Source organism: Bradyrhizobium sp. 4 (genome assembly GCF_023100905.1).
Classification (GTDB): domain Bacteria; phylum Pseudomonadota; class Alphaproteobacteria; order Rhizobiales; family Xanthobacteraceae; genus Bradyrhizobium.
On the sequence record NZ_CP064686.1, the window covers coordinates 281,297 to 506,666 of the forward strand.

General features: G+C 61.5%; 219 protein-coding genes, 3 tRNA genes and 1 pseudogene (1 of these 223 only partly in view). 101 read left to right on the forward strand and 122 right to left on the reverse strand.

The genetic code is table 11. The features are described 5' to 3' along the window. Positions 1-144 precede the first annotated feature (144 nt). Both IVB45_RS01335 and IVB45_RS01340 read right to left on the reverse strand, forming a co-directional pair. The gene (locus IVB45_RS01335; RefSeq protein WP_247363157.1) at positions 145-816 is read right to left on the reverse strand and encodes an OmpA family protein; all 672 of its coding nucleotides are present in this window, start codon (positions 814-816) and stop codon (positions 145-147) included. Positions 817-962: 146 nt separating this feature from the next. Continuing rightward, positions 963-2,468 carry a caspase family protein gene (locus IVB45_RS01340; protein WP_247363156.1) on the reverse strand — a complete coding sequence of 502 codons (1,506 nt, stop codon included), beginning with the start codon at positions 2,466-2,468 and terminating at the stop codon, positions 963-965. 372 nt (positions 2,469-2,840) lie between these two features. On the opposite strand from IVB45_RS01340, the gene IVB45_RS01345 reads away from it, so the two are divergent. Next, the gene (locus IVB45_RS01345) at positions 2,841-3,647 is read left to right on the forward strand and encodes an N-acyl homoserine lactonase family protein (protein ID WP_247363155.1); all 807 of its coding nucleotides are present in this window, start codon (positions 2,841-2,843) and stop codon (positions 3,645-3,647) included. Here IVB45_RS01345 and IVB45_RS01350 read toward each other — a convergent pair whose 3' ends face one another. Then, entirely contained in the window at positions 3,648-4,190 is a 543-nt protein-coding gene (locus IVB45_RS01350; RefSeq protein ID WP_247363154.1) for a MarR family transcriptional regulator, read from the reverse strand. A gap of 110 nt (positions 4,191-4,300) precedes the next feature. Here IVB45_RS01350 and IVB45_RS01355 point away from each other — a divergent pair, with 110 nt between their 5' ends. The 5 genes from IVB45_RS01355 (at position 4,301) to fahA (ending at position 9,958) form a co-directional block, all read left to right on the forward strand. Then, positions 4,301-5,941, forward strand: coding sequence for an FAD-dependent oxidoreductase (locus IVB45_RS01355; protein ID WP_247363153.1), 1,641 nt, complete (start codon positions 4,301-4,303; stop codon positions 5,939-5,941). A 13-nt stretch (positions 5,942-5,954) separates the two neighbouring features. Further along, positions 5,955-6,182, forward strand: a complete 228-nt coding sequence (locus IVB45_RS01360) for a DUF2783 domain-containing protein (protein WP_247363152.1) — start codon at positions 5,955-5,957, stop codon at positions 6,180-6,182. A 19-nt stretch (positions 6,183-6,201) separates the two neighbouring features. After that, positions 6,202-7,164 (forward strand): MBL fold metallo-hydrolase, encoded by a 963-nt coding sequence (locus tag IVB45_RS01365; RefSeq protein ID WP_247363151.1) that lies wholly within the window; start codon positions 6,202-6,204, stop codon positions 7,162-7,164. Then, a complete protein-coding gene (hmgA, locus tag IVB45_RS01370) occupies positions 7,161-8,507 on the forward strand; it encodes a homogentisate 1,2-dioxygenase (RefSeq protein ID WP_247363150.1) in 1,347 nt (448 codons plus the stop codon). Before IVB45_RS01365 ends, hmgA begins: the two co-directional genes overlap by 4 nt. A gap of 176 nt (positions 8,508-8,683) precedes the next feature. Next, positions 8,684-9,958, forward strand: a complete 1,275-nt coding sequence (gene fahA / locus IVB45_RS01375; RefSeq protein WP_247363149.1) for a fumarylacetoacetase — start codon at positions 8,684-8,686, stop codon at positions 9,956-9,958. Positions 9,959-10,092: 134 nt separating this feature from the next. Here the strand turns inward: fahA and IVB45_RS01380 are convergent, their stop codons facing one another. Continuing rightward, positions 10,093-10,404 carry a DUF1272 domain-containing protein gene (locus tag IVB45_RS01380; RefSeq protein ID WP_247363148.1) on the reverse strand — a complete coding sequence of 104 codons (312 nt, stop codon included), beginning with the start codon at positions 10,402-10,404 and terminating at the stop codon, positions 10,093-10,095. 75 nt (positions 10,405-10,479) lie between these two features. Then, positions 10,480-10,959, reverse strand: a complete 480-nt coding sequence (locus IVB45_RS01385) for an Lrp/AsnC family transcriptional regulator (RefSeq protein WP_247363147.1) — start codon at positions 10,957-10,959, stop codon at positions 10,480-10,482. 121 nt (positions 10,960-11,080) lie between these two features. Between IVB45_RS01385 and hppD the strand changes: the two genes are divergently transcribed. Continuing rightward, positions 11,081-12,196 carry a 4-hydroxyphenylpyruvate dioxygenase gene (gene hppD, locus IVB45_RS01390; RefSeq protein ID WP_247363201.1) on the forward strand — a complete coding sequence of 372 codons (1,116 nt, stop codon included), beginning with the start codon at positions 11,081-11,083 and terminating at the stop codon, positions 12,194-12,196. A 191-nt stretch (positions 12,197-12,387) separates the two neighbouring features. On the opposite strand, the gene IVB45_RS01395 is transcribed toward hppD, so the two are convergent. The 4 genes from IVB45_RS01395 to IVB45_RS01410 all read right to left on the reverse strand — a co-directional run bounded on the left by IVB45_RS01395 (position 12,388) and on the right by IVB45_RS01410 (position 17,434). Continuing rightward, positions 12,388-13,500, reverse strand: coding sequence for a CaiB/BaiF CoA-transferase family protein (locus IVB45_RS01395; protein ID WP_247363146.1), 1,113 nt, complete (start codon positions 13,498-13,500; stop codon positions 12,388-12,390). 207 nt (positions 13,501-13,707) lie between these two features. Continuing rightward, positions 13,708-14,508 (reverse strand): xanthine dehydrogenase family protein subunit M, encoded by an 801-nt coding sequence (locus IVB45_RS01400; RefSeq protein WP_247363145.1) that lies wholly within the window; start codon positions 14,506-14,508, stop codon positions 13,708-13,710. Between the two features lie 13 nt (positions 14,509-14,521). Next, positions 14,522-16,864: a xanthine dehydrogenase family protein molybdopterin-binding subunit gene (locus IVB45_RS01405; RefSeq protein ID WP_247363144.1), complete on the reverse strand. Its 2,343-nt coding sequence runs from the start codon at positions 16,862-16,864 to the stop codon at positions 14,522-14,524. 84 nt (positions 16,865-16,948) lie between these two features. Further along, positions 16,949-17,434 (reverse strand): (2Fe-2S)-binding protein, encoded by a 486-nt coding sequence (locus tag IVB45_RS01410; protein ID WP_007599059.1) that lies wholly within the window; start codon positions 17,432-17,434, stop codon positions 16,949-16,951. 351 nt (positions 17,435-17,785) lie between these two features. Here IVB45_RS01410 and IVB45_RS01415 point away from each other — a divergent pair, with 351 nt between their 5' ends. Further along, positions 17,786-19,825: a HAMP domain-containing methyl-accepting chemotaxis protein gene (locus tag IVB45_RS01415; protein WP_027568324.1), complete on the forward strand. Its 2,040-nt coding sequence runs from the start codon at positions 17,786-17,788 to the stop codon at positions 19,823-19,825. A gap of 184 nt (positions 19,826-20,009) precedes the next feature. Then, on the forward strand, positions 20,010-22,043 hold the full coding sequence (locus IVB45_RS01420; RefSeq protein WP_247363143.1) for a HAMP domain-containing methyl-accepting chemotaxis protein: 2,034 nt from the start codon (positions 20,010-20,012) through the stop codon (positions 22,041-22,043). Between the two features lie 155 nt (positions 22,044-22,198). On the opposite strand, the gene IVB45_RS01425 is transcribed toward IVB45_RS01420, so the two are convergent. After that, positions 22,199-22,537, reverse strand: a complete 339-nt coding sequence (locus tag IVB45_RS01425; protein ID WP_027568042.1) for a DUF3175 domain-containing protein — start codon at positions 22,535-22,537, stop codon at positions 22,199-22,201. Positions 22,538-22,719: 182 nt separating this feature from the next. Here IVB45_RS01425 and IVB45_RS01430 point away from each other — a divergent pair, with 182 nt between their 5' ends. The 3 genes from IVB45_RS01430 to IVB45_RS01440 all read left to right on the forward strand — a co-directional run bounded on the left by IVB45_RS01430 (position 22,720) and on the right by IVB45_RS01440 (position 26,734). After that, on the forward strand, positions 22,720-24,207 hold the full coding sequence (locus IVB45_RS01430; protein WP_247363142.1) for an MFS transporter: 1,488 nt from the start codon (positions 22,720-22,722) through the stop codon (positions 24,205-24,207). Positions 24,208-24,210: 3 nt separating this feature from the next. Then, on the forward strand, positions 24,211-25,032 hold the full coding sequence (otsB, locus tag IVB45_RS01435) for a trehalose-phosphatase (protein WP_247363139.1): 822 nt from the start codon (positions 24,211-24,213) through the stop codon (positions 25,030-25,032). A gap of 238 nt (positions 25,033-25,270) precedes the next feature. Further along, positions 25,271-26,734 carry a trehalose-6-phosphate synthase gene (locus tag IVB45_RS01440; RefSeq protein WP_247363137.1) on the forward strand — a complete coding sequence of 488 codons (1,464 nt, stop codon included), beginning with the start codon at positions 25,271-25,273 and terminating at the stop codon, positions 26,732-26,734. A 52-nt stretch (positions 26,735-26,786) separates the two neighbouring features. On the opposite strand, the gene IVB45_RS01445 is transcribed toward IVB45_RS01440, so the two are convergent. Next, positions 26,787-27,128, reverse strand: coding sequence for a hypothetical protein (locus tag IVB45_RS01445; protein ID WP_027568038.1), 342 nt, complete (start codon positions 27,126-27,128; stop codon positions 26,787-26,789). Positions 27,129-27,324: 196 nt separating this feature from the next. Between IVB45_RS01445 and IVB45_RS01450 the strand changes: the two genes are divergently transcribed. The 10 genes from IVB45_RS01450 (at position 27,325) to IVB45_RS01495 (ending at position 36,008) form a co-directional block, all read left to right on the forward strand. Continuing rightward, a tRNA-Ser gene (locus tag IVB45_RS01450) sits at positions 27,325-27,414 on the forward strand. A gap of 140 nt (positions 27,415-27,554) precedes the next feature. After that, positions 27,555-28,901 carry a site-specific integrase gene (locus tag IVB45_RS01455; RefSeq protein WP_247363135.1) on the forward strand — a complete coding sequence of 449 codons (1,347 nt, stop codon included), beginning with the start codon at positions 27,555-27,557 and terminating at the stop codon, positions 28,899-28,901. A gap of 418 nt (positions 28,902-29,319) precedes the next feature. Further along, complete coding sequence (locus IVB45_RS01460; protein ID WP_247363133.1) at positions 29,320-29,562, forward strand: AlpA family phage regulatory protein; 243 nt, start codon at positions 29,320-29,322, stop codon at positions 29,560-29,562. 239 nt (positions 29,563-29,801) lie between these two features. Then, positions 29,802-30,809 (forward strand): hypothetical protein, encoded by a 1,008-nt coding sequence (locus IVB45_RS01465; protein WP_247363131.1) that lies wholly within the window; start codon positions 29,802-29,804, stop codon positions 30,807-30,809. 423 nt (positions 30,810-31,232) lie between these two features. Then, positions 31,233-31,748, forward strand: coding sequence for a hypothetical protein (locus IVB45_RS01470; RefSeq protein ID WP_247363130.1), 516 nt, complete (start codon positions 31,233-31,235; stop codon positions 31,746-31,748). Further along, a complete protein-coding gene (locus IVB45_RS01475; RefSeq protein WP_247363129.1) occupies positions 31,748-32,245 on the forward strand; it encodes an NUMOD3 domain-containing DNA-binding protein in 498 nt (165 codons plus the stop codon). The genes IVB45_RS01470 and IVB45_RS01475 overlap by 1 nt, the downstream gene beginning before the upstream one ends. Then, positions 32,242-33,822, forward strand: a complete 1,581-nt coding sequence (locus IVB45_RS01480; RefSeq protein WP_247363128.1) for a hypothetical protein — start codon at positions 32,242-32,244, stop codon at positions 33,820-33,822. Before IVB45_RS01475 ends, IVB45_RS01480 begins: the two co-directional genes overlap by 4 nt. Further along, a complete protein-coding gene (locus tag IVB45_RS01485) occupies positions 33,819-34,157 on the forward strand; it encodes a hypothetical protein (protein ID WP_247363127.1) in 339 nt (112 codons plus the stop codon). The genes IVB45_RS01480 and IVB45_RS01485 overlap by 4 nt, the downstream gene beginning before the upstream one ends. Before the next feature lies 1 nt (position 34,158). Beyond that, positions 34,159-34,998, forward strand: a complete 840-nt coding sequence (locus IVB45_RS01490; RefSeq protein WP_247363126.1) for a hypothetical protein — start codon at positions 34,159-34,161, stop codon at positions 34,996-34,998. Between the two features lie 602 nt (positions 34,999-35,600). Continuing rightward, entirely contained in the window at positions 35,601-36,008 is a 408-nt protein-coding gene (locus tag IVB45_RS01495) for a hypothetical protein (protein ID WP_247807542.1), read from the forward strand. On the opposite strand, the gene IVB45_RS01500 is transcribed toward IVB45_RS01495, so the two are convergent. From IVB45_RS01500 to IVB45_RS01510, 3 genes are all read right to left on the reverse strand, one after another. Beyond that, entirely contained in the window at positions 35,998-36,561 is a 564-nt protein-coding gene (locus tag IVB45_RS01500) for a Swt1 family HEPN domain-containing protein (protein WP_247363124.1), read from the reverse strand. The genes IVB45_RS01495 and IVB45_RS01500 overlap by 11 nt on opposite strands. Further along, positions 36,558-37,184, reverse strand: a complete 627-nt coding sequence (locus tag IVB45_RS01505) for a DUF5343 domain-containing protein (protein WP_247363123.1) — start codon at positions 37,182-37,184, stop codon at positions 36,558-36,560. The genes IVB45_RS01500 and IVB45_RS01505 overlap by 4 nt, the downstream gene beginning before the upstream one ends. A gap of 143 nt (positions 37,185-37,327) precedes the next feature. Continuing rightward, positions 37,328-38,359 carry an AAA family ATPase gene (locus IVB45_RS01510; RefSeq protein WP_247363121.1) on the reverse strand — a complete coding sequence of 344 codons (1,032 nt, stop codon included), beginning with the start codon at positions 38,357-38,359 and terminating at the stop codon, positions 37,328-37,330. 473 nt (positions 38,360-38,832) lie between these two features. Between IVB45_RS01510 and IVB45_RS01515 the strand changes: the two genes are divergently transcribed. The 5 genes from IVB45_RS01515 (at position 38,833) to recQ (ending at position 45,996) form a co-directional block, all read left to right on the forward strand. Then, the gene (locus tag IVB45_RS01515; RefSeq protein ID WP_247363119.1) at positions 38,833-40,407 is read left to right on the forward strand and encodes an amidase family protein; all 1,575 of its coding nucleotides are present in this window, start codon (positions 38,833-38,835) and stop codon (positions 40,405-40,407) included. 253 nt (positions 40,408-40,660) lie between these two features. Next, positions 40,661-41,962 (forward strand): O-acetylhomoserine aminocarboxypropyltransferase/cysteine synthase family protein, encoded by a 1,302-nt coding sequence (locus IVB45_RS01520; RefSeq protein WP_247363118.1) that lies wholly within the window; start codon positions 40,661-40,663, stop codon positions 41,960-41,962. A gap of 12 nt (positions 41,963-41,974) precedes the next feature. Then, positions 41,975-42,976, forward strand: a complete 1,002-nt coding sequence (locus tag IVB45_RS01525; RefSeq protein WP_247363117.1) for a homoserine O-succinyltransferase — start codon at positions 41,975-41,977, stop codon at positions 42,974-42,976. Positions 42,977-43,080: 104 nt separating this feature from the next. Then, the gene (locus IVB45_RS01530; RefSeq protein WP_346015322.1) at positions 43,081-43,824 is read left to right on the forward strand and encodes a polysaccharide deacetylase family protein; all 744 of its coding nucleotides are present in this window, start codon (positions 43,081-43,083) and stop codon (positions 43,822-43,824) included. Positions 43,825-44,130: 306 nt separating this feature from the next. Further along, on the forward strand, positions 44,131-45,996 hold the full coding sequence (gene recQ, locus IVB45_RS01535) for a DNA helicase RecQ (protein ID WP_247363115.1): 1,866 nt from the start codon (positions 44,131-44,133) through the stop codon (positions 45,994-45,996). A 50-nt stretch (positions 45,997-46,046) separates the two neighbouring features. On the opposite strand, the gene IVB45_RS01540 is transcribed toward recQ, so the two are convergent. Beyond that, positions 46,047-47,060 (reverse strand): 1-aminocyclopropane-1-carboxylate deaminase, encoded by a 1,014-nt coding sequence (locus IVB45_RS01540; RefSeq protein ID WP_247363114.1) that lies wholly within the window; start codon positions 47,058-47,060, stop codon positions 46,047-46,049. Between the two features lie 162 nt (positions 47,061-47,222). On the opposite strand from IVB45_RS01540, the gene IVB45_RS01545 reads away from it, so the two are divergent. From IVB45_RS01545 to IVB45_RS01555, 3 genes are all read left to right on the forward strand, one after another. Then, positions 47,223-47,687 (forward strand): Lrp/AsnC ligand binding domain-containing protein, encoded by a 465-nt coding sequence (locus tag IVB45_RS01545; RefSeq protein ID WP_247363113.1) that lies wholly within the window; start codon positions 47,223-47,225, stop codon positions 47,685-47,687. Between the two features lie 45 nt (positions 47,688-47,732). Beyond that, on the forward strand, positions 47,733-48,893 hold the full coding sequence (locus IVB45_RS01550; protein ID WP_247363199.1) for a PLP-dependent cysteine synthase family protein: 1,161 nt from the start codon (positions 47,733-47,735) through the stop codon (positions 48,891-48,893). Positions 48,894-49,003: 110 nt separating this feature from the next. Continuing rightward, a complete protein-coding gene (locus IVB45_RS01555) occupies positions 49,004-49,564 on the forward strand; it encodes a carboxymuconolactone decarboxylase family protein (protein WP_027568030.1) in 561 nt (186 codons plus the stop codon). Positions 49,565-49,577: 13 nt separating this feature from the next. Here IVB45_RS01555 and IVB45_RS01560 read toward each other — a convergent pair whose 3' ends face one another. Then, entirely contained in the window at positions 49,578-51,161 is a 1,584-nt protein-coding gene (locus IVB45_RS01560; RefSeq protein ID WP_247363112.1) for a sensor domain-containing diguanylate cyclase, read from the reverse strand. A gap of 440 nt (positions 51,162-51,601) precedes the next feature. Here IVB45_RS01560 and IVB45_RS01565 point away from each other — a divergent pair, with 440 nt between their 5' ends. Next, positions 51,602-51,847 carry a hypothetical protein gene (locus tag IVB45_RS01565; RefSeq protein WP_027568028.1) on the forward strand — a complete coding sequence of 82 codons (246 nt, stop codon included), beginning with the start codon at positions 51,602-51,604 and terminating at the stop codon, positions 51,845-51,847. 48 nt (positions 51,848-51,895) lie between these two features. On the opposite strand, the gene IVB45_RS01570 is transcribed toward IVB45_RS01565, so the two are convergent. Further along, positions 51,896-52,831, reverse strand: coding sequence for an alpha/beta hydrolase (locus IVB45_RS01570; protein WP_247363111.1), 936 nt, complete (start codon positions 52,829-52,831; stop codon positions 51,896-51,898). 117 nt (positions 52,832-52,948) lie between these two features. Here IVB45_RS01570 and IVB45_RS01575 point away from each other — a divergent pair, with 117 nt between their 5' ends. Then, entirely contained in the window at positions 52,949-53,836 is an 888-nt protein-coding gene (locus IVB45_RS01575) for a branched-chain amino acid aminotransferase (protein ID WP_247363109.1), read from the forward strand. 160 nt (positions 53,837-53,996) lie between these two features. Here IVB45_RS01575 and phaR read toward each other — a convergent pair whose 3' ends face one another. Then, positions 53,997-54,593 carry a polyhydroxyalkanoate synthesis repressor PhaR gene (gene phaR / locus IVB45_RS01580; protein WP_027568025.1) on the reverse strand — a complete coding sequence of 199 codons (597 nt, stop codon included), beginning with the start codon at positions 54,591-54,593 and terminating at the stop codon, positions 53,997-53,999. 303 nt (positions 54,594-54,896) lie between these two features. Here phaR and IVB45_RS01585 point away from each other — a divergent pair, with 303 nt between their 5' ends. The 3 genes from IVB45_RS01585 to IVB45_RS01595 all read left to right on the forward strand — a co-directional run bounded on the left by IVB45_RS01585 (position 54,897) and on the right by IVB45_RS01595 (position 58,040). Next, entirely contained in the window at positions 54,897-56,075 is a 1,179-nt protein-coding gene (locus tag IVB45_RS01585; protein WP_027515119.1) for an acetyl-CoA C-acetyltransferase, read from the forward strand. A 241-nt stretch (positions 56,076-56,316) separates the two neighbouring features. After that, the gene (phbB, locus tag IVB45_RS01590) at positions 56,317-57,042 is read left to right on the forward strand and encodes an acetoacetyl-CoA reductase (protein ID WP_027568024.1); all 726 of its coding nucleotides are present in this window, start codon (positions 56,317-56,319) and stop codon (positions 57,040-57,042) included. A gap of 128 nt (positions 57,043-57,170) precedes the next feature. Then, positions 57,171-58,040, forward strand: a complete 870-nt coding sequence (locus IVB45_RS01595) for an EamA family transporter (protein WP_247282946.1) — start codon at positions 57,171-57,173, stop codon at positions 58,038-58,040. A gap of 34 nt (positions 58,041-58,074) precedes the next feature. Here IVB45_RS01595 and IVB45_RS01600 read toward each other — a convergent pair whose 3' ends face one another. Both IVB45_RS01600 and gloB read right to left on the reverse strand, forming a co-directional pair. Further along, the gene (locus tag IVB45_RS01600) at positions 58,075-58,497 is read right to left on the reverse strand and encodes a cupin domain-containing protein (protein WP_247282948.1); all 423 of its coding nucleotides are present in this window, start codon (positions 58,495-58,497) and stop codon (positions 58,075-58,077) included. Between the two features lie 37 nt (positions 58,498-58,534). Further along, positions 58,535-59,302 (reverse strand): hydroxyacylglutathione hydrolase, encoded by a 768-nt coding sequence (gene gloB, locus IVB45_RS01605; RefSeq protein WP_247363107.1) that lies wholly within the window; start codon positions 59,300-59,302, stop codon positions 58,535-58,537. Positions 59,303-59,411: 109 nt separating this feature from the next. Here gloB and IVB45_RS01610 point away from each other — a divergent pair, with 109 nt between their 5' ends. Next, positions 59,412-60,158, forward strand: a complete 747-nt coding sequence (locus IVB45_RS01610; RefSeq protein WP_027515124.1) for a methyltransferase domain-containing protein — start codon at positions 59,412-59,414, stop codon at positions 60,156-60,158. A gap of 71 nt (positions 60,159-60,229) precedes the next feature. On the opposite strand, the gene IVB45_RS01615 is transcribed toward IVB45_RS01610, so the two are convergent. Both IVB45_RS01615 and prmC read right to left on the reverse strand, forming a co-directional pair. After that, positions 60,230-61,024 (reverse strand): DUF4167 domain-containing protein, encoded by a 795-nt coding sequence (locus IVB45_RS01615; RefSeq protein WP_247282952.1) that lies wholly within the window; start codon positions 61,022-61,024, stop codon positions 60,230-60,232. A 462-nt stretch (positions 61,025-61,486) separates the two neighbouring features. Then, positions 61,487-62,383 carry a peptide chain release factor N(5)-glutamine methyltransferase gene (prmC, locus tag IVB45_RS01620; protein WP_247363104.1) on the reverse strand — a complete coding sequence of 299 codons (897 nt, stop codon included), beginning with the start codon at positions 62,381-62,383 and terminating at the stop codon, positions 61,487-61,489. Positions 62,384-62,473: 90 nt separating this feature from the next. Here prmC and IVB45_RS01625 point away from each other — a divergent pair, with 90 nt between their 5' ends. After that, a complete protein-coding gene (locus IVB45_RS01625; RefSeq protein ID WP_247363102.1) occupies positions 62,474-62,893 on the forward strand; it encodes an HIT family protein in 420 nt (139 codons plus the stop codon). Here IVB45_RS01625 and IVB45_RS01630 read toward each other — a convergent pair. From IVB45_RS01630 to IVB45_RS01645, 4 genes are all read right to left on the reverse strand, one after another. Next, a complete protein-coding gene (locus tag IVB45_RS01630) occupies positions 62,890-63,588 on the reverse strand; it encodes an ABC transporter ATP-binding protein (protein WP_027568017.1) in 699 nt (232 codons plus the stop codon). The genes IVB45_RS01625 and IVB45_RS01630 overlap by 4 nt on opposite strands. Further along, complete coding sequence (locus tag IVB45_RS01635) at positions 63,585-65,432, reverse strand: branched-chain amino acid ABC transporter ATP-binding protein/permease (protein ID WP_247282959.1); 1,848 nt, start codon at positions 65,430-65,432, stop codon at positions 63,585-63,587. Before IVB45_RS01635 ends, IVB45_RS01630 begins: the two co-directional genes overlap by 4 nt. 11 nt (positions 65,433-65,443) lie before the next feature. Continuing rightward, positions 65,444-66,319 carry a branched-chain amino acid ABC transporter permease gene (locus tag IVB45_RS01640; protein ID WP_247363100.1) on the reverse strand — a complete coding sequence of 292 codons (876 nt, stop codon included), beginning with the start codon at positions 66,317-66,319 and terminating at the stop codon, positions 65,444-65,446. 100 nt (positions 66,320-66,419) lie between these two features. Further along, a complete protein-coding gene (locus tag IVB45_RS01645) occupies positions 66,420-67,754 on the reverse strand; it encodes a substrate-binding protein (RefSeq protein WP_027568014.1) in 1,335 nt (444 codons plus the stop codon). A gap of 389 nt (positions 67,755-68,143) precedes the next feature. On the opposite strand from IVB45_RS01645, the gene IVB45_RS01650 reads away from it, so the two are divergent. Further along, positions 68,144-68,623: a hypothetical protein gene (locus IVB45_RS01650; protein ID WP_247363098.1), complete on the forward strand. Its 480-nt coding sequence runs from the start codon at positions 68,144-68,146 to the stop codon at positions 68,621-68,623. A 112-nt stretch (positions 68,624-68,735) separates the two neighbouring features. Next, positions 68,736-69,206, forward strand: a complete 471-nt coding sequence (locus IVB45_RS01655) for a MarR family winged helix-turn-helix transcriptional regulator (RefSeq protein WP_247363197.1) — start codon at positions 68,736-68,738, stop codon at positions 69,204-69,206. Between the two features lie 33 nt (positions 69,207-69,239). On the opposite strand, the gene prfA is transcribed toward IVB45_RS01655, so the two are convergent. The 3 genes from prfA to IVB45_RS01670 all read right to left on the reverse strand — a co-directional run bounded on the left by prfA (position 69,240) and on the right by IVB45_RS01670 (position 74,174). Continuing rightward, entirely contained in the window at positions 69,240-70,325 is a 1,086-nt protein-coding gene (prfA, locus tag IVB45_RS01660; protein ID WP_247363096.1) for a peptide chain release factor 1, read from the reverse strand. 56 nt (positions 70,326-70,381) lie between these two features. Continuing rightward, positions 70,382-72,649 carry a phosphoenolpyruvate--protein phosphotransferase gene (gene ptsP, locus IVB45_RS01665; RefSeq protein ID WP_027568010.1) on the reverse strand — a complete coding sequence of 756 codons (2,268 nt, stop codon included), beginning with the start codon at positions 72,647-72,649 and terminating at the stop codon, positions 70,382-70,384. 268 nt (positions 72,650-72,917) lie between these two features. After that, positions 72,918-74,174 carry an aspartate kinase gene (locus IVB45_RS01670; protein ID WP_247363095.1) on the reverse strand — a complete coding sequence of 419 codons (1,257 nt, stop codon included), beginning with the start codon at positions 74,172-74,174 and terminating at the stop codon, positions 72,918-72,920. A gap of 150 nt (positions 74,175-74,324) precedes the next feature. On the opposite strand from IVB45_RS01670, the gene IVB45_RS01675 reads away from it, so the two are divergent. The 3 genes from IVB45_RS01675 to IVB45_RS01685 all read left to right on the forward strand — a co-directional run bounded on the left by IVB45_RS01675 (position 74,325) and on the right by IVB45_RS01685 (position 76,755). Then, on the forward strand, positions 74,325-74,792 hold the full coding sequence (locus IVB45_RS01675; RefSeq protein ID WP_027515137.1) for a PH domain-containing protein: 468 nt from the start codon (positions 74,325-74,327) through the stop codon (positions 74,790-74,792). 14 nt (positions 74,793-74,806) lie between these two features. Next, positions 74,807-75,580, forward strand: a complete 774-nt coding sequence (gene ubiG, locus IVB45_RS01680) for a bifunctional 2-polyprenyl-6-hydroxyphenol methylase/3-demethylubiquinol 3-O-methyltransferase UbiG (protein ID WP_027568007.1) — start codon at positions 74,807-74,809, stop codon at positions 75,578-75,580. A 275-nt stretch (positions 75,581-75,855) separates the two neighbouring features. Then, positions 75,856-76,755 carry an EamA family transporter gene (locus IVB45_RS01685; RefSeq protein WP_247363094.1) on the forward strand — a complete coding sequence of 300 codons (900 nt, stop codon included), beginning with the start codon at positions 75,856-75,858 and terminating at the stop codon, positions 76,753-76,755. On the opposite strand, the gene IVB45_RS01690 is transcribed toward IVB45_RS01685, so the two are convergent. From IVB45_RS01690 to IVB45_RS01705, 4 genes are read right to left on the reverse strand one after another with little or no spacing between them, the layout of a single operon-like run. Beyond that, entirely contained in the window at positions 76,752-77,243 is a 492-nt protein-coding gene (locus tag IVB45_RS01690; RefSeq protein WP_247363093.1) for a DUF1178 family protein, read from the reverse strand. The genes IVB45_RS01685 and IVB45_RS01690 overlap by 4 nt on opposite strands. Then, positions 77,240-78,118: a carbon-nitrogen hydrolase family protein gene (locus IVB45_RS01695; protein WP_247363092.1), complete on the reverse strand. Its 879-nt coding sequence runs from the start codon at positions 78,116-78,118 to the stop codon at positions 77,240-77,242. Before IVB45_RS01695 ends, IVB45_RS01690 begins: the two co-directional genes overlap by 4 nt. Beyond that, positions 78,115-78,390, reverse strand: a complete 276-nt coding sequence (grxC, locus tag IVB45_RS01700) for a glutaredoxin 3 (protein ID WP_247284080.1) — start codon at positions 78,388-78,390, stop codon at positions 78,115-78,117. The genes IVB45_RS01695 and grxC overlap by 4 nt, the downstream gene beginning before the upstream one ends. 47 nt (positions 78,391-78,437) lie before the next feature. Beyond that, entirely contained in the window at positions 78,438-79,235 is a 798-nt protein-coding gene (locus IVB45_RS01705; RefSeq protein WP_247363091.1) for a ComF family protein, read from the reverse strand. Between the two features lie 64 nt (positions 79,236-79,299). On the opposite strand from IVB45_RS01705, the gene IVB45_RS01710 reads away from it, so the two are divergent. Beyond that, complete coding sequence (locus IVB45_RS01710; protein ID WP_247363090.1) at positions 79,300-80,148, forward strand: methyltransferase domain-containing protein; 849 nt, start codon at positions 79,300-79,302, stop codon at positions 80,146-80,148. Positions 80,149-80,262: 114 nt separating this feature from the next. Here IVB45_RS01710 and mutT read toward each other — a convergent pair whose 3' ends face one another. Then, on the reverse strand, positions 80,263-80,673 hold the full coding sequence (gene mutT / locus IVB45_RS01715) for an 8-oxo-dGTP diphosphatase MutT (RefSeq protein ID WP_027568000.1): 411 nt from the start codon (positions 80,671-80,673) through the stop codon (positions 80,263-80,265). A gap of 139 nt (positions 80,674-80,812) precedes the next feature. Between mutT and IVB45_RS01720 the strand changes: the two genes are divergently transcribed. Beyond that, the gene (locus IVB45_RS01720) at positions 80,813-82,168 is read left to right on the forward strand and encodes a TadE/TadG family type IV pilus assembly protein (RefSeq protein ID WP_027567999.1); all 1,356 of its coding nucleotides are present in this window, start codon (positions 80,813-80,815) and stop codon (positions 82,166-82,168) included. Positions 82,169-82,182: 14 nt separating this feature from the next. Here the strand turns inward: IVB45_RS01720 and argJ are convergent, their stop codons facing one another. Both argJ and IVB45_RS01730 read right to left on the reverse strand, forming a co-directional pair. Next, on the reverse strand, positions 82,183-83,424 hold the full coding sequence (gene argJ, locus IVB45_RS01725) for a bifunctional glutamate N-acetyltransferase/amino-acid acetyltransferase ArgJ (RefSeq protein WP_247363089.1): 1,242 nt from the start codon (positions 83,422-83,424) through the stop codon (positions 82,183-82,185). A gap of 103 nt (positions 83,425-83,527) precedes the next feature. Continuing rightward, positions 83,528-84,457, reverse strand: a complete 930-nt coding sequence (locus IVB45_RS01730; protein ID WP_247363088.1) for a peptidylprolyl isomerase — start codon at positions 84,455-84,457, stop codon at positions 83,528-83,530. A 361-nt stretch (positions 84,458-84,818) separates the two neighbouring features. Here IVB45_RS01730 and secA point away from each other — a divergent pair, with 361 nt between their 5' ends. Continuing rightward, entirely contained in the window at positions 84,819-87,659 is a 2,841-nt protein-coding gene (gene secA, locus IVB45_RS01735; RefSeq protein WP_027567996.1) for a preprotein translocase subunit SecA, read from the forward strand. 221 nt (positions 87,660-87,880) lie between these two features. Here the strand turns inward: secA and IVB45_RS01740 are convergent, their stop codons facing one another. Beyond that, the gene (locus IVB45_RS01740) at positions 87,881-88,315 is read right to left on the reverse strand and encodes a MarR family transcriptional regulator (protein WP_007599198.1); all 435 of its coding nucleotides are present in this window, start codon (positions 88,313-88,315) and stop codon (positions 87,881-87,883) included. A 178-nt stretch (positions 88,316-88,493) separates the two neighbouring features. On the opposite strand from IVB45_RS01740, the gene IVB45_RS01745 reads away from it, so the two are divergent. The 7 genes from IVB45_RS01745 (at position 88,494) to IVB45_RS01775 (ending at position 96,096) form a co-directional block, all read left to right on the forward strand. Further along, positions 88,494-89,681, forward strand: coding sequence for a substrate-binding domain-containing protein (locus IVB45_RS01745; protein WP_247363086.1), 1,188 nt, complete (start codon positions 88,494-88,496; stop codon positions 89,679-89,681). Positions 89,682-89,841: 160 nt separating this feature from the next. Further along, positions 89,842-91,356 carry an amidase gene (locus tag IVB45_RS01750; RefSeq protein ID WP_247363084.1) on the forward strand — a complete coding sequence of 505 codons (1,515 nt, stop codon included), beginning with the start codon at positions 89,842-89,844 and terminating at the stop codon, positions 91,354-91,356. A gap of 138 nt (positions 91,357-91,494) precedes the next feature. After that, entirely contained in the window at positions 91,495-92,352 is an 858-nt protein-coding gene (locus IVB45_RS01755; protein ID WP_063992465.1) for a branched-chain amino acid ABC transporter permease, read from the forward strand. Positions 92,353-92,356: 4 nt separating this feature from the next. Further along, a complete protein-coding gene (locus IVB45_RS01760) occupies positions 92,357-93,574 on the forward strand; it encodes a substrate-binding protein (RefSeq protein WP_247363083.1) in 1,218 nt (405 codons plus the stop codon). 6 nt (positions 93,575-93,580) lie between these two features. Then, positions 93,581-94,687, forward strand: a complete 1,107-nt coding sequence (locus IVB45_RS01765) for a branched-chain amino acid ABC transporter permease (RefSeq protein ID WP_247363082.1) — start codon at positions 93,581-93,583, stop codon at positions 94,685-94,687. After that, on the forward strand, positions 94,674-95,408 hold the full coding sequence (locus IVB45_RS01770) for an ABC transporter ATP-binding protein (protein WP_027567990.1): 735 nt from the start codon (positions 94,674-94,676) through the stop codon (positions 95,406-95,408). The genes IVB45_RS01765 and IVB45_RS01770 overlap by 14 nt, the downstream gene beginning before the upstream one ends. Beyond that, the gene (locus IVB45_RS01775; protein WP_247363081.1) at positions 95,401-96,096 is read left to right on the forward strand and encodes an ABC transporter ATP-binding protein; all 696 of its coding nucleotides are present in this window, start codon (positions 95,401-95,403) and stop codon (positions 96,094-96,096) included. Before IVB45_RS01770 ends, IVB45_RS01775 begins: the two co-directional genes overlap by 8 nt. Positions 96,097-96,284: 188 nt before the next feature. Here the strand turns inward: IVB45_RS01775 and IVB45_RS01780 are convergent, their stop codons facing one another. From IVB45_RS01780 to IVB45_RS01800, 5 genes are all read right to left on the reverse strand, one after another. Continuing rightward, positions 96,285-97,829, reverse strand: a complete 1,545-nt coding sequence (locus IVB45_RS01780) for a murein L,D-transpeptidase family protein (protein WP_247363080.1) — start codon at positions 97,827-97,829, stop codon at positions 96,285-96,287. Between the two features lie 407 nt (positions 97,830-98,236). After that, the gene (locus IVB45_RS01785) at positions 98,237-99,199 is read right to left on the reverse strand and encodes an acetyl-CoA carboxylase carboxyltransferase subunit alpha (RefSeq protein WP_007599220.1); all 963 of its coding nucleotides are present in this window, start codon (positions 99,197-99,199) and stop codon (positions 98,237-98,239) included. A 201-nt stretch (positions 99,200-99,400) separates the two neighbouring features. Continuing rightward, positions 99,401-100,384, reverse strand: a complete 984-nt coding sequence (xerD, locus tag IVB45_RS01790) for a site-specific tyrosine recombinase XerD (RefSeq protein ID WP_247363079.1) — start codon at positions 100,382-100,384, stop codon at positions 99,401-99,403. Positions 100,385-100,475: 91 nt separating this feature from the next. Continuing rightward, on the reverse strand, positions 100,476-100,889 hold the full coding sequence (locus tag IVB45_RS01795) for a nuclear transport factor 2 family protein (RefSeq protein ID WP_247363078.1): 414 nt from the start codon (positions 100,887-100,889) through the stop codon (positions 100,476-100,478). 91 nt (positions 100,890-100,980) lie between these two features. Then, positions 100,981-102,024, reverse strand: coding sequence for an aldehyde reductase (locus tag IVB45_RS01800; protein ID WP_247363077.1), 1,044 nt, complete (start codon positions 102,022-102,024; stop codon positions 100,981-100,983). 103 nt (positions 102,025-102,127) lie between these two features. Between IVB45_RS01800 and IVB45_RS01805 the strand changes: the two genes are divergently transcribed. Further along, on the forward strand, positions 102,128-102,751 hold the full coding sequence (locus IVB45_RS01805) for a TetR/AcrR family transcriptional regulator (protein ID WP_247363075.1): 624 nt from the start codon (positions 102,128-102,130) through the stop codon (positions 102,749-102,751). Here the strand turns inward: IVB45_RS01805 and IVB45_RS01810 are convergent. Further along, a complete protein-coding gene (locus tag IVB45_RS01810) occupies positions 102,741-102,887 on the reverse strand; it encodes a hypothetical protein (protein WP_035669499.1) in 147 nt (48 codons plus the stop codon). The two genes, IVB45_RS01805 and IVB45_RS01810, sit on opposite strands and share 11 nt — an antisense overlap. A 184-nt stretch (positions 102,888-103,071) precedes the next feature. On the opposite strand from IVB45_RS01810, the gene IVB45_RS01815 reads away from it, so the two are divergent. From IVB45_RS01815 to IVB45_RS01825, 3 genes are all read left to right on the forward strand, one after another. Further along, positions 103,072-103,695 carry a shikimate kinase gene (locus IVB45_RS01815; RefSeq protein WP_247363073.1) on the forward strand — a complete coding sequence of 208 codons (624 nt, stop codon included), beginning with the start codon at positions 103,072-103,074 and terminating at the stop codon, positions 103,693-103,695. After that, positions 103,692-104,840, forward strand: coding sequence for a 3-dehydroquinate synthase (gene aroB / locus IVB45_RS01820; protein WP_247363071.1), 1,149 nt, complete (start codon positions 103,692-103,694; stop codon positions 104,838-104,840). Before IVB45_RS01815 ends, aroB begins: the two co-directional genes overlap by 4 nt. A gap of 92 nt (positions 104,841-104,932) precedes the next feature. After that, positions 104,933-106,237 (forward strand): HlyC/CorC family transporter, encoded by a 1,305-nt coding sequence (locus tag IVB45_RS01825; protein ID WP_007599226.1) that lies wholly within the window; start codon positions 104,933-104,935, stop codon positions 106,235-106,237. Between the two features lie 142 nt (positions 106,238-106,379). Here IVB45_RS01825 and IVB45_RS01830 read toward each other — a convergent pair whose 3' ends face one another. Next, positions 106,380-106,655, reverse strand: coding sequence for a BolA family protein (locus tag IVB45_RS01830; protein ID WP_026232423.1), 276 nt, complete (start codon positions 106,653-106,655; stop codon positions 106,380-106,382). Between the two features lie 152 nt (positions 106,656-106,807). Here IVB45_RS01830 and IVB45_RS01835 point away from each other — a divergent pair, with 152 nt between their 5' ends. Beyond that, positions 106,808-107,443 (forward strand): DnaJ domain-containing protein, encoded by a 636-nt coding sequence (locus IVB45_RS01835; RefSeq protein WP_027515160.1) that lies wholly within the window; start codon positions 106,808-106,810, stop codon positions 107,441-107,443. A 198-nt stretch (positions 107,444-107,641) separates the two neighbouring features. On the opposite strand, the gene IVB45_RS01840 is transcribed toward IVB45_RS01835, so the two are convergent. After that, positions 107,642-108,736: a citrate synthase/methylcitrate synthase gene (locus IVB45_RS01840; RefSeq protein ID WP_247363069.1), complete on the reverse strand. Its 1,095-nt coding sequence runs from the start codon at positions 108,734-108,736 to the stop codon at positions 107,642-107,644. Positions 108,737-108,811: 75 nt separating this feature from the next. Between IVB45_RS01840 and IVB45_RS01845 the strand changes: the two genes are divergently transcribed. Continuing rightward, positions 108,812-110,041, forward strand: coding sequence for a citrate synthase family protein (locus IVB45_RS01845; protein WP_247363067.1), 1,230 nt, complete (start codon positions 108,812-108,814; stop codon positions 110,039-110,041). A gap of 131 nt (positions 110,042-110,172) precedes the next feature. Here IVB45_RS01845 and IVB45_RS01850 read toward each other — a convergent pair whose 3' ends face one another. Continuing rightward, positions 110,173-110,832 carry a DedA family protein gene (locus IVB45_RS01850; protein ID WP_027567981.1) on the reverse strand — a complete coding sequence of 220 codons (660 nt, stop codon included), beginning with the start codon at positions 110,830-110,832 and terminating at the stop codon, positions 110,173-110,175. A 309-nt stretch (positions 110,833-111,141) separates the two neighbouring features. Between IVB45_RS01850 and cobS the strand changes: the two genes are divergently transcribed. The 5 genes from cobS (at position 111,142) to IVB45_RS01875 (ending at position 117,102) form a co-directional block, all read left to right on the forward strand. Beyond that, positions 111,142-112,140: a cobaltochelatase subunit CobS gene (cobS, locus tag IVB45_RS01855; protein WP_007599232.1), complete on the forward strand. Its 999-nt coding sequence runs from the start codon at positions 111,142-111,144 to the stop codon at positions 112,138-112,140. Between the two features lie 162 nt (positions 112,141-112,302). Then, positions 112,303-114,207, forward strand: coding sequence for a cobaltochelatase subunit CobT (gene cobT / locus IVB45_RS01860; protein ID WP_027567980.1), 1,905 nt, complete (start codon positions 112,303-112,305; stop codon positions 114,205-114,207). Next, on the forward strand, positions 114,204-115,277 hold the full coding sequence (locus IVB45_RS01865) for an esterase-like activity of phytase family protein (protein WP_247363065.1): 1,074 nt from the start codon (positions 114,204-114,206) through the stop codon (positions 115,275-115,277). The genes cobT and IVB45_RS01865 overlap by 4 nt, the downstream gene beginning before the upstream one ends. Before the next feature lie 119 nt (positions 115,278-115,396). After that, positions 115,397-116,509 carry an NADH:flavin oxidoreductase/NADH oxidase gene (locus IVB45_RS01870; RefSeq protein ID WP_247363063.1) on the forward strand — a complete coding sequence of 371 codons (1,113 nt, stop codon included), beginning with the start codon at positions 115,397-115,399 and terminating at the stop codon, positions 116,507-116,509. 185 nt (positions 116,510-116,694) lie between these two features. Further along, on the forward strand, positions 116,695-117,102 hold the full coding sequence (locus IVB45_RS01875; protein ID WP_247363061.1) for a hypothetical protein: 408 nt from the start codon (positions 116,695-116,697) through the stop codon (positions 117,100-117,102). 10 nt (positions 117,103-117,112) lie between these two features. On the opposite strand, the gene IVB45_RS01880 is transcribed toward IVB45_RS01875, so the two are convergent. The 3 genes from IVB45_RS01880 to IVB45_RS38840 form a co-directional block, all read right to left on the reverse strand. Continuing rightward, the gene (locus IVB45_RS01880) at positions 117,113-117,358 is read right to left on the reverse strand and encodes a PilZ domain-containing protein (protein WP_007599245.1); all 246 of its coding nucleotides are present in this window, start codon (positions 117,356-117,358) and stop codon (positions 117,113-117,115) included. Positions 117,359-117,633: 275 nt separating this feature from the next. Continuing rightward, entirely contained in the window at positions 117,634-118,974 is a 1,341-nt protein-coding gene (locus tag IVB45_RS01885; protein WP_247363059.1) for a DUF2235 domain-containing protein, read from the reverse strand. 290 nt (positions 118,975-119,264) lie between these two features. After that, on the reverse strand, positions 119,265-119,396 hold the full coding sequence (locus tag IVB45_RS38840; protein WP_007599247.1) for a hypothetical protein: 132 nt from the start codon (positions 119,394-119,396) through the stop codon (positions 119,265-119,267). Positions 119,397-119,754: 358 nt separating this feature from the next. Here IVB45_RS38840 and IVB45_RS01890 point away from each other — a divergent pair, with 358 nt between their 5' ends. The 3 genes from IVB45_RS01890 (at position 119,755) to IVB45_RS01900 (ending at position 120,774) form a co-directional block, all read left to right on the forward strand. Then, entirely contained in the window at positions 119,755-120,012 is a 258-nt protein-coding gene (locus IVB45_RS01890) for a hypothetical protein (protein ID WP_027567974.1), read from the forward strand. Position 120,013: 1 nt separating this feature from the next. Next, entirely contained in the window at positions 120,014-120,310 is a 297-nt protein-coding gene (locus IVB45_RS01895; RefSeq protein WP_027567973.1) for a hypothetical protein, read from the forward strand. A gap of 185 nt (positions 120,311-120,495) precedes the next feature. Continuing rightward, positions 120,496-120,774 (forward strand): DUF1488 family protein, encoded by a 279-nt coding sequence (locus IVB45_RS01900; protein WP_085351675.1) that lies wholly within the window; start codon positions 120,496-120,498, stop codon positions 120,772-120,774. A gap of 15 nt (positions 120,775-120,789) precedes the next feature. On the opposite strand, the gene IVB45_RS01905 is transcribed toward IVB45_RS01900, so the two are convergent. Further along, the gene (locus IVB45_RS01905; protein ID WP_247363057.1) at positions 120,790-121,170 is read right to left on the reverse strand and encodes a hypothetical protein; all 381 of its coding nucleotides are present in this window, start codon (positions 121,168-121,170) and stop codon (positions 120,790-120,792) included. A gap of 150 nt (positions 121,171-121,320) precedes the next feature. On the opposite strand from IVB45_RS01905, the gene IVB45_RS01910 reads away from it, so the two are divergent. After that, the gene (locus tag IVB45_RS01910) at positions 121,321-121,554 is read left to right on the forward strand and encodes a DUF1488 family protein (protein ID WP_247363055.1); all 234 of its coding nucleotides are present in this window, start codon (positions 121,321-121,323) and stop codon (positions 121,552-121,554) included. Between the two features lie 92 nt (positions 121,555-121,646). Here IVB45_RS01910 and IVB45_RS01915 read toward each other — a convergent pair whose 3' ends face one another. The 5 genes from IVB45_RS01915 to rpmB all read right to left on the reverse strand — a co-directional run bounded on the left by IVB45_RS01915 (position 121,647) and on the right by rpmB (position 126,265). Continuing rightward, on the reverse strand, positions 121,647-122,060 hold the full coding sequence (locus tag IVB45_RS01915) for a hypothetical protein (protein WP_247363053.1): 414 nt from the start codon (positions 122,058-122,060) through the stop codon (positions 121,647-121,649). Between the two features lie 23 nt (positions 122,061-122,083). Beyond that, complete coding sequence (locus tag IVB45_RS01920) at positions 122,084-124,033, reverse strand: DUF3732 domain-containing protein (RefSeq protein ID WP_247363052.1); 1,950 nt, start codon at positions 124,031-124,033, stop codon at positions 122,084-122,086. After that, the gene (locus IVB45_RS01925) at positions 124,033-124,533 is read right to left on the reverse strand and encodes a three component ABC system middle component (RefSeq protein WP_247363051.1); all 501 of its coding nucleotides are present in this window, start codon (positions 124,531-124,533) and stop codon (positions 124,033-124,035) included. The genes IVB45_RS01920 and IVB45_RS01925 overlap by 1 nt, the downstream gene beginning before the upstream one ends. A 6-nt stretch (positions 124,534-124,539) precedes the next feature. After that, positions 124,540-125,703: an ABC-three component system protein gene (locus tag IVB45_RS01930; RefSeq protein ID WP_247363050.1), complete on the reverse strand. Its 1,164-nt coding sequence runs from the start codon at positions 125,701-125,703 to the stop codon at positions 124,540-124,542. 250 nt (positions 125,704-125,953) lie between these two features. Beyond that, entirely contained in the window at positions 125,954-126,265 is a 312-nt protein-coding gene (gene rpmB / locus IVB45_RS01935) for a 50S ribosomal protein L28 (protein WP_027567969.1), read from the reverse strand. Positions 126,266-126,868: 603 nt separating this feature from the next. Between rpmB and IVB45_RS01940 the strand changes: the two genes are divergently transcribed. The 5 genes from IVB45_RS01940 to IVB45_RS01960 all read left to right on the forward strand — a co-directional run bounded on the left by IVB45_RS01940 (position 126,869) and on the right by IVB45_RS01960 (position 133,660). After that, positions 126,869-127,678, forward strand: coding sequence for a DUF3108 domain-containing protein (locus IVB45_RS01940; RefSeq protein ID WP_247363049.1), 810 nt, complete (start codon positions 126,869-126,871; stop codon positions 127,676-127,678). A gap of 606 nt (positions 127,679-128,284) precedes the next feature. After that, positions 128,285-131,704 carry a helicase-related protein gene (locus IVB45_RS01945; RefSeq protein ID WP_247363048.1) on the forward strand — a complete coding sequence of 1,140 codons (3,420 nt, stop codon included), beginning with the start codon at positions 128,285-128,287 and terminating at the stop codon, positions 131,702-131,704. Positions 131,705-131,726: 22 nt separating this feature from the next. Next, positions 131,727-131,996 carry an RNA-binding S4 domain-containing protein gene (locus IVB45_RS01950; protein WP_084462124.1) on the forward strand — a complete coding sequence of 90 codons (270 nt, stop codon included), beginning with the start codon at positions 131,727-131,729 and terminating at the stop codon, positions 131,994-131,996. Between the two features lie 132 nt (positions 131,997-132,128). Further along, on the forward strand, positions 132,129-132,467 hold the full coding sequence (fdxA, locus tag IVB45_RS01955) for a ferredoxin FdxA (protein ID WP_027567965.1): 339 nt from the start codon (positions 132,129-132,131) through the stop codon (positions 132,465-132,467). 344 nt (positions 132,468-132,811) lie between these two features. After that, positions 132,812-133,660, forward strand: a complete 849-nt coding sequence (locus IVB45_RS01960; protein WP_247363047.1) for a CarD family transcriptional regulator — start codon at positions 132,812-132,814, stop codon at positions 133,658-133,660. A gap of 117 nt (positions 133,661-133,777) precedes the next feature. Here IVB45_RS01960 and IVB45_RS01965 read toward each other — a convergent pair whose 3' ends face one another. Next, complete coding sequence (locus tag IVB45_RS01965; protein WP_247363046.1) at positions 133,778-134,149, reverse strand: helix-turn-helix domain-containing protein; 372 nt, start codon at positions 134,147-134,149, stop codon at positions 133,778-133,780. Between the two features lie 109 nt (positions 134,150-134,258). Here IVB45_RS01965 and IVB45_RS01970 point away from each other — a divergent pair, with 109 nt between their 5' ends. Further along, positions 134,259-134,969 (forward strand): glutathione S-transferase family protein, encoded by a 711-nt coding sequence (locus tag IVB45_RS01970; RefSeq protein ID WP_247363045.1) that lies wholly within the window; start codon positions 134,259-134,261, stop codon positions 134,967-134,969. A gap of 37 nt (positions 134,970-135,006) precedes the next feature. Here IVB45_RS01970 and IVB45_RS01975 read toward each other — a convergent pair whose 3' ends face one another. From IVB45_RS01975 to cyoA, 7 genes are read right to left on the reverse strand one after another with little or no spacing between them, the layout of a single operon-like run. Further along, positions 135,007-135,540 (reverse strand): response regulator transcription factor, encoded by a 534-nt coding sequence (locus tag IVB45_RS01975; RefSeq protein ID WP_247363044.1) that lies wholly within the window; start codon positions 135,538-135,540, stop codon positions 135,007-135,009. Continuing rightward, the gene (locus IVB45_RS01980) at positions 135,530-136,909 is read right to left on the reverse strand and encodes an ATP-binding protein (RefSeq protein WP_247363042.1); all 1,380 of its coding nucleotides are present in this window, start codon (positions 136,907-136,909) and stop codon (positions 135,530-135,532) included. Before IVB45_RS01980 ends, IVB45_RS01975 begins: the two co-directional genes overlap by 11 nt. Continuing rightward, on the reverse strand, positions 136,881-137,741 hold the full coding sequence (locus tag IVB45_RS01985) for an SURF1 family protein (protein WP_247363039.1): 861 nt from the start codon (positions 137,739-137,741) through the stop codon (positions 136,881-136,883). The genes IVB45_RS01980 and IVB45_RS01985 overlap by 29 nt, the downstream gene beginning before the upstream one ends. After that, positions 137,738-138,130, reverse strand: coding sequence for a cytochrome o ubiquinol oxidase subunit IV (cyoD, locus tag IVB45_RS01990; protein ID WP_247363038.1), 393 nt, complete (start codon positions 138,128-138,130; stop codon positions 137,738-137,740). The genes IVB45_RS01985 and cyoD overlap by 4 nt, the downstream gene beginning before the upstream one ends. After that, positions 138,127-138,756, reverse strand: a complete 630-nt coding sequence (gene cyoC, locus IVB45_RS01995; RefSeq protein ID WP_007599270.1) for a cytochrome o ubiquinol oxidase subunit III — start codon at positions 138,754-138,756, stop codon at positions 138,127-138,129. Before cyoC ends, cyoD begins: the two co-directional genes overlap by 4 nt. Next, positions 138,757-140,754 carry a cytochrome o ubiquinol oxidase subunit I gene (gene cyoB / locus IVB45_RS02000; RefSeq protein WP_247363037.1) on the reverse strand — a complete coding sequence of 666 codons (1,998 nt, stop codon included), beginning with the start codon at positions 140,752-140,754 and terminating at the stop codon, positions 138,757-138,759. Between the two features lie 11 nt (positions 140,755-140,765). Continuing rightward, positions 140,766-141,926, reverse strand: coding sequence for a ubiquinol oxidase subunit II (cyoA, locus tag IVB45_RS02005; protein WP_247363036.1), 1,161 nt, complete (start codon positions 141,924-141,926; stop codon positions 140,766-140,768). 182 nt (positions 141,927-142,108) lie between these two features. Here cyoA and IVB45_RS02010 point away from each other — a divergent pair, with 182 nt between their 5' ends. Further along, positions 142,109-143,434 (forward strand): MFS transporter, encoded by a 1,326-nt coding sequence (locus IVB45_RS02010; protein ID WP_247363035.1) that lies wholly within the window; start codon positions 142,109-142,111, stop codon positions 143,432-143,434. Between the two features lie 122 nt (positions 143,435-143,556). Here IVB45_RS02010 and IVB45_RS02015 read toward each other — a convergent pair whose 3' ends face one another. Further along, entirely contained in the window at positions 143,557-144,948 is a 1,392-nt protein-coding gene (locus tag IVB45_RS02015; protein ID WP_018452960.1) for a M48 family metalloprotease, read from the reverse strand. Positions 144,949-145,082: 134 nt separating this feature from the next. Beyond that, positions 145,083-145,922: a thermonuclease family protein gene (locus IVB45_RS02020; RefSeq protein WP_247363034.1), complete on the reverse strand. Its 840-nt coding sequence runs from the start codon at positions 145,920-145,922 to the stop codon at positions 145,083-145,085. Between the two features lie 255 nt (positions 145,923-146,177). Between IVB45_RS02020 and IVB45_RS02025 the strand changes: the two genes are divergently transcribed. The 3 genes from IVB45_RS02025 to IVB45_RS02035 all read left to right on the forward strand — a co-directional run bounded on the left by IVB45_RS02025 (position 146,178) and on the right by IVB45_RS02035 (position 149,058). Next, positions 146,178-147,383, forward strand: a complete 1,206-nt coding sequence (locus IVB45_RS02025; protein ID WP_247363033.1) for an ABC transporter substrate-binding protein — start codon at positions 146,178-146,180, stop codon at positions 147,381-147,383. 134 nt (positions 147,384-147,517) lie between these two features. Beyond that, positions 147,518-148,306 carry an enoyl-CoA hydratase gene (locus IVB45_RS02030; protein ID WP_027567951.1) on the forward strand — a complete coding sequence of 263 codons (789 nt, stop codon included), beginning with the start codon at positions 147,518-147,520 and terminating at the stop codon, positions 148,304-148,306. A 2-nt stretch (positions 148,307-148,308) separates the two neighbouring features. Beyond that, on the forward strand, positions 148,309-149,058 hold the full coding sequence (locus IVB45_RS02035; RefSeq protein WP_027567950.1) for a hypothetical protein: 750 nt from the start codon (positions 148,309-148,311) through the stop codon (positions 149,056-149,058). Between the two features lie 177 nt (positions 149,059-149,235). Here IVB45_RS02035 and IVB45_RS02040 read toward each other — a convergent pair whose 3' ends face one another. From IVB45_RS02040 to IVB45_RS02050, 3 genes are read right to left on the reverse strand one after another with little or no spacing between them, the layout of a single operon-like run. Next, positions 149,236-150,054, reverse strand: coding sequence for an enoyl-CoA hydratase/isomerase family protein (locus IVB45_RS02040; protein ID WP_027567949.1), 819 nt, complete (start codon positions 150,052-150,054; stop codon positions 149,236-149,238). A gap of 15 nt (positions 150,055-150,069) precedes the next feature. Then, positions 150,070-151,230, reverse strand: coding sequence for an acyl-CoA dehydrogenase family protein (locus IVB45_RS02045; RefSeq protein ID WP_027567948.1), 1,161 nt, complete (start codon positions 151,228-151,230; stop codon positions 150,070-150,072). A gap of 17 nt (positions 151,231-151,247) precedes the next feature. Continuing rightward, entirely contained in the window at positions 151,248-152,312 is a 1,065-nt protein-coding gene (locus IVB45_RS02050; RefSeq protein ID WP_247283054.1) for an acyl-CoA dehydrogenase family protein, read from the reverse strand. Positions 152,313-152,548: 236 nt separating this feature from the next. Here IVB45_RS02050 and IVB45_RS02055 point away from each other — a divergent pair, with 236 nt between their 5' ends. Further along, positions 152,549-153,334: an SDR family oxidoreductase gene (locus IVB45_RS02055; RefSeq protein WP_247363032.1), complete on the forward strand. Its 786-nt coding sequence runs from the start codon at positions 152,549-152,551 to the stop codon at positions 153,332-153,334. 131 nt (positions 153,335-153,465) lie between these two features. Here IVB45_RS02055 and IVB45_RS02060 read toward each other — a convergent pair whose 3' ends face one another. Further along, positions 153,466-153,738, reverse strand: a complete 273-nt coding sequence (locus tag IVB45_RS02060) for a GlsB/YeaQ/YmgE family stress response membrane protein (RefSeq protein WP_196236584.1) — start codon at positions 153,736-153,738, stop codon at positions 153,466-153,468. A 31-nt stretch (positions 153,739-153,769) separates the two neighbouring features. After that, positions 153,770-154,351: a YidB family protein gene (locus IVB45_RS02065; protein WP_247363031.1), complete on the reverse strand. Its 582-nt coding sequence runs from the start codon at positions 154,349-154,351 to the stop codon at positions 153,770-153,772. Between the two features lie 159 nt (positions 154,352-154,510). Between IVB45_RS02065 and IVB45_RS02070 the strand changes: the two genes are divergently transcribed. Further along, the gene (locus tag IVB45_RS02070) at positions 154,511-155,512 is read left to right on the forward strand and encodes a 2-dehydropantoate 2-reductase (protein ID WP_247363029.1); all 1,002 of its coding nucleotides are present in this window, start codon (positions 154,511-154,513) and stop codon (positions 155,510-155,512) included. Between the two features lie 36 nt (positions 155,513-155,548). Beyond that, positions 155,549-155,764 (forward strand): hypothetical protein, encoded by a 216-nt coding sequence (locus IVB45_RS02075; protein ID WP_247363028.1) that lies wholly within the window; start codon positions 155,549-155,551, stop codon positions 155,762-155,764. 115 nt (positions 155,765-155,879) lie between these two features. Here IVB45_RS02075 and IVB45_RS02080 read toward each other — a convergent pair whose 3' ends face one another. After that, entirely contained in the window at positions 155,880-156,512 is a 633-nt protein-coding gene (locus tag IVB45_RS02080; RefSeq protein WP_007599309.1) for a hypothetical protein, read from the reverse strand. Positions 156,513-156,720: 208 nt separating this feature from the next. On the opposite strand from IVB45_RS02080, the gene IVB45_RS02085 reads away from it, so the two are divergent. The 5 genes and pseudogenes from IVB45_RS02085 to IVB45_RS02105 all read left to right on the forward strand — a co-directional run bounded on the left by IVB45_RS02085 (position 156,721) and on the right by IVB45_RS02105 (position 160,497). Continuing rightward, positions 156,721-158,238, forward strand: a complete 1,518-nt coding sequence (locus IVB45_RS02085) for an AMP-binding protein (protein WP_247363026.1) — start codon at positions 156,721-156,723, stop codon at positions 158,236-158,238. Positions 158,239-158,282: 44 nt separating this feature from the next. Continuing rightward, positions 158,283-158,921 (forward strand): RraA family protein, encoded by a 639-nt coding sequence (locus tag IVB45_RS02090; protein WP_007604635.1) that lies wholly within the window; start codon positions 158,283-158,285, stop codon positions 158,919-158,921. A 26-nt stretch (positions 158,922-158,947) separates the two neighbouring features. Next, positions 158,948-159,319: a cupin domain-containing protein gene (locus IVB45_RS02095; protein ID WP_247363024.1), complete on the forward strand. Its 372-nt coding sequence runs from the start codon at positions 158,948-158,950 to the stop codon at positions 159,317-159,319. A gap of 170 nt (positions 159,320-159,489) precedes the next feature. Continuing rightward, a pseudogene (locus IVB45_RS02100) lies at positions 159,490-160,323 on the forward strand (tripartite tricarboxylate transporter substrate-binding protein). Positions 160,324-160,420: 97 nt separating this feature from the next. Continuing rightward, positions 160,421-160,497 (forward strand) — tRNA-Arg (locus IVB45_RS02105). 99 nt (positions 160,498-160,596) lie between these two features. Here IVB45_RS02105 and IVB45_RS02110 read toward each other — a convergent pair. Next, a complete protein-coding gene (locus IVB45_RS02110) occupies positions 160,597-160,854 on the reverse strand; it encodes a hypothetical protein (protein WP_247807543.1) in 258 nt (85 codons plus the stop codon). A 791-nt stretch (positions 160,855-161,645) separates the two neighbouring features. On the opposite strand from IVB45_RS02110, the gene IVB45_RS02115 reads away from it, so the two are divergent. Continuing rightward, positions 161,646-162,458, forward strand: coding sequence for a BglII/BstYI family type II restriction endonuclease (locus tag IVB45_RS02115; protein ID WP_247807544.1), 813 nt, complete (start codon positions 161,646-161,648; stop codon positions 162,456-162,458). Here IVB45_RS02115 and IVB45_RS02120 read toward each other — a convergent pair whose 3' ends face one another. The 12 genes from IVB45_RS02120 to IVB45_RS02175 form a co-directional block, all read right to left on the reverse strand. Then, positions 162,459-163,097, reverse strand: coding sequence for an MT-A70 family methyltransferase (locus IVB45_RS02120; RefSeq protein WP_247807545.1), 639 nt, complete (start codon positions 163,095-163,097; stop codon positions 162,459-162,461). A gap of 95 nt (positions 163,098-163,192) precedes the next feature. Continuing rightward, entirely contained in the window at positions 163,193-163,588 is a 396-nt protein-coding gene (locus tag IVB45_RS02125; protein ID WP_247807546.1) for a response regulator, read from the reverse strand. 521 nt (positions 163,589-164,109) lie between these two features. Beyond that, positions 164,110-164,406, reverse strand: coding sequence for a helix-turn-helix domain-containing protein (locus IVB45_RS02130; RefSeq protein ID WP_247807547.1), 297 nt, complete (start codon positions 164,404-164,406; stop codon positions 164,110-164,112). Further along, positions 164,403-164,801, reverse strand: a complete 399-nt coding sequence (locus IVB45_RS02135; protein ID WP_247807548.1) for a hypothetical protein — start codon at positions 164,799-164,801, stop codon at positions 164,403-164,405. Before IVB45_RS02135 ends, IVB45_RS02130 begins: the two co-directional genes overlap by 4 nt. A 3-nt stretch (positions 164,802-164,804) precedes the next feature. After that, the gene (locus tag IVB45_RS02140; protein WP_247807549.1) at positions 164,805-165,356 is read right to left on the reverse strand and encodes a hypothetical protein; all 552 of its coding nucleotides are present in this window, start codon (positions 165,354-165,356) and stop codon (positions 164,805-164,807) included. A 183-nt stretch (positions 165,357-165,539) separates the two neighbouring features. Further along, entirely contained in the window at positions 165,540-165,881 is a 342-nt protein-coding gene (locus IVB45_RS02145; protein ID WP_247807550.1) for a hypothetical protein, read from the reverse strand. A gap of 1 nt (position 165,882) precedes the next feature. Continuing rightward, the gene (locus tag IVB45_RS02150) at positions 165,883-166,311 is read right to left on the reverse strand and encodes a hypothetical protein (protein ID WP_247807551.1); all 429 of its coding nucleotides are present in this window, start codon (positions 166,309-166,311) and stop codon (positions 165,883-165,885) included. Positions 166,312-167,373: 1,062 nt separating this feature from the next. Further along, entirely contained in the window at positions 167,374-167,793 is a 420-nt protein-coding gene (locus IVB45_RS02155) for a hypothetical protein (RefSeq protein WP_247807552.1), read from the reverse strand. A 96-nt stretch (positions 167,794-167,889) separates the two neighbouring features. Then, positions 167,890-169,041: a type IV secretory system conjugative DNA transfer family protein gene (locus tag IVB45_RS02160; RefSeq protein ID WP_247807553.1), complete on the reverse strand. Its 1,152-nt coding sequence runs from the start codon at positions 169,039-169,041 to the stop codon at positions 167,890-167,892. A gap of 561 nt (positions 169,042-169,602) precedes the next feature. Then, positions 169,603-170,010, reverse strand: coding sequence for a hypothetical protein (locus IVB45_RS02165; protein WP_247807554.1), 408 nt, complete (start codon positions 170,008-170,010; stop codon positions 169,603-169,605). Beyond that, entirely contained in the window at positions 170,007-170,348 is a 342-nt protein-coding gene (locus IVB45_RS02170) for a hypothetical protein (protein ID WP_247807555.1), read from the reverse strand. The genes IVB45_RS02165 and IVB45_RS02170 overlap by 4 nt, the downstream gene beginning before the upstream one ends. Positions 170,349-170,404: 56 nt before the next feature. Beyond that, positions 170,405-170,743, reverse strand: a complete 339-nt coding sequence (locus IVB45_RS02175; protein WP_247807556.1) for a YopX family protein — start codon at positions 170,741-170,743, stop codon at positions 170,405-170,407. A gap of 1,285 nt (positions 170,744-172,028) precedes the next feature. Between IVB45_RS02175 and IVB45_RS02180 the strand changes: the two genes are divergently transcribed. Then, on the forward strand, positions 172,029-172,700 hold the full coding sequence (locus IVB45_RS02180; protein ID WP_247807557.1) for a hypothetical protein: 672 nt from the start codon (positions 172,029-172,031) through the stop codon (positions 172,698-172,700). Between the two features lie 911 nt (positions 172,701-173,611). Beyond that, positions 173,612-173,929 (forward strand): hypothetical protein, encoded by a 318-nt coding sequence (locus IVB45_RS02185; RefSeq protein WP_247807558.1) that lies wholly within the window; start codon positions 173,612-173,614, stop codon positions 173,927-173,929. A gap of 84 nt (positions 173,930-174,013) precedes the next feature. Here the strand turns inward: IVB45_RS02185 and IVB45_RS02190 are convergent, their stop codons facing one another. The 23 genes from IVB45_RS02190 to IVB45_RS02295 all read right to left on the reverse strand — a co-directional run bounded on the left by IVB45_RS02190 (position 174,014) and on the right by IVB45_RS02295 (position 199,255). Further along, entirely contained in the window at positions 174,014-174,403 is a 390-nt protein-coding gene (locus tag IVB45_RS02190; RefSeq protein ID WP_247807559.1) for a hypothetical protein, read from the reverse strand. Between the two features lie 250 nt (positions 174,404-174,653). Beyond that, positions 174,654-175,223 carry a hypothetical protein gene (locus IVB45_RS02195; protein ID WP_247807560.1) on the reverse strand — a complete coding sequence of 190 codons (570 nt, stop codon included), beginning with the start codon at positions 175,221-175,223 and terminating at the stop codon, positions 174,654-174,656. Continuing rightward, positions 175,220-176,080: a hypothetical protein gene (locus tag IVB45_RS02200; protein WP_247807561.1), complete on the reverse strand. Its 861-nt coding sequence runs from the start codon at positions 176,078-176,080 to the stop codon at positions 175,220-175,222. Before IVB45_RS02200 ends, IVB45_RS02195 begins: the two co-directional genes overlap by 4 nt. After that, positions 176,077-176,289: a hypothetical protein gene (locus tag IVB45_RS02205; RefSeq protein ID WP_247807562.1), complete on the reverse strand. Its 213-nt coding sequence runs from the start codon at positions 176,287-176,289 to the stop codon at positions 176,077-176,079. The genes IVB45_RS02200 and IVB45_RS02205 overlap by 4 nt, the downstream gene beginning before the upstream one ends. 739 nt (positions 176,290-177,028) lie before the next feature. Beyond that, positions 177,029-179,122, reverse strand: a complete 2,094-nt coding sequence (locus IVB45_RS02210; RefSeq protein ID WP_247807563.1) for a hypothetical protein — start codon at positions 179,120-179,122, stop codon at positions 177,029-177,031. Between the two features lie 78 nt (positions 179,123-179,200). Beyond that, positions 179,201-180,439, reverse strand: coding sequence for a hypothetical protein (locus IVB45_RS02215; RefSeq protein ID WP_247807564.1), 1,239 nt, complete (start codon positions 180,437-180,439; stop codon positions 179,201-179,203). A 243-nt stretch (positions 180,440-180,682) separates the two neighbouring features. Continuing rightward, positions 180,683-182,392, reverse strand: coding sequence for a hypothetical protein (locus IVB45_RS02220; protein WP_247807565.1), 1,710 nt, complete (start codon positions 182,390-182,392; stop codon positions 180,683-180,685). A gap of 3 nt (positions 182,393-182,395) precedes the next feature. Continuing rightward, positions 182,396-184,144: a hypothetical protein gene (locus IVB45_RS02225; protein WP_247807566.1), complete on the reverse strand. Its 1,749-nt coding sequence runs from the start codon at positions 184,142-184,144 to the stop codon at positions 182,396-182,398. Positions 184,145-184,181: 37 nt separating this feature from the next. Then, positions 184,182-186,080 carry a hypothetical protein gene (locus IVB45_RS02230; protein WP_247807567.1) on the reverse strand — a complete coding sequence of 633 codons (1,899 nt, stop codon included), beginning with the start codon at positions 186,078-186,080 and terminating at the stop codon, positions 184,182-184,184. Then, a complete protein-coding gene (locus IVB45_RS02235; RefSeq protein WP_247807568.1) occupies positions 186,077-186,778 on the reverse strand; it encodes a hypothetical protein in 702 nt (233 codons plus the stop codon). Before IVB45_RS02235 ends, IVB45_RS02230 begins: the two co-directional genes overlap by 4 nt. Further along, positions 186,775-187,587 carry a hypothetical protein gene (locus IVB45_RS02240; RefSeq protein ID WP_247807569.1) on the reverse strand — a complete coding sequence of 271 codons (813 nt, stop codon included), beginning with the start codon at positions 187,585-187,587 and terminating at the stop codon, positions 186,775-186,777. The genes IVB45_RS02235 and IVB45_RS02240 overlap by 4 nt, the downstream gene beginning before the upstream one ends. A gap of 3 nt (positions 187,588-187,590) precedes the next feature. Continuing rightward, a complete protein-coding gene (locus tag IVB45_RS02245) occupies positions 187,591-188,091 on the reverse strand; it encodes a hypothetical protein (protein ID WP_247807570.1) in 501 nt (166 codons plus the stop codon). Positions 188,092-188,696: 605 nt separating this feature from the next. Then, positions 188,697-189,914 carry a hypothetical protein gene (locus IVB45_RS02250; protein ID WP_247807571.1) on the reverse strand — a complete coding sequence of 406 codons (1,218 nt, stop codon included), beginning with the start codon at positions 189,912-189,914 and terminating at the stop codon, positions 188,697-188,699. A gap of 93 nt (positions 189,915-190,007) precedes the next feature. Next, positions 190,008-190,883 (reverse strand): hypothetical protein, encoded by an 876-nt coding sequence (locus IVB45_RS02255; protein ID WP_247807572.1) that lies wholly within the window; start codon positions 190,881-190,883, stop codon positions 190,008-190,010. Between the two features lie 362 nt (positions 190,884-191,245). Next, positions 191,246-191,608 carry a hypothetical protein gene (locus tag IVB45_RS02260; protein ID WP_247807573.1) on the reverse strand — a complete coding sequence of 121 codons (363 nt, stop codon included), beginning with the start codon at positions 191,606-191,608 and terminating at the stop codon, positions 191,246-191,248. After that, complete coding sequence (locus tag IVB45_RS38845) at positions 191,605-191,739, reverse strand: hypothetical protein (protein ID WP_256469498.1); 135 nt, start codon at positions 191,737-191,739, stop codon at positions 191,605-191,607. Before IVB45_RS38845 ends, IVB45_RS02260 begins: the two co-directional genes overlap by 4 nt. After that, a complete protein-coding gene (locus tag IVB45_RS02265) occupies positions 191,736-193,817 on the reverse strand; it encodes a hypothetical protein (RefSeq protein ID WP_247807574.1) in 2,082 nt (693 codons plus the stop codon). Before IVB45_RS02265 ends, IVB45_RS38845 begins: the two co-directional genes overlap by 4 nt. Before the next feature lie 633 nt (positions 193,818-194,450). Further along, positions 194,451-196,106 carry a hypothetical protein gene (locus IVB45_RS02270; RefSeq protein ID WP_247807575.1) on the reverse strand — a complete coding sequence of 552 codons (1,656 nt, stop codon included), beginning with the start codon at positions 196,104-196,106 and terminating at the stop codon, positions 194,451-194,453. Continuing rightward, positions 196,036-196,437, reverse strand: coding sequence for a Cro/CI family transcriptional regulator (locus IVB45_RS02275; protein ID WP_247807576.1), 402 nt, complete (start codon positions 196,435-196,437; stop codon positions 196,036-196,038). Before IVB45_RS02275 ends, IVB45_RS02270 begins: the two co-directional genes overlap by 71 nt. Before the next feature lies 1 nt (position 196,438). Beyond that, the gene (locus tag IVB45_RS02280; RefSeq protein WP_247807577.1) at positions 196,439-196,723 is read right to left on the reverse strand and encodes a hypothetical protein; all 285 of its coding nucleotides are present in this window, start codon (positions 196,721-196,723) and stop codon (positions 196,439-196,441) included. 398 nt (positions 196,724-197,121) lie between these two features. Further along, positions 197,122-197,370, reverse strand: coding sequence for a hypothetical protein (locus IVB45_RS02285; protein WP_247807578.1), 249 nt, complete (start codon positions 197,368-197,370; stop codon positions 197,122-197,124). A 491-nt stretch (positions 197,371-197,861) separates the two neighbouring features. Continuing rightward, positions 197,862-198,578 carry a DUF932 domain-containing protein gene (locus IVB45_RS02290; RefSeq protein ID WP_247807579.1) on the reverse strand — a complete coding sequence of 239 codons (717 nt, stop codon included), beginning with the start codon at positions 198,576-198,578 and terminating at the stop codon, positions 197,862-197,864. A gap of 251 nt (positions 198,579-198,829) precedes the next feature. Next, the gene (locus IVB45_RS02295) at positions 198,830-199,255 is read right to left on the reverse strand and encodes a CHC2 zinc finger domain-containing protein (RefSeq protein ID WP_247807580.1); all 426 of its coding nucleotides are present in this window, start codon (positions 199,253-199,255) and stop codon (positions 198,830-198,832) included. Positions 199,256-199,381: 126 nt separating this feature from the next. On the opposite strand from IVB45_RS02295, the gene IVB45_RS02300 reads away from it, so the two are divergent. Then, the gene (locus tag IVB45_RS02300) at positions 199,382-199,588 is read left to right on the forward strand and encodes a hypothetical protein (protein WP_247807581.1); all 207 of its coding nucleotides are present in this window, start codon (positions 199,382-199,384) and stop codon (positions 199,586-199,588) included. Positions 199,589-199,900: 312 nt separating this feature from the next. Here IVB45_RS02300 and IVB45_RS38850 read toward each other — a convergent pair whose 3' ends face one another. From IVB45_RS38850 to IVB45_RS02330, 7 genes are all read right to left on the reverse strand, one after another. Continuing rightward, positions 199,901-200,026 (reverse strand): hypothetical protein, encoded by a 126-nt coding sequence (locus tag IVB45_RS38850; protein WP_256469499.1) that lies wholly within the window; start codon positions 200,024-200,026, stop codon positions 199,901-199,903. 1 nt (position 200,027) lies between these two features. After that, positions 200,028-200,960 carry a replication-relaxation family protein gene (locus IVB45_RS02305; RefSeq protein WP_247807582.1) on the reverse strand — a complete coding sequence of 311 codons (933 nt, stop codon included), beginning with the start codon at positions 200,958-200,960 and terminating at the stop codon, positions 200,028-200,030. Between the two features lie 111 nt (positions 200,961-201,071). Beyond that, positions 201,072-202,367, reverse strand: coding sequence for a DUF87 domain-containing protein (locus IVB45_RS02310; RefSeq protein ID WP_346016170.1), 1,296 nt, complete (start codon positions 202,365-202,367; stop codon positions 201,072-201,074). Further along, positions 202,364-202,990: a hypothetical protein gene (locus IVB45_RS02315; protein ID WP_247807584.1), complete on the reverse strand. Its 627-nt coding sequence runs from the start codon at positions 202,988-202,990 to the stop codon at positions 202,364-202,366. The genes IVB45_RS02310 and IVB45_RS02315 overlap by 4 nt, the downstream gene beginning before the upstream one ends. Next, positions 202,990-203,214 carry a hypothetical protein gene (locus IVB45_RS02320; RefSeq protein WP_247807585.1) on the reverse strand — a complete coding sequence of 75 codons (225 nt, stop codon included), beginning with the start codon at positions 203,212-203,214 and terminating at the stop codon, positions 202,990-202,992. Before IVB45_RS02320 ends, IVB45_RS02315 begins: the two co-directional genes overlap by 1 nt. A gap of 43 nt (positions 203,215-203,257) precedes the next feature. After that, positions 203,258-203,464 (reverse strand): AlpA family phage regulatory protein, encoded by a 207-nt coding sequence (locus tag IVB45_RS02325; protein WP_247807586.1) that lies wholly within the window; start codon positions 203,462-203,464, stop codon positions 203,258-203,260. Between the two features lie 60 nt (positions 203,465-203,524). Next, entirely contained in the window at positions 203,525-204,817 is a 1,293-nt protein-coding gene (locus IVB45_RS02330) for an integrase family protein (protein ID WP_247807587.1), read from the reverse strand. A gap of 94 nt (positions 204,818-204,911) precedes the next feature. On the opposite strand from IVB45_RS02330, the gene IVB45_RS02335 reads away from it, so the two are divergent. Together IVB45_RS02335 and IVB45_RS02340 are read left to right on the forward strand one after the other, a co-directional pair. Then, a tRNA-OTHER gene (locus IVB45_RS02335) sits at positions 204,912-204,996 on the forward strand. Between the two features lie 125 nt (positions 204,997-205,121). Next, a complete protein-coding gene (locus IVB45_RS02340) occupies positions 205,122-206,261 on the forward strand; it encodes an amidohydrolase/deacetylase family metallohydrolase (protein WP_247363023.1) in 1,140 nt (379 codons plus the stop codon). A gap of 23 nt (positions 206,262-206,284) precedes the next feature. Here the strand turns inward: IVB45_RS02340 and IVB45_RS02345 are convergent, their stop codons facing one another. Continuing rightward, positions 206,285-207,430, reverse strand: a complete 1,146-nt coding sequence (locus IVB45_RS02345; protein ID WP_247363022.1) for an acyl-CoA dehydrogenase family protein — start codon at positions 207,428-207,430, stop codon at positions 206,285-206,287. 126 nt (positions 207,431-207,556) lie between these two features. On the opposite strand from IVB45_RS02345, the gene IVB45_RS02350 reads away from it, so the two are divergent. Beyond that, positions 207,557-208,234 (forward strand): alpha/beta family hydrolase, encoded by a 678-nt coding sequence (locus tag IVB45_RS02350; protein ID WP_247363021.1) that lies wholly within the window; start codon positions 207,557-207,559, stop codon positions 208,232-208,234. Between the two features lie 4 nt (positions 208,235-208,238). Here IVB45_RS02350 and IVB45_RS02355 read toward each other — a convergent pair whose 3' ends face one another. Further along, positions 208,239-209,213, reverse strand: coding sequence for a ketopantoate reductase family protein (locus IVB45_RS02355; RefSeq protein ID WP_027569978.1), 975 nt, complete (start codon positions 209,211-209,213; stop codon positions 208,239-208,241). A gap of 154 nt (positions 209,214-209,367) precedes the next feature. On the opposite strand from IVB45_RS02355, the gene IVB45_RS02360 reads away from it, so the two are divergent. The 3 genes from IVB45_RS02360 (at position 209,368) to IVB45_RS02370 (ending at position 213,373) form a co-directional block, all read left to right on the forward strand. Then, the gene (locus tag IVB45_RS02360) at positions 209,368-210,171 is read left to right on the forward strand and encodes an enoyl-CoA hydratase-related protein (RefSeq protein ID WP_247363020.1); all 804 of its coding nucleotides are present in this window, start codon (positions 209,368-209,370) and stop codon (positions 210,169-210,171) included. A 162-nt stretch (positions 210,172-210,333) separates the two neighbouring features. Further along, positions 210,334-211,320 (forward strand): TRAP transporter substrate-binding protein, encoded by a 987-nt coding sequence (locus IVB45_RS02365; protein ID WP_247363019.1) that lies wholly within the window; start codon positions 210,334-210,336, stop codon positions 211,318-211,320. Between the two features lie 16 nt (positions 211,321-211,336). After that, complete coding sequence (locus tag IVB45_RS02370; RefSeq protein ID WP_247363018.1) at positions 211,337-213,373, forward strand: HAMP domain-containing methyl-accepting chemotaxis protein; 2,037 nt, start codon at positions 211,337-211,339, stop codon at positions 213,371-213,373. Positions 213,374-213,419: 46 nt separating this feature from the next. Here IVB45_RS02370 and IVB45_RS02375 read toward each other — a convergent pair whose 3' ends face one another. After that, on the reverse strand, positions 213,420-214,304 hold the full coding sequence (locus IVB45_RS02375; protein WP_247363017.1) for a LysR family transcriptional regulator: 885 nt from the start codon (positions 214,302-214,304) through the stop codon (positions 213,420-213,422). Positions 214,305-214,415: 111 nt separating this feature from the next. On the opposite strand from IVB45_RS02375, the gene IVB45_RS02380 reads away from it, so the two are divergent. The 4 genes from IVB45_RS02380 to IVB45_RS02395 are packed head-to-tail and all read left to right on the forward strand — an operon-like array spanning position 214,416 to position 218,425. Beyond that, a complete protein-coding gene (locus IVB45_RS02380; protein ID WP_247363016.1) occupies positions 214,416-215,780 on the forward strand; it encodes an FAD-dependent oxidoreductase in 1,365 nt (454 codons plus the stop codon). Positions 215,781-215,813: 33 nt separating this feature from the next. Further along, the gene (locus IVB45_RS02385) at positions 215,814-216,818 is read left to right on the forward strand and encodes an ABC transporter substrate-binding protein (RefSeq protein WP_247363014.1); all 1,005 of its coding nucleotides are present in this window, start codon (positions 215,814-215,816) and stop codon (positions 216,816-216,818) included. A gap of 16 nt (positions 216,819-216,834) precedes the next feature. Next, on the forward strand, positions 216,835-217,608 hold the full coding sequence (locus tag IVB45_RS02390) for an ABC transporter ATP-binding protein (RefSeq protein ID WP_247363012.1): 774 nt from the start codon (positions 216,835-216,837) through the stop codon (positions 217,606-217,608). Further along, positions 217,601-218,425, forward strand: a complete 825-nt coding sequence (locus IVB45_RS02395) for an ABC transporter permease (protein ID WP_247283097.1) — start codon at positions 217,601-217,603, stop codon at positions 218,423-218,425. The genes IVB45_RS02390 and IVB45_RS02395 overlap by 8 nt, the downstream gene beginning before the upstream one ends. Before the next feature lie 108 nt (positions 218,426-218,533). On the opposite strand, the gene gtdA is transcribed toward IVB45_RS02395, so the two are convergent. Beyond that, positions 218,534-219,574 (reverse strand): gentisate 1,2-dioxygenase, encoded by a 1,041-nt coding sequence (gtdA, locus tag IVB45_RS02400; protein ID WP_247363010.1) that lies wholly within the window; start codon positions 219,572-219,574, stop codon positions 218,534-218,536. A gap of 89 nt (positions 219,575-219,663) precedes the next feature. On the opposite strand from gtdA, the gene maiA reads away from it, so the two are divergent. After that, positions 219,664-220,296, forward strand: a complete 633-nt coding sequence (gene maiA / locus IVB45_RS02405) for a maleylacetoacetate isomerase (RefSeq protein WP_247363008.1) — start codon at positions 219,664-219,666, stop codon at positions 220,294-220,296. Further along, entirely contained in the window at positions 220,286-220,798 is a 513-nt protein-coding gene (locus tag IVB45_RS02410) for a MarR family transcriptional regulator (protein ID WP_247363006.1), read from the forward strand. Before maiA ends, IVB45_RS02410 begins: the two co-directional genes overlap by 11 nt. A 168-nt stretch (positions 220,799-220,966) precedes the next feature. Here the strand turns inward: IVB45_RS02410 and IVB45_RS02415 are convergent, their stop codons facing one another. The 4 genes from IVB45_RS02415 to IVB45_RS02430 form a co-directional block, all read right to left on the reverse strand. Further along, positions 220,967-222,580, reverse strand: coding sequence for a benzoate-CoA ligase family protein (locus tag IVB45_RS02415; RefSeq protein ID WP_247363004.1), 1,614 nt, complete (start codon positions 222,578-222,580; stop codon positions 220,967-220,969). Continuing rightward, positions 222,577-223,716 (reverse strand): FAD-dependent monooxygenase, encoded by a 1,140-nt coding sequence (locus tag IVB45_RS02420; RefSeq protein ID WP_027515222.1) that lies wholly within the window; start codon positions 223,714-223,716, stop codon positions 222,577-222,579. Before IVB45_RS02420 ends, IVB45_RS02415 begins: the two co-directional genes overlap by 4 nt. 266 nt (positions 223,717-223,982) lie before the next feature. Further along, positions 223,983-224,834: a cysteine rich repeat-containing protein gene (locus IVB45_RS02425; protein ID WP_247363002.1), complete on the reverse strand. Its 852-nt coding sequence runs from the start codon at positions 224,832-224,834 to the stop codon at positions 223,983-223,985. Positions 224,835-224,986: 152 nt separating this feature from the next. Further along, positions 224,987-225,370 carry the 3' portion of an NADP-dependent oxidoreductase gene (locus IVB45_RS02430; RefSeq protein WP_247363000.1) on the reverse strand. It continues 618 nt past the right edge of the window, so the window shows 384 of its 1,002 coding nt (coding positions 619-1,002); the start codon falls outside the window, past its right edge; it ends in the stop codon at positions 224,987-224,989.

Consider the following 225,370-nt stretch of genomic DNA (forward strand, 5'->3'; position numbering starts at 1 on the left):
GGCCTGGCTCACGGCCATCCGCGCGCGGCCCATGGAGAGCGTTTTCCTGAAATGAAGCAGCGTCCCGCAAGCCTGCGGGACGCGCGCTGGAAGCAAGACTTTACACCACATCACGACTTGTCACTTCAAAGGATTACGTCGTGCTCACTTCGATGCGGTGGTCTTGTTTTCCATGTTGACGACCTGCACGCGACGATTGACCTCGGCCATCGGCTGGGCCGGGTCCTTCAGCTTGCTCTTGCCGTAGCCGACGGTGACGAGGTCGGTCGCGGAGATGCTGTACTTGTCGACCAAATAGCGCTTGATCGAATCCGCGCGGCGCTCCGACAGGTCCTGATTGTAGCTCTCGCCGCCGGCGGCGTCAGTGTGGCCGGCGACCACGAAGGTCGAGCCCTTCAGGTCGGGGCTGGTCAGCGCGCGGCCGAGCGCCTGGACCGAGGCAAGCGATTTCGCGCTGATATTGGCCGAGTTGTAGTCGAACGTGATTTCCAGATCGATGTTCGGCTTGTCCTTGGCCGCCGACGCGATTTCTTCACGCTCGACCGACGAAAGCGAGCGTGTCGAGCGGCCGCGCACGGACTGGATCAGCTTGGACTCAGCCGCACTCGGTGCGGGATCGGCCTGCGGAGCGATCGAGAGGCCGCGCGTCAGCGGCTTTTTCGGCGGCGGCGCCAGCGCGCGGACGATCTCGTCCTCGGTGACGTTCTTGCTGTTGCCGTCGTCGCCGGCGAAGGCAAGCGGGATCGTCAGCGACAGCGCGGCGCCGACGGTGATGATGGACAGGATTGCGGTAAGTCCTTTTGCAGCCAATCTCATAGCCAGTCCCTCCTGCGCAGCCAGCTGGCGCGGTTCGAAAATCCTGCAGTAAGCCGCCCCGAAAAGGCGGGCGGCGGCATCCGTTCAATTAGTCTTCGCCCGGCCGTCGCGGGTTCGAGGCACATCGGCCCCGATTCAAAAAAATATCAACGCACTCCGTAGCTTGCGAATTCCTGAACAATGTTCGGGTCCATCGCCTTGGCATTGGCGATGTCGAGCGCACCTTCCTGCGCCGAGCCGTTGCGCTGCTTGGCGATCCCGCGTCCGAACAGCGAGGAGGTCAGGCGCGGATTGATCCTCAGGGCGGCCTCGAAATCGGCGATGGCGTTCTTCACCGCCCCCGATTTCAGATTGACGAGCCCCCGGCTGTCCAGCGCGTCGACGAAGTTCGGCCGCAGCCGCAGGGCCTCGTTGCAATCCTTCAGCGCGCCCTGGAGGTCGCCGACCACGGTGCGGGTCCAGCAGCGATTGTTCAGAGCCTCGACGTCCTTCGGGTTGATCCGGAGCGTCTCGTCAAAATCCTTGATGGCCAGGCTGTAGGCGCCCTTGCTGGCATAGACCTGACCGCGCCGGTAAAGCGCGTTCACGTCATCCGGATTGGCCGCGATCTTGGCGGTCAGCCCCTTGATGGTGGGGTCCTCGGCCAGGACGGCCGCGCTCGGCCCGCTCTCCATGCTCGGAGCGGTCGCGGGATCGGCCGGAATCACAGGCGGAGGCGGCGGTGGTGCCGGTGGCAAGGCAGCCTCGACCTGCGGCTTCGGTGACGGAGCGGGCGCGGCCACTGTGTCGGCCGGTTTCGGCGGCGGAGGCGGTGAAGGTGCGGGCGGGGCCGGCTGCGGGTTGTTCGCGACGACCGGCGGCGGCGCGGGAGGCGAAGTCGTTGTTGGGCGCGACCCACCGGCCCCTGGAATGAACGAGAAATCCTCGGCCAGTGAAGAGGAGATCCACGGTACCTGCTCGCCCCGGGAGGCACGGGTGACGCCCATCTTGGTGCGGTTCAGCGTCTCCTCGGCCATCAGGTCGGGGACGCGGATTTCCTTGAGGAGTTCCTGGACGAACAGGCTGTGCTCGCCGCCGGCGTCCGAGACCACCGAGGCCAGCGCCGCCGAATACATCACCAGCGTGCCGTTCGGCGCGATGACGGGGGTCAGGCCGGCCGAGAAGCTGCGGAACCGGCGCTCGAACGGGTTGCGCCTGGAGGCGTCGACCAGCGCGATCTTGACGCCGGCGCCGCGGGTGTTGAGCTCGCCGAGCACGGTTTCGAGGCTGATGCCGTCGCGCCGCACGTCGGATTCGGTCCAGATCTGCGCATCGATCGGCAGCAAATAGCTCTGCCGCGCGGACTGGATGCCGAAGCCGCTGAAGAACACCAGTGCCACCGACCCCGGCTTGATCTTGCCGTAGAGCTTGTCAAAGGCACGGCGCATGCCGTCACCGGTCAGGTTCTCACCGGTCTCGACGGAAAAGCCGTCGCGCTTGAGCTCGTCGGCGACGTCGCGCGCGTCGTTGAGCGGTTCCTTCAGGGGAGCGTCGGCGTCCGGGTATTTGGCGTTGCCGATGACCAGCGCAAAGCGATCGCCGGCCGCAAGTGACGGAGCGGTCGGGATGAGCGACACGAGCAAGGACAGAACGAAAAGCAGGCGAATTTTCATAATTAGCGCGATCCAGCCAAAAAGGCGCCGTTTCCAGCTTGCGCCGCGGCGACCTTAACTTACGCAATGTGCATTATCAAACCGGGGAAGGGGGGCGTCAACCGCTTGCGGATTCGGCGCGATCGCGACAATTGACCGCGACGCATGGGCATGTTGCGGGGGGAATAAACGGGCGGTCACGATTGCACGCGATGCATTCTGGTTGTCATTGCGGCTGCACGTTAGGGCAGCCATGGCGACAACAATGTGATTGGTCTCACATTGCGGACGGGCCTCCTTCGCAACCTGCGGTGTTTGACCTTTGCGGTGGACGATGGCTTGGTGCGGTCGATCGCCCTGAAGGTGCATCCACAAAAGAGCAAGATCAAAACCATGGGAAACGCCTACGAAATCTACGCCCTGCGCTACGCGACGATGTCGCCGCGCACGCCCAACATGAACTTCCTCGCGCCCGACCCGCATGACAGCGCGGCGCAGGACCTCGACTATTTCGTCTGGCTGATTCGCGGCAACGGCCGCGACATCCTGGTCGATACCGGCTTCAATGCCGAGGAAGCGTCCGCGCGGGCCCGCAAGCTGACGCTCAATCCGGTCGACGCGCTGGAGCGCTTTGGTGTCGCGGCGTCGAGCATTCGCGATATCATCGTGACGCATCTGCATTACGACCACGCCGGCAATCTGGACCGCTTCCCGAACGCGCGCTTCCATATCCAGGAGCGCGAGATGGCCTACGCGACGGGGCGCTGCATGTGCAACGGACTGCTGCGACATCCGTTCTCGGTCGAGCACGTCACCCAGATGGTCCGCCATGTCTATGGCGAGCGCGTCAATTTCTATTCCGGCGACGGCGAGGTCGCGCCCGGCGTCACCGTGCACCGCGTCGGAGGCCATTCGGACGGCTTGCAGGTGGTGAGGGTCGAGACTGCGCGCGGGCCCGTGGTACTGGCGTCCGATGCCGCGCATTATTACGCAAATCTCCAGCGCCGGAGCCCATTCCCGATCGTCTACAATGTTGGCGACATGGTGGTTGGCTGGGAGACCATTGAGCGTCTCGCCGGCCATCCGGACCGGTTCATTCCCGGCCACGACCCGATCGTGACGGAAATCTATCCGCGCGCCAGCGACCAGGGCGATGTCTGGGCCCTGCATTTGCCGCCGTCGCGATCGTTCGCAAAGTGATCAATACGCCTGCTTGGCGTCGGCCTCTTCGCTGGTCTGGATCAAATCGAGGCTCTGCTCGATCTTGCCGAGCAGCGTCGATAGCTGTTTGCGCTCCTGCGTGGAGAGGCAGGCGAGAATCTCGTCTTCCCGCCGCAGCAATTGCGGAAACAGCTCCTCGTAGAGCGTGCGGCCTTTCCTCGTCAGTCGCAGGCGGAATTCGCGGCGATCGGCTTCGTTCTCGACGCGCTCAATCAAACCGTGCTGCAGCAGCATGGTCACCGCGCGGCTGATGGTGGATTTGTGCGTGCGGGTGCATTGCGCGACGTACTGCGCGCTGCAGGCATCGTTGCGGAAGCCGAGCGTCGCGATCACGCGCCAGGCCGGGATGTCGAGGCCGTGGCGTTCCTGATATTCGACCGAAAGAGCGGCGCTGACCTCCGCCGCGAGCCGGTTGAGGCGGAACGGCACGAACCTGAACAGGTCAAGCCGTGTTTGTGGCCGCGCTGAGGCCGCATCGGCCTCACGTGTCTTCAGCGCGATGTCGCTGGATGTCCTCGCCAAGGAGAGCGCTCCGAATTCCAGTTGACGGCCGGCCGGCTCCGGTCCAAAATAGTTGCACGTGAGACTATCTAGCAGATCAGTCCTCTTCTGACCAGAGCCGAGGTTAGCGCATGGCGCAGGCCAATACGCATCAGGCCAAAACCCAGTTCGGCTATCGCCGCCACCCCGATCAGGATCGTCCCGGGCAGGGCGCGGCGGAACATCCCGTGGTGATCGTCGGCGCTGGCCCGGTCGGGCTGTCGCTGGCGATCGACCTTGCCCAGCGCGGCCAGCACGTCGTCCTTCTGGATGATGCTGATCGCATCGGAGAGGGCTCCCGCGCAATCTGCTTCTCGAAACGGTCGCTGGAATATTGGGACCGGCTCGGCGTCGGCGACCGCATGGTCGACAAGGGCGTGGTCTGGAGCGTCGGCCGCATCTTCCACGGCGAGCAGCAGCTCTACCAGTTCAATCTGCTGCCGGACGACGGCCACAAGCGGCCGGCCTTCATCAATCTCCAGCAATATTACGCCGAGGCCTATCTGGTCGACCGCATCAGCGATCTGCCCGAGATCAACCTGCGCTGGCGCAACAAGGTGACGGCGCTGGAGCGCCGCAACGATTCCGTCGCGCTGACGATCGAGACGCCGGAGGGCGCCTATCGCCTGCACGCGCAATATGTCGTCGCCTGCGACGGCGCGCGCTCTTCGCTGCGGCAGATGGTGGGCGCCGACTTCGCGGGACAGGTGTTCGAGGACCAGTTCCTGATCGCCGACGTCAAGATGACCGCGGAATTCCCGACCGAGCGCTGGTTCTGGTTCGATCCGCCGTTTCATGCCGGGCGGTCGGCGTTGCTGCACAGGCAGCCTGACGATGTCTGGCGCATCGACCTTCAGCTCAATCGCTATGCCGACCCCATCGTCGAGAAGAAGCCCAAGAACGTGCGGCCGCGGATTGCGCGCATGCTCGGCCACGACAAGTTCGAGTTCGAGTGGATCTCGCTCTACAAATTCCAGTGCCGGCGGATGGACCGCTTCGTCCATGGCCGCGTGATCTTTGCAGGCGATTCCGCGCACCAGGTCTCGCCGTTCGGCGCGCGCGGCGCCAATTCGGGACTCGAGGACGCCGAAAACCTCTCCTGGAAACTCGACCGCGTGCTGCGCGGCGCCTCACCCGCGAGCCTGCTCGAGAGTTATCATGTTGAGCGCAGCCTGGCGGCCGACGAGAACATCCGTGAATCCACCCGCTCGACCGACTTCATGGCGCCGAACTCGCATCAGGAAGCGCGGCTGCGCAAGGCGGTGCTGTCGTTGGCCAAGGAAACGGAGTTCGGCAAGCGCATGGTCAATGGCGGGCGGCTCTCGGTGCCGTGCAGCTATGACTCGCCGCTGTCATCGCCCGATGCGGATGCGTGGCGCGGTGGCCCGCTCCCGGGTTGCTCGATGCTCGATGCTCCCGTTACGACGCGCGCGGGCGAGCAAGGCTATTTGACGGATGCGTTCCGCAAGGGTGGGACGGATTTCACTTTGCTGTCGTTCAGCAATGGCGCGGCGATTGAGGCGCCTGTTGGTGTGAAGGACATCTGCATCGGCGGTGAGGACGGGCTCGCAGATCCGTCGGGGCTCACCGCAAAGCGCTATGATGCGGAACCAGGCTCAGCCTACTTACTCAGGCCGGACGGCTACGTTGCAGCGCGCTTCCGCCACCCCACGCGCGCTGGCGTCGCGGCGGCGCTGTCGCGGGCCCAAGGCGTGAATTCAGGATTGGCTTGAATTGAGGATTCGCATGCCGCTCTCGACCAGCTCCAACTTCGCGCGACCCGACGACGCCTTTCGCGCCATCGTGGAGGCGCATCGTGGCTTCACCGACGAGCAAAGCGCCGATTTCGACTCGGCGCTGGTGCTGATCCTTGCCAACCATATCGGCGATATCGACGTGCTGCGAGAGGCGATCCTGCTCGCCAAGCGGCGCATGATCGACGGCCAGCAGCAGCAACAGCAACAACAGCAATAATGTCCAAAGGAACGAATTGATGGCGAAGAACTTCGCATCCACCGGCGACCTCTCCGAGAAGAAGATCACCTTCTCCGAGATTGGCACCGATCTCTACGCCTTCACCGCGGAGGGCGATCCGAACACCGCGATCATCGTCGGCGACGACGGCTGCCTGGTGTTCGACGCCCAGTCGACGCCGGCGATGGCCAACAAGGTGATCGAGCGCGTCCGTACCGTCACCGACAAGCCGATCAAATATGTCGTGCTGTCGCATTATCACGCCGTGCGCGTGCTCGGTGCCTCCGCCTACAAGGCGCAGGGCATCGTCGCCTCGCAGGAGACCTATCGCTTGATCGAGGAGCGTGGCCAGCAGGATTGGGATTCCGAGTATGGCCGCTTTCCGCGCCTGTTTCAGGACGCCCAAAGCATTCCCGGCCTGACCTGGCCGACGCTGACCTTCGAAGGCGAGATGTCGATCTATCTCGGCAAGCGCGAGGTGCGCCTGATGCAGCTTGGCGCCGGCCACACCTCGGGCGACATCGTCGCCTGGGTGCCCGATGCCGAGGTGATGTTCTCCGGTGACCTGATCGAATACCACTCGGCCTGCTATTGCGGCGACGCGCATTTGCGCGAATGGCCGCTGACGCTGAACGAGATCCGCAACTTCAATCCAAAGGCGATCGCGCCGGGCCGCGGCGATGCGTTGAAGGGTGTCGCCACGGTGCGCGAAGCCATCGCGATGACGCGCGACTTCGTCACCTCGCTCTACGGTGCCGCCGAAATCTCGGTGGCCAAGCGCCGCACGCTGAAGGAATCGATGGCCGCTACGCGCGAGGTCATGGATCCGAAATTTTCGAGCTTCGCCATCTACGAGCACTGTCTGCCGTTCAACGTGTCGCGTGCCTATGACGAGGCGTCGGGAATCGACGACCCCGTGATCTGGACCGACAAGCGCGACCAGGAGATGTGGGCCGCCCTGCAAGGAGGAGGATCATCATGAACATCAATACCTCGCCCGATCAGATCATTCGCAGCACGGCCCAGGTCATGCCGGGCTACATGTCCGGCTTCGGCAACAGCTTTGAGACCGAGGCGCTGCCGGGCGCGCTGCCGATCGGGCGCAACTCGCCGCAGCGCTGTGCCTACGGTCTCTATGCCGAGCAGCTTTCCGGCTCTCCCTTCACCGCGCCGCGCGGCAGCAACGAGCGCTCCTGGCTCTATCGTATTCGCCCGTCGGTGAAACATTCGGGTCGCTTCGAGAAGGCCGACGGCGGCCTGTGGCGCTCGGCACCGTGCCATGAAAACGATCTGCCGATCGCGCAATTGCGCTGGGATCCGGCGCCGATCCCGAAGGAGGACATGACATTCCTCCAGGGCGTGCAGACCATGACGACGGCCGGTGACGTCAACACCCAGGCTGGCATGGCCGCGCATGTTTATCTCATCACCAAGTCGATGGTGGACCAGCACTTCTACAATGCCGACGGCGAACTGATGTTCGTGCTGCAGCAGGGCAATCTTCGCATCGTCACCGAGTTCGGTCGCATCGATGCCGAGCCCGGTGAGATCGTGGTGATGCCGCGCGGCGTCAAATTTCGCGTCGAGATTCCGAACGGGCCGGCGCGCGGCTATCTCTGCGAAAACTACGGCGGCGCCTTCACGCTGCCGGAGCGCGGGCCGATCGGCGCCAACTGCCTCGCCAATGCCCGCGACTTCCTGACACCGGTCGCGCACTACGAGGACAAGGACACGCCGACTGAGCTGTTCGTGAAGTGGGGCGGTGCGCTGTTCAAGACGCAGTTGCCCCACTCGCCGATCGACGTCGTCGCCTGGCACGGCAATTACGCGCCGTACAAATATGATCTGCGTAGCTTCTCGCCGGTCGGCGCGATCGGCTTCGATCATCCCGATCCATCGATCTTCACCGTGCTGACCTCGCCGTCGGAGACCGCGGGCACGGCGAACATCGATTTCGTGATCTTCCCCGAGCGCTGGATGGTCGCCGACAACACCTTCCGCCCGCCGTGGTATCACATGAACATCATGAGCGAGTTCATGGGCCTGATCTACGGCGTCTACGACGCCAAGCCGCAAGGTTTCGTGCCGGGCGGCATGAGCCTGCACAATTGCATGCTGCCGCACGGCCCCGATCGCGATGCCTTCGAGCACGCCAGTAATGGCGAGCTGAAGCCGGTGAAGCTGACCGGCACCATGGCTTTCATGTTCGAGACCCGCTACGCGCAGCGCGTCACCGCGCACGCCGCGAATTCCGCGACGTTGCAGGACGACTACGCGGATTGCTGGAAGGGTCTGGAAAAGCGGTTCGATCCGAGCAAGCCGTAGCCTTCTTACCCTCTCCCCTTGTGGGAGAGGGTGGCTCGCCGCATAGCGGCGAGACGGGTGAGGGGTCTCTCTCCCCACATGAGCCTCTCGCAGTATCAATTGTCGATACAACCCCTCATCCGGCGCTTCGCGCCACCTTCTCCCACAAGGGGAGAAGGAAAAAGGACTGGCGAAAAGTGACAACGCACCCCAACTACCCCAGCCTCCGCTCCTTCATCGACGTCGATCCCGCCTCCGATTTCCCGATCCAGAACCTGCCTTACGGCGTGTTCTCGACCGCGGCCAATCCGACTCCCCGCGTCGGCGTGGCGATCGGCAACTACGTGCTCGATCTCTGGGAGCTCGAGCAGGATTCGCGGCTCGACGTCGGCCCGCTCGGCGTGTTCTCGACGCCGTCGCTCAATGCTTTCATGGCGTTGGGGCCAAAGGTCTGGACGAAGACGCGGGCGCGGATCAGCGAGCTGCTGCGCCACGATCATCCAGAACTGCGCGACAACGAGGAGTTGCGCAAGCAGGCTCTGGTGCCGATGCGCGATGCGAAACTGCATCTGCCATTTGCAGTCTCCGGCTACACCGATTTCTATTCGTCGAAAGAACACGCCACCAATGTCGGCGTGATGTTCCGTGGCAAGGACAATGCGCTGCAGCCGAACTGGCTCCATATGCCGATCGCCTACAACGGCCGTGCCTCGACCGTCGTGGTCTCCGGCACCAAGGTGAAGCGCCCGCGCGGGCAGCTCAAGCCGCCGAATGTGGAGGCGCCGAGCTTCGGACCGTGCAAGCGGCTCGATTTCGAGCTGGAGATGGGCGTGGTGGTCGGGCAGCCGTCGCCGATGGGCGGGATGCTCACGGAGCAGCAAGCTGAGGAGATGATCTTCGGTTTCGTGCTGCTCAACGACTGGAGCGCGCGCGATATCCAGCAATGGGAATATGTGCCGCTCGGCCCGTTCCTCGCCAAGGCGTTCGCGACCTCGATCAGCCCGTGGGTGGTGACGCGCGAGGCGCTGGAGCCGTTTCGCCTGAGCGGGCCGGAGCAGGAGCCGGTGCCGCTCGACTACCTCAAGCAGGGCAAGCCGCAGAACTACGATCTGGCGCTCGACGTCTCCTTGCGTGCCGCCGGAGCCAACGTGCCGGCCGGTATCAGCCGTACCAATTTCAAGTACATGTACTGGTCCTCGGTGCAGCAGCTGATGCACCACGCCTCCTCCGGCTGCGCCATGAATGTCGGAGATCTCCTGGGCAGCGGCACCATTTCCGGCCCGGAGAAGAACCAGCGCGGCAGCCTGCTGGAGATCAGCTGGAACGGCACCGAGCCGGTCGAATTGCCCGGCGGCATCAAGCGGTCATTCCTGGAAGACGGCGACAGCCTCGTCATGCGCGGCTGGTGTCAGGGCGAAGGCTATCGCGTCGGGTTTGGGGAGGTCGAGGGGACGATTCTGGCGGCGGAGTAATGGCAGGGGAGTGATGGGACACTGTATCCACATCCTCCGTCATTGCGAGCGAAGCGAAGCAATCCAGGGTCTTTCCGCAGCGGCAGTCTGGATTGCTTCGTCGCAAGGGCTCCTCGCAATGACGTGGAGAGAGTTCACCGCTTCTCCGGCGGTACATCCTTGACCCGCGCGCAATGCGCCGCGACGTCCTCCAGGCTGTACTTCAGATGCACCCGCTTGTCCGACGGCGCCTGGTTGCTCGTGCACACGCCCGGTCGCCATTGCTGCGTTGGCCTGATCGGTCGCGGCGCAAAACCTCCGCCGCAGTTCGGGCAGACGTTGGAGAGCTTCGTCTCCACGCAGTCGGCGCAGAACGTGCATTCATAGGAGCAGATCCGCGCATCGGTTGCGTTTGGCGCCAGGTCGCGGTCGCAATATTCGCAGTTCGGTCGAAGCTGGAGGGCCATGGCTCAGTCTCCGCAGATTTGGCGGGGATCATCGCAGATCGCGCGCGCAACGCGAATGCCGGATTTCCCTCGATTTCAGCCGGGTTTGATTTCTTTCAGCGGCAGACGCGTGCTTTCCTTCAGCCTGTCGAGCACGATCGATGAGCGCACATGCGCCACGCTCTGGTGCGGCATCAGCACGTCGTTGACGAGATTGGAGAGTCCCTTCAGGTCGCGCAACACGGCTTTCAGCACATAGTCGGCGTCGCCCGTGAGCGAATAGGCCTCCTGGATCTCGTCGATTCGATTGACCAGCGCTCGGAACCGTTTCGAATTGTCCGGCGAGTGCGTCGCCAGCGTCACCTGGATGAAGGCGACCACGCCGAAGCCGAGGGCCTCGCTGGAGAGATCGGCGTGATAGCCTGATATCACCTTCTCCTCCTCCAGCCGCATCCGTCGCCGCGAGCATTGCGAGGCCGAGAGTCCCGCGAGGTCGGCCAGTTCCTGGTTGGTGAGGCGGCCGTCGTCCTGGAGCGCACTCAGGATCTTGAGGTCGAAGGCATCCACCAAAGTCATGCGCAATTGTCCCGTTTTATGCACAGATCGTGCGCAGGATAGCCAAATGACGTCCCATTTGCACGCTCATTGCAGGCGCCATGAAGGATAGTTCATGGCAGCAGCAATTTGGGAGAGCACCATGGGTCCGTTTCCGCACGATGCACCGCCGGCCACGATCAGCGCCAACAATCCGATGGGCACCGACGGGTTCGAGTTCGTCGAATATGCGCATCCCGATCCGGAACAGCTGCACGCCCTGTTCAAGCTGATGGGCTATGCGGCCGTCGCGCACCACGGAACGAAGAAGATCACGGTCTATCGCCAGGGCGACATCAATTATCTCGTCAACGAGGAGCCCGGCACCCACGGTCACGATTTCGTCGCCGCCCACGGCCCCTGTGCGCCGTCGATGGCGTTTCGCGTCGTCGATGCCAAGAAGACATATGACCGTGCGTTATCGCTCGGTGCCGAGCCTGCGGATGTGTCCTCCGCGCAGAAGACGCTCGACGTCCCCGCGATCAGGGGCATCGGCGGCAGCCTGCTCTATTTCGTCGATCGCTATGGCGTCAAGGGTTCGGCCTATGACAACGAGTTCGAATGGCTCAGCGCGCGCGATCCACGTCCCGCCGGCGCCGGCCTGTTCTATCTCGATCACCTCACCCACAACGTCCATCGCGGCCGCATGGACGTGTGGACCGGCTTCTACGAGAAGCTCTTCAACTTCCGCCAGATCCGCTTCTTCGATATCGAGGGCCGCGCCTCAGGCCTGTTCTCGCGCGCGCTGACGAGCCCCGACGGCAAGATCCGGATTCCGATCAACGAGGACGCCGGCGATTCCGGCCAGATCGAGGAATATCTCAATATCTATCGCGGCGAAGGCATCCAGCACATCGCCTGCGGCTGCCGTGACATTCACCGCACTATCGAGGACTTGCGCGAAGCGGGCCTGCCCTTCATGCCAGCGCCGCCCGAGACCTATTTCGAGCGGATCGACGCGCGGTTGCCGAAGCATGGCGAGGACGTCGCGCGCCTGCAGAAGAACGGCATCCTGATCGACGGCGAAGGCGTCGTCGACGGCGGTCAGACCAAGGTGCTGCTGCAGATCTTCTCGGCCAATGCGATCGGCCCCATCTTCTTCGAGTTCATCCAGCGCAAGGGCGACGACGGTTTTGGCGAGGGCAATTTCAAGGCGCTGTTCGAATCGATCGAGGAGGACCAGATCCGGCGTGGGGTGCTGAAGGTGGATGCGGCGTAAGTCGCGCACTTTACGTACACTGCCACATCAAAACAGGTGTCGTCCCGGCGAAGGCCGGGACCCATACCGCGTGATTTATCGATCTGATCGGTGAGGGTACCGAACTCCGAGTCTTCGCCAAACCACTCCCTGTGGTTATGGGTCCCGGCCTTCGCCGGGACGACAGCGGAGGTTGTTGTAACGGCGGGGGTCTAACGCCCCGCCTTCCACGCCTTCGTCACTGCGCCGATCTCCGCTCCTTCCGGCTCGCGCACCGCCGATGGCGTCCGTGAAAAGCGCGGCGCCGGCGCCGGCTGCTTGACGCCGTGGCGCTCGACGAACACCTGTCGGGCGACCATATGCGGATGCTCGGTTGCTTCCGACATGGTCAGCACCGGCGCAAAGCAGATGTCGGTGCCTTCCATGATCTTGCACCAGTCCTCGCGCGTCTTGCTCTTGAACACCGTCTTCAGTTTTTCCTTCAGCGCGGGCCAGGCCTTGCGGTCCATCTGCGCGTCGAAATCGGCGTCGGTCAGGCCGGCGTGCTCGCGCAGCAGCGCGTAGAATTGCGGCTCGATCGAGCCGATTGAGACGAAATGGCCGCAGGCGCATTCATAGACGCCGTAGAAATGTGCGCCGCCGTCGAGGAAGTTCTCGTTGCGGCCTTCGGTCCAGCGGCCGAGCGTGGTCATGTCGAAGAAGAACGACATCAGCGATGCCGCGCCGTCGCACATCGCGGCATCGACGACCTGACCCTTGCCTGACCGCGAGGCCTCCAAGAGCGCTGCAAGCACGCCGACGACGAGGTAGAGCGCGCCGCCGCCGAAATCGCCGACCAAATTGAGCGGCGGCACCGGCGCCTCCTTCGTGCCGATCGCGGCGAGCGCGCCGGTGATGGAGATGTAGTTGATGTCGTGGCCGGCGGCATTGGCGAGCGGGCCTTGCTGGCCCCAGCCGGTCATGCGGCCGTAAACCAGCTTTGGATTGCGCGCGAACACGACGTCAGGCCCGAGGCCGAGCCGCTCCATCACGCCGGGACGGAAACCCTCGACCAGCGCGTCGGCATTCGCAAGCAGATCCAGCACCTCCGCGATCGCCGTCTTGTCCTTGAGGTCGAGCTCGACCACCTTGCGGCCGCGGCCTGCGACGGACTTCATGCTCTTCCTGGCGCCGACACGATCGAGCGTGACGACTTCGGCGCCCATGTCGGCCAGCAACATGCAGGCGAACGGGCCGGGTCCAATGCCGGCGAATTCGACGATGCGGAAACCTGCGAGCGGGCCGGAGGTGCGAACGGAGGAGGTGGGGGCTGATTTGTCGAGCAATCGTTGTTTCCTCGGGTCGCGGGCGGATGCCGATTGTTCGGCAATCGCCTCGGACATTCCTCTGTGGGCGAGTTAATTGGCTGATTAACTTTTCTCGCCTTCACGCCAGCGAGGCAAGCGGTTTTCGTGCCGCACGGCCAAATAAAAACGGCGCGCACCGAAGTGCGCGCCGCGGAAGATTTGTGTTGAGGCGCTAAAGCGCGATCATCAGCGTGCGGCAGCCACCGCGCGCTGCGCCATCACCTTGATGAGGTTGGCGCGGTACTCCGCCGTGCCGTGGATGTCGGCCAGCAGATTGCTCGCCGAGATGCTCACGCCATCGATCGCCGACGGTGACCAATTCGCCTTCAGCGCCGTTTCGATGGCCGCGACCCGCATCACGCCGCTTTGCGAGGCGCCGGTGGCGGCTACCCGAATCTCGCCCGACTTCGTCTGCGCGACGAACACGCCGGTCAGCGCGAAGCGAGACGCAGGGTGGCGCATCTTTTCGTAGCCTGCCTTCGCCGGAACCGGGAACGACACGGCGGTGATAAGCTCGCCGTCCTCCAGCGCCGTCGTGAACATGCCCTGGAAGAAGTCATCCGCCGTGATCGACCGCTTGTTGGTCTTCACGGTGGCGCCAAGCGCGAGCAGCGCGGCGGGAAAATCCGCCGCGGGATCGTTGTTGGCGATCGAGCCGCCGATCGTGCCGCGATAGCGCACGGCGGGGTCGCCGAGCACCGAGGTGAGATAGGCGATTGCGGGGATCGCCTTCTTCACATCGGCATTCTGCATGATGTCGAAATAGGTCGTGCCGGCCTTGATGGTCAGCACGTCGCCCGAGAGCTCGACGCCCTGCAGCTCCTTGATCTTGCCGAGGTCGATGACGTCGGTCGGGCTGGCGAGGCGTTGCTTCATCACCGGCAGCAGCGTCTGGCCGCCGGCGAGGAACTTTGCTTCGCTGCTCTTGGAAAACAGGGCGACGGCTTCGTCAACCGAGGACGCGCGATGATAAACGGTCTGGTACATCTTCGTTCCTCCCTTAAGCCGCGTGGATCGTGCGCCACACCCTGTCAGGGGTTGCGGGCATTTCCAGATTGTTCTTGCCGATCGCATCCGTGATCGCATTGATCACGGCCGCTGACGCCCCGATCGCGCCGGCCTCGCCGCAACCCTTGATGCCCAAGGGATTGCCCGGGCACAGCGTCGTGGTGTGGGAGAGGTTGAACGAGGGAACGTCGTCGGCGCGCGGCATGGCGTAGTCCATGAACGAGGCCGTGACCGGCTGCCCGTTGGCGTCGTAGATCGCGTGCTCGAGCAACGCTTGTCCGATGCCTTGCACAAGACCGCCATGGACCTGGCCTTCGACGATCATCGGGTTGATCAGCCGGCCGAAATCGTCGGCCGCGACGAAGTTGACGAAGGAGGTCTTGCCCGTGCCGGGATCGACCTCGAGCTCGCAGATGTATGTGCCGGCCGGGAAGGTGAAGTTGGTCGGATCGTAGAAGGCGCTCTCCTTCAGGCCCGGCTCCATCCCGTCAGGCAGATTGTGCGCGGTGTAGGCTGCGAGCGCGACCATCGGGAAGGCGATCGCCTTGTCAGTGCCGGCCACCTTGAACTCGCCGTTCTCGATGACGATGTCGCCTTCCGAGGCTTCCAGCGCATGCGCGGCGATTTTCTTGGCTTTGGATTCCATCTTCTCCATCGCCTTCAGGATCGCGGTGAGGCCGACGGCCGCGGAGCGCGAGCCGTAGGTGCCCATGCCGAACTGCACCTTGTCGGTGTCGCCATGGACGATCGAGACCTGGCTGATGGGAACGCCGAGACGCTCCGCAACGAGCTGGCAGAACGTGGTCTCGTGACCCTGGCCGTGGCTGTGTGATCCCGTCAGGACCTCGATGGTGCCGACCGGGTTGACGCGGACTTCGGCGGATTCCCAAAGACCGACGCCGGCGCCCAGGCTGCCGACGGCCTTCGACGGCGCGATGCCGCAGGCCTCGATGTAGCAGGACACGCCAATGCCGCGCAGCTTGCCGTCGGCCTTCGCCTTGGCTTTGCGCCCGGCAAAGCCGGCATAGTCGATCGCCTTCATCGCGGCGTCGAGCGAGGCGTTAAAGTCGCCGGTATCATAAGCCATGATCACCGGCGTCTGGTGCGGGAACTGGGTGATGAAGTTGGTCCGGCGCAGCGCGGCCGGATCGACCTTCAACTGCCGCGCCGCCGTCTCCATCAGACGTTCGATCAGATAGCTCGCCTCGGGGCGGCCGGCGCCGCGGTAGGCGTCGACTGGCGTCGTGTTGGTGTAGACCCCGACCACCTCGGCATGAATCGCCGGGATGTTGTACTGGCCCGACAGCAGCGTCGCGTAGAGATAGGTCGGCACCGACGACGAGAACAGCGACATGTAGGCGCCGAAATTGGCGAAGGTCTTCACCTTCAATCCGGTGATCTTGTTGTTGGCGTCGAACGCCATCTCGGCATGAGTGACATGGTCGCGGCCATGCGCATCGGTGAGGAAGGCCTCGGTGCGGTCGCCGGTCCATTTCACGGGACGGCCGACCTTTTTCGAGGCCCACAGCGCCACCATCTCTTCGGGATAGATGAAGATTTTCGAGCCGAAGCCGCCGCCGACATCGGGTGCGATCACGCGCAGCTTGTGCTCGGGGGCGATGTTGTAGAACGCCGACAGCACGAGGCGGGCGACGTGCGGATTCTGCGACGTCGTGTAGAGCGTGAAGTGCTCTTCCGCCGAATCGTAGTCGGCGATCGCGGCGCGCGGCTCCATTGCGTTCGGCGCGAGGCGGTTGTTGGTGACGTCGAGCTTCACCACGTTGGCGGCCTTGGCGAAGGCTGCATCGGTGGCGCCCTCGTCGCCGATCACCCAGTCATAGACCTGGTTGCCGGGAGCTTCGGGATGCAACTGCGGCGCGCCGGACTTGATCGCGGCGTGGACGTCGGCGACCGCTGGCAGCTCTTCGTAGTTCACGACCACGGCTTCGGCCGCGTCGCGTGCGAGATTTTTGGTCTCGGCGATCACGACCGCGACGGCCTGACCGACGAAGCGCACCGTCTCCGGCGCCATCGCCGGCCATGCGCCCATCTTCATCGGGCTGCCGTCCTTGGAGGTGATGGCCCAGCCACAGATGAGGTTGCCGACCTTGTCGTCGACGATCTCTTGTCCAGTGAGCACCGCGACCACGCCCGGCATCTTCAGCGCGGCGGAGGAATCGATTCCCTTCACCTTGGCATGCGCGTGCGGGCTGCGGATGAAATGGGCATGGGTCATGCCCTGCAATTTGATGTCGTCGACGTAGCGGCCCTTGCCGGTAATAAAACGCTTGTCTTCCTTGCGCACGACGCTCGCGCCAATGCCTTCAACACCCATGTCTGGTCCTCCCGATCGGAATTTGTCTTGACCGCGCTTTCCCTCGAAAGCAGCGGCAATGGTTCTTATATCGAGGCGCGCCGCTTACTCGGCTGCCTGCGAGACCTTCATGCGGCCTGCCGCGTCCAGCACGGCTTTGACGATGTTGTGGTAGCCGGTGCAGCGGCAGATATTGCCTTCGAGCTCGTGGCGGACGGTGGCCTCGTCGAGCTGGCCGCCATAGCGGTGCACGATATCGATCGCCGACATGATCATGCCCGGCGTGCAATAGCCGCACTGCAGGCCGTGATTGTCGCGGAAGGCCGCCTGCATGGGGTGCAGCTCGTCGCCCTTGGCGATGCCTTCGATCGTGGTGATGCTGGCGCCGTCGGCCTGTCCCGCCAGCATGGTGCAGGATTTGACCGCCTTGCCGTCCATATGGACGACGCAGGCGCCGCACTGGCTGGTGTCGCAGCCGACGTGGGTTCCGGTGAGGTTGAGGTGGTCGCGCAGCAGCTGAACCAGCAGCGTGCGGTCCTCGACGTCAACGGCAACAGCCTTGCCGTTCACCGTCAGTTTGACTGTAGACACGGTTGAAGTCCTCCCGGGGTCGATTTTGATTGTTTCTAATTAGAGACAGCGACCCGGAACTTTGCAACTACGATTTTGGTCGCCCGCGTCATGGAAAAGTCATTGATCCAGAATGCCCAACATTGGTTGGGGGGGCGAGTCGGCCAGATCGGGTGCGGCGCCGGGGCGCAGCTGGGATGCCAGCCTCTATATCCTAGCGCGGTTCGCCTTTTCAGTTCGCTGGGCTGATAGAGCCTGAACTCTGCGGCCCACCGAATTTACCGCCCCTTATCGATTCTGCCTTAGTTTTGCGCAGCCAGGTCAGGGGGCGGGGCGCCACCGGATCTCGGCTGAATGAAAATGGGGGTGGGAATGTCCGGGCGTATCGCGTCGTCGTCGAAGCGCACAATAATGCCGACCCTCAGGTTCCGCGCCAAGATCATTCTGGGCTTTGCCGCGGTGCTGGTGATCTCCGCCGGCAGCATGGCTTTCTCCTATTTTGGCTTCGAGCGGGTCTCGTCCGGGGTCGGGTCCTACCGCAGCAGCGTCACCGAGGCCGATCTCGCCCGTAATATCGACCGGGAGCTGCTCGCCTATCGCTCGGCCGTCAAATATTTCGTCGTCACCGGCAAGGAGGACGACGCCAAGACGGCGCTGGACGCGGAGACCGGCCTGAAGGGCGCCATCGACCAGGCGGTCAAGAGCGCCAAGAAGCCGGCGCGGCAGGAAAGTCTGGGCAAGCTCTCCAAGGAGTTTTCCAACTTCTCCGCGACCTTCGCAAAAGTCCTCCAGGCCAAGCGTGACAGCACGCTGCTGGTGCAGAACCAGCTCACGCGCAACGCCAACCTCCTGAAATACAAGCTCGACGACATCGGCAACAATGCCTCCGATTCCGAGGCGCAGGCGATCGAGTTCGGAACCAAGCAGGTCAACGCCCAATTCCAGACCGCGAATGCGGCGGCGACCAATTTCGTGCTGACGTCCGACCAGACGATTGCTACCAGCGCGCTGGCGCGGCTGAAATTCGTCGAGAACTCGCTCAACGCAGTCTATTCGATGGACGACAAGATCGTCGCCGGCCTGAAGGATGCCAGGGGATTGCTCGGCGCCTATCGGGAATCGCTGGAAAAACTGATCGCCAACGCCAAGATGATCGACGATCTCGTCACCGAGATGAGCGGTTCGGCCGGCGCGATCCTTCAGGGTGCTACCGCCATGAAGGCGGACCTCGTTGCCGAACAGCAGCGGCTGGAGTCCGAATCGGAAGCGACCATCGGGAAGACCGAGCAACTGGTGCTGATGCTGGCCGTCGGCGGCACGCTGCTCGGCGCGATCCTCGCTTTCCTGCTCGGCACCGGCATTTCGCGCCCGATGATCGCGATGTGCAAGGCGATGCGCGAGCTTGCCTCGGGCAATTTTGACGTCGTGCTGCCGGGCCTCGGGCGCAAGGACGAGATCGGCGAGATGGCCGGCGCGGTCGAAGAATTCAAGGTGCAGGCCGTGGCCAAGGCCGAGCGCGACGCCGCCGCCAACGAGGCCCAGAACAAGGAAGCGAGCGCTGCTCGCCGTTCCGAGCTGATTCGTTTCGCCGACGATTTCGAGAGCGCGGTCGGCGCCATCGTCTCCAACGTCTCGGCTTCCGCCGTGCAGCTGGAATCGGCGGCCTCGACGCTGACCCGCACCGCCGAGACCACGCAGAGCCTGTCGAGCCAGGTCGCCGACGTCTCCGAGCAGGCCTCCAGCAACATGCAGTCGGTCGCGACCGCGACGGAAGAGCTCTCGGCTTCGGTCGAGGAGATCGGCCGCCAGGTCCGCGATTCCAGCCGCATTGCCGAAGCTGCCGTGGTGCAGGCCAAGGAGACCGATAACCGCATCGGCAAGCTCTCGCATGCCGCCCAGCAGATCGGCGAAGTGGTCAAGCTCATCACGGCGATCGCCGAGCAGACCAATCTTCTGGCGCTCAACGCGACCATCGAGGCGGCGCGCGCCGGTGAAGCCGGCCGCGGCTTTGCAGTGGTCGCCAGCGAAGTGAAGTCGCTCGCGAGCCAGACCGCGAAGGCCACCGACGAGATCTCCTCGCACATCACGGGCATGCAAGGCGCCACCGCCGAGTCGGTTGCGGCGATCAAGGAGATCGGCGCGACCATCGGCCAGATCTCGTCGATCTCGACGTCGATTGCGAGCGCAGTGGAGCAGCAAGGCGCAGCGACGCAGGAAATCGCGCGCAGCGTCCAGACCGTCGCACAGGGTACTCAGACCGCTGCCACCGACATCGGCCAAGTCAACCGCGGCGCCGCCGAAACCGGCTCGGCCTCGGAAGAGGTGCTGCACTCGGCCAAGACACTGTCGTCCGAAAGCACGCGCCTGCGTGCCGAGCTCGACCGCTTCATGGGCAATATCCGGGCGGCGTAGCGGCATTCCCGCCAATGTCGTCCTGGCGAAAGCCAGGACGACGAGACCCTGCGTCACCTAACCGCCGGTTGCGGCGCCACAAATTTACCGCCGCTTATCCTTTGCCATTTACCGTGCTCACGCGTCAGGAAGCGGGCTGCTTCCGGGCTGCGCCTGGTTTTCCGCGAATGGAATGGGGTGGGGAATGCCCGTCAAGTCGAAGCCGACCACATCGAAGCTGCTCACCTTGCGTTTTCGCGCAAAAATCATTCTCGGCTTCGTGGCGGTGCTCGCCATCCTCGCCGTCAGCATGGCTTTCGCGTATTTCGGGTTCGAGCGGATCCAGGCCGCCGTGGCCTCCTACCGCTCCAGCGTCGCCGAAGCGGACCTTGCGCGGACGGTCGATCGCGAGCTGATCGCCTACCAGGGGTTGGCGCGGGCCTACACGCTGACCGGCGCGGCGGATGATGAGACCGCCGCCAAAGCGGCCGAAGAGAATTTGAGGGCCGCGATCGCCAAGTCTGCGGCGGCCACCACGGGCGCCGCGCGCCGCGAGCAGGTCGGCAGGCTCGAGGCCGACTTCAAGAGCTTTACCAAGGTGTTCGGCGAGATCATCACGTTGACGCGCGAGAACGGCAAGATCGCGACGGATGAGCTCAACAGCGTCGGCAACAAGATCCGCTTCAAGTTCGACGATCTTGCCGATACCGCGGCATTGGCGGGCCTGAACTCGGTTCAGGGCACGGCCAAGGACATCACATCGCAATACCTTGCGGTTTCCACCTCGGTCAGCGCCTTCGTCGCCAAGCCGGAGCCGAAGACCGCCGACGGCGTGACCGCCCGCATCAAATTCCTGGAGACCTTGCTGGTCTCGATCTATGCCAACGACCAGAAGATCACCGACCGCGTCACCGAGATCAGCAATCTCCTCAAGCAGTACCGCGCCTCCTTTTCGAAGCTGACCGAGAACGTGAAGGTCATCGTCAAGCTGAACGGCGACATGACCAAGACGGCCGCGTCCATTCTCAAGCTCTCGGGTGAGCTGCGGTCGGAGCTGACGGCGGATCAGCAGCGCATCGAGGTGAGCGCCAATGCCACCATCAGCGAGACCGAGCGGACGATGCTGATGATGGCGCTGGGCGGCCTCGCCATTGGCGCCGCGTTGGCCTGGATGCTGGGCAATGGCATTTCGCGTCCGATGATCGCGATGTGCAAGGCGATGCGCGAGCTTGCCGCGGGCAATTTCGACGTCGTGCTGCCGGGCCTGGGGCGCAAGGACGAGATCGGCGAGATGGCCGGCGCGGTCGAAGAATTCAAGGTGCAGGCCGTGGCCAAGGCCGAGCGCGACGCCGCCGCCAACGAGGCCCAGAACAAGGAAGCGAGCGCTGCTCGCCGTTCCGAGCTGATTCGTTTCGCCGACGATTTCGAGAGCGCGGTCGGCGCCATCGTCTCCAACGTCTCGGCTTCCGCCGTGCAGCTGGAATCGGCGGCCTCGACGCTGACCCGCACCGCCGAGACCACGCAGAGCCTGTCGAGCCAGGTCGCCGACGTCTCCGAGCAGGCCTCCAGCAACATGCAGTCGGTCGCGACCGCGACGGAAGAGCTCTCGGCTTCGGTCGAGGAGATCGGCCGCCAGGTCCGCGATTCCAGCCGCATTGCCGAAGCTGCCGTGGTGCAGGCCAAGGAGACCGATAACCGCATCGGCAAGCTCTCGCATGCCGCCCAGCAGATCGGCGAAGTGGTCAAGCTCATCACGGCGATCGCCGAGCAGACCAATCTTCTGGCGCTCAACGCGACCATCGAGGCGGCGCGCGCCGGTGAAGCCGGCCGCGGCTTTGCAGTGGTCGCCAGCGAAGTGAAGTCGCTCGCGAGCCAGACCGCGAAGGCCACCGACGAGATCTCCTCGCACATCACGGGCATGCAAGGCGCCACCGCCGAGTCGGTTGCGGCGATCAAGGAGATCGGCGCGACCATCGGCCAGATCTCGTCGATCTCGACGTCGATTGCGAGCGCAGTGGAGCAGCAAGGCGCAGCGACGCAGGAAATCGCGCGCAGCGTCCAGACCGTCGCGCAGGGCACTCAGACCGCCGCCACCGACATCGGCCAGGTCAACCGCGGCGCCGCCGAAACCGGCTCGGCCTCGGAAGAGGTGCTGCACTCGGCCAAGACACTGTCGTCCGAAAGCACCCGCCTGCGTGCCGAGCTCGACCGCTTCATGGGCAATATTCGGGCGGCGTAGGGGCATTCCCGCCAATGTCGTCCTGGCGACAGCCAGGACCCATTAGCCCAAGCAGCAGTTATCGGGCGAACTGCTCACTCCGAGTCATCGCCAAATTGCTCCCTGGGGTAATAGGTCCTGGATCGGCGCTGCGCTTGTCCAGGACGACGTGGCACTCACTCCCTCCCGAATGCCCGCTTCAGCTCCACCTTTGCCCGCTCCAGCCGCGTGCGCTGCGTCTGCGGCAGCGTCTTGCCGGCGCGGTTGATGTAGAACGTCAGCATCGACAGGGCCGAGCGGTAGGCGCCGGTCTTGCGGCGCGCGCTGTGCTCGGCCGAGCGCTTCAACGAGGTCGCGATCTTCTTCGCGCTGGTCAGCTTGAACACGCCTTGTTTGAGGTCGAGCGCGTCGCTCTCCTTCGTCACGCGCTGCGACCAGCGCTTCGGTGCGGCGCGTTTGGTGCTCTTGCGCGCCGCTGTTTTGCGAGAATGTGTCGTCTTTCTGACATGAGCCATGCGTCAACTCCTTGCGGCTCCAGCGAAAACCAGCGGCGCGAACGGTCGTTCCACGGGGAACCTGCCCTCGCCACAGACGTTGTGGCAGGTGGCAGGCGGAATGCCGCACCCCCTTGATCGGATCGCCCCCGTTCACGCCATGTGAACCGGGGCCATGTCCATTGGTCAGATGCAACAACGCGATGGAATTGCAGCGAAGCCCAGCGCCGAACGATGGACCTGTGGTCTCCACGGCGGCCGCGGCTGATCGCATTATCGAAACCAGCATTCCCGCACGACTTGACGCGCTGCCGTGGAGCGGCTTTCACACCCGCGTCGTGCTCGCGCTCGGCATCACCTGGATTCTGGATGGCCTCGAGGTGACGCTCGCCGGCGCGCTCTCCGGCGCGCTGAAGCAGAGTCCCACCCTGCATTTCTCCAATCTCGATCTCGGCGTTGCCAATTCCGCCTATCTCGCGGGTGCTGTGCTCGGCGCGCTCGGTTTTGGCTGGCTCACCGACCGCATCGGCCGCAAGAAGCTGTTCTTCATCACGCTCGCGCTCTATCTCTCGGCAACGGCCGCGACCGCTCTGTCATGGAATGTCGCGAGCTACGCGCTGTTTCGCTTCCTCACCGGTGCCGGCATCGGCGGCGAATACACCGCGATCAATTCCACCATCCAGGAACTGGTGCCGGCGCGCTATCGCGGCTGGACCGATCTCGTCATCAACGGCAGCTTCTGGATCGGTGCGGCCATGGGCGCTGTCGCGGCCATCGTGCTGCTCGATCCCGCGGTGATCGGCCCCGATCTCGGCTGGCGCCTCGCTTATCTCATCGGCGCGGCCATCGGCCTCGTCGTGCTCTTGATGCGGATGTGGATTCCGGAGAGTCCGCGCTGGCTGATGATCCACGGCCGTCCCGACCAGGCCCACGCCATCGTCGACGTGATCGAGCGCTCGGTGCTCGGACACGACCAGGATACGAGCGACGGGCGCTTCGCCAAGATCCGCCTGAAAATGCGGAGTCACACGCCGATCCGCGAGGTCGTGCACACGCTGTTCTCGGTCTACCGCCAGCGGGCGATGGTCGGCCTCGTGCTGATGATCGCGCAGGCTTTCTTCTACAACGCCATCTTCTTCACCTTTGCGCTGGTGTTGACAGATTTTTACGGCATCAGCGCCGATCATGTCGGCTGGTATCTGCTCCCCTTCGCCGCCGGCAATTTCCTCGGTCCGCTGCTGCTCGGTCGCCTGTTCGATACGCTCGGCCGCCGGACCATGATCATGTTCACCTATGGGACGTCTGGCCTGTTGCTCGCGCTGTCGGGTTATCTGTTCTCGATCGGCGCCTTGAGCGCGCAGGGGCAGACCATCGCCTGGATGGTGATCTTCTTCTTTGCCTCGCCCGCCGCGAGCGCCGCCTATCTCACCGTCAGCGAGACGTTTCCCTTGGAAGTCCGCGCGCTGGCGATCGCCGTATTCTATGCGGTCGGCACCGGCATCGGCGGCGTGATCGGCCCCGCGTTGTTCGGGGCGCTGATCGACACGGGATCACGCACGAGCGTGTTCGCAGGCTATTTGCTGGGGGCATTCCTGATGATCGCAGCCGCGATCGTGGCGTGGCGCTATGCCGTCTCGGCGGAGCGCAAATCGCTCGAAGAAATCGCGCGGCCGCTGGCTTCCATGGAGTAGACTATGAAATCGGAACTGGCTGAATTGGATCAAAAGCGCGCCATGGTCGACGATGAAGCGCCCGATGCGGTGCCGGTGCCTCACGCACTCGTACCGCATCTCAATGAAACAGCGATCCTGCTCGACATCGACGGTACGCTGCTCGACCTGATGCCGACGCCGCGCGAGGTGTGGGTGCCGCCAGGCCTGTCGGAAACACTGAACCGGTTGACGGAGCGCACGTCGGGCGCGCTGGCGATGGTCAGCGGCCGTTCGCTCAACGACATCGACCTGATCTTCGCGCCCGATGTCTTTCGCGCCGTCGCCGGCCACGGCGCGGAAATGCGGCTTTCCATTGACAATGAAGCCGATGCCATCAGTGCGCCGCCGCTGGACAAGGAGTTGAAGCGGCGGCTCGCGGCGGTTGCCAAGCTCAGTCCCGGCATTCTGCTCGAAGACAAGGGCTATTCGCTGGCGCTGCATTACCGCCTTGCGCCGCATGCGGAGAAGGCGATCTATGAATCCGTTTCGCTGATCCGCGCCGACCTGCCCAACGCGCCGATCGAGGTGCTGCCCGGCAAGTTCGTTTGCGAGATCAAGCATTCCGGTTTCACCAAGGCGACCGGCGTGCGCGAGTTGATGAAGCACGAGCCTTTCAAGGGGCGCCGTCCGATCTTCATCGGCGACGACGTCACCGACGAGACCGTGTTCGCGATCATGCCCGACATGAACGGGCTCGCCTTCTCGGTCGGCCGCCGCGCCATGGGTGTCAACGGGCACTTCGACGCGCCGAACGACGTGCGCGCGTTCCTCGCGCGGCTGCTCGACGACTCAAGGTTGGAATAAGGCACGGACATCTCGGAGCCACATATCGCGCGCGTAACTCCCCAGCGCGTCGGCTTCATGCTGCGCCTGCCACGGTTCCAAAGCCGACTTTGTGTAGCGAAATCGTCGGGTTGCCTTGAGGTAAACCGGTTCCAACGCGCGCGCCCGATTTTGGTTTCAATTGGTGCAAAGGATGATCAGGAACCATATTGATGAACGGCAGTTAAATGGGGTGGAATGAAACAGGAGGGGACGACCTGTGAACTTAGTCGTCGTTTCGAATCGCGTCGCGCGCGGCAAGCCCAACGAGCCCATGACGGGCGGTCTCGCGGCGGCGTTATTGCCTGTCGTGGAACATTCGGGCGCGATCTGGGTGGGTTCCTCGGGCCGTGTGCGTGACGGTCATCAAAAGGAGCCGTTCGCCGAGATCGAAGCACTGGGTTCTGGCGCGATCGCGACGCTGGATCTGCCGGCGGCGCACTATGGCGGCTATTACGAAGGCTTTGCCAATTCGGCGCTATGGCCGGCGCTGCACTCGCGCAGCGATCTGATCCGCGTCTCGCGTGACGACTATGTCAGCTATCGCGAGGTCAACGCCTTCATGGCGCGCGCCTTGATGCGTTTCCGGAAAGCACAAACCGCGTTCTGGGTGCAGGATTACCATTTCCTCGCGCTCGGCGCGGAGCTGCGCGACCTCGGTGTCGACGACCCGATCGGCTTCTTCCTCCATACGCCGTGGCCCGTCGCGGCGGTGATGCAAGGCGTACCCAATCATCGCGAGCTGATCACGGCGATGTTGGCCTACGATCTGATCGGCTTCCAGACCCATGACGATTGCCAGAATTTTCTCGGCTATGTCGCGGGCGAACTCGGCCTCGCCGTCGAAGACGGCGTTGCGATCTCGCAGCATGGCCGAACGCGCTGCGAGGTCTTCCCGATCGGCATCGATGCCGAGAAGTTCGCGCAATACGCAGCGAAATCGGCGTCGCATCCGGATGTGTCGCGGCTGCGCCGCAGCCTCAACGGTGAGCGGCTCGCGATCGGCGTCGACCGGCTCGACTATTCCAAGGGCCTCGTCAACCGCATCAGCGCGTTCGATCGGCTCTGGACCGAACATCCGCAGTTTGCGCGCAGCATCTCGCTGCTGCAGATCGCAAATCCCTCGCGCGGGGCCATCGAAGCCTATGGCAATCTGCAGAACGAGGTCGCGCGGCTCGTGTCCGACGTCAACGGCCGCCACGGCGAGGCCGACTGGACACCGATCCGCTATCTCAACAAGGGCTTTAGCCAAGCCGTGCTCGCGGGTCTCTACCGCACCGCGCAGATCGGCGTGGTGACGCCGCTGCATGACGGCATGAACCTTGTCGCCAAGGAATACGTCGCCGCGCAAAATCCCGCCGATCCCGGCGTGCTGGTGCTGTCGAAATTCGCCGGCGCGGCCAACGAACTCGACGCCGCCCTGCTGGTCAATCCGCACGACATCGACGGCATGGCGCGCGCGATCGCGGTCGCGGCCGCGATGCCGCTCACCGAGCGCAAGATGCGCTGGGATGCGATGATGAAGAAGCTGCGCGGCCACACCATCCAGCAATGGTCGGCGGATTTCGTCGCTGAGCTGGAGAAGTGCCGGACGGAGAAGGCTGCAGTAGCGCCGCTCGCAGCACAGCCGCCGCAAGCGCTGCGCTGGCTCAAGTCGGCGATATCAGGCGTGCGGTTGATCTAGTCTCCTTCTCCCCGTTCCTTACGGGGGGAGGGCAGGGCCGAAGACGAGAGCCTCAATAGCAATACGACACGCCTTCCAGAATCGCGCACTGCCGCTTGTTCGGCGCGTTCGGATCGTCCAGCGGCACCATGCCCTTGCCCTGGCCGACGAACACGCCGGGCCCGACATGCACCGAGCTCTTGTTGCCGATGATGACGCTTTGATGCGGCGTCGCGCTCGAGCGCGTGCCGTCCGGCCAGAGGATGGCATCGCCCGAAAGCATCCCGCGCCGTCCGTCGTCACAGCTGACATCGCCCCCTTGTCGGGTGCAGACCTGTGCGGCGGCCGGTCCGGAAAAGGCGGCGCCAACGGCCGAAACCAGGCTCAGCGCGGCGATGGTGTTGCGGATGGTCATGCTGCCCCCGGACGTGTTTGACGGTCTTGAGTGAATCGTCGCGCCAAACCCGCCGCCGGTTCAGCCCGCGGGCGGTTCCGAGCGGTGTGATGGCGCCTGATATTGTCTATTAAATACAACATCTTAGGGAAAAATCACCCGATTTCCCCGCCATCCCTTGCAAAATCATCGGCGCCCCTTCAAGAGAGTGCGCTCCGGAGAGATGGCCGAGTGGCTTAAGGCGCACGCTTGGAAAGCGTGTGTGCGGGAAACCGTACCGTGGGTTCGAATCCCACTCTCTCCGCCATCAGCCCTACAATTTAGGCTGTGTTAAGGGGCTGCCGCCGCCGGCCCATGTCTTGGCCCTTGTCAAAACTAAATCGGCCCATTTACTTCGGTTGATGGCCGCCCGGTCCACGACCTATCGAATGGCGTAGGAGATACGCCATGGCTGCAATCAATAAACTTAGTCCCACCGGCCTTCAGCGCGGGTACATGGACCTCATCATCAAGGGTGAGAGAAAAGAAGTCATATTCGAGCCAGGCAAGCGATATGCGGACGGGGGCAACCTCTGGCTCCAGCTCAAGTCGAAAAAGAGCGGGTCCTGGCTTTTTCAATATAAGCGGCCGGGAGAGAAGTACGATCGGCAGATGGGCCTTGGAGCCTATCCGGCGGTATCGCTAGCGGAAGCTCGGAGAAGGGCCGCTGCGGCTCGCGCGCAATTGTCAGGCGGCAAAGACCCGATCGAGGCGAAGCGTCAATCGGCTAAGGCGATAGCTGTTGAAGAGCGCGCCGCAGAAATTGAAGCGTCCGCGACTGCGGCGAGAATTGTAACCTTCCGGCAAGCGGCCGCAGATTTCATCAAGCGAAAAGAAGCCGGATGGCGAAACGCCAAGCATGCCGACCAATGGGCAAATACGCTGGCGACTTATGCTTACCCGGTTATCGGCGGTCTGGCAGTGTCCGATATCGAGACCGCGCACGTCGTCAAAATCTTGGAACCCATCTGGACGAAAAAGCCTGAGACCGCTTCCAGGGTTCGGGGGCGCATCGAAAAGGTGCTCTCCGCCGCGCGAGTATTCGGCCATCGGAGCGGCGACAATCCGGCTGCTTGGAAAGGCCATCTGGAAGAAATTCTCGCCAAGCCGAGCAAAGTGCGCAGGCAGCGGCACCAGCCCTCCATGCCATATGGAGAAGCTCCAGCCTTCTTCGACACACTGGCTTCAAAGAAGGGCATCACCTTCCGAGCTTTGGAGGTGTTAATTTTGACGGCCGCTCGGACCAATGAGATCATTGGCATGTCCGATGCGGAACTCGACTTGGATAAAAAGCTTTGGACCATTCCCGGCGCGCGGATGAAGAATGGCCAAGATCATGAAGTACCGCTCTGTGACCGCGTTGTCGAAATATTGGCGGCTCTGCCGCGCGAAGGCGGCAACCCTTACCTATTCATCGGCCAGCAGTCGGGTCGGCATCTCTGCAATATGGCCATGCTGAAAGCCATGAAAGGTCTTGCGCCGTCCTATGTCCCGCATGGCTTCCGCTCGACCTTTAACGTTTGGGCAAGCGAAAAGACCGATGCTGATCCTTTCGTTATCGAGGCCTCGCTCGCCCACACGATCCGCAATAAGAGCATGGCAGCTTATAAGCGCACGACGATGCTGGAGAAGCGTCGGAAGCTGATGGATCAATGGCAGGCATTTTTGTACCGAGATTATCATGGTAAAGAAAATTCCGGAGCTAGACGAGGAGGACGCGGCGCTCTTTTGTCAGATACTTGCGCTTTGGGATGAGCTGACAGAAAAGGGACGCCGCGCGCTAAAACCAACGCTTAAGCTCCAGAAGGGCGTTCTCCCAACCGACAAGGGCCGCTCAGAAGACTCATACCACGTGGCTTGCCGGCGCGCGGCTCTAGCCGTCTTGAAGAAGAGGCGGATTTACCGCGATGACACGTCTGGCCAATCGAGGCCAAGCATTGGCGCCTTCACTGCCGGCGCCATCAACGAGGAAATCAACAAATCGGATCTACTCCGGCAGCGAGCTGCGAGCGATACCGAGGGCAAGGTTTACGATGCAATAGCGCGGCAAGTCATAAGCGATCCGGTCCGCCGATATCCGCCGGGCTTTTTTAAATCACCCGATTTAGATTGCTAAGAAGTCACTGATCGATCTGCAACGATGCTCCGCGATCAACAATGCGGAGCATCGATCATGAACGAGCGACCTATCGCTTTCCTTCGCCGGCCAGAAGTCCTGCGACGTACCGGTCTCGGCAAGACCACCATTAGGCAGATGATGCTGGCCAAGACTTTTCCTAAAGCGGTTCAGCTGTCGGAGAAATGCGTCGGCTGGCGCGAGGATCTTGTCGAAGAATGGCTGAGAGCGAAGGATGAGGGGAGGGCGATCACTTTCGATCCTCAGGAACGCAAGCTGCTGAAAGGGGGGGGCGCGTGATTGGCGCGGCCGGTTGCTTCACGACAAAGAAAAATGCCAGCTTGAATGGAGAGGGGCGCATCGACCACCGAGATGCGCCCCAATCACTTGCGATAGCCGCTCCGCCAAGAGCGCTTCGCCGCTGACAGCATGAAAGGGATGCTGCCGTGTCCAAAGCTTGCCATAGCGCGCTCGATGGCGCTACCCGTGCCTCAGATCGGCAGCCGACGCGCCGCGCCGTCCGTCAGAGACGGGCGTCTATGCCCCTTCCGCAGCCAAGCGCCCCGGAAGATGCCCCCTTCGTCGCGACACCCCTCGACGGCCTCGGCAAGCCGCTGCAAGCGATCCCCTATTGCGATGTCATCCGGGGATGGCTGCCCGATCCGCTCCAGCCGGCCGAACTCACGCATCTTCAGGGCCTATGCACCGGCAAGCTCGACCACAAGAACCGCAAGCCCCGCTTCCGCCGCGATAACCGTCCACACCTCGAATATCAGCAGGCGCTCATTGTCAGGCAGCCGACGCGCGCGGCGCTCGACTATCTTACCGAGCGCAGATTTATGCTCAACTACAGCGAATTCGCGCTGGACCGCTTTTATGGCTCGATGGATGGCCTCCGCGATGCGCTGCAATTCGTCCTCGCCCATGCGCTTATCAAGAACCGAGGTGATCAGCGGGTCAGGGTCTGCTTCGGCCTGAAAGGCTTCACGCTCTATACCGGCGAGCGCGACACCCCGCACTTGAGCGTCACTTATGCGGATAAGAAGTCCAAGGTTGCCAAATCAGCAATCCCGCCACTTCATGATGAGCGCCGCACCAAAGGCGCCAGAGCACATCAGCGTAGGCAGCTCGGACTCATGCCGGACCCGACCACATTCTGGAGAGAGAACCAGCGCTTCTGCTATGTGGCCGACGTTGAAGGGCTCGGTCGCGCCTATAACAACGCAATGGATGGCGACAATTCCCTCCCAAGGAAGTCGCGAAGAAAACCGCTGATCAAGAAGATCACCGATCGCATCAGCATGAACATCGACCTGCGGATGGGACATCAGCTTATCCGCACAGTCGGCCAATTCCGGCCAGAGCAGCTATTGATGAGTAAAGAAGCGGAAGCGGCCGGCTGCAAGATCGAAGACCTTCCAGGGTATTGGAGCATCCGATCTGTCATCAGCATCCAGAACCTTTATGACAGACTCCATCCAATCATTCCGATGGATCGCTTCATCAGGTCTATGGATGTGGATGGTAATTCTGATCTGGCATGCTAGATCAGGGTGGCGGCGCGGACTCTATTTCCTTAGTCGCTTAATCCCTTAGCACCTTGAGCAACGCAAAAGTAGGTCGTCCGAGCTTCACCGGCACATAGTCAGCCGCATGGATGCGGATCATCGCGAGCGAAAACTCAAATCCAGAGAGATCATCAGAGTCTCGCGCCCAGAAGGGTCTCGCTCGCATTGAAGCGATAGAGCAGGCTCAAGAGGCTGCATTGGATGCTCGAAAGCTGGCCCATGTCGATAACGAAAACCCCCAATTTTGTCAGGGAAGCGGACAAATCGAAGCGGCTGAAAAGAGAAGCGATTTGCTCGATTGCTGTAACTATGGCGGAGATCATCTCCGCTTAAGCACTTCGAATAGATCGCTTTTTGCAAGCGGGTTGCATCGGAGCATCTAAGCGACTTAGCCATAGACCCATGCCGCTGGCCCATGTCGAAGCAGAGCGGGCGAGGTTCGAAATGGCAAGGCGAATAAGAGCGAGTCAGAAGATATTCGACAGCGGCAGCTCGGATGGTCGACACTCATCGCGCATTAGCACGGGCCGCGATCTTCTGCCGAATGAAGATGGACGATCGCGATGGGCGCGCTTGCTCAAGGCAACCTATCGAGCGCTGATCCAGCATTGCGGCGGGGACGATGCCGTGACTGATCCGCAGCGCATCGCATGCCGACGCATCGGCGCGCTGGAGGCCGAACTCATCCATATGGAAGATCGCCTCGCGCGATTGCGGCGCTCGCGGAAAGAGCCGCCTCAGTCACTCTTGCAGAGCTATGCATCTCTGACGGCCCAGCAGCTTCGCCTCAGCAGGGAGATCGGATGGGGACGCCATGCGAAGACGCTCAATGATGGGCCGGCCGACCTCCAAAGCTATCTGGCGCAAAGAGCCAATCGAAATCGCAGCGTCATCCTCGATCATGAGGAATCCGAGTGATGCCGGCGAAGATCATTCATCGCATTAGGCCAGGGTATCCGAGCTTCTTGACGCAGGCGCGGCTTCGAAAGCTGAGAGCGGACTTTTGCAGCCAGCGATCGGCAGCCGCGAGCCGGGGCATCGGCTTCGCTTTGACCTTCAGCGACTGGCTCGCTGTCTGGATTGCGAGTGGCAAGCTTCTGAAACGCGGGCGTCATCGCGGCCAATATGTCATGGCTCGCATGGGAGACCGCGGGCCTTATGCGATCGACAATGTGGAGATCATTCCCCATGCTGAGAATGTCCGGCAATTCCACGTCGGCAAGATCGTGTCACTGGAGACCTGCCGGCGCATTTCCGCCGCGAAGCTTGGCAAGCCTAAATCAGCAGAGCATCGGGCTAAGCTATCCGCCGCGCTCCGGGGTCGGACCTTATCGCGGGAGCACAGCGCCAAAATCGGTGCTGCCAATCGGGTCGCTTGGACGCATCGCCGCGCTCAAATGGAGGCGCGTCCATGATCGTGCGCATCCGTCCCGCCTCAATCACCCGACATCGAGCCAAAGAGCGGCAGACGAGCCCGTCAGCCGGGCGCAATGGCATCTCAATCCTCGATGCCGTCCGAGATGCGCGGCTCTTCTGGCCTTGGTTCTCCAAGAAGCCGGAGAGCTGGGGGGCTTGGCTGACCTTCTTGGCGGCCCTCTTTGCCGTGCAGATGACGCCGGATCAGCTAAAGCTCTTTCAGCGGTGTACGGGCCGCAAGAAGCCACCGACTTCGGTCGCTCGATATGCCTATCTGATCTGCGGGCGAAGAGCCGGAAAGTCCTTTGTGCTGGCGCTTGTCGCGACTTTCCTAGCCTGCTTCTTCGACTATCGGCCGTATTTGGCTCCGGGCGAGCGCTGCACCGTTATGATCGTCGCCTCTGATCGACGGCAGGCACGGACGATTCTCCGCTATATCCGGGCGCTCCTGAAGGAGGTCCCGCTGCTTGCCTGCATGATTGAGCGCGAGACGGCTGAGGGCTTCGATCTCGATAACCGGGTGACGATTGAAATTTCGACAGCATCGATGAAATCGGTGCGCGGCTATACCGTCGTCGCCGCTCTTCTGGATGAAGCCGCCTTCTTCACCACTGATGAGGGATCGGCATCGCCGGACGCTGAGATCGTCAAGGCGATCAAGCCCGCGATGTCCACCATCCCGAACGCCATGCTGCTCGTCGCTTCATCGCCTTATGCGAAGCGCGGAGTGCTTTACGAAGCCTATCGGGATCATTTCGGGAAGGAGGGCGACCCCACGCTCGTGTGGCAAGCTGATACCCGGACGATGAACCCGAGTGTGCCGCAATCGGAGATCGACGAAGCCTATGCCGCCGACCCGGCATCAGCATCGGCTGAATTCGGCGCAGTGTTCCGAAATGACATCGAGAGCTACATTTCACTGGATACCGTCCTCGCCTGCGTATCTGACGGCATCTTTGAGCGGCCGGCCGAAAGAGGCTTCACCTATTCTGCATTCCTCGATCCGGCCGGCGGCTCGGGGCAGGACAGCTATACGCTGGCAATTGGACACCTCGATGCTGCGACCGGCATGGCGATTGTCGATTGCATCCGCGAAGCCAAGCCACCCTTTAGTCCCGAGGAGACGACTGCGACCTTCGCGGCGACGCTCAAGAGCTATGGCATCCGAAAAGTGATTGGCGACCGCTTCGCCGGAGAATGGGTGCGCGAACCCTTGCGCAAGCATGGCATCAGTTACGACCCGAGCGCCAAAGCCAAGAGCGACCTCTATCGGGACGTGCTGCCGCTGATCAATAGCCGCAAGATCGACTTTCTCCATCACAAGCGCATGGTGCAGCAATTCGTCGGGCTGGAGATGCGGACCTCTCGCGCCGGCAAGCCATCAATCGATCACGCGCCCAACCAGCACGACGATGTCAGCAATGCTGTCGCCGGCTTGATCGCGAACATCGGCGGCAAGCGCTATCGATACCGAAGCGATTTAGACTGGGTCGGCGGGGATGACTTGGACGACAACGCAACCTTCCGCGTCGGAAGGCTGCAAAGATATCTTTTCAGCGGAGGACTACTGCGATGAACTACGAAGCTTTCGACAGAGACGGCAAGCCGATCACCAATGGCAATTTACCAGATGGCGGCCGTATCCGGGTGACCGCCATGCTCATGGATGCCGCGCCCTCACCATTGCAAGCCATGCACCGGCCGGGCTTCGTCCAGCTTTCGGACGAACACGCGGAAGCGCGCGAGACGGCGCTGGCAGATCGCGACAGACGGCTATCAGAGGCTTGGAAGCAGCCGGCTCCTATCCAAGCGCCACCGGCCGCGAAAATCGCGCCGACGACGCCGGCAGCCGGTGCTGACGCGGGCCATGCGGCGCGCATCCACCGTCTAGAGAATGCCTGGAGGTCGTGACATGGCGCAAATACCGACAATGGCACAGATACGGCTGGATCGGATCGAGACCAGAGCCATGGAGGCCCACGACGCGGTGGCCTCTGTCGCCCGGCGAGCGTCCGATCTATCGAAGGCGCTCGGGACAGCTCCTGCTTCGGATATCCGATCTATCGAAGGGGAGATCGCGCGCCTGCAGGGCCGCCTGGCCGAGCTGCAAGAGCGCCATCGCCATTTGGCCAACCTGACCGCCAACGTCCGATATTGGATGGCAGGTGCCGCCGGCGACTATGAGATGGCCAAGATGCCGAAGCCGACGCGGCAAAAAGGGGAGACCTTAGGACAGGCGGTCGCCAGGGTGCGTGTCCAGATCAGGGAGCTGGCCGCGCAGCGTGTCCGTATCATGCAATGCAGCCTGCCGATTGCCGAGCTGAAAGAGCAGGCGTCAGCCTTCGTCCGAGCGCAGCAAGAGCGCGGGAAGCCGAGCCTTTCCTTCGGCCACGACCGGAACTTTGCCGCGACCTTCAACGCAATGAGCGATGGCGCATGGGCGGCCCAGCAGGATGTTGCAGCGTACCTTGCTTGGATCGACGGCGCGGCATTGGAAAGGCGGCTCCATGAGATGCTCGATAAGGTGCCGAAGCCGGCGCTGATGATGTCGTCTGCGGAGCGAGCCTCCAAGCTGGCTGCGATCGAGGCCGAGCTGCTGGCGAGCGAACGCGACGAGGAAAGCTTGATCGAAGCCAGCGAGGAAGAGGGCCCTGTGATCCAGCGACGACTCGATGCCGACCCGCGCGCAGTCCTTGGGATCGCCCTCGCTTCAGTGAAGCGCGTAAAGGCTGAGCGGATCAGGGCCGCTTGAGCGAATTCCCTTCCGAAGGCGAAAGCCACGGTCCACGGAAGGGATCTGTCCCGGCCGCTTTCTTCACTTTCACGGCCGGGCCGTCCAGTGCGCAGGTGACGGCAAGAACAGCGCACAGCCTGGGGCCTGTCCCTTTCGCCAGGCGCGGCAGGCAAGCGAGCCGCCGCTCCCTTGTCCGGCGTCCGGCGGCGGCTCGCTACTTTTAGCCTGGAGGTCGGCTTTAGCCTCGCAAGCAGACATGCCAATGTCACGGACGCATGTCGGATGAGGGCCAAGGGCGGACGTCCACTCCCTTCAGGGCAGGAGGTTTTCTCGCAGGGCCACCAGCTCTGCCCGGTCCATCGCCGCTTTGGCACGAGCAAGGCGAAGGAGTTGACGTTGTTCTGTCAGAGCAAGGAGAAGCGCGCGGGCGTGGTCACGCAATCTGCGACTGTCCTCCCGCGCAACCCGGCACTCGGCAAATATAGAATCGTCCATTGCGGCATTGGGGACCAGCGGGCCGGTTCCTGCATTTAGCTAGTTTAAAGAACACGGCCGCCCCAAAGCGGACGATCGAAGCCGAGCGACTCGACTCTGCGTTCATGTTATGTTCTAATTCGCTCATGGGCAAAGAGCGGATGGCAGGCTGGCGAATGTACTCAAGGAAGCAGATCGATAGGCTGGCTAACACCGCTCAGCCGCAGCGCAAGCTGTCGGCGCCCGGTCCGGCCCCCTCTGCCCCAATCCCCGATGACCTATGGCAATCGCTGCTGGACGACCCGCGCGCGGCCGGCAAGCCCAAGCAGCCAATCCATCAATGCCGCCTAGCCGACATTAAGCAGCATGTGCTTCGCGTCGAGTGCCGACGCTGCTCTCGGACCGTCGAGATGCAGAAGCTAGATGCCGTCCGCTTCTATGGAGCAGACGCGATCTGGAAGATCGTCAGCCAGCGCTTGCTGGATCAGACCTGCACCAATCGCACCGGCCGGCACGAGGAAGATGGCTGCTGGCCAAGCTGGATTAAGGCGTGACGACCCTAAACCAGTCGCGCATCGTCTGCTTAATTCTCTCAATTTCTTCGCTGGAGATGGTGCTCATGTGGCAGATGGTATTCCGCAAATGCACCAGAATTCGCGCTTCTTGAATGAGCCCTTTGTCTCGGACCGCTTCGTCGAACCCTTCCTTCCAGTTGACGTCAATCACGCGCAGCAATTGAGGCAAGGTCATCAGCGAAGACTTGTCCCGAGAACCAAGCGCCATCCAGCTTTTTACTTCCTCGGCTTCCTCTAGCTTGGTGACTTCCGTCTGGACATCCGGCGGCACCTTGTCCCACCAGTTCTGATTTTCTTTCGATAGTACCTCCACGATTATTTCTCGGAGATAGCTCTCGAATACAAAGAAAAGTTTATACCCGATGGCGGCATCCATGGCGCGCCTGACGTTTTCGGGCACCATTTCAGCGAGATCGTATTCGCTCGAGAGCAGCAGCGTCTCCTTAGGCACTACATCTTCGATCTGGGCGACTGTCTTTTCGGCGGCTTGACCCAGCATGATGAACAGCGCGGCCGTCGCGTCATTGCTCATACGAAGGTCTTCCGGATCGCATTGAATATGTTCAGGTAGGTCTCTTCCGTGCCATTCGATGGAAGCTGGACTTGAATTACATATTGAAATTCCGTCCGCAGGCCCTTGGGCGCAGCTCTGCGTCCTCCATTACCTTGGGCCTCATCTTCTGCGTCTGCATCCTCTTGCGCTTTCTCGTTTTCCACCACCTTCGTGACGCTCTCGCCCTCGAAGTCACCCTGATTGACTAGGGCCGAAAAGGTCGCCGAAATCCGAGAAGTCATGTCGTCATCGCTGCCAGCGACTTGCGCAACTAAGCTCTTGAGCTTGTCACCGGACAGCTTATTGGCTTTCTCGTCCGCATTAAAAAGCGGAGCATAGGCAATCCGTATTCCGTCTGCGATTGCGGCTTTCGCCTTATCCCCTTTGAGTAGAGCATAAGGCGGCGTTGGAGTGTTCGATTGATCTAGAAGGCCCAGATTGCGCATAAGCGGGATTAGCTGTCGATCATTGGTGCTTGACAGCCCGATAGTGGTCTTCAAAAAATCATGTGTGAATTTGGGAGGGATTTTTGCGGAAGCGATCTTGTTGAATAGCGCGGCGACATTCCGGTTGCTGGCAAGGTACGGTAGGGACGCGGGCATGGGGTCTCCCCTTGATTATCAGGGAACAACCTACCATGGTTCCCCTGCTTATATCCGAAAGCGTGTGATTTATCCCCATCTCGCCCACAGGGATGCGCCGCTTCAGATGCAATTGGTTGAGTTGGGGAGAGCTGACTTGCCGGTCACAAGCCGCCTGGCCTCTCGATTTGCCACCACCAGATACCCCTTAGCCGCTTAGCTACCACGCCGGCCTCTCGCTTCGCCGCCTTGAAGGTCGCGAATGAAATTCCGATGTCTTCTGCAGCGGCCTCGACGTCCTTCGACGACATTGCACCTTCAGCAAGCCATTTTTGCAAGAAGAGCACTGCTTGCTGCTGCTTAGTTACGTGGGCGCTCTTGCCCGCGAGCACTGCCTCCAGGTCGACTTCCTCATAATCTCCTTCCCAGTCGACCACCGGCTGTCCGGAATAACTGCCGATCTCGAAGGCGACAGCTTTACGCTCAGGCCAAAGATTCGCTTTCTCCATCATCAAAAAGCGTCGCCCGGTGACGGCGCTTTTGCCCACCATAATGACCGATCTGGAAATATTGACGAGGCCGACGCTTCCTAGAATTCGCTGGCGGGGCTTCTTAGAGCCGTCCTTGATGAGATGGAGGATATTGACCCACGCAAATCCATACTTGCTGGCTAATTGAGCGATCGGACCGAGCAAGCGCCGGACCTGATCTTCTTTGTAGAGACTGATGTCGCCTGCGAAGTCTGTAATCGGATCAGCCAGCACCGCCCGCACGTCGCCGAGCTGGCAGATGATGCGTTCGAGGTCTACCAAGGTGTTATCCAATCTCCCGAGCAGCTCGACTCCTTGGTCTTTTCGAGAGCCGCGTCGCTCGACCACGACCATATGGACATGGTCCATGTCCGCTCCGGCGGCCTCGAGGCGCGGGCGTATCATGTATCCCGGATCATCTTCCTTGCAGAGGATCACTATCGACCCTGGCTGGTGTAGCAGCTCCGGCTCGTCGCCAATTCTCGGCATTGGATCGCCCGTCGTCAGGCGAGCCAGGATGTCATAGACAGCGGTGGTCTTACCGACCTCTCCATCGCCCGCGACCGTCGTTATGAAGCTGAAGGGAATGAAAGGCCTCCAGAGCCATCTGATCTCGCGCCGCCCAAATTCGGTGAGAGCCTTCGGCTGCCAAGCTGCATCGATCATTTGGACCTCCTGCATGAAAGGCAGCAGGCTACAGGTCGAGGGCCGATTATCTTAGCAATCGAAATGCGCTCATTTAGATTTGGCTGGCTCGGGCCGCTGGCCCCCGTCGCGGCCCATGCGGCGTCCGGCTCTAAGGCGGCCGGCGCTGATCGTCAGCGGCAGACGACGCGAACCCTAATCGTTGATATAGCGGTCAAAAGGATCGATAGCGGCCGAAATCGGCGGAAAAATAGATTTCCACTCTCTCCGCCATCAGCCCCGTCCGGCCAATCTATACCTCCCCTCCCTCGCGCCCGTCCGCGACACCCTTCCATCGGTGGTCGCTGCGGCCATGGCGATGCGGCTGCAGGCAGATGCCCTAGTTTGTCGCTGTCCAAATAGCCGCTTCAAAAGCTAGTCGCGATGCAGAAACGCGCCTGTACACGGTCATGGAACCTCCATAACTTCCGCGGCGCAATTTGAGGGGATGCGACGTGGCGAAGAAGACGGTGACCAGGAAGAAAACTGCTGCGAAGAAAGCAGCGCAGACCTCCGGCAAGAAAAACGCCGTTCGCAAGGGCAAGGTCGCGAAGGCTGCAACCAAGCCGGTCAAGAAGGCCGCCGCGCGAAAATCGTCCGCACCGCGCCGCCCCAAGGGCCCGGCCTGGCAATGGTCGGCGGTCGAGACCGCAGCCGCAATCCGCTCCGGCGCCATCTCCGCAGTCGAGACCGTGGAGGCGCATCTCGACCGGATGCGTGCGGTCAACCCGAGGCTGAACGCCGTTGTCGTCGATCTCTCGGAAGAGGCGCTGGCTGCGGCCCATGCGGCAGACAAGCGGCGCGCGAAGGGCGGCGAGCTCGGCCTTCTGCATGGCGTACCGATCACGATCAAAGAGAATGTCGACTACGAAGGCCGTCCGAATTTCAATGGCGTTCCCGCCAACAAGGACCTCATCGCGCCGTCGGACTCGCCCGTGGTGCGCAACCTGAAGAAGGCCGGCGCGATCGTCCTCGGCCTCACCAACACGCCGGAATTCTCCTTCCGCGGCTTCACCGACAACCCCTTGCACGGGCTGACGCTCAATCCCTGGGATCCGGATATCACTTGCGGTGGCTCCTCGGGCGGTGCGGGGTCGGCCGTCGCCGCCGGCATCGGCACCATCGCGCACGGCAACGACATCGGCGGCTCGCTGCGCTGGCCGGCGCATTGCAACGGCGTTGCGACCATCAAGCCGACACAGGGGCGTATTCCCGCTTTCAACGCGAGCTCAACGGCCGAGCGGCCGATGCTGGCGCATCTGATGTCGGCGCAGGGGCCGCTCGCCCGCCACGTCGCCGACGTCAGGCTCGCGCTGGAGGTGATGAGCCAGCGCGATCCGCGCGATCCCTGGTGGGTGCCGGCGCCGCTGGTGGGGCCGAAGCCGAAGGGGCCGATCAAGGTCGCGCTGGCCAGGATTCCCGAAGACATGGACGTCGATCCGCACGTCGCGGCGGCGCTGCGCCAGGCCGCCGATCATCTGGAGCGTTCCGGCTATCGGGTCAGCGAGGTCGATGTGCCCGACATCGACGGCGTCTGGCAGACTTGGTGCGACATCATCACCAACGAGACGATGGTGATGCAGGAGGCCGGCATGCTGAAGGTGACGTCCGAAGACTTCCACAAGGCTTGGGGCGGCATGAAAGCCAAGGCCAATTTGCTCGACCTCAAGGCCTGGATGCAGGCGACCGCCGCGCGCAACGGCCACATCCGCGCCTGGCAATTGTTCTTCGAGGAGTATCCGGTGGTGCTGGCGCCGACCACGGTGAAGCCGATTCCGGGCCCGCGCGAGGACACCGTCAGCCCCGAGCGCGTGCGCGAGATCTTCTGGGGCGAGATCCGCTTCATCTCCGCGATCAACGTGCTGGGCCTGCCCGGCGCCGTGGTGCCGGTGGCGCTGCACGATGGCAAGCCGATCGGCGTGCAGCTCATCGCCGGGCGCTATCGCGAGGACCTCGCGCTCGATGCGGCGGCCGCGATCGAGAAGCGCGCCGGCGTGCTCGCCCATCGGCTATGGGAACAGATGGACTGATAGGGCAGCGAAGGTTTCACCTTCTCCCCTGCACAAGGGGAGAAGGAAGCCACTCAGCCGGCGGCGAAAAATTTTATTAATCAAATTTGACTCGAATTTTAGCCAATTCCCCAACAACCGTTAGGGTTACTTCCTCGATCTCTAGACGAATTATTGTCCGCTTTACCACCCGCCTCTAACAGAGGGACGGCGGACAACGCACATGCCTCATACAGGCCAATAAGTGCGGCCCGCTCCACGCGGAGGTGGCACGATGCGCAACGAGACGATCGCTATTCACGCCGGCTACGAGCCCGAAGCCACCACGCACGCGGTTGCCGTGCCGATCTACCAGACCGCGGCCTACGCCTTCGACAGCGCCGATCACGGCGCGGCGCTCTTCAATCTCGAGACCGAAGGCTATCGCTACAGCCGCATCGCCAACCCGACCAGCGCGGTGCTGGAAAAGCGTATCGCGGAGCTCGAGGGCGGCGTCGGCGCGCTTGCGGTCGCGACCGGACAGGCTGCGCTGCATTTCGCCTTCGTCAATGTCGCCGATCACGGCGGCAACATCGTTTCCGTGCCGCAGCTCTACGGCACCACGCATACGCTGCTCTCGCACATCCTGCCGCGGCAGGGCATCACCGGCCGCTTCGCCGAGAGCGACAAGCCCGAGGCGATCGAAAAGCTGATCGACGAAAACACCCGCGCCGTGTTCGCCGAAACCATCGGCAATCCCGCCGGCAATGTCTGCGACATCGAGGCGCTGGCGAAGATCGCGCACGCGCATGGCGTGCCGCTGATCGTGGACAATACCGTTGCAACGCCCATTCTGCTCAAGCCGTTCGACTACGGCGCCGACATCGCCGTGCACTCGCTGACCAAGTTTCTGGGCGGCCACGGCACCACGCTCGGCGGCGCCATCGTCGATTCCGGAAATTTCCCGTGGGCGAAATACGCCGACCGCTTCCCCGGCTACAACAAGCCGGACGCCTCCTATCACGGCCTCGTCTATGCCGACCGCTTCGGCAGGACCGCCTATATCGAACGCGCGCGCAGCATCTATCAGCGCACCATGGGTTCGGTGCTGTCGCCGTTCAACGCCTTCCTGCTGCTCCAGGGCATCGAAACCGTCGCGCTGCGCATGGAGCGCCACTGCGAGAACGCCCGCAAGGTCGCCGAATACCTGCGCAAGGATCCGCGCGTGGCCTGGGTCAATTACACCGGTTTCCCGGATAGCCCCTATTACCCGCTGGTGCAGAAATATCTCGACGGCAACGCCTCGTCGCTGTTCACCTTCGGCATCAAGGGCGGGATGGAAGCCGGCAAGTCGTTCTACGATGCGCTGAAGCTGATCACGCGCCTCGTCAATATCGGCGATGCCAAGTCGCTGGCCTGCCATCCTGCCTCGACCACGCACCGGCAGATGTCGGCGGAGCAGCAGCGGGTCGCCGGCGTGCTGCCGGAAACGATCCGCTTGTCGATCGGTATCGAGCATTGCCAGGACATCATCGAGGACCTCGACCAGGCATTGGAAAAGGCCTGCCCGTCCGCGCGCCTCCAGGCCGCGGAGTAGGCGGCCGCGCCGATGACGATCCTGATCGATAGGGATCAAGCCATATCGAGCCCGGCGCTGGTGCCGGGAGCGGGCGATCTGGCGCGCGAGCCCGGCGGCACCGAGCTCACCATCGGGTTGATCAACAACATGCCGGATCCGGCGCTGAAAGCGACCGAGCGGCAGTTCATGAAGCTGCTGCAAGCCGCCGCCGGTCCGCGCCGCATCCGCTTTCACTGCTTCTCGCTACCCTCGGTCAAGCGCTCGCCTGAAGCGAGATGGCATGTCGAGAGCGAATATTCGGACGTCACCGAGCTCAGGCGCCACAAGTTCGACGGCCTGATCGTGACCGGCGCCGAGCCGGTTGCGCCCGAGCTCGATCAGGAACCGTACTGGCGCGATCTCACCGAGCTGATCGACTGGGCCAGGGTCAGCACGCGCTCGACGATCTGGTCGTGCCTCGCTGCGCATGCCGCGGTGTTGCATCTCGACCGCATCGAACGGCGGCCGCTCGCGGCCAAATGTCATGGTATTTTCGACTGCGAGGCCGTGACCAGCGATCTGCTGACGCGGGCCGCGCCTGCGCCGCTCAAGGTCTCGCATTCGCGTCTCAACGAGATCGCCGAGAGCGACCTCGCGCAGGCGGGCTACCAGGTGCTGACGCGTTCCGCAAAGGCCGGCGTCGACATCTTCGTCCGGCAATATGCCAGCCGCTTCGTGTTCTTCCAGGGCCATCCGGAATATGACGCGCTGTCGCTCCAGCGTGAATATCTGCGCGACATCGGTCGTTATCTTGCGCGTGAGCGCGACAATTATCCGAATTTGCCGGTGGGCTATTTTGACGCTGCGACGGAAGAGAAGCTGGTCCGCTTCGAGAAACAGGCAAGGCATCAGCGCCACCCCGCGCTCAGCAACGAACTGCCGGCGCTGACTTTGCGTGCCGATATCGCCGCCGGCAGCGCGGCGGCGGCATTGTTCCGGAACTGGCTGCAATATCTCGGTGCGGGGACCGACGCTTCGGTGCTTGCACGTTAGGTCGGGACGACGGGGTCGACGTTAGGACTAACGAAGTGTGAAGCTTGCCTCGAGCCGCGCACGAATGCTTCAGTGAGGGGCGGGGCAGACAGGAAATGCGAGTCGTGTGGTCGGCACTCCAGGGACGCGTGAGCAATCGGCTGGCCCGGCATTTCCGCGCCGCGCCGCACCGGCTGCCCGCGCATGCGCCCATGGTGAGCTTCACCTTCGACGATGCCCCCGATAGCGCCGCAGGCGAGGGCGCCGGACTTCTGGAGCAGCACGGCGGCCGCGGTACCTTCTATCTCGCGGGCAGCCTGGTCGATCGTCCCTCGGACCACTGGCACGGTCTGTCGAACGATGCGATCGTGCGGCTTCACCGGGCCGGACACGAGATTGCCTGCCATACTTTCTCGCACCTGAGTGCGGTCGGTCTCGACGAGGCCACCATGGCCCGCGAGATCGAGCGAAACCGCAGCCATTTTCGCGGCATCGATTCCTCGATCACGCTGGAAAATTTCGCTTACCCCTATGGCATCGCGTCGGTGTGGCGCAAGCCGCAGCTCGCCAAGACCTTCCGCTCGGCGCGCGGCATCCTTCCCGGCGTCAATCGCGACGTCATCGACCTCCAGTTCCTGCGCGCCTCGCCCCTGGTCGATCGCGAGATCAATACGACGGGTGTCGATCGCTATTTCGACGAGGCGGTCGAGAGCGGCGGGTGGCTGATCTTCTACGGTCATGACGTCGCCGACGCGCCGAGCCCATATGGTTGCACGCCGGACCTGATGCGCCATGCGCTGCAAGCGGCCGGGAAGCGCGACATGCCGATCGTGACGGTCGCGGAAGCGCTGCGAAGGATCGGGGCGTAGCTTACTCTTCCCTTCTCCCCTTGTGGGAGAAGGTGGCATAGGCGGCCTTCGGCCGCCGTTCTTAAAACAAAACGCCGATGCTTCGCATCGGCTATGGCGCCGGATGGGGTATGCCTCGGTGAAGCAATCTCTATCGCATGTGGGGACAGAGATCCCTCACCCGTCTCGCCGATACGCGACGAGCCACCCTCTCCCACAAGGGGAGAGGGGAAGACTCGGGTCTCGCTCCGCAAACAGTCTTGCCACGCCTGCGCGGTCATGCGACTGGCCTTGTGACGAATCTCACGGCCTCACCCCGACATGCCCATGTCCTCTCCTTCCACCGCTCCGCTGCCTGCGCCGGCCCAGGGCCGCGATGCGCTGTCGGTGCTGCGTTCGGTGTTCGGCCTGCCCGGGTTCCGCGGCGCGCAGGGCGAGATCATCCGGCATGTCACCGACGGCGGCAATTGCCTGGTGTTGATGCCGACCGGCGGCGGCAAGTCACTGTGCTATCAATTGCCGGCGCTGCTGCGCGATGGCTGCGGTGTCGTGGTGTCGCCCTTGATTGCGCTGATGCGCGATCAGGTCGCCGCCATGCTCGAAGCAGGCGTCAACGCCGCCGCGCTGAACTCGTCCCTGACCCCGCAGGAAGCCTCCGACATCGAGCGGCGCCTGATCGCGGGTGATCTCGACCTGCTCTATGTCGCGCCGGAACGGCTGGTGACGCCGCGCTGCCTGGCGCTGCTGGCGCGGGCGAAGGTGGCGCTGTTCGCGATCGACGAGGCGCATTGCGTCTCGCAATGGGGCCATGATTTCCGCCCCGAATATGTCGGCCTGTCCATCATCGCCGAGCGTTTTCCAGACGTTCCGCGCATCGCGCTGACCGCGACCGCCGACGAGTTGACCCGCAAGGAGATCGTCGAGCGGCTTCAGCTTGCAGACAGTCCGCACTTCGTCTCCAGCTTCGATCGTCCCAACATCCGTTACGAGATCGTCGACAAGCGCAACGCGGTGTCGCAGCTCAAGGATTTCATCCGGGAGCGTCACGCAGGCGATGCGGGCGTCGTCTATTGCCTGTCCCGCAAACGGGTCGAGGAGGTCGCCGCCGCGCTCGACGACGCCGGCATTGCGGCGTTGCCCTATCACGCCGGGCTCGACAGCAGCGTGCGCTCGCGCAACCAGGACCGCTTCCTCAACGAGGACGGCATCGTCATCGTCGCGACCATTGCCTTCGGCATGGGCATCGACAAGCCCGACGTGCGCTTCGTCGCGCATCTCGATCTGCCCAAGAGCATCGAGGCTTATTACCAGGAGACAGGGCGCGCCGGCCGTGACGGCAAGCCGTCGGCGGCCTGGATGGCCTACGGTCTCTCGGACATCGTGCAGCAGCGCCGCATGATCGACGAGTCGAGCGGCTCCGAGGAATTCAAGCGGGTCTCGATCGGCAAGCTCGATGCGCTCGTTGGCCTTGCCGAAACGCCGCACTGCCGGCGTCGGCGGCTGCTCGCCTATTTCGGCGAGATCGTGATGAGCGAGGGCTGCGGCAATTGCGACAATTGCCTGACGCCGCCGAAAATGCGCGACGGCAAGGTGCTGGCGCAAAAGCTTCTGTCCTGCGTCTATCGCACCGGGCAGCGTTTCGGCGCGATGCATCTCATCGACGTGCTGATCGGACGCCTGACCGAGAAGGTGACGCAGTTCGGCCACGACAAGCTCACGGTGTTCGGCATCGGGCGCGAGCTCAACGAGAAGCAGTGGCGCACGGTGCTGCGGCAGCTCGTGGCGATGGGACATTTGCTGAGTGACAGCGAAGCTTTCGGCGCGCTGAAGCTGACGGATTCGTCGCGCGGCGTGCTGCGGGGCGAAACGGAAGTGTGGCTGCGCGAGGAAGCGCCCGGCACCCGGATCCGTTCGAGCCGCGCCAAGTCCCGCCGCGGTGATCTGGCGCCGGCGGCCGGTGCGCCGCAGGGCGATGTCGATCCTGAATTGCGCACGCGGCTAAGAGCTTGGCGCTCCGACATTGCCCGCGAACGTGGCGTGCCGGCCTACGTGGTCCTGCACGACGCCACCATCGACGGCATCGTTCGCGCATGGCCGACCACGATGGACGAGCTGCGCAATGTGCCCGGCATCGGCGACAAGAAGCTCGAGCACTACGGCGACGAGCTGCTGCAGATTGTCAGGACGCGGTAGGGCTCGGTTCGTACCCCGGATTGCGCTGCGCTCCATCCGGGCTACCGACCTCAGCCGTTCCGGAACGCATACCCGTAGCCGTTCAGCGCCGGCGCGCCGCCGAGATGGGCGTAGAGGATCTTTGCGCCCTTCTCGAAATAGCCCTTCTGCGTGAGGTCGATCAGGCCCTGCATCGACTTGCCCTCGTAGACGGGGTCGGTGATCATGGCTTCGAGACGCGCGGTGAGGCGGATCGCCTCCTTGGTCTCTTCCGACGGCACGCCGTAGGCGGGATAAGCGTAGTCCTCGATCAGCACGACGTCGTCGGCGACGAGATCCTGGCCGAGCTCGACGAGCTTGGCCGTGTTCTGCGCGATCGAGAGCACCTGCGCCTTGGTCTGCGCCGGGGTGAAGGAGGCGTCGATGCCGATCACCTTTCGCGCGCGGCCATCGGCGGCGAAGCCGACCAGCATGCCGGCATGGGTCGAGCCGGTGACGGTGCAGACCACGATGTAGTCGAACTTGAAGCCAAGTTCGGTTTCCTGCTTGCGCACTTCCTCGGCGAAGCCGACGTAGCCGAGGCCGCCGAACTTATGCACGGAGGCGCCGGCGGGAATCGCATAGGGCTTGCCGCCCGCCGCCTTCACCTCCTCGATGGCCTCCTCCCAGCTCTTGCGGATGCCGATGTCGAAGCCATCGTCGACCAGGCGCACGTCGGCGCCCATGATGCGCGACAGCATGATGTTGCCGACGCGGTCATAGACGGCGTCCTCGTGCGGCACCCAGGCCTCCTGCACCAGACGGCACTTCATGCCGATCTTGGCCGCGACCGCCGCGATCATGCGGGTGTGGTTGGACTGCACGCCGCCGATCGAGACCAGCGTGTCGGCGTTCGAGGCGATCGCGTCGGGGATGATGTATTCGAGTTTGCGCAGCTTGTTGCCGCCATAAGCGAGCCCGGAATTGCAGTCCTCGCGCTTGGCGTAGACCTCGACGTTGCCGCCGAGATGCTTTGACAGCCGCTCCAGCTTCTCGATGGGCGTCGGACCAAAGGTCAGCGGATAGCGCGCGAATTTTTCGAGCATCGTCAGATCATCCCGATTGGCGTTAATGTCTCCAAAAATGGTAGCATCGCTCTGCAAAAAGGTGCTTTCAATATTGTGCCTCTATTGCGCATGATCTTGCGATAGCGGATCAAACACGCCGCATTCCTTTCGGAATAGGTGCCAAGTACGGAAGTTTCTTCCATGTCCGCTCGTCTTGACCGTATCGACCTTAAGATACTGAGGTTGCTGCAAAATAACGGCCGGCTGAGCAACGCCGAGCTGGCCGAAACCGTCGCCATCAGTCCCGCCACCTGCCATCGCCGCACCCAGCGCCTGTTCGAGCACGGCTTCATCGCCGCCGTCCGCGCCATGGTCGCGCCGAAGAAGGTGGCAAAGGGCACGCTGGTGATGGTCGGGGTCGTGCTCGACCGCTCGACGCCGGAGAGCTTTGCGATCTTCGAGCAGGCGATCACCAGGCTGAAATTCGTGCTCGACTGTCACCTCGTCGCCGGCGACTTCGACTATTTCCTCAAGATCCGCGTCGGCGACATGGAGGACTTCAACCGCATCCACGGCGAGCAGCTGATCGCGCTGCCCGGCGTGCGCCAGACCCGCACCTTCTTCGTGATGAAGGAAGTAGTCGACAACGCGCCGCTGGAGTTTTGAGCGGAAGCTATTGATGCGCGATCCGCATCATGAGAGATTCAGGTGATGCAGCCATTCCCCTTCCGCCACCTCAATCCGGCCGGACCGGCCTATCGGCGCGGTTGGGTGGACGAGGCGGTCGCCGCGATCGAGGCCGACCAGTGCCGCACGGCCGACACGCATCTGATCCGGCTGATCGTGCCGGCGCTATCAGGCATCGACATCTATCTGAAAGATGAGTCCACGCATCCGACCGGTAGCCTGAAGCACCGGCTCGCGCGCTCGCTCTTTCTTTACGCGCTCTGCAACGGCCACATCCGCGAAGGCACGCCTGTCGTCGAGGCGTCGTCGGGATCGACCGCGGTGTCGGAAGCCTATTTCGCGCAGATGATCGGCGTGCCCTTCTATGCCGTGATGCCGCGCACGACCTCGGCGGAGAAGATCGCCGCGATCGAGCATTACGGCGGTAACTGCCATCTGATCGACGACGGCCGCGCGCTGTATGCGGAGGCCGGCGCGCTGGCCGCACGGCTGGACGGCCACTACATGGACCAGTTCACCTTCGCGGAGCGCGCCACCGACTGGCGCGGCAACAACAACATCGCCGAATCCATCTTCACGCAATTGCAGGGCGAGCCGCGCCCGCTGCCGGACTGGATCGTGATGGGCGCGGGCACCGGCGGCACCTCGGCCACCATCGGACGCTATTTGCGTTATCGCCAGTATCCGACACGGCTATGCGTCGCCGATGTCGAGCATTCCGCTTTCTTCGACTGCTTCAGCTCGCAGGACCGCTCCCATGTCTGCGACCGCCCCTCGCTGATCGAAGGTGTCGGCCGGCCGCGCTGCGAACCCTCCTTCGTGCCGGGCGTGGTCGATCGCATGATGAAGATCCCGGATGCGGCGACGATCGCGGCGATGAACGTGCTATCGCGCCGGCTGCGCCGCGCGGTGGGGGGCTCGACCGGCACCAATTTCCTGGCGCTGTGCCGGCTCGCCTCGGACATGCGAAAGGCGAATCAGACGGGATCGCTGGTGACGCTGATCTGCGATTCCGGCGAGCGCTACCGGCAGACCTATTATGAGCCCGCCTGGCTGAAAGCGCGCGGACTCGATCCAGCGCCGTTCGAGGCGGCCTTGTCGTCGTTCCTCGATACAGCGCAGCCACTGGCGCTTGAGTTCGAAGACGTAACGAATCCGCAGAACTTGCGAAATCCTGAGGCCTGATAGCTGGCGCTTCCCTGCCATTGCAAGATTGCACGGCCGTCACGGCAACTTCACTTGCCTTGCGCGCGCCTGCGGGCGAGTTTCGCGGCTTCTCAACGAGGAGACCTGCCGTGCGCCTTCCCATTCTCGACCCGAAAGACCTGAGTGCCGAACAGAAGCCGCTCTATGACGACATGCGAGCGGGCATCAAGGATCACTTCAAGGGCTTTGTGAACATGCGCGACGATGGCGCGCTGCTCGGGCCCTGGAATCCCTGGATCCGCGAGCCGCGCTTCGGCAAGCCGGTGTGGGAGCTGGTCAAGGCAATCGCGGCGAACCCGCTGCTGCCGGCGCCGGTGCGTGAGGTCGCGATCCTCGTCACCGGCTCGCATTTCCGCTCCGGCTACGAACTCTATGCGCATGTGCTGGTCGCCGAGCAGCGCGGCCTCTCCGACGAGAAGCTCGCGACCATCGTCGCCGGACAGCGGCCGGTCGATCTCACCAAGCAGGAGGCCGTCGCCTACGACGTGGCGTCCGCATTGGTCAGCGGCGGCGTGCTGCCGGAACTGACTTATCGGGCCGCGGTCAAGGAATTCGGCGAGCACGGTGCGGCCGAACTGTCCTATCTCGTCGGCGTTTACTGCATGGTGTCGGTCACGCTGAACACGTTCGACGTGCCGGTGCCGGACTAGATCTGCGGTGCGATCACTCTGCCGCCTTGTTCATGGGCGGCGGAGGCGACCAGGCAATACAGCGATTGCGACCTTCGGTCTTCGCCTGGTAGAGCGCGTGATCGGCCGCGCTCATCAAGGCGTCGATGCCGGACATGCTGACACTTGCTTCCGCAATGCCGATGCTCACGGTAACGCCGAACTGAATTTGGTCGACGGCGATCTGTGCGCTCATCACGCGTTTGCGGATTCTCTCGGCGACGATTCTTGCACGCGACAGGCTGGTTTCGGGCAGCAGAATCGCGAACTCCTCGCCGCCGAAGCGGCCGACGACGTCCGATTTGCGCTTGCCATCGAGGCATGCGGCCGCCACGGCCTTGATCGCTTCGTCTCCGACCGCGTGACCATAGCGGTCGTTGACAGACTTGAAATGGTCGATGTCGAGCATCAGGACCGAAACGGAGCGGTAGTAGCGCTGGAAGCGGCTCCATTCTGCGTCGAGCGAGCCCAGCAAATGGCGGCGATTATAGAGGCCCGTGAGCGGGTCGGTGGTGGCCAGGCGCTCCAGCATGTTGGCCTTGTTGGTGAGATCGGTAATATCGACATAGGTCAGCATGCGGCCGCCGTTCGACATCGTGGTGCAGTGGGCCCTGATCCGCCGCGCATCCGGCGTCTGGAGGTCGCGCACATGATCGCCCGCCTTGACTTCGGCGACGCGCTTGACGGGAAATTTCGCCAGTTCGTTCGCCGGCAGATCGGGCGCGCTCGCACGGTGCACCCGGCTCACCAACGATGCATAGGTCGGGCGGGCGGCGGCTTCCTGTTCGCTCACCTCCCAGAACCGCCGCATGCGCCGGTTCATGAAGCTGGCGCTGAGATCGCGGTCGAGCAGCAGCACGCCGTCCTCGACGTTCTCGAGGGCGTCGCGCAGCAATTTCAGCTCGTCGGAGTGGCGCACGATGTCGGTGACCGGCGTATAGGTCAGCATCCGCCCGCCGTTGGGCAGAGGCGTGCATTGCATCCGAACGACGTCGCCGCTGGTACGGCGCAGGTCGCGCGGCGACGCATCGCCTACCTGTATTTGACGGACGCGCTCGGCGACATAAGCCTCCAGCTCGGCCGGCGGAATTTCGTAGGCGAGCGTATCGCGGCCATGATGCATCAGCGTCACAAATGACGGGTTGCTGTTGGCGACTTCATCCGGCAACAGCCACATCTGCCGGAACGCCCGATTGATCAATTGCGCGCGGAGATTGGCATCCAGCAGCACGATGCCCAGTGGGACGAAATCGAGTGCCGCGCGAAGCGCCAGCATCTGTCCCCGTATCAGCGAATCGGTCGGCCGCTCCTGCTCGTCCACGGCCTTCGGATCGACATGATCTTCCGCTCCGAGCGCAACCCCGACCTGACGGTCCGACCGCCAGAGCACACGGCAGGAGAGGATCTCCTGGCCTGCGAGCCGGAGCTGGAACCGATCGGGCACGCCGAGGCTGCTCTGCATCTCCAGCGTCGCGCCGTCTTCGGACATCCGGCGCACGACGCAATCGATCGTCGACTGACCGAAGTTGAAGAAGATCTGGCCGGCGAGGAACGTTCGTTCCGATACCAAGCGGGGCATTCCCAACCTCCCAAGCGGAATTGGCTCAGTTTGCCGCAAGCTTATTTGCCGAAAGGTAAGGCGGTGGGCGATTGCGCGAGAGGGCTAACAATTGGTTCACGCATCCGGCGTCGTTTACGTCAGCGGAGAACGCGAAAAGCCCTTCATCATCAACGATGAGCGGGAGCGGCCTTGCTCCGATATGCGTGAAAATGCGGACGCTCCGCTTTACGGAAAATCCACCACGGTCCGCAGTCAGCCGCGCACCGCGTAGAGCGGCGTCCGCAACGTCACGCGTTTGCCCTGATGGCGGAACTGCCTGTTGGATGGAATGTGATCGCCCGCGTGGTCAAGCGGTGTCCGCAATCGGTGGACGGTGCGAATGCACGCAGGTACGTTGCCGTGACCGCACGGACACAATCCGCGCCAGAGTGCAGGCCGGACAATGGAGAACGATAGCCATGGACACGTCACGCCGCATCCTGCTCGCCGGACTGGCGGGATTCGCCGTTGCGCCGACCGCCGCTGGAGCCGCGCCCTCGATCGCGGCCGATGACGTGACGGTCGCCGAAGAGCGCTTTGCGCGCATGATCGCAGCTGCGCATGCGCCCGACGTCACCTGCGTGCGACAGGCCGAGCGTTATGCGGACGCGCATTGGCCAAATTACGTCGCGGCGGCGCGTTCCGTCATCGCGGCGAGAGCGTGAGGCATTCTCTTTCCTCTCCCGTTGCGGGAGACGGCAACACGAGGTGTTTCACGTCCCCACCGCTCGCCTTACCTGCTCACCGATCTGCGACAGCACGAGCTGCGCCTGCGGCAGGATGGCGCCCATGGCGTGGAAATTGTGAACCATGCCCTCGTGGCAGACGTGCTCGACCGTGACGCCCGCGGCGAGCAGCTTGCGCGCATAGGCATTGCCCTCGTCGCGCATCGGGTCGTACTCGGCGGTGTGGATGATGGCGGTCGGCAGGTCCGCAAGCCGTGTCGCGCGCAAGGGCGAGATGCGCGGATCGGCGGCATCCAAGTCCTCGGGCAGATAATCGGCGAGATCGGCTTCGATCGTGACGCGGTCGATCAGGTGGCCCTCGGCGAATGCCTCGCGCGAAGGCGAGGCCTCCTCGAAATCCAGCACCGGGCAGATCAGGCATTGCGCGACGATGGAAAGGCCCGCGGTCTGCGCCGCCTCCTGGCACACGATCGCAGCGAGCGTTGCACCGGCGGAATCGCCGCCGAGCACCAGACGCCCGGCGTCGATGCCGAGCGATGCGGCCTCGCGCGCCACCCATTCGGTGGCGGCGATCGCATCGTCCACGGCAGCGGGGAATTTGTGCTCGGGTGCCAGCCGGTAATCGACCGAGACGAGACGGCAGCCGGTCGCATGTGCCAGCGCCGCCGCGATGCGGTCATGCGTGGCGATGCTGCCGGCAACGAGCCCGCCGCCGTGAAAGAACACGAAGCCGGGCGCGCGATCGTCGGCGCCTGCGGGTGAATAGAGGCGATAGGGCAGCGCGCCGCCGGGACCAGGCAGCATGCCGTCGGACGTCGTCACGTCAGGGGCATCGGCGCGCGCAAACTGCATCAGCTTTGCCAATGATTGCCGCCGTGCCTCCACGCTGGGCCGGCTCCGCGCCTGCGGCGCAGCCGCAGCCATCATGGTCAACAAACGCTTTGCGAGCGGATCGAGCGGCATGGTGCTTCCTTTCCCCTTCCGGGAGGGTAACTCACCATTTTCCCGCAGGGAATCATTTAGAAATTGCGCCCAATAGTGGCGCTATAATGCGGCGCCACGCCAATGGAGAGGCCGGTCATGGCCGAGATCAAAAAGCCCATCGCTTATTCGCCGAGCTGGACCTTCTTTGAGGGCAAATGGCATGACGGCAATGTGCCGATCATGGGTCCGCGCACGCATGCGGCCTGGCTCGGCTCCGTCGTGTTCGACGGTGCGCGGGCGTTCGAAGGCGTCGCGCCCGATCTCGACCGTCACGTCGCCCGCGCCAATCAATCCGCGATCAGCTTTGGCCTGAAGCCGCTGGTCGATACCGGGACCTGGCTGACACTCGCAAACGAGGGCATCGCGCGCTTCGCGCCGAATGCCGAGCTCTACGTCCGTCCGATGTACTGGGCGCGGAACGGCTCGGGCGGCGGCGTGCTGTTCGATCCCGAGACCACCGATTGGTGCCTGTGCATCTACGAGGCGCCGATGCCAAAGCCGGTCGGCAACGCGATCACGCTGTCGCCGTTCCGCAGGCCCACCGCCGAGTGCGCCCCGGTCGAGGCCAAGGCCGCCTGTCTCTATCCGAACAATTCGCGCGCGCTTGCCGAGGCCGCCTCGCGCGGCTTCCAGAACGCGCTGATGCTCGACATGCTCGGCAACGTCGCGGAGTTCGGCAATTCCAACGTGTTCATGGCCAAGGACGGCGTGGTCTACACGCCGGTACCGAACGGCACCTTCCTCAACGGCATCACCCGCCAGCGGGTCATCAGCCTGCTTCGCGCCGACGGCGTCACCGTGGTCGAGAAGACGCTGCGCTATGCCGACTTCCTCGCCGCCGACGAGATCTTTTCTACGGGCAATTTCGCGAAAGTCGCGCCGGTGATCCGCATCGATGATCGCGAGCTGCAGCCGGGCCCGTTCTACACCCGCGCGCGCAAGCTCTATTGGGACTTTGCCCACGTGGTGAAGCTGGCGGCGTAGCTTCCGCAGTTTCCCCGTCATTGCGAGCAAAGCGAAGCAATCCAGGCTGCCTCCGCGGAGGGATTCTGGATTGCTTCGCTGCGCTCGCAATGACGAGGTGGGGGACTGCTGAGGAAATCAGCGGGCCGCGGCGCTCGCGACGCGAGCGCGACGAGAGGACCTATTCGTCCTTCTTCGACATCCGCTCGAGGCGTTCCTGCATGTCCTTCATCTGCTGGCGCAGATCGTCGATATTGCTGTCCTTCGGGGCTTCTGCGGTCGGCTCGGGCGCCGGCTCCGCGGAGCCGGCGGGGCGGCCTGCGCCGGGCGCGAAAGGCTTGAACATCGAGAAGGTCTGCTGGAACAGCTCCATGTTGCGGCGGACCTGTTCCTCCAGCGGCGCAAACGGGGTCCCGGACAGCGAGGTGGCGATCTGCTTGCGGAACTTCTCCTGCTCCTGCGTCAGCGACGCGATGGCCTGCTCCAGATATTTCGGCACCACCATCTGCATGCTGTCGCCGTAGAAGCGGATGAGCTGGCGCAGGAAAGTGGTCGGGAGCAGGTTCTGGCCGGCCTTGTTCTCCTGCTCGAAGATGATCTGGGCAAGTACGGAGCGGGTGATGTCGTCGCCGGTCTTGGCGTCGTAGACCAGGAAATCTTCGCCGTCCTTGACCATGGAGGCGAGGTCTTCCAGCGTCACGTAAGTGCTCGTCCCGGTGTTATAGAGCCGGCGGTTCGCGTATTTCTTGATGGTGGTGGGTTGGTCTGATTTCGCCATGGGCTCTCACTTGCAAGCGCGGAGAACGGGAACCTGACGGGCTATGCCGCAGGGCGGGAAGAGTACGCAACGCAACAAAATAAGCATTTTCAAAGGGGTCACGCTACCGTTTTGTGCGCCACGGTTAATCGGGCAGCAAAAACGTGCTTGCGAAAGCGCCAAGAACGCTATTTTGAATGCGCTGCGGGATGAATTCGGCCGCCGGCCGATTGACATGCCTCAACGACGTTAACAGGATGCCGTCCGAGACTGGCGAGCCGTTTCCCCAGCCCCGTCTGCCCCCATTCAACCCAGGAGATGCCCATGTCAGACGATGTCGTCATCGTCAGCGCCGCCCGCACCCCGGTCGGAAGCTTCAACGGAGCGTTCGCAACCCTTCCCGCCCATGATCTCGGCGCCATCGCCATCAAGGCCGCGCTGGAGCGCGGCGGCATCGAGCCCGGCCGGGTCTCCGAAGTCATCATGGGCCAGATCCTGACCGCCGCCCAGGGTCAGAACCCGGCCCGCCAGGCCTCGATCAATGCCGGCATTCCGGTCGAGAGCCCGGCCTGGGGCGTCAACCAGCTCTGCGGCTCGGGCCTGCGCACCGTTGCGCTCGGCTATCAGGCACTGCTCAACGGCGATTCCGAGATCGTGGTCGCCGGCGGCCAGGAATCCATGAGCATGGCTCCGCACGCCCAGTACCTGCGTGGCGGCGTCAAGATGGGTGCAGTCGAATTCATCGACACCATGATCAAGGACGGTCTGTGGGACGCCTTCAACGGCTATCACATGGGCAACACCGCCGAGAACGTCGCGCGGCAGTGGCAGATCACCCGCGCCCAGCAGGACGAGTTCGCGGTCGCCTCGCAGCAGAAGGCCGAAGCCGCGCAGAAGGCCGGTAGATTCAACGACGAAATCGTTCCCGTCACCATCAAGGGACGCAAGGGCGATGTCGTCGTCAGCGCCGACGAATATCCGCGCCATGGCGCAACGGTCGACGCGATGGCGAAGCTCCGTCCGGCCTTCGAGAAGGACGGCACGGTCACCGCGGGCTCTGCGTCGGGTATCAATGACGGCGCTGCGGTCGTGGTGCTGATGACCGCCAAGCAGGCTGCCAAGGAAGGCAAGAAGCCGCTCGCGCGCATCGTGTCCTGGGCGCAGGCCGGCGTCGATCCGAAGATCATGGGCTCGGGCCCGATCCCGGCCTCGCGTGCCGCGCTGAAGAAGGCCGGCTGGAATGTCGGCGATCTCGACCTGATCGAGGCCAACGAAGCCTTCGCGGCGCAGGCCTGTGCCGTCAACAAGGATCTCGGCTGGGATACCTCCAAGGTCAACGTCAACGGCGGCGCGATCGCGATCGGCCATCCGGTCGGTGCCTCCGGCGCGCGCGTTCTGGTGACGCTGCTCCACGAAATGCAGAAGCGGGATTCAAAGAAGGGTCTCGCCACGCTGTGCATCGGCGGCGGCATGGGTATCGCGATGTGTGTGGCGCGCGACTGAAGATATTTGCCGCGTCATTTGCGCGTGCGCTGCACACGTGACTGAGTGCGTTGCACGCGATTAAAAAGGCGGCGGTTGCAAATCAAATATTCTTCGCAACCGTACAAGCCTCGACTAAAGAGAAACGCCCGGCTCGACGCCGGGCGTTTTGTTCTTGATGTCCGTCAAACGTGCCCCATAATCCGCGCTTAAAAACGATCGCTCAGAAACGTCCGAAGAGTCCAAGGGAAGGAAATACGATATGGCACGTGTTGCATTGGTGACGGGTGGTACGCGGGGCATCGGAGCTGCGATCAGCAAGGCGCTGAAGGCGGCCGGCTACAAGGTGGCGGCGAGCTATGCCGGCAACGACACCGCGGCGGAGAAGTTCAAGGCCGAGACCGGCATCGCCGTCTACAAATGGGACGTCAGCAGTTTCGATGCTTGCGCCGAGGGCGTGAAGAAGGTCGAGGCCGAGATCGGCCCGATCGACGTGCTCGTCAACAATGCCGGCATTACCCGCGACACCGCCTTTCACAAGATGACGCTCGAGCAGTGGAACGCCGTCATCAATACCAACCTCGGTTCGCTGTTCAACATGACGCGTCCAGTCATTGAAGGCATGCGTGCGCGCAAGTTCGGTCGCATCATCTCGATCTCGTCGATCAACGGCCAAAAGGGACAGTTCGGCCAGGTCAACTATTCCGCGGCAAAGGCCGGTGACATCGGCTTCACCAAGGCACTCGCGCTCGAGAACGCCAAGGGCGGCATCACCGTCAACGCGATCTGCCCCGGCTACATCAACACCGAAATGGTGCAGGCCGTGCCGAAGGACGTCCTGGAAAAGAACGTGATCCCGCAGATCCCGGTCAATCGGCTCGGCGAACCGGAAGAGATCGCGCGCGCGGTCGTGTTCCTGGCGGCCGACGAGGCCGGCTTCATCACCGGCTCGACGCTGACCATCAATGGCGGCCAATATCAGGCCTGATGACGCCAATTCTCTCCGCTGAACGTCGCTGAGCCAAATGCCTGTAGCTTCAGGCGCGACAAGGCGATAGTGAAGACGAAAATGCCCGGCCTCGTGCCGGGCATAAACGTCCTCAGAGCCTTTGATCGATGACCCCCCGCACGGCAACGCTGATCGGATTGACCGCGATCCTGATGTGGTCGCTGCTGTCGGTGATGACGGTGGCGACCGGAAAGATCCCGGCGTTCCAGCTGGCCGCGATGACGTTCGCAATCGGCGGTCTCGTCGGCCTGCTCACCTGGATTGGCCGCGGCGAGGCGGCCAAAAGCCTGCGTCAGCCGCTGGCCGTGTGGACCGTCGGTGTCGGCGGATTGTTCGGCTATCACGCGCTGTATTTCCTCGCGCTGCGCTTTGCGCCGCCGGCTGAAGCCGGCCTGCTGAATTATCTGTGGCCGCTCCTGATCGTGCTGTTCTCGTCGTTCCTGCCGGGCGAGCGGCTTGCCGTGCATCACGTCGTGGGCGCCGTGCTCGGCCTCGTCGGCACCGTGCTGCTGTTCGCCGGGAACACCTCCGGATTCACGCAGGGTCAATTGCCGGGATTGGCCGCGGCCTTCATCGCAGCGTTCGTGTGGGCGACCTATTCGGTGTTGTCGCGGCGATTGAAGGCGGTGCCGACCGATGCGGTCGCGGGATTTTGCCTCGCCACCGCCGTGCTCGCCGCGCTGATGCATGGACTGCTCGAAACCACGGTGTGGCCGGACACGACCTTGCAATGGCTCTCCGTGATCGCGCTCGGCATCGGTCCGGTCGGTGCTGCGTTCTACGCCTGGGACATCGGCATGAAGCGCGGCGACATCCGCGTGCTCGGCGCCGCGTCCTACGCGACGCCGCTACTCTCGACCGGCTTCCTCATCGCCGCCGGATTCGCCAATGCCAGCGCCAACATCACCATCGCGGCGATCCTGATCGCCGGCGGCGGCCTGATAGCCGCGAAGGACATGGTGCTGCGAAAGCGGTAGCGTCATTGCCGGCGCAAGCCGAAGCGACGGGGCCTTAGGGCTCCCAGCCCTTGGGCGCGAGCTCGAACTTCGCGAACTCGAAGGCTGGCGCCACAGTGCAGCCGACCAGGGTCCACTCGCCGGTGGTCTCCGCCGTCTGCCAGGCATCCGCCGGCACGATCGCCTGTGGCCGCTCGCCGTTCAACAGGTCCGCGCCGAGCCGCACCTCGTGCTGAGAGCAGCCGTCATGGGCGATGCGCAGCGTCAGCGGGCTGCCGGCGTAATAGTGCCAGCTCTCGACCGCATCGATGCGGTGCCAGTGCGAACGCTCGCCGCGCGCCAGCAGGAAGTAGATCAGCGTCGAGCGCGCGCGGCCGTTGGTGTCGGTGGTCTGATCGCGAAACGTCTCGCGATAGTGCCCGCCTTCGGGATGCGGTCGGAGTTCAAGGCGCGCGATGATCTCGGCTGCGGTCGGCATCGATTCCCGTCAGGATTTGATCTTCAGGACTTGTTCCTCAAGATTTGTTCTTGCGCTCGCGCAGCTCGCCGAACACCGCGGTGGCATCCGCGCCCTTCATGTGCAGCCTGGCTGCGATCGACGGTTCATCAGCGCGCAGGAATACGTTTGTCCGCTTTTCATCACCAAGCAGCGAGGGAATGGTCGGCTTGTTCTCGGCCCGCAGCCTCGCCACCTCGGCCGCGCGCGCCTGCAGCGCCGCATTGTCGGGGTCGACGGCCAGCGCGAACTTGACGTTGGATGCCGTGTATTCATGGCCGCAATAGAGCTTGAAGTCGTCGGGCAGGGCACGCAGCTTCAGAAGCGAATCCCACATCATCGGATAGGTGCCCTCGAACACGCGGCCGCAGCCGATCGAGAACAGCGTGTCGGCGGCGAACAGCGCTTTCTCGGTGTCGAACACGTAGGAGATGTGGTCGAGCGTGTGGCCGGGCGTCTCCAGTACGCGCCCCAGCAAGCTGCCGACCTTGACGATTTCGGCATTGGCGACGCGCAGGTCGACGTCTGCGATCTTAGTCGTCTTGTCATGCGGCGCGACGACGCGGCAATTGTATTTCTGCTTGAGTTCGGCGACCCCGCCGACATGATCGCCATGATGATGGGTGATCAGGATGTCGGTGAGCTGCCAGCCCTCGCGCTCGAGCGCCTTCAGGATGGGGCCGGCCTCCGGCGCGTCGATCGACGCCGTCGCCTTGGTTTCCACATCGTGGATCAGGTAACCGAAATTGTCGTTTAAACAGGTGAAAGTACGAATTTCGGCGGCCATGTCATCTCCGATCGCGCTCAGCTCCGTCAGACAAATATGGCGTTAACGTTGCGCAGGCAATGCAATATTCCGCGCGCGGGGGCCGCCTCGTGCATGTTACATTGCGATCATGACCATTGATGTCGTCGACCTCCGCGAGTTCTACTCCCGTCGCCTCGGGATTGTGGCGCGGCAAATGATCAATCGCGGCATTCGGGAGCGCTGGCCGCGCGTCGATGGCCAGCGGGTGCTCGGCTTCGGCTATCCCACGCCCTATCTCGGGTTGTTCCGCGAGGACGCGGAGCGCTGCATCGCCTTCATGCCGTCGGCCCAGGGCGTCCTGAAATGGCCGACGGGACGGCCGGCGCTCGCCTCGCTGGTGGACGAGTTCTCGCTGCCGCTTCCCGACGCCGCGGTGGATCGCATCCTGCTGGTCCACGCACTGGAAATGTCAGACGATCCGGCCGCGCTGCTGCGCGAGGCATGGCGCGTGCTGTCGCCATCCGGTCGCGTAATTGCGGTGATCCCGAACCGGCGCGGGGTGTGGACCCGCACCGACAGCACGCCGTTCGGTCACGGCCGGCCCTATTCGCGCTCGCAGATCACCGACCTGTTGCGCCAGACCTGGTTCACCCCGACCGCTTGGGGCGAGGCGCTGTTCATGCCGCCCTATGCCGGCGGTTGGGTGCTGAAATCCGCACAGATGTGGGAGCGGGCCGGCGCGGCGCTGTCGCTGCCCTTTGCCGGCGTGCACATCGTCGAGGCGACCAAGCAGGTCTACCGCGCGATCCCCGCCAAGCGCGAGCGGGCGCGGCTGATTCCCTCGCTGGCGAAGCCGGTGCTGGTGCCGTCCTCGACGACGGCGACGCGCAGCTAAAAACAAATCGTCCCGGACATGCCGGGACGATTCAGGTCAGGGAATCTGGCGCAGGATGTCCGGCGAAAAGCTTACTCGCCGGGGGCCACTTCGTCGCTCGAGGCGGCCGGAGCGGCTTCGCGCTCGGGGCGCGGGCCATTCGGGCGGCGGCGGCGCCGTGGAAAGCGCTCGCCACCACCAGCACCTTCGAAGCCGGCCTGGCCGGGCGCGCCACTGTTCACCTGCGGCTGTGGGCCGGTGATGAAGGACGGCAGACGATCGACGCTGACCGCGTCGGCGACGACGGGCTGGGGCTGGTTCAGCGGCAGCGGTTGCGGCTGGGGCTGATATTGCGGCTGCGGACGATGGTCGCGTTCGCGATGCTCGCGCGGCTGCTGATTGTCGCGCTGATAGTGGTTGTCGCGGGGCTGATGATCACGCGGCTGATGATCGCGCGGGCCGTCGCGGTCGCGCGTGAAGGGCGGCGGTGGCGGCTGTGGGACAAACCCCGGCTCCTGGCCGAAATTCGAGAAATTCTCGCCGTCGTCCTCGCCGTCGTCGCCGCTGCTGTTGCTGATGGGCTCATCGCCGCGCGGCTGCTGGTTCTGCCGGAACTGCTCCTGAGCCGTCGCGATCAGGCGAAAATAATGCTCGGCATGCTGGTAGTAGTTCTCGGCCGCAACGGGGTCTCCGGAAGAGCGCGCGTCGCGCGCGAGCTGGAGATATTTTTCAGCAATATGCGAAGCCGTGCCGCGGATCTTGATGTCGGGCCCGTTGGACTCGTAGACCCGGGTCATCGGGTTCTGGCCGCGCCGGTTATTATTGTTGTTATTGTTATTATTATTGTTGCGGTTGCGCATCCGCTGCTTGTTCTGACCGTTTCTCATGTCCTGCCTTTAATTCCAGCCCTAAAGGTTGCACGCATTACTGATTGCCGAGAGTGACCTGATGACAGCGGTTCACATCGCTTGCGCGCAACCGCACGCAAGAGCGGATTGATCCTTGCCGATGTTCGTCGACCGTCGCGTTCAACAAAAGACGCGTTCCCCACCGCCAGCATCCATCGCCAGCGAACCCATTCATATCGCCTGCCGAAACAAGCCCTGCTTTGTTGCGTAAGTCTTCAAGCGCAATATCAGGCTTTCGTTCACGTTGCGGTCGGTAAGCAGCGCAGCTCAAATGGCCATCGCGCTCAACAGGACCTGCGGCTTGGAACCTTTATCAGTAAGCTCTCGCCCGAGAGCCCGGCTTTCGCCCGTAAGTCTACGGGGCCGGCACCGATGTGTTGATCGGAAGGTAGTCGTTCCCAAGGGATATTCCAAGAGGTTTTTTGCAGCCCAATCCGGCTTTTATGGGGGCATTTTCCGGGCCGAAACCGCCCGCGGGATGCCCGCCAGATCGGCCTTGGGCGGCCTGTCCACGACCAACGCGGCAGCCGTCAGCAAGGTTTCAATATTTCGGGCCTGGCCCTGTCCGGCCTCGACGATCAGTGCTCCGCCGGGGGCGAGACGTTCAGCCGCCTGCGGGATCAGGGCGCGATAGGCGTCGTAACCGTCATTGCCGCCGTCGAGCGCCAGATGCGGATCATGCTCGCGCACCTCGATGCTCAGTTTCGGAATTTCTGCCGACGGGATGTAGGGCGGGTTCGACACGACGAGGTCGAACGGGCCGCGGAGCGCCGCTGCGTAGGAGCAGGCGACGAAGCTGGCGCGGTCGGCGAGGCCCAGAGCCGCGGCGTTGTCTCTGGCGGTGTTGAGCGCGGTCAGACTGAGATCGGTGCCGACGCCGAAAGCGCCGGGAATTTCGTGCAGCAGCGCGAGCAGGATGGCGCCGGATCCGGTGCCGATATCGGCGATGCGCGGGCGCTGTTCCGATATCGTGAGCCCACGAAAGATCTCGAGCGCGAGTTCGACCACCGTCTCGGTATCGGGACGCGGCACCAGGGTCGCCTCGGATAGCTGGAATGGCAGGCCCCAGAATTCCCGAGCGCCGAGAATGCGGGCGACCGGCTCATGCGCGAGCCGGCGCCGCGCGTATGCTTCCAGCCGCGCAGCCTCTTCGGGTGCGAGTTGCCGGGCCGCCTGCGTGACCATGCCGGTCAGATCAAGCCTCAGCGCAGCCCCTACGAGCAGGCGCGCATCGAGAGCGGGCTGCTCGATGCCGGCCGATTGCAGCCGTGCCGCAAGCGCGCGCCGCGCACTCTCGATGCTGTGTCCGGGATCGAAATCTGTCGCCAATGGAGCCATCCTGCCTGGCATCGTGGATAGGCCGGCTGGCTTGCTTGCGTCAACGGAAAGGAGCGCGTCAGATCGCGCCTCGCACCGACGGAGGGATCCATGACGCGCTACGACGATCAGAACGTCTTCGCAAAAATCCTGCGCGGCGAGATCCCCTGCTTCGAGGTTTTCAGGGACGACCGTAGCCTCGCCTTCCTCGATATCATGCCGCGCTCGCCCGGGCACACGCTGGTCGTTCCCCGGGCGCCGGCACGCGGCATCCTCGACATCGCGGATGACGACCTCGCCGCGGTCGCCCGAACCGCCAAGCGGATCGCGATTGCCGCGATGAAGGCGTTCGACGCCGAGGGCATCATCCTTCAGCAGTTCAGCGAGCCGGCCAGCGGCCAGGTGGTCTTTCACCTGCACATGCACGTCATGCCGGTCAGGGCCGGGACCGAGCTGCTGCCGGCGCAGACGCGCAAGGAGGACATGACGGTGCTCGCCGCTCACGCCAGGCGAATGATCGCCGCTCTCTAGACGCCGAGATAGCGCTGGAGCAGCTCCGGCTGGGCCTTGAGCTCCCGCGCCGGCCCCTCGTGCACGATGTGTCCGTTGTTGATGATGTAGATCCGGCTCGCCAGCGCCAGCGTCGCCGCCAAATTCTGCTCGACCAGCACGATGGTCTGGCCGGCGGCGGCGAGCTCGCGGCAGGCCTTGACGAGATCGTGGACGATGACGGGCGCGAGCCCCTCGAACGGCTCGTCCAGCAGCACGATCTTGGGGTCGCGCACCAACGCCCGTGCGATCGCGAGCATCTGCTGCTCGCCGCCGGAGAGCTCGGTGCCGCGGTTGTTGCGCCGCTCCTTCAGCCGCGGAAACATTTCGTAGATCCGATCGAGCGGCCAGCGTTTCGGCGCAGTGATGCCGGCGAGGACGATGTTTTCCTCCACCGACAGGCTGCCGAAGATGCGGCGTTCCTCGTGCACGAGCTGCATGCCGGCCTGGGCGATTCTGTGGCTCTTTCGTCCGGCGATATCAATGCCGTCGAACTTCACGCTGCCGCTACGCGGCGTCACGACGCCCATCAGGCTCTTCAGCGTGGTGCTCTTGCCGGCGCCGTTGCGACCGAGCAGCGCCACCACTTCGTGACGCGCGACGTGCATGGCGACGTCGAACAGGATGTGGGAGTCACCGTAATAGCTGTTCAGGCCGTTGACCTCGATCAGGCTCATGCGGCGATCTCCCCGTGAACTCCGCCGAGATAGGCTTCCTGCACGGCGGCGTTGGCCTTGATTTCCTCCGGCGTGCCGTCGAGCAGAACCTTGCCTTCCTGGAGCACCGTTACGCGTTCGACCAGCTCGAACAGCGAATCCATGTCGTGGTCGATGATGATCATGGTGCGCCCTCGCGCGATCGATTTGAGCAGCTTGACGGTCTCGACGCGCTCGCGTGGGCTCATGCCCGCAAGCGGTTCGTCGAGCAGCAGCAGGCGCGGCGAGGTGGCGAGCGCGAGGCCGATCTCGAGCCTGCGCTTCTCGCCATAGGCGAGCTCGGATACCGGCGTATCGGCCCGGCGGCTCAAATTGACGAGGGCAAGCGTGTGCTCCACCTGCTCGGTCAGGCCCTTGACGCTGGAGAGCTTGCGGAACAGGTCGAGCCGGAATTTTCCACGTAGCTCGGCCAGCGCGGCGATCGTCAGGTTCTGCCGCACCGTCAACCCGGTGAAGAGCTGGTTGACCTGATAGCTCTTGGTGAGGCCGAGCTGGCAGACCTCGGTCACCTTCAATCCCGTGATGTCTCGCCCCTCGAATACGATCTGGCCGGAGCTCGGCGCGATCTCGCAGGTCAGCATCTTGAAGAAGGTCGATTTGCCGGCGCCGTTGGGGCCGATGATCCCGCGCAGCTCGCCCTGATTGACGCTGAAATCGATGTCGCTGTTGGCGACGAGACCGCCATAGCGTTTGGTCAGGCCGGTGGCTTTCAGGATCGGCCCGGAATAGGCGGGATGCGCGACCTCCTTGGCCTGCATCGGCGCCGGTGGGGGTTGCAGTGTGGCCTCGGCGTCAGCGGCCTCCTGCTCCATCTCCGCATCCGTTCGCTTTCGCTTGCCCGAGACGAGGCGGTAGAGATCGGCAAGACCGCCGATGATGCCGCCGCGCAGGAAGCAGACCAGCAGCACGAAGACGACACCCAGCACCAGCTTCCAGGCTGCGCCGAGGCCCAGCGCGGACTGGAGGAAGTCCTGAAGGAAGAGCCAAACGGTTGCGCCGACCAGCGGTCCGAACAGCGTGCCCCTGCCGCCGATGGCCGTCTGCATCACGAGCTGGCCCGAGGTGTCGAAGGTGAAGGCGTCGGGCGGCATGAAGGCCTGGAGCACGCCGAGCAGTCCCCCGGCGAAGCCCGCGTAAGCGGCTGCGATCACGAAGGCGGTCAGCTTGTAGCCATGGATGTTGTGTCCGACGGCCGTGGCGCGCAGCGGATTGTCGCGGATCGCACTCAGAATCGCGCCGACCGGCGAGCGCACGATCCTGAGGGCGATGACGACGCCGACGAAGTAGCACAGCGCGATGAACTGATAGAGCGACCAGCCATTGGTGAAGTGGATGGAGGTGAAGCCGAGATCGAAGCTCGGCGTCGGTACCCCCGGCAGGCCGTTCTCGCCGCCGGTGAAATCGGAAAGTGGATTGAACTCGACGAAGAAGAACACCTCCGCGATCGCCACGGTGATCATCGCGAAATAGATGCCGGTGCGGCGCAATGCGATCAGGCCGATCAGGTAGCCGGTCGCGGCCGCCGCGATCATGCCGATGATCAGCGCGCCCAGCACGTTGCCGAAGCCCGCGCGGGTCAGCAGGTAGGCGGCGACGAAGCCGCCGGTGCCGTAGAAGGCGGATTGGCCGAACGAGAGCAGGCCGGTGAAGCCGAACAGGATGTCGAAGCCGAGGCCGAACAGGCCCCAGACCAGGATCCTGTTCACGGTGTTCGGCGCGAAGCCGAGATGAGGCAGCACGAAGGGGGCTGCGATCAAGCCGATCGCGGTCAGGGCTTCGATCAGGAAGGGGCGTTGCTTGAGCATCAGGAGATCGCTTACTCGCGGCCCTGGACGCCGAGCAGGCCATGCGGTCGTACCACGAGCACGAGCGTCATCGCCGCAAACAGCATCACATAGGCGTAGCCGGGGTTGAACATGGAGGTGACGCTGATGATCTCGCCGGCGATCAGGCCGCCGAGAATTGCGCCGGGGAACGAGCCGACGCCGCCGATCACCACCACCACGAAGGTCTGGACCAGGATGTCGTCACCGATGCCCGGTGTCAGCGACACCACCGGCGCGTTGACGATGCCGGCAAAGCCGGCGGCCATTGCGCCGATGCCGAACACCACCATGAAGACGCGATAGACATTGATGCCGAGCGAATCGACCATCACCGAATCCTCGATGCCGGCGCGCACAATCATGCCCAGCCGGGTCCGGTAGAGGACGACGAACAGTGCGCCGAGGGCGACCGCGACGATGCCGACGACGGCGAGGCGGTAGGTCGGATAGAACATGAAGCCGAGATTGGTGATGCCCCGGAACAGGGCCGGCGGCGGCACCAGCTGCGACTGGCTCGAGAAGATCAGGCGCACGAGCTCGACGAAACAGATGCCTAGCCCGAAGGTCACGAGCAGCTGATCCTCGTGCGGGCGGTGATAGAAATGGCGGATGATGACGCGTTCCATGAGAACGCCGAGCAGCATCACGAACAGCGAGCCCGCGATCACGGCGAGGATGAACGACTCCGTGTACTGGTAGGCGACGAAGCCGGCATAGCCGCCGATCATGAACATCGCGCCGTGCGCGAGGTTGAGCACGCCGAGCGTGCCGTAGATGATGGTCAGGCCGGAGCTGATCAGCGCGAGCAGGGCGCCGAGCGCGAGCCCGTTGAAAAGCTGCGAAACGAGGTTGGGCCAACTTATCATGCGACAATCGCTGTTGTGGCGCGCGATGGTGCGCGTCCAAAAAAGGGTGACGCCGCAGGACCGGAGTGCAGTCCGCGGCGTCACAGGGGTTAGCGAGGTCTCAGCTGTAGTCGCCGAGATGGCAGCCGAAGGCGTCCGGCTTCTGCATCAGGCTTTCCCCCGGGACGATCTCGACGACGTCGTACCAGTCTTCCTTGTTCTTCATGTCCTTTTGCTGCTTGCCCTTGACGATGATCACCGGCCGGACGCACTGATGGTCCTCGGGACGGTAATGCACTTCGCCCACCAGGGAGGGGATCGTCTCGCCCTTCTCGTAGGCCTTGATCACGTCGGGCGGGCTGAAGCTGCCGGCCTGCTCGCACATGTGCGCCCAATGCGCGAAGCTGACATAGGCGTTCTCCGCGCCCCATTCGGGCTTGTAGCCGTACTTCTTCTCGAATGCTTCGTTGAACATCTTGGCGAGCGGGAATTTGTCTTCGATGGTCCACCAATAATCGGTGGCGGCGTAGACGCCCTGCATCAGGCCGCCGGTCTCGCGCGCGATGAAAGGCACCTGGTAGGGGACGACCAGCTTCATCTTGTCGAGCACGCCGAACTGCTTGGCCTGTTGTGTCGACAGCACGGCGTCGTGTCCCCAATTGACGTTGATGAGCACGTCGGCGCCTGAATTCGCGACGTTCAGCAGATAGGAGGAGTAGTCGGGTGCGCCGAGGGGCGCCACCTGGTTGGTGGTCGTCGTCCAGCCCGCTGTTGCGAGGAAATCCTGCATGGATTTGGTGACGGTGTGGCCGTAGGTGTAATCAGGCGTGAGATACGCGGCCTTCTTGCCCTTGCCGAACTCACGTACCATCACCGGGCCGATCGCTGCAGCCGCAGTCTGGCCGTAGAAGTTCTGGCGAAAGCCGTAGCGGACGCAATCCTTGCCGGTGGTATCGTTCGAGCCGGAAATGCCACACACGAAAATGACGTGTTCGCGCTGGGCGAGTTTGTTCAGCGCCACTGCAACGGCGCTCGACGTGCCGCCGGTGATCATGATCGCCTTGTTCTCGCTGATGAAGCGCTGCTGCGCCTGCACCGCCTCGTTTGGCTTGGCCGCGGAATCGGCGACGCCGAACTTCAGCTCCTTACCGAGCACGCCCTTGCTGGTCTTCGGCGATATCTTCTTGATCAGGTCGTGCCCGCTGTTGATGTGCTCGATCGCGAGCTGATAGCCCTTGAGCTCGTCTTCACCCTGTACGGCATAGGTGCCGGTGCGCGGCACGGAGATGCCGATGAAGGCGGTGGAGCCCGAGACCCCGGCGGGGTAGGAGCCGATCGCCAGCTTGTCCTCGGCAAACGCCGGCATCCCGGGCAGAACCGCGCCGCCGATGAGGCCCGCGGTGGTCTGAAGCAGGCCACGGCGCGAGAGGCCGCGGCGGATGAGATTGTCAGTCATGATCGTTTCCTCCGAACATCGTTCTTGTTTGCAGGCAAAGCACGACCTGTCCGGCGGCAGCCGGCCTCGAGGGCCTGCCCGCGCCGGGCACGTCACATCCGCGTGTAGCTCTTGGACGCAAGCATTGCTTGTGAACGCCTTCTGTCAATTTCGCCTTTGGTCGAACGACGAAAATTATCTCGTGAAAACATATCGTATCACGATATATATTAGTCTTTGTGAGTACGAGGCTGGCGGGTTCGGCGAGAGAAATGGCGCGGCAGACGACGGTGGCGGGTACCCGGAAGCGACGGTCTTGGCCGCAAGGTGCGGAGCGGCAGGAGGCGGGGTGGCCAGTGGAAGAGGCGAACGGACAGCGAGCGACACCGCAGTCCGGCGATGCCTCGCGCATGTCCGATCCGCGCAACTGGCCGGCCGGCCGGCGCGGGCCCGCCGTCGGCCCCGTTCAGGCGAAGCGCGCACCCGGTCCGATGCAGAAGCTGAGCGTGCGCGCCCAGAACGTCCTCAAGGAGCTCGCGGTCGAGCTCACTGCCGAGCAGCCGCCGAAGGGGAATTGGTCGCCCTCGCGCGAATTGCTGCTTGCTCTGACGGCTGAACGCCTCGCCACCGCGCGCAATTGCGGCCCTCACACGATGAGAGAGATCATCGACTGGGCGCAGGGCTGCGGCGTGACCATCAAGCCGGTGATCCCACCCGGCGGCTCGCTGTCGCAGATGTGGGCGGAGATGATTACCAATGCATCCGCCGGTACCTTGACCAGCTCCGAGATTGCCGGCGCGCTGCAGCGCTCGATCCGGCGGAAAAGCGTCCGCATCCCGATCGCGTTACAGGTCATCCTGGTGAAGATCCTGCTGTCCAGCTTCGAATAGGTGGCGATATTTGTGCATCCGGGGCGCCGGTCGGTTGGTTCGGCCTGACCTTCCTTGCTAGTCTCGGTGAGGCCGCCTGTTGCACCGGCTGGCTCGACGTCGCAGGCAGGGAATGGCCCCATCGAAGCGGAAGACGACACGCCCGGCGCGTGCTGTGCCCACAAAGAGTGGCGCGATGCGCGAGGCCGACTACGCGGCGCTTGCGCAGTTTCGCTATCAGCTCCGAACCTTCCTGGCCTTCAGCGAAGCCGCGGCTCAGAGCGCCGGGTTGACGCCGCAGCAGCACCAGGCGCTGCTGGCGATCAAGGGATTGGCTGCCCCTGACGGCGCCAGCGTCGGCGACATCGCGCGCTTCCTGCTGATCCGGCACCACACCGCGGTGGAGCTGGTGGATCGCATGGCGAAACTGAAGCTGACTGGCCGGGAAGCCGACCCCGATGATGCGCGGCGCGTCCTGGTCAAGCTGACAGCGAAGGGCGAGCGGAAGCTGCGATCCCTCTCGCGCATCCATCTGGACGAGCTCAGCGCCGCCGCGCCCGGTTTGGGCAAGATCCTGCGAGCGTTTCGAGCCAAGAGACGCTGAAGACACGCTGAAGAAAGCGCGAAGCCGCGAGCTTTACGCCGCCGCGCCCTGGGCGGCGAGCTGCGCGGCCTGGTGCTCGGTGGTCAGCGCGTCGGTCAGTTCGCCCAGCGCTTCGCCCGCGATCACCAGCGGCAGCTTGTAGAGCGTCAAATTGATGCGGTGATCGGTGACGCGTCCTTGCGGGAAATTATAGGTGCGGATGCGCTCGCTGCGGTCGCCGGAGCCGACCTTCTCCTTGCGTTCGGCGGAGCGCGCCGCGTCGAGGCGTTGCTGCTCGGCGTCGTAGATGCGCGAGCGCAGGATGTTCATGGCGGACGCGCGATTTTTGTGCTGCGAGCGGCTGTCCTGCATCATCACCACGATGCCGGTCGGGATGTGGGTGATGCGGATCGCCGATTCGGTCTTGTTGACATGCTGGCCGCCGGCGCCTCCGGCGCGCATCGTCTCGATACGCAAATCATCGTTCCGGATCTCGACATCGACCTCCTCGACCTCGGGCATCACGGCGACGGTGGCGGCGGATGTGTGGATGCGCCCCTGCGTCTCGGTGTCCGGCACGCGCTGCACGCGGTGCACGCCGGATTCGAACTTCAGCTTCGAGAACGCGCCGCGGCCCTGCACCTCCGCGATGATTTCCTTATAGCCGCCGACGCTGCCTTCGCTGGCCGAGATCACCTCGACCTTCCAGCCCTGTAGGGCCGCGAAGCGCTCGTACATCCGGAACAGGTCTCCGGCGAACAGCGAAGCCTCGTCGCCGCCGGTGCCGGCGCGGATTTCCAGCACCACGTTGCGGTCATCCATCGCGTCCTTCGGCAGCAGCGCGACGCGGATCTTCTGGACCAGCTCCTCGATCCTCGGCGTCAGCTCGCCGCGCTCGGCTTCCGCCATGGCGCGCATCTCGGCATCGGTCGCGGGGTCGGCGATCAGCGCCTCGGTGTCGGCGAGCTCCTTGACGGCCGATCGATAGGTCTTGACCGCTTCGATCAATGGCGTGAGCTCGGCGAGCTCACGTGTGATCTGCACATAGCGTTCGGAAGCGAGCTGACCGAGCGATTCGGCCTCCAGCGAGGCGTGATGCGCGAGCAGGACGTCCAGTTTGGCTTCGGGGAGTGACGACATCGGTTCAGTCTCAAAATGCGGGAAAGGCGAGGCGGCGGGAAGCGGCGACAGGCCCGCTACAACGCCAGGCCTTCGGCCTCGGCAAATTCCGTCAGCTTCTGCCGGATCGAGACGCTGCCGGCGGGCGCGTCCAGCAACGGGCCGAGCATCGCTTCGGCCTTCTTGGCGTCGAGATCGATCACCATCGCCTTGACCGGGCCGAGCGCGGTGGCCGAGAGCGACAGCGAGCGATAGCCCATCGCGATCAGCGCCAGCGCGCCGATCGGCTTCGACGCCATCTCGCCGCAGAGCGACAGCGATTTCTTCGCGGCCTGCGTCTTGCGTGCGATGTCGCGAAGCGCGCGCAGGATCGGCGCCGACATGGTGTCGAAGCGCTCGGAGACTTTTGCGTTGCCGCGGTCGACCGCGAACAGGAACTGGAACAGATCGTTGGAGCCGACCGAGATGAAGTCGACCTTCTTGAGGAGTTCGTCGAGCTGATAGAGCAGCGCCGGCACCTCGACCATGGTGCCGATGTCGATTCTTTCCGGCAGCGTGTGGCCGTGCTGGCGCAGATAGGTCAGCTCGCGCTCGACCAGCGCCTTCGCCGAATCGAATTCGGCGACCTCCGAGATCATCGGGAACATGATGCGCAGCGCGCGGCCACCTCCGGCGCGCAGCAGTGCGCGGATCTGGCCGCGCAACAGGCCGGGACGGTCGAGCCCGAGCCGGATCGCGCGCCATCCGAGCGCGGGATTCTCCTCGATCACTGCTTCCATATAAGGCAGCGCCTTGTCGCCGCCGATGTCGAGGGTGCGGAAGGTGACGGGCTTCGTGCCGGCGGCATCCAGCACGGTGCGATAGAGCGCGAGCTGGTCGCTGGTGCGCGGCAGGCTCTGGCCGACCATGAATTGCAGCTCGGTGCGGAACAGGCCGATGCCGGCGCTGCCGGTGTCTTCGATATGCGGCAGGTCGATCGCGAGACCCGCATTGATCATCAGCTCGACCTTCTGGCCGTCTTTGGTGACGCAGGGCAGGTCGCGCAGCGCCAGATACTGCGCCTGGCGGCGGGCGCGGAAGCGCACGCGCTCTGCGAAGGCCGCTTCGACCTCCTGCGACGGGCGCACATAGATCATGCCGGAGGTGCCGTCGACGATGACGGCGTCGCCGGGATCGGCGATGCCAGGCGCGTTCGGCACTTCGCCGACCGCGGGAATGCCGAGCGCGCGCGCCACGATCGAGACGTGGGAATTGGCGGTGCCTTCCTCCAATATGATGCCGCGCAGGCGCTTGCGGTCATAGTCGAGCAGCGCCGCCGGGCCCATCGCGCGCGCGATGACGATGGCATTGTCGGGCAATTGTTCGCGTGACGGCGCGTGATCCTGGCCGACCAGCTGGCGCATCAGGCGATAGCCGAGATCCTCGAGATCATGCAGCCGGTCGCGCAAATAGGGATCGGTCGAGCGCAGCATGCGCGCGCGGGTGTCGGATTGCACACGCTCGACGGCGGCTTCCGCCGTGAGGCCGGTGGCGACCGCCTCGTGCAGCTTGTGCGACCAGCCCTGGTCGTTGGCGAACATGCGGTAGGCTTCCAGCACCTCGCGATGCTCGCCGCCTTCCGCGACGTCGCCGCGCTCCAACATGCGGTCGAGATCGGCGCGCAGCTTGGCGAGCGCGGTGTCGAGTCGCTTGATCTCCTTCGGCAGGTCCTCGGCGATGTAGTCCTTGATGACGACGCGCGGCTCGTGCAGCACGACATGGCCGAGCGCGATGCCTTCCGACAGGATGGCGCCGACCTTTTGCGCCGAATGGCGCGCGGCGGGCTCATGGCCCGGCTGGGCCAGCGCGGACAGCTCTCCGGAGGCGATCAGCTCCGCCAGCACCATCGCGGTGGTCTGAAGCGCCTCGAGCTCCTCCTCGACATAGTTGCGCTTGGCGCGGTTCTGCACCACCAGCACGCCGAGGGTGTTGCCGGCCCGCAGGATCGGCACGCCGAGGAAGGAGTGGTAGATCTCTTCGCCGGTCTCCGGGCGGAACGAGAAGGCCGGATGGCTCTGCGCATCGCTCAGGTTGAGAGGCGTTGCCTCGCTGGCGACCAGGCCGACAAGACCCTCATGGGCGCTGAGCACGGTGTGGTGCACCGCCTCGCGATTGAGGCCTTCGGTGGCATAGAGCTCGAGCGTGTTGTCGACGCGCAGCACATAGACCGAGCACACCTCGGCCACCATGTTGGCGGCGATCAGCACCACGATCTTGTCCAGCCGCTCCTGGGCCGAGACCTGCTCCGCCATGGTTTCGCGGAGCCGTCTCAACAAGACGCGGGGACCTCCCGACGCGCTCCGCATGAACCGTCAATCTCCTCCGTCTGCCGGGGCCGAAAGGGCCCGCGGCGGCTCGCCCAGAAATCCAGAAAAACAACAAATTTGCTCGTCCGGCACCGGCCCCGGCGATTGCCTGGGCCGAATCAGCACCGCCTCAACTGGGGCACAGTTTCCGGCAGCCCACCCTCTTCGCCGTATAGCGAATTGGGGTTTGTTTTGCCAAGCAAAACGCCTGCCAAACGCGAAAGTGTGGACACTTCGCGTTTGCTGCGACCGCTAAGAGAAAATTAGCCTAAGCCTGATCGAGACCGTAGAGCGTGTGCAGGGTGCGCACCGCAAGCTCGGTATAGGCGGTGTCGATCAGGACCGAGAATTTGATCTCGGAGGTTGTAATGGCCCGGATGTTGATATTCCGTCCTGCGAGGGCCGAGAACGCTTGGGCGGCAACGCCGGCATGGCTGCGCATGCCGCTGCCGATCACCGAGATCTTGGCGACGTCGGTCGCGGTGTCGAGCCGGGCATAATTGATCTGGCCCTTGGCCGCGGTGATCGTCTCCTTGGCCCTGGTGTAGTCGGCGGCCGGAACCGTGAAGGTGAGGTCGGTGGTCTTGCCGTCCTCGGAGACGTTCTGCACGATCATGTCGACGTTGATGTTGGCCTCCGCGAGCGGGCCGAAGATCGACGCCGCCACGCCGGGCTTGTCCTCGATCTGGCGGACCGAGATCTGGGCCTCGTCCTTCGAAAAGGCGATGCCGGTGACGACGTGGCTTTCCATGATCTCCTCCTCGCTGCAGATCAGCGTGCCGGGCGGCTGGTTGGCATGCGGATCGATATCCTCGGGCTTGTCGAAGCTCGAGCGGACGAAAATCGGCATGTTGTGGACCATACCGAGTTCCACGGAGCGGACCTGGAGCACCTTGGCGCCCTGGGAGGCCAGCTCCAGCATGTCTTCGAACGCGATCTTGTCGAGCCTCTTGGCCTTCGGCACGATTCGCGGATCGGTGGTGTAGACACCGTCGACGTCGGTGTAGATGTCGCAGCGGTCCGCCTTGACGGCGGCGGCGATTGCCACGGCCGAGGTGTCGGAGCCGCCGCGGCCGAGCGTGGTGATGCGGTTGGTCTCCGGGTTGATGCCCTGGAAGCCGGCGATCACGGCGACTTCCTTGCGCTCCCTGAAGCGCTTGATGATCTCGCTGCCGTCGATGCCCTCGATCCGGGCCGAAGCATGGGCGTCGCTGGTCGTGATCGGGATCTGCCAGCCCTGCCAGGAGCGGGCCTGGATACCCATGCCCTGAAGCACGATGGCAAGCAGGCCGGAGGTCACCTGTTCGCCCGACGCGACCACGGCGTCATATTCGCGCGCGTCGTGCATCGGCGAGGCCTCGGTGCACCAGGCCACCAGCTCGTTGGTTTTACCGGACATCGCCGAGACGACCACGGCCACTTCATGGCCGGCGTCGACCTCACGCTTCACATGGCGTGCGACGTTGCGGATACGTTCGATGTTGGCGACGGACGTGCCGCCGAATTTCATCACGAGGCGGCTCATGACGACGCGTGCATTCCTTCATAAGGATCAGTATGGTGGCCCGCACTGGACGGGCCTCGCGGACACCGACCGCGCGTATACATAGCGGCGGGGCCGGGGGCAAGCGGGTTCCTGCGGGGCAGGGTGCGGGGTAGTGGGTTAACCGAGATCATGGCGCGCTATATCGACGAGATCCTGCAGCCTGGCGAGAAGGTGCTGTATTCGACCAATGCGCACTGGATCTTCTATTTTCCGGCGATCCTGGCCTGGATCGTGGCGTTGGTCCTGTTCGTCCTGTCCCGGCAAACCATCGTCGAGGGGCTTGTCCTGCTCTGTCTCGTCGCGGCCGGCCTGGTGGCTCTGGCGGCGCTGTACTGGACTGTGAAGGGCTGGTTCCATCGCTTTACCACCGAGACCGACGTCACCAATTTGCGGGTCGTGCACAAGACCGGCTTCATCAAGCGCCGCACCTTCGAGATGGCGCTGGACAAGGTCGAGAGCGTCGATGTGAATCAGACCATTCTCGGACGTATTCTCAACTATGGCGATGTGACCATCAATGGCGTGGGGGAAGGTCGCGAAACCATCCGGACCATCGCCTCGCCGCTCGCCTTCCGTAGTTCGATCACCACGCGGTAGGACCGCGCGTAACCATGAGCATGCAGCAAGATACTTCCGCAACCGCAACCACCCCGCCGGGCTCGACCGTCGACGCCGCCGAGATCGCGAAATTCTCAAAACTTTCGGCCGAGTGGTGGGACCCCAACGGCAAGATGGCGCCGCTGCACCGGATCAACCCGCTGCGGCTCGGCTACATCCGCGATGCCGCCTGCCGCAAGTTCGAGCGCAACGTGCGCAGCCTCAACTGCCTCGGCGGTCTGCGCGTGCTCGACATCGGCTGCGGCGCCGGCCTGCTCTGCGAGCCGCTGTCGCGCCTGGGCGCGCAGGTCATCGGCGTCGATCCGTCGGTCAGCAACATCGCGGCCGCGAAGCTGCATGCCGACAAGGCGCATCTCGCGATCGACTATCGCTGCACCACGGTGGAGGAGATCGACCCGCGCGAGCGCTTCGACATCGTGCTGGCGATGGAGGTGGTCGAGCACGTCGTCGACGTCGGCGTTTTCCTGAAGCGCTGCGCGGCGATGCTGAAGCCGAACGGCTTGATGGTGGTCTCGACGCTGAACAGGAACTGGAAGAGCTTTGCGCTCGCCATCGTCGGCGCTGAATACGTCCTGCGCTGGCTGCCGCGCGGCACTCACGAGTGGAACAAGTTCGTCACCCCCGACGAGCTGACGAAATACCTGCTCGACAATCGCCTGGTCATCACCGAGCAGACTGGCGTCGTCTACAGCCCCTTCGCCGACAGATGGACCCTCTCGTCAGACATGGACGTGAACTACATGGTGGTGGCGGAAGGCATGGTGTGAGGCCGCGCCGCTCGTGGCGGCCTAGCTGTCTCCGCAAATATAGGTGTCGTCCCGGCGAAGGCCGGGACCCATACCCTCAGGAAGAAGTTGCGGCGCGAAGCAGGCAACCACGAATCTTCGCCAAATCACTCCCTGTGGTTATGGGTCCCGGCCTTCGCCGGGACGACACTGAGTTTGTGGCGATAGCATCGCTCCCATGACGTTCGTGTGGTTGACCCATTGAACAGCTAGCGGCAGGTTGGCCGCGATCTCTGGCCCCCCGCACCCCATCCCCCATGTTCACCATCGCCAGCCTCTGGATTCCCTTCACCGTCATTGCCGCGCTCGGCCAGGTCGCGCGCAATGCGATGCAGCGGTCGCTGACGAAGCCGCTGGGGACCTGGGGCGCAACCAATATCCGCTTCCTGTTCGGCTTTCCGTTCTCGCTGCTGTTTCTCGCGGTGGTGCTGGCCGCCACCGGCGATCATCTCGGCATGCCGCCCGGCGTGTTCTGGCCGTGGCTCCTGCTCGGCGCCCTCAGCCAGATCGTCGCGACCGGCCTGATGCTGCTCGCCATGAACGACCGTTCCTTCGTGGTGACGACGGCCTATTTGAAAACCGAGGCGATCCAGACCGCCATCTTCGGATTCGTCTTCCTCGGCGATCATCTGACATGGCTCAAGGTGCTTGCGATCGTGATCGCGACCATCGGCGTCGTCATCACCGCGCTGCGTCCCGGTGGCGAGAAGAGCTTTGCCGAATTGAAGCCGACCATCACCGGCCTCGTCGCGGCGGCAGCGTTCGCGTTGTCAGCGGTCGGTTTCCGCGGCGCCATCATCAACGTGCCTGATGTCTCGTTCGTGACGGCGGCATCGTTCACCCTGGTGCTCGGCCTGTTCGTGCAGACGCTGATCCTGACGATCTACCTGCTCTGGCGCGCGCCAAAAGTGCTTCAGGGCATCCTCTCGATGTGGCGACCCTCGATGCTGGCCGGCTTCACCGGCGCCTTCGCCTCGCAGTTCTGGTTCCTCGCCTTTGCGCTGACGGCCGCCGCCAATGTCCGCACGCTCGCCTTGATCGAGGTACTGTTTGCGCAAGGCGTGGCCTATTACTCGTTCAAGCAGCCGATCGCGCCGCGCGAGATCATTGGCATCGCGCTGATCGTGCTCGGCGTGGCGGTGCTGGTGGGAGCCTAATTCCGATCTTCCGGCAGCGTCGGCAGCGGCGACACCTCGATGCCTTCGTCGATCAGCGACTTGGCCTCGTCGGGTGAGGCCTCGCCGTAGATCGGACGGTGCTCCTTGTCGCCGTAATGCATCGCGCGGGCTTCGGTGGCGAATCGCTCACCGACATTGTCGGCGTTCTTCACGATGTGATCGCGCAGCTCTTTGAGCTTGGCACGCAGCTCGCGCTCCTGCGCCATCAACAGCGAGGTCGGTGCGGATTGCGCAGCCTCGGGCGCGGGCGCGGGCGTCGTGGCGGTGGGCTCAGGCGGCGGCGTGGCGCGTCCGCGGCCCTTCTTGCCGACGACGCGCGGCGCCATGATCGCCTTGTCGACCTTGGCCGAGCCGCAGATCGGACATGTCACGAGCTTGCGCTTCACCTGAGAATCGTACGCGGCCGAGCTCTGGAACCAACTCTCGAAGTCGTGGCTCCGGTCGCAGCGGAGCGCGTAGCGGATCATGCCGATCCCCGCACCAGGTGCAGATGGTCCGGCCCCGCCTTGGGGTCGGCGACGCCGAAGCGGCGGCCGTGCTGGAGCGAGGGGATCGCGCGGCGCGCGGTCTCGACCTTGGCCGGGTCGATTTTTGCCATGATGATGCCGGGCTCGACGTCGCCTTCGGCGAGGATCTCGCCCCAGGGATCGATGATCAGCGAATGGCCATAGGTCTCGCGCTTGTTCTCATGCAGGCCTGCCTGCGCCGCGGCGAAGATGAAGCACCCGGTCTCGATCGCGCGCGCACGCAACAGCACGTGCCAATGCGCCTCGCCGGTCTTGCGGGTGAAGGCCGAGGGCACCGTGATGAAATACGCGCCGCTTTCGGCCAGCGCGCGGTAGAGCGCGGGGAAGCGCACGTCATAACAGATCGTCAGGCCAACGCGGCCCCAGGGCAGGTCGGAGATAACGGCCGTCTCGCCCGGCTGGTAATTGGCGGATTCGCGATAGCTCTCGCCGTCCGGCAGCTCGATGTCGAACATGTGGATCTTGTCGTAGCTCGCGAGCACATTGCCCTCGGGCCCGATCAGGAAGGAGCGATTGACCGCTTTTTCGTCCGAAAAGCGCAGCGCCAGCGAGCCGACATGGATGTGGATCTTCAGTTCGGCCGCGAGCGCCCGGTAGGCCCTCAGCGAGTTGTCGTCGTCTTGGCTCTGAAGGTGCTCGAACAGCGCCTTGCGGTTGAGCTGCATCATGTTGCTGACTTCGGGCGTCTGCACGTAGTCGGCGCCATTGGCCGCAGCCTGACGGATCAGCCTGGTGGCCTGCGCGAGGCTCGGCTCGGGCATCAGGCCGGTGCGCATCTGCACCATCGCCGCCGTGAAGGTCCTGTTGTCGCTCATGACTCCGCCTTGACGCTTTCGAGCATGGCGTCGAGCTTGCCTTCGCGATCGAGCGCGTAGAGCTCGTCGCAGCCTCCGACATGGGTTCCGCCGATCCAGATCTGCGGGAAGGTCGAGCCCTCGCCGGCGCGATCGTACATCTCCTGGCGCCAGGACGGGTTTTTGGCGATATCGAACTCCGTGAAGGTCGCCTTCTTGCGGGTCAGCAGCGACCTGGCCGCGGAACAATAGCCGCAGCCCGGCCTCGTGTAGATCTCGACAGCAGCGGTCATCTTGTCTGGCGCTCTCATGTCATGAATTCATTGAATTATATGGGACTTCACCGGCTCTCGACAACCCGGGCAAACACCAGCACGTCCACTTGCGCCGCCTTGGCCCGGAGCAGGGCCCGCGCACAGGCATCCAGTGTCGCACCGGACGTCAGGACGTCGTCGATGAGGACAATGCGCCGACCCTGAACCCCCGCCTGACGGTCGGGGGATACCTGGAATGCGCCCTGCACATTGGTGGCGCGCTGGGCTCGCGACAGGCCGATCTGCTGCTCGGTCGCGCGTACCCGGCGCAGCACCTCAGCCCTCGTTTTCACCCCGCTCTGCCGCTCGATGATCCGCGCCAGCGCCCCGGACTGGTTGTAGCGGCGGCGCCAGGCCCTTCGCCAATGCAGGGGAACGGGCACCAGCATGTCGGCCTCGGCGAGCAGCTCGCCGCCCGCGCGCGCCATCCAGCGGCCCATGGCAGGCGCCAGATCCGTGCGGTCCTGGTATTTCAGCGCATGCACCAGGGTGCGCGCGACGTCGTCATAACGCACCGCAGCGCGCGCACGCTGGTAGGCGGGCGGGCTCGCGATCGCCTCCATCGACAGCATGTCGGGGCCGGGATCGTACACAAAAGGAATGCCGAGCCGCGGGCAGTAGGGCCGTTCGATGAACGACAGCCGCGCCCAGCACGCCGCGCACACGCCCTCGCCGTCAACCGGCTCGCGGCAGGACACGCATAGCGTCGGCAGCGCGATGTCGAGCGCAAGCCGTGCCGCACGTGACAGCACGTGGCGGCCAGCCGTCCATGCGGCACGCAAGGGGGCGGCGATGGAACGAGAAGGGGCGGCGTCGGATGCCATGGCCGAAAGCTAGCGCCCCACGCACCGGATTGCCAGAACCGTCGCGATCGGCGTAACCAGCGGCATGGCTCAAGATCCGCAAACCCCGCCCGCTTTGTTCGATCGTGCTTTGCTGCATGCGCGACAGCGCCGCGCGCAGGCGCAAGGTGCCGTGAGCTTCCTGCTGGATCGGGTCGCCGAGGACATGTCCGACCGGCTGGCCGCGGTGATGCGGGAGTTTCATACAGCGGTCGATCTCTGGACGCCCGGCGAGGGTCTGGCGGTGCTGCGCGCGCGACTGCCCTCGATCGAGCGCATTAATCTCGATGCGTCGGGTGCGGAGAAGCTGCCCTTTGCGCCCGAAAGCCTCGACCTCGTGGTCTCGGCGCTGGCGCTGCAATTCGTCAACGATCTGCCGGGGGTACTTGCGCAAATCCGTCGCGCGCTGAGGCCGGACGGGCTGCTGCTGGCGGCGATGATCGGCGGCGACAGTCTGACCGAGCTGCGCCAGGCTTTTGCCGCCGCCGAGGCCGAATGCGAGGGCGGCGTGTCGCCGCGCGTCGCACCGTTTGCCGATCTGCGCGACGTTGGCGCGCTGTTGCAGCGGGCGGGGTTTGCGCTGCCGGTCACCGACGTCGACCGCGTCGTGGTGCGCTACGCCAACGCGTTCGCGCTGATGCAGGATATCAGGCGCATGGGCGCCGCCAATGTGCTGATCGAACGGCGGCGCACGCCGAGCCGGCGATCGACGCTGCTGCGGATGGCGGAAATTTACGCGGAACGCTTTGCCGATGCCGACGGCCGCATCCGTGCGACATTCGACATCATCTGGCTCTCCGGCTGGGCCCCGCATGCGAGCCAGCAGCAGCCGCTCAAGCCCGGCTCAGCGAAGGCGAGTCTGGCGGAGGCGGTGAAGAAGGCGGGGAAAGAGTAATCCTCATGGTGAGGAAGCGCGTCAGCGCCGTCTCGAACCATGCAGGCCCGGCTCTCATCCGCAGCCATCCTTCGAGACGACCGCTGCGCGGTCTCCTCAGGATGAGGTCTGAGCTCACATCAGCAGATCAATCAAATGCGGGATCAGCGGAATGTCCGCGGGCGGCATGGGATAGTCGCGCAGCTTGTTGGCGCGGACCCAGGCCAGGGTCTGGCCTTCGCGTGGCATGACCTGTCCCTCCCAGCGCCGGCAGATGTAGAGCGGCATCAGGAGGTGAAAGGTCTCGTAGCCGTAGCTTGCGAATGTCAGCGGCGCCAGGCAGGGCTCCGCGACGGTGATGCCCAGCTCCTCGTGGAGTTCGCGGATCAGGCTCTGCTCCGGCCGCTCGCCGGGCTCACACTTGCCGCCGGGAAATTCCCAGAGGCCGGCCAGCGTCTTGCCCTCGGGGCGCTGCGCGATCAGGACGCGGTTGTCGGCGTCGACCAGCGCGCAGGCCACCACCAGCGTCAGTTTGAGATCAGCCATGCCTGGAATGTCGCTCGCTGAAGGTCATTCGCAACAGTTCGTTAACCCTGTTAAGGCCCGTATTTCCGAGGTCTCCATAAGTCATATTTAATCCACGGTTCCTAGAGTGGAAACGCCGAAATCAATCCGGGCCAGATCCATGCGCGCTGAGTGTCGTACCATCTTCCGCCGGTTCCTCCGCGACCGGCGCGGCAATGTGGCGGTGATCTTCGCAATCTGCTGCGTGCCTCTGATCACGTTCGTCGGCAGTGCGATCGACTACTCCCGCGCGACGCAGGTCCGGGCGAAACTTCAGGGCGCGGCCGACGCGGCTAGCGTCGGTGCCATCGCCAAAGCCTCGCCGGGGTTTGCCGCCGCGGGCTCGATGACCACGGACGGCTCGATCGCGGTCGGCGTCACCGACGCCCAGAAAATCTTCGATGCCAATCGCGCCAACTTGACCGGCTATACGCTCAACAGCGTCACCCAGACCGTCGTCAAGACCGGCTCGACCATCAACTCGACCGTCTCGTTCACCGCCTCCATCAACACCATGTTTCTCGGCTTGATGGGCAAGACCACGCTGACCATGAGCGGCACGTCGGCGTCGACGGTCAATATGCCGCTCTATGTCGACTTCTATCTCCTGCTGGACAATTCTCCGTCGATGGGTGTCGCAGCGACACCGACCGACATCACGAATTTGCAGGCGAAGACGGGTGGATGTGCATTTGCCTGTCACGACACCACCAAGGCGGCCGGCACAAGCAACTACGACATCGCCAAAGCAAATGGCATCACGACCCGAATTGACGTGGTGCGCCAGGCGAGCGCGAACTTGATGGACACGGCCCAGAGCACGCAAACCTACGCGAACCAGTTCAGAATGGCGATCTACGATTTCGGCGCTTCGTCGGCGACGATCGGATTGAGAAATCTGTTCGCGCTCTCGTCGAGCCTGACCTCCGCCAAGACGGCGGCGGGAAACATCGACCTGATGGCGGTTGCCGGTCAGAATGACGTGTACACTATCGACAAGGATACTCCCCTCACCACTATTTTTCCCGCAATCAATAGCGCAATCGCCTCGCCTGGAGCAGGTACGTCCGCGTCACCGCTGAAATATCTGTTTTTTGTATCCGATGGGGTCGCTGACGAAGCCAACTCGGGCACGACGATGTGTAGTGTCTCGTCTTCTTCGTATCCTCTCGCGTCATCGAACCGCTGTCAGTCGCCGATCAATCCGGCGCTCTGTACGACCATCAAGAACCGGGGCATCAAGATCGCGGTGCTGTACACGACATACCAACCGCCTACTGACGGTTGGTACAACACATGGATATCGCCCTTTAATTCCGGGCCGTGGGGGCCGTCTCCGAACAGCAAGATCGCGCAGAACATGGAGAGCTGCGCTTCGCCGGGATTCTATTTCGAGGTTAGCCCCACCCAGGGCATTTCGGCCGCGATGAACGCGCTGTTCAAGAAGGCGGTCGCCGACGCGCGGATTGCGGGGTGAGGCAGCCGTAGACTCTACGACCTGTAATCCCCATTGATCGCGACATACTCCTTGGTGAGGTCGCAGGTCAGCACGCGGTCACGGCCCTTGCCGAGGCCGAGCGAGACCTTGATCGCGATCTCGGGCGCCTTCATCGCTTCCGACACCTGCGCCTCGTCATAGGACGGATCGCGTGCGCCGTTCTTGGCGACGCGGATGCCGTTGAAGGAGATCGAGAGCTTGTCGCGGTCGGCCGGCTCGCCGGCCTTGCCGACCGCCATCACCACGCGGCCCCAATTGGCGTCCTCGCCGGCGATAGCGGTCTTCACCAGCGGCGAGTTCGCGATCGACATCGCGATCTTGCGCGCCGAGGCCTTGGTCTTGGCTCCCTCGACGGTGATCTCGACCAGCTTGCGCGCGCCTTCGCCGTCGCGGGCCACCTGCTCGGAAAGATTGGCGAGCACTTGGTTGAAGGCCTTGACGAAGGCTTTCAGGCGCGGGTCGCTGGCCCGGCTGATCTTCGGCGCGCCGTGTTCTGCAGCAGCACCGGTGGCAAAGGCCAGCAGCGTGTCCGAGGTCGAGGTGTCGCCGTCGATCGTGACCGCATTGAACGTGTCTTCGACGCCACTCTTGAGCAGCGCCTGCAGCGCGGCAGGCGCGATCGGTGCGTCGGTGAAGATGAAGGACAGCATCGTCGCCATATCGGGCGCGATCATGCCGGCGCCCTTGGCCATGCCGTTGATCGTGACCTTGGCCTTGCCGAGCTTCACGGTCGCTGTCGCGACCTTCGGGAATGTGTCGGTGGTCATGATCGCCTTGGCGGCGGCGAGATAATCGCCGGCCTCGGCGGTCTCCGCGAGCCGACCAAGCACGCCGTCGAACTTGGTCGCGTCCAGGGGCTCGCCGATCACGCCGGTCGAGGCCAGGAAGATTTCTCCCTCGGTGCAGCCGACGGCCTTGGCCGCGATCTTGGCGGTCAGTGCGGTGGAGCTGCGGCCGGTTTTGCCGGTGAAGGCATTGGCGTTGCCGGAATTGACCACCAGCGCGCGCGCCTTGCCGCCCTTGAGCTTGGCGCGGCACCATTCCACCGGCGCGGAGGGGCATTTCGACTTGGTGAAGACGCCTGCGACCGCGGTGCCCTTGTCCATCACCGCGAGCAGCACGTCGGTGCGGTTCTTGTAGCGGATGCCGGCCTCGGCCGTCGCGAGACGGACCCCCGCGATCACGGGCATGTTCGGAACGTTCTTCGGGGCGAGGGGAGAGACGGAGGAGGACATCGCGGGCGCCTTGATGGGATCTGGATATGCAGATGCCCGGCGCGGGGGCCGGGCATCACAAAGGCTTAGATACTCTTCACGTCACCGAAGTGACAGCGAATTCTTACTTCTTCGCGGGCGGCGCCATCTTGCTGTCGGACGGCTTCGCATCGGCAGGCTTGGCATCGGCAGGCTTGGCGTCCTTGGCCGCATCCGCCGGCTGGTCCAGCCGCTCGACCTTGGCTTCCGCGCGCAGCTTGGCGACATAGTCGGCCTGGGCCTTGCGGGTGACATACTGCTCGATCTGCGCCTTGACCTGCTCGAAATCGGGCGCCTTGCGGCTGCGCTTTTCCTCGACCTTGATGACGTGCCAGCCGAACTGCGACTTCACGGGGTCGGAGATCTTGCCCGGCTCGAGCGCGAAGGCGATTGCCGAGAATTCCGGCACCATCTGCTCCTTGGTGAAGAAGCCGAGGTCGCCGCCGTCGGCCGAGCCCGGATCTTTGGACTTCTTCTTGGCGAGTTCGGCGAAGTCGGCGCCCTTGTCGAGCTCGGCCTTCACCGCCTTGGCCTCGTCCTCGGTCTCGACCAGGATGTGGCGGGCGTGCACTTCCTGCTCGCCGGTGATCTGCTTGGAGGCCTCCTCATAGACCTTCTTCATGGCATCCGGGGTGGTGGCGGCCTTGCCCTCGCCGGCGAGCAGGCTGTCCATCAGCAGGCGGTTGCGGGCGAACGCGAGCCGCTTCTTGAACTCCTCGCCGTCAGCGAGCTTCTTGTCCTCGGCGGCCTTGCCGACGATCTTCATGTCGATCAGGAAGGACAGGACGTTCTCGTCCTTGGTCGCCGGGTCCATCTGGGCGAGGCTCGGCCCGAGTTCCTCTTCGGCCATGGCGACGTCGCTCTTCTTGATTTCAGCGCCATTGACCTTCGCCAGCACCGGATCGTCGGCAGCCCGGCCGGGACCCGCGATCAGCGCCAGCGCAAGGCAGCCCACGAGGGCGGTGGCGAGGCCGAAGCGCAGGCCGGTTTTGGTTACCGGGAACGAGGTGGTCATGGAAAATCCTTTTGTTGAAGCAGGGGGCTGCTCGAGCGGGGCGGACACTCGCCCAATTCAGGGGGCCTTGGCAACGCGAAAAGTCTGTCAAAATGATGAATTAGCCGCAATGCACCCGCCGTTGACAAGGCCCTGACCGGGCCATATCTCTGCCCGGTCGCGTCCATGCGATGGCGTTTATTTTGCTGCGTTTTTGGCCGTTGAACCCAGACTTGCCCAACTCCCACCCATATGGCGGATGGACCCCCCGCAGACGGGGCTCCGGCGCCCAGCAGGCGTCACGGTGAGTTGATAGGCAGGCGGGTGACAACCTCTTGGCTGCAACGCGAACGCGGTTGAATCGCGAACACAGGAACTAAGCATGATCGGCGCGCTCGCCCGCAAGTTTTTCGGCTCCGCCAACGACCGGCGGGTGAAGGGATATCAGTCCCGCGTCAACGCGATCAACGCGCTGGAGCCCGAGGTCTCGAAACTCTCCGACGAGGCCCTCAAGGCCCGCACCGCCGAGTTCAGGAAGCAGCTCGCCGAGGGCAAGACGCTGGACGACCTCCTGGTCCCCGCTTTCGCCACGGTCCGCGAAGCCGCCAAGCGCACGCTCGGCCAGCGCCATTTCGATGTCCAGCTGATCGGCGGCATGGTGCTGCACGAGGGCGACATCGCCGAGATGAAGACCGGCGAAGGCAAGACCCTGGTTGCAACGCTCGCGGTCTATCTCAACGCGCTCGCCGGCAAGGGCGTCCACGTCGTCACCGTCAACGACTACCTCGCCCGCCGCGACTCCGACTGGATGGGCCAGATCTACGGCTTCCTCGGCTTGACCACCGGCGTGATCGTGCACGGCCTCGACGATTCCGAGCGCAAGATGGCCTATGCCTGCGACATCACCTACGGCACCAACAACGAATACGGCTTCGACTATCTGCGCGACAACATGAAGTACCGGCTCGAGGACATGGTCCAGCGGCCGCACTTCTATGCGATCGTCGACGAAGTCGACTCCATCCTGATCGACGAAGCGCGCACGCCGCTGATCATCTCCGGCCCGCTCGACGACCGCTCCGACTTCTACAACACCATCGACGGCTTCCTGCCCAAGCTCGACAAGTCCGACTACGACGTCGACGAGAAGCAGCGCACGGTGACGCTGACCGAAGCCGGCATGGAGAAGATCGAAACGCTGCTGCGCGATGCCGGACAGCTCAAGGGCGAGTCGCTCTACGACGTCGAGAACGTCTCCGTCGTGCACCACATCAACCAGGCGCTGCGCGCCCATACGCTGTTCACGCGCGACAAGGACTACATCGTCCGCGACGACGAGGTCGTCATCATCGACGAGTTCACCGGCCGCATGATGCAGGGCCGCCGCTATTCCGAAGGCCTGCATCAGGCGCTGGAAGCCAAGGAGCACGTGCAGGTCCAGCCCGAAAACCAGACGCTGGCTTCGATCACCTTCCAGAACTATTTCCGGATGTACGAAAAGCTCGCCGGCATGACCGGCACGGCGCTGACCGAAGCCGACGAATTGTTCGACATCTACAAGCTCGAGGTCGTGGAGATCCCGACCAATTTGCCGGTCGCCCGTCTCGACGAGGACGACGAGGTCTATCGCACCCAGAACGAGAAATACGCCGCGATCCTGGCCGAGATCGAGCGCGCCAATGCGCGGCTGCAGCCCGTGCTGGTCGGCACCGCCTCGATCGAAAAATCGGAAGTGATCGCCGAATATCTCAAGAAGCACGGCTATCGGCAGATCGATTTCGGCAACGAAAATTCGATGCAGAAGCTGTACGCCGCGGCCCGCGCCGGCAAACCGGCAAAGCTGTTCGCGGTGCTGAACGCGCGCTTCCACGAGCAGGAAGCCTACATCGTCGCGGAAGCCGGCGTCCCCGGCGCGATCACGATCGCGACCAACATGGCCGGCCGCGGCACCGACATCAAGCTCGGCGGCTCGCTGGAAATGCGCATCCAGCAGGAGGCCGCTTCGATCGAGGACCAGGCCGAGAAGGCCTTGAAGATCGAGCAGATCAAGGCCGACATCGAGCACTTCCGCGAGATCGTGCTGAAGGCCGAGGAAGAGGTCGAGATCGAGCCGGCGAAGGGTTCGAAGCCGGCCAAGACCGTGAAGAAGCCCGGTGGTCTCTACATCATGGGCTCCGAACGCCACGAATCCCGCCGCATCGACAACCAGCTCCGCGGCCGTTCCGGCCGTCAGGGCGACCCCGGCCGCTCCAAATTCTTCCTGTCGCTGGAAGACGATCTGATGCGCATCTTCGGCTCGGATCGCCTCGACAGCATGCTGCAGCGTCTCGGCCTGCAGGAGGGCGAGGCGATCATCCATCCCTGGATCAACAAGGCGCTCGAAAAGGCGCAGCAGAAGGTCGAGGCCCGCAACTTCGACATCCGCAAGAACCTGCTCAAGTTCGACAACGTCCAGAACGACCAGCGCAAGGTGATCTTCGACCAGCGCGTCGACCTCATGAAGGACGACAGCGTCGCCGAGACCGTCGCCGACATGCGCCACGCCTTCATCGACGACCTCGTCGCCAAGCACGTGCCCGAGCATGCCTATGCCGAGCAGTGGGACGTCGCGGGCCTGAAGGAAGAGCTCAAGCGCGTGCTCGATCTCGACCTGCCGGTCGAGGACTGGGCCAAGGAAGAGGGCATCGCCGACGAGGAGCTGCTCACGCGCATCGAGACCCGGGCCGACGAGCACATGGCGGCCAAGGTCGGGCAATGGGGCCCCGACGTGATGCGTTACGTCGAGAAGACCATTCTGCTGCAGACGCTCGACCATCTCTGGCGCGAGCATCTGATCATGCTCGACCATCTGCGCCAAGTCATCGGCCTGCGCGGCTACGGCCAGCGCGATCCGTTGCAGGAGTACAAGACCGAAGCGTTCAACCTCTTCCAGGAGATGAGCGCGCATCTGCGCGAGGCCGTCACGGCGCAGCTGATGCGGGTCGAGATCGTGCCGCCGGAGCAGGAAGCCCCGGTGCTGCCGCCGATGGAAGCGCACAAGTTCGATCCGAACACCGGCGAGGACGAAATGGCGCTCGCCAGCGTCACACTCGGAGCGCAGGCCACCGACGCCGCGTTGCGCGATCCCAAGAACCCGGCAAGCTGGGGCAAGATCGGCCGCAACGAGGATTGCCCCTGCGGCTCAGGCAAGAAGTACAAGCACTGCCACGGGCGGTATGCCTAAGGTTTGAATGTGAGGCGCCGATGTCGGCGCCTCACTCTCCGCTGTCGTCGCCCGGTTTAGCCGGGCGACCCAGTACGCCGCGGCTTCTCGGTTCAAATCACATCAGTCTCTGGAATACTGGATCGCCCGACTAAATCGGGCGATGACAGCGAGTATGTGGCGCGCAGCTCCATCTCCATCGTCGGGACGACCGTGTCGAGGGAGCTAGCTAAACGCACCACTCAATTCGAGCTGTCGATCAAGCTCTCCAGCAGCCGCTTTAATTCGCTCGTCGACTTGTCGCCGTAGCTCTCCAGGATGTGCTCCTCCTGGTCGACCGCGAGCGAGTTGAGCTTCTTGCTCAGCACCTTGCCGCGATCGGAGATGAACATCAGGACCTTGCGGCGATCGTTCGGGTCCTGCACGCGGTAGACCAGCGTGTCGGAGACCATGCGGTCGATCATCTTGGTCAGCGTCGGATGGTTGAGCAGCACGGCATCCGCCAGCTCGCCCATCGAATGGCCGTTGCCATCCGACAGGACTTTCAGGATGCGCCACTGCTCGACGGGCACGCCTTCCTTGCTCAACCGCAGTTCGAGCTGCCGGTTGATCTCCCGGTTGGCTTGCGCGAGCAAATAGGCGAGGTGTTCGGTGATCGGGGTGTTCGGTTTTGCCACGGCTAAGACTTTGTCTTGACCCAAATGAGTGAATGTCTTGCAATCGATGCTGCATCTATATGCACTTCAATTCTTGAATATTCAATATTTTCAAAATAGGATATTGCCCAACAATAGGGCGGGTGCCGCGGCCGCCTCTCGAATGAGCTTTCAAGTCTGGTCTCAGACAGGAGTTGGCGTGCGCGCGACGGTAAACTTCCCGGCTCACGGCGGTCCGGCGTTACCGCCGTCCTTGCTGTTCAGGAATCTGTCGTCCGCGGCAGCGGATTTCGATCTGTCGCCGACTGACGCGCATTTCATGAAGCGCCGCGGCGCACACAACAAGCTCCGCATCGGGGGCTTCATGTGCTGCACCGGCTCGCCCGGCGTTTGGGGCCCGTGCGCGACAAGCAGCGCGCAGCTCGCGGTCGCCGAGATCAACAAGCGCGGCGGCATTCTCGGGCGCGAGATCGAGCTTTCGATCTATGACGCGGGCGGCCCGCTCGACGGGATTCTGAGCCGCGCCGAGCAGGCGATCGCGTCCGATGAGATCGACCTCATCGTCGGACTGCATACCAGCGCGGTGCGCGTGGCGCTGCGCAAGGTCACCACGCGCCACCGCATCCCCTACATCTACACGCCCGTTTACGAGGGCGGCGAGCAGACGCCGGGTGTCATGGCGATCGGCGAGACGCCGCGCTGGCAGAGCCGCCCCTCGATCCACTGGCTCGCCGAGGTCAAGAAGGCGGCGCGCTGGTACCTGATCGGCAGCGACTATGTCTGGCCATGGCAGTCGCACCGCGCGGTGAAGCGCTACATCAAGGAGGCCGGCGGCCATGTCGTCGGCGAAGAGTTCGTTCCCCTCGGCGAAGACAACCACGAGCCGCATCTGGAGCGCATCCGTGCCGCGAGGCCGGACGTCGTCCTGATCTCGTTGATCGGCACCGACAGCATCACGTTCAATCGCGCGTTCGGCGAATGTGGTCTTGGCGCCACGACGCTGCGGCTGGCGGGGGCGATGGACGAGACCGTGCTGCTCGGAATCGGCGCCGACAACAGCGAGAACCTGTTCTGCGCCTCCGGCTATTTCCCCGGCATCGGATCGCGGGCCAACGACGACTTCCAGAGCCGCTATCGCGCGATGTTCGGACCGAACGGCCCCCCGATCGGCTCGCTCGGCCAATCCAGCTATGAGGGACTGCGCTTCCTCGAAGCCGTGGCGAACAAGGCGGGCACGTTGGCGATGGGGCCGATGCTCGCGGCCGGCCGCAACATCGTCTATGGCGGCGCGCGCGGCCCCGTCACGGTCAGGAATGGTCACACCCGGATGCAAATGTATCTCGCCGGGGCGGATGGCCTCGACTTCAAGCTGATCAAACCGATCTGATGCGGGCGCAGTGACGCGCACAGGCGAAAATCCAAAATAATACTTGAAAAGGAAAATATTTCCGTCTGTAATATCGAGGCGAAGCCGCCCGAGCGGCGCCATGCCGGCGCAGGACGGCTTCCGTCCAATGCCAGGGATCAAGAAACTTCAGGAGAGCGCCGTGACAGTTGTCCTTCCCACGCCAGCCCAGTTGCGCAGCGTCGCCGACCAGTGCGGCCTTTCGCTGACCGACGACGACGTCGCCTCGTTCCGCGGCCTGATGCAGGGCTCGATCGAAGCCTACAATCTCGTCGGCGCCATGCCGGACGAGGTGCCGGAGGTCAAATATCCGCGCACGCCGGGCTATCGGCCCTCGCCGGAAGAGAACCCGCGCAACGCCTGGTATCGCAAGTCGACCGTGAAGGGTGCGGCGAGCGGCAAGCTCAAGGGCAAGACGGTCGCACTGAAAGACAACATCATGCTCGCCGGCGTGCCCATGATGAACGGCTCGGCGACGCTCGAAGGCTACGTCCCCGATTTCGACGCCACCATCGTCACCCGCATGCTCGATGCCGGCGCCGAGATCGCCGGAAAAGTCCATTGCGAATCCTTCTGCATGTCCGGCGGCAGCCACACCAACGCGGTCGGCGCCGTCCACAATCCGCACAAGATGGGCTATTCGGCCGGCGGCTCGTCGTCAGGCTCCGGCGTCGTCGTCGCGCTCGGCGAGGTCGACATGGCAATCGGCGGCGACCAGGGTGGTTCGATCCGCATGCCGTCCTCGTTCTGCGGCACCTACGGCATGAAGCCGACCTGGGGCCTCGTGCCCTACACCGGCATCATGCCGATCGAGGTGTTCGTCGATCACACCGGCCCGATGACGGCGACCGTCGCCGACAACGCGCTGCTGCTGGAGGTGCTGGCCGGCGACGACGGCTACGATCCCCGCATCAAGGCGCCCAAGGTCGAGGAGTACACCAAGGCGCTCGGCCAGGGCGTCAAGGGCATGAAGATCGGCATCCTCAAGGAAGGTTTTGAGCAGGCGAACGCGGAGGCCGCCGTGAACGAAAGCGTGCGGGAGGCCGCAAAGCGTTTCAGGGATCTCGGCGCCACGGTCGAGACCGTTTCGATCCCGATGCATCTCATGGGTCCCGCGATCTGGACGCCGATCGGCACCGAGGGCATGACCCAGACCATGATGTATGGCGACGGCTATGGGCTGAGCCGGTCCGATCTCTATTCGACCACGTTGATGGACTTCCATCGCGGCTGGCGGCGGCAGGCCGATTCACTGTCCGAGACCACAAAGCTGTTTCTGCTGCTCGGCACCTACATCAACAACACTTTTGGTCCGCGCTATTACGGCAAGGCGCTCAACATCTCGCGACGCCTGACCGCGGCCTACGACAAGGCCTTCAAAGACTACGATTTGCTGCTGCTGCCGACCACGCCGATGAAGGCGACGAAGCTGCCGGAGCCCACGGCTAGCCGCGAGGACTATGTCGCACGTGCGCTGGAGATGATCTCCAACACTGCGCCGTTCGACATCACCCATCATCCCGCGATGTCGCTGCCCTGCGGCATGGTCGACGGCCTGCCCGTCGGCCTGATGCTGGTCGGCCGCATGTTCGAGGAATCCACCATCTACCGCGCCGCCCACGCCTTCGAGCAGATCGGCGACTGGAAGAAGATGTGAGCGAGGCATTGATGCGGGCCAACGGAACAGGGAAGCGTTTCCGCGCGACGTGGATACCGGTTCGCGCCAGGAAAACGTGTCAAGACAACAAGCCTGAGCCCCGTTCCGATTCCATCGGAACGGGAAAGGCGCTGGCGCATGGCTAACGCGTTCGTCGCGGCGTTCGAGATCCTGAGCTTCGGCGCGATCATCGTCCTGATCGTGCTGGGGCTCGGGATCATCGCCAGCATGATGGGCATCTTCAACTTCGCGCAGGGCGAGTTCGTTCTGCTCGGGGCCTACATTACCTATCTCGCCTATGCCAAGGGCCTGCCGATCTGGGCCGGCATGGTCGCCGCGCCCTTCGTCGTCGGCGCGCTCGGCTTCGTGCTGGAGGCGCTGATCATCCGACGCTTTTACGCAGCCCCCATCGTCGCCATGCTCGGCACCTATGCGCTCGGCTTGATCATCCGCGAATCCGTGCGCGGCCTGATCGGCGGCTTCTATCTCACCGTGCCGGAGCCGATCGGCGGCTCGATCGACATCGGCGCCATGCACATCTCGGCATGGCGCTTCACCATCATCGTCATCACGGCGCTGGTGATGGGCGGCTGCTATCTGCTGCTGGCGCGCACCAGCTTCGGCCTGCGCGTGCGCGCCACGCTGGAAAATCCGTCGCTGGCACGCGCCTCCGGAATCTCCACGCCGCTGATCTACGGCGCCACCTTTGCGTTCGGCGCGGCGCTTGCCGGCCTTGCCGGCGCGCTGATCGTCCCCGTGTTCAGCCTGTTTGCCGATCTCGGCCTGCGCTTCCTGATCCAGGGCTTCGTCGCGGTCATGGTTGGCGGCGTCGGTTCCTTCATCGGGCCGGTCGCGGGCGCCGGCGTCATCGGCACGCTCAGTGCCGCGCTGCCCTGGGTGATGGCGCCCGTCGTGGCCGATGTCCTCGTCTTCGTTCTCGCCATCGTCTTCATCAAATTCCGGCCGCAGGGCCTCATTGCTGGAAAAGGGGTTTAGTCACATGTTCGATCGCACTCAGCTCTCCCGCCGCCGCTTCCTCTCGAATTTCGCCTTTGCCTCCGGCGCGGTCGCAACCGGCGTCGGCAGCTGGGTGATCCCGGCGCCCTGGGCCAATGCGGCCGAGGCCCCGATTAAGGTCGGTATCGCCACCGACCTCACGGGGCCGATCGCCTATGCCGGCAATGCCGACGCCAACGTCGCCAAGATGGTGATCAAGGAGATCAACGCCGGCGGCGGTCTGCTCGGCCGCCCGCTCGAGCTCTACATCGAGGACACCGCCTCGAACGAATCCGTCGCGGTCGGCAACGTCCGCAAGCTGATCCAGCGCGACAAGGTCGACATGGTGCTCGGCGGCATCACCTCGTCGATGCGCAACGCGATCAAGGACCCGATCGTCGCGCGCGGCAAGACGCTCTACATCTATCCGCAGCTCTACGAAGGCAAGGAGTGCACGCCCTATCTGTTCTGCACCGGACCGACGCCGGCGCAGCAGTGCGACGAGTTCATTCCCTGGCTGATCAAGAACGGCGGCAAGAAGTTCGCGCTGCCGAGCGCCAACTACGTCTGGCCGCACACGCTCAACGTCTATGCCCGCAAGGTGATCGAGGCCAATGGCGGCGAGGTCGTGTTCGAGGAATACTATCCGCTCGACCAGGTCGACTTCTCCTCGACCGTCAACCGCATCATCTCCAACAAGGTCGACGTCGTCTTCAACACCGTCATCCCGCCGGGCGTCGGCCCGTTCTTCAAGCAGCTTTATGAAGCCGGCTTCCTCAAGAACGGCGGACGGCTGGCTTGCGTCTACTATGACGAGAACACGCTCAACATCAATCAGGCCGCCGAGATCGAGGGTCTCGCCAGCTGTCTCGACTATTTCAAGGTGCTGACCAAGGAGAACCCGTTCGACGCAAAAATCCAGGCCGCCTACGAGAAGGATTTCCCGGGCAACTTCCTGTTCGCCGCCGGCAGCGCCGCCACCGGCACCTATCGCGGGCTGAAGCTGTGGGAAGCCGCCGTCAAGGAAGCCGGCAAGATCGACCGCGAGTCGGTCGCGGCTACGCTCGACCACGCCAAGATCGCCGAGGGCCCGGGTGGACCGGCCGAGATGGTCCCGGGCAAGCGGCACTGCAAGATGAAGATGTACACCGCGGTCGCCAAGGGCGGGAATTACGAGATCGTCGGACGCAGCGACGGGCTCGTCGACCCCAAGGAGTGTTAAGCCGGAATGCTGAAGTCGATGAGCGCAGTGAAACAGGCGATCCCCGCCGAGATCGGCGGGGAGGCGGACGTCGCCATGACTGAGCACGGACCAACGAAGCAAGCCGCTTCGGGCCGAAAGGTCTTGCCGATCGTGGAGGGCGTCGTGCTCGCCGCGGCGCTGCTCGCCCCGCTGGTGCTGCAGGACTACCTCACGGTGTTCGCGACGCGTGTGATCATCCTCGCGCTGTTCGCGCTGTCGTTCGACCTGGTGTGGGGCTATGCCGGCATCATGAGCTTCGGCCAGGCGCTGTTTTTCGGCTCGGCCGGCTATGGCGTGGCGCTGCTCGCGCGCGACCTCAACATCACCAACATCTTCCTCGTGCTGCCTGCGGGCACCATCATCGGCCTCACCTTTGCGCTGCTGCTGGGCGGCTTCCTGCTGCTGGGACGGCATCCCTCCAGCGTGATCTTCGTCTCGCTGGGCACGCTGACCGGATCCTACGCCGCCGACCGGCTCGCGCGCGGCTGGTACTATCTCGGCGGCCAGAACGGCATCCCCTCGATCTCGTCGATGACGCTCGGCAGTTACGAGTTCTCGGAAGGGCCGCCGTTCTATTATCTCGTGCTTGGCCTTCTCGTTGTGGTCTATCTCCTCTGCCGTTTTCTGGTGCGCTCGCAGTTCGGGTTGGCGCTCGCGGGATTGCGCGAGAACGAGCAGCGCATCGCCTTTTTCGGCTACAAGGCACAGCACCTCAAGGCGATCATCTTCGCGATCGGCGGCGCGGTGGCGGGTCTTGCCGGCAGCCTTTACGCCTTCCACGAAGGTTTCGTCTGGCCCAACATGGTCGGCGTCGTGGTCTCGACGCAAGTCGTGCTCTATGTGCTGTTCGGCGGCTCCGGCACGCTGATCGGCGCCGTCATCGGTGCCGTCATCGTCGAGGGCGTCAGCTTCTGGCTCTCGGACAATTACCGCGAGGTCTGGCCGATCATCCTTGGCGTGCTGCTCCTGCTCGTGATCCTGTTCCGGCCGCTCGGCCTGATCAGTTTCGTGCTCGGCGAGCGCGAGCGGGTCGGCAGCTTTGGTGGGAAATCCAGGAAGACCGGGAAGGAGAAGCGCGATGCCGCTCCTTGAAGCCACCGGCGTCAAGAAGATCTTCGGGAAGCTCACCGCGCTCGATGGCGCCGCGCTGACCGTCGGCGAGAACGAGTTTCACGGCCTGATCGGCCCGAACGGCTCCGGCAAGAGCACGCTGATGAAGTGCATTGCCGGCGCCGAGGTGCCGACGCAGGGCAAGGTGAGTTTCATCAACACCGACATCACCGCGTTCACGCCGACCGAACGTGCCCGCGCCGGCATGAGCCTGAAATTCCAGATCACCAGTGTGCTGCCGACGCTGACGCTCTATGACAACATCCTGCTCGCGCTGCAGGCGCAGTCCTCGCTGTTCGATCTCGTGTTCTCGCGCACGCGCGGGCTCCTGCACGATCAGGTCATGACCATGCTGACGCAATTTCGCCTTGCCGGCCGCGCTTTCGATGCGGCCGCGGCGCTGTCGCACGGCCAGCAGCAATGGCTGGAGATCGCGATGGCGCTTGCCTGCAAGCCGAAGCTTCTGCTGCTGGACGAGCCCACCGGCGGCATGAGCCTGGAGGAGCGCCGCGTCACCGGCGAACTGTTGCAGCCGATCAAAAAGCATTGCTCGCTCGTCATCGTCGAGCACGACCTCGATTTCATCCGCGACATCTGCGATCGCCTCACCGTGCTCGACCAGGGCAAGGTGCTGGCATCCGGCACGGTATCGGAAATCCAGGCCAACAAGGCCGTCCAGGAGATCTATTTGCGCCGTGCCTGAATTTTTGGACATCAAGCATCTCGACGCCGGCTATGGCCGCAGCCAGGTCCTGTTCGACGTCAACCTCGGCATTCCCTGGCGCGGCGGCGTCGCCGTGCTGGGCCGCAACGGCGCCGGCAAGACCACGCTGATGAAGACCATCGTCGGCGAGCTGCCGGCGTGGAAGGGCGAGGTCGCCTTCGATGGCCGCGATATCAGCCGCCGCGCGACCCAGGAGCGCGTGCGCGCCGGCATCGGCTACGTGCCGCAGGAGCATTCGGTGTTCGCGCGCCTGTCGGTGCGCGACAATCTCGCGGTCGGCTCGCTCGCGAGCAGAAAAGCCGACGCGGTCGACCACGTGCTGACCATATTCCCAAAGCTCGGCCAGCGCCTCGACCAGCCCGCCGGCACGCTGTCCGGCGGCGAACGCAAGATGCTCGCCATCGGCCGCGCCATGCTGGGCGATCCAAAACTGCTTCTGCTCGACGAGCCGACCGAAGGCGTCTGGATCGGCGTCATCGAGGAGATTACCGAGCGCCTGATCGACCTCGCGAAAACCATCGCCGTCATCATCGTCGAGCAGCACCTCGACCTCGCGCTCCGCGTCGCCGATTACGCCTACGTGCTGGACCGCGGCCGCGTCGCGCTACAAGGCGAGGCAGGCGAGGTGAGGGGCAATCCGGAGCTGCTGCGGTATCTGGCACCGTAGGAGAGCGCGCGTGAAGCGCGTCGCTCTCACACCGAACTCGGCTGTCATGCCCCGCGAAGGCGAGGCATCCAGTACGCCGCAGCTTCTCGATCGATATGGGGTGCCTCTGGAATACTGGATTCCCCGCCTTCGCGGGGAATGACGGCGTCAGGCTGGGATGGATCGGACAGATTAAGCGGAGCGCCCGCTTACTTCACCGCCCCAAACCGGCTGTCGAACGAGTTCGACTGCACGACCGGCGCGGCGCCCATGATCTGGGTCGCTTCACCCGCGCCATCCGACACCGACGGCTTCAGCGTCGGGCGCGTCGCCGCGAGGCGGGTATCGGGCTTCGCAGGTTCGGCGGGCTTGGCTGCGGCAACAGCCGGCTTCGGCGCATCCTTCGCTGCATCCTTGGACGTGTCGCGACCCGGTACGAACCGGGTCACCGCGGCCTTCAGCCGGGACGCTGCGGTCGGCGGTGTCGTGGTCGTCGCGGCCGGAGCGACGGATGCCGTGGCCTGCGACGGAGGCGTGGTTGCCGTGGCGTCGGCGTTGCCCATGCCCATCTTGCGGCCGAGGTTGGAGAAGAAGCCGGATTTCTCAGGCGCAGCTGCGGTGGCGACGCGGGCGTTGGCGGCGGGCGCGCTGACGGCGACGACCGGCTCTTCCTGCGGTAAGGGCGCGGCTGCATCGAGATTCGGCTTCGGCGGATTGACGTGTCCAGGGATCGTGCCCGGCGCCTTCGCCATCGCCAGCATCTGCAAGGTGGTGCCTTCGGCGCCCTCCGACAGGCCGGTCGAGCCTTCCGGAATCTTCGCGGCGAAGATCTTGTTCATGCCGCCGTCGATACCGGTGTTCATGCGCGCAACGGGCGTACCGCGCGAAACCAGCTTGTTGTACTCAGCCTGGTCGCGCGCATCCTTCTCGCGCACGGCGCTGACGATCTCCTCGGGGACCACATAGGCCGGACATTTCGCGGACGCGTCGAACACCGGATCGCGCTTGGCGTCAGGCGCCTTCGCCGCGTCGAACACGTACTTCTTCTCGCAGAAATCGACCTTCGGCTCCTGCCGCGTCACCTCGAAATGATCATAGCCTTCCTTGATCATCTTCCAGAACGGCATGTTCGGATTGTTCCGGTGCTTGGCCATGTTCACCGGGGTCATCTTGAACGGATAGGCTTGCAGCTGGAACGCCTTCTGGCCGCCGAAGAAGGATTCGCGCCCGAGCGAATAGATCTCGGCGATCTGCTCGTCCGTCATCGCGTAGCAGCCGCGCGACGAACAATCGCCATGCACCATCAGCTGCGAGCCGCTGCGGCCCAAAGCCTTGTCGAACGCGTTCGGATAGCCCGTGTTGAACGACAGATAATACGCCGACTGCGGATTCATCTGGCCCGGATTGATCGAGTAGAATCCTTCCGGCGCCTGGCGGTCGCCTTCGCGGACCTTCGGGCCGAGGTCGCCCGACCAGCGACAGATCGGATAGGTCTTGAGCAGCGCAAACTGGCCGTTGCGGGTCTGCTTCCAGACCTCGAGCTCGGCCTCCTGCTTGAACAGGCGCACCAGGATAGGTGATTGCAGATCCATGTTCTTCTCGACCATCGCGGCGAGAAGCTTTGGCGGCACCGGCTGGTTGGCCTTGGCATTGGTCGCAAGCGAAACCTGGTCAGTATCGCAGCCGGCCAGCACAAAGCTGGCGGCAAGCGCCACCGAAACCAGAAACGCGCGAGCAAGCGAACGAGAAATCAAGATGGACCCCACACCGTCCAGGGCAGCGCGCGCAAACCCCAATCTTGAAGCATGATCCGACCGGAGACCGGGACCCGTCGCGACGGGCTTTTTCGCAATCACGCTCCAGCGCTTATGCCCTGAAGCCATTGATTAAAATTCTAACCTCTGGGTCATGTGGTCGCAACCCGAACGGAGATCACGAGCCCGTTGGCCCAAAGGCGTGGTCAACGAAGACTTAAACTGGGCCGTAACTTGGGCCTCGCGGCCAAACCGGTACAGAGATCGCTGATTTGGGCAAAAAAAGGGTTAACGCGGGGTTACCGGACGCCTGCGGGGCTTGGCCGGCCTCAAATCCAGCGTCGTCCTGGCGAAAGCCTGGACGACGGCGGAGGGTAACGCGTCCAACGGGTCCCAAACCGCCCGAATCAGCCCAGTTTCCGGCCGATATCGAGGAATTTCTGCCGCCGATGCTTGCGAATGGCGTCACCGTCGAGGCCCCGGAGTTCGTCGAAGGCCTTGGCGATGGCATCGCCCGTGGTGGCGATCATGGCGGCGGGGTCGCGATGGGCGCCGCCGACCGGCTCCTTCAGGATGCTGTCGATCACGCCGAAGCGGAGCATGTCCTGTGCCGTGATCTTCATGTTGTTGGCGGCTTCCTGCGCCTTGGAGCCGTCGCGCCAGAGGATCGAGGACGCGGCCTCGGGCGAGATCACGCTGTAGATCGCGTGCTCCAGCATCAGGACCTTGTTGGCGGTGGTGATGGCGATGGCGCCGCCCGACATGCCCTCGCCGGTGATGATGGCGACGTTCGGCACGGTCAGTGCCATGCAGGCATCGGTCGAGCGCGCGATCGCCTCGGCCTGGCCGCGCTCTTCCGCACCGATGCCGGGATAGGCGCCGGCGGAATCGGCGAGCGACAGCACCGGCAGGCCGAACCGCTCGGCCATCTCCATCAGCCGCACGCATTTGCGATAGCCCTCGGGCCGCGCCATGCCGAAATTATGCTTGATGCGGCTCTCGGTGGAATCGCCCTTTTCCTGGCCCATCACGCAGATGGCCTCGCCACGGAAGCGGCCGAAGCCGGCCACCAGCGCCTCGTCCTCGCCGAACTTGCGGTCGCCGGCGAGCGGGGTGAACTCGGTGATCAGGCCCTTGATGAAGTCGTTGAAATGCGGCCGCTGCGGATGCCGCGCGACCAGCGTCTTCTGCCACGGCGTCAGGTTCAGATAGAGGTCGGCCATCGCCTGCGCCGCCTTGTCCTCGATCCGCCCGATCTCCTCGGCAATGTCGCTGCCGGAGGCCGCAAGCGTCCGCAGTTCATCGAGCTTGGAATCGAGCTCGGCGACGGGCTTTTCGAAATCGAGATAGCTGCGCATCTGGTCTGGCATCAACTCAATATAGGGAGGACGGGGCGAGGCGGCGAAGCGGATTCGATGTCGTGGAAAGAAATGTAGGTCCGTCAATGAGTTGGCTTGTGTGTTCGCAACCAGCGCAGGCCAATCATCGTGAGGCCCCGGCTCTTTCTGCGGAGATGTGGCCGAAGTCAAGGCGGTTTCGGCCTTGGCCTGTAGCGGGGCGACGCGCCAGACCTACTTCTCCGCCAGCGGGTGCAGGTCGCGGACCAGGCTCTTCAGCCGCTCCTCGACCACGTGGGTGTAGATCTGGGTGGTCGAGATGTCGGTATGGCCGAGCAGCGTCTGCACGATGCGCAAATCGGCCCCGTTGTGAAGCAGGTGGCTGGCGAAGGCGTGGCGCAGCACGTGGGGGGAGACCAGCCGGGCCTGCAGGCCCGAAGCGACCGCGAGCTCCTTCAAATCGCGGGCAAAATGCTGCCGCGTCAGATGCCCGCTCTCGCCAAACGAGGGGAACAACCATTTCGAGGCCGCCACGCTGTTCTTCTTGTCGGTCTTGTTGTTGTCCTTGGCGGCCTCCGTCGCCGCGAGATAATCGGCCATGGCCTGGCGCGAGGCCTCGTTGAGCGGCACCAGCCGTTCCTTGTTGCCCTTGCCGCGCACCACGATCATGCGGGCGTCGCGCTTCGCGGCCGTGCGCGGCAGCGCCACCAGCTCGGAGACGCGCAAGCCGGTGGCGTAGAGCACCTCGAGCAGGCAATAGAGTCTCAGGGCGCGCAGCCGTTTCGAGGGCGAGGCAGCCTCCGCCTCGCTCAATTCCTTGGCGCGGCGGAGCATGCGGTCGACATCCGCGATCGACAGCACCTTCGGAAGGCCGCGGCCGCGCTTCGGCCCGGACAGGATCGCCGCGGGATCGTCGGTTCTGATGCGTTCGTTCAAGAGGAAGCGATAGAGATGCCGCATCGCTGATAGCCGTCGCGCGACGCTGGTGGACTTGAAGCCGCGCGTGTCGAGATCGGCGAGATAGTCGCGCAGCGTCTGTGTTTCCGCGTCCGCGAATGCATGGCCGACGCGGCCGAGAAACTCGGAGAAGTCGGTGAGGTCGCGGCGATAGGCATCGAGCGTATTGGGGCCGGCGCCCTGTTCCGCCGCGAGCATGTCGAGGAACAGGCCGGTGAGTTTTGTGTCCGAGGGCTTGCTGGCGGAAGATCTGGCACGCATGCCCGGCAGCCTAGCTTCTATTTCTTGAGAAACTTATCCGGAATCGCCCGCGCGAACGTTTTCAACCCGTCCGAACGCCGCCTCCGAAGGGCTACGGCATTTGACTGATCGCTGTGGCCTGCGACCAGACCACCATCCATCGTCCGTCACGATGTTCGTAAGTGTCGGTGTGCCAGTAATCGCCGGGGGCAACCCTGTGGCCGCTGAACACGATCTCGAGCCTGGCACGATAGCGGATGACAGCATAGCCATTTTGCTGCTGCCGTACCGCAATGGGGCCCGGTTCCCAGCCGAGATATTTGATCTGACCAGTCACGATTGCTGCGAGATATTCGTCCTTGGAGAGTGGCATCCCGATCGGCGTGATCAACTGGAACTCCGGCGCGTGAAGCGGCCCCGCCGCGTCCGTGTCGCCGGCGACCAAGGCGCGAAGCCGGGCCCGTTCGGTGTTGCGGATGGCTTCGGCTTCCGGTGAAGAGTCCGTGTCATTGGTGTGCGTTGGCATCAGGGTTGTCCAATTCTGGAAGGGGGTTAGGAGGCATTGTGACGGTGCAACCCTCGGGTTGATCCGAATGCGCAGGATCCGTCCTGTCCGTCTACGCCGGTGCGATCAACCGATAGTCGATCAGGCTTTGTGCGCTGGCGCGGATGCAGTCCTCGTCGGGCCGGGCTCTCCAGTTCAACACGCGACGGGCTTTGGCTGCACTGATGCTGAGATCGCGATCGAGTTCGTGGACGATCATGCGCGAACGCCCGCTGAACGGCGCCATCGCCCTCACGATCCAGTTCGGCACGTCGCCGCGAGGCAGATGAGCCGCATAGGCGGGGAACGACTTCGCCAGCACCGCGGCCAGTTCGCGCAGCCAGAAGAAACCACCGCCGACGATGAAGCGCTCTCCGGACGCCTCCGGACAGGTCATCGCGCGGACATGGGCGTCGGCCGCATCGCGCACGTCCACGACTGCAAAGCCAAAGCGCGGGACACGTTTCAGCTTGCCGCTCATCATTTCCTGGATTAGCCCGACCGAGGTGCCGTATTGCGGGCCGAGCAGCGGTCCGAAAATCATGCCTGGGTTGATCACCGTCAAGTCGAGGCCGCTCTTCCTGGCGAAGCTCCACGCAGCTTGCTCGGCCAGCGTTTTCGATCTGTAGTACGGCGTCGCCCGCGCGCTTGTCGGATCAGTCCAGTCGCTCTCGGTATAGGGAGCCTGGCCGCTGCCGTGATTGGTGGCTGCGATCGAAGATGTCAGCACCACCCGCGCGACACCGGCGCGATGGGCCGCGCTCAGCACCCGCAGCGCGCCGTCTTTTGCGGTCCTGATCAAATCGTTCGCGTCGTCCGGCAATCCTGCCGGAAAGGGCGAAGCCGTATGAATGACATAGCGGCATCCCTCGAGTGCGGCATGCCATCCGTCGTCGGAGCAAAGGTCAGCCTGCGTAAAACTGAGTGTGTCGGCGCCGGCGGGAATAGCACTGCAAAGCTGGCTCCTGACCCGATCGCAGGTGGCAAGGCTGCGGATCGTGCCGCGTACCCGGTAGCCGCCTGTCAGCAATTGTCTTGCAATATGTTCGCCGAGAAACCCGCCAATGCCGGTGACGAGCACCGTCGCGCCGGGCGGGTCATTCAGTGAGAACTTCATGTTTTCAATCCTTTTGGCGGCGGGAATTGCCGGATTAGACACTTGGACAGAGAGCGTCTAACGTGTATTTGACGGATTAGACGCAGTCTGTCAATTTGTCTAAATGAAAGAGAGTGATCAAAAATCTGCAGCGATTCTCGACGCGGCGCTTCCGGTGTTCGTGCGTCACGGCTTTCGCAAAACATCGATGGCCGACATCGCACGAGCCTCCGGCATCTCGCGCGCGGCGCTCTATCTGAGCTTTGGCAGCAAGGAGGAATTGTTCCGGGCCGGGTCGGCGCGGGCGCATGCCAGGACGATGCGCAACGTCGAAGCAGCGCTCGCAGGCAATGGCGATATCTTCAGCCGGATCGAGCTGGCGATTGGTATCTTCCAGCGCGACTTGATCGTGCCGTTCGCCGGCAGCGCCGATGCGTCGGAACTGTTCGACACCAATATGGCTCTGGCCAGAGACATTACGCTGGCGGCGCGCGCCCAACTGGTGGCTCTGCTTTCCCGCGGACTAACCGAGGCGCAGGCAACTGGCGCCATCACTCTGGATGATCTGAACTCCACGCCCGCAGAACTTGGTGCCGTCATTGTCGCCGCGATGGAAGGTATCAAGCACGCGCAACTCGGAGGCCAGGACCTCGTCGAAAATACGCGACTGTTTCTGCGTCTGCTGCGCCAAGCGCTGAGATGGCATCTGCAAGCCAGCCGACCCGCGCAATCAGCATCTATTTCTTGAGAAACTTGTCCGGCGGGATCGTCACCGTCATTTCCCGCGGCTTGGGATTGACGAAGTTCGCCAGCGCGAAGACCACGCCGTAGACGATGCCGGCGATCACGGCGACGACCGTCAGGAAGCGGAACAGGCTGGGCATCGGCAGGATCTCGGAGAGGGTCTCGGTCAGCGGCTTGGCGGGCAAATTAACCAATGAAATCATCCAACACGTTCGCCGTTTCGTGGCAAGAGTCCTCTGGCGAGGCCCCCTTTGGGGTCGTATAGGTGGCCAAAGGATGCCGCCTTTGGCGGCAGATCGAGCGAGACCCATTCGAGCGAGACAAATGCCCGACGCCGCGTTGCCGATCCAAGCTTCGCCCGAGGCCGACATCCTGTCGGCGCTGGGGACGCGCTCGATCGTGCTCGTCGGCATGATGGGGGTGGGCAAATCCACCATCGGCCGCCGCATGGCTCTCAGGCTCAAGCTGCCCTTCGTCGATGCCGACACCGAGATCGAGGCCGCGGCCGGCATGACCATACCGGAAATCTTCGAGCGCCACGGCGAGCCGCATTTCCGTGACGGCGAGGCCCGCGTGATCGCGCGTCTGCTCGACGGCGGCCCCATCGTCCTGGCGACCGGCGGCGGCGCCTTCATGCGCGAGGAGACGCGGAGCCGGATCGCGGCGAAGGCGATCTCGATTTGGCTCAAGGCCGATCATGACGTCATCATGCGCCGCGTGCGCCGGCGCGCCGACCGTCCGCTGCTCCAGACCGCCGATCCCGAAGGAACGGTGACGCGCCTGCTCACCGAGCGCGAGCCGGTCTACGGCCATGCCGATCTCACCATCGCCTCGCGCGACGTGCCGCACGACAAGATCGTTGAGGAGACCATCGAGACGCTACGCGCGCATCTTTGCGGCGAACGGGCGTCCCCGCCACCAGCCGACGTCGCGAGTGCCGCACGATGACCGCGCCTTTGAAACATTCCGATCCTGTCAACGTCGAGGTCGCGCTGGAGAATCGCGCCTATGACATCGTCATCGGCCGCGGCGTTCTGGCTTCGCTCGGCGAACGCGTCGCGCGCCTGCGCCCCGGCGTGCGCACCGCGATCGTGACGGATCGCACCGTCGCGAAATACTGGCTCGAACCCGCCGAGGCCTCGCTCGCAGCCAGCGGCATTGCGACATCGCGCATCGTCGTCGAGGAAGGCGAGATCTCGAAGACCTATGCCGGTCTCGAAAAGGTCAGCGAAGCCCTGATCGCCGCGAAAATCGAGCGCAACGATCTCGTCATCGCGCTCGGCGGCGGCGTGGTCGGCGATCTCGCCGGCTTTGCAGCGGCGATCCTGCGCCGCGGCGTCGATTTCGTGCAGGTGCCGACCTCGCTGCTGGCGCAGGTCGATTCCTCCGTCGGCGGCAAGACCGGCATCAACTCGCCGCAGGGCAAGAATCTGCTCGGCGCCTTCCACCAGCCGGTGCTGGTGATTGCCGACACCGCCGTGCTCGACACGCTGTCGCCCCGGCAATTCCGCGCCGGTTATGCCGAGGTCGCCAAATACGGCGTGCTCGGCGACGAGGCCTTCTTCGCCTGGCTCGAGAAGAACCATTCCGACATCTCCAAAGGCGGTTCGGCGCGCGAGCATGCGATCGCGACCTCCTGCCGCGCCAAGGCCGGCGTGGTCTCGCGCGACGAGCGCGAGACCGGCGAGCGCGCGCTGCTCAATCTCGGCCATACGTTCGGCCATGCGCTGGAAGCCGCGACCGGCTTCTCCGACCGCCTGTTTCACGGCGAGGGCGTTTCGATCGGCATGACGCTGGCGGCGCAGTTTTCGGCGAAGCTCGGCATGATCGGCGAAGCGGATGCGACGCGCGTCGAGCGTCACCTCGTTGAGGCAGGCCTGCCGACGCGCTTGCAGGACATCGCGGGCTTCGCGCAGGAGGGGCTTGCCGATGCCGACGCGCTGATGGCGCTGATGGCGCAGGACAAGAAGGTCGTGCGCGGCAAGCTCACCTTCATCCTGCTGGAGGCTGTGGGACGCGCCGTCGTCGCGAAGAACGTCGAACCGGCTCCGGTGCGCGACTTCCTCAAGGACAAGCTCGCCCACAAGGCGTGACACGCGGTTGAACGGCGCTAAAGCGTTTTCGAGCGAAGTGGGTACCGGTTCGCGTCTAGAAAACGCGTCAAAACAAGAAACCAGAGTGGTTCATGGATTGGCTCGGATTCACCATCGTCATTCTCTGCCTGCTCGTCTCCGGCTTCTTCGCCGCGAGCGAGACGGCGCTGACCGGCGCTTCGCGCGCCAGCATGCTGCGGCTCTCCAAGCAGGGTAATCGCGACGCCGACGTGGTCTCGCAGCTGCTCGACATGCGCGAGCGCCTGATCGGCGCGCTGCTGCTCGGCAACAACATCGCCAATATCAGTGCATCCGCCCTGGCCACCAGCATCTTCACGGCCTGGTTCGGCGACGTCGGCGTGCTCTATGCCACCGGCTTGATGACCGCGCTGGTCGTGATCTTCGCCGAGGTGCTGCCCAAGACCATTGCGATCAACGCGCCCGACCGCATGGCGCTGGCGGTGGCACGCCCGATGCGGCTGACGATGTACGTGCTGGGGCCGCTGCTGCGGATCGTGGAAGTCATCGTGCGGCTGTTGATGCGCCTGTTTGGCCTTGCCGGCGAGCACCAGGCGATCCTGTCGCCGACCGAGCGCCTCCGCGGCGCGGTCGACCTGCTGCACCATGAAGGCAAGTTCGAGAAGCACGACCGCGACATGCTCGGCGGGCTGCTCGATCTGCGCGAGCTCCAGGTCTCCGACGTCATGATCCATCGCACCGAGATGACGATGATCAACGCCGACCTGCCGCCGGAGGATCTGGTGCGCGAGGTGCTGGCGGCCGAATACACCCGCATTCCGCTGTGGCGCGAGAAGCCGGAAAACATCATCGGCGTGCTCCACGCCAAGGATTTGCTGCGCGCGATTCGCGCGGCCGACGGCGAGACCTCGCGCATCGACGTCTCCACCATCGCGCTGCCGCCGTGGTTCGTGCCCGAGATGCGGCCCGTCTCCGAGCAACTCAAGGCGTTCCGCCGCCGCAAGACCCATTTCGCCCTGGTCGTCGACGAGTACGGCGAAGTGGAAGGTCTCGTGACGCTGGAGGACATTCTGGAAGAGATCGTCGGCGACATCTCCGACGAGCATGATGTCGTGGTCGCGGGCGTGCGCGCCCAGCCGGACGGCTCGGTCGTCGTCGACGGCTCGGTGCCGATCCGCGACCTCAACCGCGCCATGGACTGGCACCTGCCTGACGAAGAGGCAACGACGGTCGCCGGCCTCGTCATTCACGAGGCGCGCTCGATTCCCGACCGAGGTCAGAGTTTCACCTTTCACGGCTTCCGCTTCCGCGTCCTCCGCCGCGAACGCAACCGCATCACAGCACTCCGTATTTCACCGGTGCCGCGCGAGACGGAGATGGAGGAAGCCAAGCGGCGGCGGGCCGGGACGTCGTTTTGACGCGGTAGCTGTCATCGTCCGCCTTGTGCGCGCTTGCGCACTGGGGCGGACGATCCGGTACGCCGCAGCGGCTCGATTCTAGCCGCGTCGCCTCGGAGTACTGGATGCCCGCCTTCGCGGGCATGACAGCCGTATCGGCGAGCTAGCTCCCGCCTTCTCCCGGCGCTTGCGCGTGGATCGCCAGTGCGTGCACGCTGCCGGAGAGTTCCGCGGCGAGCGCCGAATTTATCATGCGGTGCCGATCAACCCGGCTCTTCCCTTTGAAGGCGGAAGACACAATATAAACGCGGAAGTGCGTCTCGCCGCTCGGCCGATGGCCGGCGTGGCCCTCATGCAAATGTGACTCGTCGACGACTTGCAGGCTTTCCGGCGTGAAAGCTTCCTGCAACTTGTTGCTGATAGTGTCTCTGATGGCCATCTGGGTCATTACGGTGCGAGATCGCTCTCCGTATTGCATAGGCCGCCTCTGGCGGTCGTTCAAGGACGCCTCAGCATAGTTTCGGCTATGCTTTTCAGCTAATTGCAATGTCAAGACTTGAAGGTTTTTGCATTGCGTAGTCAAAGTCAGCCATGCCGATCGATTCATCAAAGTTCTTCGACTCCATCCGGATCAAGCCGAAAGGCAAGCAGCCGGAAGTGAAGCCGCGCGACGCCGTGGTCAATTGCGAATGGACCGGGTGTCAGAACAAGGGCGCGCATCGTGCGCCCAAGGGTCGCGACAATCAGCGTGAGTACTGGCACTTCTGCCTGAATCATGTGCGCGAGTACAACCAGAACTACAATTTCTTCTCCGGCATGAATGCCGACGCTGTCGCACGCTATCAGAAAGATGCGCTGACCGGTCATCGTCCGACCTGGAAGATGGGCGCCAATGGCGGCGTCAAGAAAGGCGCCGAGGCCGAGATCGACGGTGCCTTCGATCCGTTCAGCATGTTCCAGGAGCTCAACGGCCGAACCGGCTGGCGCGCCGGCCCGCAGGCCGCGCCCAAGGCCGAGACGCGCAAGATCATGAACGCCGAGCGCAAGGCGCTCCAGGTGATGGGCCTCGGCCCCGAGTCCACCCTCGCCGACGTCAAGTCCAAGTACAAGGCGCTGGTGAAGCAGCACCACCCCGACGCCAACGGCGGCGACCGCTCCACCGAGGATCGCCTGATCGAAATCATCAAGGCGTATAATTATCTGAAGACCGTGGTGCGCGAGGCCTGAGGCCGCGCCACTGTCTTCCCTTCTCCCCTTGTGGGAGAAGGTGGCGCGAAGCGCGGGATGAGGGGTTGCTTCCTCAAATTCCAATGCAAGGGATTGTGCGGGGAGAGAACCCCTCACCCGTCTCGCCGCTGCGCGGCGAGCCACCCTCTCCCACAAGGGGAGAGGGAAAGAACGCCGTTCCATCCAGGCTACGTTTCATCACGCCTTCGGCATCGCCCCCATATATGACGAGCTCGGCCGGATCAGCCGCCCCGTCCGCTGTTGCTCGCGCGCATGCGCGGTCCAGCCGGCGGCGCGCGCCACCGCGAAGATCGGCGTGAAGGCCTGCCTCGGGATCGCCAGCGCATCGAGCAGGATCGCGGTGAAGAACTCGACATTGGTCTCCAGCGGCCGGTCCGGATTCTTCTTGCGCAGCGCGCTGCGGATGTAGGCCTCCACCTCGCCGGCAAAGGACAGGTCGGCGCCGTCCGCGGCCAGCGCCTCGATCGCGGTTTTGAGCACGTCGGCGCGCGGATCGCGCACGCGATAGACGCGGTGACCAAAACCCATCATCCGCTCGCCGCGGGCGAGTGCCGCATCCACCCAGGGCTGGATGCGCTCGCGCGAGCCGATGGCGTCGAGCATTTCCAGCACGGGCTCCGGCGCGCCGCCATGCAGCGGACCCGTCAGCGCGCAATAGCCGGCGGTGACGGCGGCAAACAGGTCAGCCTGCGTCGAGGCCACCACGCGCGCGGTGAAGGTCGAGGCGTTCATGCCGTGGTCGCTGGCGGTGACGAGATAGGCGTCCAGCGCCGTGACCTCGCGTGGTTCGGGCGCGCGTCCGTGCAGCATGCGAAGCGTATCGGCGGCGTGGCTCGCGTTCGGATCTGGCGCCACGGGATCGAGACCCCTAGCGCGGCGGACGAGCGCGCCCGCAATTACCGGGAATGCGCCTACGATCGTCGCCTCATGGGCTAGGCCGTGCTCGGCGCGAAGTCCCGCGACCGCCGCGCGAAACCCGTCGACGACGCCCATGCCGCGCGTTGCCGGCAGCAGTTCATCCAGCCGCGCGAAGGCGCGCTCGCGTGCCGCGCCGAGGCTCGCGCGCACATTGGCTTCGCTCAGCGTGGTCGTGCTGGCGCCGTTCCAGAGCCGGGCGGTGACGCCCTCAAAGCTCGACTGACTCGCCAATCGGCCGACATGCTCGCCGGCGATGATCAACTCGCCGCGCTCGCCGTCGACATGGCTCAGCACGGTTTCGGCCGCGGGAACGCCGTCCAGCCCGATCTGGCTCTTGGTGAGGTGGATGTTCATGGCCCAAATCTCCTTTGCACCAGCCAAAGGTCGGGCCTCTCGACAGATTGATCAATCTTGATTATATAAATCAATATGAAAAATTCCGAGGGGCTTTACCTCTCCGCCCGGGAAGCCGCCGCCGAGCTCGCGATCTCGCCGGCCACGCTCTACGCCTATGTCAGCCGCGGCCTGGTCCGCTCCGAGCCGACGCCGGACTCGCGCAAGAACCGCTATCGCGCCGAGGACGTCCGGGCGCTGAAGGAGCGCCGGGTGCCGTCGCCGGAGCCGCGCGGCCTGCGCAGCTTCGATGCCGATCTGCCGGTCATGGACACGGAAATCTCCACCATCACCGAGGACGGCGCGATCTATCGCGGTGTCAATTGCGTCGATCTCGCCGAAAACGACACGCTGGAGCACACGGCGACGCTTCTGTGGGACGTCTCCGGCGTCGATCCGTTCGCGCCGGATAATCAGCCTGCGATGTCCGATGAGATGCGCCTGATCGCGCAGGCCGCGCGCCGGGCGGCACCGATCGATCGCGCCATTGCCGTGCTGGCGCTCGCATCGAGCGCCGATCCCCGCGCGTTCACGCGTGCACCGGATGGCCGCGCCATGGTCGGTGCGCGCATCGTCCGGCTCCTGGTCGCGACCATGCTCAACACGGAGCCGTCCGCCGAGCCGCTACATCAGCAGATCGCGAGGGCCTGGGCGCCCGACAACAAGCACGCGGCCGATCTGATACGTCGCGCGCTGGTTCTGCTCGCCGAGCATGAGTTGAACGCGTCCACCTTCACCGCGCGCTGCGCGGCCTCCACCGGCCTCAATCTTTATGATTCCGTCATCGCCGGCCTCGCCGCGCTGAAGGGACCGAAGCACGGCGGCGCCGGCGTGCTCGCCTCGCAGCTCGTCAAGGCGCTGGTGGATCGTGACGTCGAGCCAATGGTCCGCGAACGCGTCGCGCTCGGCGAACGCTTTGCCGGCTTCGGTCACGGCGTCTACAAGCGGGGCGATCGGCGCGCGCAGTCGCTCCTGAATGCCCTGGCCCGCGCCGGCGCGCCGCGCAAATTCACCAAGGAAGTGCCCGAGCGGATCGCGGAGGCGACCGGCGAGCTCGTCAACATCGATTACGCGCTCGCGGTGCTCGTGCACGCGTTGCGCCTGCCCGCAGGCAGCGAGCTCGCCTTGTTCGCGATGGCCCGCAGCGTCGGCTGGATCGCTCATGCGAGCGAGCAATTACAGCACGGCAAGCTGATCAGGCCGCGGGCAAGGTATGTCGGGCCTGCGCCGGGGCGGAGGGCGGGGGTTGCGGATTCCAAAGGATGATCAAAAAACCTCTGGTGAGGAGCGCGGAACGCGCGTCTCGAACCATGCAGGCCCCGCTGTCGCCCGCGGCCATCCTTCGAGACGCCCGTCGTTGGCAGGTCCTCAGGATGAGGGTGGTGTGCTTGGATAGATCACCCTCGCGGCTTCGCCACCGCGACGCCGCCGCCATTCCGGCGGCGATAGATCCAGACCGCCAGGCCCAGAACGATCGCGACGCCGATCACGGTCAGGATCCAGATGTGCTTGCCGACATGTCCATGGTGGTGCAGCCCGGCATATTCGTGCAGCACTGAGACCGCCAAAACACCCGGCAGCACATGCGCCGGCGCCCAGACCAGGATCGCCGGGATGTTGATGGCATAGAAGCGGGCCGGGGGCATGCCCAGCGCGCCCGCGGTGACCGGGACGAAGGCACGGATCGGCGGCACGAAGCGGGCGAAGAACACCGCCCAGGTGCCGAAGCGGTGGAAGAAATTCTCGCTCTGCTCGACCACGCGCGGATAATTGGTCAACGGCCAGGTGTTGAGGATCTCCCGTTGCTGCCGGTGGCCGATCCAGTAGGCTGAACCGTCGCCGAGCACTGCGCCGAGGGCTGCCGCCAGCAACACCCATTGCAGCCTAAGCTCGCCGCCCGGGACCAGGGCGCTTAGCGCCAGGATGATGGTCGAGCCGGGGATCACAGACCCCACCACCGGAACCGCCTCCAGCAGGGCCGCCAGGAACAGGGTCAGATAGGCCAGCCACGCATGGGCCGAGACGAATGAAATGAGGGGATCGAGAAAGGACGTCACGTCGTCTCTGTGGTGGGATTGGGCCTCGGGGTTCGGGCCCTGCATTCGGACCCTACATAAGTAACAAGCGGCGGTAAAAGTGCCACCCGCGTGGGCAGGATCGCGCCCTTGGCCCGAAATTCAGGCGTGATTCGCAGGGCAGCCTTCCAAAAATCGCGTTCCTTGCCTATCTAAATGAAAAGACAACGGAACTTTGATTGGGTCGCGGGCTTCTGCCCGCACGTTGTCTCTGATAGGTTCGCGATCGCACCCAGCCGCAGCCAACGTGCAATAACTGGTCTCGGGATCGCCCGGGACCTCGGAGGATTGATGACGACCGCCGCGATGTCCAAAGTTGAGGAAGTTTCCGGTTTGCCCGACATGAAGGTGTCGGTGCGCCAGGTGTTCGGGATCGACAGCGATCTCGAAGTCCCCGCTTATTCCGAAGTCGATCCTCACGTCCCCGAAGTCGATTCCGATTACCGCTTCGATCGCGCCACCACGCTCGCCATTCTCGCCGGCTTCGCGCACAACCGCCGCGTGATGGTCACGGGCTATCACGGCACCGGCAAATCCACCCATATCGAACAGGTCGCCGCGCGGCTGAACTGGCCCTGCGTGCGCGTCAACCTCGACAGCCACATCAGCCGTATCGACCTCGTCGGCAAGGACTCGATCGTGGTCCGCGACGGCAAGCAGGTCACTGAATTCCGCGACGGCATCCTGCCCTGGGCGCTCCAGCACAACGTCGCGCTGGTGTTCGACGAATACGACGCCGGCCGTCCGGACGTGATGTTCGTGATCCAGCGCGTGCTGGAAGTCTCCGGCCGACTGACGCTGCTCGACCAGAACAAGGTGATCAAGCCGCACCCGGCATTCCGCATGTTCTCGACCGCAAACACCGTCGGCCTCGGCGACACCTCGGGCCTCTATCACGGCACCCAGCAGATCAACCAGGGCCAGATGGACCGCTGGTCGATCGTCACCACGTTGAACTATCTCAGCCATGACGAGGAAGTGGAGATCGTGCTGGCCAAGGCCAAGCACTATCGCACCACGGAGGGCCGCGACATCGTCAACAAGATGGTTCGCCTCGCCGATCTCACCCGCAACGCGTTCGCCAATGGCGATCTGTCGACGGTGATGAGCCCGCGCACGGTGATCACCTGGGCCGAGAACGCCGACATCTTCAGCGACATTGGTTTTGCGTTCCGGGTCACCTTCCTCAACAAATGCGACGAGCTCGAACGCCCCCTCGTCGCCGAGTTCTACCAGCGCTGCTTCAACGCGGAGCTGCCGGAATCGGCGGTGAACGTGGCGCTCAGCTGATCTCTCTCGGTGTGTGGTCCCGGCCGAATGCGCAATTGCGCACGGGGACCGGGACCCATGCCGCGAGGTCTCTCGGTGAAGCGACGCTGATAGTTTTCCCTGACGCAACAACCGTCGGTGGCTATGGATCCCGGCCTTCGCCGGGACGACGGTGAGATCGAGATGAGCACCACGTCCAACTCCAAGTTCCGCAACACCAAGGAAGCCCCGACCGAGCCGTTCAAGCGCTCGGTGGCCTCCTGCCTGAAGGCGATCGCCAAGGCGCCCGAGCTCGATGTCAGCTTCGCCGCCGAGCGTCCCGGGCTCGCGCCGGGCAAGGCGCGGCTGCCCGAACCCGCGCGAAAGATGACCAGGCGTGATGCCGCGATCGTGCGCGGCCACGCCGATTCCATCGCGCTCAAGCTCGCCTGTCATGATCCAAAGGTGCATCGCAAGCTGATGCCGGGCAATCCGCAGGCGCGCGGCGTGTTCGAGGCGGTGGAGCAGGCCCGTGTCGAGGCGATCGGCGCGCGGCGCATGGCGGGCGTTGCGAAAAACCTCACCGCGATGCTCGACGACCATTTCCATCGCGGCAAGTTCGACGAGATCACCGATCGCGCCGACGCGCCGCTCGCCGACGCGCTGGCGATGCTGGTGCGCGAGCGCCTGACCGGCATGGCGCCGCCCACGGCCGCCAAGAAGATGGTCGATCTCTGGCGTCCCATCCTGGAAGACAAGATCGGCAGGCGGCTCGACCGGCTCGATACCGTGGTCGAGGACCAGACTAGGTTCGGCGATGCCGTGCATGATCTGCTGACGGCGCTCGAGATCGGCGACGAGCGCAGCGCCGACAGCGAAGACAATGACGAGAACGACGAGAACCAGGACGGCGACAACGATCAGTCCGGCGCCGAGGGCTCGCCCGATTCCGACGCTGCGCAGGAGATGAGCGCCGACCAGGCGCAGGCCTCGAGCGAGGAGATGAGCGAGAGCGCGATGGAAAGCGCGCAGGCCTCGACCTCCGACACCTTCGACGACGGCGAGCTCGGCGACGACGAGACGCCGGGTGAGGCGACGCGGCCGAATTCGCACGGCAAGAACGAGCCGCGCGGGCCGGAATATCATGCCTTCGCGCCGAAGTTCGACGAGGTCATCGCCGCCGAGGATCTCTGCGACCATGACGAGCTGGAGCGGCTGCGCGCCTATCTCGACAAGCAGCTCGCGCATCTGCAGGGCATCGTCGCGCGTCTCGCCAACCGGCTGCAGCGCCGTCTAATGGCGCAGCAGAACCGCGCCTGGGAGTTCGATCTCGAAGAGGGCATTCTCGATCCGGCGCGGCTGTCGCGCGTAGTGACCGATCCCTATCACCCGCTGTCCTTCATGCACGAGAAGGAGGCGACGTTCCGCGACACCGTGGTGACGCTGCTCTTAGACAATTCCGGCTCGATGCGCGGGCGCCCGATCACGGTCGCGGCGACCTGCGCCGACATCCTCGCCCGCACGCTGGAGCGCTGCGGCGTCAAGGTCGAGATTCTCGGCTTCACCACGCGCGCCTGGAAGGGCGGGCAATCGCGCGAGGCGTGGCTTGCCGCCGGCAAGCCGGCCAGTCCGGGCCGTCTCAACGATCTCCGCCACATCATCTACAAGTCGGCGGACGCCCCGTGGCGTCGCGCGCGAAAGAATCTCGGCCTGATGATGCGCGAGGGGCTGTTGAAGGAGAACATCGACGGCGAGGCGCTCGACTGGGCGCACAAGCGCCTGCTCGGCCGGCCCGAGCAGCGCAAGATCCTGATGATGATCTCGGACGGTGCGCCGGTCGACGATTCCACGCTGTCGGTCAATCCCGGCAACTACCTCGAGCGGCACCTGCGCCACATCATCGAGGAGATCGAGACCCGCTCGCCGGTCGAGCTGATCGCGATCGGCATCGGCCACGACGTGACGCGCTATTATCGCCGCGCGGTGACGATCGTGGACGCCGAAGAGCTCGGCGGCGCCATCACTGAAAAGCTCGCCGAACTGTTCAGCGAGACCAACACCGCGCCCACGCAACCGGCCGGCCGCCCGCGACGCAAACTGCATTCGTGAGCAACCATCGATCCCGCCGCAGCTTTATCGGCCACGCGGCGGCGGGATTTTCCACTTTCGCACTGTCTCGCCTGGCGCAGGCGCAGCCTGCGCCGAAGCCGGCGCTTATCGAGCACGCCGTCGCCGCGTCCGTTGGCATCGAGGTCAACGCGCGGCCGATCCCCAATTTCGAGCCGCGCGACCGCGCGCGCACGCGGTTCGGTTCGCTGGACTATCGCGGCGGCCTGGTGCTGACCTCGCCGCATCGCGGCTTCGGCGGCCTGTCCGGCTTCCGCTTTCTCGACACCAAAGGCGAGCGCTTCCTCGCGGTCTCCGACCAGGGCACCTGGTTCACCGGTCGCATCCGCTATTCCGGGCGGAGCATGACCGGTCTCGACGACGTCGTGGCCGCGCCGGTGCTCAATGCGGAGGGGCGGCCGATCACGGAGAAGCGGCTGTGGTACGACACCGAAGCGCTCGCGCGCGACGGCGACCTCGTCTATGTCGGGCTCGAGCGCGTCAACCAGATCATGCGGTTCGATTTTTCGAAGGGCGGCACAAGCGCCCGCGGCGAGGTGCTGCCGACGCCGCCCGCGGTGCGCAAACTGCCCTACAACAAAGGGCTCGAGGCGCTGGTGTTTGTCCCCAGGGACCTACCAAAGGGGCAGCCGCTCGCGGGCACCTTGATCGCGCTGTCGGAGGGCGGCTTCGATGCCGACGGCAATCTGATCGGCTTCTTGATAGGCGGCCCGACGCCGGGCCAGTTCAGCATTCGCCGCACCGACCAGCAGCTCATCAGCGACGCCGTGCTGCTGCCCTCGGGCGATCTCCTGATCCTCGAACGCAAATTCTCATGGTTCACCGGCGTCGACATCCGCATCCGTGCGATCCCCCTGAAATCGATCGCGCCGGGCGCATTGGTCGACGGCCCCGTGCTGTTCAAGGCCGATCTCGGCCATGAGATCGACAACATGGAAGGCATCGACGCCCACGTCACGGCCGACGGCGAGACCGTGCTGACGCTGGTGTCCGACGACAATTTCTCGATGCTCCAGCGCACGCTGCTGCTGCAGTTCGCGCTGGTGGAGTAGGGCGGCGCGGCCGCAATGCATGACGCTACGGGCGGCCATTCCCCCGGCGCGGCTGGCAATCCGCGTTTCCCTCACTACACTCCCCTGCATCGCCCTCCCTCCCTTTCGGAACTCCCCGCATGAGCGCCCTGTTTTCTCCGATCAAGCTGCGCGGCCTGACTTTGAAGAACCGCGTCGTGGTGTCGCCGATGTGCCAATATTCGGCCGAGGACGGCGTTCCCACCGACTGGCACTTCACCCACATCAACAATCTCAGCCTGTCGGGCGCGGCGATGTTCTGCATCGAGGCGACCCATGTCGAGGCGATCGGCCGCATCACGCCGGGCTGCCTCGGGCTCTATAGCGATGCCGCCGAGGCCGCGCTGAAGCAGATCCTCGCCTCGGTGCGGAAACATTCTTCCACCGCCGTCGCGATGCAGCTCGCGCATGCGGGCCGCAAAGCCTCGAGCGCGCGGCCTTGGGACGGCGGCCAGCTGATCCCGCAGGACCAGGGCGGCTGGCAGACCGTGGCGCCGTCGGCGCTGCCGCACAAGGAGGGCGAAGCCGCGCCGCTGGCGCTCGATGCCGCCGGCCTCAAGCGCGTCCGCGACGCCTTCGTGGAGTCGGCGAAGCGCGCCGATCGCATCGGCATCGACGCGATCGAGCTGCACGGCGCGCACGGCTATCTTCTGCATCAGTTCCTGTCGCCGATTTCGAACAAGCGCACCGACGAATATGGCGGCTCGCTCGAGAACCGCATGCGCTTCCCGCTGGAGGTCTACGACGCGGTCCGCGCGGTGTTCCCGCACGACAAGCCGGTCGGCATGCGGGTGTCGTCGACCGACTGGGTCGAGGGCGGCTGGGATCTGGCGCAGACGATTGAGTTCGCCAAGGCGCTGAAGGCGCGCGGTGTCGACTGGATCGATGCCTCCTCCGGCGGCGTCTCGCCGCTGCAGAAGATCGCGCTCGGCCCCGGCTATCAGGTGCAGTTTGCAGAGGCCATCAAGCGCGAGACGGGTTTGCCCACCATCGCCGTCGGCCTGATCACGGAGCCGAAGCAGGCCGAAGAGATCGTCGCATCCGGCAAGGCCGACATGGTCGCGCTCGCCCGCGGCTTGCTCTACGACCCGCGTTGGGCCTGGCACGCCGCAGCCGAACTCGGCGGCGAGGTCGAAGCGCCGCCGCAATATTGGCGCTCGCAGCCCTCGACCCAGAAGGCGCTGTTCGGCAAGACCACGTTCGGGGCGCGGTGAGGGGGGCGAATTCGCGGCCCCAATTACGGTGTCGTCCCGGCCTAGTGCGCAATTGCGCACTAGGCCGGGACGACGGGGAGAGGGAGGCAACACCCCGCCTCACGCCTCCGTAAACCCTCTCAGCTTCCACCTCCGCCAAATCTGGCCTAACCTCGCGCGCGTCCAACTCCTCGCGGAGGCCCGCCATGCGGTTTCGTGTTCGAAAGGCTGCCCACGTCATCGAGCGCGTGGGGCTTGCGATGGCGGGCGCGGCGTGCGGGCTGTTTGTCGGCGCTTATGTGGGATCGGCAATTCCCGCGCTCACCACCGAGGGGTTCCTGCTGCTGATGATGGTGCTGGGCTTCGTCGGCTTCTATCTCGGCATCGACACGCCGCAATTGCCTTTCGACGAGGCCCACGGCGATATCGACGCCGCGGAACTGTTGAGCGCCGCCGGCACACTCTGCGCCACGCTCACCGCGCTCGCCTCCGTCGCCATCATCGTGCTCCGCCTCGAACCGCACATCGCCTGGAGCTGGTTCGCCCTGTTCGGCTGGATCGCCGGCGTGGCGATGCAGATCGTCGCGGGCGCAAAGGCGCGGATGCGGACTTAGGGAGACCGTCTTAAAACACCACGCCCACCTTCGTGCCGCGCTTCCACGCGACGCGGCAGCGCTTCTTGGTGTTGACGTGCAGCAACTCGAAGCGGTCCGGAATCTTCACCTGGCCGCCGAGATCGACGCAGGCCCCGCCGGGCGAATAGTCGATCAGCGTGCAGGGGATCACCGGCGCGCGCGGGTCGGTGATGATCTTGGCCTGGCGGGACACCAGGCCCGCGGGTTTGACGCGGGCATGTCGGCGCGGATGCATTGGCACTCTCCTCCAATTTCCGCGGATGGCGCGGGTGGTCTGGGCACCATGATGAACGAGAGGTGATTCGATCCGGCTAAAGCGGGGGCGATAATTTTAATGAATATTGGTGGTAGCCTGGTGGGGTGGCGCGGGGTCTGCTTCGCAGGCACGACAGGGATGGTGTCGTGCGACGCTGCCTCAACCATCGTCATTGCGAGCGCAGCGAAGCAATCCAGACTGCCTCTGCGGAAAGATTCTGGATTGCTTCGCTGCGCTCGCAATGACGAGGCGAGTCACCCCACCACGATCTCCCCCGCCTCCGCCGCCATGCCCACATGGGGCGGCACCGGCATCGGCACCGTCACATAATCCTTCGGCAGATTCACCGGCCGATAATCCGGCTCCACCGCCATCCGCTTCACCACGCTCTCATGCACATGCGCGCCTTCTGGGATGGGGCGCGGTTCGCAATCGGGGATGTAGAGCCCCATAAGCACCTTGCGCTCCGGCCATTCCTTGTAGGTCGCGCTCTTCGGCAGATACTCCAGCACGCGCCACACCGCCGTCATCGAATTGTGCAGCTCGCCCGTCTTGCCGGTGTAAGCCGGCGGCACGTATTGGAACGGCGAGTTCGTGCGCTGGATGCCCCAGGCGAGCTGGTTCACCGTGCGCGGGTTGAAGTTCAGCCCGGCCTTGGTCGCCTCCTCGATCATCCAGAGCAGCGGATATTTGGACTCGCCGCTCTCGGCTTCCGGATAACCGCCGCCGACGTCGCAATGCACGCCGGCGAACCACACCTGCAGGATATCCTGCGGCTCCTTCTTCTCGTCGGGCACATAGCGGTTGCGCCAATAATCCTGCGGCTCCTCATAGGCCTTGAGGCGGAACATGCGGCGCTGCTCGTCGATCGCGATCGCCTGGCGAAAGATGTTGACGCTCGGATTGCGCAGCGTGAAGGCGAGCTCCTCCAGGCTGAAGACGAGGAAGAAGACGTCGCGCCGCGGCACGATCACGCTCGCCACCGTGTCCCAGACGCCGATGAAGTGGATGGTCGGCCAGCGCGTCGAGGTGATGCGCGCGAACTGCGCTGCGAGGTCGAACTGGTCTTTCGGCAGCGGCCCCTGTTCGTCGACGGCGATGTCCTTGAGGTCCTCGATATCGTTGCCGCGCCCGGTGCCGGAATATTGCTTGTAGGCGACGAGGCCACTGCCTGCGAGGTTGGCCTGCTCCGGCGAGATCAGGCCGATCTTGTGGATCAGCCCCGCCAGCACCCGCACGGTATAGGCGCCGCGCGAAAAGCCGAACAGGTAGATCCTGTCGCCCGGCGCGTAGTGCTGGACCAGGAAGCAATAGGCCGACAGCGTGTTGTCATCGAGCCCGTAGCCGGTGGCGAGCCCCAGCACCAGATTGACGTTGGCTTTCCAGCGGTGCCACGTCGACGGCTCCGTCACGGTGCCGACCCCGGGGTCGTAGAACACCAACTGCCGCGGCTTCGTCTTGTCGGTCTTGCGCAGGCAGCGATAGAGCTTCAGGACGTTGGAGATGTTTTCCGAAATCTCGTTGCCGGTGCCGTCACAGCAGATGACGAGGTTCTTCGGCTCGGATGTGTGGTCGGCGTTGCGCTCGTGATCCACAGGATGCCCCTCCCGCTGATGCTACCCGGGCGAGTATAGCGGAAAAGGGTGGGGAGAGGGAGATGGTGGTTCTTCCCCTCTCCCCTTGCGGGAGAGGGTGGATCGCCGCGAAGCGGCGAGACGGGTGAGGGGTCTCTCTCCGCGCGCGAATCTCCCGCGTCGGAGCTCCGCGGAGACAGACCCCTCATCCGGCGCCATAGCCGATGCGAAGCATCGGCGTTTTCAAGAACGGCGGCCGAAGGCCGCCTATGCCACCTCTCCCACAAGGGGAGAAGGGAAAACAGCGCCCGCTACTTCTTCTTCTGCCCGATCTCCGGCTGCCAGGCCGCATCCTTGCGGCTGGGCGCTGCGGCGCTGGTCTTGATCTTGTCCTTCTTCGGCTTCTTGGTCTCGCGGTTGCTGCGTTGCTGTCCCTTGGCCATGACGTCGTCTCCTCCTGGGTTTCGAGTTCGTCCGCGTGCGAGATCGGCGCTGCAATGGTCGCTGGCGGGCTGTAAGATGCGTCCGCCGAGCCATTGAAGATCGCCGCCGCGCACACGAGGCGCGAAAGATGCAGCGCAACATCGACGCGCGGCAATTGCGTGAGCTGCGCTGACGTGGTCCAGCGTACGCCCGCGCCATGCCGATTGCGAGGACTAAAACGCCGCGCGCGAGCGCCGCGATTGCGCCTTAAGTCCCGGCCCGCGCTGACATAATGCTGGCTATTGCCGCGCAAGAAGCGCATGCTTCGCCACAGCTGGCGTCGGTTCGGGGCCCCTTCTTTGCGAAAGGCAGGCGCGCATGACCATCCGCTCGCGGCGAGAAACCATCACCTTCAAGCATCCATTCCACATCCGCGGCCTCGATCGCGAATTGCCGGCCGGCGCCTATGAGGTCATCACCGACGAGGAGATGATCGAGGGCCTGTCGTTCGCGTCCTATCGCCGCGTCGCCACCATGATCACGGTGCCCTCCGAAGGCGTGCGCGGTGCGACGGAGATGCTGTCGATCGGCTCGGTCGACCTGGCGGATGCCCAACGTATCGACGCGAGTGCCTGAAATGACTGACATCCCGGTCGATCTCGACAGCCACCGCGGCATGGCCGCCCAGAAGGCAACCGATCTGCGCCGCGCGCTGGCCGATGTCGAGGCCCAGGTCAGGGAGCTGCGCGAGCGAGAGGCCGATCTCGAAAACCGCATGATGTCGGTGCCGGCCGCCTCCTGGCCGGAGGCCGCCGTGAAGGCCCGCCATCTGCTCAACCTCTATGCCGCGGGCCTGCCCGCCGAGGACACCCGCCACCGCGCGCTGGTGACCGCGCTGTTCGACGATTTCGCAAGGCTCAACGGCGACGGCTGACGGTAAGCCACTCAGGCGTCGTCCCGGCCGAGTGCGCTATTGCGCACGGAGCCGGGACCCATAACCACCGAAGCGCATTGTTGTGCACCCTTGTGCCACAGCGTGCTTCGATAACGCTGATCCTCGTCCCCCGTGCGCAAGTGCCACAAGGCCGGCACGACGCGCGGACGCAAAAGGAGTACCCCATGACGCTCACCACCAGCCGCTTCATCGCTCACGACCAGGACCGCGGCATCGTCCAGTTCTCGATGCAGGACGGCGCGAAGGAAATCGCCTGCGCGATCTCGACCTCCGCCATGGACGACCTCGAGCGCGGCCCGCGCGCCAGGCCGAGCGAGCGCGAAGAGCAGTTCACCCGCCTGCGCGAGCGCATCGAAGCCTGCACCGGACGCAAATATCAGGCGACGGAGTTCGAAGGCACGCCGCCGGGCATTGTGCTGCGGAGCATTGATTTTCGGGGGTAGGGAGAGCGAGGACGCCTACTTCGGCGGTTCCTGGGGTTTGCCCTGGAATTGAATGTTGCACTTCTTTGCGATCGAGGCCTGCTCGACCGCAATCAATTGTCCCTTCATTTGCGCAAGTTCGGCCGCAGCCTGTTTGTCGCCGCCGACCAGGAACGCCGCGGGCCAGAACACAACGACGGCAACGCCCGTTACGACCTGATCCTTGGTGCGCTGGCTGTCTTGAACGCCGGAGAGGGTCGCTGCTCTGGTGGATACCGACTGCGCCTCGAGCGCGAGCTGCTGGCAATTGTACTGTTGATATTGCACCGGCGAGACGTAAGCCGCCGAGATGTCAGATGAAGACGACGCGCAGCCAGCAAGTGCGGCCGCAAGGACCGCCACGCCCAAATTACGCATTAGAAGAATCCCCCGGAAAGTTGCACAAAAGCGCAACCAGTGCGGGAGATCAATAAGACCTTGGCTTAGCTAGTAACACTACGGGGTGGCTCGTTGCGCGGCGGCAACTGTGGATCGACAATTCTGAGTCTTGGATCGTCGCCACCTCGCATGAGCGTCCGGTTCTCTCTGCAGGACGGCGCGAAGGAAATCGCCTGCGCGATCTCGACCTCCGCCATGGACGACCTCGAGCGCGGCCCGCGCGCCAGGCCGAGCGAGCGCGAAGAGCAGTTCATGCGCCTGCGCGAGCGCATCGAAGCCTGCGGGGAACGGAAGTATCAGGCGACGGAGTTCGAAGGCACGCCGCCGGGGATCGTGCTGCGGAGCATTGATTTTCGGGGGTAGTGCGGGGGCACCGCGGGAGCGTTGTCGATAGGCCAGCCCAAGGTATCACGCTTAGTCCCGACCATACGTCAACGCGAGCCGGCTGACCCATGCTATTCGTCGTTCTCGTCTTCATCGTTTTCTAACGATGCATGAACCTTGATACGCTTCTCGATCCACAGCGCTGCAATCGTGGCAAGTGTCCCAGAGGACGTCATGGTCGTCACGATGAGGCCCTTCTGAGTGAGAGAAGGGAAAAGGAAGTCGGACGCGACTAATATCGCCACTGACCAAAAGAGCATGGTTGTCCCAAACAGTATTAGAACAAAAGCCGCCACCCAACCAAAGCCACGAGCAATACGAGCGAGAGAAGATCTCCTACGGATCCATGGTTCGCGCTCAATTGGTTCCGCGAAAGACAGGCGATACTCAACAACGTGATGCCGCGATTTATCTTGCGACTTCCATTTTGCGCCGATGATAGCAGCGGCAATTGTGCCGCTCACACCGACAATGGCGGCCAGCAACGTCGCAGTCGCCGGGTCCACGACTACCATTCGAGAGGTACAAGTGCGCGGCCGCGCCATTCTTCTGTAAGCCCCACGCCTGGAAGATCACCCCAAACTTCTTCGTCGGCGTGATCCAAGACAATGATTTGAAGGCGGCCCCCAGCTGCTTCGGTCTCCCGCCCCAGTAGTGCGAACACTTTGCGAACTGCGACTACGTCTTGATCTCGTAGTGCAAACTCGTCACGGCTATCGTCGCTTGCAACTCGCTTCGGAAAGTAAACTTGGCTCGGCTGGTCATAGATCAATAGTCCGGGCACAAAATGCCGCGGCTCTGCAAGAAAGTACTTCTGTAGGGCTAGCGTCAGGCTTACGTGGTAGGCAAGCCAATTGGCTCCGCTGCCGATCTCCCAAAGATAGTCTTCTCTGCTCCCACGAAGTACTTTTACAGTTAGGTCGGGGACGATCAATCTAACAGGCGAATCGGGCCATTCCGCATCAAGTTGGGGAACATATTGGCCAATGATCCTCTCAATTCTTGTGAGAGCATTTCTCAATTTTCGGCTTATTTCGGCTTCTGAGACGATCTTTTCAAGCTCGTCAATTTGAGCCCGAAGCCTTGAAATCTCATTTCTTAGATCGGAAGATTGGTCAGCTCTGTCGTATAGCTGCAGTGCTTGCTCAAGCCTTCCAAGAAAGCGTTCAATTCGGTCGAAATGGTCGGCAACCTCTTGTGCTGCCTTCGAGTCGCGTTCTAGCGCGGAAATCTCATTTCGGACTTCGTTGAGACGGTTCAACACGGTCTCTGTTGCTCCTCGTTGGCGAAACGTCTCTTTGTCGATCGTGCCAGATACGCTAGGAAGCGATCTCAATCTCACGTCGAGTGCGTCCAAATTGTCGCACAATCTCAGCAGTTGTTCTCTGTCGCCGGCGGCAAGTGTCGTAACGGCATCGTGGGAGTCGGTGGTGACTAAACTACGAAGCCATTTTGCTAGAGCGAGCCTATCACGTTGGATGTGTATCGAGTCGCCATAAGCCTCGCTACTTTCTAGCAGCCGGCGCAGTTCGTTAAGGCGCTGTCGGTGTTCGCCGAGTTGTTGCGCCAATTCGCTGTCTTCTTTGCGCAGGCTCTCAAGTCGGGTAAGGGTGACGTCAATTCCGGCGAGCGATGGCCTTGCGTGCTGAGAATTCCCGGCAACAACTTGCCGAAGCAAGTCCACCACACTCGGCCAATCAGGCGGAATGATTTGTTCAGGGGAAAGTAATCCGAGTTCGATTGCCTGCCTTAGCCATCCTTGAGCTTCCAGTTGCCAAGCAGAACTTGCTGCAGACACGGCTCGCAACTCCGCCTCTTTACGCCGTAGAATGCGGTACAATCGATCCAGTTCAAAGCGCGCCTGAAGAACAGCCGCAGTGACGGCGCCGAGGATGTACGGAAATATGGTCTTCAACTTTTCTCTATGCTCGGTAGTGTCTGCTTTAAAGAACATCACGTCCGGGTTCGCAATGATGTTTTGTGGCTGAAACGTGAAGGCCATTAAGTCACGAAAACCTGGGCGTGACTTAAATCTGTTCTCTGTGTTTGGCTCGAATTCTAGATTTGTGAGGCCAGCCAATCGATTTAGTTCTTGCTTCACGAAGTCTAGGTTCGCATTCTTCTCTGCTATGCGTTCAGGAATCTCGACATCGCCTCCTTCAAGGAAGAACATATCTCCCGTGGTTTGCTGATCTCCGGGCTCGCGTCTAGCGAGGAGCTTTAGGCCTTCGACAGTTTCAATCAGAATTCCAAACCAACCGCATTTTTCTCGAATGACTCCAACTGGAATTGCACATTTGTCAGCGCCCAAGCAGTAGTCGATGATTGGGATAACGGCTGACTTCCCTGTCTTGGAAGAGCCGCTGATTACGTTTACGGATCCCCTCTTGAATTCAAGCACTCTTGGTGAAGTGTTCGCTCGCGGCCAGAGAATGAGTTTCAGAATTTGGAAATACATCAGAATTGCACCACCAAAATGGAAGCTACCTGCTGAAAGCTGAGCTGTGAGAACCAAAAGCCGAGTTTATCGGCACCGTTAGTGAGCGCTTTGATTCGTTCCGGGATAGCTGGTTTTCCCTTCGACGAATCTGGTGTGTTGGCGCGAATCGTGACGTTCTCATAATCGAGAGTCAGAAGACGTTGATTTATTCCTAGTCCAATAGATTGGAATGTTAGGGGCCGAAGCGCGAGGGCCCGTTCATGGATCGCCAAAAGATTTTCTCGCTCCTTTCCTAGCTTTCCCGCAAACAGGGCCAAGCCCGATGTTTTATATGTCGAGCTGATAACCTCTAGCGTGGGCCGGTGAAGTAGAAGCGGCAGCACAAGAAATGATAGCGGCAATAGAGGAGCGCGGCCGTCCTCAGATTGGTATCCGAGTCCAAACCGCCATAGTACAAAAGCGCCCAGCGCGGGATTTTGAACTATTTCGATTTCGCTTAGCGGCCGATGGTCTGGCACACCGAATTACTCCTCGTTCGAATCGATCAGTGATTTGTAGTCTGGATGCCAACCCAATCGCATGAGATCGGCCAGTTCGTTCAGCGAACCGTGGACGAAGTGTTCGGGGACGGATCGACTATCAATTGGAACTTGTAGCAGCGCGCAGCGCCGATATACCTGCCGGCCTCTGAACGATGCGTCATTCTGAGAATAGATGTCAGCTATCTCGCCGGAAATCAGCGCATATCGGCGAATAAGAGAGTCGTCGAAATCTGTTAGGCTGTCCTTGAACACGAGTCCGATTTCCGCCCAACGGGACTTATCTGACGACGCTCGAAGATAGTCACTAACCGCTCGTACACGGTCGTCGTCGCTAGCATCTACTATTTCGAGTTGGCGAATAAAGGTTGGGCGCTTCACAAGCATGGCCGCGACTTCATCTTCTCCAGGCTTTGAAGTCAGAGAGGCGAGCAGGCCTGGCAGATTGTTCTTCTGAACGAATGCGATGAAGCCGGTTTTGAATTTGTCACCGTCGATTTTGGAAGGCTTGCCTTGGCGGATCAGTTCATCAGCTTGTTCTTTGGCCATTCCGATCGCTGAGTGGCAAAGAACATCAACCAAATCCGGGACAACTGTCGTCTTGATAAGCGAACGTAACCTCTCAAGGGGGGACGCTTCGCTGACTACCGCTAGTCGAGTAACGACGGCGGTTCTCTCATCGTCTGTGGCCGTAAGAAATCGCTGAACATAGATGGCGCAGGTCGCGGGCTTTTTTTTGTTAAAGCTCAGAGCTACAGCGGCAGTGAGTTTTTTGACGTCATTATCAGATTTGCAGTCGTTAAGTGCTTCAGCCCAAGGGCCAGTATGGAAGGGTGAAACGTAAATGCAAAACTGAGACTTCTGGGGATCGATTGCTCCACTCGCCGCACTATCAAGCCAATTGGCAATTGCCTTCCAAAGATCTGCAGCCCAATCAGATAGCGGATTTTGCTTAAGGGCACTTTTCGTCTGTTCTAGGGTAAGCGAACCATCGGCGTAATGAATCGCTACATCATCGAGCAGTTCTAACGAGACTTGAGCTCCGTTAGGGCACGTTAGGAGATGATAGCAGAGTCGAACCGGTTGCAGTGCAAAGCCCAGATATGGTCCGGGTGCAGCGTGTTTTACGGCTTTTACAGCAACGTTCATTCCGCCCCCGCCGGATGGCAATATGAGTCGCGACGACTTCTCTAGTTCTTTTTATGCACGCCGCGGTTGATGGCCAATAAGGCTAAAGCATAGGCTGTGAATCGAGGGGAGTGGAGTCTCACGGTAGGAGATCGTTGTTTTGGTCAACAACAAAAACGGCCGGATCTTCCGATCCGGCCGCAATGCAAAACTCCACTTGGCCAAGCCTACGCCTCGCGACGCAACCTAGCCTGGTCGAATTCGAAAACTCCTAGCTGGCCTTCTTCGCCGGCGCGGGCGTCGGGCCGACCTTCTTCTGGATGGCGCGCTTCAGCTCGAGGGCGCGCGGCGACAGCAGGTCGGCCTTGACCTTGAGCAAATAGGGATCGAGGCCGCCATTGTGGTCGACGCTCTTGATCGCGTTGGTGGAGACGCGCAGGCGCACGTTGCGGCCCAGCGCTTCGCTGATGAAGGTCACGTTGACCAGGTTCGGCAGGAAGCGGCGCTTGGTCTTGATGTTGGAGTGGCTGACCGTGTGGCCGACCTGGGGGCCCTTGGCCGTCAATTCGCAGCGGCGAGACATGGTAAAATCCTCAATCTTTCCCAACGATGTGCGGCCGCCATTCGGGGCGCCACGGGCAAATTCTCTGTCCTTGCAGGGAGCGGGCGGACGTATAGGGGGGAAGGGGCGGGACGTCAAGGTTTTGGGGCGGCTGGGACGCCAGTTTCGCGCCCGGCACTCGGTGTCGTCGCCCGCCTTGTGCGCACTCGCGCACTGGGGCGGGCGATCCAGTACGCCGAGCCGGTGCGGCTGACCAGAGGGGCCGCGGCGTACTGGATGCCCCGGTCAAGCCGGGGCATGACAGCGGTGGCGGTGGCGGGGTGAGGTGCGCGCTTCTGACCCGCCCCGATCACCAAAACGGCAATGATTATCGCGCCTTACCATCACATAAAGGGCGTATTCGCGCCCGAAGAGTCCGGTGGAGTTCCGGACGCGGATAGGCCCGGACGCATTGCTTGGCGCGCATTTTGGCTTAAGTAACAACCGTTCGCGCCCCGATTGGATTGTTTCGTGCTCACAACGCCTCATCTTGCGCCAAGCCTGCGCACAACGGAGCTGCGCCCAAATGAGCTGCGCTCAGCGGAGCGGCGCGCAAATCATCCGCGCGCTGCCGGCCGCTGGGTCTTGGCGGCCCTTGGCGCGCTCGTTTTGGCGTGGGCGGCGGAGCCCGCGGCGGCGCAAGGCAAGCTCGAGGCGCAATACGAGGCGACGCTGGCGGGCATTCCTGTCGGCAAGGGCGCCTGGAACATCGACATCCAGGACGATGTGTTCGCGGCCGCGGCCTCCGGCGGCACCTCGGGGCTGCTGAAATCCTTCGCGGGCGGGTCCGGCACCGGCGCCTCGCAAGGCCGCGTGGTCAACGGCGCGCTGGTCGCGACCGGCTACCAGGCCTCCACCACCACCTCGAAGAAGACCGAAGAGATCCGCATCACGCTCGACAAGGGCAATGTGAAGGATTTTGCCATCGTGCCGGAGCCTCCGGTCGATCCCGACCGCATCGTCGTCACCGATGCGCATCGCCGCGGCGTCTGGGACCCGATGACGGCCTCGCTGGTGCGCGTATCCGGCACCGGCGACGTGCTGTCGGCGGACGCCTGCCACGGCAGCGCCGCCGTGTTCGACGGCCGCATGCGCTACGAGCTCAAGCTCGATTTCAAGCGCATGGAGAACGTGAAGGCGGAGAAGGGCTATCACGGCCAGGTCGTGGTCTGCTCGCTGTATTTCGTGCCCATCGCCGGCTACATCCCCGACCGTCCTGTGATTAAATATCTCGCCGCCCAGCGCAACATCGAGGTCGCGTTCGCGCCGATCGCGGGAACGCGCATCCTGGTGCCGTTCTGGCTGAAGGTGCCGACCCCGCTCGGGCCGGCCATGCTGGAAGCGACGTCCTTCATCACCAGCGCCCAGCCGCCGAAGGTCGCGAAGACGCAGTAGGCCGGGCCTCCCGCGCTGAACCTCGCTTTTTGGCGAAAATAAACGCAAGCGATTTCAATGACATGCCTACTGTGCATGGGGTTGTTTTCGCACTTTTTGTTTGGAGGGGGTCGAGGAGCGGGAATCCATTTGACTCCTCCCCGTTTCTGATTCGACTCCGCGCCGTCCCCAGCTTTAACGAATCCGCCATCGAAACGTCGCTTGTGCGGCGGGGCAAAACTCCATCTAGTGCGAACCCATAAGCCTCCCGCGACATGTTGCGTGAACGGAACGGGACTCACGGGGGAGTCTGCGATTCGGCCGCGATTCGTTCTCAACTCGTTCCGAAGCTTAAAGCCAACGGGAAAAGCGTCGCAAAGTGAGACAGTTGCGCGAGGTTCGGGGAGAATGCTCCCACACTCTCGGTGTCATCGCCCGGCTTGACCGGGCGATCCAGTACGCCGAGGCGTCTACGATTGAGCCGAGAAGCCGCGGCGTACTGGATGCCCGGGTTAAGCCGGGGCATGACAGCGGAGAAGCCGAAGCCGGGTGACTTCCAGGCCCTTCGCGCCACCGCCCCAAAACAGCACTGACATTCGCCCCAATCGCCATTACCTAATCCCCCAGATGCCTTTTTCCTCCTCCCCCTTCGCTTCCGAGCGGCTTCCCGGCGCCGGCGTCACTGCGGTGCTTGGTCCCACCAACACCGGCAAGACCCATCTCGCCATCGAGCGGATGCTCGCGCATCCCTCCGGCATGATCGGGCTGCCGCTGCGCCTGCTCGCGCGCGAGGTCTACAACAAGATCGCCGCGCGGGTCGGTCCCGATGCCGTCGCGCTCGTGACCGGCGAGGAGAAGATCAAGCCGAAAGCGCCGCGCTACTGGGTCTCGACCGTCGAGGCGATGCCGCGGGATCTCGACGTCTCGTTCCTCGCCGTCGACGAGGTGCAGATCGCCTCTGATCTGGAACGCGGCCACGTCTTCACCGATCGCATCCTCAACCGCCGTGGCCGCGACGAGACGCTGCTGCTCGGCGCTGCGACCATGCGTCCGATCATCGAGCGGCTGCTGCCGGGCGTCTCCATGATCACGCGGCCGCGTTTGTCGCAGCTGGAATTCGCCGGCGACCGCAAGATCACGCGGCAGCCGCGCCGCACCGCCATCGTCGCCTTCTCGGCCGACGAGGTCTACGCCATCGCCGAGCTGATCCGTCGCCAGCATGGCGGCGCCGCCGTGGTGCTGGGCTCCCTGTCGCCGCGCACCCGCAACGCGCAGGTCGCGATGTTCCAGGACGGCGAGGTCGATTACCTCGTCGCCACCGACGCCGTCGGCATGGGCCTCAATCTCGACGTCGACCACGTCGCCTTTGCCTCCGACCGCAAGTTCGACGGCTACCAGTTCCGCCGCCTGACGCCGTCCGAATTCGGCCAGATCGCCGGCCGCGCCGGCCGCGCCACCCGCAACGGCACCTTCGGCACCACCGGTCGCTGCGCACCGTTCGAGCCCGAGCTCGTCAATGCGCTGCAGAACCACACCTTCGATCCCGTGAAGGTTTTGCAATGGCGCAATTCGAAGCTGGATTTCGCGTCCCTCGGCGCGCTCCAGGTCTCCCTGAACCTGGCCCCGGGCCATGAGGCGCTGACGCGCGCGCCCATCGCCGAGGACATGCGCGTGCTCGACCACGCTGCCCGCGACGCCGAGGTGCGCGACGTCGCGCACGGCAAGGACGCCGTGGAACGGCTGTGGGAGGCCTGTCAGGTCCCGGATTATCGAAAGCTGTCGCCGGCCGCCCATGCCGAGCTGGTCACCACGCTCTACGGCTTCCTGATGCGGAAGGGATGCATCCCCGACGCCTGGTTCAGGACCCAGATCGACCAGGCCGACCGCGTCGACGGCGATATCGACACGCTGTCGGCCCGGATCGCGCAGATTCGCACCTGGACCTTCGTCGCCAACCGTCCCGACTGGCTGAAAGACCCCGAACGCTGGCAGGGGATCGCCCGCGAGGTCGAAAATAAATTATCGGATGCGCTCCATGAACGCTTGACTGAGCGTTTCGTTGATCGCCGGACCAGTGTATTGATGCGCCGCCTGCGGGAGAACACGAGCTTGAATACGGAAATCGGCAAGACCGGCGAAGTCATCGTCGAAGGCCATGTCATCGGCCGCCTCGATGGCTTCACCTTTGCACCGGATGCGGCGGAAGCCGGCTCGGATGCGAAAGCGTTGCAGGCTGCAGCGCAGGCCGTGCTCGCCGGCGAGATCAACGCGCGCGCCGAAAAACTGGGCAATGCGCCGGACGAGCACTTCGTGCTGACCTCGGAAGGCATCATCCGCTGGACCGGCGACGCCGTGGCGCGGCTGTCTGCCGCAGAGGACGCGCTGCATCCGCGCATCCGCATCATCTCCGACGAACGCCTCACGGGCGGCCCCCGCGACAAGGTGCAGGCCCGGCTCGAGCTCTGGCTCAAGACGCATATCGAAAAGCTGCTCGGGCCGCTGTTCGAGCTCAGCAAGGCCGAGGACGTCACCGGCATCGCCCGCGGTATCGCCTATCAGCTCGTCGAGGCGCTCGGCGTGCTGGAGCGCCCGAAGATCGCCAACGAGCTGAAGGACCTCGACCAGCCCTCGCGCGCGACCTTGCGCAAATACGGCGTCCGCTTCGGCGCCTATCACCTCTATTTCCCCGGTCTGCTCAAGCCGGCCGGGCGTGCGCTGGCCGCGCTGCTCTGGGCGCTGAAGCAGGACAATGTCGATCCCTCCGCGCTGTCGGGCGCGCAGCATCTGGCAAGCTCGGGCCGCACCTCGTTCCCGGTCGACAAGCAGCTGCCGCGCGACGCCTATCGCGTGCTCGGCTACAAGCAGGCCGGCGAGCGCGCCGTGCGCGTCGACATCCTCGAGCGCCTGGCCGACCTGATCCGTCCGGCGCTGGCCTGGCGCGAGAACGCGTCCGGCGAAAAGCCCGCCGGTGCGTTCGACGGCCGCAGCTTCGTGGTGACGCAGGCGATGACCTCGCTCACCGGTTCGGCCGGCGAGGATTTTGCGTCGGTGCTGCGTGCGCTCGGCTATCGCATGGACAAGCGCCCGCCGCTGCCGGCGAAGCCCGCTGCGGCTGTTGCCGAGATCCCTGTTGCTGAAGCCTCCAGCGAAGAGACACCCGCAACCGAAGCGCCGGTCGAGGACGCCGCCGCGCCCGCGGACACCGCGATCGAAGCCGCCGCCGAGCCTGTGACTGTCGAAGACGCGCCCGGCATGGAGCAGCACGACGAGCCCGCACACGACGAGCCGGCGCTTGAGGCTTCCGTCACGCCGGAAGACGCTCCCGGCATCGCGCCACCTGCGGAAGAGGCTGCGGCACCCGTTGAAGCTGCTGAAACCGTGCCCGCTGAAACCGCGTCTGCCGAAACCGCGCCTGCAGAGACTGTTGCAACCGAAGCCGCTGCGTCGGCCGATGCGGCAGCACCCGTGGAGGCCGCGGCGACGTCCGCCGAGCCCGAGCTCATCGAGGTCTGGCGTCCCGCCGGCCGTCACGACGATCGCAAGCCGCGCCACGAGCGCCATCGCAACCCGCGTCACCAGCCGCGTCCGCAGGCAGCTGCTGAAGCCGGCGCTGCGCCTGCCGAAGGCGAAGCCGCGCCTGCTGCCGACGGCGAGAAGCGCGGTGAGCGTCATCGCCATGGCGGCGGTCATCGTCGCGATTCTGGTCGCGATGGCGGCAGGGATTTCCGCAAGCCGCGCGAAGGTGGGGCCGAAGCCGCGCCGCGTCCTGAGGACAAGAACCGCCGGTTCGAGGGCAAGAATGGCGGCAACAAGGACCGCGACAACAAGGATCGCAACAAAGGCAAGTTCGGTGGCGGTGATCGCGACAAGGGCCGCGACAACCGTGGCCGCGACCGCGACAAGGGCCGCGACCGCCAGGGCGGGCCGTCGCTGCGTCCCTACGCATCGAGCGCCACCCCGCGCGAGCGCGATCGCCCGGTCGATCCGAACTCGCCGTTTGCAAAACTCGCTGCGCTAAAGGAGCAGCTGTCAGGGCGTAAGGAGTGAGCCCACGACCGAGCGGCAGCGCATCGACAAATGGCTATGGCACGCGCGGGTGGTGAAGGCGCGCACCTCCGCTGCCGAGCTTGTCGAGTCCGGCCATGTTCGCGTCAACGGCGCACGCGAGAAATCGCCGGGGCATGCGATCAAGATCGGCGACGTGCTCACCGTCGCGCTCGATCGCACCGTGCGCGTCTTGAGAGTCATCGCCTTCAACGAGCGCCGCGGCGATGCCGCCTCGGCCCGTGTGCTCTACGAAGAGCTCAGCGAAGGCCATCCGAATTCTCAGCGCAATTAATTGCGCTTTGAATTCATTTCTTGGTCGATCAAGCGCATAAAGCCGTCCTGATCGGCCGTTCCTGAGCTTGCGGCGCCGGGCCATCCGCGCTACGCAAGCCGCGACTTTTAAAAGAGCTTTTCGGAGCGTTGGATGACTTACGTCGTCACTGAAGCGTGCATCAAGTGCAAGTACACCGACTGCGTCGAGGTCTGCCCGGTCGATTGTTTCTACGAGGGCGAGAACATGCTCGTCATCCATCCTGACGAGTGCATCGACTGCGGCGTGTGCGAGCCGGAATGCCCCGCCGATGCCATCAAGCCGGACACGGAACCGGGCCTAGAAAAGTGGCTCACGGTCAACGCCGACTACGCCAAGAGCTGGCCGAACATCACCCAGAAGAAAGAATCACCCGCCGACGCCAAGGATTTCGACGGCATGGAGGGCAAGTTCGACAAGTATTTCTCCTCGAACCCCGGCTCCGGCGACTAATTCGGGTCAAACTTAACCCTATTAGCGGCGTTATCGCTGAAAACCAGCCCTTAAGACCCCTAAATCATTGATTTTTGCGGGAAATGTGCTATATTGGGCACATTGAGCCGAACCCTGGTTAGCCCCGTCGGCCCCGTTGGGTTCCCGTGAAACCAAATGTCGAACAGGGGCGTGGCAGTTTCCGCGCGCAGGCTGTGTCACAGAAAACGCGTAAAAAGAGTACTTCAGCGAAGGCTTCCCATAAGGACGCCAAGAAAGTCGCCGCGGCCAGCCGTAGCGCATCCAAGGGTCGGACCGCGACGAAGGCGCCGGCTGCAAAGTCCTCGAAGAACAAAAGAAGCGCAATGCCTAACAAGACTGCCAAGCCGGCCGCGAAAGCGACCGTTGCCAAGCCTGTTGCCGCCAAGCCTGCCGCCAAGCCCGCTGTTGCAAAGACGCCCGCTGCCAAGGCTCCCGCTGCCAAGCCCGCCGCGCCGAAGGCTCCTGTTGCTGCTGCTCCCGCCAAGGCCCCTGTCGCTGCCGCCAAGCCGGCCGTGAAGCCAGCGGCTGTCGCGCCGAAGGTCGAAGAAAAGAAGGTCGTGACCCAGCGTCAGGGCTTCAAGGCCAACGAATTCGTCGTCTATCCCGCTCACGGTGTCGGCCAGATTCTGGCCATCGAGGAGCAGGAGATCGCCGGCGCGAAGCTCGAGCTGTTCGTCATCAACTTCATCAAGGACAAGATGACGTTGCGCGTGCCGACCGCCAAGGTCGCCAATGTGGGCATGCGCAAGCTGTCGGACCCCGCGCTGGTGAAGCGTGCGCTCGAGACCCTCAAGGGCCGTGCCCGCGTCAAGCGCACCATGTGGTCGCGCCGCGCCCAGGAATACGAAGCGAAGATCAATTCGGGCGACATCGTCGCGATCGCGGAAGTCGTGCGCGACCTCTATCGCTCCGAGTCGCAGCCGGAGCAGTCCTACAGCGAACGCCAGCTCTATGAAGCCGCGCTCGACCGTCTCTCCCGCGAGATTGCGGTGGTGCAGCACTCGACTGAGACCGAAGCGGTCAAGGAGATCGAGGCCCAGCTCGCCAAGAGCCCGCGCCGCACCGGCGCCAAGTCCGAAGCCGCCGAAGGCGAAGGCGAAGGCGATGCGGACGCCGAGGGCGACAGCGACGAGACCGATGGCGGCGCCACGGTCGCCGACGAGGCCGCGTAAGCGTCTCGCGCATTCATCGCAACAAATCAAAAGCCCGGCCGTTTGGCCGGGCTTTTTGTTTCGGAGGGACGGTCAGCGGGCCGAATTGCTTCTGAGCCTATGCGGTCCTGAACGGCATCAAACCCGCGATGCGCTTCCCGAAGCGCCGCGCCCGGTCTCGCGGCTGTTTCCGCCCGCGTCAGTCGCAACCGTCGACCACCAGGCGCCTAACGCATCAATCAACGGCACCAAGGTGTGGCCGGCGGCGGTCAGATCGTACTCGACCCTCAACGGGTATCCGCCGAATTCCGTGCGGGTCACGATACCGGCGTCCTCCAGTTTGCGAAGCTCGAGGGCGAGCATCCTGTGCGAGATGGTCGGATTGTCCCGACGCAAGTCGCTGAACCGTTTGGTGCCCTGTTTCAAATAGTAGATCAGAAGCGTAGGCCACCGGCCGCTCAGGATCTGCATCACTTCCTCGATGGGACATCTCGAAACGAGGTCTTTCATCGGCGGACTCCAGGTTACAAAAATGTTCGCAATTTACTTGATGGAGCGAGCGACTAGGGTTCGGGACCGCTGCGCAGCGTGATCATCAGAAATCACGGAGAATAGATCGATGGATCCAATCCTACTCTACGGCTTCCCGATGGGAAGCTCCATGGGACTCGTTGCAGCTCTTGAATGGCTTGGCAGGCCATATCGCCTGTGTCGCGTCGACATGCTGGGCGAGATGCTGAGCCCGTCATACGCCAGGATCAATCCGCGACACGAGACGCCTGCACTCATCACGGACCAGGGTGATGTACTGACGGAAACCATGGCGATCGCAGCTTGGCTCGAAGCCAGGGATACCGAACGGCGCATCAGCTTTGATCCGTTGTCGCCGAAAGCCGATCGCATGCATCAGCTGATGGCGTTCGTGAATACCGGCTTTACCGGCGCCTTCGCGCCGCTTTGGGTCGCACTGGAAGGCGTGGCGATGGACGACGCCATGCGCTCGGCCTTGCGGGAGTTCGGAAGGAGAAAGGTGATCGAACGCCACGACAAGCTCGAAGGCATGATCGAGCCGGCAAGATTCCTGCTGGCCGACCGGCCGACCCTTGCCGACGCCTTGCTGACAGGTGTGGCGCGCTGGCTCGACTTCCACGCCGTCGCGGAGAGGAGCCGCTGGCCAAAGCTGGCGGCGCTGCGCCAACAACTCGAGGCCGATCCCGCGGTCATCTACGCCACCGCCGTGGAGCGCGGGAGCAGTGATCCGGGAGCAGGATCCTGTGCGGGCCATATCGCGCTGGCCGACGTCATCGCGCGATATGGCAAGCAAGCCTAACCAGTGGAGAGGAGGAGCGGCTTCGATCCGCTCCTCCCTACTTCACCGGCCGCTTCTCGAGCTTCCTTGCCAGCGTGCGCCGGTGCATCCCGAGTCGTCTTGCCGCTTCCGAGATGTTGAAGTCGGTCTCGATCAGGGTCTGGTGGATGCGTTCCCATTCCAGCGTTTTGATCGAGGTCGGCCGGGCATCGAGCGCGACCTCGGCATTGCCTGCGGCCTTGTTGAAGGCGGCCTCGATGTCGTCGGTGTTCGACGGCTTGGCCAGATAGTGGCATGAGCCCAGCTTGATGGCCTCGACGGCGGTGGAGATACTGGCAAAGCCCGTCAGCACCACGATCAACATCTCCGGATCGTGCGTGTGCAAGAGCTCGACGCAGGCCAGGCCCGAAGCTCCCCCGAGCTTGAGGTCGACGACGGCATAGCCGAACGATCGCTCCTCCAGGACTTTCCGCACCTCCTCGATCGAGGCGGCGAGCACGACCTCGTAGTCGCGGCGCTCGAACGAACGCTTCAGGGTGCGCGCGAAGCCGGCATCGTCCTCGACGACGATGAGCGAACGGTCAGGCGTCAAAGCTGCCTCCGATCGCCAGCGTTGCGAGCGGCAGCGTGAGGCGCACCGTGGCGCCGCGCTTCCTGTGGTTCTCGGCGGTCACGCTGCCCCCTAGCTTGCGCACCACGTTCACCACCAGGAACAGGCCGAGCCCGCCGCCGGCGCGGCCCTTGCTCGACTGATAAGGTTTTCCGATTTGTGCCAGCATCTCCGGCGCAAAGCCGGGGCCGCGATCGCTGATCGACAGCACGAGATGATCGCCCTCGCGCCCGGCAACGAGCTCGACCCAGTCGCGCGAGACCTCGTAGGCGTTGTCGAGCACGTTGAAGATCACCTGCTTCAGCGCGACGTCCGAGACGATCGCAACGTCTTCGCCGAAGGTGTTGACGAAATACAGCGTGCGCGCCGAGCGCGCGTCGCGCCACTCCTCCACCAGCGCTGTGACGAAAGCCGCAACCGTCGTCGGCGACGATCCTTCGCCGCGGGCTTCGCCTGCTGAGACCAGGATGCCCGTCACGATCGACTTGCAGCGTTGCAGCGACGTCTCCATCTCCGCCAGGTCCTCGGCCAGCTCCTGATCGGCGGCGAGGTCGGGCATGCGGCGCCAGTCGCCGAGGATGACCGAGAGCGAGGCGAGCGGCGTGCCGAGCTCGTGCGCAGCGCCGGAGGCGAGCAGGCCCATGCGCACGATATGATCCTGCTCGGCCGCATGCTGGCGCAGCGCCGCCAGATGCGCGTCGCGCTCGCGCAAATTCCTGTTGATGCGGGTGACGAACACCACCAGCAGCACGGCGTTGAGCACGAAGCCCAGCAGCATGCCGGCAACTGTGAGCGTGTAGGTCTCGCTCAGCGGGTTCGGCGGCAGCTCGAGCGGCCGATAGGCGACGGTCAGCCAGACGAAGCTCGCGCAGGTCAGCGCGACCAGCGACCAGGTCGAGCGGCCATCGAGCAGCACCGCGCCCAGCGTCACCTGAAGCAGGAACAACGAGGTGAAGGGATTGGTGGCGCCGCCGCTGAGGTAAAGCTGCGCGGTCAGCGCGGCGACGTCCAGCATGAGGGCGACGAGCAGCTCGTTGTTGGTGATCGCGGCGCGATGGCGCACCCAGACCAGGCTGGAGATGTTGAGAAATATCAGGGCGCCGATCACTGCGCCCATCCGGGTGAGGGGCAGGGGAATGCCGAGCCACATATGCACGCCGCCGATGGTCACGATCTGGCCGACCACTGCAGTCCAGCGCAGCTGGATCAGCAGCGCCATGTTCTTGCGGTTGGTCTCGTCGTCGGTCGGCGCAGCGCCGATCAGCTCGCTGCGCGCGTCCGCCTGCGATTGCAGCGTGACGGCGCCATGCGTTCTTCCGTCGTCAGGTGGGCTCGACGATCGTTCCAGCATCTGATCCCGTCTTGCGGGCGACGGCATCGGAGCCGCCGGCCGCTTCGTGGACGAAGCCGCTCCAGGGCTCCTTGCGGCGGAACAGCCCGCCGCCGAATGTGACGAAAAGTTTACCGGCCAGCATGAAAGTTAGGGCAAACCACGTCAGCGCGTAGATCAGGTGGTTATTGGGAAAGCTGATCACGGTCAATCCGCCGATTGGGCTGCTGCCGGATTGTGATCGAGCGTCGGCATCGATGAAAAAGGGCGCGACGTGGTCGAGGCCGCGTGCCGCCGCAATCGCTGCGACATCCCGCGAGTACCAGCGATTGTGCTCCGGCACGTTGGTCCTGAGGAATCCGCCTTTTGGCTCCGTCACGCGCAACAGGCCGGTGATCTCAACCGGGCCTTGCGGATTGCCGTCCCGGCGCGTCGAGGCGTCGCGCCGCTCGGACGGCACGAAGCCGCGGTTGACCAGGACCAGCGTGCCGTCGCTACGCTGAAGCGGCGTCAGCACCCAATAGCCCGGGCCTTCTTCGGTGACGGCCTGAACCAGCGTCTCGCGGTCATGCAGGAAGCGGCCGGTGACGCTGACGTGCCTGTACTCGTCGTTTGCGGCGGAGACGGTCGGCCATGCCGCCGGCGAGGGGATCGGTTGGGCCGGGGCATGAACGCGCTGCTCGACGCGATCGATCAGCGCCAGCTTCCAGGCGCGGCGCTCGATCTGCCAGACGCCGAGCGCGATCAGAAGCGCAAAGGCCGTGAGCGAGAGGACCGTGAGCCACAAGGACAGGCGCGCGGCGTCGCCGCGCACCTCGTTTGCCTTGCTCGTCATGGTCCCGTTCTCGCTCATTTCATCCCGGTCATCTGGTGGATCGGCATCATGTTGCTGTTGAGGTGGTTCATCACCCACAGCGAACCCGACAGCGCGATCACCACCATGACGATGGTGAAGATCAGAGCCATCATGCTCCAGCCGTTCTCGGACGTCGTGTTCATGTGCAGGAAGTAGATCATGTGCACGACGATCTGCACGATCGCGAAGGCCATGATCACGAGCGCGGTGATCTGCTTGCTCGGAAGCGCGCCGCTCATCACCAGCCAGAACGGGATCGCGGTGAGCACGACCGAGAGCACGAAGCCGAGCATGTAGGTCGAGAACGAGCCGTGGGCGTGGGCTTGCGCGTGGCTATCGCCGCGGTGATGATCGCCCGCATGGGCGGCGTGAGTATCGGTGTTCATCGCAGAACTCCCAGCAGATAGACGAAGGTGAAGACGCCGATCCAGACCACGTCGAGGAAGTGCCAGAACATCGACAGGCACATCAGGCGGCGGCGGTTGGCCTCGATCAGGCCGAACTTCCAGACCTGCACCATCAGGGTCACCAGCCAGATCAGGCCGCAGCTGACGTGCAGGCCGTGGGTGCCGACCAGGGTGAAGAAGGCGGACAGGAAGGCGCTGCGCTGCGGCGTCGCGCCCTCATGGATCATGTGGGCGAACTCGGACAGCTCGATGCCGATGAAGGCGGCGCCGAACAGGCCGGTGATCGCCAGCCAGATCTGGGTCTGCGCGATCTTGTTCTGCTGCATGGTCAGCATGGCGAAGCCATACGTGATCGACGACAGCAGCAGCATCGAGGTGTTCACCGCGACCAGCGGCAGCTCGAACAGATCCTTTGGCGCGGGACCGGCGGCGTAGTTGCCGCCGAGCACGCCGAAGGTGGCGAACAGGATCGCGAAGATGAGACAGTCGCTCATCAGATAGATCCAGAAGCCGAGCGAGGTGCTGTAGCCTTCCGGATGCGGGTGTTCGTCGGCGAGGTAGAACACCGGCTCGCCGGTTTGCGTGGGATTGACAGCGACAGTCATTTACTTGGCTCCGGCGAGCAGTTTGGTGCGCGCGTCTTCGGCCCGGATGACGTCCTCGGCCGGAATGTCGAAATCGCGATGATAGTTGAAGGTGTGACCGATGCCGACGGCGAGCATCGCGATGAAGCTCGCGGCCGCCAGCCACCAGATGTACCAGATCAGGCCGAATCCCATCGCGGTGGCAAAGCCGGCCAGGATGATGCCGGTGCCGGTGCTGCTGGGCATGTGGATCGGCTTGAAGCCGGTGAGCGGGCGCTGATAGCCGCGCTTCTTCATGTCCCACCACGCGTCATTGTCGTGAACGACGGGAGTGAAAGCGAAGTTGTAGGCCGGCGGCGGCGAGGAGGTCGCCCATTCCAGCGTGCGCGCATCCCAGGGATCGCCGGTGACGTCCTTGAGCTGCTCGCGCCTGAGGAAGCTGACCGCGAACTGCATCAGCATCGAGAGGATGCCGAGGAAGACCAGGAAGGCGCCGATGCCGGCGACGATGAACCAGATCTGCAGGCTTGGGTCGTCGAACACACGGAGCCGGCGGGTCACGCCCATCAGGCCGAGCACATAGAGCGGCATGAAGGCGAGGTAGAAGCCGGTGACCCAGAACCAGAACGACAGCTTGCCCCAGAACGGATCGAGCTTGAAGCCGAACGCCTTCGGGAACCAGTAGCCGATACCGGCGAACGCGCCGAACACGACGCCGCCGATGATCACGTTGTGGAAGTGGGCGATCAGGAACAGGCTATTGTGCAGGACGAAGTCGGCCGGCGGCACCGCGAGCAGCACGCCGGTCATGCCGCCGAGCACGAAGGTTAGCATGAACGCGATCGTCCACATCATCGGCAGCTCGAACCGGATGCGGCCGCGATACATCGTGAACAGCCAGTTGAACATCTTCGCGCCCGTCGGGATCGAGATGATCATCGTGGTGATGCCGAAGAAGGAGTTGACGCTGGCGCCCGACCCCATCGTGAAGAAGTGGTGCAGCCAGACCAGGTAGGACAGGATGGTGATGACCACCGTGGCGTAGACCATCGAGGTGTAGCCGAACAGCCGCTTGCCCGAGAAGGTCGAGGTCACTTCCGAGAAGATGCCGAAGGCGGGGAGAACCAGGATGTAGACCTCGGGATGACCCCAGATCCAGATCAGGTTCACGTACATCATCGGGCTGCCGCCGAAATCGTTGGTGAAGAAGTTGGTGCCGACGTAGCGGTCGAGCGAGAGCAGCGCGAGCACGACGGTCAGAACCGGGAAGGAAGCGACGATCAGTACGTTGGTGCAGAGCGCGGTCCAGGTGAACACCGGCATCCGCATCATGGTCATGCCGGGGCATCGCAGCTTGACGATGGTGCAGATCAGGTTGATGCCGGACAATGTCGTTCCGACGCCCGCGACCTGTAAGCCCCATATGCAATAGTCGACGCCGACATCCGGACTGTAGCCGATGTTCGACAGCGGCGGATAAGCCAGCCAGCCGGTGCGGGCGAATTCGCCGATGAACAGCGAGGCCATCACCAGCACCGCGCCGCCGACCGTCATCCAGAAGCTGAAATTGTTCAGGAACGGGAACGACACGTCGCGCGCGCCGATCTGGAGCGGCACGACGAAGTTCATCAGGCCGGTGACCAGCGGCATCGCCACGAAGAAGATCATGATCACGCCGTGGGCGGTGAAGACCTGGTCGTAGTGATGGGAGTTGAGATAACCCTCGGAGCCACCGAAGGCGAGCGCCTGCTGCAACCGCATCATCAGCGCGTCGGCGAAGCCGCGCAGCAGCATCACGATGCCGAGGATCATGTACATGATGCCGATGCGCTTGTGGTCGACGCTGGTGAACCACTCGCTCCAGAGATAACCCCAGACGCGGAAATAGGTCAGGCCGGCAAGCATGATGAGGCCGCCGGTCGCCACCACGGCAAAGGTGCCGACGACGATCGGCTCGTGCAGCGGCAGCGATTCGAAGGTGAGCCGGCCGAAGATGAGCTTGAGAAGATCAGGAGACATGCGGGATCTCTTTACGAATCTGACTTCGGACGTTGTCCGAGGAAGAAGGACGAGGACTTCAGCGGCGTGAAAGTCGGCCGCTTCAGGCCGGCGCCGAGCAGCGGCGCGGTGTCGACAGGTGCCGTGATGGAGGCGGTGGTCCTGCCCTGCGGCGCATCGGGCGTGCAGGTGCCGGCGACGAAGGTCGGCTCCGGGCCAAGCGCCGTGCCGCGGCGGGCGTACTTGTCGTAGGCCAGCGGCAGGGTGTTGTTCAGGCCCTCATGGCCGAGGCCGCCCTTGGCGTCGATCGCCATCATCTCGCTCTGGCACATCTTGCCGGTCTCGACGCACATGTTGAGGATCAGGCGGTAGAGATCGGAATCGACGGTGCCGTAGCGCCGCACCGGCTCGTTCTGGCTGGGCTTTTCGAGCTGGAGATATTCGGCGCGGCCGAGCGAGCCGCCGCCGGACTTGGCGCTTGCGATCCAGGCGTCAAAGCCCTTGTCGTCGAAACCCTGGAAGTTGAAGTGCATGCCGGAGAAGCCGGCGCCGCTGTAGTTCGCCGAAAAGCCCCGGTAGGTGCCGGCGTGGTTCACGACGGCGTGGAGCTTGGTCTCCATGCCCGGCATCGCGTAGATCTGGCCGGCCAGCGCGGGGATGTAGAACGAGTTCATCACCGAGGACGCCGTGATGCGGAAGTTGATGGGGCGATCGACCGGAGCTGCCAGATCGTTGACGGTGGCGATGCCGTAGTCCGGATAGATAAAGAGCCACTTCCAGTCGAGTGCGACGACGTCGACCTCGAGCGGGGCCTTGGATTGGTCCACGGCGCGGTCGGCATGGATGCGGCCGAGCGTGCGATAGGGGTCGAGCAGATGCGTGCCCATCCAGGTCAGCGCGCCCAGGCAAACGATGATCAAGAGCGGCGCCGACCAGATCACCAGCTCGAGGCTGGTCGAGTGGTCCCATTCCGGCTCGTAGCGGGCGTCGGTGTTGGACTGGCGGTAGCGCCAGGCGAACAGCACCGTCAGCGCCATCACGGGGACGACAATCAGGAGCATCAGGACGGTGGAAATGATGACGAGGTCGCGCTGTTGCGCTGCGATATCGCCGGCCGGCGCCAGCACGATGTAGTTGCAGCCGCTGAGCGCAACCGCCAGGGGTAGCAGCGCCAGGATCTTGAAACGGGACACGGGCCGAGCCTTATGAGAATGAGTTTCTTTCGCGGGGCCAAGGGGTAGCTGCAACGCAGCAATCCGGACATTGGACAATTTGTCCAATGTTGCAGTGCGGGATGTTGCGCCAGACAGGGCTGGATTGCCTGGCGCCTCGCCGGGCGGTCGGCTTTGGTTTTCAGGACGTTAAGGGCGCGCGAATGGCGATGGCACAGACCCCCGCAATGGCAGACCACTCGGGCGAGCACGGCCACGACCAGGCCAGTCCCGGCGAGATCGCTATCGGCGTCATCATCGGCCGCACCTCGGAATTCTTCGACTTCTTCGTCTTTGCGATCGCCTCGGTGATCGTCTTCCCGCGCCTGGTGTTTCCGTTCACGAGCGAACTGACCGGCACCCTCTATTCCTTCATGGTTTTCGCGCTGGCCTTCATGGCCCGGCCGATCGGCACCGTCATTTTCATGACGGTCGACCGCGGGTACGGCAAGACGGCCAAGCTGATCTCGGCGCTGTTTCTGCTCGGCACCGCCACCGTCGCGATCGCGTTCCTGCCCGGCTATCACGAGATCGGCGCTGCCGCGATCTGGCTGCTGGCGCTGGCGCGCATCGCACAGGGTCTGGCCTGGGGCGGCGCCTGGGACGGCATGGCCTCGCTGCTGGCTCTGAACGCGCCGCCTTCGCAGCGCGGCTGGTACGCGATGGTGCCGCAGCTTGGCGCGCCGCTCGGTCTGATCGTGGCGAGCGGCCTGTTCGCCTATTTCGCCGGGAATCTCTCGGCCGACGATTTCTTCGATTGGGGCTGGCGCTATCCGTTCTTCGTCGCCTTTGCCATCAACGTCGTGGCGCTGTTCGCGCGCCTGCGCATGGTGACGACGGAAGAATATGCCTCGCTGTTCGAGACCCGCGAATTGCAGCCCTCGCGCATCTCCGAGACGGTGGCGCGCGAAGGCCAGAACATCATGCTCGGTGCGTTCGCGCCGTTGGCAAGCTTCGCGCTGTTCCACATGGTTACGGTGTTTCCGCTGTCCTGGGTATTCCTGTTCACCCGCGAAAGCCCGGTGCGCTTCCTGATCATCGAGATCGTCGCCGCCGTGTTCGGCGTCGGCGCGATCGTGCTCTCCGGCGTCATCGCCGACCGCGTCGGCCGCAAGTCGCTGCTGATGGGATCGGCGATCGCGATCGCGATCTACAGCGGCTTTGCCCCGCAGCTGCTCGATGCCGGCGCGTTCGGCGAGACCATCTACATGGTGATCGGCTTCATCCTGCTCGGTCTGTCGTTCGGCCAGTCGTCGGGCGCGATCGCGTCGAACTTCAAGCAGGCGTATCGCTACACGGCCTCGGCGCTGACCTCCGACATGGCCTGGCTGTTCGGCGCCGGCTTTGCACCGCTGGTCGCTCTGCTGCTTGCCACCAATCTCGGCGTCATCGCCTCGGGAGCGTACCTGCTGTCAGGCGCGTTCTGGACCTTGCTCGCGCTCTGGCTCAGCGGCCAGCGCGAGGCCGGCGATATGGACGCGGGGCGCTGATCGGGCGGAGCTTGAAGGGTGGGCAAAGGCGCGTAAGCGCCGTGCCCACCACCTTTCGACAATCCTGGCCGGAAATGGTGGGCACGCTTCGCTTTGCCCGCCCTACGGCAGTTTAGTGTATGTCAATCCGCCACGACCTTCACACGATCGCGCACCTTCACCTGCGCGTTGCGATCGAGCCCGTTGAGGACGCGGAAGCGCTCGGCGGGGTGATCGACGCCGGCCATGCGGTGGGAGAGCGATTCCACGGTGTCGCCGGGCTGCACGGTGATGACCTTGATGCGCAGCGGGCGCGCGGCCTGGATCTCGTCGAGCGTCAGCCGGCGGAATGAACCGACGGTCTCGCGCGCATTGCGCTCGCTCTCGGTCGATTTCTGCCGGGCCGCGAAGATGAAGCGGTAGACGTCGCTGCCGAAGCGCAACGCATAGACCTTGAACTGCCACTGGTCACCCTTCGCGGTCGCGGACGCAGCCGGAAAACCGTTGATGGTGATGTCCTCGGTGGAGGCCTTCTCGACGCCCTCCATCCAGCCGGAATTCAGGTAATCGCCGAGCGACTGTTCGGCCGGCACCCGCACGACGTCGAACCGCATCGCCTGCGAGCCGCCGTCGCGCACGCCGATCACGGCCTGCGCGGTGTTGTCGAGCGTGAAATTGTCCGGCGCCTGGAAGGTGAAGCCGAGCTTCGGATGCAGGAAGCGCCGGCCGCGGACAAAACCTTCACTGGGGTCTTCGCCGTAGACGAGATTGTCGATCGCGGCGAGATAGGTCTCGCGGTCGCGCTCGCCGCCCTCTGGCGCTGCGTATTGCCGCGCGATGGTCTGCGCGTTCTGCACGCGCTCGGGCGTTGCCGGATGCGACGAGGTGAAATCCTGCGCGCGCGGATCGAGCGAAGTCTTGCCGACCTTCAGCTCGGCATTGCGCTCCATCGCCGAGAGAAAGCGTGCGGCACCATAAGGGTCGAAATGGGCCTTGGCGGAGATGCCGACGCCGACGCCGTCGGCCTCGAACTCCTGATTGCGCGAAAAGCTCGCCATCGTCAGCTTGGTCTTGGCGAGCGCGAGCGCGGTGAGATCGGGATCGTTGCTCATGTCGGTGACGACGCGGGTGACGATCGCCGCCTGGCGGGCCTGGTCCTCACGCATCGCGGCGTGCTTGGACAGCACATGCGCCATCTCGTGGCTGAGCACGGAGGACAATTCCGACGTATCGCTCGCCAGCGCAAGAAGGCCGCGCGTGACATAGAGCTGACCGTTCGGCAGCGCGAAGGCGTTCACCGCGCCGGAATTGAGGATCGTGACCCGGTAACCCTGATCGGGGCGGTCGGACGCCGCGACCAGCCGGTCGACGGTCTTGGTGACGAGCGATTCGAGCCTGGGGTCGTCGTAGGTGCCGCCATAGCTCGCCAGGATGCGCTCGTGCTCCTTCTCGGTGGCGGGGGTCTGCGCGACGGCCGGCTTCGGCTTGGGCATCGCGACGGTCGGCGGGGCCGCCGCGGTCTGGAACCGGCCCATATCGCCGCAGCCGGCGAGGGCTGAACCCAGCACGAGGCATAGCGCAGCCGGCGCTGCCCGCAGGCGGCGGTGTTCACCTCGTCCGTGCCGTCCTAGCACCCCATTCACGTCGCTTAACCCGTGCCTGGCCCCTTTTAGGGCCTTACCCCTGTCGGCTCGTTTGCGCCCAGCAACTCGATCTGTCCCACGAGGCGTACATCGATACGCGGCCCCGTATTCCCCTCAGCCCAGCCCCGGACACGAATACGTTTATTTTCCAGAGACTTAAGGACGATCCCGGCGCCTTCGAACGCGGGTACCATGCGCTTTGAAATAGTCACGGCGAAGCCGCGTGTCCAGTTCCGTCCGAAGTTGAGGTAGGTCATTGCCCCAGCTTGCCGGACCGACAGGACTTTGCCCTCGACCACCACAAAACGCCCGATCCCCGCCAAAATATCGTCCGGACTTTCCGCGTTTTTTATGGCCGACGGGTCAGCCCAGCTGCCCTTTTTTTGGCGCCTCGCCTCGGCCTCCGACGCCATCAGGGCGGCCGCGCAGTCCTTATCGGCGATCTCGGCGGAGACGATGGCGTCGCCCTGGGCGAGGAGCGTTGCCTGCACGGAGATGTCGCTCTCGCCGACAAAGACCAGCGCGCCCTGGCGGCCATAGCGATCGGGCGTGTCGTCAGCGCTGCGCAAAATAACGTCGCGACCGACGAGCAGCGTGGTCAGCGCCTGCTTCGTGGTCGCGGTCGGCTCGATGCCGGTCAAGCGGATTTCCCGGCCGTCATCGAGACGCAGACTGCGCGCATCGATCGCGGCGACGCGGCCTTCGCCCTGGGACTCGAACTGGCACGGCGCGGCGGACGCACCGCGAGCCGCGACCAGAAGACATGCGACGATGAGATGAAGCAGTCGCGTCACGTTGCCCGGAAAGGTTGCGTTGCGCTCCAACCATAACTCAAGCGCGGTGGGGCGCGAAGACTGTTTGTTCATACTCCGTCATTGCGAGCGCAGCGAAGCAATCCAGAGTCCCTCCGAGGAAAGATCCTGGATTGCTTCGCTGCGCTCGCAATGATGGCGGAGGCCACTCTTCCGCATCTCGTCATTCCGCTTTGCGGAAAGCGCGTGTTGATCGTTCATCTGCAGCGTCCCGCGCGCTTGCTGCGCTGTCGCGCATGCGGCATGATTGCGACAACACCAATAACCAAGCCGCCATTAGAGACAGGCGATCAAGGGAGGTCTTTTTCGATGAAGCATGTTTTGTCGGGCATTTTCGCTGCTGCGCTGGCGCTTAGTGCAAGCGCCGTGCAGGCGCAGGACAAGCCGCCACTGAAGATCGGCGGCATTCTCGACATGTCGAGCCTCTATGCCGACATCACCGGCCCCGGCAGCGAGACCGCGGCCAAGATGGCCGTGGAGGACTTTGGCGGCGAGGTGCTCGGCCGCAAGATCCAGGTTCTGGCTGCCGACCATCAGAACAAGGCCGATCTCTCCGCCAACATCGCTCGCGACATGCTCGACAATCAGGGCGTCGAGATGATCTACGACGTCGCGGCCTCCGCGACCGCGCTCGCCGCCGGCGAGATCGCGAAAGCGCGCAACAAGATCATCATGTTTAACGGCCCGGGCTCGATCCGCCTCACCAACGAGGCCTGCGGTCCCTATACCATTCACTACGTGTTCGACACCTACGGCCAGGCCAATGTGACCGGCCTTGCGGCCGTGAAGTCCGGCCTCGACACCTGGTACTTCCTCACCGCCGACTACGCCTTCGGCCAGGATCTGGAGAAGGACACCAGCGCCGTCGTGACCAAGACCGGCGGCAAGGTGCTCGGCAGCGTGCGCCATCCGCTCAATACGTCGGATTTCTCGTCGTTCCTACTCCAGGCCCAAGCCTCGAAGGCAAAGGTGATCGGGCTCGCGAACGCCGGCGGCGACACCGTCAACGCCATCAAGCAGGCGGCCGAGTTCGGCATCACCAAGGGCGGCCAGAAGGTCTCGCCGCTGCTCGCCTTCGTGACCGACATCGACTCGATCGGGCTGGAGACCGCGCAGGGCCTGTTGCTGGCGGAAGCCTTCTACTGGGATCTGAACGACGACACCCGCGCGTTCTCGAAGCGCTTCCAGGAACGCATGAAGCGGCCGCCGACCTCGGCGCAAGCCGGCGTCTACTCTTCCGTGACGCACTATCTGAAGGCCGTGAAGTCGGCCGGCACGACCGACGCTGCAACAGTCATGAAAGTGATGAAGGAGACGCCGATCAACGACTTCTTCGCCAAGAACGGCAAGATCCGCGAGGACGGCCGCATGTTGCACGACATGTACCTGTTCGAGGTCAAGAAGCCGTCGGAATCCAAGGGCCGCTGGGACGACTACAAGCTGCTCGCCACCGTGCCCGGCAGCGAAGCGTTCCAGTCCCTGGAGCAGTCGCGCTGCCCGTTGGTGAAGAAATAAACCTCGTCATTGCGAGGAGCGAGGCGACGAAGCAATCCAGGCTGTCTCCGCGGAAACATTTCTGGATTGCTTCGCTTCGCTCGCAATGACGAGCGTCGATAGACCGAAGCAAACAACAGCAAGGGAGACGTCCCATGAACGACATGGTCCTGCAGAAGCTCGAAGGCGGGCTGCTCACCATCACCATGAACCGGCCCGAGCGGAAGAACGCGCTCAACCCGGACATGGTCGCCGGGCTGGTCGTGGCGGCACGGCGCGCGGCTGATGATCCGGAGGTGCGTGCGGTCTTGTTCAAGGGCGCGGGCGGCAGCTTCTGCGTCGGCGGCGACGTCAAGTCGATGGCCGAGGGCCGGGCGCCGCTGCCGTTCGAAGTGAAGATGGCGAACCTGCGCCGCGGCATGGAGGTGTCGCGCATCCTGCACCAGATGCCAAAACCCGTGGTGGCGCAGCTCGACGGCGCTGCCGCCGGCGCGGGTCTGTCGATGGCGCTGTCGTGCGACCTCCGCGTCGCCTCCGAATCCTGCAAGATCACCACCGCGTTCGCAAAGGTCGGCTTCTCCGGCGATTACGGCGGCACCTATTTCCTCACCCAGCTGCTCGGCAGCGCGCGGGCGCGCGAGCTCTATTTGACCTCGCCGGTGCTTTCCGCGAGGGAAGCGCATGCGATCGGCATGGTGACGAAGGTCGTCCCCGACGCCGAGATCGACGCGGCCGCGCACGAGCTCGCACTGTCGCTGGCGCAAGGGCCCTCGATCGCGCTCGGCTTCATCAAGCGCAACATCAACAATGCCGAGCATCTGGCGCTGGAGGATTGCTTCGACGGCGAGGCGATCCACCACACCCGCTGCAGCGACACCGAGGATCACAAGGAGGCCGCCAAGGCGTTCGTCGAGAAGCGCAAGCCGACCTTCAAGGGCGCATGACGATGGCGCCCTATATGCGGTTGCGGCAGATCTGCCTGGTCGCGCCGCAGCTCGCGCCCGTAATCACCGATATCGCTGATATCATGGGCCTCGCTGTCTGCTACCGCGACGGCAATGTCGCAAAGTACGGCCTGGAGAACGCGCTGCTGCCGGTCGGCACGATCCTGCTGGAGGTGGTCGCGCCGTTCAAGGACGGCACCACGGCCGGCCGCTTCATCGAGAAGAGCGGCGGGCGCGGCGGCTACATGGCGATCTTCTGCTGTAACGATCCCGACGAGCGCGGTCGTAACGCCAACGCGCTGGGCGTGCGCACCGCCAACGTCATCGACCACGCGCCCTATCACGGCGTGCAGCTCCATCCCCGCGACTGCCGCGCCGCCTTCATCGAGTTCAACCACACCGAAGGCAGCGACGACATTTTGGGACCCTATCCACCGGCCGGCCCCAATTGGCAAAAATTCATCCGCAAGGACGTGACGCAGGCGTTGACGAGCGTGGAAATGCAGAGCCCGGATCCGCAAGGGCTGGCCGAGCATTGGGGCAAGATCATCGGCGTTGCGCCGAGCGGCGATGCTGAACTGAAGTTGCCCAACGCGACCTTCCGCTTCGTGGAGGGCGCCAGCGAAATCATGAGCGCGCTGGAGTTTCGGGTCGCTGATGTTGCCGGTGTGTTGCACGCCGCGAGGGCGAAGGGACATGCCGTGGCGGGCAACGAGTTCTTGCTCGGTGGGGTGACGTTCCGCGTCAGTTGAGTGCTTGGTAGTGATCCGTCACCCTGAGGTGCTCGCCTCTTGCGCGAGCCTCGAAGGGCGACGGCCACCAGCGGGGCCGCTCATCCTTCGAGGCTCCCAGCGCGATGCTAGGCATCGCGCTACTCGCACCTCAGGATGACGGATTGAGAGAGGGCGTGCGGCGCGACCCTGCCGCAATCACCTGCCCTTGAAATTCGCCGTCCGCCGCTCTTCCGTGGCTTTCACGCCTTCCTTGAAGTCTTCCGTCGCGCGCAGGCGGGTCTGCTCCTCGAGCTCGTGATTGGTCGCCGCCATGACGCGGTCGGCCAACCCGGCGCGCATCGTGGCGCGGGTGGAGACGAGGCCGAGCGGGGAGCATTCGGCGATTTCGCTGGCGAGCTTCAGTGCCGCCGCCTTGACCTGGTCCTGCGGCACCAGTTCGTTGGCGAGGCCCCATTTGAAGGCTTCCTCCCCGGTGACGCGGCGGCTGGTGTAGAACATCAGTTCGGCGTTGTTCTTGCCGATCAGCTCGGGCAGCGTCACGGTCAGGCCGAAGCCGGGATGGAAGCCGAGCTTGGTAAAGTTCGCGGAGAAGCGCGCTTCGGGGCAGGTGACCCGGAAGTCCGCCGAGACCGCGAGGCCCAATCCGCCACCGATGGCGGCGCCCTGCACGGCCGCGACGATCGGCTTCTTGGCGCGGAAGATGCGCACGGCCTGGATATAGAGATGGTTGATCGCCCCGAGGCTGTCGGCCGGATCGCCCTTTGCCGTCTTGTCGGCTTCGCGTGCCTCTTGCGCCTGCCGTGCCGGATCCTGGAAATTCGCGCCGGCGCAAAACGCTTTGCCCTGCGCCGACAGCACCGAGGCGCGAATCTCGATGTCGCGATCGAACTCGTCGAGCGCGTCCGCGATCTGGTTGATCAGCGAAATGTCGAAGAAGTTGAGCGGCGGGCGGCGGATTTCGATGGTGCCGACGTGACCAACTTTCTCGACGCCGATATCTTTGTAAGTGCTCATGATGTCCTCGAATGATTAGCGCAAACCAAGCCCGCGGGCGATGATGCCGCGCAGCACCTCGGTGGTGCCGCCCTGGATGGTGAGTTTCGGCGCGGTTTTGATGGCGAAGTCGAGCTGCCGCTCCAGCGTCTCGCGGTTGGTCGCGGTCTCCTCGACGAAGGCGGCGAGATCGCGCACGCGGTGCGGCAGCTGCTGTTCCCACACGGTGCCGATGTCCTTGACGATGGAGGCTTCAACGACCGGCTCCTTGCCGGCTTGCAGCATGCCCGCGACCGAGACCGACATGCGCCGCATGGTGTGGAGCTGCGCCACCAGCCGGCCGATGCCTTCGGCACTGCGGGTATCAGGATTGGGGCCGACAGCGCGAACCAGCTCGGTCAGCACGTAATAGGTCTCCAGGAAACGCTCGGGGCCCGAACGCTCATAAGCGAGCTCGCTGGTGGCCTGCTTCCAGGCGCCGTCGACTTCGCCGAGTACATGATCGTCGGGCACGAAGAAATCCGTGAAGACGACCTCGTTGAACTCGTACTGGCCGGTGATCTGGCCGATCGGGTTCACCTGGATGCCGGGCTGCTTCATCTTGACCAGGAACTGGGTCAGGCCGTGACGCCGGTTTTCGTTGGTCGGCTGCGACGTCCGGAAGATCGCGATCATGTAGTCGGCGATATGCGCCGACGAGGTCCAGATCTTGGTGCCGTTGATGAGATAGCCGCCGTCGGTCTTGGTCGCGCGCGTCTTCGCGGCGAACAGGTCCGAGCCGGAGTTCGGCTCGCTCATGCCGATCGCGAAGCAGATCTCGCCGCGGCAAATACGCGGCAGGATGTCCATCTTGATGTGCTCCGGGGCGTACTTGATCAGAACCGGCCCGCTCTGGCGGTCGGCGACGAAGAACCGCCGCGTCGGCGCGTTGGCGACGCGCATCTCCTCGGTCACCACGTAACGTTCGAGGAACGAGCGCTCCTGGCCCCCATATTTTTTCGGCCATGTCATGCCGAGCCAACCCTTGGCGCCGACCCGGCGAGAAAATTCCGGCGCGTCGGTGTCTTCACGGTTGGGCTTGTGCGGATCGAAGGTGCCGGCGGCGATTTCCTCCGCGAGGAAGGCGCGCACTTCCTTGCGCAATTGCTCGCATTTCTCGGGCAGGCGGATCGGATCGAAACGGAGGGCAGCAGTCATTGTTGTCTCGTCCCTGATCAGCGCGAAGCCACGAGCGGCCACAATTCGTCGGCTCCGCGGTTGGCAATGAGCTTGCCGAGCTCGACGGCCCAGTGGCTTTCCGAACCGAAATCATCGCGCCAGGCCAATGCCCGCAGCGAATAGCGGTGCAGGATGTGCTCCAAGGTGAAGCCGATCGCGCCATGAACCTGATGCGCGATGGCGCCGCCCTTTTCCGCGGCTTCCGCGCAGCGGATTTTTGCCGAGGCGGCTTCGAGGTAGACCGCGTCGTCGAACGACTTTGCGTTGGCGATAGCATCGGCGGCCGAGGTCGCCGCGGCAAGGGCAGCAGCCGACTCGCCGGCGAGGCGGGCGAGATTGTGCTGCACCGCCTGGAATTTCGAGATCTTCTTTTCGAACGCGACGCGCTCGTTGGAATAGCGCACGGAGATGTCGAGCATCGATTCCAGCGCGCCCGCGATCTGAAGGCTGCGGGCGACGCCGCCCATCAGCATCATTGTGGTCTGGTCAAAGCCGTCCGGGGCGGGCTTGACGGTGACGGGCTGCACCTTGTTGAGCGTGACGGTGTCGCTGTGGTCGTAGCCGACATTGAGTCCGGTCTCGATCCGAGCCTTGCTCGCATCGACCAGCGCGATCGAGGCGCCGTCCTTGCCGTGGGCCAGCACCGCGAAGTGCTTTGCCGCCTTTGCGAAGGGCACGCCGCGGGCGCGGCCGGAGAGCGCGCCGTCGGCGTCGCGGGTGATGCGATCCTTGGGCGACGCCGGCAGCACCGTCATCTCCCCTTCGGGGGATGCGATCTTCGCCTGCGCCAGCAGCCAGCCCGCCAGCATGGTTTCGGCCAGGGGAACCGCGACGGCGAAACGGCCGGCGGCGTTCAACAGCGCAAAGCCGTCGGCAAGGCTCGCGCCGGAGCCGCCGAGATCGTCCGGCACCCAGGCCAACGGCAGGCCGGCTTCGCTCAGCGCCTGCCACAGCGGCGCCTGCCATGAATCCTTCTTGTCGTTGTTGACGGTCTGCGGATCGGCGAGATCGGCGAAGATTTTCTCCGCGGTCTCGACGACGATATTGTCACTCTCCGCCACAGCGTTCCCCGTGTTTTGCCATTGGCGCTTCCCGCCCCGTGGGCGGACGCGCAGGTTCTTCTTGCGCCCGATGATCCGAAAAAGCCATGGCCCTGACAAGCGCTGATCGCAGGTCAACCTGCGGCGCGGGCATGGGCGATGAGCTAATTCCGCTTAGCGGAGTTTGCTCGATTTGCAGGGCGCGGCAAACTCGCTAAACAGAATGTCGATACTCAATCAAGGGGAAGGAAATCCGGATGGCAAAGGACAGTTTGTGCGCAGTCGTGACGGGGTCCGCCTCCGGCCTGGGTGCTGCGACCGCGGAAATTCTCGCACGGAGCGGAGCGCGGCTCGTCATCAACTATTCCTCGAGCCAGAAGGAAGCGGAGGCGACCGCTGAGCTGTGCCGCAAAGCGGGCTCACCGGAAGTTCTGGTCGCGCAGGGCGACGTCTCCAAGGATGACGATTGCCGCAAGATCGTTGCGGCAGCTGGCGCCTGGGGCCGGCTCGACGTGCTCGTCAACAATGCCGGCACCACCAAGCATGTCGCTCATGCCGATCTCGATGGATTGTCGGCGGAAGATTTCCAGCGCCTGTACGGCGTCAACACCATCGGCCCGTTCCAGATGGTGCGCGCGGCGCGCAGCCTGCTCGAGGCGGGCGCCAAGGTCTCTGGGCGGCCGTCCGCCGTGGTCAACATCTCCTCCGTCGCCGGCATCAGCGGCGTCGGATCGTCGATCGCATACGCCGCGAGCAAGGGCGCGCTCAACACGATGACGCTGTCGCTGTCGCGCGCGCTGGCGCCGCTGATCCGTGTCAACACGGTATGCCCGGGCTATATCGATACGCCCTGGTTCACCAAAGGCCGTGGCGAGGCGGGCGCCAAGCAAGTGCGCGACAGCGTCGTGGCCAAGGTGCCGCTGAAGGTCGCATCATCGGCGGAAGACATCGCGCAACTCGTCTGCTTCCTGGCGATGCCGGCCTCCAGCAACATGACCGGCGAGGTCGTGCGCATGGATGCGGGCATGCATTTGGTGACGTGAAGTCGTCATTGCGAACGAAGCGAAGCAAGCCAGACTGCCTCCAAGGCAACACTCTGGATTGCTTCGTCGCAAGAGCTCCTCGCAATGACGATGTGGGGGCCGTGTGCCTTTTCCCCAGACGCCTTAGCGCGTCACCCCTTGATCACGCCGCTCGCCACCAGCCGGTGCCAGATGAACAGCACCACCACGGCGCCGATGGTGGCCATGATGAATCCCGCGCCCTGGTCGGGACTGTAGTGCCCGATGGCCTGGCCGATGAAGGTCGCGAGAAACGCGCCGGCGATGCCGAGGATGGTGGTGAGGATGAAGCCGCTCGGATTGTTCGGTCCCGGCGCCAGCCAACGCGCGATGAGGCCGGCGACGAAGCCGACGACGATGATCCACAACAAGCCACCCATGCTCATGTCCGTGCTTCCCTCGTTTGACTAAACTAAATCAGACTCTGCCCGCGATCTCATGCTCGGTCGGCAGCCGTCCGTCCGGCGTCAGATGATCGACCACCTGCGGCAGATACTGGCTGAGACCCGAGAGCAGCTCGTCACGCGACAAGCCGCTTTGGGCGGACAGGCTCTCGATCTGGTCGGCGCCGAGCGCATTGGCGAGATCGCCTGGTGCGATCGCCTTGTTCTCGCCCTTGCCGACCCAGGTATTGGCAGCGTCGCCATGACCGCTCTGCTGGAGCTGGTTGAGGAGATCGCCGAGCCCGCCGCTGAGCACGCTGCCGGCCGCGCCGCCCGCGAGCAGGCCGCCAAGGCCGCCCTTCAACAGGTCACCGAGGCCGCCGCCAGCGCCCGCATTCACCGGCGGGGGGAGATGCGTCGGCGTCGGTGCCGGGGACGGCTGCGGCGCGCTGCCGCTCTGGTTGCCGCTCAAATGCTTGAATGCCTTCCAGGCGAGCAGGCCAAGCAGCGCCATGGTCATGGGCGACATGCCGCCGCTGGATGAGGATTGTGAACTCGGCGTGCTTGGGCCGCGCGGGCCGTTCTGCATGCCGTTGAGGACGTCGAGCAAACCCATGGCGTTCTCCTTTGGCGTTTTCTTGCCGGTAACAAGCCCCGTTCGAAAACATATGAGGCTGTCATGACGGTTACAAGGCGATTGCGCCGCAACTGCGGGAATGGGCAGCAGGCACAGCCTCTGCTATCGAGGGCAGATCGTTAAAGGGGGCAAGCCGAGGTGATGGCGGATCGACCGATCGTGGTGGCCGGCGCAGGCGCCATCGGATGTTTCGTCGGCGGCACCTTGGCGGCTGCCGGCCGCCGCGTCGCGTTCCTGGTGCGGCCGCGGGTGAAGACCGAGATCGAGCGGTTCGGCCTGCTTCTGACCGATTTCGACGGCTCCGAGACGAAGCTCGACCCGGGCCGTCTCGCGCTGTCGGAAGATCCCGCGATCTTTCACGGCGCCGGCATCGTGCTGGTCACGGTGAAGAGCGCCGACACGGCAGGTGTCGCCGACCAGATCGCGCAGCATGCGCCGCAGGACGCCGTCATCGTCTCGCTGCAAAACGGCGTCGGCAATGTCGCGGTGCTGCGCGAGCGCCTCGGCGACCGCCGCGTGCTCGCCGGCATGGTGCCTTTCAACGTGGTCGGGATGGGCGAGGGCCGCTTCCACCGCTCGACCTCCGGCGACATTCATGTTGGCGAAGACGACGCGAACACGGCCGCAGCGCTGTCGGTGCCGGGGCTCGCCATGCGCGCGAGCCACGACATCACCGGCGTGCAATGGGGCAAGCTGATCATCAATTTGAACAACGCGCTCAGCGCCTTGTCCGACATGCCGCTCGCCGCGCAATTGGCGAACCGCGATTGGCGAAGGCTGTTCGCCGACCAGATGGCGGAGGGGCTGGCTGCGATGAGGGCCGCGGGCATTACACCGGTCTCGGCGACGCCGATCCCGTCATCCTGGACGCCCAGCTTGCTGAGACTGCCTGATCCGATTTTCAAGCTGATCCTGGGACGGACCATGAAGATCGATCCCGAGGCGCGTTCCTCGATGTGGCAGGATTTGAAGCAGGGCCGCAAGACCGAGATCGACTATCTCCAGGGCGCGATCATCGCGCTCGCCGAGCAAAACAATGTCGACGTGCCGCTGTCGCGCCGCATTGTTGCGCTGATCAAAGAGGCTGAGGCCGCGGGCACGGGCTCACCGCGGCTGACGCCGCAGCAGGTTCGCGGATAACGCATGAGTTCAGGCTGCGCGACGGGAGGAGCAACGATGAAACGTCGTCTGACGATCGGATTCGCGTTGGCCGTGCTCTGCGCCGCGTCCTCGGTCGCGGAGGCCCGGCCGCCGACGGTCATGAACTCTCCCGGCTATGACAGGCGATTGCAGGAGAGCAGGTCGCAATTGGGCAGTTCTCCGACGACAACGGCGCCTGCGAATGCGCCCGTTGCGTCTCCCAAGCGCAGCAAGAAGAAGCCTCCGAACTGAGGATGTAAGCGCGGTCTCCATCACACCCGTCATTGCGAGCGCAGCGAAGCAATCCAGAATCCCCACGCGGAAAGACCCTGGATTGCTTCGCTGCGCTCGCAATGACGGCGGAGACTCAGCCCTTCTTCGCCGGCTTGCTCGGCGTCGGGCTGAACAGCTTCTTGATGTCGTTCAAACCATCCGACAGCCGCGGCCATTCGCAGGAGAACGAGCCCTTGGTGCAGGGCGCGCCCTTCGGCCGCGGCCGCGCGTCGCCGATGGCGGCCTGCTGGACTTTCGGCCGCTCGACCGGCACCGGCACGCGCTCGACCTCGGTTCGCAACGCGACCCGCTGGAGCTGCTGCACCTGTTGTTCCTGCTGCTCGCGCTGCTGGCGCGCGGTGGCCTGCGCGGCTTCATTGCTGCGGCGCTGATTGGCGAGATAGGCGGTGTAGGCTTCGTCGATCTTCTTCTGCTCCTCCGGCGTCGGATTGGGGCCGGCGATATCGAAGGTGCGGTCCTGGAGGAAATCGTAATAGGAATAGCCGCCGCCTGCCTTGCGCCGGCCGGCGAATTTGGCGTTGCAGTCGGCAAGCGCAGCCGTCTTCTCGGATTTGGTCGTGGCTTTTTCGGCGGCGTCGGCGCAGGCCTCGAAGTCAACAGGCGCGCGCTTCCACCATTGTGCCTGGGCATGCGACGGCGCCAGCAGGAAAAATCCTGCTGCGGCAACCACAAGCGCCGCACGACGCGATGCAACTACGTCCGACATTCTACGAGAGCATTCCTTGCAAAACTCAACCCGAACTGAGTCGGACTGATTTTTGCCCCTTTATGGCCGGCTTGTCACCCATGGAACCCGGGAATTTCATGGCTGCGATGCTGACATTTTTTGCTTGACGTGGCGCGGGAGTCACAGCGTCACTTGATCCTGCGGTCGCCTCGTCGGCGACGCCAAGAAGACGAAGTGGAAACGCCTGATGCTGCTGCCCCTGTCCGACGTGCCGCGCTGGTACGCCGAGCGCAAACCGCAAGGCACGATCGCCGTCCGTCACGGGCAGGATACGCTGACATGGGACGCGCTGGAGCGCGGCGCCAATCGGCGCGCGCGGGCGTTCATGGCCAAAGGCGTCAGGCCCGGCGACTTCGTCGCGATCGGTTTGCCGAACGGCAATGCGTTCTTCGAGACCTCGTTTGCGGTGTGGAAATGCGGGGCGACGCCGACCTCGCTGTCATGGCGGCTGCCGCGCGGCGAAGCCGCCGCGGTGCTCGACATCTTGAAGCCGGCGCTGGTGGTCGGCGGCGAAGCCGACTGGAACGCGCCGAACCGTCTGCCCGCGGATTTCGTGCCGGAAGGGTTTTCGGACGAGCCGCTCACCGCACCGGTGACGCGCTATTGGAAAGCGATGACCAGCGGCGGATCGACCGGCCGCCCCAAGGTGATCCTCGATCACCAGCCGGCGGTGACCGACACGGTCGCCGCGCCGCCGCTCAACATCCCCTTCGGGGTCTCGCTGCTCAATCCCGGTCCGCTCTATCACAATGCGCCGTTCATCGTGTCGCATTACGCGCTGTTCACCGGCGGCCAGCTCACCGGCCTCGTCAAGTTCGATGCCGAGGAGGCGCTGCGGCAAATCGCGCGCGAGCGCGTGCAATGGGTCAATTTCGTGCCCACCATGATGCACCGGATCTGGGCGCTGCCGGAGCACGTGCGCAACGCCTATGATGTGTCTAGCCTGCAAACCGTCTTCCACATGGCCGCTCCGATGCCACCCTGGCTGAAGGAGAACTGGATCGCCTGGCTCGGGCCCGAGCGAATCTGGGAGCTCTATGGCGGTACCGAGCGGCAGGGCTCCTGCATCATCTCCGGCACGGAATGGCTGACGCACAAGGGCTCGGTCGGCAAGATCGGCGAGATGGCGCGCTTGCGCATCATCGGCGAGGACGGCAACGACGTTGCGCCGGGCGAGACCGGCGAGATCTACTTCCTCAACAATGACGGCAAGGATGCCACCTATCACTATCTCGGCGCCGAGCCGAAGCGCCGCGCGGACGGCTGGGAATCGCTGGGTGATATCGGCAGGCTCGATGCGGAAGGCTATCTGTATCTCGGTGACCGCCTCGCCGACATGGTGCTGCGCGGCGGCGCCAACATCTATCCCGCCGAGGTCGAGGCTGCCGTCTCCGCCTGTCCGGGCGTGCGCTCCTGCGTGGTGGTGGGATTGCCCGATCCGGAATTGGGCCAGCGCGTGCACGCCATCATCGAGCCGGAGGGCGATGCGGTCGGTCAGGCCATCGCCGACGGCATGGCGGATTTCCTCAAGGACCGGCTCAGCCGCTACAAGCATCCGGAGAGCTTCGAGATCGTCACGGCCCCGCCGCGCGACGATTCCGGTAAAGTTCGCCGCACCCTGTTGCGCGACGAGCGCGCGGCGTGGATGAAGGAGGGGCGCGCGTTCCGGGTTTGGCCGGCGAAGGCGCGGGTGGACGCAGAGTAAAGAGCGCACGCCGAGTAAAGACAATTACGGAAGGATTTTGGGACATGACCATCACCATCGCTGCGAACGCCGTGCCGAAGCCGCCGGCCGAGATCATCGAGGGTTTTCGCGGCGCGCCGACCTCGGTCATTTCGGACAATCTCGGCCGGCTGCCGGGCGCAGTGGGGCTAAAACCCTATCATCGCGGCGCCAAGCTGGTGGGCACGGCCTTCACGGTCCGCACCCGTCCTGGCGACAATCTCGCCATCCATCGCGCGCTCGAGTTGGTGGGCCCCGGCGACGTCATTGTGGTCGATGGCGGCGGCGATGAGACCCGCGCGCTGGTGGGCGAGATCATGAAGAATATCGCGCAATGGCGCAAAGCCGAAGGCTATGTCATCGACGGCGCGATCCGCGACGTCGCGGCGTTCGCGGCCGATGACTTTCCCTGCTACGCCCGCGCGGTGATCCACCGCGGCCCCTACAAGAACGGCCCCGGCGAGATCAACGTGCCTGTTTCGATCGGCGGCAGCGTGATCTCGCCCGGCGACATCGTCGTCGGCGACGAGGACGGCGTGGTGTCGTTTGCCGCCGCCGGTGCCGCGGCGCTGCTGGACGCCGTGCGCGCCCAGGTCGCGCGCGAGGAGGAGACGCTGAAGGCGATCCGCGAAGGCCGTTATCAGGGCTCGTATGGCAAATCCTGATCAGAGAAAAAGAAGGGGAGGATGGCGTGAGCCAGAAGGACGAATTCCACAATCTCGACGACACAGCCGACGGATTGTTTCGCGAGCTCGCGGCAGGCGTGACCACGCGCATCTTCTCCGGCGAGCAGGCCATGCTGTCGGTGGTGACCCTGGCGCCGCATGCGCAAGGCACGCTGCACCATCATCCCGAGGAGCAATGGGGCGTGCTGCTCGACGGCTCCGCCATCCGTGTCCAGGGCGATGAGGAGATTGCCGTGAAGAAGGGCGATTTCTGGCGCACGCCCGGCAACGTGCCGCACACCATGCGCGCCGGCCCCGACGGCGCTCGCGTGCTGGACATCTTCAGTCCGCCGCGGCCAGAATACAGAAAAGCGGGATCCGGTTTCGGAAAGACCTAAAGCGCCAAGAGCAAAAGCCGGGCGCGAGAAAACAGGGGAGGGATACCATGACGATCACACGACGGACGCTGCTCGCAGCGCCGGCTATTCTCGCGATGACGCCGGCGTTGGCGCAGGCTTCAAAAATCACGCTGGTGGTGCCGTTTCCGCCGGGCGGATCGACCGATGCGATGGCGCGGCTACTCCAGAGTCATCTGCAAACCAAGCTCAGCCGCATCGTCATCGTCGAGAACAAGTCGGGCGCCGCCGGCGCGCTCGGTGCGGCGCAGGTCGCCAAGAGCCCGCCTGATGGCTCGACGTTCCTGGTCACCTTCGATTCCCACGCGGTGATCCCCTCCATCCTCGACAAGCCGCCCGTCGATGTCGAGCGCGAGCTGATGCCGGTGTTGCTGGTCGGCACCGCGCCATATGTGATCGCGGCCGGTGCGGGCCGTCCCTACAAGAGCTTTGCCGACGTGGTGGCGGCCTGCAAGGCGACGCCCGGCGCGGTGAAATATGCCTCCGTCGGCATCGGCACGCTCGGCCATCTCGCCATGACCGTGCTCGGCAACAAGGCCGGCGTCGAGATCATGCACGTGCCCTAGCGCGGCGGTGGCCCCGCGATGAACGACGTGCTCGGCGGCCATGTCGATCTGATCGCGGGATCGGCGGCGCTGGTCGCAGCCCAGCTCGGCACCAACATGCTGCGCCCGATCCTGCAACTCGGCCGCGAGCGGCTGCCCGGCCTGCCGGATACGCCGACCGCGATCGAGGCAGGCTTCCCGGATTTCGAGACGCTGGCCTGGTGGGGCATCTTCGCGCCCACGGGCACGCCGCCGGACATCGTCGCCGGCCTCGCGACGGCATCCAAGGAGATCCTGAGCGAGCCCGCGACCGCCGCCCAGCTCAAGGAAACGCAGCAGATGACGCTGCTGCTCGAGGATGGTCCTGCCTTCAAGACTTTCTTCGACAAGCAGGTCGCCACTTGGGGCAAAGTGGTGAAGGACAACAATATCCGGGCGTGAGGCTGTCCGGCTGGCGTTTGCATTGATCGAGGTGAGGGCTTCCGATCCCGCCTCCGCTTTGATATGAAGCCCCGGTAACCCGCTCTGCGGGTTCCGCGGTCCCGTAGCTCAGCCGGATAGAGCGACGGTTTCCTAAACCGTAGGTCGCATGTTCGAGTCATGCCGGGATCGCCAGACTTTTCAAACGTTTAGCTAAAATCCCCGTCGGGTTTAGCCATTTTCTAGCCACTAACCTCGTAAGAAAAAGCCCCGTTTTGAAGCGGGGCCTTTGTCTCAATCTCGTTCTTTGACGATAGTTTTGCTGCGGGTGCCATCATCATGTTCTTTTTTGATGACGGTGGTGCGATCGGCAGGCTCGTGCTCTCTGACTACGGTTTCACGTTCACGAACAACATCGCGATCTCGGTCGGGGCTTTGACCAACAGTCACGCCAGCCCCAACTGGGCCGACGCCGACACCGACGCCAACTTCATCCGCGAGTGCGGGCGTGGCGAGCGCGCCCAATGCAGCTAATACCAGTAGGGCTTTCATCGACATCTCCTCTGTCCATTACAGAAAAGGAGCAATCCAGCCCTTTGGACGAAGTTCCTGAAGCGTTGCAAACCTCTCCGGAACTTGATCGGACACCAGGCCACTACCCGTTCAGTGGTGATGCCGGTGTCGCCACCGGCATCGTTCTGACTTAACGCTGACCCTTCTTTTCGTCCTGAGACAAGACAGAGGCTGCGAGCTTCTTCGATTCAGCAGCGGTCGGCTTTTTGTCGCCGCTGAGAACCTTGGATGCAAGGGTGGAAAGTTTGCTCGACGATTGCTTAGTAGCCATTTTAGTTCCGTTCATAATGCAAGGGAGAAATCTCCCTTCGTGAATGAGACAGACTTGACCGATTGGTAGGACTTCGATTCAATGAAGTCGTCTATCCACCCATCGACCTGCCTTGCCCGTCTCGGGTTTGTGGCAGGCTGAAAACTTCGAAGCCGCTTTGAGCCTTGCCGCTCGGGGCGGCTTCGTTGCTTCCAGTTCCATCGAAAGTACGGTACGCGCGTTACGCCCGTCAAGAACTAGTGCGAGTTCCTGAATCAAATACTAAATATGGTGGAAAGCCGAAGAAAACGGGGGGCTTAGCACCGCCTCGAACTGCGCCAAGCATCAGTGATTCCTCACATATTCGGAAGCGAAAAGAATCCCTATCCTCCGCTGAAATTTAGCGCTGTACCCACTGTTCACAGGCCCGGATTTTTTGAGCCGCAGGTTGTGGTCGCACCACAAGCTATTCTGGCGCTTCCGAATTGCGCCACGGCCGAATCAGATACCGTCGCCGCCCATGGCGACGATTGCAGAGCTACAAGCAAAAGGGTTCGAGGTTCAGTACCTCTCGCACGCAAGCGCGATTCTGACCGTTGATTTTCCGGATGCACTCACTGAGCTATGCTCGGTCCTGATCGATGCGACGATCCCGATTGAGGAGATCATCGCTGGCGGTGGTGGCGAGTCAAAAGGCACGCAGCGGCTTCGCAAAGCACTTACGGAATTGAAGTGGCCGAAGACCACGTTCACCGTGCAGAAGATCATCAATGGCAAGGAGCGCGAAGCGATCTCGCATGAAATCGATCACGTTCGTGACTTCGATGCTGGCACAATCGCGCTCGAAATCGAATGGAACAACAAAGATCCGTTCTTTGACCGCGACCTTGAAAACTACAAACGTCTGCACGCCGATGGTGCCATTTCGGTTGGCGTGATCGTGACGCGCGGCAAATCGCTACACGGCAACATGCGCGATCTCGTCAGGCGTTTTGTCGATGAGCGCAAGATCGAGAAGTTCGACGATCTGCGCGAATGGGGCTACGAGCCGACTTCAAAACAGCGCAATGCGATCAATAAGCGGATGACGCGCAAGAAGAAGCCCCTGACTTTTCAGGATGCCTTCATCGACAAATTTGTGAAGGATAAATTCGGCGAGGCAACGACGCACTGGCGCAAGCTCGAGGACCGGGTGCATCGCGGCGTCGGCAATCCGTGCCCGCTGCTGCTGATCGGCATGCCCGATTCGATCGTCACCTTCCACGAGGGCAAGAAGGCGCTTGAGGAGGTGCTGGAAGCGGAGGAGGACGAGCCGGAAGAGGCGGAAGCGTGACTACTCTGCGGCGATCTGAGAGTTATAGCCGTACGTCTTCCATGTCAGCTTGTAGTCCTCGGACTGGTTGCCCCAGACCGTCCAGCCCTTGCGCGGGCCGCGTGCGAAGAGCTCGAAGAATGGACCGGGTGAGCACTTCTCGATAATCGGGTACTGCTCGTCGGGCTTGCGGCTGTGTTCGCGCTTGCGAGTCGCCATGAAGTTGACCTGCGTGCGGCCGGGCGCAAGCGTCCGCGCATTCTTGCCACGCACCCCGAAGAGGAGAATCTCGGTCACGTTCCGGAAATAGAACCCGACACCACGCCCGTCCGGGCCGCCATCCTTCCGGATTTTGTGCCAGACGATATTTCCCTTGTACTTGAACCCCCACGCCTCCATGACCCGCAGGCCGTCTGGCAGCATGGCGTTAGGCACCCAGAGGTACAAATGCGACGTGTCGGCCGCAACCTTGCCAACGGGGAGAGCCTCGATGTCAGCAAGTGTCATCGTGTCGTACCGGGCGAGCCGCTTGTGCCCGGGTGCAATCTTGCCGGTCTTGTTCTGAAACTGCCATGGCGGGTCGGCAAGGATTGTGCCGAATTTCTTCCCATGCGCCGCTCGCAAAAGGTCACTCGTCGGATCTGTGCGATTCGTGGACATAAAATATCAGTAGATGAGGCTTGGACTCCCGTCAAAGCCGATGTGTTACGTGAGTAAAAATACAAGGGGACGGTGTACCGGCCGGTACTGGTCGTTCATGTAGGCGTTGGACTCGCTGCATTGAGAAGCTGTGATACCGCTGTCGTCACTTGCGAGGGAGCGAAGGGCTTTGTGATCAACACGCTGTTGGGCACACCGTAAGTGGCCCACTGGTCTTGGCTGTCGCCGGTCATGTAGACAACGGGAAGATCGGAATTTATCTCACGAGCGCGCCTCGCGAGATCCCAGCCCGTTGGTTTACCCGGAGCGAGGTTGATGTCGGTAACTAAAGCCCGATACGGAGCGTCGGGAGCATCAATCATGTCCCGGGCGTCTTCTGGCGTGGATGCCTGCGCAACCATGAAGCCACCATCAACGAGCGCTTCGCCAACGATGTCGTGAATGAGCGGATCGTCTTCGACTACGAGAACAACGACTACTGAGGTATCCATGCAAGCAGCTCCTGCCATGAAAGGCGGCGGGAGCTGTGCGGATAAGACGCTTCTCTCAAACGCTGAGTGCCAGTACTCGGTTCAGCGGCTGCCTCTTTTAGCATCGCAGTGATTAAATTTCAATCATTTTGTTCGTTCACAAACGAACTGCTGTTGAGTAACGTACTCATTTTGAGCAATCAACCTAGGCGTAGCTATCTGCTATCAATAGTTCCGATGCTGTTGACAGAGCGGTAGCAACTTTGTCTCTGGCTGATGGATGATCGGACTAACTCTTTCCGTCCGGATTTCTAACCTGCCAATTGCATCGACCCCGCAGATGCCGCCAGCGTTCTCCGGGACGACAAAGCAGCAGCGATCTTTGAGCTCGAGATGAGCGTCGTGTGCATTATTGCTCCCGAGCCTCCATTTGCCTCGACGGTCTTTGAAAAGAAAGCCGGTGTTGAAGGCAGAGTCTCTAACAGTCTGTCTGTAGTTTTTCGGGGTCGGCCACCAGTTGTTCATGTCGCGGAGTTCGGCGGTCATACCTTTGCTGGCGTCTGGTAATTATCGAACCACGCCAGTCTCTCATCATTCTCCTTGAGCATCTGTGCTCTCTGGGCGGCATTGAGGTAGGTGACACCATTGATGCTGACGAGGTAATAAATGAAGTCCGCACCGGTCTCCTCAGTTCGGAAGACGTAGTCCTGTTTTTCGAGGTCGATGATACGGGCCGCGCAGCGCGTGATGAAGTTTCTGAGACATTCATTCCTGGTGATCATTCCACGATCGTGGAGGCGAGCACGGATACGCTCAAGCTGGCTGAGTTTGTTTTTCATTTCGCGTAGTTGCTGATGTAACCCGCAGCTTCGGGGTCTGGTAATGGAATCTCAGTGAGGGCGGAAATCTTGTCGAGATATTCTCCGAATGCGATTTTGTCCAAGTCTTTCGTCGAGGCGGGAAGTTTGATTTCCTCCCCACGTATTTTCTTGAACACTGGCGGCAGTAGTTTGCGCTTGAAGAATTCGTGAAGGTCGTTGGAATTTTCGCCAGTCTCTCGCTCAATCACGCCGAGGTATAGCCAGTAGTAAGAATTCTGGTTGTTGGTGCGGTCGATTTTCTCAAGCTCAATCGTTACCCTCTTGCCGTCGTTCGCGAGCAACCATTCCCCGAACTTCTTGAGAAGAACGGGGCCAAAGTTCAATTTCTGATCTTTGATGTTTGCGTGAAACATGAGCTAATTGAAGGGCGTGTCCTCCCGCGTAATCCCGTCCACAGGAGCGAATGGATCGCCACCTGTGAATAGCGCCGCAAGGTTGACTGGCGTCGCTCTCAGAGCCGCCTGAGCCTCTACAGGCACATCCCTGTGCGGAGACGGCTGTACAGAATACTCGGTGTCGAGCTTCTGGCCCTTTTTGGTGATGGCGATGTCGTAGGCCTGCGGATTGCCCCAGTCGTCATTTGTAACAAGGTCTTCTATCGGGCCTTGGATTGAGGCCTGGGTGATCTCCAAGATTTGCACCTTGCTGTCGCGGTAGTTCCAGACGGCAAAGGCCCAGAAGTGCTTCACCTTGTCTGCCACTCCGTTCTGTACACGGATGTCCTCGGGGAGGGTCTCAGGGCGTGCCTTGAGGCGAGTAGGCTTGTTGTCGTTGGTCCAATAGAGAAATCCGATAACAGGACTTGAGAGGATGCGGAATTTGTTAGCGCCGTCCTCTAGCTTTGCGTAATTTCCTCCCGCTGTCTTTGGTGCTTCATATCCTTCTGGAAGCCAATTGTCGTTTTGCATATTGTTTAGTTTTTAGATTCGTAATTTTGTCCTATCTGCTCGCCTGCGTCGTAGCCGTTAATAAAGTCGCCTTGGCCTGTAGCGGCCTCGACCCGCCGCCATCCTCCGTCACCCTTTCGATGTGATCCATTGAGTTGTAGGAGGCGGCGCAAGACCTGTGTTGTTGTTTTGATGGCGAGCATATTACTTAAGGCGATCTTTTAGTTCGTCGAGCGTCAGGTTTTCGAGCCAAGCTTCGTATGCATCTGACATGTCGTCGTCAGTGCCGTGGTAGTTCTTGGCGTGTGCTTCTTTGAGCTGTTCTTCCTGAGTGACGGTGAGGTTTTCAAAGAGGGCGGACTTTTCCTGTTCGTCTGCCAGCGTCTTTTTGTAGAGCAGGATGTAAGCCTCTACACGGTCTGCCTCTTTGATGTTGTCTTCACTGCCGTAGGTCTTCGTGACTTGAACGCATTCCATCATGTCATTCATAATCTCTGCTGGGATTGAGTGAATGACGGTGCTGTATCCTTCGAAGTAGGCTGCCATATCATTTTTGTTGTTCTTGTAATTCCTCCGCCACCTCTACGATTGTTGCGGCGAGACTGGTATTGAGTTCGATCAGTTTGTTTTCAATTGCGTAGATGAGCATCTTGGCGCGAGCGTCGGCTTCGGTTTTCTCTTCGATTTTGTACGCCTCAGTGCTGTCTTGAAGTCTCATCAGGGTGGAATAGTAGCGATTACCCATGAGACCTTTCTGAGTAAGGACGTAATGGCCACCGAAGTTTCCTGGCATCATTTCGCCAAGCTCCGCGACGGTGAAGGCGGCCACACATATTGTACCCTCAATACCAAACCGCAATAATCGCCACTCTCCGTCTTCGTGCTCTATCCATGAAAATGCACTCTCCCACTTCACTCCCAATTCCTTGAGCTTCTTGGCGAGGTCGAGGCTGCAGACCTGTTGTTCGAGTTTCATACGAAGTGAGCTGTCGGAATTGCCACGCTAGTAAGCGCAGTCACGAGCAGAGCACTCCACGCGATAAGGTGACTACCGTTGAATGAAATGTTGAGCGCGCGATATTTGCGGCGCTTCCATTCCATGAGTGAGCGTTGGGAATCTTTTGCGTATTGGACGAGTTCGTTCTGACAGATGGTGTCCATATTCAAGAAGCGAGATACTTGAAGGCGCAGGCGATGATAAATACACAAGTGACCCACACTGAACCCTGAATAAATGAATTCATGATTATTTTGTTTATCCCTCAGCCCCCGCCGTCATCGAGTGAACGGACGGAGGAAGCTGAAGGCTCGATGATATTTGTAATGCGAGAGAAAAGCTGGGAGGGAGAGCTGAGTTATCGGTGTGCGTTGCACTCAGCAATGTCAGCGGCACACAAGCTGTCTCTCCCCCTCCAAACTTTCCTCCCGTCGTCACGAGCTGGGATGGGGCGACCGTCGAAAGAAAAAATGTTTATACATCGCCCCGTCCAAACTCGCGACGGGAATCCTAACTTCAGTTTTCAAAGATCAAACAGTGGAAGAGGCGACCGGCGTAGATGCATGCACTCCGTGTCGGGTGCCTAGGTCAGCCGCCTCTTTGATCCACCTGTTTCAATTTTACGCGTGGAATGCTTACCGTCAAGCTCGCGCGGGTGAATGTGGGGATAGCCGTTTCCAGCGTGCAGCGGCAGCGTCTTCGGCGATTCTTTTTCGGCGGCTTTTCGACAACTTCTTCGCGCGTGCAATGCCGCCAAGCTTTCCGAGCGCTGATGCGTGTTTGTTCATAGCGTCAAGTATAGCAATTACATTCCCCTTCGGGTCCACTTTTCCCCAGCACCGCTACTTCCCAGACGCTTTGGCATTTGGATAGATCCTCTTGAGCTCATCGGCCATGCGATTTGCTTCTTCCCTCGTCGCATTGTACTTATCAGAAGGTGCGAACCTGTCCGTAATGAGCACACGTAGCTTGGGCTCAAGGTCAAGAGCTGCCAAAATGGCAATCAGCTGTCCTTTTTCCGAGCCGCATCGGGGCTCCTCACTATTTTGCAACGGCGTCCTTTGGCGCGGGAAAGATTTTCTTGATTTCGTCCGCCATTCTGTTGGTCTCTTCACGTATCACATTGTACCTGGAGGCCGGAGCGTATTTGTCCGTGACCATCACGCGGAACTCGGGGTCAAGCTCAAGCGCGAGAAGCCACGAAATCAGAATCCCTTTTTCAACGCTTCGTTGGGCGATGACCGTTTCCCACATTAGTTGGCACACTTTTTTCTGCTTGGGATCTTCAAGAACCCCGCAGGCCACCATCCGATATCGCGCCGCCGCGTGCGAAGCGGCATCGTTGGCAGAGATCCACGCATTTATTTTATCGGAATATTCCTGATCCGCTTTCTTGTCAGCGTGCGCAGATGCAGTGAAACCAATAATGCTGACGCCAGCAATAACTGCAATCCAATGCATGGGAGCCACCTTTCGTGTTCTCCGCAAGGATAGGGAACATACACCGCATTTACTTTTTGAAGAAGCGTGGCGACTGGGTGAAGAAGAAAAGTCTAATTAACCGTTCCTTCGCCAATTCCCCCAGCCCAGACTAGTAGATTTCGAAAGCATCGCTTCCACAAGAGCCCGCGATCGACCAAAATTTGCAGCAGTATTCCTTACATTGCTCGGCAAGTGTCCCCGTTCCAACTCCGCCACCTCCGTCTGTGCAAGAGTTGCATCCGTCCTTCGCCCGTTTAGTGTCGAGACAAAGCGATACTCTCCTATCCCAAGGTTCATTAGAATACTGGGATGACAGTCCATTGCTGTACCCATAATCGGTGCGTCGTTGGGACCGACCCTAAACGATATGAGAGTGCCAGCATTTCCGAGCACCGCATCTCGCACCTCGTCACTTAATTGAGAAATGAACTGGTGAGCGATGGTGAGTGACAATCCCCACTTCCTGGCCTCAGAGAGAATGGTGGCAATTGTCGATGTGCCGAATGACTGAAATTCATCTATGAAAAGGTCGTAGTGCTTCGGTTCCCGCGCTGATTGCGCCGCTTGCTTGAATGAGTTGATCAGGAGCGCACCGATGAGCGCAGCGGGTTCATCACCCAGGCCAGAGAGATCGCAAATCAGCACCTCGCCGCGTTCCAGTATTTTGTCGATGTGCAGTGTGGTGGTTTGTCCGAGTATGTAGCGGAGCGGAAGCGGATCAGCGAAGGCAGCCACTTTGTTCTGGAGGCTTCCAATCTCCTCAGCTTGCTGTTTCGGCGTTTTTTGAGCAAACTCCGTCCATGTTTGACGAGTCTCTATATCAGTACACTTCTTTTCCAGGCGGGCTCTGTATGTGCTGTCAGAAAGAATACGCCGAATACCCAACAAGGTTGTGTTCGGGCTGTCGAGCAGAAGCCGCACAGAAGCTCGCAAGTAGTATAGAAGCCGAGGCGTCTCAGGTCCGAGCTTCCAGACGTCGGCGAAAATAGCGACGACATCTGCCGTCACCTTCCATCTGTCGTCGGGATGGACGTCTTGAAGGGGATTGAGACCGATGGGATGGGATAGATCGGCGGGCTTCCAGAAAACGCAAGGCCGACTATCTGCAATCTCTTTAGCCAGAGTCCCGTGCTTATCAATAAGACAGAATGCCATCTCGGGTATCAACTGTTTGAGCAATGTACTCTTGCCCGTACCGGTCGCCCCGATCAGATATTTGTGCGCCATGGACGAAAGCACTAAAGCTTCTCTCGTCCGTAACTCACATCAGTGTAGCTTCAGAATACCACGGTGAACTTGTGAATGATGGATGCGGCAAAGCCAATTCAAATCCAGTCTGCGCGAGTAATCTTGATGATGCGCGTCAATTTTCGTTTCAGTGCACCCATCAACCTCGCAGTGCTCTGGCCTAATGAGATGACCTTTTTTCAAATGGTATCTGACATTCGCCCGGGCATTATGCTTGTCACGGTTCCTTGCAATATATCCGTAGACTGACCGCCTGACCGCAGCCTTGCCAGCCTCGGTCTGTTTCCACTTTTTTACGAAGTGACTTTTACACGGGCGACACACATAGATGACGTTCTTCAATCTGTTCGTAGGCTTCGGAGCTTCCTTGACTAGTAGGTCTTCAGTCGTTCCGCATTTCCAGCATTTTGGCATATTGTAGGACGATTATAGCACAGACCAGCCGCCCTCGATCTCCTTGCTTGCGGTTTGGTAAGAGGTGGAAAGATAGACGGCTGGGCGTCTGTGGTGGTCCGGGACCAAAGAACTACTGAGTTAATTCTACCGCGTTAGAAGGTCATGCAGAAAGGAGATGCACTCGGGCGATTGCTGAGATAGATCGTCGGTACGGAGGTTCCAGAAGGCGCGCGTTCCGCCGTAATGAAACCATCCATTTGATGCGACCGTAGCGAAATTATCCCCGCGACACCTTTGGTCAATCGCCACCAAGCAATCTGCGAGGCGAATGGGACGGCCGAGGATTTCGTACTCTTTAGGATAGAGATTGAATGTGTGGTGCAGTAGCTCCTGTTGCTCTGGCGCATACACATCAAGGCTGTCATTCGATGTGTTCCAATAGGTCGCAATCATTACCTCACCATCGACAAGCACCTGACACCCAAACTTCAACTCCACAATCTCCGGCACTGCCTTGATGATCGCGGCTCGCACCTGATCTAGTTTCGTCATATGGTGAGTAGTTTATTTTCGATAAGATAGATGAGCATTTTGGCGCGGTCATTTGCCTCGTTGTCAGTCGCTAATTCGTTGTAGATGTATTTTCGGCGCCGTCCGACGTTTGTTTGCTCCCAATCGCCATAAAGCGCACATCCGTTCAGACCTGCATACAGGCCGTCTTTCGAATACTTCTTCAGCATCTCCCCAAGCTCTGCGACGGTGAAGGCGGAGCAGTGCTCATCCACTTCAAGCTCGGTGTTCTCAGGAATTTGGAACGATGCATATCCACCCTTGGCTGACACCCTGATACTTCCGTCGCGGTGCCACCAAAACAAACTCTCCTGCTTCACTCCCAAATCTCTAAGTTTCCGAGAGGGTTCGAGGCTGGTTACCTGATCTTCTATTTTCATACAGTGAGGAGTTCGGGGTTCTCGTAGATGTTGCCGATGACCACAGGCTTGAAGTACTTCTGCACATTGAAGGCGGCTAGGTCTTCTACCCAATCAACAGGGTAGCTAACTCCGTCGTTTGTCGAAACGATATCCCCCTCATAAACCTCCTTGCCGTTCTTGTCTTTGAGGCCGGTGAATTGCATGAGGATGATATTTTCATCCCATGGCAGTGCTTCTGTCTTTTGATCGGTGACATAGACACCAATCTCCGCTTCGTTGAATTGGATGTCTGAGACGGTGAATAATTTGGACTGCTTCTTGTCCCACGCACGAAACTTTATCTCTCTTTGCATTGTATTTTCTCTCAAGTGTACGCACGCCAACTAGTAGGAAGTCGCGCGCACACACTTGAGAGTACTAGTTGATATCTTTGAATTGTACCGCAGATACGGAAGTGCGCAACACGAGGCGTGAACAGCGAGCCTATCGTGACGACAATTGTGACTGCTCGCGAAGCAGAGCTGTTCAATTGTTGTTCGATAGGCTGTCCGTTATCTCTTCTTCCGATAAGTCAGGCGATTGATGCGCGAGTTGAGTGGTCGCGGCTTGTCGGTGTTCGGGACGAACTTCTTGCACAAGCATTGCATTGTGCATTGTCCCCGATAGAGATCGCGGATGTCACTGCGATGCTGTGTGTACGCGTGTCCGCACTTGCAGACCAGAACTGTCATTGTTGAATTGTCTCACGAGTGTACGCAGCAGAGAAGTGAATCGTGTTGTGTAGTGTGCCGCACAGTGAACAGCGCGACTTCCTACCTATGGAATTTGTTGTAAAGGACAGGCGGGGTGCACGCTCATGGACGCGAAAGCTATCGGACGGTACTCCGTTCGACTAGCCTTTTGTGTTCATGAGCGTGTGGTGATCCACGCATTGTCTGGCCGTGCAACAGGCCAAGGGCGGAGCCCCACACGGAGTGAAAAGAAAGAATAGTAACCATAGGTAGGAAGTCGCGCTGTGAACGGTAAAGCGGAGCGTGCGGAAAAGTGAATGGTTACAACGCGCTGGAGGCGCGGCACGGGTCAATGGGGTGGGTCAAACAGTGAAATGGTCTCTCTGAGCCCCTGTGTGAGGGAGGTGTTTCCCACGAAGTGGCTCGGCGTTTTTCTACGGTTGATGTCAAGCGGCACAGTAATGTAATTTGTCGCGCATCCGAACGAGGAAGCGGCGCTGTCTCCGGATGATTCCGGATCACTAAAGCTCGCCGCGCTGAACCTCGATGAATCGGAGTCGTTCGCGTACACGCTGTGCAAAAATCCAATCCTGTATACAGCGTTTGTAAATCGCAGCGATAGTACGCAAGGTGGGCCGTCATCACCAACTGAGGTCATTTGTTTGTCTAGTGCGGCAACGCTAGCTCTTTGACACCTGGTGGCGGCCTATTCTTGTTGTCGGATATCCCCAGCTTGCCATTTACTCGTGAAAGTGGCGTGAGAGAATTACGGTGTGATAGAGGCCTGAGTGTCTCTTGGAAGGGCTTCTGTCCGACACCCTTGAATAAAGTTCAAACATGGATCGTTCTGCCAGACATTCATTGCCCCTATGAGGACAAGCGATCTCTCGCAGCCGTTGAGAAATTGATGGCCGACATTCGCCTAGACGGCTATCTCCAGCTCGGCGACGTTGTAGATCTCGACTGCATTTCAGCTCACAACAAGAACAATCTTAGAGCTGTGGAGGGCAAGCGGTTGATGCTCGATTACGACCACACCGCTGAAATGCTTGATAGGCACCAGAAGATAATCCGCGCCCGTAATAAGGCAGCGGAATTTGTCATACTAGAGGGCAACCACGAATTCAGGTTGGAGCGATACATTGACGCCAATCCTGCCCTGGAAGGAATGGTGGAGGTGCCTACCGCATTGGAGTTCGGCCGAAGGAAAATCAGATGGGTTCCCTCGTGGAGCACAGGAAAGATGTTCACGATCGGCAAGGCCAACTTCATCCACGGACGATACGGCGGTGAGCACCACGCAAAGAAGCACGTCAGCAAATACGGCTGCAACATCTTCTACGGTCACATCCACGATGTGCAGACATATTCAGCAGAAATGCTCGGGCAGGAAAACACTATGGTCGGGCAGTCGCTCGGATGTCTTTGCCTGCCTCAAAAGTATATGCGAGGGGCGCCCGACAAATGGCAGCAGGCTTTCGCTATATTTGAATTCCTGCCGGACGGGCATTTCACTTATAACGTGATCCGCATTTTCAAACACCGCTTTATTTACAACGGGAAGGTCTACGAAGGGTAGCATGACGCGTCTCTCCCGAAGGGAGTAGAGGTGCAACTATTTCGACAGAGTTTTGGTGAAGCCGGGCCTTTTCCAAAGGGCTGTGAGTGCTTCTTGTCACGTTGAGATACAGATCGGATGGCAGGGAGGACGCGTGGCCTTTTTCCCTGCTTTCACATCTGTACCCCACTCTATGAGACTTTGATGATTCTTAAATTTGCGGCGGCGAGGATTTGACTCGTGGTTGATTGTATCCACCAGAGTATAAGTCACCTCGCACGTGGGCGGCTGGTAAGGCCGGTCCACCGTCCAGTCCACTCTCTTTCACGTGAACCCTAACGCCCCTTTGCGCAACACCGCAGTTCTAAGAACCATCTCGTTTTGCAGTTTCCTACTTATGTTGATTGGCTGGGAGGGGAAAACAACATAGGAAGCTGTACTCCTTGCGTTAAGTGTCTCGGTCTTAACACCGCCGATGCTTTAAGCCAGCTAGAGACTTGCATCGGGTCTTAAAAGTGTCTCGTACTCCTGTTGTAATCCCCTCCAAACCAACCACACCGCTGATCCTGATAGGGCGGTGGTTTCTCTGTCTGTGAAAGAGCAGGAGATTGGCTGAGAGGGAGGAGGTAGTTATTTTCATTTTCGTCGGGCGGACACCGGGGTCATGGCGTTACCGTGACCGAACCTCTCCCCTCTCAACCAATCTCAAATAAAAACAACCGCCCGTGAAGGCGGTTCAGTCAAGTTCTAGATTGCGAGCGGCAATTTTATGACGAATTGCAACCCGCTCGCATACAAAACTCGACTCTATGCAATTCGTCATACCAAAATATTAGCACGCGCGTTTCACACGAAACCGTCCAGGGTGGGGATAACTTGCACTACCACGCAAAGGAAGTAGACTCTCCTGTCTGGAACCGCAGGAGGTTGCCATGACTGTCAACTGGTTCGCGGAAGCAAAGCCGACGTTTGAGCACTTAGTGAAGCTGTGTGATCACCTGGCGAAAGAATTAGAGATAACGACGGCGGAGTCAGCAGACGCGCGCGCGCTGCTGAGACGGGCGGGTGCCTTTATCGGTGTACTGGAACACACCGCAATCGATCCTGCGTGGCTCAAGGATGCTGCAGAGACGATGCCGGAAAACGAAGTACTCTTGAAGATGATTACTGATGAGGCGTTGTTCTTCTCAGGACTTGCGGAGAAGTATTTCGGCGATCTAAAAAGTGAGCTGAAGGACGTTGCTCACTAAATTGGCGAGCCCGCATTTGCGCGGGCTCTGGACTAGCCGTATCAGGATAGGCTTCTTTTTTTTATTCTTACTGGATGCCTGCGTTCATCTTACCACGTAGTAGCCAAGGTCACGTGCGCAGCTCCAGGTATCAGTCTTCCAATGGGAGGCCATATACCGGACTGCAAAGTCACCATCGAGGGCTTGCTCTTTCGTGACGTAGCGCCCCGAATTTGGGCCGTGGGCGGGAAGATAGATCTGAGCTGCACCAAATGACTTACCGTGATCTCCGACTGCTGTGGGATCGAAGTTACTCTCACAGCGCATTGTTTCCGTCATCTGGTGAGCAGAGACTCTGTAGTACTGCGCCCAATATCTGATTGCACCTAATGCATCGTCGTTGAAAAGCGGCGCGTGAGTTTCAGCGGCGTATGCTGTCTGCGCCGCGACAAGCTTAGAGAGCTTGTCCTGGGCAAGCAGTAAAGCAATGACCATCGCGCCTATTGCGGAGGGTTCCAGAAGCCTAGACGCGGCCTCCAAAGATGTTCACTCCGCCCGCCTTTATGCGAGCAATGTAGGTGAGAACAAGTCCAGGGAGTGCGCCGAGCACGGGGGTTGCTTTTGCGAGGATTTCATTTGAGCAAACGTCAGAAAAACCGAATTGCACAAGAAGTAACCCTCCCACAGCAAGCCAGATGCCTCCAATTTGTTTTGACATACAGCAATTATAGCACCTGTTTTTTGTTCACAAGGGCAGATAGTGGAAAACTTCCAATCCTCTTTTATGTGCGGCCTCACGCCATCCGAAATCAGTGTAGTTCGCTTCCCATTTGCCGGTGGCACTGTTGTTGCTCATCACCCATCCTCTCTTGCCCCAAATGCCGCAGTGACCGATCACGCCTCCTTTCGTGGGGAATACTGAGACGCATCCAGCTACAGGGGTGACGACCATCTTAAATCTCGCGTCCATCCAGAGATGCTTATCGAGCGCGATAGTGGAGAGGATTACAGGGAAGCCTGGCATCACCTTACGGATGATATTTGACACAGATTCCGCGCAAGCGCGTTCGTCAGGTGCCTTGTCACCAGGGCTCGCATCTTTACCTATGGCGTTGAAAGCAGCTTGATACAGTAATTCGGCCGTAGTCGGCTTTTGCGTTGCAGGAAGGGGCTGTTTTAGCTCAATATGAGGCTGTATGGGCTGCACTGGCTCTGTGTTCATAGGAAGTTCACTGGGGTGCTGAGCGAGCGGGTCGTGAAAGACGTTGATTATGAAATCGTCGAGCCAATCTATCAGCGCGAGAAGTAGATTCATGCACCTATAAGTATCGCACGGATTTTTAGGAGGACTGCGATGAGTTGTTTATAGAGACTGATCTGTTTCACAGTAGCGTTTGGGTCTTCAGCAGAAAGGATGACGCGGTAGCCGTAGTCATAAAATTTGAAGTCAGGTGCGAGGTTCTTAGTGTAGTCCTCTGGCGCTTCGCGGTAGTTGTCGAAGGCTTGGAATTGCGGAAGGGAATAGAGAAGGAAGGCATGATTGATCTGCCCGTCCCATCGTGGGTACACGCCATTGACCTTCTCGGGCCATGCTCCTCCAGCTACTCCAACCATATCGTCAGTTAGTACGTCGCCGAAGTGAACGCTCTGCACTTGCTCGTAAGTTACGGCGAAACGTCGAGCGAATTCTGCACCGAGGTCGCGCATTTCCTGAGTGATACGTTTTGGATCGTAGTTCTCATCAAAGCCGTGGAGCTGGGGAAGCATCCACTTAGGAATGAGCCCTTGTGAGTGGATTGCCTGTAAGGGAGCCTTGAGAGAGTTTCCTGAGCGAGTTGTGCCGCTGTTGATAGCTACGAAAACGTCCGAAAAATCCACCGGAGCATCATCGATATCTAGAAGATAGCCCTTGTCTTTGAGCCACTTTTTGTTGTCCGGGTGCATTGCATGATTGTAGTGATAGGTGAAAAGCGCCGCCAAGTGATTTACAGGGCTGCGACTGGCGCAATCAAACTTCTCTTCTCCAATGTTTTGGTCTTCACCTAGAGGGAGATACTTCTCACGTTCTGCGAGGGGGATTGAAACGATACCAGGTTGTGAGAGTGCGCCGAATTGAAGCTCTGTGCCGTCTTGGTGTTGGCGCTCAAGGTCAAGATTTAGACCTCGGTTCATACCTTATTCGAGAGATACGCAAATCCTATCCAGCCGAGAAATGTTTTTATCGCAAGGAAGATGACGGCGAGAGCACCGAGAATCTTTGCGGCGTTGATTATGAAGTTACTGCCAATTACGCCGTAGCCCTTGAAGAAATCAATCAGAGCCTCGTTGACTATCGTCTTTAGCTCTTCTCTTTGTGCGTCTGTAAATGGCTGGTCACTCATATTCAGTCACTTAAGACAATCCCTTCTGGGTGTCCTTTTGCGATGATTTCGTCGCCGCTCATGTCGTCAAGAGATTTCTCTTCGTTCATGAATATAGTATACCACCTAATGTCCCCACCAAAATGCACGGGAGAGTGGCATCGTGGCAACGGCTGTTGCCACGGAGCTTGATGCGATTGTGATCGTCATCGGGGCATCATAGAGTTGGTCAACCCATGAGCCGTTGAATCTATATGCAGTCCCATTGGGATACGTGCTGGCACTTCCATTACCACATAAGTAGTACCAAGTAGTGCCCGAGCTTGTACTTCCGGTTCTACTTACGGTGATGTAATAGGTCGTTCCCGAGATGACAGAAACAGGAGATGCAAAGGTAAAATTTGAACTGCCACATACACCACCTCCAACAGCGGGAAACGTTGTGCCAGTGACGTTGCCAGAAATTCCTAATGCACTGCCGCCATTTGTGGTGTCAATCGACAAATTTATACTGTCGGGCGGACTCCCGTTCTGCGCCGTTAGATACGCAATAGTTGATATTTGACCCGTACAAGTTGCCTGGAATGACTGGCTCATTTTGGTGAATGTCGTCACGGGTGTATCCCCCCATCCCCCTTGAGCGCTCGTGACAGTACTCGGAGTAATCAGACAGTCTGCATAAGTTGTTATTGGGAGTGCAGAGAGTGATGCCAAAAAAAACACCGAGCAAAACAAGATCGAAAATATCTTTTTCATAGCCTTAGAATGTTGTTACCGTCGCGCGCGGCGTGCAAGTAATCTGCACAGGCGACGTTGCGGGAGTGCCGTAGTCGGCCTCGATAATATCTCCGCGATTGAATGTATTACCGGAGGTAAAGGTCACAGTGCCAACCGTTGATGACGCATTGAACATCGGGACTATGTTCGTCGAGTTGATCTTGAATTGGACATTGAGCGTTCCTGCGGGGACACTGCATATCACGTCCTGAAGTGTGCCGGAAAAAGGGGCTGGTAATCTGGTTTCAGTTGTTGTCCCCGTCCACCCAGTCGAGGTTGCTCCGTAGGCAAATGTGGCGTTTTGATACGGATTCACCTGTTTCGAGGCGACGAAAAGAGATTGCGAAAATGTACCATTCGTCGTTGATGCGTTCGAGACCGTCATGAGTGTGCTGGTAAGGGTGAAGTTGGCGAAGTTTACGATTCTTGTTCCGTCGAATGCCAACATTCCGTTCGTCGTCCCGATAGAGGTCGCGTTGGTGCCTCCATTAGCGATGGGCAGTATGCCCGTTACCTGTGAGGTGAGATTCACTTGTCCCGCGAGCGTTGCGAGTGTGAGGCACGTGTTCTTGAAGGCATAACAACCGGTGTTGATGGTCATGCCGTTGCCGAATGTCGATGATGCGGTCGTGCCGATCATATCAAGATAGGATGCTTGAATGCCTGAAGAGAATGTAGAAGTCGCTCCTGCGTTCACACTAAGGGCACCCGTCGTATTACTGATCGAAAACGCAGACACAGAAGACGTTGCTATCGCAGTCGATGTGGCGAGGAAGAATTTCCCACTCAAAATATTCACAGCCCACAAGGGATCGGCCGCGATATTGTCCGTGAATATTATCTCTGGTGCGGTTGAGCTACCAATGGTAAGGGCTCCGAACTTTGGAGTTGTCGTGCCGATCGCGACATAATTAGAAAACTGGATCAATCCTCCTGAGAAGGTGTTTCTATCGATCAGCAGAGTTGAAGAAGCACTACTGACTGCTGATACGGTCAGTGTTGTTCCGTCCCAGGTAAGACCGCTGAGAGCCGCGCTTTTCACAGCCGAAACCCCATTACCTGCGAGAATGCCGCCGAGTGTACTTGAGGCAGTCCCGCCGTGGGCAACGCCGACTGTTCCGGTTATGTCGGTGTCAGCTACTGATGCACAGGTAAATGCTCCTACGGCAGTGATGGCGCGCAGGAATTGATTTGAGCATGCTGAGGGTGCGACATAGCCAGTAATTCCACCTGTAGCGCCCGCGAGCAGAAGAGCAGAGGATACTCCACGAATTCCGAAGGTGGTGGTCGTCGCGTTCGTCGTCGTGCTGTTATTTGCGATGAAGTTATCAATGTGACTGGGATTCGTTGGCGTCGATGATGCGTTAAATGCGCCCTGCAACCAGAGCGGTGTTGTTGTCGAGAGTGAGAGGGCGCCGTAGGTGGTGGAGAGCGTAAAAAGATTGCTGAGATTTAGCTTTGCGGAGAAGGTCGCGAAATCAGCGGCTGCGAGGGCTCCCGCCTGTGACGCGCTCGCGCTTTGAATACCGAGCGTGCAGCCTGTTCCGACACAGATGAAATTACCTGTGAGTGGCGAAGAGACTGTACCGCTGGATGTGGCGACAGACGCGACAGTGTTAAAGCCTGTTGCATAGACGAGTTGATTAGCTGTGATTGCAGATGAGGTGCCGATCTTGGTTGCGAATTTCGCGTCTAGATCTGTCTGGTTTGAAAGCGTTCCTGTAATCGCGCCCCAGGCAATCCCAGTGATGTACCCCTTCTGAGAGCCCCACCAATCGGCGGAAGTCGTCGAGAAGAAATTACGTTGAGTTTTCCAGTAGTCTGCGGAGGTCGTCGAGAAAGCGCCATCGGCAGTTCCGGCCGACCAGGATGTAATGCACGAGTCTGCAGTGAGACAGAATTTATCTGCCGTCATTCCTGTCGAGGTCGCCCACGATCCCTGCAGATATAGGCTCTTCGCGAAAGTGACAGTGGTGATCGCGTTATAAGGAGATGAGGTCGCTTTGAATAGTTGGAGCTGGTCTATGGTGCCAGTGCCGCCGCTGAAGAGGACTGATGTCCCCAGAATCCAACCCACGAGATGTTTTAGAAGCTCCATATGTTACAGTTTAGAGGTGCATTTGATCGTTATTTTCATAGTGGTTCTTTGGTGCATTTACCGGCTACCCAAGCTGTTCGACTGACCAAGGGGAATAGGATTTTTACCGGGGGCCTGTAATTGGAGTAGGTCGGGTCGGCTGAATGTTCGGTTTATTTTCTGTGCAGGCTTTTCGTCCGCGAATGCTCTCCCCATTGGGCGTGCAGTGTAGACCTCCTTGTAGGTGCCCCCTGATCGGCCCGCCGGTAGCATTAGGCGTGGCTGTTTCCCCAGCGCCGTAGCGGATTTCATTGCCTCTGATGCTTTAAGACCGGAGCCCGTCTTTCCTGAAAGCTTGGTTGACATGGCGGCTCCCTTGATGCCACCCGCGAGCTCTGCGCCAGCGATTGTGCCGAGAGGTCCAAAATGAGAACCAACGGCCGCGCCGATCGTTTTCGCAAAGTACTTTCCGAGCTTGCCTCCATCCACCTTTTTGCCATCTAGTTTCTCCAGTAATTTCAATACGGAGAAGTGCTGCGCCAATTCCTTATTAAGCGCATCCACTGCCACCGATTTTGTGTGTTCCTGCACGAGCTGCTTGTATGTCTTTGCTATCGCCTTATCGGCGATCTTCGCCCCTTCATCCATGTAGTTGATGGTTGAGTACTTATTGATTTTTGCGTCATGAACTTTCGAGAGCTTGATCTTCCCACTTGAATCAACGCGACGCGCAAGGCCGGCCAATTCTGCATCAACCTTACCGTAGGCGGTTTCAAGTGCCGCGCCCTCGAGACCGCTCTTGTCGATGGCTGTTTTCAATGAGCGCTCTACAGTCTTCATAGGCAGGAGCACGCCTTCGCGTTCAAGATTTTGCGATACGGCCTTCTCGTAGGGAGAAATGAAGTGCTGCAGTTCCTGAATAGCTGACTGCGTTCTGATTGTGCCAGTGGTATCTACAGCACCATGAAGAAGATCGGTCTGGGCAAGTATTTTCTTTGTGTCGATTCCTTTACTCATTGCCGAGGAGGTCACTTTGCGCACTGGCGCGTAGCTGTCTTCGAGCCTCTGAAGTTCTTTGGTGCGATGGGCGATAATTCCGTCTGTATCGCGTCCTGTGAGAGCTTTTCCTTTTTCCAACACAGCATTCGTTGCAGCCTTGGTGCCCCTCACTGTTGCCTTAGCGCCAATATCGCCTGGGATGGCCATCTCAGCCATTACGGTATTGATTACACCCTCTTGTTGCTGAGGATTGGATGGAGTGACCGATTTATCAAATGCGCCGAGAGCGGCAGCGAAGCCTGGAGCGCTTGCTTTCATAGCTGCACCTACCGGTCCAGCATTCTGTGCTCCTACGGAAGAGATGTCTCGCACCGCCTGCTTTAGTGCTCCCTTCCCGACTTCGAGATTTTTGTCTCCTTCGCCAGCAGCGAAGCGCCCGAGTGGGGTGCTGAATGGTTGCTCTGGGGCAGAGGGAGCAGGAGCGATAGGTTTAAGCTTCGAGGTGTAGCTCGGTGTCGAGGTTGCTATTGGTTTCAATTTTGCAGCGTATGAAGGCATAGTTTATTGTTCAACATACCCGTCTGCTTTTGCCTGGGAGAGTTCTTCCGGCGTGAGATCGGAAGCGTCAAACGATTGGCCATCCTTTGCGAGAATCTTACTGCCGGATGGTGAAAGACCCCCAGTATCGAACTGATTATCCATCGTCCCGAGTGGATTGACGAACGTATTGAGGCCAACAGCCGACTTGTTTTTGAGAATTTCTTTGACGTTGAGCAGGCGCTGCTTGAGCTCGGTTGGCGAGTATTTCGTTGAACCGAAAAGCTGCTGGTATTCTGCGTCTTCCTGATCACCCCATGCTGCCCCGGTAACAGAATTTCGGTACGGCTGAATGGCGGAAGTAAGAAATTGGTTGATCTTCGCCAGCTTCGGGTCGTAGTCCTTGCCTACTACGTTGAAGGCATATTGAAGCTTGTCATTGATGAATCCAGTCTTGACGCCGGAATCGATCTCTGTGATCGCTTTGTCGATATTGGAGATACCAATGGCTTGATTGGAGAAGTCCTGTCTAAATTCTGCTGGTGCTCCTTTCAGAACTTGCGAAGCAACGAGACTGAGCTTGTCTGAATCGCCGCGAGCCTTCGCGATTTGAGACTGGAAAGTAGCTTGTCCAAATTTGCTAGGGATTGAGGCCAAAGCCGCACCGATAACGGCGTCGAGATCGTTCTTGTATGGGCTGTCGGCGCCCGGCGCAGTACTTCCGGTGTTTTTCGCCGTGCCGGGAGCCATACCCTTATCAATTGAGATGATTTTGCTGGTGTCTCCGTCCCAATTCTCGGGAGCAAAGAGAAGCCTATTGCCGGCATCTGCGAGTGATTTGTAGCCGTTAGGGATACCAAGATCCACACTCTCCATGCGCACCTTGCCACTCAGCGGGTTCTGATAGGCGATGATGAATTTGCCGTTTTCTACACGTTTATCGAGAATAGTTTCTTGTGATCGGTTGAGCGTGAAGAGTGCTTTGAGCTGTTCTTCGCCTCCTGCTTGCCGTGCGAGATATTCATACGAGGCGGGATCAGTCGCCTTCAAGCCATCAGATGTGGTGCCAGCTTTGGCGAGATTGGTGAGGTGGGCGTTTGCTTCCTCCTGGCGTCCTTTTCGAGCAGATAAGATCTCCTCTGCGCTCTTCCGGGCCTCATCCCGTGAGTCTTTGGCCTCCTGTGCGGCAGAACTACGGATTTGAGAGAAGATGCCCTGTACGGCGACCTCGCGCTCCTTGTTTATGGCTTCATTCTCGCGCTGATTGACCTGTGATGTCTTCGTAGCTGCGTTCTGAGCGTCCGATGAGCCCGAGAGCCCACTGATCACGGATATTGCATTGGTCCCACGGTCACGGCCATCATTGATAGTCTGTTGCTCTTGAAGCCTTGAATCATAGAGCTTGTTGATGCTGTCAATTTGCGCCTGTGCCGCTTTTGTCTTCTCGGCAGCGATGTCTTCCTCAGACCTCGGGGCTTTAAACGTGTTCAGATAATTAGATGCAGCGGATTCTCCGGGAGTTGAATAGCGAGAGTAATAGTCCGAAGTACTTGATGCTGGTTTTGTGGCTGCGCCGGCACCTGCCGTCGTATTCACTGAGCCATCGGGATTGTACAGAGTAGGCACAGGGTCAGGCTTGGCAGAAGCGAGATTTACACCAGACGTTTTCCCGACCACGCGAGCGTTGTATTGGTCGATCGATTCTGTTGGTAGTTTCTCGTAGGTATTGGCCATAATTTAGAAGAGGCTTGTGTTTTGCTCCACTGAAGAGAAGCCAGAAGCGCCAGCTCCTCCGGTACAACTAACACCAGTTGCACCAGAAGTGCCTTGAGAATATGCAGTGCTTCCTCCCGCTCCACACGAACAGCCTGCATTGCTACCGCCCAATCCACCGACACCGCCAGTTACGTTTATTGTGCCAGAGTTTGCGATAAGTGAGTTGTATACGATTTTTACGAGACCTCCCGCGCCACCTCCACCTCCACCTCCAAAACTCATATTTGTGGGACTTGAGCCGACAAGGCCGAGAGCAATAATTCCGTTTGTGGTCGTGAAGTTTAAGCTCCCTGCGACTTCCAAGAGAAGTCCACCGCCACCATTTCCTCCCGGTCCCTGTGTTGCATTATTGGAAGCGTTATTTGTTCCTCCTCCACCACCTCCTGCACCCACCCAAAATTGCCCCCCGTACTTCATGAGTGTTGTTGTGGACCAAGAAGTTGGGAGGATCGCTGTCGGAAGCGCGCCAGCCGCAGGGGAGCCTGAGCTGCCACCGACCCCACCGTTCGTTACGAACAGATAGAACGGGTTTCCAGTTGAACCTGTAGATCCGCTGCTTGCACCTGTTGCCCCTCCCGCTCCGCCGCTTGCACCCATGCCGGAAACATCGATACATGGCGCAGGTGAACATGTAAGAGTCACGCCTCCTTGGGAACGCAGTACGATGAACGTTCCGTTGGTGTTGGCATTGCTGAAAGCAAGGTGTCCTGTGCCAGTAATCGAAATTGAGGTGTAGTTTTTTTCTAAATAGCTCGCTGATGCCGCCGATATAGTCGTGGTCCCACTCGAAATTGAAAGCACCCCGTCCGTTCCTGTGCCACCAAATCTCGGCTGCAAGTATACGCCATTCCAAATCATTGTGGATGATGCGACATTGAGTGATTTAACCGTTGAACTAGCGTTTGAGATGAATCCAGCGGTGAAAATATGTAGTCCGGTCCACGTGTATGACTGTGTGAGATCAAGGAATGTTTGAGCAATCTTTCCCGCGTTATTCGTAATGACTGTCCAAAGCCCGGCGTATCCCGGTGAAGATGTTGCATATTTCGCTTGAAGCACAAGCGGTGCCGTGATGCCAAGATCGGTGGACGACGCCATTTGGAGCTGTGTGGCAAGCCTTACTTTTCCACCAATCGTTTCTGTCGATGTTGGTGAGCCCCCCGCAATCACATTGTTCGCGTAACCCTCAGCGTAGAGGGCCGTGACCAACTGATTGGAGCCTTGGGTAAATGTCGGAGCTGAGGTGTATCGCGCAATAGTATCGAGCAGAAGGCTATTTGGAATTGTGTCCTCGCCATTTAGCTGCGCTTTGAGGATCTGGATAAGCGGAAAGTCAGTGATTTTTACATTCGCTCCACGTCGATGTGCAAATTGAAGAGCGGCTACCGTTGTAGTCCCGGTCGATTGGCTTATGCCTCGGGTCATTGCCGTTACAGCGGTAGAAGATACCGTGCCACACACCGTTTCCGCCTGAGCACTGCCTTCGTCTATCGTGAAGCAGTTGTAACCTGACAGGGCTCCACCTCCTCTAACTGCATTTGCAGTCAGGGTCATTGTGGTGGCCGAAGAAGTGATCGCTGACTGGAGAGACGTTTCAAAGATGGCCGTTGCACTTGGGAGGGCCTGGCCGAAAGTCAGCGATTGATGCTGTCCGAGATTAAATCCGACCACTGACGAGATGAGAAAGAGAGCCGAGAGGACTACGTTCATAGTGAGAATTGTAATAAAGTGGCTAATGTTGGTGGCGTTAGGTGGTCCGCACCGGCAGATTCTTGCGGCCTTTGTCCCGATTGTCTTTGAAAGTGAAGTCGTTTATTTGGGCGAAACCGATGTCAGTCGCCTCAAACTTTATGCGTGCATAGACATATTTGTCGCTGTTGAGAGGGAAATCGACAGTAAATGGGTGAGCGACAGAGCTTCCGCCGCTGCCAATCGTTTTCGATCCGATAGTAGGACCGCCGATATAGGTGTCGATACCGCTATCCACGTAAGAAGCATTTCCCTCGATAGTGTAGACCTTCGTGAATTCACCACTGTCATAGGACACGGAAACATCAACGTTTTGATCGGGCTGAATGAGACCCGCTATAACCATTCGTCTTGTTGTCTTTAGACGGTCACTATCGAGGTTGAGATCACCGGACTTCCAGTAGTTTTCAATCACGTCCCCGTCTTCGTCGTACCCTGAGAAGAGGGTGTAGACATTGTTCGAAATGCTGTCCCCAGCGATGAGTGTGCCGTTGTACTCGGCAAGGCATGAGGCGTAGTAATTTAGGAGATCCCACGAGCCCGAGAGCGTGTTCCTGACGAGCATTTTCGAATTGAATGTGTTGGCCGTACCGTTGACCTTCTCCTGGAAGCAAAACATCTCGTAATCCCCCCACCGGAAGGCGACGCAGTAGTCAAAGGCATATCCCGAGAGGTCGAGTGCGTCTGAAATCGACAGCGGCTCGATCGTTGTATTGGTCGTGCCCTGAAGCACCTGTAAACGCCTAAATTTTGGGTCTGTTGGCCTCGAAAGGTCGGCAAAAATGATGCCTTCGGGTGTCTGAAATGCTGCTCTCTGGTATGAAATTCCGACGTCACGATAGTGCAGATTGGTACTGTCGGTGTCATCGAGTGCTGTAGTCACTTGCCATGTCTTCAGAGGATGGAAGCAATAGGCGACGTTGCCGATGTAGTAGATAGCCATGAGGTTGCCCCCACCATCATCCTGACGGAAGGACTTCCCCTGGCCGTTTGATGATCCAGAGAAGTCGAGAATGCCACCAGAGCTCGCTGTTTCGTAGTAGTAAGAACAAGTCATCGCCGCAAGGTTGGCCGGAGCAGTAGCGAAGGTCACTGATACTGCACCCGTCGCGTAATTGATGGTCCCGGTGCCTCCCAAATTACCCTCCATTCCTCCGCTTCGGTCATCTGTGAACGTTTCCGTGCCATCCGTCACAGCGGCATACATAGCCGTTTTTGGAGCTGAAATCCCTGAAAGTGTGTGAGCGAATGTCTTTGTTACACCATCACCTGTCCCATATGCCTCGCCGGTGGTTTGCGCGGGAAAAGCAGAGAGTAATGCGTGATCGATGTAGGAGAGGTAGAGGCCTGTCGCGTCTTTATTGCCTGGCGTCGTGCCGTTTCTCTGTCCAGCAAACGCACGCCCTTGACCGATCTGAAATACTTTGAAGCGGTAGGTCGTGATCGATTGGTCTACAGCACTGCCCGGATTTGCTGCGGGAATCTTATAAATACCTGAGTTCGGAGAGCCGAGGTACATGAAAGACCCTGCGAGGTTTTGGTATGAACGCATCCATACATCCTCGCCGTCAGCGGTGGCTGGAAGGAGATTGGACCCCACCTCGATGCCATCGTCGGTCGTCACGTCGTAGTATTTGACCTTTCTGCCGTGAGAGTAAAACGGGATCTGGGTGCCATCGTAGCGCATCCCAACACCGAGACCGGTTATCTTTCCGTTCCCAGCCTGCGCGGTCATTCCAAGGCGCGCATATCCGCGTCGAAGCTCAATATGGTCCTTATCTTTTCCGGTAATCCAATTGAGTGAATCGGGAGAGACGCCTGGCTTCAACGCATGTGTGTCTTTTATGGCCGTGTTGAGCCCTAAAAATGTGTTGACTGAATAGTCAGGGATAATCATGAATTTGTATCGATCGCTCCGCTGCGCGGGGTTGAATACAATTCAGTAGGGTCGCTATTCTCTATCGCTGACAGTTGGCGTGCGTCATCCCACTTCTCCATCGCGTTCTTGAGTGCCTGCATGGTTGCGCGGTTCTCAGGAAGCATTTGTGCGTTGATGTCGTCGTAATCCACTGCACCCTTATGGATGCCGATAGCATAGAAGCCGAGGAGTGGAAGAAAGCGCGATGGAAAGACCGACCAGACAGCGGAAGTGCTCGCTAGATCGATCGCGGTGCTCGTGGATACGTATGGGATATGAAGTGTGCCGGCAAATGGCGGCGTGCCATTGAAATACAGCGTGCCCGCATTTTCATCGAAGACGAATGTTGAATTGTCGTCTTTATACTCAAGGCGACGGTCAAATGGTACTTGGCTGTAGTAGTGAATGAGATTACTTCCATCGAATAGTTTGATGACGCCATCGCCGTAAAAACGTGAGAAGTCCGTTATCCCTGAAAGGGATTTTGCGGTTTGCCATGTATTCGTGGTGAGGAGTGACAGAGACGTATCAGTCTTGCGTAGCGCCATCCATGGCCGTTCCTCTTCGAGGACTGTTTTTGCCGTGTCAACGAGGACATCCAAGAGTGTCGTATCGATGGTCGCGCTTCCGTTCAATCCGGTGACAAATGTGGTGAGTTCGGTTCCTTTTGAAATCATAGTGCGAGTGATTTAAGGTCAAACGGCTGCGCCTCCTCTTGCTTTGGTGCTGCAGGAGTGTTCATTTTCATGGTGGTAGGTGCCATTGAGAAGGTGGTGTCGCTCACGATTCCCTTGAGCTGTGTGAGCACTTCCGACTTAATACCCTCAACAACCTTCGCAGTGATTTCATCCTCACGAGTAAGAAATACCTGGGCGAGCCGTTTCATTTCCTGCTCCATGAGTTGCTGTAGAGGAGTGAGGTCTGTTTCAGGGGTGACATCCTTGGTGTCTATCGCGCTTCTCACTTCATCAATCTTCGAGAGAACAGGTGAGAGGTCAACGTCAGGTACTTCTGTCTTGTTTCCTTTGATCGCAGTGATGATTTCATCGGTTCTGTCTTCAGGCATTTTCTGCTTGGGGAATTTGATTGGTTCTGGTGCTGGTATGTTGCCAATCTCTTCCTTGATGATTCTCCGTACAGTGAAGGCGTCGAGCGATCCCCCACCACCTCCCAGCGTGCGCATGACGCGTTCCTGCACAAGGTAGGTATTCTCCTCGTCGCCGTAGTTGGCGTTCTTGGTCGTGTAGATCGAGTTGGTATAGACCGAAGTGACCACCGAAATGTAGAAACCTTGACCCGATGGGTCTGCGGGCACTTGCCAGTCTTTTTTGAAGCGCTGACTGCCTTTATCGGTCAGATCGAGCGTTGCAATGATCGCATCAGTGTACGCGTTACGAATTACAGCCCGGACGTAGTTGGTGTCCGTATCGAGGTGGTTGGCAATTTGCCGGACCACTGTGAACGAGTTGCCGGGCTGAAGAATCATAGGTTAGAAATTTGCACTGGCGGAGCATGTATGCTCGCCGTCGGTTGTTTCGAGAACGATGCAGCGAATACCTTGGAAGGTATCCGTGCGAAGATCTAGTGCAACGACAACGGTTGAAGTTGCAGCGTTGATCGTAATGGACGATGTTGCGGTCGCTGAAACATCTGAACCGATGAGACGATTGAAATCATTCCATGTAGTACCAGCGTCATTCGTAACCTGGATACGAAAGCGCGATAGCCCGAGGTTTGGCTGCACACGTCCGCCACGCGAAACGATGATCTCTACCTTCTTCGCACCAGCAATATTGAACCAGCCACCACTGCCAGCGAGATTGGTTGAGGTAGCGTTTGTGGTCGTTGCACTGAAGAACGTGAAGTTTTGATAACTGTTTACCTGCGTATCGATGTGGGATGATATTTCACCATATGCCATAGCGAAGAAAGCGAACACTGTAATCAGTGCCGCTGCGATGAAACCTGTGAGTTTTAATTTATGAGTCATAGATTGCTTTAGTTTTTAAGAGGTCGTGGCCTCATCTCCAGCCCTATAAAGGGCCAGAGTGAGGCTGCGACTAGAGAGGGTCGATACAGATCAACTTCCATTTGCCAGACGAAGACGCAGTGGATGACCACGTAAACGTGTTTCCAGTGTTGTTGAGAAGTCTTACGTCTATGGTTCCTGAAAGTGTCGTTGAGGCGAGCGCACCGTCAACAGAGATACCGCCAAAGACGGCACTCACTGTTGGAGATGGGACAACGCTGCAAATACTATCTGTCGTGATACCCGCGATTGCCGATGCAGATGAGATTACTCCGTTCGTTGCACCTCCGCACGAAACGACAACCGACGACGAAGCCGCGATTGTGTTCGAATAGGAGTTGATTGTGCAGCCGGTGGCTTTAATTCCCATGATGTTCGTTCCAGATGGGCCTACGTGGAATCCAGCTTGATCAAAGGATTGCTGGACCTGGTTGTAGACGCCTCCGAAATCTATCGGTGCCGGAGCTTTGTTCGTAGCTACAGAAACTAGCCAACCAACAGCCAGTCCTGCGATGACGAGTGCAGTGCTTTTGAGGATGTTAGTCATAGTGGCTGATTGTTAGTTGCTATTTCTGTGTAGTAGCTGCTGCGGTGAAGCTCGACGAGTTCACTTCGAGGGCAACGATCTGCGGAGCCTGGTCAACGAAGACCTTGATTCCGTAAGCAGCCCACGTGATGTAGTCGCGACCGATCTTTCCAGAGACAGAGTTGTCTTCGAGAGATGGGTCTTTTTGGATCACAACACTGACAGACTTAGACAAGGCAAAGAGGCAGTGAAGCATTTGCTTGGTCGAGGTCCATGTGTCTGTTGGATCAGTGAATGACTTCGAAACGACGACCGTACCCCAGCCACTACCGACGAGCGTGAGCGTGTCAGCAGAGTTCGAGTTAGTGGCCGTGAGGTTCTTCATCAGCCTTTGGTTCGCTGCAGTGAGTGCTACACCGTTCGAGTCGGTTGTCCCTGGTGTATTGATGAGACCGGCGAGATTTGCGCGAGCTGCATCAGCAGAGCCACCGATCAAGACGTTACCGGCTGTGGAGCCGAGTGTGGTCTTGAACGTGAAGGTAACACCGTTGACAGTCACGGTATCACCATCAGAAGGCTGAGTGACCATCGAGAGCACACCTGTCCATGGCAACGTGTTCACACAGAACACATTGAAGCCCATGAAGTAGCCCTGGAATCCGTTTCGGGATACCTGGTCGCCCAAGAGCGTGTCTTTTCCACCGAGGAAGAGCTCGATGTAGGTGAGGATTTCCGGCGATACGATCGCAATCGGCATACCCTCTGGTACTTCGAGGTCCATTGAGGACTGGAAACGGTTGTTGTAAATGACGTTCTTCAAGCGAAGCTTCTGCTTTGCGGTAGTGAAGACAGTCGCGACGTTCGACGCAGTGACCGTGAAAGCATTGCCGGATGTTCCGGAGAATGTTCCATCGTCCATAGTCGTACCCGCACCGTTGTAGGCAGCGAGGGTCACGTCACCATCGATCTGGTTGATCATGGCGTTCGCGAGCTTGCGACCGTACTTTTGCTTGACTGAGAGGTGTGCCTGGAGCTCATCAAGTTTCTTGATGTAGATCGAGGCTTCCTTCTCCTTGTTGATAGTGAGCGTCTCTGCCGTATCTGTGATTGCCTGTGTTGAGTAGGAACCATCAGCACCCATGTCGTTCACAACGACATCAGATGCGTACGAGCGGGAAACGGTCTGGCCTTTTGTAAGACCAGCCTCAAGGCGCGTGTCACCTAAGATTGGGTAAACTGGCTCCTTGAAGTGTGACATTTGGTATTCGGCCGAGTAGACCGTTTTAAATGTCATTGTGTTTGGATTTGCAGCCATAACAATAATTGCTAAGCCGAAAGAGCAGCGTAAACGCTAGATGAGTATCTTCTTTCCCTGCGCGTTGGTCATGAGGCCCTCAGACTTCTTTGTCAGCTCCTTGTATGTTTTCTCCCATTCCTTGCGTTCGGCCATGGTCATCTTGCTGTAATCAGCTTCAGGGTTGAATTCGAAGTCGGGTTGTTCGACTTCTTTTCGTCCCTTAGATTCCATGCCGCGCTTCTTGGGGGAAACGAGAGCAGACAGTTTGTCCTGGTGTTCGAAAGCGACATAAGCGAGCGACTTGTCATGCCATTCCTTTGTGTGGGACAGCGTGTCGAGCTCGGCTTTAATCGTCTTCAATTCCTCATCATTGACCGTAGGGAAGAGCTTTTTCAGAGACGGGACGGACTTCTCGAACTCATCATTGAACATTGATTGCTCGATGCTCTTGGCGTTGGTGGTTTTCCAAGCCTTGAATTCGGCGATGTCCTTCTGCAATGATTCATCCGGCTTCTGCTCAAACCCCTTGCGGGCATCTTCGATGATGCGCTTCACGAGGTCTGGATCAGCACCGACTTTCTTGGCGTACTCGACGGCATCCTTGGCAGTCTCTTTCTCGTCGTCAGTGCCCTTGGCGGCGACCGCTTCTTCGAGTAGACGCTTTGCTTCGTCGCGCTCCTTCTCCGCTTGCTCAGCTCGTGCTTCGGCCGTCTTACGTTCGGATTTCTCCTCTTTGTAGACGTCGTAGATCGAGCGCTTGCGTTGCTCTTTCGGTTCTTCTTTTAAAGGTTCTTTTGGTTCCTCGGGCTCGTCCTTTGGCTCTTCAGCTTCAGGTGCCTCCGGTTCCTCTTTTGGAGTGTCTTTCAACTCCGGGAGGTCTACGCCAGCTTTGGCTAGTACCGCCTTGTATGCTTCTTCGTCTTGCGACATAGGTTTGTTTGTCTATCAGCGTCGTAACCACGACGGACAGTTTTTGATAGGTGCCTGTGAACCGTGCCCCTGTAAAATTCCGAGGCGCGAAAAGGCAGTATTAGGAGCTTGCCAAGAGCAAAGAGCTACGAAATGACAGCGTCGGGATATTGATCCGCGAACTGCTTTGCGAGCTTTTGGAAGTTCTCACCGTGTATCTCTTTCGAGTAGGTGCGCTCGTTGCCGCGCCACGACACAGTGACAGATGTGACTTCAGCCTTCTCCGGAACGCCTGTGCGTCCTTCTGGCTCCGCGTCTTTTACTTTCTTGGGTTTAGTCATGATTTTGGAATAACTGGTAAGTATCGTAAGTATGCAAAATGGCTACGCACTTGTGGCGTTGATTGCTGCAGTTATTTCCATATTGATCTTCTCGATCTCTCTTTTCGGATCGTCTGCTGCGAGCTGAATGAGCCACAGCATGGCGTCTTGTTCCGCCCAGGCTGATTGACGCTGCACTTCTGTCATGGATCGACGCTTCCACAGCATCATTGCTGTCTGCTTATAGCTGTCTCTGGCGCGCGCGATGATCTGCTTGGTGATGTCATGCTCTTTCCAGGATGCAAGAGCCTCGTTGTGGACAAGTGCGGTCTGCCATTCCTTGATTTTCTCCTCATTATCAGCGCGAATGTCCTCATCTACTTCGGTGAGGAATATCTCTCTCAATTTGTCGATGTCTGTGCTCATGCTTTGTAGCCGAACTCCGTTGGTGTATCGGCGTTCTGCGCTGCGATATTGACAATCTTGCCCTTACGCTCGTTTTGAATAGCTTCAGTGATGCTCTCCGCGTCTACTTCCTTGGTAATGACGTATCTCATGCGGCGAGCTGGGCGATGTTCATGGCGTGTGACACACCTGGAGGGACACCGGGATTCTGTGCCTTGCTTGGTGCTGCGCCGGGTGCAGCGGGAGCTGCCCCTGGTGCTATACCCTGCTGCATCTGCATGGCACGCGCATCTTCCATAGCCTTACGCTCGATGTTCTGCATGGCAATCTGCTCGTGCGAGCTGGCGTACTCAAGGAGCTGGTCAAACTTCTCGCCTAGAGTAGCCCTATTGTCAGAGGCGAAATCGACGATCTTCTGCATGAAAGCAGGGGTGGCACCGAACCACTGCACGGGCTGCTTACCCTGTAGGATGAGCTGAATAGCCTCGGATGCTTTAGCGAGGGACTTCTTGTCGTTATTGCTCTTGGTGTCGGTCGCTTCCGCGATCTCTGCATCCTCGTACCCACCCACAGCACTGAGAAGCTCGCTTGCGCGCCATTTGGCGTTGATGATGGGGGAGAGAATAGGATCGGCACCGATCGCCTCAAGAGCGTTCTTGCGTTTTTCCATGTTCATGTCACTCTCTTCCTGCTGCTTGTCAGTCGATTCAATGAGGACGTCGACGTCCTTGGTCGTATCGAGATCGAGGCGTGTGATCTGCTCCCACTCCCATCCTCGCTCGCCCATCATGCGGATAGCCATTTTGGAAGGCATGTGGTCTTTGAGGCCGTAGATATAGCGCTTGCCCAAGCCCGCCATCATGTCCTGGAAGGGCTGTGCACCCCACGAGAGGCGCTTTGATACCGATTTTTGCTCTGCAAAGGCTACTGAGGCCTTTTTAGACACGTCAGTGACGCTCCCTTGCGCCATGTCGTTTGCTCCGTTGTTTCTACCGAGGGTACTGACAGTCCAGTCGATGAGATTGACCGTTCCGTTCAATTCACCTGACTTAAATTCAAAGATACCCTCTGAAATGCGCTTGGTGCCGCCCATAGTGTCAGCAGGGACGAGAGCATCAGGTCGATACTGAGCTTCGTCGAGCTTGCGGACGTCCTTGAACATGTCCTTGTCGTAGTAGCGCGTGCCGAAGTTGCGCTTTTCGCGGTTGGTGAGCTCCTGGTTGAACATGGCGACGATTGCATCACACGCAGCATAGGCGTCGTCACCGTATGACTTCGAAAGAAGGTTCTCGTCATCCTCGTGTGTGGTGTAGGGATTCCAGGGATAGAGCTCGGAGCTGCACATGTCCTTCCACGGTTCAAATCTGAGCCATATCTTGGTCCATGGGTGCCAACACAAGTAATAGCGGGTGCCATCGATATTCAAAATCCATGAGGCAAGCTTAAACACGCTCTCGCCTACGTAGGTGGTGTTGTCGGGGTTGAGGCCAAGTGGTTTGAAGCGTGAAAGCTTTTCGCTCATATCCGAGCGTCCATCAGGTAGGTAGTCACTATCGGCAGAGAGGCGCAATAATTCCTTTACTTGTTGCTGGTCGTACGAACCTGAGCGGGCACCTGATACGAGTTCCGACCTTGTTTTCTCGATATCCTCTTCGCCATTGAAGAGATGATTCTCGTTGTAGAGTCCGCCGCGCGGTTGGAAGTGATAGTTCTTTAGATTGACGATTTCGAGCTCTGATTTGTACTCAGGATCGCTCTCCGCAGTCAGCTTTGGAATGGCGATGCCGTTCATAATAGCGTGCTTTCTAGCCATTCTGAGCTTGCTATCCCATTTACTGTTCTGTGCGGTGTTCATCACCTCCATTTGAAACGCACCGTTGATCTTCTGGACCTTGAAATAGTCTGCAGCATCGCCTTCCTTAAATTTCAAGCGAATAGGCGTGTCGTATTGTGCATTAAGCGTGTCGATCATGCCGGGAAATACAGGGATAGGCACATTGAAAAGCTGGCGCAGTTTCTTCTGCACCTTGCCATCGTAGAGCTGCCAGTACTTTGCGAGGGTTGCGAGGCGTGGCTTCTTGAAATCAGTCGAGGCCATGAGCTGGCGGGTTGCGACAGTGACCGCTTCGTCCGCGAGCTGCTTACCGCTCAAATTCTTCCAACGGCTATCGAGGTATTCAGAAGAATCTTGTGCTGATTTTTCTGTATCGGTGGAGGCGTCAGTAGACATTCTCTGAAGTGTACAAACTACGCCCTGTTTTGTGGCGTTCGAAGTGATCGCATGTAATCTCGGTTGCACATACCTCTGGCATGATGGTCCACGATCGTGAACGGAATAGAGCACACCTTACAGCGTCCTGACTGTCCTGAATCGCATGGAGAGTAGAGACAATGCGGACAAGGGAAGCACAGTAGCTGCTTCTCACGAATAGGCGACTTGCGGACATTGGGGATGTCGTAGAGCTCTTCACAGCGCTGACAACGGCGCTTAATCGTTGATGGTTGGCAATTCATATGGTGGCTGGTGGAAGATCGGCGTGCAGTTATTGGGACAGATATATACGCCAGTCACAAGATCACGTGTGCAGTCCTTGTCGGGGAATAACCCCTTGCAGTGCTGACACCGAAACATGTCGTCGCGTCTCATACTTTTTTGGTGAGGTGAAAGTATGAGCAGCGGTCACACAGATAAATGCGCAGAGGAATCATGGCTTTCGCTTCTTGTATGAGCTTCTTATCTTCCGCTTCACCTCGGGTCTTCCAGCAGACCTTTTGTCCGCAGTACTCAATGACTGCGTTCGCCTCATTCCAAAACTGCCAGCGGTTCTTTCGCCACCGCTCAATAGGCCTGATGGTCTGCTTTTTAGGATAGTGTTGGTGACTCATATGCTGGTTGCGTGTATCCGCTCTCCTCCTTTTTCACCTCTGCCCAATCTTTCATCTGGTAAGCGATGGCACAGGCGATAAGTAGGTCGAAGTGGCGCGTCGTCTCTCTAGGATCGTCATCTTTGTCTAAAAGGTCATCTCGCGAGTAGCTCTTGAGCTCCGCGATGAGGTCAACGTCTGAGAGTTCGAGGTGCCCATCCTCTACAGCCTTCTTGAGGGCAAAAATCATCTTGGGCTTCGTGTCCGCATTGGTATTCCAGCCCAGCGTCCTGACGCGTGGTGGGGTTCCAACGCGGGTGCCTGGAAGCTCTTGGAAGTAGATGCTCTCGTACTTGAGCTGCCTCAATCGCTCTATACAGCTATCGTATTTATTGTTTTCAATGGCGACGAGGCACGCTCCAAAACGGTCAGCCTCACTCCGGATTTCGTCTCCAAATGTAGTGGGCTTAATCGTATTGCTTTTGAAAGTGGCGACTACCCTGCTTGGTGTCGTGGAGAAATCAATGAACACAGAGGTAGAGCTGTCCAGGCCCACGCCACCGGCTACGTCATGCCCTGAGCCATATCGGTGTGAGGCATCGTATTCATGAAAGATCTTAAATTCAGCGATTGTTCGTTTTGGTGTTCTGACGGGTTGGCCATTGATCTTCTCACGGTCGAACATGATGTCATGGCCAGCCGATGGCATACATAGATAATCGCCAGCAGGATCGTCGGCATTTCGTATCTTGGTCTCAACATCTTCGGGCGTGTAAGAAGCTGGCCATGTAGGTGGTCCGTCTTCATGCACTCCGTTGACAATTGTTCCTTTGATGGGGGTTATCAGCACCTTAGTATCACCGCCGTCCGTGAGTACGAGCTTGTGTACATTGCCGCGCTCTGAGAGATAGTTGCAGTTGTAAATCGCGCCACCATCCTTCGACAGACCTTGTTTCGCCTCATCCATATTCGCCCAAATCGCCATCGTAGTGACTGCAGATCGCAGTGTTTTTCGCGTCTCAAAGTCATCAAACCATATGAAATCGGGCCGTGTCTCTTCCTGAACGTCACCGCGTTGGTCGGTGCCAACAGAGTCCGAGTCCATCTTGACGCCGGTGGCTGTTGTAAAGGTTGCCATCGTCTCTTGGCGCTTCTCGATCGTCTTCTGGAAAATCTCTGGGTAGTAATGTTGAACGCGCGCGGCAATGAGCATGTTGTATACGTCAGTCACGATTTGCTTGGCATTGTCGTAATCGGCGCTCAACACCTTGAAGTATCGGCGTGTGTGATCTGTATCGTTTGATATTGCAAAGGCGACGAATAGCTTTGTGCGCGTTGTCTTGGCGGCACCACGAAAGGCAATGTCTACGAAGAACTTAATGAGCGCCCACACCTGGTCTGCAAATCGGATCTTCTTACCTGAGTAGACAGCGTAGTTGTATCGGTCGATCTTGACGTGGAATGGAGCGTCTGCGGTCTTGTAGAACTTGGTATGAAACCAGCGTCCCCATAGGTTGAATTTAAGCAATACCTCTTCTTCGGTATTGGTGCTGTTAAAGGCGAAGAGAGCCCTGATCTCGCTCTTAATTCCCCTGTCCAGTATTTCCGAGATAACCGCTGATGGCGGCATCTGCTTTTGCTTTTGTGTCGGCATCAAATAGTGGTTTACCGTCCTCTCCTGTCACCTCTCTCCTCTCTGCAAACTCCTTCTTACGCTTTCTTTCGAGATACCAAGTGGCAAGTGACTTATCCCCGCTCTTCAAACCCCTCACGATGGTCTCACGAGCTTTCAAAACAGGGTTATTGCGTAGCTCCTCCAAACGGGCAGATAATTCAGGATCGGCTTTTGTCCACTCGTAATAGGTGGGCTTTGTAATCCCTGCGTAAAAGCACATTTCTTCGATGGTGCAATCGAGCGCAGCAGCTTCCTCTAATTTCTTACGAACCTCGGGCGTCAATTTCCCTTTCGGACCCCGTTTTGCCATATCAGCTCAACTTCGCGATCTGCTCGTCGAACTTTGCAAGGTTGATGTTGGTACGCGTTATCTCGGCTGCGTTCATCCGGCGCTGATTGTCGAGTTGATCGTAAGCACCCTGAGCTTCAGCGAGCTTGTCAGCTGCAGCTTTTTTGTCGTCTGCCTTTACGTACGTTTCGCTCTTTTCGAGCGTGTTGACGTTGGCCTGCGCGACATTCACACGGTCCTGGCAGTCCGCGATAAGGAGGTCGAGTACAGACTGAGAGTGCTCGATGATGTCGAGCTCGTTCTGCATGGTGTTCTTCTGCTCGCCTATTGCGGCAATTCGCTGCTCTTTGGTCTCTGGTTGCCCATCCTCATAGCCAATACAGATGTTTCCATTGGAAACGAGGATACCGATACCCTTTCCAATTCTATTGGTGTCTAGAAGCTTGTTAATTCCTTCGTCGTCAGTAATCGCAAACGATTTTACTCGTAACATTGGGTAAGGAGATTAGCCTTTTAATACTGTAATTCTACAGCACGATTGGCAGCGACCACCAGCCACACATGGGGATAGTGAGGGTCATAGCGGCCAAAGATAATCCAAGTAAGGAATGCCGAAAAACCACTTCCACACTAGGGGTGGTGACATGTGGGGTGCAATTTTAGCGCGAACTCTGTAGCCATAAGAAATGTGAGAGTGGATTTCTGTCATACAGCGAAGTCAGCCATTATCTTGTTCCAGTAATACGTCATGGATTTCTGTTCCCACTGAAAATACAGCGTGACGAGCCAGAGATCGATGAAGAACCGACACTTGTATGTCACCACGACCGCCTCGACTGCATATCCTTTTTCAGCTCGCTCTTCTTCGTTGAGGGTGCGCGAGTTCATAAGCCACGGCATCTTCTGAAAATAGCAGATTGCGTCGATGGCGTATCCCTCATCTCGCTCGGTCAAGATTCTGAATGGCCACTTGAAGTATAGGTGTTTCATACGGCAACAAGCTTCATACAGTCGATTATAGCTTGAGTGAGTGGATACGTCCCCTGAGCACGCTTCTGCATCGCGGCGTATTTCGCCTTGCCGAGTTTCTTGAGCATGAAATCTCTGTAGTCTCCTTGCTTCTCCTTTTCCCAATGATATTTGTGGCAGGGCATCCAACATACCGCATCGCAGTTCTCAGGATCGTACCGAGTGCCTTTATGTTGTCGGGACCAGAAGTGAGAGCATGTAAGATTTTTGTCAGTCCCACATCGACGGCACGTTTTGTCTCGCGCTCGTATGAATTTAGAAAACTCCTCATCGGCCTTTTTCATTGACCAGATGAGCGTTTTTGTCTGCTCCTTCCTACTTATTGCCTTCCGCTTTTTGGCGGTCATTCCATCCATTGTACCAAAGAAAAAGCCGCACCATGTAGATGCGGCCTGTGTATAAAGAACAGAAAGAGCTTAGTTTAGAACCTGGCATGTGCCATCGATCACTTCATGCAGCCGCCTGGTGAGATCTGGCTTTTCTGACACTTTGCCGGCGAGGGCGTAGGTAGCTGCGTTGAACAGTCTCCAGGCTGTCTTGTCTCCCCAGTTGTGCTCGGGCATTTCCCATTGGTTTAAGACCTGTCCGACGGCTTGTACCCCGATCACGTCTTTTCTGTAGAGTTGAAGTATCGCGTGATCTGCCTGCATGTCGGTCAGTGGCATCTGCTGATAGTTGAGCAGCTTTTGATTTTGAGCGATGCGCTGGTCCTGAAGGGGCCGGATGATCTCGGTTATGAGACCTGGCAATTCCTTCTTCGCCATGGCCGTGTGCTTGCGTTTGACGACGTGGTCTCCCATGAAGGCAAGATTGTCGCAGACAAAGACGCGCGAGCCATGGCAAATTCCTAGAGAAAAACTGCGGTCGTGAGAATTTCTTAGACCCAAGGAATCACAGTAATCTCCGTACGGACTCCTGAGCGAGAGAAGGCCGAAGTATCGTGAGCCATCTTCAGAGATGGCGTGATGCTCCTCAGCGATCTCATGTTGGTAGAAGCCGAGGGTGAACCGGACCAATTCGACAAGTTCATGATGGGGTACAGGCAGATGAGTGCTCGTACCTTCCGGTGTGTGAATTCCACGTAGATCGTCGTACGTAGCGGGTTTGGCGCCCGCGTGTAGCATCAAGGTCATTGCATCCTCCTATTCGTACAGCCACGATTCGTCGATGAAGCGGGGTGGGTCAGGGTCATGCACGTACGACCGAGCGCAGAACTCGGAGCAGCACACTATCTTCTCGCTGTCGGACGTCCAGCAGACGATATGCCCATCGACAACCTGAAAGGCATTACTCTGACAGAAGCCACAAGCGTATGTCAGGCGGGGCTTTCCGTTGATGAGTTGATATGCTGACTCATCCATCTCGATCCTTCCCTTTATGATTTTCATGTTGCCCTCAGCTTCACGACTTTGGCCTCTTCAAGCGCACTCACGCGCTGTTCAAGGTCTTCGATCATGTCCTTGAGGGTTTCGAGATAGAGATCGTCCTCCTTTTTCTCGGGGGGCGACTTTGGAGTTGTGGGGGAACTGTCGAGGCCGACCTTTTTCGCGATCTCGGCGGCAGCATCCCGCTGTGAGATGCCTTGCGTGTGGGCGATCATGGCAATGAGGTCGCCACCCGTTCGCGCCGAGAAGCAGTAGAAGGACGCTTTTTGCGTATTCACTGCGAGGACGCGATCATCTCCCTTCGGGCAAGCAGGGCACGGGCCGCGTCCCTGATTTCCCTTCCACTTCTGCTTGAGGTCATAGAGGTTGCAGACATCCTCGATCTTCACCTTCTCTTTCAAGGCGGCAAAATCTGTGAAAGTCATTCATTCCTCCTGCTGGCAACGCTGTGTGTACACTGTAACACATACACGCACATGCTGCACTTCTTGCGCACACAACCACAAAGACATATATTAATCGTGCGTTGCTGCAACCAGAGGAGAGTGGAAATGAGTGAGAAACCAGTTGCGAAGTTTCGAGTCGGGAATGTCACGGCCGCCGTGTGGAAGAATGCGAGCGACTTCTTCTCCGTCACCCTTCAGCGCAGTTACAAAGACGGAGAAGAGTGGAAGAACACTGACGGCTTGGGTCACGGAGACCTTGCCAACGCAGTGCTCGTGCTCCAGAGAGCTGAGAGCTTCATCGCTTCAAGGTAGTTGCCAAAAACTTAGCCCCGCATTTTCGCGGGGCTTTTCCTTTAGTCGCAATCGTAGGGCGTCACTTTCTTCCCGCACAGGCATTTCACATGGATGCGCATCAGCTTCGGGAGGATCGGGATGATGGGCGGCTTAGTTTCCATTTCCCATCGCGCGTCACAACGCTTGCAGTGGAAGATGTATCTCATTGCATCGTCTCCTGTCTGATGGTCTTTCCACAAAAGGGACACCGCTGCTTCTCAGGGTGTGGAATGGCTTTCAGCGCGTATATGAGCCAAAAGCTTTTGCAAGATTTGCAGAGGAAGGCGTAGCTCATGCCTTCTCCTTATTTTCTTTTGGTTTGCGTGGGGTCTTCAGGGCTGCCGACTCCGCCTTAATCGCTTCAGTCAGCAATTTCAGCTCTGCTTTCAGTTCTGTAATTCGCGCTACTCTGTCCATTTCATCCTCTGAGGTTCACAGTCTTGCCACCACATTGGAGCCACGGCTGATTGAAGGCCCAGCCGCGATCAGTGGGCTGCGGTGTGTTGCCCATGATCGTTGGAAAATCCTTGAAAGCGAAGTGATTGAGGTACTTCGTACTGAGTGTGGGCAAGATATTCATCATGCTCTCCAAGCGAGTGTGATTTGGGGTCGTGAAGAGGATTGTTAGATTTGGAAAGCCGAAATGAGTGTTGTAAATGCGCTGATCTAGGACATTGAGATACGACAAGAATTTTCGTTCGATGGTCTGACGATCAGAGGTCGACCAACGTAACTGCTCGGTGCCCAGATCGACTTCCAGGCAGTAAAAGCGATACGTGTTGTTGGGATAAGAGATAGCAAACGGCAGCGCGTCCGGTATGACCCTATCGTAGTCTTTCCCACGATAAGAGAACTTGACCGGTATCGAATGATCGCGTGTCTCTCTAATGCGTTGCGGAGTACTTGAGCTATCGAGAATGTCGTTGAATGAGATAAAGCGATTTCGCGCGCCAATCTCAAATGAGGCGGCGACTTGATTCTCTGTGAGAGTATGGATGAAATGAATTGAGGGCTCGCGGTACTCGACGTGAACATCCTTGTCTTGAAGAAAGGCCACACCTTTGCGCGTGAGGTGATAGGCGAGCCTCGTAGAGCGATGTAATCGGCTCTCATCGGATTGCGAGCGGTGGACCTGTACGAGCTTGTGCGGTTCGCGCTTGAGGAACCTAATGCGCTCATTGACCGCGTGAGCTGAACGGTTCTTGAGAGTAAGCGCGGCAATATCCAAAACCGTGAGGATTGGATAGCGGGCTAAGATTTTTAGGATTTCAATATTGCCATCGGCATCAGCGCGTACCGTGACGGCCTTGCCGTTGCGTTTGACTACGTTAGTTGTCCAGCGTGAATTCATACAGCATGAATTAAGACCCGTTGATAAAACGGTCTAGGCGGCAACTAAGGTGATCTACGTACAAGTATATCCTACGGTGGAGCGCTATGTTGAATCGCACCTGTACAAAAATTAATCTCTTTTCCACACTGCTGGCGCGGGGAGATCATCTGATACAATGGGCCTATCAACTTCAGGAGAAATACCTGCGGATGATATCTTGGCTCCGGCCTTGCCTTCGCGCGAAGGAGAAACGCTCACAGCCCTCTCGGGGGCTGTTTGCGTTGTAACTTTTACAGGCGTTTCGTACCCGTACAGATCAATCATCCTCTGCTGATGCGCTTTCGTTTCTGCTTCCGTCATATTGCGGAAGGGAAGCTTAGCTCGCGGGACTGTCACAATTTCAGAACCTTTGCCCCTCACATGGATTGCAAATTGGCCACGGGGTAGATGACCGAGAGGTTGAGGGCAAAGACGTTCTTCGGGGATGTGGAGTAGCTTACTGAAATAGGATGCCTCGGCCCCCACGTTGACCATTTTTATAGCGCAGTCCTCAAGAGCGGAAAGTACATTGGGGTCTTTGATCTGTCCTTTCCTCTGTATGGCCAAGATCAAACATATACGAGCTGCCCTGCATTTATCGATGATGTCCGCTATCGTGTGATCGATCACCGTGTCCGCTTCATCGAGGTAGACAAATACAAGCTTTTTCTCTCGCCTGGGATGGAGAAATCGTGCCATCGCACCTTCCCATATGGCAGATAGAAAATACTTTCCCATGAAAGCAGAGCCCAACTTCCCTACAAGGGCGATAGAATTATCTATCACTATGGGGCCTCGGCGGTTCATCTCTAAAGGCATCTTGAAGCGTGTTTTGGGCGCACTGAAAAGTGCTCGTATGAGTCGATTATCAAGGAGAAGACGAAGCCGCCATGTCAATTCCGAACGCGTCGCATCATAGTCGCCCCACTCCACATCAAAGAAATTTCTAAGATCGGGCGGTAGTTGTTGAATGTGCGACTGGAATGGACGTTTGTCGTTGATGACAGTTTGTAGTGTGGCAAGGGTTGGGTCGGGGAAACCCGTGACCATCGCTCGGAGGAGAGGGCGCAAAAAGGCTTCTTGTTTTGGTGTTACCTTTGCGTTTTCCGCTATGGCTGTGAACAAGAAGAGAAGTTGGTCTATCGCATCCTCTCCGACATCGAGAGGGTTGATGGCTACGGGATTTCTGGGATCGATAATCCGCAAACCTTCTATGTGCAATTCCCTCACGGCTGCTGTGAGTTCTCCCTTTGCATCCATGCATATAGTGCAGGCGTCTCTCTCGAGGTCGGATTCGAGCATATGCAAAAGTAAATTGGTCTTCCCGACTCCGGGCTGTCCCACAACCCATTGAGAAGCACAGCGTGTATCTAAATCAATGCTCATAATTTAAATGGCTTCGCCCGCCACCTCTCTTCCTCAGCCTCTTTAACTTCTCTTTCCTCATCGAGTTTGCGTTGCTTTTCGTCTTCCTTCTCCTGTGCGAGGCGCTGCTTCTCTTCCGCCTTTTCTATGCGCTCGACTAACTTCTCTTTTCTCTCTTCGCGCTCCTCCTCATCTTCTTTAAGTTTGTGTTGCCACTCGGCGTACAGATGTTCATTCAGCTCCACTTCAGCGAGGAAGATTTCAGTGCTCTGAATTTTATAAAATTGATCCTTGATATGCCCCACCTTAGATTGGATGAATTCTGACTCCGACATGCGAAGTTTCTTATTGAATAAGGTTGATAGCAGGCCGCCGCTCATTTCCGTCATGAGTTCAGCGTATGCGTCCTCAACGGCTGCTTTGTACGCTTCATCGTCTAGATGTGTTTTATCGAAATCATAGCGACGATCTTTGATATATTTTCCTACTGTCTTTTTGTAGCAATCGATTGAGCAAAACCAGGACGGCAAACCCATGAATGTACCGTCTGCAGCAAGATTGGCGTCAGGATAGGCACTTGTATCAAGATCAGTCGGACGGCGACGAGAGCCGCAGGCGAGACATCTCTCGCTTGAGATGAACACTATTTCCTCTTCCGTATTTGTTCGAGGTAATGCTGTTTCCGCTCTGCTCTCTCAGAGGCGCGCATTACCGGAATGGCTTGTACCCACATGATAACGCCGACTGCCAGAACGACCCATCCAGTCGCAGCCGTCGTGTTGTACCACCAGGGCATGGTGATGATCATTATGCCGACGAATCCGACGATGAGACCTAAGAAGGCGAGTAATGTGCGCAGTAGGTCCATGGTGTGACCTCCAATGAGGCGAGGGAGCTACCCTCGCCCGCCCCTACACGGAGCGGCCAGCCTTTGCCTTCGCTTCAAGCCACTCGACAATCTCGTGCAGCCACCATACTGGCGGTGAATTGCGGAACTCCCCTAGCTTAAAGCATTGAGGAAATTTGCCCGCGCGCATTAATCGCCAAACATGGACACGTGCATAGGGAATACCGAGTTCCTTGAGTGCACGAAAGTTAGCAACTTCTTTGCCTGTCAACACAGTCATCTCCTTTGAAGGAGCTGCCTGCGCAGACAGCTGGGAATGTCAGCTGACGGGCTAAGGTATCACATGCTGCAAAAGGTAGGATTCGTAATTTGCTTGGGCGAGAGCCATTTCATTTAGGTAAATGTGTCTGTCGTAGATGCGGTCAACTTCCGTGCGGGAGCTGACGTGGTTGACCAACCGCTCTGCGATATGTGGGGGCGTCCCGATCTTGCCGTGGATGGTGCGGTAGGTGCGTCTGACGTCGTGTAAAGTCCAATTAGTTAAACCTGTGACTTTATCGAGAGCAGTTTTTGCTTTGCTCCAACCCGCGAAAGACGAGCTCCTGTGTCTCGCCGGAAAGAGAATGCCAGTGTCGTGACATGTGCCAGACGTGATATGCGTCTTTAACAATTCCCCACATGTCGGACCAAGCGGCAAAGTGTGCTCCCGCCCGTTCTTCGTCACGCTCGCTGGTAGTGTGATTGTCCATAGGTCAGAAGAATTTTGCGCCGAGGATAAGGCCGGAGAGGAATGCACCGACGATAGCGGAATAGAGGACAGTGTCGGTGTTGAATTTATCCATGAAGTTTGAAGTGATGCGATCTCCGTTTTCCTCTGTCCGGTAAGGATGAGGAGCTGCACGATCTTGCAGTAGCTTGCGGGCAATGTTCTGTGTGCAAGTGCACTCCGGCCGGAAGTGTCTTTGCCAAACTCTCCACCATCACCTGGAAGGTTTCGGGCTTCATCGAATTCCACAGAACGCTGCTCACAAGCCTGCCATATCGATTTTAACTCGGAATCGGAAAGTGTGCGAGCGCGTGACTTATGGCCATGTGGGGACACGCCACGACAGGGATTGTCTTCGATGTAGCGGCGGTTCTGACACCATGTGAAAAAGGTCTTGGCTACAGAGAGCGCGTGATCATGCTCTGAAGTGGATTTGATCTTCCCGAGCTTCCGGACCAATTCGGGATGCGTGAAATCCGCAAGCTGCCCTGGAAATTTGAAATGGAGGTCGAGCCGCTGTTTGAGGTTGTGGTGGGTGCGCTCACGACGGGTCTTCTTCTTCTCTGCGAGAAACAGCTCTTTGGCGGCTGCGAAGGTGATCGACTGTGGGCGTACTTTCCCGAGGGTGAACTCGGCCATGAGCCTCTTAGCCTCTGTGCGGGCTTCCGAGAGCGTCAGGACCCCAAACCGGCCGATGGTCAGGAGGGTGTTGTGCCGATTGACCACAAAGGTCTTGGAGCCGCCCTGGGATATGCGCAGACCGAAGCCGGGGAGGGACTTGTCCCACACCGAAATCTGCCCTTTCCCCGGAGGCTCAATTGACCGCAGCTTCGTGTCGCTGAAACTGATTTTAGCCATTGGCTAGCCACCAAAAATCGTCTGGTACAGCGGTTTGCTATGTTTATCCTTGAGGTCGCTAAACTCTATAAACTCAGTGGCTTACGGTGGGTATGTAGCACAGTCTGGTGCTATTGACAAAGCGGGATTACTGTTTCCTAAACCGTAGGTCGCATGTTCGAGTCATGCCGGGATCGCCAGTTTTTCAGTGAGCAATCGTCGCGCTTGCCACGCTTGTCGGCGCAAAAATTGCTAGAAGCGCGAAGCGTCCTTCCTGGCCCGGACTGACTGCCGGCCCGCCTCACTGCCCCATCCGGAGACGAGAATGCCTTTCGACTTGATCCTGCGCGGCGGCCGTGTGGTCGACCCGTCCCAGAAGCTCGATGCCGTGACCGATGTCGCCTTTTCCGGCGGCAAGGTCGCTGCGATCGGCACCGGGCTCAAGGCCGATCCGGGCACTGACGTGCGCGACGTCTCGCAGTTCATCGTGACGCCGGGGCTGATCGATCTCCACACCCATGTCTATTGGGGCGGCACTTCTCTCGGCATCGATGCCGAGGAATTCTGCCGTCTCTCCGGCGTCACCACCGCGGTCGACACCGGTAGCGCGGGACCCGGCAATTTCGCGGGCTTCCGCAAGCACGTGATCGAGCCGAGCCAGGTTCGCATTCTCGCTTATCTGCACGTCTCGCATGCCGGTATTTTCGGCTTCTCGCACCGGATCATGGTCGGCGAGAGCGAGGAGCTGCGGCTGATGAATCCGATCGAGGCAGCCAAGGTGGCCGACGCCAACCGCGACCTCATCGTCGGCATCAAGGTGCGCGTCGGTTTGCACTCCTCGGGCACGTCGGGCGTCGTGCCGCTCGACATCGCGCTCGAGGTTGCGAACGAGGTCGGCATGCCGCTGATGGCGCATATCGATCATCCGCCGCCGAGCTACGAGGAGGTGCTGGCGCGCCTGCGCCCCGGCGACGTGCTCACCCACGCGTTCCGGCCCTTCCCCAACACGCCCGCGACCGCGCAGGGCACAGTGAAGCGGGCGGTGCTCGACGCCCGAGAGCGCGGCGTGCTGTTCGACATCGGCCACGGCAAGGGCTCGTTCGCGTTCAAGACCGCACGTGCCATGCTCGCCAACGGCTTCTATCCGGACACCATCTCGTCCGACATTCATCAGCTCTGCATCGACGGCCCGGCCTTCGACCAGGTGACGACCCTGTCGAAATTCCTGTGCATGGGCATGCCGCTGTCCGACGTCATCGCAACCTCGACCGTCAACGCCGCGATGGCGCTGCGGCGGCCCGAACTCGGCAGCCTCAAGCCGGGCAGCGTCGGCGACGCCACGCTGATCTCGATCAAGCAAGGCCAGTTCGACTATGAGGACGTCGTCGGCGAGCACCTGATCGGTGACCGCAAGATCGTCTCCGAAGGCGTCGTGATCGGCGGCCGCTGGTGGCATCCGAATTGAGCGGCGGGCCGCTCACGACCCGCTCACAACGACCTCGCGATCAACAGCTTCATGATCTCGTTCGTGCCGCCATAGATCTTCTGGATGCGGGAATCGATGAAGATGCGCGAGATCGGATATTCCTGCATGTAGCCGTAACCGCCGAACAGCTGGAGGCATTCGTCGGCGGTCTCGACCTGCTTCTCCGAGCACCAATATTTCGCCATCGACGCCGTGACGGTGTCGAGGTCCTTGGCGACCAGCCGCTCGATGCACCAGTCGACGAAGACGCGCGCGATCATCGCTTCGGTCTTCCGCTCGGCGAGCTTGAAGGCGGTGTTCTGGAAATCCATCAGCGGCTTGCCGAACGCCTTGCGTTCCTTGGTGTAGTCGACGGTGAGTTTTATCGCGCGCTCCGTCGCGGCGACCGCGCCGACGGCGAGCGCGAGGCGCTCCTGCGGCAATTGCTGCATCAGCTGCACGAAGCCCTGGCCTTCCTCGCCGCCGAGCAAATTGTCTGGCGGGACCGCGACGTTGTCGAAGAACAGCTCGGACGTGTCGGAGGCATGCAGGCCGATCTTGTCGAGGTTGCGCCCGCGCTTGTATCCATCCGCGCCTGAGGTTTCGACCACGATCAGCGAAATGCCCTTGGCGCCGACATCGCCGGTGCGCGCGACCACGATGACGAGATCGGCGGCCTGGCCGTTGGTGATGAAAGTCTTCTGTCCGTTGATGACGTAGGAATTGCCCTGCTTCCTGGCGGTGGTCTTGACGGCCTGCAAATCCGAGCCGGTGCCGGGCTCGGTCATGGCGATGGCGCCGACCATCTCGCCCGAGGCCATCTTCGGCAGCCAACGCTTCTTCTGCTCCTCGGAGCCGTAATTGAGGATGTAGTGGGCGACGATGGCGCTGTGCACGGAGACGCCGGTCGTCAGCTCCGGTACCGTGCTTTCGAGGTCGTCGAGCACGGCGGCGTCATAGGCGAAGGTCGCGCCGAGGCCGCCATATTCCTCCGGCACGCTCGCCAGCAGCGCGCCCATCTCGCCGAGCCCGCGCCAGGCAAAGCGGTCGACCATCTTCTGCTCGCGCCATTTTTCGGCATGCGGGGCCAGATCCTTGGCAAGGTATTTCCGGAACTGGTCGCGGAAGATTACGAGCTCTTCGGTCATCCAGGAGGAGCGGTAGGACATGGAAACCTCGGTTGATGCAGTGTTCCGGCTTGGTAGGCCAGTCGGCAGCAGCAATTATTGTGTTTTCAGGCTGCGCCGGTGACGCTACCAAGGCGGCCGGAGTAGCGTCTGTCGGAATGGTTGATTGTGGCTGCCAAAACCAAAGAGCTCAAGCTCGACATCGCGCGCATCGGCACGGTCTCCGCGATCCTGATGCAGCCGGACAAGGCGCGCGGCTGCTACGTGCTGGCGCATGGTGCCGGTGCAGGGATGCGGCACGCATCGATGGACAAGATTGCGGAGGGGCTCGCTGCTCGCGGCATCGCGACTTTCCGCTTCAATTTTCCCTACATGGAGAACAAGCTGGGCCGTCCCGACCAGCCGGCGGTCGCCCATGCCACGATCCGCGCGGCAGTCGAGGAAGCCGCGCGGCTCTGCCCAGGTGTGAAGCTCGTCGCGGGCGGAAAATCCTTCGGCGGGCGCATGACATCGCAGGCGCAGTCCAAGACGCCGCTGCCTGATGTCAAAGGGCTCGCCTTCCTCGGCTTTCCCCTGCACGCCGACAAGAAGCCGTCGACGGAGCGCGCCGAGCACCTGGCCCGTGTCGAGATCCCGATGCTGTTCCTGCAAGGCACCCGCGACGGGCTCGCCGATCTCGGCCTCCTCAAGCCCGTCATCGCCGCTCTTGCCCCGAAAGCGACGCTGCACGAGGTCGAAGGCGGCGATCACTCCTTCGCGGTGCTCAAAAGGTCCGGCCGCAGCAATGAGGAGGCGCTTGCGGAGGTGCTTGATGCGCTGGTGGTCTGGATCGACAAGCTCGCCTGAAATCTCACGACGAATAAAGCCCTTTGTCGCGCGCTTTCTGGATCGCGAGGGCGGCGATCAGGTCGAGCGTTGGCGTGGACAGGCCGGCGGTGCGCGCGAAGGCTTGGGGCGCCTTCACCAGGACGTCGATCTCCATGGCGCGGCCGAGCTCGTAATCCTGCAGCAGCGACGGCTTGTGATTGGGGGCGGGGCCGCTGCGTGATACGCGCTTGACCTCGGGGATGAAGTGCTGGGCGATCTCGTTGGCCTCGTTCAGCATCCGCGGGATAACCTCGGCGAACGCAGGATCGTCGCGCACGCCGCGCGCGGTCTGGCCGGTGAGCAGGCACAGCACCGACAACGACATGTTGGTCAGCAGCTTTGACCAGATCGCCTCGCGGATCTCGGCGACCGGCGGCGATTCCAGCCTCGCGTCTGTGAAGACACCGCGCAGCGTCGTGATGCGCTCGCAATTGCGATCGTCGCATTCGCCGATCAGCAGGCGGTTGCGGTCCGGCGTCAGGTTCTGCACCACACCGGGCGCGATCACCTCGTTCGAGGAGAAGACCACGCCGCCGACGATCCGCTCCTTCGGAATGCAGGCGCGCAAGCGCCCGCCCGGGTCGAGGAACGAGATGTCGGGCGGAGTCGGGTGTCGTGGCGGCAGGCCGATCCCGTACCACCAGGGAATGCCGTTCTGCGCGAACACGATGGCGGTGTCGTCCTGCAGCAGCGGCTTGAGACTGGAGACCAGCCCGGTCAGCGCGGTTGCCTTCAAGGTGCTGATCACGACGTCCTGGGGGCCGAGCTGGGCCGGATCGCCGGAGGCGTTCACCTTGGCGGAGACCTCGGAATCGCCGACGCGCAGCTTGAGGCCGTTGGCCCGGACCGCCTCCAGGTGGGCGCCGCGCATCACGCACGAGACCTCGTGGCCGGCGCGGGCCAGCCTGACCGCGAGATGGCTGCCGACGGCGCCCGCGCCGAAAATGCAGATGCGCATGTAATGTCCGTCCCTGATCCCTTGATGCCGCCCCGCGGCAGCATGACACAAGCCGCCATGCGATGGACGCGGCTGCCCTACGCTCGAAAGATATGGATCAAGGTGCGGAGCCTCGGTCATAGTGCGCGCCAAACAAACGAGCGGAGGAACACCAATGACCGACAGCCCCGTCCTGTGGACCCTGGACGCGCGTGGGGTTGCGACCGTCACGTTGAACCGGCCGGAGGTCAACAACGCCTATGACGGCGCATTGATCGCGGGCGTGCTCGCGGCCATGGACGATCTCGGCAGCAAGCCCAACCTTCGCGTCGTCGTGCTCCGCGGTAATGGCAAGCATTTCCAGGCCGGCGCCGACCTCAAATGGATCAACGGCGTCCGGCCGCAATCGACTGAGGCGAACGAGGCGGCGTCGCGAGCGACGTTCGAGGCCGTGCAGCGGCTCAACACGCTGCCGATCCCGACGGTTGCGCTAGTGCAGGGCGGCTGCTTCGGCGGCGGCACCGGCGTGATCGCAGCCTGCGACGTCGGGATCGCGGCCGACAACGCCCTGTTCTCGATCACCGAAGTGCGCTGGGGCCTGACCGCGGCCATCATCATCCCGCAGCTCTGCGATGCCATCGGCGTACGGCAAGTCCGCCGCTATGCGCTAACAGGTGAACGTTTCGGCGCCGAGGACGCCCGCCGCATCGGCCTCGTCCACGAGGTCGTGCCGCTCGCCGATCTCGAGGCCGCCGGCGCCAAGGTGGTCGAGCAGTTGCTTGCCAACGGACCTGAAGCGATGGCCGAGACCAAGCGGCTGGCGCTGGAGAGCTCGTTCGGCGGAATGGCAGTCGACGATGCCGCTTACAAGCGGCTCGTGCACCTGCATTCGGTCAAGCGACAGAGTGCGGAAGCCGCGGAAGGGCTGGCGTCGTTCGCCGAAAAGCGCGCGGCGAATTGGAGCGGCGGCAAGGCATGAGCGCGCCGCTCTGCGGCAGCCCCATACGATCTGCATCGTGCATCATCCCCAAATCTTGTCCGCGGGACCGATTCGAATCCCCGTAATTCCGCGGGGTCATCCTTAAGAGTTCAATCATTCCCGGCCATTATGGTTACGACAATTGTCACGCCATGGTGTCGAATGCACAGAGAAGTTCTGGGGTTTTGGAAGGCCGGATCGATCGTCGCGGCGGCAACGCTGCTGGTCCTGCATCCGGTTGCCGCTTCACCTCGGCTGGTCTCTCTGGCGTTCAATTCCCAGCTCGGAAGCCCGCAGCAGATCGGGGCGGATGAGTTTCGCCAGAAGCTGGTGGCATTGTCCGGCAAGCACATCGTGATCGACCAGCGCGCCACCAATGCGCTCGGGAGCGAGAACGCCATTCTCGCAGCGACGCAGTCCGGCGCCGTCGATATGGCGGTGCTGTCGGGTTCGGTGGTCAGTGCGGTCGTCCCCGAACTCGGCGTGTTCGACATTCCCTTCCTGTTTCGCGATACGGCTCACGCCAAGGCCGTGGCGCAAGGTCCGGCCGGCGCGGCAATCGCCGCCAAATTCGGCGATAAGGGGCTGACCCTGCTGGCGATTGGCCGACAGGGCTTCCGCAACGTCACGAATTCCAAACGGCCCGTTCGTAGCCCCGACGATATCAAGGGTTTGAAGATTCGTGTCATCCCGAACCCGATCTATCAGATGACGTTCAAGGCGCTCGGTGCCGAAGTGGTCCCGATGGAATTTCCGCTGGTCTATACCGCGCTCAAGGACGGCCGGCTCGATGGGCAGGAAAATCCGGTGCCGACCATTGCCGGCTCCCGTCTCTATGAAGTCCAGAAGTACCTCACATTGACCGGCCACTTCTTCGCGCCGGTCGTGTTCATCGCCAACCGGGCCATGTTCGAGCAGCTCACTCCGGCCGACCAGGCAACGTTGATCGCGCAGGCAAAGGCGGGAGCGGAGGCGACATGGCAGGCGAAGCTCGATGCCGCGTCGCTCGAGCAGGTGCGCAGCGGCGGCATGGACGTGATCGAGAAATTCGATCGCCAACCCTTCGTCGACGCGGTCAAGCCGCTCGATCAGGAATTCGAGAAGCGGTTCGGCAAGGATCTGCTCGCCACCATCCGGTCCACCCAGTAAGAATTTCGGGATTCCCATGAAATTATCGCACATGATGTCCCGGATCGGCATCCGTCCGCGCGTGTTTGGCGGTTTCGCGCTGGTTCTCAGCTTTCTGGTCCTGCTGGCGGGCTTCGCCGTAGTCCAGGTCGAGCGGATCGGAGGAACGGTCAATGACCTCGTGACCAGCGCTGCTGGCGACGCCGGCATGTCACAGGCGCGTGCCGCGCTTTTGGAAGCGAACTCGGCGGTCGAGAAATTCATCCGAACCTGGAATGTCGGCGACAAGGATGCCGCAGCCAAGGCGATCGACGGCGTGGGCAAACTGGCCGATCAGGCCGATCGGCAATTCGGCAAACTGCAAGCGATCGCGGAAGGCATCGGCCCGGTCAAGACGGCGCTGGAAACCTATCGTTCGTCGTTCACCGCGGCGGCGGATGCCGCGGATCGGCTGCGCGCCGCCACCACGAAGACCGACGCCCAGGGCGCGGCCGCCGGCCTCAATGTCAGCGGCATTCAGGTTGCACTCGCCAATCGCTCGGATGACGCGGAACGGCTTGTCAACCCGATGCGGCTGGCCGGCGTCGTCGACGCGCTGCGCGTCACCGTGATGCGCTATGGCTCCACTTTGTCGACAGGCGATGCCGACGACGCCAGGCAGGCGTTGTCCTACGCCCAGTTGGCGATCGCAGACACCGAGGCTGAGCTGGCGACGGCGGACGCCCCCAAATTGAAGACGCTGGTCGCAGCACTCAAGACCGCGATCGCCGCCGACACGACGGCGCTCGAAGAGGTCATCAAGGTTGCCGCCGATCTACGCGCCAGGCAGGCCGAACTGAAGAAGGCGAGTGCGGCGATCGACGATCAGGTCAACAAGATCAATGCGAAGCTCGGCACCGTGCGCGCCGAGCAGGGTGACAAGACCTCGGCAGCGGTCGATCAAACCAAACAGACCGTCATCGCGACCGCGGCCGGCGCGCTGCTGCTGGGAGCGGTGCTCGCATGGCTGATCGGCGCCAGCGTATCCGGCCCGATTCGCGGCATGACAGACCGGATGCAATCGCTGGCGGCGGGCGAGCTCGATGATCCCATTCCGGGCGGCGAATCGCGCGACGAAATCGGCCGCATGGCGCGTGCCGTCGAGGTGTTCCGCGAAAACGCACTGGCGGTTCGTCGCATGGAAGGCGAAGCCACGGCACAGCGCGAAGCTACCGAGGCCGACCGTGCCCGCATGATGTCTGATCTTGCCGGCCGCTTCGAGCAGGGCATGCAGGGGGTGATTGCCGGTGTCGGTGGTCGCGCCGACGACATGGGGCGCAGCGCCGAGGAGTTGGCAAAGGTCGCCGAGCGTGGTCGCGGGCTCGCCGAAGCGGTCGCGACCCGCGCCGAGCAGGCATCGATGAACGTGCAGACCGTCGCCTCCGCCACCCAGCAGCTCGCGGCCTCGATCCGCGAAATCTCGAGCCAGGTGCATCGCTCCGTCGCGGTCTCGAACCGGGCGACCGACGAGACCAACCGCACCTCCGATTTGATCCATGGGCTGTCGGATGCGGCTGAAAAGATCGGCACCATCATTCAATTGATTCAGGCCATCGCCAGTCAGACCAATCTGCTGGCACTGAACGCGACCATCGAAGCGGCGCGCGCCGGTGACGCCGGCCGGGGCTTCGCGATCGTCGCCAGCGAGGTCAAGAGTCTCGCGACCCAGACAGCGCAGGCGACCGAGCAGATCGCCAGCCAGATCGCGACGATCCAGAGCGCGACCGGCCAATCGGTCCAGGCGATCAAGCAGTTCGGCACCACCGTCAAGGAAATGGCCGACATCGCCACCGCGATCGCCGCGGCGGTCGAAGAGCAGGGCGCGGCAACGGGCGAAATCGCCCGCAACGTCGAAGAGGCGGCCAACGGCACCACGGCGGTGACGCAGGAAATCGGTCAGGTGCGCGCGGTGGCGGGCGAGACCGACGCCGGTGCTGAAGCCGCTCTTACGGTCGCGGCGGCCCTCAAGCAGCAGGCGGATTCAATGAAGTCGAACGTCGACGATTTCCTCCACACCATCCGCTCGGCGGCCTGAATTCCCGGAGAAATCGGCGACGCCGCCGGTGCAAACGAAACGGGCCTTACAGCACCGGCAACAGCGAACTCTTCAATTCGCGCAATAGCGCCTGAACCGCTGCAGCCTGGACCCGTCGCTCGGGAATGGTTGCCTTGACCCATAAATCGGGGATTGGAAAATCCGGCAACACGACCTGCAACGTGCCTTGGCGTAGGGCCTCTTCCGCAAGGTAGTGCGAGATGAAGGCGATGCCGTTGCCGGCGATCGCGCTCTTCACGAGCACGTGGCCTTCGTTCGAACTCAACAGCGGGCGGACCTGAACGGTGATACGGTCGCGCGGCCCGTCGAACACCCAGTCCGGGCCGGTGGGAAGAAAACTCAGGCAACGATGATCGACCAGATCGCGCGGGTGCCGCGGCATGCCGTGTGCGCTGAGATAGGCCGGTGACGCGCACAACAAGCGCTTCAATCGGCATAGGGGTTCGTCGACCACACCGCCGAACGAATGCGGGAACGCGCCGATGGCGATATCGAATCCTTCCGTCACCGGATCGACGGGACGGTCGATCAAGACGATTTCGAGTTTCAGCTTCGGGTTTTGGGTCTGGAACGCGCTGAACACATCGGCAAGCCGGGCGATGGTCAGCGATGTCGGTGCCTTGATACGCAAATGATCGATAAGATCATGTCCTTTCTCGCCCATGCGCGACAGGAGATCGCCGACATCGGCGACCACGCTCCGCGCCCTCTGGACATATTCCTGGCCGGCCGCGGTCAGCCGCAATTGTCGCGTCGAGCGATGAAACAGCGGCGTGCCGATCCGCGCCTCCAATTGGGTGACCCGCTTTGCGACCACCGAAGTCGCGACGTTGAGTTTTCTCGCCGCGGCGGAAAATCCGGCGGCGTCCGCGGTGGCGAGGAAGGCTTGGAGGTTCACGAGGACGTCCATTTTTCACCTTTCTCGATTCGCGAAAGCTGATCGTGTATTTTGGTGGATTGTAGCCCGGCCCGCGTTAATTCATAGTCGGCTTAACAACAGATTTCGGGAGCAGAACGCGCCATGCAGGCCATGACGATCGAAGAACCGGCGCGCCATGTGCCGATCTATGGCGAATATGAAGTGGTCGTGCTCGGCGGCGGTCCGGCCGGCATCGTGGCGGCGGCCTCAAGCGCACGCGCGGGACGGAAGACGCTGCTGATCGAGCGCTACGGCTTTCTTGGCGGCATGGGGACCGCTGCCGGCGTCACCAATTTCTGCGGCCTGCACGGCAATGTTTACGGCGAGGCCCACCGGCTGGTGCAGGGCATGGCGTCCGAGCTGCTGGCGCGGATCGATCGCTTGAACGGCCTCAATGCGCCGCATCTGATTCTCGGCAAGGTCTTCGCCCAGGCCTACGACACCGCCGCCTACAAGATCGCGGCCGACCAACTGCTCGCCAGTCACAAGGTGCACATCCTCTTCCATGCGCTCGGTGCCGGCGTCGTGATGGGCAACGATCGGCGCATCGATGCGCTGATGGTCGAGACCAAGGCCGGCCGGCAGGCGGTGCGATCGGAGATCTTCATCGATTGCTCCGGCGACGGCGATCTTGCGGTCTGGGCCGGCGCGCCGTTCGAATTCGGCGACGAGCACGGTCATCCGATGTACCCGTCGATGATGCTCCGTCTCAACGGCATCGATCCCGCGAAGGCCGGCGATGCCTGGCGCACCATCCCGCAATTGATGGAGAAGGCAACCGCCGCCGGCACCCACACATTCCCGCGCAAGAGCGCGATCGTGCGGCCGCAGAAGTCCGGCATCGAATGGCGGGTGAACTTCACGCAAGTGGCGCGCGAGGACGGCCATGCCATCAACGGCATCGAGCCTGACGATCTCACCCGCGGCGAGATCGAGGGCCGCAAGCAAGCGCTCGCCGCATTCGAATTCCTGCGCACCGTGCCGGGCTTTGAAAAATCCTACATCGTCGACCTGCCGCCGCAGCTCGGCATCCGCGAAACCCGCCGCATCACCGGCGGCTATCAGCTTAGCGGCGAGGACGTGCTCGGCTGCGCCTCGTTCGAGGATTCCATCGGGGTCAATGGCTGGCCGATCGAGGCCCATGTCCCCGGCGACGTCGTCTTCACCTTCCCGCCGATCCCGGAATCGCGCGGCTATAACGAGCTGCCTTACCGCATGCTGGTGCCCGAACGCGTCGACAATCTGCTGGTCGCCGGCCGCTGCGCCTCGATGACCCATGAGGGCCAGTCGGCGGCCCGGGTCTCCGGTGCCTGTTTCGTGATGGGGGAGACCGCCGGTTCCGCCGCCGCGCTGGCGCTCTCCGGAAACCGGATCCCGCGTGACATCCCCGTTGAAAAGCTGCAGGAAACGTTGAAACAACAGGGCGCCTTCATCGGACGGGACCAGCCCGTGCCCGAGGGCCTGTAACCGACTGCAAGATAACGACGGCGAGGAAACGAAATGACCGGAATTGTGCGGCTCGCGCTAGCTGCCCTGATGGCGATCACAGCGATGGGCACGGCCCGAGCCGAGGACGCGCTGAAGGCCAGGATCGGGGTGCTCAGGCTATCCTCCTCCGCGCCGGTCTTCATCGCGCAGGACAAGGGCTATTTCCGCGAGGCTGGCCTCGACGTCGAGCTGAAATTCTTCGATGCGGCGCAGCCGATCGCGGTGGCGACGACCTCGGGCGACATCGATTTCGGCGTCACCGCCTTTACCGCCGGTCTCTACAATCTCGCCGGCAAGGGCGTGCTCAAGGTGATCGGCGGCATGAGCCGCGAGAAGGCCGGCTATCCCCTGATCGGCTATTTCGCCAGCAACAACGCCTATGCGAGCGGCCTGAAGACGCCGAAGGATCTCGCGGGCAAGCGCGTGGCGATGACGCAGGTCGGCTCCTCCTTTCACTATTCGCTCGGCCTGCTTGCCGACAAATACGGCTTCAAGCTCGCCGACGTGAAGATCGTGCCGTTGCAATCGCTGTCGAATGCGGCAGCCGCGCTGAAGGGCGAAACCGTGGACGCCGCGCTGCTGCCGATCTCCACCGCGCGAAAGCTGATGGACGACGGCGGTGCGAAGTTTCTCGGCTGGGTCGGCGACGAGACACCCTGGCAATTGGGCGCGGTGTTCGCCTCGCCGAAGACGCTGACCAACAAGGTGCTGGTGACGAAGCTGCTCGGCGCTTTGGCAAAGGCCGACCGCGAATATCACGACGTCATCCTTGCCGCGATGAAGGATGGCGTCGCGCCGATCAATGACAAGACAAAGCCGCTGCTGGAGATCATCGCCAAGTATACGAACCTGCCGGTCGAGCAGGTGGTCGGCAATTGCGCCTATATCGATCCCGACGGCAAGCTGGATGTGAAGAACGTCGACAATCAGATCAAATGGCTCCAGGAGCAGGGTTTTGCCGACAAGGGCTTCGACGCGAATGCGATCATAGCCAAGGAATTTGTGAAGGCGGATTGAGAGTAGAACGCAGCCTATGGACCTGATCGCCAACCACATCACCCATCGTTTCGGCGATCTCGCCGTGCTCGACGACGTCTCGTTCACCGTCGGGGCGGGCGAGGTGGTGGCGATCGTGGGGCCCTCGGGCTGCGGCAAGAGCACGCTGCTGTCGATCCTCGGCGGGCTGTTGCTGCCGACCTCCGGCGCGCCTGAGCTGCGTGGATCGCCGCCGGCGGACAGTCTCAATCCGCTCACCTTCGTGTTCCAGGATTTTGCGCTGCTGCCCTGGGCCAATGTGGAAGAGAACGTCGAATTCCCACTGCTGCACACCCAGCTCTCGACCGTGCAGCGCCGCGCGCTGGTCGACGACGCCTTGCGCCGCACCGGTCTGACCGATTTTCGCAAAACCTATCCGAAGCAGCTTTCCGGCGGCATGCGCCAGCGCGTCGGCATTTCGCGCGCGCTCGCTGTGCGCCCCGCCATCCTGCTGATGGATGAGGCGTTGTCGGCGCTGGATTCGCAGACCCGCGAACTGCTGATGGAGGATTTCGTCCGGCTGCTCGCCGATGGCGGCATGGGCGCGGTCTATGTCACGCATAATCTCGAAGAGGCGGCGCGGCTTGCCGACCGCATCGTGGTGCTGTCGCGGCGTCCTGGCCGCATTCGCGAGGTCGTGAGCGTGCCGATGACGCGCACCGAGCGCGGTGACATTGCAGCCCGTGAAAAGCTGCTCGCGCTGCAGAACCAGATCTGGTCGCTGATCCGCAACGAGGCGATCGATGCCGAGCGCGAGGTCCAGCATGCTTGATCGCGCTCCGGCGGGAACATCTGTGAAGGATGAATTGGTCCGGCGCGTCCGTTTTCGCGGCGCCGGCTTCGTGCCGGCGAGCAGCCGTTTCGGCGGCTGGATCGCGCTCGCGCTGGTCATTGCCATCTGGCAGGCGGCGGGCAGCGGCGGTCTCGTCAATCCGCTGTTCCTGCCACCACCATCGGCGATCGCGCGTGCGATCTACCAGCTCGCGATCTCGGGTGCGCTGTGGCAGCACCTTTCCGCGTCGCTCCTGCGCATCGGTGTCGGCTGGCTGCTCGGCACGGCGGCCGGTGTCGCGGTTGGCTTTGCCATCGGCCTGTCGCGGCTGGCGCGCAGCGTCGGCATCACTTTCATCTCGGCGCTGTTTCCGATCCCGAAAATCGCGCTGCTGCCGCTGTTGATCCTCTGGCTCGGCATCGGTGAAGAGCCCAAGATCGCGACCATTGCGCTCGGGGTGTTCTTCTCTACCGCGATCTCGGTCTATAGCGGTGTCGACGCGGTGCCGCGCAACCTGATCCGCATGGCACAAAGCTTCAACGTGCCGTTCGCCACCATCGTGCGCAAGGTGGTCTGGCCGGGCGCGCTGCCCGCGATCCTCGCCGGCTTCCGCATCACGTCGTCGGTGGCGCTGCTGCTCGTCGTCAGCGCCGAGATGATCGGCGCGCAATACGGCATCGGCGCGTTCGTGCTGCAGGCCGGCAATTTGATGCAGACGGATCAGCTGCTCGCGGGCGTGGTGATTTTGTCGGTGTTTGGATTGATGGTGGGGCGGGTGATCAACTGGCTGGAGACACGGCTGTTGCACTGGCGGTGAGGTTTACTCCATCATTGCGAGCGCAGCGAAGCAATCCAGACTGTCGCCCCAGAAAGATTCTGGATTGCTTCGCTGCGCTCGCAATGACGACGGGGCTGACAGCGCAGCCTAAACGTTCCCACGATCCTCGCGGAACAAGTCCAGCTTCTGCTGCACGGGTCGGTCCGAGAAGCTGAACAGGACCGCGTCCATATCCGCCTCGTGCGTGACCCATTGCCAGCTCGGCACCACGAACAAATCGCGCGGGCCCCATTCGAAGGTCGATTCCCCGATGCGGGTACGGCCGTGGCCTTCGATCGGACAGAACACTGTTGCGTCCGTCGCGCGATAGCGCGCGGTCTTGAAGCCCTTCGGCAGCAACTGAATGAAGGTGCCGATGGTCGGCATCGCGAAGTCGCCGGTCTCGGGGTTGCTGAACTTCAGCTTCAGCCCGTGACATGCGTCCCACTCCTGGCTCGCGCGGGCCTTCTCTAGTGCCTCGCGCGTGTAGGCATAGGGATAGCTGAAGATCGGCGAGGTCTTCGAGCTCCGCTTCACGTCGACCGGCAGCAAATTGTGGCCGTAGCGCGCGAAGCTGTCGCCGGCGGGCCTTGTAATCTTCTGCTGATCCTCGTTGGAGACTTCCGCGAAGGAGCAGTCGAAGAACTGCACCAGCGGAATGTCGAGACCGTCGAGCCAGAACATCGGCTGGTCGGTCTCGTTGGAATGATCGTGCCAGGTCATCGACGGCGTGATGATGAAGTCGCCGGGCTCCATCGCGGTGCGCTCGCCGTCAACCGCTGTGTGGGCGCCCTTGCCTTCGAGAACGAAGCGCAGTGCCGATTGGCTGTGCCGGTGGGCGGGCGCGACGTCGCCGGGCACCACCATCTGCACGCCGGCATAGAGCGACGTGGTGATTTTCGACTGCCCGCGCAGGCCGGGATTTTCCAGCACCAGTACGCGCCGCTCGGCTTCTTTCGCCGTGATCAGCTTGCCGGCTTCCGTCATGTAGTCGCGGATGATGTCGAACTTCCACAGATGGGGCCGGCAGGCGCTCTTCGGCTCCGGCGTGATCAAATCGCTCATGACGGTCCAGAGCGCGGTGAGATTCTCGCCGTCGATCTTCTTGTAGAACGCCTCGCGTTCCGGCGTCTTGGTCACGGCTTCCATGGTGCGCTCCCGTCATTTTGTTGATTGACAGTATACTTACGATCTAGGTAGCGTCAACGTGCGAACGAGAACGAAACGGGAGGGTTCCGATGAAGCTGCACGGCTATTTCCGCTCCAGCGCCGCCTACCGGGTACGAATCGCGCTAAACCTCAAGGGTCTCGGTGCCGAGCACCTGCCGCATCACCTTCGCAAGGGCGAGCAATGCGCGCCCGCCTATCTCGCCATCAATCCGCAGGGCCTGGTGCCCGCGCTGGAGAACGATGCGGGCGCAGTGCTGACCCAATCGGTTGCCATCATCGAATGGCTCGACGAGACCCATCCCAACCCGCCGCTGCTGCCGAAGGATATTTTGCAGCGCGCCAAGGTGAGGGCGTTCGCCTTGGCGATCGCCTGCGACACTCACCCCGTGCAGAATCTGAAGGTGCTGGCGCGGCTGCGCGAGCTCGGGCTGCCTGAGGAGAAGGTTCAGGACTGGGCGGCCTGGGTCAACCGCGAGGGGCTCGCGGCCTGCGAGACGCTGATCAGCGCCGAGCCGGGCCCGTTCTGCTTCGGGGATGCGCCGACGCTCGCCGACCTCTGCCTGGTGCCGCAGCTCGCCAATGCGCGCCGCTTCGGCGTCGACGTCTCTGCCTATCCGCGCCTGCTGAAGGCGGAAGCTGCGGCCAAGACGCTGCCGGCGTTCGTCAACGCCGCGCCGGAGAACCAACCCGATGCCGAGTAAGCCTGCGCCTCAGATCACGATAGACGCGGTTTATGCCGCGCCGGGCTATCTGTTCCGTCGCATGCAGCAGATCGCGGTCTCGATCTTTATGGAGGAGTGCAAGGCGTTCGACCTCACGCCGGTGCAATACGCGGCGCTGATCGCGATCCACACCCATCCCGGCATCGACGCGACGCGGCTGTCCGCGGTGATCGCCTTCGACCGCTCCACGCTCGGCAGCGTGATTGAGCGGCTTCAGGCCAAGGATTTCGTCGAGCGCAGGCCAGCGCCGGAAGACAAGCGGATCAAGCTGCTCTATTTGACCAAATCAGGCGCGGCGATCCTGCGCGACATCATTCCCGCCGTCGAACGCGCCCAGGCGCGGATGCTCGAACCGCTCAAGCCGGCGGACCGCAAGGCGCTGATGGGGCTCCTGGTGCAGCTCGTCGATCTCAACAACGAGGCATCGCGGGTGCCGCTCCGGGCGGAGGACGCGCTGGAGCATATGGGGAAGGCGGGGTGAGGGTGGGGGCGTCAAATACCGCCGTCGTCCCGGCGAAGGCCGGGACCCATAACCACCTAGTTGGGTTTGGCGAAGACAGGTGGTGACCAGCTCGCGCAATAACTCTCACTCGGCGTATGGGTCCCGGCCTTCGCCGGGACGACAGCGAGAGTGTGGCCACGTCCTTCCTCACATCCGCAACAGCGCCTGCCGGTCGATCTTCCCTGTCCCCGTCTTCGGCAACTCGTCGATGAAGATCACCTCACGCGGATACTTGTACGGAAGCAGCTTGCCTTTCACGTAGTCCTGCAGCCTGCGGGTCGTCTCGCTCTGATCCGCCGCGCGGCTGTTCATCACCACGACTGCCTTCAGCGTCATGCGCCGGTCCGGCAGCTCGGCCGCGAACACCGCGCATTCGCGGATGTCCGGGTGATCGGCGAGGCACAGCTCGACCTCAAGCGGGTAGACCCACTGGCCGGAGATCTTGATGAGATCGTCGGCGCGGCCGCGGAAGAAGTGAAAGCCGTCGGCATCGCGGACGAAGCGGTCGCCGGTGTAGATCCAGCCGCCTTCGCGGATGGTCTCGGCGGATTTGTCCGGCCGGTTCCAGTACAGCGGCGTGTTGGAATCGCCGCGCACCCACAAGATGCCTTCCTCGTCGTCGGCGACGTCCCGGCCGTCCTTGTCGCGCAGCGCGACCTCGTAGCCGGGCACGCGCAGGCCGGCGGCGCCGAGCTTCTTCCGCTCGGGGCGGTTGGAGAGATAGATGTGCAGCACCTCGGTCGAGCCGAGGCCTTCGACGATCTCGAGACCGGTGAGCGTCTTCCAGCCGTTGAAAACGTCGGCCGAGAGCACCTCTGCGGCTGAGAGCGCCATGCGCAGGGACGAGAAGTCGGTCCTGTCCGCACCCTCGGCCTTGGTCAGCGACGTATAAAGCGTCGGCAGGCCGAAGAAGACCGTCGGCTTGTATTGCTCGATCGCCTTGAAGATCGCCGCGGGCTTCGGCTGGCCCGGCAACAGCAGCGTCGTCGCGCCCGCCGAGAACGGGAAGGTGATCGCGTTGCCAAAGCCATAGGCGAAGAAGATTTTCGGCACCGAGAAGCAGATGTCGCCGGGAGCCAGCTTCAGCACGTCCCGGGCAAAGGCGGCCTCGCTATAGGCCAGGTCGTGCTGGAGATGCACGATGCCCTTGGGCCGGCCGGTCGATCCGGACGAGTACATCCAGAGCGCCATCTCGTTGCGGTGCGTGTCGGCTTCCGCGAGCTCAGTCGGAAATTGCGGAAGCCAACCGGCGGCAGAGATGGCGTTTGGTGCTGCGTGATCGCTCACCGCGCCATTGACGACGACCAGCGTATGCAGGGGCGTGTCCTTGCAGGCCTCGGCGTTGAAACGTGCACAGAACTCGGCATCCGCCACCGCGACAGAAGCGCCGGAATCGGCGAGATAGAATTGCAGCAGATCCGGCGGCGTCAGCGTGTTGATCAGCAGCGGCACGAAGCCGGCGCGCACCGCGCCGAAGAACGCTGCCGGATAGGCCGGGGTATCGTCGAGGAACAGCAGCACGCGGTTGCCGCGCTCGAGGCCGAGCGAGGCAAAGCCGTTGCCCCAGCGCCCGGCTTCCGCGCAGAGCTCCGCGTAGGTGCGCGTGCCCGCGGGGCCAATGAGCGCGAGCTTGTCGCCGCATCCTCTTGCGAGATTGTCGAACAGCACGCGGCTGGCATTGTAGACCTGCGGAACGGAAAAGCCGATCTCGCGCGCGCCCGCGCTGTTGGCGGGCACCTGGTCGTGAATCTGCTCGCTCATGCCTCGTCCCCACCGTTCTTGGCGGCTTCGTAGCGCGCCATGAAGGCCGGCGACATCGCGCGCAGGCGGGAGTCGTCGATGCGGCCTGAGCGGGTGATGTAGCTATAGGCAAAGTCCATCAGGCCCTGCTGCATGTGCTGAGCAAAGTGCTCGTACCAGAAAGCGCTGGTCCGCGCGGCGTTGACGAGCTTCTGCACCACCGGCTTTCGCGCGGCCTGGTAGCGATGCAGGGCGGTCGAGAGATGGGCATCCGATTCCAGCGCCTTGACCAGCGCAATGGCGTCCTCGATTGCGAGCCGCGTGCCAGAGCCGATCGAGAAATGCGCCGAGTGCAGGGCGTCACCGAGCAGCACCATGTTCTTGAACGACCAGTGCTCGTTCCAGACCCAGGGGAAGTTGCGCCAGACCGATTTATTGGAGACCAGCGAGCGGCCGCCGAGCGTGTCGGCGAACACCTCCTCGCAGACACCCTTGGACTGCTCCACGTCCTTGTAGGCGAAACCGTAGGCCTGCCAGGTCGCGTGGTCGCATTCGACCAGGAACGTGCTCATGGTCGGCGAGTAGCGGTAGTGGTGGGCGTTGAAGGCGCCGCGGTCGGTCTTGACGAAGGTCTGCGACAGCGTGTCGAAGCGTTTCGAGGTGCCGTACCAGACGAACTTGTTGGAGGAGTAGGACAGCGAGGTGCCGAAATCGCCCTCGAAGGCGCGGCGTACCAGCGAGTTCAGCCCGTCGGCGGCGACGATCAGATCATGGCCGTTGAGCTGGTCGATGGAGTGGATCGGCGTGTCGAAGCGTGGGGTGACGCCGGCATCGAGCGCGCGCTGCTGCAGGAATCGCAAGAGTTCGAGCCGGCCGATCGAGGAGAAGCCGACACCGTCGATGGCCACGCTGTCGCCGCTCAGGTTCAGCGTGATGTTCTCCCAGCTCTCCATGTGCGGCGCGATCGCGTCGACCGTCTCGGGGTCGTCGGCACGCAAGAATTCCAGGGCCTGGTCCGAGAACACGACGCCAAAGCCCCAGGTCGCGTCGGCCGGGTTCTGTTCGAACAGGTCGACCTGATCCTCGGGATGACGCTTCTTCCAGAGATAGGCGAAGTAGAGCCCACCGGGCCCCCCGCCAATCACGGCGATCCGCAACGTCTGTCCTCCCTGATTGACAGTATACTTACTATCTAGGGGTAGACTAATGTGCTCCGGCTTCCCGCGCCAGCGGAATTATCGGCGAAGCGCGCGGCACGCCGAAGCTCATGTCCGGACGCGCGTTTGGCGCGTGTCCGAAGCAGTGACGTGCGAAGCATAGCCAAACCGCGCCGGCTTGGCCATCCGCAGGTCAGACGCAGGGCTTGATCCAGCCGCCGTTCACCAGCGCCGTGGTGCGGCGGGCCGCCGGACGGCTTGCTTCTCTAGCGTGCAGCGAACGGCGCCAGCACGTCCTTGCAGGCGGGCGACAACGACGCGGCGTTGCTGGCAACGCATTGGATGATCCGACCGCCACCTGGCGCCACGCTGCCGCACAGCGTGCGGACATCCTCGCGACATGCGGACTGGACGATGAACAGCTCTTCGCGTGGCCGCAGCGGGCGCAGCACGATCACGGCGGGCGCGGCTGCCGGTGCTGCTGCCGCTGCAGGAGCTGCGCCCGCAGGTGCCGCCGTTGCTGCCGCGCCACCGCCGGCCGCGGCGCTCACGGCCTTCTCGCAGGCCGGCGAAACCCTTGCCTTGTTCTTCTCCAGGCATTCGAGCGCGGGCGCGCCGCCCGGCGGGACGCTGGCGCACACCTTGGGATAATCGGCGCGGCACGCGCTCTTGACGGCAGCGACCTGCGCGCTGCTCGGCTGTTTGGTCGCCGGGGCGGCTGCGGCGGCCTTGGGCGCGGCAGCCGGCTTTGCGGCGGGAGCGGTTTCAGCCTTCGGCGCGGCAGGCGCGGTCTCCGCCTTGGGTGCAGCCTCCTTGGGTGCAGCTTCGGTCTTCGGCGCGGCTTCGGCCTTCGGCGCCGCAGCTGGCTCGACGGCGCGAACCGCGGTTTGGCATCCGGAGGACAGGCCCGACATGTTCTTCTGCAGACATTGATAAGCTTCCACACCGCCCGGCGTGACGCTCGAACAGTGCGCGATGAAGTCCGAGCGGCATGCGGAGCGGATCGCGCTCTTCTGCGCCTCGGTCGGTGCTTGTGCGAACGCGCCTGCTGCAGTTGCGAAGAGAGCCGCCGCCAGCAACGTCCCGCGTGCCGACGCATGTTTCAACATGTTGAACATCTGAGTGAATTCCCGCCCTGTCGATAACGCCGACAATTTTTCAAATGTGATGCAAACAATCGTCGCGGGTGATGCCGCGCGCGGCATCATTGGCCGCCGCGACCTCTACCGCAAGTAGATTTTGGCTTTGCAATTGCGACGTAACTACGTCGTCAGAGCTTGACCATCCGCTTGCCGCGGTTGTCGCCCGCCAGCAATCCGATCAGCGCCTTCGGCGTGTTCTCGAGGCCGTCGATGATGTCCTCCTGCACCTTCAGCTTGCCGGATGTGACCCAGGCCTGGAGGTCGACGAGGGCGCGCTGGCTTTCCTTCATGTAGTCCATCACGATGAAGCCCTGCATGACGAGCCGTTTCACCACGATCAGGCCGGGCACGCCGCGCGGGCCGTGTGCCGAGGGCGCGCCGTCATATTGCGAGATCGCGCCGCAGCAGGCGATGCGGCCGTAATTGTTCATCTGCGGCAGGCAGGCTTCGAGAATGTCGCCGCCGACATTGTCGAAATAGACGTCGATGCCCTTCGGAGCTGCCGCGCGCAA

Excerpts from the sequence above, each read along its gene's own strand:
- IVB45_RS01585 (WP_027515119.1), top strand. The coding sequence starts at position 54,897 with ATGTCAGACGATGTCGTCATCGTCAGCGCCGCCCGCACCCCGGTCGGA.
- IVB45_RS01365 (WP_247363151.1), top strand. The coding sequence starts at position 6,202 with ATGGCGAAGAACTTCGCATCCACCGGCGACCTCTCCGAGAAGAAGATC.
- IVB45_RS02085 (WP_247363026.1), top strand. The coding sequence starts at position 156,721 with ATGCTGCTGCCCCTGTCCGACGTGCCGCGCTGGTACGCCGAGCGCAAA.
- IVB45_RS01385 (WP_247363147.1), bottom strand. The coding sequence starts at position 10,959 with ATGACTTTGGTGGATGCCTTCGACCTCAAGATCCTGAGTGCGCTCCAG.
- otsB (WP_247363139.1), top strand. The coding sequence starts at position 24,211 with ATGAAATCGGAACTGGCTGAATTGGATCAAAAGCGCGCCATGGTCGAC.
- IVB45_RS01960 (WP_247363047.1), top strand. The coding sequence starts at position 132,812 with ATGCCTAACAAGACTGCCAAGCCGGCCGCGAAAGCGACCGTTGCCAAG.
- IVB45_RS01510 (WP_247363121.1), bottom strand. The coding sequence starts at position 38,359 with ATGATCGATGCAGCTTGGCAGCCGAAGGCTCTCACCGAATTTGGGCGG.
- IVB45_RS02035 (WP_027567950.1), top strand. The coding sequence starts at position 148,309 with ATGGCGCCCTATATGCGGTTGCGGCAGATCTGCCTGGTCGCGCCGCAG.
- IVB45_RS02385 (WP_247363014.1), top strand. The coding sequence starts at position 215,814 with ATGACCGGAATTGTGCGGCTCGCGCTAGCTGCCCTGATGGCGATCACA.
- IVB45_RS02260 (WP_247807573.1), bottom strand. The coding sequence starts at position 191,608 with ATGAGCACAGACATCGACAAATTGAGAGAGATATTCCTCACCGAAGTA.
- secA (WP_027567996.1), top strand. The coding sequence starts at position 84,819 with ATGATCGGCGCGCTCGCCCGCAAGTTTTTCGGCTCCGCCAACGACCGG.
- gloB (WP_247363107.1), bottom strand. The coding sequence starts at position 59,302 with ATGGCCGCCGAAATTCGTACTTTCACCTGTTTAAACGACAATTTCGGT.
- IVB45_RS01575 (WP_247363109.1), top strand. The coding sequence starts at position 52,949 with ATGGCCGAGATCAAAAAGCCCATCGCTTATTCGCCGAGCTGGACCTTC.
- ptsP (WP_027568010.1), bottom strand. The coding sequence starts at position 72,649 with ATGCGGAGCGCGTCGGGAGGTCCCCGCGTCTTGTTGAGACGGCTCCGC.
- IVB45_RS02390 (WP_247363012.1), top strand. The coding sequence starts at position 216,835 with ATGGACCTGATCGCCAACCACATCACCCATCGTTTCGGCGATCTCGCC.
- IVB45_RS02130 (WP_247807547.1), bottom strand. The coding sequence starts at position 164,406 with ATGAAAAACAAACTCAGCCAGCTTGAGCGTATCCGTGCTCGCCTCCAC.
- phaR (WP_027568025.1), bottom strand. The coding sequence starts at position 54,593 with ATGGCGAAATCAGACCAACCCACCACCATCAAGAAATACGCGAACCGC.
- IVB45_RS01420 (WP_247363143.1), top strand. The coding sequence starts at position 20,010 with ATGCCCGTCAAGTCGAAGCCGACCACATCGAAGCTGCTCACCTTGCGT.
- IVB45_RS01670 (WP_247363095.1), bottom strand. The coding sequence starts at position 74,174 with ATGAGCCGCCTCGTGATGAAATTCGGCGGCACGTCCGTCGCCAACATC.
- IVB45_RS01985 (WP_247363039.1), bottom strand. The coding sequence starts at position 137,741 with ATGAGCGAGAACGGGACCATGACGAGCAAGGCAAACGAGGTGCGCGGC.
- IVB45_RS01845 (WP_247363067.1), top strand. The coding sequence starts at position 108,812 with ATGAAAAATTCCGAGGGGCTTTACCTCTCCGCCCGGGAAGCCGCCGCC.
- IVB45_RS02045 (WP_027567948.1), bottom strand. The coding sequence starts at position 151,230 with ATGACTGCTGCCCTCCGTTTCGATCCGATCCGCCTGCCCGAGAAATGC.
- IVB45_RS02200 (WP_247807561.1), bottom strand. The coding sequence starts at position 176,080 with ATGAACCGAGGTCTAAATCTTGACCTTGAGCGCCAACACCAAGACGGC.
- phbB (WP_027568024.1), top strand. The coding sequence starts at position 56,317 with ATGGCACGTGTTGCATTGGTGACGGGTGGTACGCGGGGCATCGGAGCT.
- IVB45_RS01335 (WP_247363157.1), bottom strand. The coding sequence starts at position 816 with ATGAGATTGGCTGCAAAAGGACTTACCGCAATCCTGTCCATCATCACC.
- IVB45_RS01810 (WP_035669499.1), bottom strand. The coding sequence starts at position 102,887 with ATGCCCAGCCTGTTCCGCTTCCTGACGGTCGTCGCCGTGATCGCCGGC.
- IVB45_RS01630 (WP_027568017.1), bottom strand. The coding sequence starts at position 63,588 with ATGAGCCTGATCGAGGTCAACGGCCTGAACAGCTATTACGGTGACTCC.
- IVB45_RS02205 (WP_247807562.1), bottom strand. The coding sequence starts at position 176,289 with ATGAGTGACCAGCCATTTACAGACGCACAAAGAGAAGAGCTAAAGACG.
- IVB45_RS01800 (WP_247363077.1), bottom strand. The coding sequence starts at position 102,024 with ATGAAGTTCTCACTGAATGACCCGCCCGGCGCGACGGTGCTCGTCACC.
- IVB45_RS02255 (WP_247807572.1), bottom strand. The coding sequence starts at position 190,883 with ATGTCGCAAGACGAAGAAGCATACAAGGCGGTACTAGCCAAAGCTGGC.
- IVB45_RS01815 (WP_247363073.1), top strand. The coding sequence starts at position 103,072 with ATGCCCGACGCCGCGTTGCCGATCCAAGCTTCGCCCGAGGCCGACATC.
- IVB45_RS01695 (WP_247363092.1), bottom strand. The coding sequence starts at position 78,118 with ATGAGCGACAACAGGACCTTCACGGCGGCGATGGTGCAGATGCGCACC.
- hmgA (WP_247363150.1), top strand. The coding sequence starts at position 7,161 with ATGAACATCAATACCTCGCCCGATCAGATCATTCGCAGCACGGCCCAG.
- prmC (WP_247363104.1), bottom strand. The coding sequence starts at position 62,383 with ATGGCTCCATTGGCGACAGATTTCGATCCCGGACACAGCATCGAGAGT.
- IVB45_RS01840 (WP_247363069.1), bottom strand. The coding sequence starts at position 108,736 with ATGAACATCCACCTCACCAAGAGCCAGATCGGGCTGGACGGCGTTCCC.
- IVB45_RS02160 (WP_247807553.1), bottom strand. The coding sequence starts at position 169,041 with ATGGCGCACAAATATCTGATCGGGGCGACCGGTACGGGCAAGAGTACA.
- prfA (WP_247363096.1), bottom strand. The coding sequence starts at position 70,325 with ATGTCGTCACTCCCCGAAGCCAAACTGGACGTCCTGCTCGCGCATCAC.
- IVB45_RS02185 (WP_247807558.1), top strand. The coding sequence starts at position 173,612 with ATGACTGTCAACTGGTTCGCGGAAGCAAAGCCGACGTTTGAGCACTTA.
- IVB45_RS02065 (WP_247363031.1), bottom strand. The coding sequence starts at position 154,351 with ATGGGTTTGCTCGACGTCCTCAACGGCATGCAGAACGGCCCGCGCGGC.
- IVB45_RS01560 (WP_247363112.1), bottom strand. The coding sequence starts at position 51,161 with ATGCCCCGCTTGGTATCGGAACGAACGTTCCTCGCCGGCCAGATCTTC.
- IVB45_RS01675 (WP_027515137.1), top strand. The coding sequence starts at position 74,325 with ATGGCGCGCTATATCGACGAGATCCTGCAGCCTGGCGAGAAGGTGCTG.
- argJ (WP_247363089.1), bottom strand. The coding sequence starts at position 83,424 with ATGTCCTCCTCCGTCTCTCCCCTCGCCCCGAAGAACGTTCCGAACATG.
- grxC (WP_247284080.1), bottom strand. The coding sequence starts at position 78,390 with ATGACCGCTGCTGTCGAGATCTACACGAGGCCGGGCTGCGGCTATTGT.
- IVB45_RS01505 (WP_247363123.1), bottom strand. The coding sequence starts at position 37,184 with ATGCCCGCGTCCCTACCGTACCTTGCCAGCAACCGGAATGTCGCCGCG.
- IVB45_RS01765 (WP_247363082.1), top strand. The coding sequence starts at position 93,581 with ATGCTGAAGTCGATGAGCGCAGTGAAACAGGCGATCCCCGCCGAGATC.
- IVB45_RS02060 (WP_196236584.1), bottom strand. The coding sequence starts at position 153,738 with ATGAGCATGGGTGGCTTGTTGTGGATCATCGTCGTCGGCTTCGTCGCC.
- IVB45_RS02300 (WP_247807581.1), top strand. The coding sequence starts at position 199,382 with ATGAGTGAGAAACCAGTTGCGAAGTTTCGAGTCGGGAATGTCACGGCC.
- IVB45_RS01355 (WP_247363153.1), top strand. The coding sequence starts at position 4,301 with ATGGCGCAGGCCAATACGCATCAGGCCAAAACCCAGTTCGGCTATCGC.
- IVB45_RS01890 (WP_027567974.1), top strand. The coding sequence starts at position 119,755 with ATGACCATCCGCTCGCGGCGAGAAACCATCACCTTCAAGCATCCATTC.
- IVB45_RS02220 (WP_247807565.1), bottom strand. The coding sequence starts at position 182,392 with ATGGCCAATACCTACGAGAAACTACCAACAGAATCGATCGACCAATAC.
- IVB45_RS02305 (WP_247807582.1), bottom strand. The coding sequence starts at position 200,960 with ATGAATTCACGCTGGACAACTAACGTAGTCAAACGCAACGGCAAGGCC.
- IVB45_RS01345 (WP_247363155.1), top strand. The coding sequence starts at position 2,841 with ATGGGAAACGCCTACGAAATCTACGCCCTGCGCTACGCGACGATGTCG.
- IVB45_RS01755 (WP_063992465.1), top strand. The coding sequence starts at position 91,495 with ATGGCTAACGCGTTCGTCGCGGCGTTCGAGATCCTGAGCTTCGGCGCG.
- IVB45_RS02215 (WP_247807564.1), bottom strand. The coding sequence starts at position 180,439 with ATGAAAGCAAGCGCTCCAGGCTTCGCTGCCGCTCTCGGCGCATTTGAT.
- IVB45_RS01710 (WP_247363090.1), top strand. The coding sequence starts at position 79,300 with ATGGCTCAAGATCCGCAAACCCCGCCCGCTTTGTTCGATCGTGCTTTG.
- IVB45_RS01760 (WP_247363083.1), top strand. The coding sequence starts at position 92,357 with ATGTTCGATCGCACTCAGCTCTCCCGCCGCCGCTTCCTCTCGAATTTC.
- IVB45_RS01720 (WP_027567999.1), top strand. The coding sequence starts at position 80,813 with ATGCGCGCTGAGTGTCGTACCATCTTCCGCCGGTTCCTCCGCGACCGG.
- IVB45_RS02120 (WP_247807545.1), bottom strand. The coding sequence starts at position 163,097 with ATGTCCACGAATCGCACAGATCCGACGAGTGACCTTTTGCGAGCGGCG.
- IVB45_RS01785 (WP_007599220.1), bottom strand. The coding sequence starts at position 99,199 with ATGCCAGACCAGATGCGCAGCTATCTCGATTTCGAAAAGCCCGTCGCC.
- IVB45_RS02190 (WP_247807559.1), bottom strand. The coding sequence starts at position 174,403 with ATGGTCATTGCTTTACTGCTTGCCCAGGACAAGCTCTCTAAGCTTGTC.
- IVB45_RS01905 (WP_247363057.1), bottom strand. The coding sequence starts at position 121,170 with ATGCGTAATTTGGGCGTGGCGGTCCTTGCGGCCGCACTTGCTGGCTGC.
- IVB45_RS01565 (WP_027568028.1), top strand. The coding sequence starts at position 51,602 with ATGGACACGTCACGCCGCATCCTGCTCGCCGGACTGGCGGGATTCGCC.
- IVB45_RS02150 (WP_247807551.1), bottom strand. The coding sequence starts at position 166,311 with ATGAAACTCGAACAACAGGTCTGCAGCCTCGACCTCGCCAAGAAGCTC.
- IVB45_RS01425 (WP_027568042.1), bottom strand. The coding sequence starts at position 22,537 with ATGGCTCATGTCAGAAAGACGACACATTCTCGCAAAACAGCGGCGCGC.
- ubiG (WP_027568007.1), top strand. The coding sequence starts at position 74,807 with ATGAGCATGCAGCAAGATACTTCCGCAACCGCAACCACCCCGCCGGGC.
- IVB45_RS01540 (WP_247363114.1), bottom strand. The coding sequence starts at position 47,060 with ATGCTCGAAAAATTCGCGCGCTATCCGCTGACCTTTGGTCCGACGCCC.
- IVB45_RS01405 (WP_247363144.1), bottom strand. The coding sequence starts at position 16,864 with ATGGGTGTTGAAGGCATTGGCGCGAGCGTCGTGCGCAAGGAAGACAAG.
- mutT (WP_027568000.1), bottom strand. The coding sequence starts at position 80,673 with ATGGCTGATCTCAAACTGACGCTGGTGGTGGCCTGCGCGCTGGTCGAC.
- IVB45_RS02425 (WP_247363002.1), bottom strand. The coding sequence starts at position 224,834 with ATGTTCAACATGTTGAAACATGCGTCGGCACGCGGGACGTTGCTGGCG.
- IVB45_RS02155 (WP_247807552.1), bottom strand. The coding sequence starts at position 167,793 with ATGCATTGGATTGCAGTTATTGCTGGCGTCAGCATTATTGGTTTCACT.
- IVB45_RS01545 (WP_247363113.1), top strand. The coding sequence starts at position 47,223 with ATGTCCGCTCGTCTTGACCGTATCGACCTTAAGATACTGAGGTTGCTG.
- IVB45_RS02250 (WP_247807571.1), bottom strand. The coding sequence starts at position 189,914 with ATGTCACACTTCAAGGAGCCAGTTTACCCAATCTTAGGTGACACGCGC.
- IVB45_RS02230 (WP_247807567.1), bottom strand. The coding sequence starts at position 186,080 with ATGATTATCCCTGACTATTCAGTCAACACATTTTTAGGGCTCAACACG.
- IVB45_RS02175 (WP_247807556.1), bottom strand. The coding sequence starts at position 170,743 with ATGCAAAGAGAGATAAAGTTTCGTGCGTGGGACAAGAAGCAGTCCAAA.
- IVB45_RS01400 (WP_247363145.1), bottom strand. The coding sequence starts at position 14,508 with ATGTACCAGACCGTTTATCATCGCGCGTCCTCGGTTGACGAAGCCGTC.
- IVB45_RS02280 (WP_247807577.1), bottom strand. The coding sequence starts at position 196,723 with ATGCAGAACGAGCTCGACATCATCGAGCACTCTCAGTCTGTACTCGAC.
- IVB45_RS38850 (WP_256469499.1), bottom strand. The coding sequence starts at position 200,026 with ATGGACAGAGTAGCGCGAATTACAGAACTGAAAGCAGAGCTGAAATTG.
- IVB45_RS01920 (WP_247363052.1), bottom strand. The coding sequence starts at position 124,033 with ATGTATTTCCAAATTCTGAAACTCATTCTCTGGCCGCGAGCGAACACT.
- IVB45_RS02415 (WP_247363004.1), bottom strand. The coding sequence starts at position 222,580 with ATGAGCGAGCAGATTCACGACCAGGTGCCCGCCAACAGCGCGGGCGCG.
- cyoD (WP_247363038.1), bottom strand. The coding sequence starts at position 138,130 with ATGAACACCGATACTCACGCCGCCCATGCGGGCGATCATCACCGCGGC.
- IVB45_RS02080 (WP_007599309.1), bottom strand. The coding sequence starts at position 156,512 with ATGTCGGACGTAGTTGCATCGCGTCGTGCGGCGCTTGTGGTTGCCGCA.
- IVB45_RS02410 (WP_247363006.1), top strand. The coding sequence starts at position 220,286 with ATGCCGAGTAAGCCTGCGCCTCAGATCACGATAGACGCGGTTTATGCC.
- IVB45_RS02025 (WP_247363033.1), top strand. The coding sequence starts at position 146,178 with ATGAAGCATGTTTTGTCGGGCATTTTCGCTGCTGCGCTGGCGCTTAGT.
- IVB45_RS02195 (WP_247807560.1), bottom strand. The coding sequence starts at position 175,223 with ATGAATCTACTTCTCGCGCTGATAGATTGGCTCGACGATTTCATAATC.
- IVB45_RS02135 (WP_247807548.1), bottom strand. The coding sequence starts at position 164,801 with ATGTTTCACGCAAACATCAAAGATCAGAAATTGAACTTTGGCCCCGTT.
- IVB45_RS01970 (WP_247363045.1), top strand. The coding sequence starts at position 134,259 with ATGGATCCAATCCTACTCTACGGCTTCCCGATGGGAAGCTCCATGGGA.
- IVB45_RS02020 (WP_247363034.1), bottom strand. The coding sequence starts at position 145,922 with ATGAACAAACAGTCTTCGCGCCCCACCGCGCTTGAGTTATGGTTGGAG.
- IVB45_RS01610 (WP_027515124.1), top strand. The coding sequence starts at position 59,412 with ATGACCATTGATGTCGTCGACCTCCGCGAGTTCTACTCCCGTCGCCTC.
- IVB45_RS01640 (WP_247363100.1), bottom strand. The coding sequence starts at position 66,319 with ATGATAAGTTGGCCCAACCTCGTTTCGCAGCTTTTCAACGGGCTCGCG.
- IVB45_RS01795 (WP_247363078.1), bottom strand. The coding sequence starts at position 100,889 with ATGCCAACGCACACCAATGACACGGACTCTTCACCGGAAGCCGAAGCC.
- IVB45_RS02125 (WP_247807546.1), bottom strand. The coding sequence starts at position 163,588 with ATGGATACCTCAGTAGTCGTTGTTCTCGTAGTCGAAGACGATCCGCTC.
- IVB45_RS01480 (WP_247363128.1), top strand. The coding sequence starts at position 32,242 with ATGATCGTGCGCATCCGTCCCGCCTCAATCACCCGACATCGAGCCAAA.
- IVB45_RS02015 (WP_018452960.1), bottom strand. The coding sequence starts at position 144,948 with ATGGGCCGGTTCCAGACCGCGGCGGCCCCGCCGACCGTCGCGATGCCC.
- IVB45_RS01600 (WP_247282948.1), bottom strand. The coding sequence starts at position 58,497 with ATGCCGACCGCAGCCGAGATCATCGCGCGCCTTGAACTCCGACCGCAT.
- cobS (WP_007599232.1), top strand. The coding sequence starts at position 111,142 with ATGACGACCGCCGCGATGTCCAAAGTTGAGGAAGTTTCCGGTTTGCCC.
- IVB45_RS01645 (WP_027568014.1), bottom strand. The coding sequence starts at position 67,754 with ATGACTGACAATCTCATCCGCCGCGGCCTCTCGCGCCGTGGCCTGCTT.
- IVB45_RS01550 (WP_247363199.1), top strand. The coding sequence starts at position 47,733 with ATGCAGCCATTCCCCTTCCGCCACCTCAATCCGGCCGGACCGGCCTAT.
- IVB45_RS02240 (WP_247807569.1), bottom strand. The coding sequence starts at position 187,587 with ATGATTCTTCAGCCCGGCAACTCGTTCACAGTGGTCCGGCAAATTGCC.
- IVB45_RS02115 (WP_247807544.1), top strand. The coding sequence starts at position 161,646 with ATGGCGACGATTGCAGAGCTACAAGCAAAAGGGTTCGAGGTTCAGTAC.
- IVB45_RS02310 (WP_346016170.1), bottom strand. The coding sequence starts at position 202,367 with ATGAGCATTGATTTAGATACACGCTGTGCTTCTCAATGGGTTGTGGGA.
- IVB45_RS01430 (WP_247363142.1), top strand. The coding sequence starts at position 22,720 with ATGGAATTGCAGCGAAGCCCAGCGCCGAACGATGGACCTGTGGTCTCC.
- fdxA (WP_027567965.1), top strand. The coding sequence starts at position 132,129 with ATGACTTACGTCGTCACTGAAGCGTGCATCAAGTGCAAGTACACCGAC.
- gtdA (WP_247363010.1), bottom strand. The coding sequence starts at position 219,574 with ATGGAAGCCGTGACCAAGACGCCGGAACGCGAGGCGTTCTACAAGAAG.
- IVB45_RS02360 (WP_247363020.1), top strand. The coding sequence starts at position 209,368 with ATGACCGACAGCCCCGTCCTGTGGACCCTGGACGCGCGTGGGGTTGCG.
- IVB45_RS02055 (WP_247363032.1), top strand. The coding sequence starts at position 152,549 with ATGGCAAAGGACAGTTTGTGCGCAGTCGTGACGGGGTCCGCCTCCGGC.
- IVB45_RS02225 (WP_247807566.1), bottom strand. The coding sequence starts at position 184,144 with ATGAACGTAGTCCTCTCGGCTCTCTTTCTCATCTCGTCAGTGGTCGGA.
- IVB45_RS01470 (WP_247363130.1), top strand. The coding sequence starts at position 31,233 with ATGCCGCTGGCCCATGTCGAAGCAGAGCGGGCGAGGTTCGAAATGGCA.
- IVB45_RS02375 (WP_247363017.1), bottom strand. The coding sequence starts at position 214,304 with ATGGACGTCCTCGTGAACCTCCAAGCCTTCCTCGCCACCGCGGACGCC.
- IVB45_RS02365 (WP_247363019.1), top strand. The coding sequence starts at position 210,334 with ATGCACAGAGAAGTTCTGGGGTTTTGGAAGGCCGGATCGATCGTCGCG.
- IVB45_RS01460 (WP_247363133.1), top strand. The coding sequence starts at position 29,320 with ATGAACGAGCGACCTATCGCTTTCCTTCGCCGGCCAGAAGTCCTGCGA.
- IVB45_RS01445 (WP_027568038.1), bottom strand. The coding sequence starts at position 27,128 with ATGACCATCCGCAACACCATCGCCGCGCTGAGCCTGGTTTCGGCCGTT.
- IVB45_RS01690 (WP_247363093.1), bottom strand. The coding sequence starts at position 77,243 with ATGATCCGCTACGCGCTCCGCTGCGACCGGAGCCACGACTTCGAGAGT.
- IVB45_RS01490 (WP_247363126.1), top strand. The coding sequence starts at position 34,159 with ATGGCGCAAATACCGACAATGGCACAGATACGGCTGGATCGGATCGAG.
- IVB45_RS02145 (WP_247807550.1), bottom strand. The coding sequence starts at position 165,881 with ATGGCAGCCTACTTCGAAGGATACAGCACCGTCATTCACTCAATCCCA.
- xerD (WP_247363079.1), bottom strand. The coding sequence starts at position 100,384 with ATGCGTGCCAGATCTTCCGCCAGCAAGCCCTCGGACACAAAACTCACC.
- IVB45_RS02165 (WP_247807554.1), bottom strand. The coding sequence starts at position 170,010 with ATGACGAAACTAGATCAGGTGCGAGCCGCGATCATCAAGGCAGTGCCG.
- IVB45_RS02180 (WP_247807557.1), top strand. The coding sequence starts at position 172,029 with ATGGCCGACATTCGCCTAGACGGCTATCTCCAGCTCGGCGACGTTGTA.
- IVB45_RS02040 (WP_027567949.1), bottom strand. The coding sequence starts at position 150,054 with ATGAGCACTTACAAAGATATCGGCGTCGAGAAAGTTGGTCACGTCGGC.
- IVB45_RS02090 (WP_007604635.1), top strand. The coding sequence starts at position 158,283 with ATGACCATCACCATCGCTGCGAACGCCGTGCCGAAGCCGCCGGCCGAG.
- IVB45_RS02265 (WP_247807574.1), bottom strand. The coding sequence starts at position 193,817 with ATGTCTACTGACGCCTCCACCGATACAGAAAAATCAGCACAAGATTCT.
- IVB45_RS02075 (WP_247363028.1), top strand. The coding sequence starts at position 155,549 with ATGAAACGTCGTCTGACGATCGGATTCGCGTTGGCCGTGCTCTGCGCC.
- IVB45_RS01825 (WP_007599226.1), top strand. The coding sequence starts at position 104,933 with ATGGATTGGCTCGGATTCACCATCGTCATTCTCTGCCTGCTCGTCTCC.
- IVB45_RS01595 (WP_247282946.1), top strand. The coding sequence starts at position 57,171 with ATGACCCCCCGCACGGCAACGCTGATCGGATTGACCGCGATCCTGATG.
- IVB45_RS02270 (WP_247807575.1), bottom strand. The coding sequence starts at position 196,106 with ATGCCGACACAAAAGCAAAAGCAGATGCCGCCATCAGCGGTTATCTCG.
- IVB45_RS01705 (WP_247363091.1), bottom strand. The coding sequence starts at position 79,235 with ATGGCATCCGACGCCGCCCCTTCTCGTTCCATCGCCGCCCCCTTGCGT.
- IVB45_RS01415 (WP_027568324.1), top strand. The coding sequence starts at position 17,786 with ATGTCCGGGCGTATCGCGTCGTCGTCGAAGCGCACAATAATGCCGACC.
- IVB45_RS01500 (WP_247363124.1), bottom strand. The coding sequence starts at position 36,561 with ATGAGCAATGACGCGACGGCCGCGCTGTTCATCATGCTGGGTCAAGCC.
- IVB45_RS01770 (WP_027567990.1), top strand. The coding sequence starts at position 94,674 with ATGCCGCTCCTTGAAGCCACCGGCGTCAAGAAGATCTTCGGGAAGCTC.
- IVB45_RS01900 (WP_085351675.1), top strand. The coding sequence starts at position 120,496 with ATGACGCTCACCACCAGCCGCTTCATCGCTCACGACCAGGACCGCGGC.
- IVB45_RS01895 (WP_027567973.1), top strand. The coding sequence starts at position 120,014 with ATGACTGACATCCCGGTCGATCTCGACAGCCACCGCGGCATGGCCGCC.
- maiA (WP_247363008.1), top strand. The coding sequence starts at position 219,664 with ATGAAGCTGCACGGCTATTTCCGCTCCAGCGCCGCCTACCGGGTACGA.
- IVB45_RS02395 (WP_247283097.1), top strand. The coding sequence starts at position 217,601 with ATGCTTGATCGCGCTCCGGCGGGAACATCTGTGAAGGATGAATTGGTC.
- IVB45_RS01520 (WP_247363118.1), top strand. The coding sequence starts at position 40,661 with ATGCGCAACGAGACGATCGCTATTCACGCCGGCTACGAGCCCGAAGCC.
- IVB45_RS01615 (WP_247282952.1), bottom strand. The coding sequence starts at position 61,024 with ATGAGAAACGGTCAGAACAAGCAGCGGATGCGCAACCGCAACAATAAT.
- IVB45_RS02380 (WP_247363016.1), top strand. The coding sequence starts at position 214,416 with ATGCAGGCCATGACGATCGAAGAACCGGCGCGCCATGTGCCGATCTAT.
- aroB (WP_247363071.1), top strand. The coding sequence starts at position 103,692 with ATGACCGCGCCTTTGAAACATTCCGATCCTGTCAACGTCGAGGTCGCG.
- IVB45_RS38845 (WP_256469498.1), bottom strand. The coding sequence starts at position 191,739 with ATGAGATACGTCATTACCAAGGAAGTAGACGCGGAGAGCATCACTGAA.
- IVB45_RS02245 (WP_247807570.1), bottom strand. The coding sequence starts at position 188,091 with ATGACTCATAAATTAAAACTCACAGGTTTCATCGCAGCGGCACTGATT.
- IVB45_RS01730 (WP_247363088.1), bottom strand. The coding sequence starts at position 84,457 with ATGACCACCTCGTTCCCGGTAACCAAAACCGGCCTGCGCTTCGGCCTC.
- IVB45_RS02330 (WP_247807587.1), bottom strand. The coding sequence starts at position 204,817 with ATGGCTAAAATCAGTTTCAGCGACACGAAGCTGCGGTCAATTGAGCCT.
- IVB45_RS02320 (WP_247807585.1), bottom strand. The coding sequence starts at position 203,214 with ATGGACCTACTGCGCACATTACTCGCCTTCTTAGGTCTCATCGTCGGA.
- IVB45_RS01835 (WP_027515160.1), top strand. The coding sequence starts at position 106,808 with ATGCCGATCGATTCATCAAAGTTCTTCGACTCCATCCGGATCAAGCCG.
- IVB45_RS02295 (WP_247807580.1), bottom strand. The coding sequence starts at position 199,255 with ATGACTTTCACAGATTTTGCCGCCTTGAAAGAGAAGGTGAAGATCGAG.
- IVB45_RS02290 (WP_247807579.1), bottom strand. The coding sequence starts at position 198,578 with ATGACCTTGATGCTACACGCGGGCGCCAAACCCGCTACGTACGACGAT.
- IVB45_RS01455 (WP_247363135.1), top strand. The coding sequence starts at position 27,555 with ATGGCTGCAATCAATAAACTTAGTCCCACCGGCCTTCAGCGCGGGTAC.
- IVB45_RS01980 (WP_247363042.1), bottom strand. The coding sequence starts at position 136,909 with ATGCTGGAACGATCGTCGAGCCCACCTGACGACGGAAGAACGCATGGC.
- IVB45_RS01930 (WP_247363050.1), bottom strand. The coding sequence starts at position 125,703 with ATGAACGTTGCTGTAAAAGCCGTAAAACACGCTGCACCCGGACCATAT.
- IVB45_RS01875 (WP_247363061.1), top strand. The coding sequence starts at position 116,695 with ATGCGGTTTCGTGTTCGAAAGGCTGCCCACGTCATCGAGCGCGTGGGG.
- cyoB (WP_247363037.1), bottom strand. The coding sequence starts at position 140,754 with ATGTCTCCTGATCTTCTCAAGCTCATCTTCGGCCGGCTCACCTTCGAA.
- IVB45_RS02140 (WP_247807549.1), bottom strand. The coding sequence starts at position 165,356 with ATGCAAAACGACAATTGGCTTCCAGAAGGATATGAAGCACCAAAGACA.
- cobT (WP_027567980.1), top strand. The coding sequence starts at position 112,303 with ATGAGCACCACGTCCAACTCCAAGTTCCGCAACACCAAGGAAGCCCCG.
- IVB45_RS01830 (WP_026232423.1), bottom strand. The coding sequence starts at position 106,655 with ATGGCCATCAGAGACACTATCAGCAACAAGTTGCAGGAAGCTTTCACG.
- rpmB (WP_027567969.1), bottom strand. The coding sequence starts at position 126,265 with ATGTCTCGCCGCTGCGAATTGACGGCCAAGGGCCCCCAGGTCGGCCAC.
- IVB45_RS02110 (WP_247807543.1), bottom strand. The coding sequence starts at position 160,854 with ATGAAAGCCCTACTGGTATTAGCTGCATTGGGCGCGCTCGCCACGCCC.
- IVB45_RS01570 (WP_247363111.1), bottom strand. The coding sequence starts at position 52,831 with ATGCCGCTCGATCCGCTCGCAAAGCGTTTGTTGACCATGATGGCTGCG.
- IVB45_RS01495 (WP_247807542.1), top strand. The coding sequence starts at position 35,601 with ATGGGCAAAGAGCGGATGGCAGGCTGGCGAATGTACTCAAGGAAGCAG.
- IVB45_RS02345 (WP_247363022.1), bottom strand. The coding sequence starts at position 207,430 with ATGTCCTACCGCTCCTCCTGGATGACCGAAGAGCTCGTAATCTTCCGC.
- recQ (WP_247363115.1), top strand. The coding sequence starts at position 44,131 with ATGTCCTCTCCTTCCACCGCTCCGCTGCCTGCGCCGGCCCAGGGCCGC.
- IVB45_RS01340 (WP_247363156.1), bottom strand. The coding sequence starts at position 2,468 with ATGAAAATTCGCCTGCTTTTCGTTCTGTCCTTGCTCGTGTCGCTCATC.
- IVB45_RS02030 (WP_027567951.1), top strand. The coding sequence starts at position 147,518 with ATGAACGACATGGTCCTGCAGAAGCTCGAAGGCGGGCTGCTCACCATC.
- hppD (WP_247363201.1), top strand. The coding sequence starts at position 11,081 with ATGGGTCCGTTTCCGCACGATGCACCGCCGGCCACGATCAGCGCCAAC.
- IVB45_RS01945 (WP_247363048.1), top strand. The coding sequence starts at position 128,285 with ATGCCTTTTTCCTCCTCCCCCTTCGCTTCCGAGCGGCTTCCCGGCGCC.
- IVB45_RS38840 (WP_007599247.1), bottom strand. The coding sequence starts at position 119,396 with ATGGCCAAGGGACAGCAACGCAGCAACCGCGAGACCAAGAAGCCGAAG.
- IVB45_RS01635 (WP_247282959.1), bottom strand. The coding sequence starts at position 65,432 with ATGCTCAAGCAACGCCCCTTCCTGATCGAAGCCCTGACCGCGATCGGC.
- IVB45_RS01465 (WP_247363131.1), top strand. The coding sequence starts at position 29,802 with ATGCCCCTTCCGCAGCCAAGCGCCCCGGAAGATGCCCCCTTCGTCGCG.
- cyoC (WP_007599270.1), bottom strand. The coding sequence starts at position 138,756 with ATGACTGTCGCTGTCAATCCCACGCAAACCGGCGAGCCGGTGTTCTAC.
- IVB45_RS01655 (WP_247363197.1), top strand. The coding sequence starts at position 68,736 with ATGGCCCCATCGAAGCGGAAGACGACACGCCCGGCGCGTGCTGTGCCC.
- IVB45_RS02370 (WP_247363018.1), top strand. The coding sequence starts at position 211,337 with ATGAAATTATCGCACATGATGTCCCGGATCGGCATCCGTCCGCGCGTG.
- IVB45_RS01870 (WP_247363063.1), top strand. The coding sequence starts at position 115,397 with ATGAGCGCCCTGTTTTCTCCGATCAAGCTGCGCGGCCTGACTTTGAAG.
- IVB45_RS02340 (WP_247363023.1), top strand. The coding sequence starts at position 205,122 with ATGCCTTTCGACTTGATCCTGCGCGGCGGCCGTGTGGTCGACCCGTCC.
- IVB45_RS01475 (WP_247363129.1), top strand. The coding sequence starts at position 31,748 with ATGCCGGCGAAGATCATTCATCGCATTAGGCCAGGGTATCCGAGCTTC.
- IVB45_RS01360 (WP_247363152.1), top strand. The coding sequence starts at position 5,955 with ATGCCGCTCTCGACCAGCTCCAACTTCGCGCGACCCGACGACGCCTTT.
- IVB45_RS01910 (WP_247363055.1), top strand. The coding sequence starts at position 121,321 with ATGAGCGTCCGGTTCTCTCTGCAGGACGGCGCGAAGGAAATCGCCTGC.
- IVB45_RS02355 (WP_027569978.1), bottom strand. The coding sequence starts at position 209,213 with ATGCGCATCTGCATTTTCGGCGCGGGCGCCGTCGGCAGCCATCTCGCG.
- IVB45_RS02275 (WP_247807576.1), bottom strand. The coding sequence starts at position 196,437 with ATGGCAAAACGGGGTCCGAAAGGGAAATTGACGCCCGAGGTTCGTAAG.
- IVB45_RS01625 (WP_247363102.1), top strand. The coding sequence starts at position 62,474 with ATGACGCGCTACGACGATCAGAACGTCTTCGCAAAAATCCTGCGCGGC.
- IVB45_RS01805 (WP_247363075.1), top strand. The coding sequence starts at position 102,128 with ATGAAAGAGAGTGATCAAAAATCTGCAGCGATTCTCGACGCGGCGCTT.
- IVB45_RS01650 (WP_247363098.1), top strand. The coding sequence starts at position 68,144 with ATGTCCGATCCGCGCAACTGGCCGGCCGGCCGGCGCGGGCCCGCCGTC.
- IVB45_RS01880 (WP_007599245.1), bottom strand. The coding sequence starts at position 117,358 with ATGCATCCGCGCCGACATGCCCGCGTCAAACCCGCGGGCCTGGTGTCC.
- IVB45_RS01965 (WP_247363046.1), bottom strand. The coding sequence starts at position 134,149 with ATGAAAGACCTCGTTTCGAGATGTCCCATCGAGGAAGTGATGCAGATC.
- IVB45_RS02010 (WP_247363035.1), top strand. The coding sequence starts at position 142,109 with ATGGCGATGGCACAGACCCCCGCAATGGCAGACCACTCGGGCGAGCAC.
- IVB45_RS02235 (WP_247807568.1), bottom strand. The coding sequence starts at position 186,778 with ATGATTTCAAAAGGAACCGAACTCACCACATTTGTCACCGGATTGAAC.
- IVB45_RS01380 (WP_247363148.1), bottom strand. The coding sequence starts at position 10,404 with ATGGCCCTCCAGCTTCGACCGAACTGCGAATATTGCGACCGCGACCTG.
- IVB45_RS01685 (WP_247363094.1), top strand. The coding sequence starts at position 75,856 with ATGTTCACCATCGCCAGCCTCTGGATTCCCTTCACCGTCATTGCCGCG.
- IVB45_RS01525 (WP_247363117.1), top strand. The coding sequence starts at position 41,975 with ATGACGATCCTGATCGATAGGGATCAAGCCATATCGAGCCCGGCGCTG.
- IVB45_RS01485 (WP_247363127.1), top strand. The coding sequence starts at position 33,819 with ATGAACTACGAAGCTTTCGACAGAGACGGCAAGCCGATCACCAATGGC.